General features: G+C 47.0%; 164 protein-coding genes, 1 tRNA gene, 44 pseudogenes, 3 riboswitches and 1 other annotated feature. Of the genes and pseudogenes, 76 read left to right on the top strand and 133 right to left on the bottom strand.

Annotation, left to right across the window (positions count from 1 at the left end; all coding sequences use genetic code 11):
- The 22 genes and pseudogenes from D368_RS09930 to D368_RS10030 form a co-directional block, all read right to left on the bottom strand.
- Nucleotides 1-1,101: pseudogene (locus tag D368_RS09930) on the bottom strand (transglycosylase SLT domain-containing protein); the annotation flags it as partial.
- Nucleotides 1,089-1,241 carry a hypothetical protein gene (locus D368_RS09935; RefSeq protein WP_015239684.1) on the bottom strand — a complete coding sequence of 51 codons (153 nt, stop codon included), beginning with the start codon at nt 1,239-1,241 and terminating at the stop codon, nt 1,089-1,091. The pseudogene D368_RS09930 and the gene D368_RS09935, both read right to left, overlap by 13 nt.
- A gap of 41 nt (nt 1,242-1,282) precedes the next feature.
- Entirely contained in the window at nt 1,283-1,729 is a 447-nt protein-coding gene (locus D368_RS09940; protein ID WP_032874591.1) for a phage tail assembly chaperone, read from the bottom strand.
- 72 nt (nt 1,730-1,801) lie between these two features.
- A pseudogene (locus D368_RS09945) lies at nt 1,802-2,244 on the bottom strand (phage tail tube protein).
- Nucleotide 2,245: 1 nt separating this feature from the next.
- Nucleotides 2,246-3,643 carry a phage tail sheath family protein gene (locus D368_RS09950; RefSeq protein WP_007610810.1) on the bottom strand — a complete coding sequence of 466 codons (1,398 nt, stop codon included), beginning with the start codon at nt 3,641-3,643 and terminating at the stop codon, nt 2,246-2,248.
- Nucleotides 3,643-3,852, bottom strand: a complete 210-nt coding sequence (locus D368_RS09955; RefSeq protein WP_007610809.1) for a YqzN/YkzM domain-containing protein — start codon at nt 3,850-3,852, stop codon at nt 3,643-3,645. Before D368_RS09955 ends, D368_RS09950 begins: the two co-directional genes overlap by 1 nt.
- Nucleotides 3,849-4,295, bottom strand: a complete 447-nt coding sequence (locus D368_RS09960) for a hypothetical protein (RefSeq protein ID WP_039251775.1) — start codon at nt 4,293-4,295, stop codon at nt 3,849-3,851. The genes D368_RS09955 and D368_RS09960 overlap by 4 nt, the downstream gene beginning before the upstream one ends.
- Complete coding sequence (locus D368_RS09965) at nt 4,292-4,795, bottom strand: HK97 gp10 family phage protein (protein ID WP_039251778.1); 504 nt, start codon at nt 4,793-4,795, stop codon at nt 4,292-4,294. Before D368_RS09965 ends, D368_RS09960 begins: the two co-directional genes overlap by 4 nt.
- A complete protein-coding gene (locus D368_RS09970) occupies nt 4,792-5,148 on the bottom strand; it encodes a DUF3599 family protein (RefSeq protein ID WP_039251781.1) in 357 nt (118 codons plus the stop codon). The genes D368_RS09965 and D368_RS09970 overlap by 4 nt, the downstream gene beginning before the upstream one ends.
- Nucleotides 5,145-5,528 carry a protein YqbG gene (yqbG, locus tag D368_RS09975; RefSeq protein WP_070081674.1) on the bottom strand — a complete coding sequence of 128 codons (384 nt, stop codon included), beginning with the start codon at nt 5,526-5,528 and terminating at the stop codon, nt 5,145-5,147. The genes D368_RS09970 and yqbG overlap by 4 nt, the downstream gene beginning before the upstream one ends.
- Before the next feature lie 16 nt (nt 5,529-5,544).
- On the bottom strand, nt 5,545-6,480 hold the full coding sequence (locus tag D368_RS09980) for a phage major capsid protein (protein WP_007407274.1): 936 nt from the start codon (nt 6,478-6,480) through the stop codon (nt 5,545-5,547).
- 26 nt (nt 6,481-6,506) lie between these two features.
- Nucleotides 6,507-7,352, bottom strand: coding sequence for an XkdF-like putative serine protease domain-containing protein (locus tag D368_RS09985; protein ID WP_128574761.1), 846 nt, complete (start codon nt 7,350-7,352; stop codon nt 6,507-6,509).
- 19 nt (nt 7,353-7,371) lie between these two features.
- Complete coding sequence (locus D368_RS09990) at nt 7,372-8,763, bottom strand: phage portal protein (RefSeq protein ID WP_099686888.1); 1,392 nt, start codon at nt 8,761-8,763, stop codon at nt 7,372-7,374.
- Between the two features lie 48 nt (nt 8,764-8,811).
- On the bottom strand, nt 8,812-10,110 hold the full coding sequence (locus D368_RS09995; RefSeq protein WP_069473353.1) for a PBSX family phage terminase large subunit: 1,299 nt from the start codon (nt 10,108-10,110) through the stop codon (nt 8,812-8,814).
- A pseudogene (locus D368_RS10000) lies at nt 10,107-10,903 on the bottom strand (terminase small subunit). Before D368_RS10000 ends, D368_RS09995 begins: the two are co-directional and overlap by 4 nt.
- A 112-nt stretch (nt 10,904-11,015) precedes the next feature.
- Nucleotides 11,016-11,528, bottom strand: coding sequence for a sigma-70 family RNA polymerase sigma factor (locus D368_RS10005; RefSeq protein ID WP_069473351.1), 513 nt, complete (start codon nt 11,526-11,528; stop codon nt 11,016-11,018).
- 113 nt (nt 11,529-11,641) lie between these two features.
- Nucleotides 11,642-11,845: an XtrA/YqaO family protein gene (locus tag D368_RS10010; protein ID WP_003154859.1), complete on the bottom strand. Its 204-nt coding sequence runs from the start codon at nt 11,843-11,845 to the stop codon at nt 11,642-11,644.
- The gene (locus tag D368_RS10015) at nt 11,835-12,176 is read right to left on the bottom strand and encodes a hypothetical protein (RefSeq protein WP_015239676.1); all 342 of its coding nucleotides are present in this window, start codon (nt 12,174-12,176) and stop codon (nt 11,835-11,837) included. The genes D368_RS10010 and D368_RS10015 overlap by 11 nt, the downstream gene beginning before the upstream one ends.
- Before the next feature lie 97 nt (nt 12,177-12,273).
- Nucleotides 12,274-12,441, bottom strand: a complete 168-nt coding sequence (locus tag D368_RS20105; RefSeq protein ID WP_099686863.1) for a hypothetical protein — start codon at nt 12,439-12,441, stop codon at nt 12,274-12,276.
- A pseudogene (locus D368_RS10020) lies at nt 12,441-13,240 on the bottom strand (DnaA ATPase domain-containing protein). The gene D368_RS20105 and the pseudogene D368_RS10020 overlap by 1 nt, the downstream one beginning before the upstream one ends.
- Nucleotides 13,140-13,966, bottom strand: a pseudogene (locus tag D368_RS10025) (phage portal protein). Before D368_RS10025 ends, D368_RS10020 begins: the two co-directional pseudogenes overlap by 101 nt.
- Entirely contained in the window at nt 13,956-14,135 is a 180-nt protein-coding gene (locus tag D368_RS10030; RefSeq protein WP_039251807.1) for a hypothetical protein, read from the bottom strand. Before D368_RS10030 ends, D368_RS10025 begins: the two are co-directional and overlap by 11 nt.
- Nucleotides 14,136-14,326: 191 nt before the next feature.
- Here D368_RS10030 and xre point away from each other — a divergent pair, with 191 nt between their 5' ends.
- Both xre and D368_RS10040 read left to right on the top strand, forming a co-directional pair.
- Nucleotides 14,327-14,665, top strand: coding sequence for an HTH-type transcriptional regulator Xre (gene xre / locus D368_RS10035; protein ID WP_003154871.1), 339 nt, complete (start codon nt 14,327-14,329; stop codon nt 14,663-14,665).
- A 148-nt stretch (nt 14,666-14,813) separates the two neighbouring features.
- The gene (locus tag D368_RS10040) at nt 14,814-15,404 is read left to right on the top strand and encodes an ImmA/IrrE family metallo-endopeptidase (RefSeq protein WP_003154873.1); all 591 of its coding nucleotides are present in this window, start codon (nt 14,814-14,816) and stop codon (nt 15,402-15,404) included.
- A 21-nt stretch (nt 15,405-15,425) separates the two neighbouring features.
- Here the strand turns inward: D368_RS10040 and D368_RS10045 are convergent, their stop codons facing one another.
- A complete protein-coding gene (locus tag D368_RS10045) occupies nt 15,426-16,262 on the bottom strand; it encodes a manganese catalase (RefSeq protein WP_039251810.1) in 837 nt (278 codons plus the stop codon).
- A gap of 71 nt (nt 16,263-16,333) precedes the next feature.
- Nucleotides 16,334-16,937 (bottom strand): annotated as a pseudogene (locus D368_RS10050) (poly-gamma-glutamate hydrolase family protein).
- Between the two features lie 109 nt (nt 16,938-17,046).
- On the opposite strand from D368_RS10050, the gene D368_RS10055 reads away from it, so the two are divergent.
- Nucleotides 17,047-17,424 (top strand): PH domain-containing protein, encoded by a 378-nt coding sequence (locus D368_RS10055; protein ID WP_128574762.1) that lies wholly within the window; start codon nt 17,047-17,049, stop codon nt 17,422-17,424.
- A 37-nt stretch (nt 17,425-17,461) separates the two neighbouring features.
- Here D368_RS10055 and D368_RS10060 read toward each other — a convergent pair whose 3' ends face one another.
- From D368_RS10060 to D368_RS10065, 3 genes are all read right to left on the bottom strand, one after another.
- Nucleotides 17,462-18,415, bottom strand: coding sequence for an N-acetylmuramoyl-L-alanine amidase (locus D368_RS10060; RefSeq protein ID WP_003154880.1), 954 nt, complete (start codon nt 18,413-18,415; stop codon nt 17,462-17,464).
- 141 nt (nt 18,416-18,556) lie between these two features.
- On the bottom strand, nt 18,557-18,691 hold the full coding sequence (locus D368_RS20110; protein ID WP_003154881.1) for a PhrA family phosphatase inhibitor: 135 nt from the start codon (nt 18,689-18,691) through the stop codon (nt 18,557-18,559).
- Nucleotides 18,681-19,817, bottom strand: a complete 1,137-nt coding sequence (locus D368_RS10065; RefSeq protein WP_101562923.1) for a Rap family tetratricopeptide repeat protein — start codon at nt 19,815-19,817, stop codon at nt 18,681-18,683. Before D368_RS10065 ends, D368_RS20110 begins: the two co-directional genes overlap by 11 nt.
- Nucleotides 19,818-20,021: 204 nt before the next feature.
- Here D368_RS10065 and D368_RS10070 point away from each other — a divergent pair, with 204 nt between their 5' ends.
- Both D368_RS10070 and D368_RS10075 read left to right on the top strand, forming a co-directional pair.
- Nucleotides 20,022-20,489: a DinB family protein gene (locus tag D368_RS10070; protein ID WP_017417598.1), complete on the top strand. Its 468-nt coding sequence runs from the start codon at nt 20,022-20,024 to the stop codon at nt 20,487-20,489.
- Between the two features lie 148 nt (nt 20,490-20,637).
- Nucleotides 20,638-21,402 carry a sulfite exporter TauE/SafE family protein gene (locus tag D368_RS10075; protein ID WP_015388360.1) on the top strand — a complete coding sequence of 255 codons (765 nt, stop codon included), beginning with the start codon at nt 20,638-20,640 and terminating at the stop codon, nt 21,400-21,402.
- 33 nt (nt 21,403-21,435) lie between these two features.
- On the opposite strand, the pseudogene D368_RS10080 reads toward D368_RS10075, so the two are convergent.
- From D368_RS10080 to D368_RS10115, 8 genes and pseudogenes are all read right to left on the bottom strand, one after another.
- A pseudogene (locus D368_RS10080) lies at nt 21,436-22,928 on the bottom strand (UxaA family hydrolase).
- Nucleotides 22,925-24,370, bottom strand: coding sequence for a tagaturonate reductase (locus D368_RS10085; protein ID WP_128574763.1), 1,446 nt, complete (start codon nt 24,368-24,370; stop codon nt 22,925-22,927). The pseudogene D368_RS10080 and the gene D368_RS10085 overlap by 4 nt, the downstream one beginning before the upstream one ends.
- Nucleotides 24,371-24,445: 75 nt before the next feature.
- Nucleotides 24,446-25,444 carry a LacI family DNA-binding transcriptional regulator gene (locus tag D368_RS10090; protein ID WP_128574764.1) on the bottom strand — a complete coding sequence of 333 codons (999 nt, stop codon included), beginning with the start codon at nt 25,442-25,444 and terminating at the stop codon, nt 24,446-24,448.
- A gap of 70 nt (nt 25,445-25,514) precedes the next feature.
- A complete protein-coding gene (locus D368_RS10095) occupies nt 25,515-26,906 on the bottom strand; it encodes an MFS transporter (RefSeq protein ID WP_128574765.1) in 1,392 nt (463 codons plus the stop codon).
- Between the two features lie 24 nt (nt 26,907-26,930).
- Nucleotides 26,931-28,328: a glucuronate isomerase gene (gene uxaC / locus D368_RS10100; RefSeq protein WP_128574766.1), complete on the bottom strand. Its 1,398-nt coding sequence runs from the start codon at nt 28,326-28,328 to the stop codon at nt 26,931-26,933.
- A 185-nt stretch (nt 28,329-28,513) separates the two neighbouring features.
- Nucleotides 28,514-29,692, bottom strand: coding sequence for an NAD(P)/FAD-dependent oxidoreductase (locus tag D368_RS10105; RefSeq protein ID WP_128574767.1), 1,179 nt, complete (start codon nt 29,690-29,692; stop codon nt 28,514-28,516).
- A gap of 17 nt (nt 29,693-29,709) precedes the next feature.
- On the bottom strand, nt 29,710-30,147 hold the full coding sequence (locus D368_RS10110; protein WP_128574768.1) for a DUF1641 domain-containing protein: 438 nt from the start codon (nt 30,145-30,147) through the stop codon (nt 29,710-29,712).
- 386 nt (nt 30,148-30,533) lie between these two features.
- On the bottom strand, nt 30,534-31,031 hold the full coding sequence (locus D368_RS10115; protein ID WP_077722090.1) for a cupin domain-containing protein: 498 nt from the start codon (nt 31,029-31,031) through the stop codon (nt 30,534-30,536).
- A 129-nt stretch (nt 31,032-31,160) separates the two neighbouring features.
- Between D368_RS10115 and D368_RS10120 the strand changes: the two genes are divergently transcribed.
- The 3 genes and pseudogenes from D368_RS10120 (at nt 31,161) to D368_RS10130 (ending at nt 33,669) form a co-directional block, all read left to right on the top strand.
- Nucleotides 31,161-32,144: a DMT family transporter gene (locus tag D368_RS10120; RefSeq protein ID WP_128574769.1), complete on the top strand. Its 984-nt coding sequence runs from the start codon at nt 31,161-31,163 to the stop codon at nt 32,142-32,144.
- A 25-nt stretch (nt 32,145-32,169) separates the two neighbouring features.
- A complete protein-coding gene (locus tag D368_RS10125) occupies nt 32,170-32,907 on the top strand; it encodes an ATP-binding cassette domain-containing protein (RefSeq protein WP_128574770.1) in 738 nt (245 codons plus the stop codon).
- 1 nt (nt 32,908) lies between these two features.
- Nucleotides 32,909-33,669 (top strand): annotated as a pseudogene (locus D368_RS10130) (ABC transporter permease).
- 25 nt (nt 33,670-33,694) lie between these two features.
- Here the strand turns inward: D368_RS10130 and D368_RS10135 are convergent.
- Entirely contained in the window at nt 33,695-34,513 is an 819-nt protein-coding gene (locus D368_RS10135; RefSeq protein WP_063636823.1) for a uroporphyrinogen-III synthase, read from the bottom strand.
- A 175-nt stretch (nt 34,514-34,688) separates the two neighbouring features.
- Here D368_RS10135 and D368_RS10140 point away from each other — a divergent pair.
- Nucleotides 34,689-34,865, top strand: a pseudogene (locus D368_RS10140) (DUF8096 family protein); the annotation flags it as partial.
- A 50-nt stretch (nt 34,866-34,915) separates the two neighbouring features.
- Here D368_RS10140 and D368_RS10145 read toward each other — a convergent pair.
- The 4 genes from D368_RS10145 to fdhF all read right to left on the bottom strand — a co-directional run bounded on the left by D368_RS10145 (nt 34,916) and on the right by fdhF (nt 41,017).
- A complete protein-coding gene (locus D368_RS10145) occupies nt 34,916-36,100 on the bottom strand; it encodes a macrolide family glycosyltransferase (RefSeq protein ID WP_128574771.1) in 1,185 nt (394 codons plus the stop codon).
- Nucleotides 36,097-37,317 (bottom strand): cytochrome P450, encoded by a 1,221-nt coding sequence (locus tag D368_RS10150; protein ID WP_063636825.1) that lies wholly within the window; start codon nt 37,315-37,317, stop codon nt 36,097-36,099. The genes D368_RS10145 and D368_RS10150 overlap by 4 nt, the downstream gene beginning before the upstream one ends.
- Nucleotides 37,318-37,524: 207 nt before the next feature.
- Nucleotides 37,525-38,067, bottom strand: a complete 543-nt coding sequence (locus tag D368_RS10155) for a helical membrane plugin domain-containing protein (protein ID WP_012117344.1) — start codon at nt 38,065-38,067, stop codon at nt 37,525-37,527.
- Entirely contained in the window at nt 38,060-41,017 is a 2,958-nt protein-coding gene (gene fdhF, locus D368_RS10160) for a formate dehydrogenase subunit alpha (RefSeq protein WP_128574772.1), read from the bottom strand. The genes D368_RS10155 and fdhF overlap by 8 nt, the downstream gene beginning before the upstream one ends.
- A gap of 163 nt (nt 41,018-41,180) precedes the next feature.
- On the opposite strand from fdhF, the gene D368_RS10165 reads away from it, so the two are divergent.
- The 3 genes from D368_RS10165 to D368_RS10175 all read left to right on the top strand — a co-directional run bounded on the left by D368_RS10165 (nt 41,181) and on the right by D368_RS10175 (nt 42,426).
- Nucleotides 41,181-41,708 (top strand): YjgB family protein, encoded by a 528-nt coding sequence (locus D368_RS10165; RefSeq protein WP_128574795.1) that lies wholly within the window; start codon nt 41,181-41,183, stop codon nt 41,706-41,708.
- Nucleotides 41,709-41,807: 99 nt separating this feature from the next.
- Nucleotides 41,808-42,209: a ribosomal maturation YjgA family protein gene (locus D368_RS10170; RefSeq protein WP_101562915.1), complete on the top strand. Its 402-nt coding sequence runs from the start codon at nt 41,808-41,810 to the stop codon at nt 42,207-42,209.
- Between the two features lie 43 nt (nt 42,210-42,252).
- Nucleotides 42,253-42,426, top strand: a complete 174-nt coding sequence (locus D368_RS10175; protein ID WP_012117340.1) for a YjfB family protein — start codon at nt 42,253-42,255, stop codon at nt 42,424-42,426.
- A gap of 578 nt (nt 42,427-43,004) precedes the next feature.
- Here the strand turns inward: D368_RS10175 and D368_RS20115 are convergent.
- Nucleotides 43,005-43,401 (bottom strand): annotated as a pseudogene (locus D368_RS20115) (MgtC/SapB family protein); the annotation flags it as partial.
- A gap of 362 nt (nt 43,402-43,763) precedes the next feature.
- Here D368_RS20115 and D368_RS10190 point away from each other — a divergent pair.
- Nucleotides 43,764-44,189, top strand: coding sequence for a MarR family winged helix-turn-helix transcriptional regulator (locus D368_RS10190; protein ID WP_063636830.1), 426 nt, complete (start codon nt 43,764-43,766; stop codon nt 44,187-44,189).
- Nucleotides 44,173-44,520 carry a DUF3147 family protein gene (locus D368_RS10195; protein WP_015388376.1) on the top strand — a complete coding sequence of 116 codons (348 nt, stop codon included), beginning with the start codon at nt 44,173-44,175 and terminating at the stop codon, nt 44,518-44,520. The genes D368_RS10190 and D368_RS10195 overlap by 17 nt, the downstream gene beginning before the upstream one ends.
- Before the next feature lie 189 nt (nt 44,521-44,709).
- Here the strand turns inward: D368_RS10195 and D368_RS10200 are convergent, their stop codons facing one another.
- Nucleotides 44,710-45,393, bottom strand: coding sequence for an HAD family hydrolase (locus D368_RS10200; protein ID WP_070081657.1), 684 nt, complete (start codon nt 45,391-45,393; stop codon nt 44,710-44,712).
- A complete protein-coding gene (locus tag D368_RS10205) occupies nt 45,374-46,171 on the bottom strand; it encodes a DeoR/GlpR family DNA-binding transcription regulator (RefSeq protein WP_128574773.1) in 798 nt (265 codons plus the stop codon). The genes D368_RS10200 and D368_RS10205 overlap by 20 nt, the downstream gene beginning before the upstream one ends.
- Nucleotides 46,172-46,423: 252 nt before the next feature.
- Here D368_RS10205 and lacG point away from each other — a divergent pair, with 252 nt between their 5' ends.
- The 9 genes and pseudogenes from lacG to D368_RS10250 all read left to right on the top strand — a co-directional run bounded on the left by lacG (nt 46,424) and on the right by D368_RS10250 (nt 57,068).
- Nucleotides 46,424-47,824, top strand: a complete 1,401-nt coding sequence (gene lacG / locus D368_RS10210; protein ID WP_003154938.1) for a 6-phospho-beta-galactosidase — start codon at nt 46,424-46,426, stop codon at nt 47,822-47,824.
- A 62-nt stretch (nt 47,825-47,886) separates the two neighbouring features.
- The gene (locus D368_RS10215; RefSeq protein ID WP_063636834.1) at nt 47,887-48,201 is read left to right on the top strand and encodes a PTS sugar transporter subunit IIA; all 315 of its coding nucleotides are present in this window, start codon (nt 47,887-47,889) and stop codon (nt 48,199-48,201) included.
- 11 nt (nt 48,202-48,212) lie between these two features.
- The gene (locus D368_RS10220) at nt 48,213-49,919 is read left to right on the top strand and encodes a PTS lactose transporter subunit IIBC (RefSeq protein ID WP_128574774.1); all 1,707 of its coding nucleotides are present in this window, start codon (nt 48,213-48,215) and stop codon (nt 49,917-49,919) included.
- A gap of 15 nt (nt 49,920-49,934) precedes the next feature.
- Nucleotides 49,935-51,104, top strand: coding sequence for a galactokinase (locus D368_RS10225; RefSeq protein ID WP_128574775.1), 1,170 nt, complete (start codon nt 49,935-49,937; stop codon nt 51,102-51,104).
- 3 nt (nt 51,105-51,107) lie between these two features.
- Nucleotides 51,108-52,099, top strand: a pseudogene (gene galE, locus D368_RS10230) (UDP-glucose 4-epimerase GalE).
- A gap of 1 nt (nt 52,100) precedes the next feature.
- Nucleotides 52,101-53,599: pseudogene (galT, locus tag D368_RS10235) on the top strand (UDP-glucose--hexose-1-phosphate uridylyltransferase).
- A 51-nt stretch (nt 53,600-53,650) separates the two neighbouring features.
- The gene (locus D368_RS10240) at nt 53,651-54,763 is read left to right on the top strand and encodes a glycoside hydrolase family 53 protein (RefSeq protein WP_069473341.1); all 1,113 of its coding nucleotides are present in this window, start codon (nt 53,651-53,653) and stop codon (nt 54,761-54,763) included.
- A gap of 286 nt (nt 54,764-55,049) precedes the next feature.
- Nucleotides 55,050-55,523 carry a MarR family transcriptional regulator gene (locus tag D368_RS10245; protein ID WP_071391980.1) on the top strand — a complete coding sequence of 158 codons (474 nt, stop codon included), beginning with the start codon at nt 55,050-55,052 and terminating at the stop codon, nt 55,521-55,523.
- 132 nt (nt 55,524-55,655) lie between these two features.
- Nucleotides 55,656-57,068 carry an MDR family MFS transporter gene (locus D368_RS10250; RefSeq protein ID WP_101562910.1) on the top strand — a complete coding sequence of 471 codons (1,413 nt, stop codon included), beginning with the start codon at nt 55,656-55,658 and terminating at the stop codon, nt 57,066-57,068.
- A gap of 99 nt (nt 57,069-57,167) precedes the next feature.
- On the opposite strand, the gene D368_RS10255 is transcribed toward D368_RS10250, so the two are convergent.
- The 8 genes and pseudogenes from D368_RS10255 to D368_RS20125 all read right to left on the bottom strand — a co-directional run bounded on the left by D368_RS10255 (nt 57,168) and on the right by D368_RS20125 (nt 62,152).
- Nucleotides 57,168-57,449, bottom strand: coding sequence for a putative quinol monooxygenase (locus D368_RS10255; RefSeq protein ID WP_003154950.1), 282 nt, complete (start codon nt 57,447-57,449; stop codon nt 57,168-57,170).
- 109 nt (nt 57,450-57,558) lie between these two features.
- Nucleotides 57,559-58,479, bottom strand: coding sequence for a class A beta-lactamase (bla, locus tag D368_RS10260; protein WP_101562909.1), 921 nt, complete (start codon nt 58,477-58,479; stop codon nt 57,559-57,561).
- 306 nt (nt 58,480-58,785) lie between these two features.
- The gene (locus tag D368_RS10265; RefSeq protein ID WP_128574776.1) at nt 58,786-59,148 is read right to left on the bottom strand and encodes a hypothetical protein; all 363 of its coding nucleotides are present in this window, start codon (nt 59,146-59,148) and stop codon (nt 58,786-58,788) included.
- A 158-nt stretch (nt 59,149-59,306) separates the two neighbouring features.
- Nucleotides 59,307-59,426 (bottom strand): annotated as a pseudogene (locus tag D368_RS20120) (hypothetical protein); the annotation flags it as partial.
- A 340-nt stretch (nt 59,427-59,766) separates the two neighbouring features.
- Nucleotides 59,767-60,237: a nucleotidyltransferase family protein gene (locus D368_RS10270; RefSeq protein ID WP_017417559.1), complete on the bottom strand. Its 471-nt coding sequence runs from the start codon at nt 60,235-60,237 to the stop codon at nt 59,767-59,769.
- A gap of 67 nt (nt 60,238-60,304) precedes the next feature.
- Nucleotides 60,305-60,637, bottom strand: a complete 333-nt coding sequence (locus tag D368_RS10275) for an HIT domain-containing protein (protein ID WP_014417482.1) — start codon at nt 60,635-60,637, stop codon at nt 60,305-60,307.
- 340 nt (nt 60,638-60,977) lie between these two features.
- Nucleotides 60,978-61,721, bottom strand: coding sequence for an alpha/beta fold hydrolase (locus tag D368_RS10280; RefSeq protein WP_101562908.1), 744 nt, complete (start codon nt 61,719-61,721; stop codon nt 60,978-60,980).
- Nucleotides 61,722-61,978: 257 nt separating this feature from the next.
- Complete coding sequence (locus D368_RS20125) at nt 61,979-62,152, bottom strand: hypothetical protein (RefSeq protein WP_022553538.1); 174 nt, start codon at nt 62,150-62,152, stop codon at nt 61,979-61,981.
- A gap of 485 nt (nt 62,153-62,637) precedes the next feature.
- Here D368_RS20125 and D368_RS10290 point away from each other — a divergent pair.
- Nucleotides 62,638-64,505 (top strand): annotated as a pseudogene (locus tag D368_RS10290) (T7SS effector LXG polymorphic toxin).
- A 6-nt stretch (nt 64,506-64,511) separates the two neighbouring features.
- Nucleotides 64,512-64,814, top strand: coding sequence for a contact-dependent growth inhibition system immunity protein (locus D368_RS10295; protein ID WP_061862081.1), 303 nt, complete (start codon nt 64,512-64,514; stop codon nt 64,812-64,814).
- A gap of 507 nt (nt 64,815-65,321) precedes the next feature.
- Here the strand turns inward: D368_RS10295 and D368_RS10300 are convergent.
- From D368_RS10300 to D368_RS10315, 4 genes and pseudogenes are all read right to left on the bottom strand, one after another.
- A pseudogene (locus tag D368_RS10300) lies at nt 65,322-65,436 on the bottom strand (N-acetylmuramoyl-L-alanine amidase); the annotation flags it as partial.
- A 329-nt stretch (nt 65,437-65,765) separates the two neighbouring features.
- Nucleotides 65,766-65,838 (bottom strand) — tRNA-Val (locus tag D368_RS10305).
- A 137-nt stretch (nt 65,839-65,975) separates the two neighbouring features.
- Nucleotides 65,976-67,151, bottom strand: coding sequence for a cystathionine beta-lyase (gene metC / locus D368_RS10310; protein WP_101562906.1), 1,176 nt, complete (start codon nt 67,149-67,151; stop codon nt 65,976-65,978).
- Nucleotides 67,144-68,265: a methionine biosynthesis PLP-dependent protein gene (locus tag D368_RS10315; RefSeq protein ID WP_052585709.1), complete on the bottom strand. Its 1,122-nt coding sequence runs from the start codon at nt 68,263-68,265 to the stop codon at nt 67,144-67,146. Before D368_RS10315 ends, metC begins: the two co-directional genes overlap by 8 nt.
- A 68-nt stretch (nt 68,266-68,333) precedes the next feature.
- Nucleotides 68,334-68,459: riboswitch (SAM riboswitch) on the bottom strand.
- A 174-nt stretch (nt 68,460-68,633) separates the two neighbouring features.
- Between D368_RS10315 and D368_RS10320 the strand changes: the two genes are divergently transcribed.
- The 6 genes and pseudogenes from D368_RS10320 to D368_RS10345 all read left to right on the top strand — a co-directional run bounded on the left by D368_RS10320 (nt 68,634) and on the right by D368_RS10345 (nt 72,179).
- Nucleotides 68,634-69,356, top strand: coding sequence for an esterase family protein (locus D368_RS10320; protein ID WP_060675072.1), 723 nt, complete (start codon nt 68,634-68,636; stop codon nt 69,354-69,356).
- A 25-nt stretch (nt 69,357-69,381) separates the two neighbouring features.
- Entirely contained in the window at nt 69,382-69,897 is a 516-nt protein-coding gene (locus tag D368_RS10325) for a YjcG family protein (RefSeq protein ID WP_003154969.1), read from the top strand.
- A 4-nt stretch (nt 69,898-69,901) separates the two neighbouring features.
- Nucleotides 69,902-70,324, top strand: coding sequence for a GNAT family N-acetyltransferase (locus tag D368_RS10330; protein WP_071391987.1), 423 nt, complete (start codon nt 69,902-69,904; stop codon nt 70,322-70,324).
- A gap of 169 nt (nt 70,325-70,493) precedes the next feature.
- Entirely contained in the window at nt 70,494-70,727 is a 234-nt protein-coding gene (locus D368_RS10335) for an AbrB/MazE/SpoVT family DNA-binding domain-containing protein (RefSeq protein WP_003154973.1), read from the top strand.
- Nucleotides 70,728-71,464, top strand: a pseudogene (locus tag D368_RS10340) (ABC transporter ATP-binding protein).
- Nucleotides 71,457-72,179, top strand: a complete 723-nt coding sequence (locus D368_RS10345; RefSeq protein WP_031378512.1) for an ABC transporter permease — start codon at nt 71,457-71,459, stop codon at nt 72,177-72,179. Before D368_RS10340 ends, D368_RS10345 begins: the two are co-directional and overlap by 8 nt.
- A 40-nt stretch (nt 72,180-72,219) precedes the next feature.
- Here D368_RS10345 and bla (D368_RS10350) read toward each other — a convergent pair whose 3' ends face one another.
- Both bla (D368_RS10350) and D368_RS10355 read right to left on the bottom strand, forming a co-directional pair.
- Nucleotides 72,220-72,969 (bottom strand): subclass B1 metallo-beta-lactamase, encoded by a 750-nt coding sequence (bla, locus tag D368_RS10350; RefSeq protein WP_128574777.1) that lies wholly within the window; start codon nt 72,967-72,969, stop codon nt 72,220-72,222.
- A gap of 68 nt (nt 72,970-73,037) precedes the next feature.
- Complete coding sequence (locus D368_RS10355; RefSeq protein ID WP_070081642.1) at nt 73,038-73,292, bottom strand: hypothetical protein; 255 nt, start codon at nt 73,290-73,292, stop codon at nt 73,038-73,040.
- 120 nt (nt 73,293-73,412) lie between these two features.
- Between D368_RS10355 and D368_RS10360 the strand changes: the two are divergent.
- Nucleotides 73,413-75,699: pseudogene (locus D368_RS10360) on the top strand (ATP-dependent helicase).
- A gap of 68 nt (nt 75,700-75,767) precedes the next feature.
- Here the strand turns inward: D368_RS10360 and spoVIF are convergent.
- From spoVIF to D368_RS10380, 4 genes are all read right to left on the bottom strand, one after another.
- Nucleotides 75,768-76,022, bottom strand: coding sequence for a sporulation-specific transcription regulator SpoVIF (spoVIF, locus tag D368_RS10365; RefSeq protein ID WP_003154986.1), 255 nt, complete (start codon nt 76,020-76,022; stop codon nt 75,768-75,770).
- A 166-nt stretch (nt 76,023-76,188) separates the two neighbouring features.
- The gene (locus D368_RS10370; protein WP_070081640.1) at nt 76,189-76,347 is read right to left on the bottom strand and encodes a YjcZ family sporulation protein; all 159 of its coding nucleotides are present in this window, start codon (nt 76,345-76,347) and stop codon (nt 76,189-76,191) included.
- Nucleotides 76,348-76,438: 91 nt separating this feature from the next.
- Nucleotides 76,439-76,636, bottom strand: a complete 198-nt coding sequence (locus tag D368_RS10375; protein WP_128574778.1) for a hypothetical protein — start codon at nt 76,634-76,636, stop codon at nt 76,439-76,441.
- A 282-nt stretch (nt 76,637-76,918) separates the two neighbouring features.
- Nucleotides 76,919-77,275, bottom strand: a complete 357-nt coding sequence (locus tag D368_RS10380; RefSeq protein WP_015388440.1) for a DUF1360 domain-containing protein — start codon at nt 77,273-77,275, stop codon at nt 76,919-76,921.
- A gap of 169 nt (nt 77,276-77,444) precedes the next feature.
- Between D368_RS10380 and D368_RS10385 the strand changes: the two genes are divergently transcribed.
- The 5 genes from D368_RS10385 to cotZ all read left to right on the top strand — a co-directional run bounded on the left by D368_RS10385 (nt 77,445) and on the right by cotZ (nt 80,003).
- Nucleotides 77,445-77,831, top strand: coding sequence for a spore coat protein (locus D368_RS10385; protein ID WP_003154992.1), 387 nt, complete (start codon nt 77,445-77,447; stop codon nt 77,829-77,831).
- 39 nt (nt 77,832-77,870) lie between these two features.
- Nucleotides 77,871-78,185 carry a hypothetical protein gene (locus D368_RS10390; RefSeq protein WP_031378507.1) on the top strand — a complete coding sequence of 105 codons (315 nt, stop codon included), beginning with the start codon at nt 77,871-77,873 and terminating at the stop codon, nt 78,183-78,185.
- A gap of 92 nt (nt 78,186-78,277) precedes the next feature.
- Complete coding sequence (gene cotX / locus D368_RS10395; protein ID WP_015417225.1) at nt 78,278-78,778, top strand: spore coat protein CotX; 501 nt, start codon at nt 78,278-78,280, stop codon at nt 78,776-78,778.
- A gap of 150 nt (nt 78,779-78,928) precedes the next feature.
- Nucleotides 78,929-79,411, top strand: a complete 483-nt coding sequence (cotY, locus tag D368_RS10400; RefSeq protein ID WP_007409090.1) for a spore coat protein CotY — start codon at nt 78,929-78,931, stop codon at nt 79,409-79,411.
- 148 nt (nt 79,412-79,559) lie between these two features.
- Complete coding sequence (gene cotZ, locus D368_RS10405; RefSeq protein ID WP_015417224.1) at nt 79,560-80,003, top strand: spore coat protein CotZ; 444 nt, start codon at nt 79,560-79,562, stop codon at nt 80,001-80,003.
- A 58-nt stretch (nt 80,004-80,061) separates the two neighbouring features.
- Here cotZ and D368_RS10410 read toward each other — a convergent pair whose 3' ends face one another.
- The 10 genes from D368_RS10410 to D368_RS10455 form a co-directional block, all read right to left on the bottom strand.
- Nucleotides 80,062-80,670, bottom strand: coding sequence for a CotO family spore coat protein (locus tag D368_RS10410; RefSeq protein WP_101562903.1), 609 nt, complete (start codon nt 80,668-80,670; stop codon nt 80,062-80,064).
- A 97-nt stretch (nt 80,671-80,767) separates the two neighbouring features.
- Complete coding sequence (gene fabI, locus D368_RS10415) at nt 80,768-81,544, bottom strand: enoyl-ACP reductase FabI (protein ID WP_003155001.1); 777 nt, start codon at nt 81,542-81,544, stop codon at nt 80,768-80,770.
- Between the two features lie 130 nt (nt 81,545-81,674).
- Nucleotides 81,675-82,487 carry a bifunctional hydroxymethylpyrimidine kinase/phosphomethylpyrimidine kinase gene (gene thiD / locus D368_RS10420; RefSeq protein ID WP_070081636.1) on the bottom strand — a complete coding sequence of 271 codons (813 nt, stop codon included), beginning with the start codon at nt 82,485-82,487 and terminating at the stop codon, nt 81,675-81,677.
- 22 nt (nt 82,488-82,509) lie between these two features.
- The gene (gene thiF / locus D368_RS10425; RefSeq protein WP_077722063.1) at nt 82,510-83,520 is read right to left on the bottom strand and encodes a thiazole biosynthesis adenylyltransferase ThiF; all 1,011 of its coding nucleotides are present in this window, start codon (nt 83,518-83,520) and stop codon (nt 82,510-82,512) included.
- A complete protein-coding gene (gene thiG, locus D368_RS10430; protein WP_088005363.1) occupies nt 83,517-84,287 on the bottom strand; it encodes a thiazole synthase in 771 nt (256 codons plus the stop codon). Before thiG ends, thiF begins: the two co-directional genes overlap by 4 nt.
- A complete protein-coding gene (thiS, locus tag D368_RS10435; RefSeq protein WP_003155008.1) occupies nt 84,284-84,487 on the bottom strand; it encodes a sulfur carrier protein ThiS in 204 nt (67 codons plus the stop codon). The genes thiG and thiS overlap by 4 nt, the downstream gene beginning before the upstream one ends.
- The gene (thiO, locus tag D368_RS10440) at nt 84,484-85,593 is read right to left on the bottom strand and encodes a glycine oxidase ThiO (RefSeq protein WP_031378502.1); all 1,110 of its coding nucleotides are present in this window, start codon (nt 85,591-85,593) and stop codon (nt 84,484-84,486) included. Before thiO ends, thiS begins: the two co-directional genes overlap by 4 nt.
- Nucleotides 85,577-86,194, bottom strand: a complete 618-nt coding sequence (gene tenI / locus D368_RS10445) for a thiazole tautomerase TenI (RefSeq protein WP_061890947.1) — start codon at nt 86,192-86,194, stop codon at nt 85,577-85,579. The genes thiO and tenI overlap by 17 nt, the downstream gene beginning before the upstream one ends.
- On the bottom strand, nt 86,172-86,879 hold the full coding sequence (tenA, locus tag D368_RS10450) for a thiaminase II (protein ID WP_003155011.1): 708 nt from the start codon (nt 86,877-86,879) through the stop codon (nt 86,172-86,174). The genes tenI and tenA overlap by 23 nt, the downstream gene beginning before the upstream one ends.
- An 87-nt stretch (nt 86,880-86,966) precedes the next feature.
- Nucleotides 86,967-87,075: riboswitch (TPP riboswitch) on the bottom strand.
- Between the two features lie 53 nt (nt 87,076-87,128).
- On the bottom strand, nt 87,129-88,973 hold the full coding sequence (locus D368_RS10455) for a monovalent cation:proton antiporter family protein (protein ID WP_003155014.1): 1,845 nt from the start codon (nt 88,971-88,973) through the stop codon (nt 87,129-87,131).
- 226 nt (nt 88,974-89,199) lie between these two features.
- On the opposite strand from D368_RS10455, the gene prpE reads away from it, so the two are divergent.
- Nucleotides 89,200-89,949 carry a bis(5'-nucleosyl)-tetraphosphatase PrpE gene (gene prpE, locus D368_RS10460; RefSeq protein WP_128574779.1) on the top strand — a complete coding sequence of 250 codons (750 nt, stop codon included), beginning with the start codon at nt 89,200-89,202 and terminating at the stop codon, nt 89,947-89,949.
- Nucleotides 89,950-89,981: 32 nt separating this feature from the next.
- Here prpE and D368_RS10465 read toward each other — a convergent pair whose 3' ends face one another.
- From D368_RS10465 to D368_RS10480, 4 genes are read right to left on the bottom strand one after another with little or no spacing between them, the layout of a single operon-like run.
- Nucleotides 89,982-90,875, bottom strand: a complete 894-nt coding sequence (locus tag D368_RS10465; RefSeq protein WP_128574780.1) for an RluA family pseudouridine synthase — start codon at nt 90,873-90,875, stop codon at nt 89,982-89,984.
- A 14-nt stretch (nt 90,876-90,889) separates the two neighbouring features.
- Nucleotides 90,890-91,690 (bottom strand): NAD kinase, encoded by an 801-nt coding sequence (locus tag D368_RS10470; protein ID WP_003155018.1) that lies wholly within the window; start codon nt 91,688-91,690, stop codon nt 90,890-90,892.
- 17 nt (nt 91,691-91,707) lie between these two features.
- On the bottom strand, nt 91,708-92,343 hold the full coding sequence (yjbM, locus tag D368_RS10475; protein WP_003155019.1) for a GTP diphosphokinase: 636 nt from the start codon (nt 92,341-92,343) through the stop codon (nt 91,708-91,710).
- A gap of 27 nt (nt 92,344-92,370) precedes the next feature.
- The gene (locus tag D368_RS10480; RefSeq protein WP_071391992.1) at nt 92,371-92,736 is read right to left on the bottom strand and encodes a UPF0738 family protein; all 366 of its coding nucleotides are present in this window, start codon (nt 92,734-92,736) and stop codon (nt 92,371-92,373) included.
- 124 nt (nt 92,737-92,860) lie between these two features.
- Between D368_RS10480 and D368_RS20130 the strand changes: the two are divergent.
- From D368_RS20130 to D368_RS20135, 4 genes and pseudogenes are all read left to right on the top strand, one after another.
- A pseudogene (locus tag D368_RS20130) lies at nt 92,861-94,112 on the top strand (transglycosylase SLT domain-containing protein).
- A 228-nt stretch (nt 94,113-94,340) separates the two neighbouring features.
- Nucleotides 94,341-94,739: a globin domain-containing protein gene (locus tag D368_RS10495; RefSeq protein ID WP_003155023.1), complete on the top strand. Its 399-nt coding sequence runs from the start codon at nt 94,341-94,343 to the stop codon at nt 94,737-94,739.
- A pseudogene (gene spxH / locus D368_RS10500) lies at nt 94,736-95,637 on the top strand (protease adaptor protein SpxH). The gene D368_RS10495 and the pseudogene spxH overlap by 4 nt, the downstream one beginning before the upstream one ends.
- Nucleotides 95,638-95,922: 285 nt before the next feature.
- Nucleotides 95,923-96,090, top strand: coding sequence for a hypothetical protein (locus D368_RS20135; protein WP_003155026.1), 168 nt, complete (start codon nt 95,923-95,925; stop codon nt 96,088-96,090).
- A gap of 37 nt (nt 96,091-96,127) precedes the next feature.
- Here the strand turns inward: D368_RS20135 and pepF are convergent, their stop codons facing one another.
- From pepF to mecA, 3 genes and pseudogenes are all read right to left on the bottom strand, one after another.
- Complete coding sequence (gene pepF / locus D368_RS10505; RefSeq protein WP_003155028.1) at nt 96,128-97,957, bottom strand: oligoendopeptidase F; 1,830 nt, start codon at nt 97,955-97,957, stop codon at nt 96,128-96,130.
- Nucleotides 97,958-98,184: 227 nt separating this feature from the next.
- The gene (locus D368_RS10510; RefSeq protein ID WP_128574781.1) at nt 98,185-99,345 is read right to left on the bottom strand and encodes a competence protein CoiA family protein; all 1,161 of its coding nucleotides are present in this window, start codon (nt 99,343-99,345) and stop codon (nt 98,185-98,187) included.
- A 149-nt stretch (nt 99,346-99,494) separates the two neighbouring features.
- Nucleotides 99,495-100,150, bottom strand: a pseudogene (gene mecA, locus D368_RS10515) (adaptor protein MecA).
- Nucleotides 100,151-100,424: 274 nt separating this feature from the next.
- Here mecA and D368_RS10520 point away from each other — a divergent pair.
- Entirely contained in the window at nt 100,425-101,081 is a 657-nt protein-coding gene (locus D368_RS10520; RefSeq protein ID WP_003155033.1) for a TerC family protein, read from the top strand.
- A gap of 57 nt (nt 101,082-101,138) precedes the next feature.
- On the opposite strand, the gene spx is transcribed toward D368_RS10520, so the two are convergent.
- The 8 genes and pseudogenes from spx to D368_RS10560 all read right to left on the bottom strand — a co-directional run bounded on the left by spx (nt 101,139) and on the right by D368_RS10560 (nt 109,289).
- Nucleotides 101,139-101,534 (bottom strand): transcriptional regulator Spx, encoded by a 396-nt coding sequence (gene spx / locus D368_RS10525; protein ID WP_003155034.1) that lies wholly within the window; start codon nt 101,532-101,534, stop codon nt 101,139-101,141.
- A gap of 178 nt (nt 101,535-101,712) precedes the next feature.
- A pseudogene (locus D368_RS10530) lies at nt 101,713-102,290 on the bottom strand (GNAT family N-acetyltransferase).
- A 116-nt stretch (nt 102,291-102,406) separates the two neighbouring features.
- A pseudogene (locus tag D368_RS10535) lies at nt 102,407-103,590 on the bottom strand (putative glycoside hydrolase).
- A 106-nt stretch (nt 103,591-103,696) separates the two neighbouring features.
- Nucleotides 103,697-104,612, bottom strand: a pseudogene (gene oppF, locus D368_RS10540) (oligopeptide ABC transporter ATP-binding protein OppF).
- A 3-nt stretch (nt 104,613-104,615) separates the two neighbouring features.
- Nucleotides 104,616-105,680: pseudogene (locus D368_RS10545) on the bottom strand (ABC transporter ATP-binding protein); the annotation flags it as partial.
- Between the two features lie 12 nt (nt 105,681-105,692).
- Nucleotides 105,693-106,609, bottom strand: a pseudogene (gene oppC, locus D368_RS10550) (oligopeptide ABC transporter permease OppC).
- A gap of 3 nt (nt 106,610-106,612) precedes the next feature.
- Nucleotides 106,613-107,548, bottom strand: coding sequence for an ABC transporter permease (locus tag D368_RS10555; RefSeq protein ID WP_003155043.1), 936 nt, complete (start codon nt 107,546-107,548; stop codon nt 106,613-106,615).
- A 106-nt stretch (nt 107,549-107,654) separates the two neighbouring features.
- A complete protein-coding gene (locus D368_RS10560; RefSeq protein ID WP_128574784.1) occupies nt 107,655-109,289 on the bottom strand; it encodes a peptide ABC transporter substrate-binding protein in 1,635 nt (544 codons plus the stop codon).
- Between the two features lie 472 nt (nt 109,290-109,761).
- Nucleotides 109,762-109,973: a binding site (T-box leader), on the top strand.
- Between the two features lie 55 nt (nt 109,974-110,028).
- Here D368_RS10560 and trpS point away from each other — a divergent pair.
- Nucleotides 110,029-111,020: pseudogene (gene trpS, locus D368_RS10565) on the top strand (tryptophan--tRNA ligase).
- A 30-nt stretch (nt 111,021-111,050) separates the two neighbouring features.
- Here the strand turns inward: trpS and D368_RS10570 are convergent.
- From D368_RS10570 to D368_RS10610, 9 genes and pseudogenes are all read right to left on the bottom strand, one after another.
- Nucleotides 111,051-111,803, bottom strand: coding sequence for a YjbA family protein (locus D368_RS10570; RefSeq protein WP_014304784.1), 753 nt, complete (start codon nt 111,801-111,803; stop codon nt 111,051-111,053).
- Between the two features lie 147 nt (nt 111,804-111,950).
- Nucleotides 111,951-112,861, bottom strand: a pseudogene (gene opp4C, locus D368_RS10575) (oligopeptide ABC transporter permease).
- Between the two features lie 14 nt (nt 112,862-112,875).
- Entirely contained in the window at nt 112,876-113,826 is a 951-nt protein-coding gene (gene appB / locus D368_RS10580; protein ID WP_101562892.1) for an oligopeptide ABC transporter permease AppB, read from the bottom strand.
- Between the two features lie 75 nt (nt 113,827-113,901).
- On the bottom strand, nt 113,902-115,530 hold the full coding sequence (locus D368_RS10585; protein ID WP_101563150.1) for a peptide-binding protein: 1,629 nt from the start codon (nt 115,528-115,530) through the stop codon (nt 113,902-113,904).
- Between the two features lie 77 nt (nt 115,531-115,607).
- Entirely contained in the window at nt 115,608-116,597 is a 990-nt protein-coding gene (locus D368_RS10590; RefSeq protein WP_025851953.1) for an ABC transporter ATP-binding protein, read from the bottom strand.
- Nucleotides 116,594-117,580 (bottom strand): ABC transporter ATP-binding protein, encoded by a 987-nt coding sequence (locus D368_RS10595; RefSeq protein WP_128574785.1) that lies wholly within the window; start codon nt 117,578-117,580, stop codon nt 116,594-116,596. Before D368_RS10595 ends, D368_RS10590 begins: the two co-directional genes overlap by 4 nt.
- Nucleotides 117,581-117,753: 173 nt before the next feature.
- Nucleotides 117,754-118,538: pseudogene (locus D368_RS10600) on the bottom strand (DUF2268 domain-containing putative Zn-dependent protease).
- A gap of 83 nt (nt 118,539-118,621) precedes the next feature.
- Nucleotides 118,622-119,860: a beta-ketoacyl-ACP synthase II gene (gene fabF, locus D368_RS10605; RefSeq protein ID WP_003155056.1), complete on the bottom strand. Its 1,239-nt coding sequence runs from the start codon at nt 119,858-119,860 to the stop codon at nt 118,622-118,624.
- A gap of 22 nt (nt 119,861-119,882) precedes the next feature.
- Complete coding sequence (locus D368_RS10610; protein ID WP_007409122.1) at nt 119,883-120,821, bottom strand: beta-ketoacyl-ACP synthase III; 939 nt, start codon at nt 120,819-120,821, stop codon at nt 119,883-119,885.
- A 166-nt stretch (nt 120,822-120,987) separates the two neighbouring features.
- Here D368_RS10610 and D368_RS10615 point away from each other — a divergent pair.
- Nucleotides 120,988-121,197, top strand: a pseudogene (locus D368_RS10615) (hypothetical protein); the annotation flags it as partial.
- Between the two features lie 37 nt (nt 121,198-121,234).
- On the opposite strand, the gene D368_RS10620 reads toward D368_RS10615, so the two are convergent.
- The 4 genes and pseudogenes from D368_RS10620 to D368_RS10635 form a co-directional block, all read right to left on the bottom strand.
- On the bottom strand, nt 121,235-121,426 hold the full coding sequence (locus D368_RS10620; RefSeq protein ID WP_003155061.1) for a ComZ family protein: 192 nt from the start codon (nt 121,424-121,426) through the stop codon (nt 121,235-121,237).
- A gap of 12 nt (nt 121,427-121,438) precedes the next feature.
- A complete protein-coding gene (locus D368_RS10625; RefSeq protein WP_070081621.1) occupies nt 121,439-122,392 on the bottom strand; it encodes a BMP family ABC transporter substrate-binding protein in 954 nt (317 codons plus the stop codon).
- Nucleotides 122,393-122,481: 89 nt separating this feature from the next.
- Nucleotides 122,482-123,048 (bottom strand): hypothetical protein, encoded by a 567-nt coding sequence (locus D368_RS10630; protein WP_071391998.1) that lies wholly within the window; start codon nt 123,046-123,048, stop codon nt 122,482-122,484.
- A gap of 82 nt (nt 123,049-123,130) precedes the next feature.
- Nucleotides 123,131-123,864: pseudogene (locus D368_RS10635) on the bottom strand (lipase family protein).
- A 260-nt stretch (nt 123,865-124,124) separates the two neighbouring features.
- Here D368_RS10635 and D368_RS10645 point away from each other — a divergent pair.
- Entirely contained in the window at nt 124,125-124,310 is a 186-nt protein-coding gene (locus tag D368_RS10645) for a YjzD family protein (protein ID WP_032874447.1), read from the top strand.
- A 35-nt stretch (nt 124,311-124,345) separates the two neighbouring features.
- Here D368_RS10645 and D368_RS10650 read toward each other — a convergent pair whose 3' ends face one another.
- From D368_RS10650 to D368_RS10695, 10 genes and pseudogenes are all read right to left on the bottom strand, one after another.
- Nucleotides 124,346-124,525, bottom strand: coding sequence for a YjzC family protein (locus D368_RS10650; RefSeq protein ID WP_003155070.1), 180 nt, complete (start codon nt 124,523-124,525; stop codon nt 124,346-124,348).
- A gap of 75 nt (nt 124,526-124,600) precedes the next feature.
- A pseudogene (gene argF / locus D368_RS10655) lies at nt 124,601-125,573 on the bottom strand (ornithine carbamoyltransferase).
- Nucleotides 125,561-128,655 (bottom strand): annotated as a pseudogene (gene carB / locus D368_RS10660) (carbamoyl-phosphate synthase (glutamine-hydrolyzing) large subunit). Before carB ends, argF begins: the two co-directional pseudogenes overlap by 13 nt.
- Nucleotides 128,648-129,706 carry a carbamoyl phosphate synthase small subunit gene (locus D368_RS10665; RefSeq protein WP_128574786.1) on the bottom strand — a complete coding sequence of 353 codons (1,059 nt, stop codon included), beginning with the start codon at nt 129,704-129,706 and terminating at the stop codon, nt 128,648-128,650. The pseudogene carB and the gene D368_RS10665 overlap by 8 nt, the downstream one beginning before the upstream one ends.
- A 66-nt stretch (nt 129,707-129,772) precedes the next feature.
- Complete coding sequence (gene argD / locus D368_RS10670; protein ID WP_128574787.1) at nt 129,773-130,930, bottom strand: acetylornithine transaminase; 1,158 nt, start codon at nt 130,928-130,930, stop codon at nt 129,773-129,775.
- Nucleotides 130,927-131,703, bottom strand: a complete 777-nt coding sequence (argB, locus tag D368_RS10675; RefSeq protein ID WP_128574788.1) for an acetylglutamate kinase — start codon at nt 131,701-131,703, stop codon at nt 130,927-130,929. The genes argD and argB overlap by 4 nt, the downstream gene beginning before the upstream one ends.
- Nucleotides 131,704-131,717: 14 nt before the next feature.
- Nucleotides 131,718-132,935 (bottom strand): bifunctional ornithine acetyltransferase/N-acetylglutamate synthase, encoded by a 1,218-nt coding sequence (gene argJ / locus D368_RS10680; RefSeq protein WP_101562889.1) that lies wholly within the window; start codon nt 132,933-132,935, stop codon nt 131,718-131,720.
- Nucleotides 132,936-132,957: 22 nt separating this feature from the next.
- Nucleotides 132,958-133,995, bottom strand: a complete 1,038-nt coding sequence (gene argC, locus D368_RS10685) for an N-acetyl-gamma-glutamyl-phosphate reductase (RefSeq protein WP_128574789.1) — start codon at nt 133,993-133,995, stop codon at nt 132,958-132,960.
- A 166-nt stretch (nt 133,996-134,161) separates the two neighbouring features.
- A complete protein-coding gene (locus D368_RS10690) occupies nt 134,162-134,704 on the bottom strand; it encodes an MFS transporter (RefSeq protein WP_003155082.1) in 543 nt (180 codons plus the stop codon).
- Nucleotides 134,701-136,136: pseudogene (locus tag D368_RS10695) on the bottom strand (FAD-binding oxidoreductase). The gene D368_RS10690 and the pseudogene D368_RS10695 overlap by 4 nt, the downstream one beginning before the upstream one ends.
- A 342-nt stretch (nt 136,137-136,478) precedes the next feature.
- On the opposite strand from D368_RS10695, the pseudogene fosB reads away from it, so the two are divergent.
- Nucleotides 136,479-136,900: pseudogene (gene fosB / locus D368_RS10700) on the top strand (metallothiol transferase FosB).
- A 108-nt stretch (nt 136,901-137,008) separates the two neighbouring features.
- Here fosB and D368_RS10705 read toward each other — a convergent pair.
- Together D368_RS10705 and D368_RS10710 are read right to left on the bottom strand one after the other, a co-directional pair.
- Nucleotides 137,009-137,317: a metal-sulfur cluster assembly factor gene (locus tag D368_RS10705; RefSeq protein ID WP_003155088.1), complete on the bottom strand. Its 309-nt coding sequence runs from the start codon at nt 137,315-137,317 to the stop codon at nt 137,009-137,011.
- Between the two features lie 62 nt (nt 137,318-137,379).
- The gene (locus tag D368_RS10710) at nt 137,380-138,147 is read right to left on the bottom strand and encodes a prolyl oligopeptidase family serine peptidase (protein ID WP_128574790.1); all 768 of its coding nucleotides are present in this window, start codon (nt 138,145-138,147) and stop codon (nt 137,380-137,382) included.
- Nucleotides 138,148-138,266: 119 nt separating this feature from the next.
- On the opposite strand from D368_RS10710, the gene D368_RS10715 reads away from it, so the two are divergent.
- From D368_RS10715 to D368_RS10720, 3 genes are all read left to right on the top strand, one after another.
- A complete protein-coding gene (locus D368_RS10715) occupies nt 138,267-139,079 on the top strand; it encodes a Cof-type HAD-IIB family hydrolase (protein WP_007610550.1) in 813 nt (270 codons plus the stop codon).
- A gap of 85 nt (nt 139,080-139,164) precedes the next feature.
- On the top strand, nt 139,165-139,314 hold the full coding sequence (locus D368_RS20140; RefSeq protein WP_003155094.1) for a hypothetical protein: 150 nt from the start codon (nt 139,165-139,167) through the stop codon (nt 139,312-139,314).
- Nucleotides 139,314-139,511: a DUF3813 domain-containing protein gene (locus D368_RS10720; protein ID WP_003155097.1), complete on the top strand. Its 198-nt coding sequence runs from the start codon at nt 139,314-139,316 to the stop codon at nt 139,509-139,511. Before D368_RS20140 ends, D368_RS10720 begins: the two co-directional genes overlap by 1 nt.
- Before the next feature lie 37 nt (nt 139,512-139,548).
- Here the strand turns inward: D368_RS10720 and D368_RS10725 are convergent, their stop codons facing one another.
- Both D368_RS10725 and D368_RS10730 read right to left on the bottom strand, forming a co-directional pair.
- A complete protein-coding gene (locus D368_RS10725) occupies nt 139,549-140,010 on the bottom strand; it encodes a BsuPI-related putative proteinase inhibitor (RefSeq protein ID WP_003155099.1) in 462 nt (153 codons plus the stop codon).
- 14 nt (nt 140,011-140,024) lie between these two features.
- A pseudogene (locus D368_RS10730) lies at nt 140,025-140,866 on the bottom strand (YitT family protein).
- Nucleotides 140,867-140,990: 124 nt separating this feature from the next.
- Between D368_RS10730 and D368_RS10735 the strand changes: the two are divergent.
- Nucleotides 140,991-141,842, top strand: a complete 852-nt coding sequence (locus D368_RS10735; RefSeq protein WP_014304769.1) for a DegV family protein — start codon at nt 140,991-140,993, stop codon at nt 141,840-141,842.
- Between the two features lie 48 nt (nt 141,843-141,890).
- Nucleotides 141,891-142,013: a hypothetical protein gene (locus D368_RS10740; RefSeq protein WP_003155105.1), complete on the top strand. Its 123-nt coding sequence runs from the start codon at nt 141,891-141,893 to the stop codon at nt 142,011-142,013.
- 60 nt (nt 142,014-142,073) lie between these two features.
- Here D368_RS10740 and D368_RS10745 read toward each other — a convergent pair whose 3' ends face one another.
- From D368_RS10745 to D368_RS10755, 3 genes are all read right to left on the bottom strand, one after another.
- Entirely contained in the window at nt 142,074-143,723 is a 1,650-nt protein-coding gene (locus D368_RS10745) for a methyl-accepting chemotaxis protein (RefSeq protein WP_039252035.1), read from the bottom strand.
- Complete coding sequence (locus D368_RS10750; RefSeq protein WP_039252037.1) at nt 143,720-144,697, bottom strand: BMP family lipoprotein; 978 nt, start codon at nt 144,695-144,697, stop codon at nt 143,720-143,722. Before D368_RS10750 ends, D368_RS10745 begins: the two co-directional genes overlap by 4 nt.
- A 169-nt stretch (nt 144,698-144,866) precedes the next feature.
- Complete coding sequence (locus D368_RS10755; protein WP_169539338.1) at nt 144,867-145,763, bottom strand: CvfB family protein; 897 nt, start codon at nt 145,761-145,763, stop codon at nt 144,867-144,869.
- Nucleotides 145,764-145,862: 99 nt separating this feature from the next.
- Between D368_RS10755 and D368_RS10760 the strand changes: the two genes are divergently transcribed.
- From D368_RS10760 to D368_RS10775, 4 genes are all read left to right on the top strand, one after another.
- Nucleotides 145,863-146,354, top strand: a complete 492-nt coding sequence (locus D368_RS10760; protein ID WP_003155112.1) for a YajQ family cyclic di-GMP-binding protein — start codon at nt 145,863-145,865, stop codon at nt 146,352-146,354.
- Nucleotides 146,355-146,454: 100 nt separating this feature from the next.
- Nucleotides 146,455-146,577, top strand: a riboswitch (SAM riboswitch).
- An 89-nt stretch (nt 146,578-146,666) separates the two neighbouring features.
- On the top strand, nt 146,667-148,508 hold the full coding sequence (locus D368_RS10765; RefSeq protein WP_128574791.1) for a bifunctional homocysteine S-methyltransferase/methylenetetrahydrofolate reductase: 1,842 nt from the start codon (nt 146,667-146,669) through the stop codon (nt 148,506-148,508).
- A gap of 82 nt (nt 148,509-148,590) precedes the next feature.
- The gene (locus D368_RS10770) at nt 148,591-149,031 is read left to right on the top strand and encodes a GNAT family N-acetyltransferase (protein ID WP_071392011.1); all 441 of its coding nucleotides are present in this window, start codon (nt 148,591-148,593) and stop codon (nt 149,029-149,031) included.
- A 197-nt stretch (nt 149,032-149,228) separates the two neighbouring features.
- The gene (locus tag D368_RS10775; protein ID WP_071392012.1) at nt 149,229-149,855 is read left to right on the top strand and encodes a pentapeptide repeat-containing protein; all 627 of its coding nucleotides are present in this window, start codon (nt 149,229-149,231) and stop codon (nt 149,853-149,855) included.
- 7 nt (nt 149,856-149,862) lie between these two features.
- Here D368_RS10775 and pdxR read toward each other — a convergent pair.
- Nucleotides 149,863-151,304, bottom strand: a pseudogene (gene pdxR, locus D368_RS10780) (MocR-like pyridoxine biosynthesis transcription factor PdxR).
- A 125-nt stretch (nt 151,305-151,429) separates the two neighbouring features.
- Between pdxR and D368_RS10785 the strand changes: the two are divergent.
- Both D368_RS10785 and D368_RS10790 read left to right on the top strand, forming a co-directional pair.
- Nucleotides 151,430-152,037: pseudogene (locus D368_RS10785) on the top strand (LysE/ArgO family amino acid transporter).
- Nucleotides 152,038-152,091: 54 nt separating this feature from the next.
- Nucleotides 152,092-152,586: a DinB family protein gene (locus D368_RS10790; RefSeq protein WP_101562881.1), complete on the top strand. Its 495-nt coding sequence runs from the start codon at nt 152,092-152,094 to the stop codon at nt 152,584-152,586.
- Between the two features lie 45 nt (nt 152,587-152,631).
- Here D368_RS10790 and iolX read toward each other — a convergent pair whose 3' ends face one another.
- From iolX to D368_RS10805, 3 genes and pseudogenes are all read right to left on the bottom strand, one after another.
- Nucleotides 152,632-153,663, bottom strand: a complete 1,032-nt coding sequence (gene iolX, locus D368_RS10795; protein WP_063174190.1) for a scyllo-inositol 2-dehydrogenase — start codon at nt 153,661-153,663, stop codon at nt 152,632-152,634.
- A 224-nt stretch (nt 153,664-153,887) separates the two neighbouring features.
- Nucleotides 153,888-154,909, bottom strand: a pseudogene (locus D368_RS10800) (LacI family DNA-binding transcriptional regulator).
- A gap of 35 nt (nt 154,910-154,944) precedes the next feature.
- Nucleotides 154,945-155,808, bottom strand: a complete 864-nt coding sequence (locus D368_RS10805) for an AraC family transcriptional regulator (RefSeq protein ID WP_031378476.1) — start codon at nt 155,806-155,808, stop codon at nt 154,945-154,947.
- 122 nt (nt 155,809-155,930) lie between these two features.
- Between D368_RS10805 and D368_RS10810 the strand changes: the two genes are divergently transcribed.
- Complete coding sequence (locus D368_RS10810) at nt 155,931-157,298, top strand: MATE family efflux transporter (protein WP_003155121.1); 1,368 nt, start codon at nt 155,931-155,933, stop codon at nt 157,296-157,298.
- A 35-nt stretch (nt 157,299-157,333) separates the two neighbouring features.
- Here D368_RS10810 and D368_RS10815 read toward each other — a convergent pair whose 3' ends face one another.
- Together D368_RS10815 and asnB are read right to left on the bottom strand one after the other, a co-directional pair.
- On the bottom strand, nt 157,334-158,074 hold the full coding sequence (locus D368_RS10815) for a squalene/phytoene synthase family protein (protein WP_128574792.1): 741 nt from the start codon (nt 158,072-158,074) through the stop codon (nt 157,334-157,336).
- Nucleotides 158,075-158,159: 85 nt separating this feature from the next.
- Nucleotides 158,160-160,000, bottom strand: a pseudogene (gene asnB / locus D368_RS10820) (asparagine synthase (glutamine-hydrolyzing)).
- Between the two features lie 175 nt (nt 160,001-160,175).
- Between asnB and D368_RS10825 the strand changes: the two are divergent.
- Nucleotides 160,176-160,717: pseudogene (locus D368_RS10825) on the top strand (DUF2777 family protein).
- A gap of 240 nt (nt 160,718-160,957) precedes the next feature.
- Here D368_RS10825 and D368_RS10835 read toward each other — a convergent pair.
- Together D368_RS10835 and D368_RS10840 are read right to left on the bottom strand one after the other, a co-directional pair.
- A complete protein-coding gene (locus tag D368_RS10835; RefSeq protein WP_003155128.1) occupies nt 160,958-161,314 on the bottom strand; it encodes a YisL family protein in 357 nt (118 codons plus the stop codon).
- Nucleotides 161,315-161,407: 93 nt separating this feature from the next.
- The gene (locus D368_RS10840) at nt 161,408-162,313 is read right to left on the bottom strand and encodes a fumarylacetoacetate hydrolase family protein (protein ID WP_094247086.1); all 906 of its coding nucleotides are present in this window, start codon (nt 162,311-162,313) and stop codon (nt 161,408-161,410) included.
- Between the two features lie 217 nt (nt 162,314-162,530).
- On the opposite strand from D368_RS10840, the gene D368_RS10845 reads away from it, so the two are divergent.
- The 7 genes from D368_RS10845 (at nt 162,531) to D368_RS10875 (ending at nt 164,879) form a co-directional block, all read left to right on the top strand.
- Nucleotides 162,531-162,740 carry an aspartyl-phosphate phosphatase Spo0E family protein gene (locus D368_RS10845; protein WP_025649564.1) on the top strand — a complete coding sequence of 70 codons (210 nt, stop codon included), beginning with the start codon at nt 162,531-162,533 and terminating at the stop codon, nt 162,738-162,740.
- A 189-nt stretch (nt 162,741-162,929) separates the two neighbouring features.
- On the top strand, nt 162,930-163,151 hold the full coding sequence (locus tag D368_RS10850) for a spore germination protein (protein WP_003155135.1): 222 nt from the start codon (nt 162,930-162,932) through the stop codon (nt 163,149-163,151).
- Nucleotides 163,152-163,163: 12 nt separating this feature from the next.
- Nucleotides 163,164-163,400 carry a spore germination protein GerPB gene (locus D368_RS10855; protein ID WP_003155138.1) on the top strand — a complete coding sequence of 79 codons (237 nt, stop codon included), beginning with the start codon at nt 163,164-163,166 and terminating at the stop codon, nt 163,398-163,400.
- A gap of 35 nt (nt 163,401-163,435) precedes the next feature.
- Nucleotides 163,436-164,053 (top strand): spore germination protein GerPC, encoded by a 618-nt coding sequence (gerPC, locus tag D368_RS10860; RefSeq protein ID WP_003155139.1) that lies wholly within the window; start codon nt 163,436-163,438, stop codon nt 164,051-164,053.
- Complete coding sequence (locus D368_RS10865; RefSeq protein ID WP_003155141.1) at nt 164,050-164,226, top strand: hypothetical protein; 177 nt, start codon at nt 164,050-164,052, stop codon at nt 164,224-164,226. The genes gerPC and D368_RS10865 overlap by 4 nt, the downstream gene beginning before the upstream one ends.
- On the top strand, nt 164,226-164,621 hold the full coding sequence (locus D368_RS10870) for a spore germination protein GerPE (RefSeq protein WP_070081603.1): 396 nt from the start codon (nt 164,226-164,228) through the stop codon (nt 164,619-164,621). Before D368_RS10865 ends, D368_RS10870 begins: the two co-directional genes overlap by 1 nt.
- Nucleotides 164,622-164,660: 39 nt before the next feature.
- Nucleotides 164,661-164,879 (top strand): spore germination protein, encoded by a 219-nt coding sequence (locus tag D368_RS10875; protein WP_003155143.1) that lies wholly within the window; start codon nt 164,661-164,663, stop codon nt 164,877-164,879.
- A 43-nt stretch (nt 164,880-164,922) separates the two neighbouring features.
- Here the strand turns inward: D368_RS10875 and D368_RS10880 are convergent, their stop codons facing one another.
- The 5 genes and pseudogenes from D368_RS10880 to addB all read right to left on the bottom strand — a co-directional run bounded on the left by D368_RS10880 (nt 164,923) and on the right by addB (nt 177,047).
- Nucleotides 164,923-165,216, bottom strand: a complete 294-nt coding sequence (locus D368_RS10880; RefSeq protein WP_003155144.1) for a hypothetical protein — start codon at nt 165,214-165,216, stop codon at nt 164,923-164,925.
- Between the two features lie 15 nt (nt 165,217-165,231).
- Nucleotides 165,232-168,623 (bottom strand): annotated as a pseudogene (sbcC, locus tag D368_RS10885) (exonuclease subunit SbcC).
- Nucleotides 168,620-169,792: an exonuclease subunit SbcD gene (gene sbcD, locus D368_RS10890; protein WP_128574793.1), complete on the bottom strand. Its 1,173-nt coding sequence runs from the start codon at nt 169,790-169,792 to the stop codon at nt 168,620-168,622. The pseudogene sbcC and the gene sbcD overlap by 4 nt, the downstream one beginning before the upstream one ends.
- A 64-nt stretch (nt 169,793-169,856) precedes the next feature.
- Nucleotides 169,857-173,560, bottom strand: a pseudogene (gene addA / locus D368_RS10895) (helicase-exonuclease AddAB subunit AddA).
- Nucleotides 173,547-177,047, bottom strand: a complete 3,501-nt coding sequence (gene addB, locus D368_RS10900) for a helicase-exonuclease AddAB subunit AddB (protein ID WP_128574794.1) — start codon at nt 177,045-177,047, stop codon at nt 173,547-173,549. Before addB ends, addA begins: the two are co-directional and overlap by 14 nt.
- Nucleotides 177,048-177,187: 140 nt before the next feature.
- On the opposite strand from addB, the gene D368_RS10905 reads away from it, so the two are divergent.
- The 5 genes and pseudogenes from D368_RS10905 to D368_RS10925 all read left to right on the top strand — a co-directional run bounded on the left by D368_RS10905 (nt 177,188) and on the right by D368_RS10925 (nt 181,901).
- Nucleotides 177,188-177,901: a DUF421 domain-containing protein gene (locus tag D368_RS10905; protein ID WP_101563148.1), complete on the top strand. Its 714-nt coding sequence runs from the start codon at nt 177,188-177,190 to the stop codon at nt 177,899-177,901.
- A 74-nt stretch (nt 177,902-177,975) separates the two neighbouring features.
- Nucleotides 177,976-178,494, top strand: coding sequence for a ferritin-like domain-containing protein (locus D368_RS10910; RefSeq protein WP_071392021.1), 519 nt, complete (start codon nt 177,976-177,978; stop codon nt 178,492-178,494).
- Nucleotides 178,495-178,745: 251 nt separating this feature from the next.
- Entirely contained in the window at nt 178,746-179,366 is a 621-nt protein-coding gene (locus D368_RS10915; RefSeq protein ID WP_071392022.1) for a TetR/AcrR family transcriptional regulator, read from the top strand.
- 15 nt (nt 179,367-179,381) lie between these two features.
- Nucleotides 179,382-180,576, top strand: a pseudogene (locus tag D368_RS10920) (MFS transporter).
- A 167-nt stretch (nt 180,577-180,743) separates the two neighbouring features.
- Nucleotides 180,744-181,901 carry an AbrB family transcriptional regulator gene (locus D368_RS10925; protein WP_014304750.1) on the top strand — a complete coding sequence of 386 codons (1,158 nt, stop codon included), beginning with the start codon at nt 180,744-180,746 and terminating at the stop codon, nt 181,899-181,901.
- A gap of 36 nt (nt 181,902-181,937) precedes the next feature.
- Here the strand turns inward: D368_RS10925 and D368_RS10930 are convergent, their stop codons facing one another.
- The 4 genes and pseudogenes from D368_RS10930 to D368_RS10945 all read right to left on the bottom strand — a co-directional run bounded on the left by D368_RS10930 (nt 181,938) and on the right by D368_RS10945 (nt 185,314).
- Entirely contained in the window at nt 181,938-182,459 is a 522-nt protein-coding gene (locus D368_RS10930; protein WP_033574497.1) for a MarR family transcriptional regulator, read from the bottom strand.
- A gap of 90 nt (nt 182,460-182,549) precedes the next feature.
- Nucleotides 182,550-184,030, bottom strand: a pseudogene (locus D368_RS10935) (monooxygenase).
- Nucleotides 184,031-184,175: 145 nt separating this feature from the next.
- Nucleotides 184,176-184,691, bottom strand: coding sequence for a signal peptidase I (lepB, locus tag D368_RS10940; protein ID WP_003155158.1), 516 nt, complete (start codon nt 184,689-184,691; stop codon nt 184,176-184,178).
- Nucleotides 184,688-185,314, bottom strand: coding sequence for a TVP38/TMEM64 family protein (locus D368_RS10945; RefSeq protein WP_003155159.1), 627 nt, complete (start codon nt 185,312-185,314; stop codon nt 184,688-184,690). The genes lepB and D368_RS10945 overlap by 4 nt, the downstream gene beginning before the upstream one ends.
- A 152-nt stretch (nt 185,315-185,466) precedes the next feature.
- On the opposite strand from D368_RS10945, the gene D368_RS10950 reads away from it, so the two are divergent.
- The 4 genes from D368_RS10950 to D368_RS10965 all read left to right on the top strand — a co-directional run bounded on the left by D368_RS10950 (nt 185,467) and on the right by D368_RS10965 (nt 187,971).
- Nucleotides 185,467-185,826, top strand: a complete 360-nt coding sequence (locus tag D368_RS10950) for a YhjD family protein (protein WP_012117241.1) — start codon at nt 185,467-185,469, stop codon at nt 185,824-185,826.
- A gap of 120 nt (nt 185,827-185,946) precedes the next feature.
- The gene (locus tag D368_RS10955) at nt 185,947-186,147 is read left to right on the top strand and encodes a DUF3311 domain-containing protein (protein ID WP_003155162.1); all 201 of its coding nucleotides are present in this window, start codon (nt 185,947-185,949) and stop codon (nt 186,145-186,147) included.
- Nucleotides 186,144-187,613, top strand: a complete 1,470-nt coding sequence (locus D368_RS10960; RefSeq protein WP_063174181.1) for a sodium:solute symporter family protein — start codon at nt 186,144-186,146, stop codon at nt 187,611-187,613. The genes D368_RS10955 and D368_RS10960 overlap by 4 nt, the downstream gene beginning before the upstream one ends.
- Before the next feature lie 40 nt (nt 187,614-187,653).
- Nucleotides 187,654-187,971, top strand: coding sequence for a YbjQ family protein (locus D368_RS10965; protein ID WP_003155166.1), 318 nt, complete (start codon nt 187,654-187,656; stop codon nt 187,969-187,971).
- Nucleotides 187,972-187,978 lie beyond the last annotated feature (7 nt).

The raw sequence follows: 187,978 nt of genomic DNA on the forward strand, positions 1-187,978 counted from the left end.
AAATAGACGTTGTGAAACTTTATCCAGCTCTGCTAATATCGTTGCCGGGCTGAATTTGCTCGCGATTTCGTCTACTTTCCCCATGAATGAGGTTGTGAACTTATCCAGTTCGGCTAATATCGTCTCAGGGCTGAATTTGCTTGCGATTTCATCCACTTTCCCCATGAATGAGGTCGTGAACTTATCCAGTTCGGCTAATATCGTCTCAGGGCTGAATTTGCTCGCGATTTCGTCTACTTTCCCCATGAATGACGTTGTGAACTTGTCCAGTTCGGCTAATATCGTCTCAGGGCTGAATTTGCTTGCGATTTCGTCCGCTTTCTTCATAAAGCTTTCAGCGAATTTATCCAGTTCCGCTATGATTGTTTCCGGATAAAATTTGGATGCGATGTCATTGACTTTTTTCATGAAGGTGTCTGCAATGGAGTCAAGCATTGAAAAATCGTTTTTCGGCGAAGCAGGAGCAGCAGAAGCAGAAGCTTTTCCGACGTCCGGCATATTCTTTTGCATTGCAGCCAGCTGTGCTGTCACCTTTTCGTTTAACGATAATTGAATGACATTGTTTTTTCCCGTCAGCGAATCAATGCCCGCTGAAATTCGGCCGACTGTTTTCATGACGTGATCTATGACGCGTATAGTGACAGAGTACCCGTTCTTTAACGCAGATTGCATATAGCGTTTGATGCGTTCCATGGCAGGGGTCACTTCGTCTGACGCATACAGTGAAACGGTAAATCCTTTAAAACCGGCAGCCAGATCCCGCAATCTCTCAAATGCCGCTGTCGCGCTGTCTTTTGCTCCTATTTTAACGGTTAAAGACGCAGGCAGACCCGCTAATTGGGTTTGCACCTTTTGAATGACGGCACTGGCTCCGTCTTCAGCTGAAATAGAGATCATTTGTGCGCCCAGCTTTCTTTTCATAGAGCGCTGGATGCGGTCAATTGTTCTTAAAACAGATTTACTCTCTTTGCGTATATCAATTTCACTTTGGCGTTTTGTCATTTTCCTGTATTTCTCAAGCGCTCTGAAGCCATTTTGGATTTTCCTTATTTTCTTTGAAACCCGATCTTCCAATTCAAAACGGGCGGTCAGCTTTGCCATGATGTCGCTCCCCCTTTCTTCGCTTGTTTTTCAAGAATGTCCAGCTTGTAACCGATTAAACCGTACAACAGCGCCTTAAAATGTCTCGGTGCTTCATATAACTCTTTCAGTTCTGATGGAGAATAATGAAGCTCATGCATCGCGTAATAGAGATACACGGCTTCCTTATTCCCATCTTTTATCAGTTTTTTGCTTCTTGCTCCAGATCTTCTAATTCATCTTCAAAACCATTGATCTCAATCGCTTTATTCAGCCAATTTGCATACTCACCGCCGACTGAAAGCACGCGTTTTGCCACCTCGACCGGATCTGCCGTTTTGTAAGCGTCGCGGAGCTCCTTAGACCGGAAATCAGGGTAAATCGTAGATTCAACCGCGATCCGCGCATAGAAGCGCTGGCTGTCTAAGTCTTTTACGCGGCCTCTGCCTTTCACATTTTTATATGTCGTGCTTTCCTTCTCCAGTTCGTCAATGCGCTCAGTCGTAATGGCTTTAAAAATAAAAGGCACGATGTTTCCTTTTTTATCGACAAAACGCTTTGAAAGCGGAACCCGAATCTCCTCAGCCTCGACTGTTTTACCCGGCATAAAGAATGACAGATCAAATACTTGTTCGTTTTTTTCGCTCATGATGAAAACTCCCTTACTTTTTTATAAAAAACAGGCCTGTAAAAAGGCCTGTTTCACTCATACCGATCTTAATTAAAACGTTTCAGAAAGCTTTTCCGGCACATCGAAATCTTCAAAGGTAAACGGCACTTCTTCTTCGAGTGCTTCTGAGTCTACGTCCAGTCCGGCGATTTTTGCAGAATCAAAGTTGACGTCATACAGAGTGACGCGTTCTGTTCCGCGGCCCGATGATTTGTCATCAAGAACGGCTTGCAGCGTAAAATACGGGTCGCTGCCTTTTTTGACGTAATCCATCATAAGGACGGCGAATTTGGATGTGACCTTGTAGAATGTTGCCGTGCCCGTTCCGTTGGCGCCTGTTGTTTTATGTCCCGTCATGCGGCGGCCCATGATGTTTACTTCTGATTTGTTTTTTCCACGTTTGCTTCAAACGTTTTAATATGCGCCATCTCTTCTCCGTCTAGAAATAAACGGCCTTCTTTTCCTGAAATCGTGTTTTGCGCTTTTAATGCCATCTTAGTTTACCTCCACGTTAAAGTAGAATTTTTCTGCCGCATCCACAGGCTGTACGGCGAGATCGATTAAAAAGCCGTCGCGGTCTTCATTCAGCCCGATTGTAATGTCTTTGTCTGAATCAAAATTTGCGATGCCGCCCGCATCCTGAAGCGTAGTCAAATATTGAATGATCATCGTTTTGACGAATTGAAGGCCGTCATTTGTCGCAGGAAGATCGCTGCCCGTGCCTTTTTTCGATTTAATTAAGGCTTTCAGTTCACGTGTCAAATCGTTATTCACCGCATCAAGCACACGAACGATTTTGTTTTTCGCGAACTTTTTGTTTTTCTCTGCCGTAAATGTCACCAATGAGTTGATATCTTTTTCAACGCTGACTGACTTATCACGGGCATCATAAGAGAAAAGGAATTCACCTTTAGAAAGACGTTCGATCACTTCATCATGAGTCAGGCGGTGCAGCACATCGACGGCGCCTTCGTATTCAACGAATGTTAAGGATTGATTAAATGCGGCGCTGGCACTTGCGCCTGCCACCCAGGCGGTCGCATCTTCAGCTTTAATCTCGGTTCCGTCTTCCAGCAGCACACCTTCAGTAACATTGATAATGCCTTCATAATCTCCGCTGTAATGGGCGGTCACCCCTTGCACCTTCTGTCCCTGCGCATCGCGAAGGCGTTTAATGAATGCGGCAAATGTCGCTTTCAGCTGATCGTTTTCCGCGACAGGAAGAGCGATGACATCGAAATTCTCCGTTTCAGCCGCAGCTAAAAAATCCGTATAGTCTGAGTTGACCGGTGCTTTATCAGTTCCTCCCGCAAGACGGATGCCTGCCTGCGGGTTTAACGTTTCCCCGGATTCTTCCTCAGTTCCTGTCAGCGGGATGGAAGCCGACAGTTCGCCCGTTCCCGTAAATGTGACATAGCCGTTTGCTTTTAATTCTTCGGCTTTTTTCACCGTTTGTTTGTCAACTTCCGCTTCATCCATGTAAGTGGTCACATCGAAAGCGGTCTGATCAAGGACGTTTTCACTGATGCGGATGATGATGTCATTTCCTTTTGAACCGCCGTACAATGCGGTTGCTTTAACACCTTGCGAAAGGTCGGCGCTTGCTCTGATTCCCTCTGTCAGACGGTACATCAAAACGGTTTTTGCTTTCTTTTTCGCTTCACGAAGCAGAATCAGTGACGGATCTTCAATACTGAGCCCCACTTTTTTATTCAAATCTTCAATGCTTGAAATGGAAACGAATGTTTTCGCTTCCCCCCAGCCGGATGCGACGGGAAGGGCGACAATCCCGCGTTCACCGATCGATACCCGCTCCTGGGCGGTTGTTTTAAAGTTAAAATAGATTCCGGCACGTTCTTTTTCTTTTCCTTGCGTAAATGTTCCGCCGTTCATTATTGCATGACCTCCTTGGTTAAAAATGCTTCAATGTAAGACTTGGCTTGCGCTTTCGTCATTTGTTTTTGCTTCACGCCGAATAAAGCCCCCTGGAGAATCTCAGGTTTTACGCCGAAAAGCTCCTTCGCGTGCTTTGTTAAATCCGCCGTGTCATAAAGAACCGCTCGTTCCGCCGCTGCGGCGTTTTTCTTTTTATGTTGTTTCACTTTTGTTTCACCCCGCTGTTAATGTCCACATCCCGCAGTGCGGGAGATGTTTGTTTCTGATAGTAGTAGCGGCTCGTCCAGCGGATTGTGATCACTGCCTCGCCTTTGTCTCCGACTCTTGTTTCGATACGGCTGATGCGGACGAAATCACCGGTATCCTCCCCTGATTCCGTTAGCAGCGGAATCAGCTGTCTTGATTCTCTCACCGCATCGGCGATCCGGTCGGCTGCATAGAGCGCCTGCACCGAGTCGGCATGGAACAGCTTCACATTCAGACTGTATGTCTTCTTAAAGGTAGAGACTGTGTCATTCTCGTCAAAAGCGTACGGGGGCGGGATGTAAAGTGACGGCACCTGAAATTGTTCAGGCAGTTCATTTTCATATACGGGCACGCCGCATTGCTGATACAAAAAAGCGGCGATTGAACCGGTCTCGCGATTCATCCGATATCTCCCCCCAACGTGTTAAGCCACTGATTGAAACGCTTGTCCAGCGATTCGGCGAAGAGTGTTTCATACAAAAGAAGGGCTTTGTCCCAAAACCCATTTCCGCTGATCCACTGTTTTTTTAGCGCCATTCCCGTTGAAGCTGACGGATCATAGATGAACCGGGAGCCTTGAAAATACCCGGGCACCCATCTGACATTTTCATCTGAGACGGTCCAATGTCCGTCATTTATGAATGAGGCATACTCTGCATTGGTGCCGATTTCAAGGGTCAGTCCCCCGTTTTCAATGATCCATACGTGATCCTGCGCTCCTTTTCGGAAAGAAGACAGCAGGCTTTCTGTATCAATCCCTCCCGAATGAATAAGCTCCTCTCGTACCAAGTCGAGAAAATCCTCTCCTGACTGTTCCAGCCATTCGCCTGCCTGACGGGCAAATTCTCCGGATGATGCCTTTTGCAGCGACCGACTCCATTGTTCAAGGTTTTTTATGCTCATAGTCTGTCATCTCTCACAGCGATAACCTCCCAATGGTGCTGTCTTGCTTTCTTCGGCAGTTCCAGAATATACGCCTGGCCTTCCCAAATGATTTTGTCATTGACACGCACAACGGCCTCTTTCGGAAAATGAACGAGAAACCGCTGATATACCTTATGATCAGGCTCAAGCTGAATAAGCTGCTGCTGTTTTTCAACAAACAGACACGGCACGTCTTCAGCATCGGGCACTTCCGGATAAGAAAAGACAGGCTGGAGCTTTTCGGCGGGAATCCCGAAGCGTCCGGCCTTCGGAACTGACACCGTCTCATGATAAATATCGCATCTGTCAGTGAGCAGCCGTTCGTAGCTCATAAAGGTCTCACCTTTGCGTGTGCAGAAACCGGGGAATAACCCGGCGCGATATATTCACAGAGCAGATGGTGCACCGCCGGTTTTCTGATTCCGCCTTCACCTGCCACCGTATACGAGTAGTCGCCTATCTTTTCAGATTGATAGGCGGAAGCGGCTGCTTCATTCTGGTTGATCAGCGCAAAATATTGAGAAAGCTTTAATAACGCAAGCTTAATCTTTTCGGGAAGCGGTGAGTAAACAGGGTCAGTGAACGAATGCCCCGCTATTCTGGCCGCTTCCGCCTCAGCCTCCAGAATGTCCTGTATAAGAAGCGCCTCCGGCCTGTTTTTGACTTGATCATAAACTGAATATGAAACAACGTCAGACGGCTGAATTAACATAACTGCCACCCCCGTCTTATTCTTTAACGTTTACGATTTTGGCGCTTGCATCTTCTTCTTCAAATTTGCTGTCAAGTTTAGCCGTCAGTACGATAATAAATTTGCGGCTGCGAATATCTTTATCTACTTCGATTCGGATATTCCGTGAAAAACCGAGAATGATATTTTTCGGGTGAGTCAAAATGATGTCAGACGCATCGTACTGGGAATCACCTTCTCCGACTGAGTACGGCTGCAGATTGGATACTCCTTTGACCGGAACGCCGAATGCTGAAGACAAACCGCCCTGCACCGCAAGATCTCCCAGATTGGTCTGACGGTCAGCCACACGGTCTTTCCATTCAATCTCCATGCCTTGAGATGTGTAAAATCTGAATTCCTGAGGCAGGCGCAAATATTTTGCCGGAATGGCTTTTAAGCCTTTTTTAAATGTCGCTCTGGACAGCTCTTCCCCGTTTCCGTCAATGACGTGAGATACAGTCTGCTTACGGATTCCGTCAAGCTGTGCCAAGTACGGATCAGAAGAAGATGTATCGCCGTTTACGACAAGCTCCTCAATATCGACTGCCGCCCGCTCCGCCAAAATCTGCATGATCGTCTGCTGCAGGCCGTCTTTTTCAATATTGTTTTCAAGCGTGTCATAGGTGATATTAATTTCTGCAATGACTTCTTTCGTATTCAGCTGCACCGTACTTGTTGCCGGGACGGTCAGCTGATCGTCAGTTAAGGCTTTTCCTTCCTCAGCGGCACGCAGAATACGCTGGCCGAAACCGATTTTTTCAAATTTCTGCGAGTCATTTTCCATTTGAATCACACGCGATTCGCTGAAAATGGTCGGCGTATTCTGCACCATGCGGATAAATGCTGAAGCTTGTGCGGGGTTCATTAAACCGCCGCTTTTTAAAGCGGAAAGTGACATTTCCGCCTTTCTGATGATATCTTGATTTCTCACTCTACAGTTCCTCCTTCTGACTGGGCTTAAAGCAGTCCGCTCCAAATGGATTTTTTAACAGGCTCTTGGCCGCCCGTCTCTTCTTCCGGCTGCTTTGATGCGCCTCTTACTTTTTCAAGCGCTTCAATGCGTTTAATAATCGGCGCCAGCATGTCCTCAACAAGCGTTTTCAGCTTTTCTTCATCAGACGGCGCAGACGCCCCGTCTTTGTCTTCCGTGTTCTGGTCCAAACTGTCAAGCCGCTTTAAAAGCGGGTGCAGCGCGTGTTCAATCGATTCTCTTACGTCTTCTTTTCTCATCTTGTTCAAGTCCTCTCCCTTGCGGTTTCTTGATTTGCGGTCACGGTCGAGAAATTGCTTGACCGCGCCGAATAAGCCGGCTTGCTTTTCTGCCGGCTCTTCGTAAACGTCAGCGGTTCCCGCCATGCTGTAGCCCGTAATGATACCGGCTTTAATCTGATCCCATACTTCATCGGAAGCTTTGGTGACAAGCACCCAAGATCCTTTCCGGATCACAGCATTCCCGATTTCAAAGTCATCCGGGGCGACGTACGACTCCACCACCTCGCCGGTCCCGCCTTCAAAGTTATGATTTGTATCGATGTTGCGGGCGTTCGCCAAAAAACCGTGAGCGGCCTTTTCAATCTCTTCAGCCGTCATATAATCGCCATGTGCATCGGGGACATCCGGCTCGTAAACGATGCCGTAAACAAGCTTCTGCTCATCCGATTCGTTTTTTGTAAACACCTGCACCTTTTTTTCAAATGACGGAAGGCCTCCGGCTGATTTTGTAAAAAAGAATTCCGTTTGGTTCGCCGCCTTATCGACATAGCTCACAAAACTGATAACGGCATTTCTCAATTCTCTCGGCACGAGATGTTTTCACCCCCTTTCAGGATTGCTCCTTTTTCCCTTTCAGCACCGGCCGGCTGTAGTGCTCTTCAGGCCATTCCTCAAGCGTCTTGCCGAGCACTCTTCCCGCCAGATCACGGAGGTCATTAGGAGAGACCGCTCCGGCGGAAATAAATGGCGTAAGCACCTTCGCAATTTCAAGCGGATCGCGAAAATCAGGCCCTTTTAATGTGAGCTGTACATCGTGGAGACCCAGTTCAGGCAAAAATAACGTGTTGAGCTTATTAATCAGCGTTTTCCGCTCCGGCTGAAACACCTGCTCCTCCGTTATTTTCCGTGCCGTATCGGCTGTGGCTTTGTTGTATTCCTGCGCCTCGCCCGTATAAAGCGGCGGGAGACGGAAAGCGGAACGGAGTTTATTTCTGCTTTTGTCGTCATATTCAAGAAACAGCGCATCATCCTGCAGAATTTCCGCAAGTGATTTAATTTCCACAGACACGGGCGTAATGTCTTCGCCTCCGTGAAGGTCTTTTTCCTTCGCAATGCCTTCCGCCTCAATCAGCAGAAATTTGTGGGCGTTTTCCACCCCTTCCAGGTCATTCATATAATCCTGGAGCTCTTTGTATGAGGTTTCTGACAGCATGCCGTTTTCAACCGTAATGGCGGCCGGCACGTGACGGCCCTGCTTGAAATACATAAAATTCAGTTCTTCCGCTTTCCGGGCGCCGTACAGATTGACGATATTGCCGACCCAGCGCGGAATTCCGTAAGTGCCGCTGCCGATTTTTAAGTGAATGGCTTCATTTGCCCGGTATTCTTCAGACAGGGTCTTTACGTAATCGCCGGTTCTCATGTCCATCATGCGGGGATCGCCGTATTCCTTAAAAAACACTTTCCGTCCGTTCAGCATCTGAACATATTTACGGAACCGTTTTTGCCTTTTAATCGTTTTGGATGCGCCGTTTTCTTCATATGAAAATGTAACTTCAACGGGATCAGTCACACCGCAGACGCGCATATGTTTTACATCCAGATATTCAATCCCCGCCGGTTTTCCCGCGCCGTCCCGAAGCACTTCGAGGAAACCGTTGCCCGTTTTTTCGCGGTCTTCTATCGCATATCCGAGGACCGTCTCGGCCGATTCATCAAAATGAAGACATTTGTAAAAGCTCTCCAGCTTCATCCAGTTTTTTTCGGCCCGGGCCTTTTTTGACGGGGAGCAATCTGGGCTATTTACATCAAAGGTATATTCCACATCGAACCCAAAACCCGTAATATTGACCCGATACGCGTCAATGCACTGCTGAAGAATCGTCGAGTATTCGGCGATTGTTTTCAGTTCAATGAGATTATAGGGCGGTGAAATGATGTCTTCGCCGTACAGATCGGCAAATTGATCTTCGTTCATCTGCCTTGCCTGCGGCGCGGCCATTTTTGATTTAAAGACGGTGGCTCTAACGTTTTGATAGTTCGGCAACGCCTATCTCCTCCTTTCCCGATTCGGACGTCTCCGTTTTTGTGATGCATCTTTCAGATCCGCCGCGTCATAGTCATCCAGCGCATACCAAATGGCTGAAAGTGTGTGGGGATCAATTGAAAACTCATCTTCCGACAGAACGCCGTTTTTGTTTTTTGCGTACGTTAAGTTCTGCAATTCGCGGATCGTATTTTCACAGCTGTCTGAGCAATAGATGTGTCTGAACCGTTTCAGCTTTTTTGTATACTGAAGTCTTGAGCCCGGAAACTTTTTGGCCGCAACCATGCAAAAGCCCTGCCTGCGGAAATATTGGATGCTTTTCGGCTCAGCCGAATCCGCTTTGATCAGCTCTTTTTGATCCGCCAATTCCTGAAGCTCCTCAGCTGTCTGATCATCGGTCATTTTGTTTTTGTAATACTCCCAGAAAATATAAAGATCTTTTTGATCCGGATCGACGGCAAGCCGAATGACCGCATTGTATGACTCTTCAAAACCGAAATCCATGCCCGTCCGAAACAGGGGGCGCCTGATGGAAGCAATCCGCTCCGTTACTTCGTTGTGCTCCATGACCTGAAACTGCGGAAACACGCGGATGCCGTTGACGCCGAACTGTCCTTTGCGGGCGATCCGGTACAAATCAGGATCGTAATGCCGTAAGCTGTCCAGCTGCTTAATATAGCTTTTCGGCAAAAACAGATTATCGCACGCTGTGGAATGGTGGTAATACGTATCTCCCTTAACGACGGTGCCTTTTTCATACAGCGTCTGATCATCCAATACGAACCGTTTTTTTTGGTCATCACGAAAAAAATGCCGGTACGTCCAATTGGAGGTGCCGACGGGATTTGTGGTGCATATCATATGCAGCGAAAGCTCGGGATGACGCAGACGGCCGATCAGCTCCTTAAAGCCTTCATACTTCACTTCAGAGCATTCTTCAATCCAAATCAGTGAAATATGATGAATGGATTTCAATTTGGCCGGGTTGTCCATCCCTTTAAACATAATCCGGCTTCCGTTTGAAAATCTGAGCTGCATCGGTGAAGAAACGGCCTTTACGGCATGTCCCAGTTCAAGCTCCGTGATAATGTCTTCAAATAAGGCAAACGTAGAATCCCTGTGCGTATCGAAAACTTCCCGCACGACAAGCGCCGTCCGCTTTTCACGAAGCAGCTTCAGGATGATTTTCAGCGCGGTATGATAGCTTTTTGACGAGCCGTAGCCTCCGACGAGAAATTGGTACGTTTCATTCCAATTGAACAAATAATCTTCAAAGCGCGGGTTGACCGCTTTTTCAATCATGTCCGTTCCTCTTTCCGCGTAATGACAATGTCAATCGGCTTTTGGCTGCCTTCTGTTTTTTCCATCTTCTGCTGAGCCAGCTTTAATTTTTCATTTTCGATTTTTTGTTTAAATTGATCGGGGAAAAGATCAAAGTACAAAGACAGCTTTTCAAGAGCCTTCATCTTGTCGGCAAGCTTTATTGCAATGCCTTCTTTCCCGAGTTTTGCTTCCGTGACGATGGTTCCGTCCAGAAGGTGCGAATCTTTAACGTCAACGTAGCTGATCTCCTGCATAATCGGATTATCATTTTCGTCAAAGAGCGGCCCTGATTTTCCGAAGGCCTGAACCTCTTTTTTTCCGAAGGTTACATAATCGGTAATGTCGGCGAAAGCGATTTTCACATAGACTTGAAGAACGTCCATCGCTTCGACAAACACTTTATTGACCATTTCCTTTTTCATGCGGCTGATTTCTTTGGCGACTTTTTCGTTTTTAACAGCCTGCTTCCCGTCACATGCGCGCTTTCCGGTGAATACCCGGCTTTTATCGCAGATTGGGTGGCGTTAAAGCTTTTCACATAATAAAGACAAAACAGCCGCTGGCGTTCGTTTAACTCATCACCTTCGCCCGGGGTGTTTTTTCCGCCGCTTTCCGCGTTCTTATTAAGCGCCTCGTCCCAGCGCCCTTCTTTTTTCCATCTGCCGATCGTTCTTGCGGATACGCCTGATTTGCCGGCAAGGGCGCGATTTGTGATGCGGCCTTTATGAGACTGATAGATTGTAAATGCCTGTTCTCTTTTTGCGTTTTTCATGCTACGGCATCACCGCCACCTCCGACATGATTGTCTATAATAAAAAGCGGCTTCTAATCGGGCCGCTTTTTTGGATCGTCTGTTCACTTCTAGGTGGCAAACGTATGACAACTTATGAAGCAGGCGATTGATTTCTTTGTTCCTTCTGTTTTTGAATTTTTAAAAGCGCCCGTTTGACCGTCGTTTGTACGGTTGATTTCTTTACATTCAGCAAGGCGGCGATCCGTTCATACGAAAAGCATTCCGCTTTGTGGAGCAGCAGCATTTCTTTTTCTCTATCCGTTAAAACGGCTAATGCGTCCCGCAGTCTGATTCTGTCTTCTTCAGTCACATTTGCGGACGGTTCAAACATCAGCGCCTGCGAATAGGTTTCTATGATTCTCGGATCTTTAATGAGCATTCTCTGATAAGCGTCTCTGCGGTCTATCGCTCTTCTTATGCCGGGCTGCCGGCCTTTTTCAAGCCATTCGATGACATATTCCAAATCTGTAATAATCGTTCTGATGATTTTTTTATCTTTCAGTTCTTCTGAAGTAAGCACCGTTTCATCGGCTGCCTCCAGCTGCTTGTACCACTTTTTCGTCTCTTTCAGCGTGCGTTTATATTCAAATAGTAAGTCTTCCATGTAGATCCTCCTCTTTTTCGGAACAAAAAAAGGACACCAATCAATGCGCAGCAAGTGCGCGATTGATCAGTGTCCGCAGGCTTTCCGTCTTGGACGTATTCTGTTTTTTTCGATTAATTCAATTTAAAGCCGATTTCATATTCGACCCGGGCCAGATCCCCTTTTCGCGTTTCGACAAGCGTTTTGCCGTGCTCCGGCGCTTCGGCGAGCCATGCTTCCTTCTTCAGTCCGTCTACTATAATCACCCGAACCTTGCCTTCTTCCAGCTGGCTTTTTAATGTTGTATGTTCAATGTCAGTCAGTTTTTTAGGATTCATGTTTTACGTCCTCCGTCTTTTTCAAAATGTTCACTTCATGTATGAGGCTTCCGAGCTCATTTATGAACGCTTCTTTTTCTTCAGAACTTTCTCCCCGGAGCAGGCGGAGAGCCGTTTCGGCCGCCTCAAAGAGTTCCGGGGCTTTCGCCATCAATGCCGCGTTGATCTGCTGTGAGTATGAACTTAAGTTGAAAACGGCCGCGATGAGCCTTCCGTTTGAATAAGGGAACTTCTCTTTATCCGCTTCGCTGTAAGCGGAATAAATGTAAATGGGTTTTTCTTCTCCGCTGTGTACGGCCCGCCATGGAGCGGGGCTGTGTTTTTCTTGCAATGGTGATCCTCACTTTCCATCAGCCTCATGCCATGCTTCAATTTGCTTTTCTATCCGTTTTGCCCTGAACAGCAGGCAAAAAAGCCATTTGATATATTTACACACGTGCATCAAGCCTCACTTTTGCGTCTTGAACCATTCGTTCAAGCCGTTTAATGACCGGCGTTAAATCAGTGCCTGTTTTGCAGTTCGGGCAAGGGTGAAAGACAGCGCCGAAACCCGTTTCCATCACAATGACCTTCTTCGGCCCGCACAGCTTACACATTATCTCGCCCCCTCTAATCTGTGGTTTACGTCAAATGAATTGCCATTAATGATGACTAAATAATCGCTGCACATCTCATAAATTCTTGTGCCCAAGGCTTCATCAACCTGCACCAATCCGTCACATGCCAGCTCGCTCGAGATAAGAACCGGCTTATGATTTAAATAGCGGTAATTCACGACGGCGTACATTTGTTCAATCTGCCAATCGGTCGCCCGGGGTTTTCCGTTCAGCGGTTTGAACAGATCGTCAATAAAAAGCACATCCGCCTGTTTCATACGGCCAAGCTTTGCATCGAGCAGATCAAAATCATTTTTTAAATCCGTAAAGCCCTCCACAAAAGGAAAATACAGCACCGGTGTCTGCTTCTGTCTCATGACATAATTGCTGAGAGCGGTCAAAAGATGGGTTTTCCCGACCCCGGACGCCCTAAAAGGGCAATGCTGTTTTTCCGGCAGTTTTTCATCTTGTCGAAGTTCTCAACATATTCAAGGGCGCACTCGTATGCGTCGACGACTGCCTGAGGCTTGCCGCGCGTGATAAATCCTTTGAAATCCAGCTTCCGAAAGGCATCTGTAATCTCACTTGCACCGAGAATGCGTTCTACTTTTCGTTCGGCGGCGCAGCGGCACTTGACCCACACATCCATGCCCAGCTGTTTTTTGAGATAACCGCCCCGATCTTTACAGAGCGGACAGTCAAAGCGGCTTTTGTCTGATTCTTCCGGTCTGTCCGCCAGTAATGGACGTTTTCCGTTTTTCAGGTCGGCAAGAATCTGCTCGATCGTTCGTTTTGTCATGTATCGTATTCCTCTCTTTTTTGTTGTGATTGTCCTTCCCGCAATTCGTGCATTCAAGCGGTCTTCCATAAACTTGGCGCAATAGCTGAAAGCCTTGATCGTTTCAGCTGAAGAGGTGCGCCGCTGTTCAAAAGCGGTAAAGCATTCGCCGAGCCATTTGATTGCTTCTTGTGCTGACGCACCGAGGGAAACAATACGGGCGATGGCCTGATAATCCCGGGGCGACGGGTATACGCTCCGCCCCTCCTGTGCAGACCTTAATCTGATAAAATGGGCGGCAATGTCGTTAATCGCTTCTTCAGCAGTATGATTTTTTGTTATATCTATTTCTCTCCGGACATTTTTGTCCCGGTGATCCGCCGATATTGTCCGGTCAGTTGCTTCCGGGCGGGTCAATGTCTTTTTCGGCGTGAATCTTTTCGAATGCTTTACGGAGACGATGAGTCCGTAAGGGGCGCGGACGGTTTTGATATACTCATGCTGTTCCAAGCTCTCGAGCCACCGCCTGACGGTTTTTTCGCTGACCGCGAATACATCGGCCATTTCTCTTGCTTTTACGGGCTTATGTCCGAGGACGATCCCCCACTTTACGCCGTCTTTTACATGTTCCTTTGTCGTTGAGCTGATGAACCATAAAAACAGCCAAATGGCGGACCCTATTTTGTCATAATGTTCTGAATTCAATAATCCGGAATAGATGAAAAACGGGCAGCTTTTACGATTCATAAGGGACCTCTCCATTTTTCTTCAGACCTATATAGCGTTCATACTGCAATCGGTTATCAAATCGGAATACCGGTAGTCCGCAAGCGGTAAAAGATATCGAACCGCCTGCTTTCCCTAAACATCTCTGGTCAGCCGGATTGCTGCTGAAACGGATGATTATCGCCTGCATCTCTCACCCTCCTGATCAATTTCTTATCGTATTTTGATACATTTTGTATCCCTATGATGTTGATTATATACGATACATTTCGTATCATCAAGACCTTTTTGATACTTTTTTTATCATCTCTTTCTTTTGATACATTTTGTATCTATAATCATAAGTAACTTAGGGTGTTGAAAAAAGAGAGGTCATTTCGGATGATAGGCGGAAGATTAAAGAGTCTCAGAGGTAAGAAAACGCAGGAAGAAGTCGCAAATCATATCGGTGTCTCGCGCGCCAGATATTCTCATTATGAAAACGGCCGATCTGAACCCGATTACGACACGCTGCAAAAGCTTGCGGATTATTTCAAAGTGTCGACTGATTATTTGTTAACCGGAAAAGAACCTTCAGATGAAGACATGTTTGCCGATCCCGACCTGCAGATCGCATATCGGGACATGCAGGACTTTTCCCCGGAAAGCAAGCAGCAGGCCATTGAATTCATTAATTATTTAAAAGAAAAAGAGAAAAACCGCAGGCCGAAACATAAATAATCCGCTCTTTTCCTTTAAACTGCTTAACGTTCAGCCGATATAAAAGCTGAATGTTTATTTTTAAAAGAAAAGGGAATTGATTCAAAGTCCGATCAGGGCTTTTCTTTCTCGCTTAAAAAAGAACATATGTTCGAAAGGGTGTATTCAATTGGGCGATTTTTTAACACATCTTGAGGAATACGTCAAAAACTTATATTGCCGCATGGGAATGACCGCCCCTCTCCATATTGATATGCAGATGATTGCCAAGGAGCTTGACATTTGGATTCATTTTGAAGATACGCACAGTATGATGCTGAAGCGGGACGGCATGTACAGCATCGTCCTGAATCAAAAAAAGTCACCCGAAGAGCAATGGCAGGATTTTGCGCACGAACTGTGCCATGTGCTGAAGCATACCGGGAACCATTTTCATATGAACAAGCTGTTCAGGGAACTGCAGGAATTTCAGGCCAACCATTTTATGTACCACTTCTGTGTGCCGACCTTTATGCTGTTAAACATGGAGCTGCCCCAGCGGAGGAGCCACGCCGTTATTTTAATCGCAGCCGCTTTCCGGGTGACGGCATCATTTGCGGAAAAAAGGCTGGAGCTGTTTGAACGGCGTAAAGCAGGTATTCAATTTCAGAAGCGGCTCGCTTGTCTGTTATCCGACAAGCGGCCGAATGTGTATTATGGAAGCGGACAGACACACTTGCATGCCGCTGAAGAAAAAACGCCGTATTTTATTGAAAATTAGCGATTCTCCGCCGGCAGTGTGTCAGCATTTTGACATCGGAGGAAGAGTATTGTGAAGCCACATTGGCGCCGGTTTAAGATGAGGCGCAGATGCGAATGCAATCGGGGCGGAAATATATCTGAACTCGCCCCGTCCGTCAAAGGCTTCACCGCGGGCCCATCTTCCTTGTGAACTCTCATCTCCCCTGGAAAAGTTAAACAGATCATACGACACTTCCTGCTTTTCGAGTTCACGCGGAAACGTAGCAGGCACGACAATGTCCCGTTCTCTTTCTTCCAGCTCTTTTATGGCCGCATACCACATATTTTGATGATACGTATCTCTTGCAATTAAAAAGGACAGCATATCCCTGACACCCGGATCGTCTGTCATCGCATACAGCCGAGTCACCTGCAGGCGTCCCTGGGATTCCGCATTTAAATTTGCCCGAAAATCTGCAAGTAAATTCCCGCTGGAAATAATGTATTTCGCATTCCAAGGATACCCTTCAGCGTCAGCCGCCATCGCGCCTAAACCTGCAACAATGGCGTGCTGCGGGTTCATTCCGCCCATGACAGCCGCGACGGCCGGGTCACTTTTATAGGCGTTTTCCTGCACATCAGCCGGCGCATCGTCCAAGAGCCTTGAAATCATCGTCGCAAGCATTTCCACATGTCCGATCTCTTCCGTTCCGACATCATGCAGCAAATCTCTATATTTTTCATCGGCACGGCAGTTAAAGCCTTGAAACAAATATTGCATCATGACGCTGATCTCACCGTACTGCCCTCCAAGCACTTCTTGAAGCTTTTTCGCGTAAGCCGGATCAGGGCAAGACGGCTTTGCGCGGTATTGAAGTTCTTTAATATGATAGAACATACTCATTCCCCCATTCTTTCAAACAATCTTAGTGTATGAAAGAATGGGCAGACGGTGCGGGTCCGTTTCATTTACTTATAAAAACCGGCCTTCACGGTTTCTACATACCGAAAAAACAGATCGGTTGGCGTATATTTTTCTCCCCGGCAGCCAAAATTGCTGAACAGCGCGTGTCTCTGCGCCGTGCTCACTTCCAATTGCAGCCCCATTTTCCTTTTTGTCCGATTGACAATGTTGCCGGGATTTACACCTGCCAGCCGATCATTCTTCTCTGTCAGCTCGGCATCAAACCCCGCTTCACGCAGCAGATCACAAATCAGTCTTGCTTTTTTCCAGATCCGCGCCCCCGACGAGTGTATTTGCCTTTTTCAGATCATGATACCCGTGAAAAGCCAATGCGTAATGATGGGCGGTCACTTTTTCTAAAGCCAGGGGCTCGTCAAAGCGTGTGCTTGTCAAGTGGAGAGAACGGTTATCGCACCGCTTCGTCCCTTCAAATAAATAAATTGAGCTTTGGTCAGAAAATGCCTGCACCAGCTCACTGACACCCGGCTCAATCCTGCCGCCGTGGGGAGCGAGGACGATACATTTACTTCCCTCTTTTTCTTCATAAATAATTCTGTATTCCGATTCAGCAGCGGAAAGAGCTGCGAAATTGTCATATCTATCTTTCATGTGTAACATGCTCTCCTTTTCCAGTCAGCACCAGTTTACTCTACTCATCTGGGAATGGAAACCTTTTTATAGTATGATTTGATAGAATACGTATCAAGGGGGAGATATTATGGGGTTCATCAATGGATTGCTGGGCAATGCGTCGACAATATCGACGGCTGAAGCAAAAGCAGAACTGGCCCGTATTTTGCTGGAAGGTGAGAATGTCAACGCCGCATTTAAGCTTGTCCGAGATATCATTGTCTTTACGGATATGCGTCTTATTCTTGTTGATAAACAGGGACTCACGGGGAAGAAATCGGAGATTCAATCCATTCCGTACAAGAGCATTTCCAGATTCAGCGTAGAAACCGCCGGCCGCTTTGACTTAGATTCAGAGCTGAAAATTTGGATTTCAGGCGCGGAACTTCCCGCTGTCTCAAAGCAGTTTAAAAAAGATGAAAGCATTTATGATATTCAAAAGGCCCTTGCCGCAGTTTGTATGTAAGAAGAAACGGAAGCCCGGGGAGCTTCCGTTTTATTGATTACAGTTTTTCTTCAATTTTCGCCTTCGTTTTCGGGCCGTAAATTCCATCTGCCGTTAATCCGCTGACGGATTGAAAACGTTTTACGGCATTTGCCGTTTTCGGGCCGTAAACGCCGTCCGCCCCATGATTTTTTGCTCCTTTATCGGGATAAAAATAAAGAGCGGATAAAGCGTTTTGCACTTGTTTTACGTTTGTCCCTTTCGTCAGCGGTTTCGTCACTTTGATCACACCGGATGGAAGCGGATAGGAAGACACAGCCTGACTTTTTGAAGAAGAACCCGTCTGAGCGAGCTTGATCACTTGTCCGACTGTAATGTGATTCGGATCGGTGATATGGTTGATGCTTTGCAGCGATTTTACGCTGACACCGTGCGATGCGGCGATTTCCGATAAGGTGTCGCCTTTTTTCACATGGTATTCAGACGCGGAAGAAGAAATAGAGGCTTTTTTCGCCGGCATACTTCCGCTTAATTTCTTTTCAATCTTCGCCTTCACTTCATCCCAGCGGCCTTCTGACAAAATGCGGTGCGGGCAGTACTTTCCGTTCCAGTCCTGATGCTTTCTGATTCTGTCAATCCCCCAGCCCCGTTCTTTCAAAAGCTGCGCCGCAAACGCAATCGCCAGTTCTTCTGCGGCTCTGTACCGTTCGCCGCCTGACTTGCTGTAACAGATTTCTATAGCAATCGACTTTCGGTTTCCGGTACCGTTCGTGCCGTCTCCCGAATGCCAGGCATTCCGGTCCAACGGAATTCCCTGGATCACTTCTTTGTCATCAACCGCAAAATGATAGCTCGTTGATTCGCTGTTTCCCGTCATATAGCTGATTTCATTAGCGGCGGATGCGTCGTTTGCCGTGTTATGAATGGTAATATACTCCGGCGTCATCGGATTCGGACATTTTAACGCATATTTATCAGCCGATACGAGCCGTTTTTTCACTTCAATCCCCACTCTTCATCTCTCCTTATGCCTTTTTCATCAATAGGTGGCATTCGTAGGACAGATAACTGAGTATATAGACCCTGCATTCGGATAAAAATGGAATGGATACGCATGCAAAAAATAAGACCCTTCCAAAGAAGGGTCTTTATGTTATGTTTGGTTGCGTGCGGCAATATGGAATGTGCCGTCCGCTTGGTTTTCCAAATGGCTTTCATGGCCGATCACCTGTGTAAAGCTGAACCCGACAGCAACAAGCAGCAATCCTGACAACAGTTTAGATTTCATATAGACAATCTCCTCTCTGGATTTGTTTTTGGGCGTGCACCATTTTTTCATAAAACGTGAGCGCTTTTTCAGGCTGTCCGTGTTTCATGTAAAATTTGGCAGCGTCATGCGCCAATTCTTCCACATACGGATACAGCATGTGTTCTTCCAGAAAATCAAACGTGCGCCTGACGGATGCGTTATCCATTTCCTTGCCGTATAACGCATGCAAAAATCGGAAAAGATTGACAAACAATTCATCATTGTATTCGCGGGCGATACTGAGCCCGAGGCGGTATTGCTTCTCTGCTTCGGCTGTAGTGTTCTGTTTATAAAGAACCTGTGTTAATGAGTAAATAGAATGCGGAAGATTATCGAACTTTTCTGACCTGCAAATGGAAACGGATGTCTCAAAATATTCGGCTGCTTTAGAGAGGTCTCCCATTTTTTCGTAACAGTTTCCGAGATTATATAAGGCTGAACTGATAAGACGGGGATTGCCTTCTTGTTTTGCAAGATCTAAAGCAAGTTCTAAGTGGGGCAATGCTCTTTCTGGATACTGCATGTCATCATAATTCCCTGCAATAACGAATTCACATTGGATTCTGCGGACGTTGTACGTCTCATACGATTGGTACGTTTCAAGGGCTTGAACGGCATAACTCATGGAGACGTAGGTTTGTTTCAGGTTGTAAAAAATCTCGGCCATTTTAAAAGCAAACTCAGCTTTCTCGATGTCATCAGAAACGAGTGCAAGGTTTTTTTCAGCCCGTTTGTAATACATCATGGCGTTTAGGAACATTTTCTGTTTAAATTCGTACATTCCTCGAAAAAAATTAAAGTAGTAATCAAGCAGTCCTGTCAGTTTATACTGGTTGCCTTCAATGTCTTCCAATAATTCTGAAAACTCAGGCTGAGAAGGGTCCTCCTTTAAGGGCTTGATGTAATCCAGCATGACGCGGTGTCTGAATTCCATTAATGAATAATACAGCAGCAGATCCTGATCTTCTTCCATATCCTCGATCTCTCTCTCTACTTCACGTTTGACGCGCTCCGCCTCAAGGACGTGAAACTGCCGGATATGGGTATACCATTCATTAATTTTGAGCCCGACAAAAGAGGACGGAATAGTCTGCTTCATCCTCAATAAATCCCCCCTTTTGGAATGACCGAGATATGTCATATTTTATCATATTTGCTAGAAAAAGAAGAACGCAAAAAGACCGCAATTGTCGAATTTCGGATATCCGCAACGATTTATCTCCATCACAAGCTTATTGCTTGTTTCTTCCGTGCCGTTGATATAGCATATCCTTGCAGCTTTTATTCTGTATTAAATGGGGGTTTTCACATGACAGCACAAAATCAATTGGTCAGCCACTTTCTGTCACATCGAAACGTGACGATTGAGCTGGCGGAAAAAATCAGCCGCGAGCATTACGACTACAAGCCGGCAGAGACATCAATGTCCGCTCAGGAACTTGTAAAACACATCGTTTATTCTTTTCTTATGTTTGCAAACGTCATTAACGACGGAAACGGATCAGCTATCCAGAACAAACCGAAAGAAGAAGCGGAAACAGACCTCGTCAAACTGGCTGAAGCATGTACTGAAAAAACGACAAACATCCTGTCACAGCTGACTGAAGAGCAGCTGAACCGCGAAATTGACCTGACTGCCTCTTTCGGCAGAAAAATAACCGGCGCGGCTCTCCTTCAGCTTGCCATGGAGCATGAAATTCATCATAAAGGCAATCTTTTCGTGTATGTCAGAGAAATGGGCCACACGGAACTTCCGTTTTATCAGCAAAAATCATAATCCGGCCATCATCCGCCGATCTGCGACATAACAGCAGGCTGGCGGATTTTTTTGTTCTGTATAAAATTTTCCGAAAATTTAATTGATTACCGCCTCTTAATCATATATAATCTGATAAAAATAGTAGGATTATTCAGGAGGCACACAGATGACTGTAAGCATTGTGTTTATGGGTTTCTTTGTCGGAACGCTGGTCGGATTGACGGGTGTGGGAGGAGCGGCGCTTTTGACTCCTTTACTGATCGTTTTGGGGATCAACCCCTCAATCGCCGTCGGCACTGACCTTTTATATAATTCCATCACCAAACTGTTCGGTGTCGTTTCTCATTGGAAGCAGCGCACCGTTCAATTTAAACTTGTCGGCTACTTGGCGCTCGGGAGCATTCCCAGCGCAACAGCCGCCATCGGTATTCTTCACTTGTTTCCCGCTTTTCACCAGCATCAGGAGCAGATTATCAAACAGGCGCTCGGCTACGTGCTGACCCTTGTCGCTATTTCCATTATCGCCCGCCTTTTTTTCGATAAAAAACTGCGGCCGAACCGCTGGCAGCAAAAAACACTTGAAGAAAAGCGGACACTCATGATACTGATCGGCGTCATTTTCGGCTTCATCGTCGGCCTGACATCTATTGGGTCCGGCTCATTATTTGCGATCGCCATGTTATACCTGTTCAGAATGAAAACGGCAGAAGTGGTGGGAACGGATATCGCACATGCCTTTCTGCTCGTAACTGTTGCCGGTCTGTTAAACGCAAGCTTCGGAAGCGTCGATTACCTGCTTGTATTGAATCTGTTGATCGGCTCTGTGCCGGGTGTGCTTCTCGGCAGCTTCTTTTCGCCGAAATTCTCACCGCGCCCGCTACAGTTTGTGATGGCGGCGATTATTTTAATCAGCGGGATAAAATTAATCTAAAAAAGGCGGTCTGTTGTCAGATCGCCTTTTCTCTTATAACGTCACACCGGACTTAAAGATTGCAAGCTCCCGAAAATCGTTTTTTCGTTATTGACGAATTGTCCGCTTGCAACGTTAATAATGTATTGAATAAAATCTCTTACAATGTGATCTTCTGTTGTTTCGTCTTCCGCCAATCTCCCCGCGTTGTAATCAATCCAATGCGGTTTTGATTGAAATAAATCGGTATTTGTTGATACTTTCACAGTCGGGACAAATGTGCCGAACGGCGTGCCTCTTCCGGTTGTAAACAACACGATGTGACAGCCCGCCGCGGCGAGCGCTGAAGAAGCGATTAAATCATTGCCGGGCGCACTGAGCAGTGTCAATCCCTTTGTTTTCAGTGTTTCACCGTATGTCAGCACATCAGAAACCGGTGCAAGACCGGCTTTTTGGGTGCAGCCGAGCGACTTGTCTTCGAGCGTTGAAATGCCGCCTTCCTTATTCCCTGGTGACGGGTTTTCATAAATCGGCTGCTCGTGTTTCATAAAATATTGCTTGAAATCATTGATCAATCGGACTGTTTTATGAAACACTTCTTCGCTCGCCGCACGTTGCATGAGAATCGTCTCAGCGCCGAACATCTCAGGCACCTCCGTTAAGACCGTGCTCCCTCCCTGTGCAATCAAGTAATCTGAAAATCTCCCTAATAAAGGGTTTGCGGTGATGCCGGAAAAACCGTCCGACCCGCCGCATTTCAATCCGATGCTCAATTCTGCCAGCGGAATCTCCTCACGTTTATCTCCCTTTGCCGCAAGGTGTATCTCTTTAAGTAGCGCTGCCCCCGCTTCAATTTCATCTGTGACAGCCTGTGATTCGAGAAATTTCACCCGATCTCCGTTCACTTCAGAAAGCGTTTCCTTAATTGCCGCCAGCTCATTATTTTCACAGCCCAGCCCTAAAACCAGCACACCGCCCGCATTTGGATGGCGAATGGCGTTAATCAGCATTTGTTTCGTATTCTCATGATCATCGCCAAGCTGGGAGCAGCCGTATTGGTGTTTTAAAACCAGCACATTGTCAAAGGGCGCAATGTCTTTCGCCTCTTTTACGAAGCGCTGCAGGATTTTCTCAGCGACGCCGTTTACGCAGCCGACTGTAGGCACGATCCACAGTTCATTCCGGACGCCGGATGTACCATTTTCTCTTTTGTAGCCTTGAAATATCCGGTTCTCATTTGTAAAAGGATTGTCCTCGAAGCGCGGTGAATACGTGTATTCTTGCACATCGGATAAATTCGTTTGCAGATTATGGGTATGAATATGCTCGCCGGCCGAAATCCGCCTTGTCGCACGCCCGATTGAAAAACCGTATTTAATGATGCTGCCGTTTTCTTCAATGGTTTGCAGCGCGATTTTATGCCCCCGCTTTACAAGGTCCTTCACTTCAATCGTCAGTCCGTCTGCATGCAGCCGCTCCCCTTTGTTAAAATGGCGCATAGCGAGAAGCACGTTATCGTTTTTATGGATTTTTATGACCTCTTTCATTTCACTTCCCCCTTATTGCCGCAGCATTCATGTAACGCATGCTTCATCCCCCGCTTATGAATGACAGAGAGAAAAAAAGCCGTTCGTTCAGTCAGCCCCGGAAGATGGTTCAGATTCTTTCCCCACAATCGCTCTTCTCCTAATATAGAAAATGCCGCTTGAAACATATCATCTTTGCAACGGGACCGCGCCATTTGAAAACGGTTCAGAACCTCCTCGCCGTCTGCTGGTTTGTTCGGCCCGTTCCAGTATGAATAGATCATGGCGCTGAATGAAAACACCAGCCTCTCAGGAAGCCGTCCCTCCTGTTCGATATAAGCCTTCAGCGTCGGCAGGTTTCTTGTTTTGAATTTCGCGGCGGCGTTAAGGCTGATGCTTTGCAGATAATGTTGGATATAAGGGTTTTTAAACCGGTGTAACACATCTGCCGCATACTGGGTGACACCCTCCATTTGCAGCACGGGAAGGATTTCTTCATTGATCAGCTCTTCGATGAATCTGCCCGTCACCTCGTGCTCAGCCGCTTCCCGGACGGTTTGCAGTCCGTATAATAAAGCCACTGGCGCCAATGCCGTATGAGCGCCGTTTAAGATTCTCACCTTTTTTGTCCTGTAAGGCGTAAGGTCAGACGTGATCAGTGCGTTCAGCCCGGCATCAGCAAAAGGAAGCTCATTCTGAAGCTGTTCCGGCCCTTCTATCACCCACAAATAATAATGCTCACCGACCACAAGCAGACGGTCTTCGTATCCGAGAAAATCGGTAAGTTCTTCCGCGGTATCAACAGGAAATCCGGGAACAATCCGATCCACGAGGGTATTGCAGAAGATGTTCGCATCATGAATCCATTGAGTAAACTCAGGCTCCAGCTCCCACAGCCCGGCATATTGAAGCACGGCCGCCTTCAGTTTCCGTCCGTTTTCTTCGACCAGTTCACATGGAAGCACAATGCACCCTTTCTCGGCGTCACCCGCAAATGCCTTATAGCGGAAATAAAGGAACGCCGCTAATTTCCCAGGGAATGTTTTTTGAGGTCTATCCTCAAGCCGGTCGCCTTTCTCAAACGTAATTCCCGCTTCTGTCGTATTGGAGATGATAAAACGAAGATCCTCTTGTGCTGCCAGCCGTTTAAAGGAATCATAGTCAGAAAAAAGATCAATGCCGCGGCTGATGGATTTGACGATCGTGTGTTCTTCAGCCGGTTTTCCGTCCTTTATCCCCTGCAAAAAAAGCGTAAACAAACCGTCCTGTTCGTTTAAACGTTTTATTTTCTCAGAGCCTCTCGGCTGTACGGCGACCACGCTTCCGTTAAAATCCGTCAATTGATTCAATTGATCGATCTGCCAGTCAGCGAAGGCCCGCAAAAAGTTGCCTTCGCCGAACTGAAGGACTTTTTCAGGATATTGAATGTATTCAACGCACATCTTTTTATTCAGCTGCCGCAAGCTGTCCGCCTCCTTCTGCATTTATGCACACGTTAACATTCTCCCGTACGAAAACCCGGATATTCAGACGGGCTGTTATGTGAGTTTTTTAATTGAGTCTCTTATCATCACCTCGGTGTTTTCGTATATTTTTTCCGCCGCCGTATCCGGGTCGGTGATAAGCGCCAAAATCTTCTCTGCGCCGAGTATGCTGATGTTTTCAACCGGGCGTTTTACTGTCGAAAGCCTCGGCGTCATGTATTGGGAAATGCCGATGTCATCAAACCCGATAACGGATATATCTTCCGGAACGTTCAGGCCTTTGGCGAAAATGGTATTCATCGCCCCGATCGCCATATCATCGTTTGAACAAAAAACAGCCGTAGGCGGTGATTGAAGCGCCAAAAGTTTTTCCATCGCCTGACTGCCGCTTTCCATATCATAGCGGCCTTTTACACTGTATTCATGCTTAATCGGGATAGAATGATCAATTAAAGATGTCAAATAGCCTTCTTTCCGCTGAGAAGTTGACCTGAATCCTTCCTTTCCCTCAATGATCGCGATATCTCTGTGTCCGTTTGCGATCAGGCAGTCGACCGCCTGTCTGGAGCCTTCTTTATCGTTTGACAGGATATTCGTGATGCTCCGGTCATCAATGTCCCGGTTCAGCACGACGAGCGGGATGTTTTTCTCGCGGATATGATAAATAAATGAATTATCACTGTCGCTTTGGCTCATTAAAATGATTCCGTCATATCTCATGGGCGTAATGGTTTCAAAGCTTTTCAGATCGTCAATCGCGCGGACGAACAAATTGTATTCCTCACTGATTGTGCGGTTTACACCTTTGATGGTATCGGAAAAAAAGCTGTGTGAGGTTCCGTTGGTGATGCTTGTAAAAAACAGTCCGATCGTATGGGACTTTTGCATGGCAAGGCTTTTTGCATTTACATTCGGTGTGTAATTCAGCTGTGAAGCGAGCTCTAATATTTTCTGTTTTGTATGCTCTTTAATGTGGGGGCTGCCGTTAAGTGCCCGGGATACGGTTGTGTGGGATACGTTGGCGAGTTTTGCGATATCTTTTATGGTTACCATCGTTTTTCCTTTCTTTCTGTATGCTGGCATTTATTTCTATTGTACCATTAACGGACAGTCCATAAAATCACTAAAGTTGAGGTTTTGCATGATGTAAGTCCTGAACGAGCTCGGCATGCTGCCGGTCCGTCAGTTTATACATTAAACCGATAATCAGCATGGCGCACGCTAAAGCGAAAGCCGGGTACAGCAGCAGAAGCCCTTTAATCCCGATTAACGTGCCTTTTGTCTGAGAGGCATTCGGGATATAGCCGATAACGCTCAGCCCGATGCCTGAAAGAAAACCTGATAAAGATTGGGCGAGTTTTCTGGAGAAGTTAAAAAGCGAATATGTCGTCGCCTCCTTCCGTTCACCCGTCTTCCACTCTCCGTAATCAATAATGTCCGACACAAGCGCCCACGTAATGCCGTTTGGTATGCTGATCCCGATAAAAGCAATGCTCGCTAACGCCGTAAAGATATATACATTTGACGGGAGACAGAAATTCAGCGCATCAGCCGCGGCGCTGACGGCAAAACCGATCATCACCGTTTGCTTTTTTCCGAAGCGTTTGACGAGTTTCGGCATAAACAACACACCTAAAAATGAAGAGCCGATGATGATAAAACTCATGTAGGACATCAGCTCCGCATTGTTGAGATTGTATTGGGCGAAGTAAACAAGCATAGCGGATTTAATGTTGTATGCCGATATTGAGAAAATCGTCATGAAAACGACAGTCAGAAGCGGTTTGTTGCCGATAAAGCATTTGAAAACCGACATGACGGACAGCTTTTCTTTCGGCGCTTCACGGACGATAATTCTTTCTATGCAGTTTCGGTAGCAGATCATAAATCCCGCGATTCCGATTACGGCCATCATTCCCATAACTGCCGGGTAGCCGATGTGAACGTTATCAAAATGAACGAGAATCGGGATGACGATGACACTTGTAATGAGCAGCGCGCCGAGAGAGCCGATCTGGCGGAATGCGGAAAGCGCCGTTCTGTCCTCCGCATCCTGTGTAATGGCTGCACCGAGGGAGCCGTACGGAATATTGACGAAAGAATAAGCGACCCCCCACAGCATGTAAGAAGCATAGGCGTACACAAGCTTCCAGGTGACACTCACGTCCGGTGACACAAAAATCAATACGGTCATGACCGCAAGAATAATACTTCCGAATAATAAGTACGGCCTGAATTTCCCCCGGGGTCCGATCTTTTTTCTGTAGTCAATGGCCGAGCCGACAATCGGATCAGTCAAAGCCGCAAACAGCTTGCTGACCAAAAAAATACTGCCGGCGAACGCTGCCGGAATGCCTGCGACATCTGTGAAAAACTTCAGCAAATAGATCTGCCCGAGATCAAACATAAATCCGTTCCCAAAATCTCCGAAACCATAGGATACTTTTTCTTTCAGACTCAGCTTATGCTCCTTCACTTTTGCGGCAGGTGCTGTCACGACAGGCACATTACTCATAGGCCACCTCTTTCATTCCATTTTTTAAAAGCGGAAATATTCCTCAGCATTCCGGTAACAAATTCCCTCGACAATCCTCCCTAAAAGCTCCATATCGCAGGGCGCTTCGCCTTGTTCCGCCCAGCCGCCGATCAGCGTGCAGACAAGCCGCCTGAAGTATTCATGGCGGGGATAGGACAGGAAACTTCTTGAATCCGTCAGCATCCCGATAAAACGGCTGAACAGGCCTGTGTTTGATAACGCTTTCATTTGTTGAAGCATTCCATCCTTCGTGTCATTGAACCACCAGGCTGTGCCGAATTGAATTTTCCCCGGTGTTTTCCCATCCTGAAAGCTGTTGATCATGCTGGCGATAATATAGTTGTCATTCGGATTCAGAGAATACAAAATCGTTTTAGGCAATTGCCGCTTTTTTTCGGCGGAATCTAACAGCCGGGCAAGCGGTTTTGCGATACGTTCATCATTAATCGAGTCATATCCCGTATCAGGACCGAGGCTGCTGAACTTATTTGTATTGGTATTTCTTAACGCGTTAATATGGAACTGCATCGCCCAGTCCAGTTCGGCGTAAAGACCGCAAAGATATTGCAGCGTCCGTGTTTTGAATTTCTTTTCATCTTCAAAAGACACATGCTCTCCGCTTAATCCGGCGGCAAAAATCCGGGCCGCTTCCTCTTCGGTCGTCTCGGCATAAACCATTTGATCTAATGCGTGATCCGACACTCTTCCCCCGGCACTGTGAAAGAAGCGGACGCGGGATTCCAACGCATCCAAATACGATTGGTAGGTGGTGACAGCCATTCCGGAAGCGCTCTCCAGCGACCGGACCCAATCGGCAAAACCCGGGCTGCTGATGTCCAGTCCTTTGTCAGGCCGAAATCCGGGCAGCACTTGAACCGGAAAATCACTTTCTTTCAACAGTTCGTGGTATGTCAGCGCACCGGCAGGATCGTCGGTTGTGCAAATGACTTTGACATTTGATTTCAGAATGAGATCCCTTGCGCCAAACCCGTCTCCCTGCAGGAGCTCATTCGTTTTTTTCCAAATTGCCGCGGCCGTTTTTTCATTCAATACGTCATAAATGCCGAACCAGCGCTGCAGCTCTAAATGCGTCCAGCTGTACAGCGGATTGCCTATCGCCATCGGCACCGTTTTTGCCCAGGCGAAAAACTTCTCTTCATCTGAAGCGTTTCCGGTAATGCAGCGCTCTTCAATGCCGTTGGCCCTCATGATCCGCCACTTGTAGTGGTCACCGTAAAGCCATGCCTCCGTAATGGTTGCGAAGGTTTTATTTTCATAGATTTCCTTTGGGCTTAAGTGACAGTGATAATCAATGATCGGCATGTTTTCAGCGTATTCCCGGTACAGCTTTACGGCCGTTTTACTATCCAGTAAAAAGTCATCACCCATAAAAGCTTTCACACTCTCATCCTCCCTCTTAAAAAATGTTAACGTTAACAAAATGGTTCTTTTTATTTTAGCTTCCTCTTTCTCACATATCAATCATTTTTATTTCATTTTTCAGAAAATTGTATCTGTTAACATTTTCATGTAAAAAAGACATTGCCGAGAAAAGTCCGGCAATGTCTTCTGTGTGATCTTAAGGATTAGTAAGCGAGGCTGAATAATCCTTTGATATGTGTTAAATAACGTACGTTACTTGCTTCTTTCATTAAAGATGCCGGAAGGCCTTTCAGCGGAGTAGAGTTCGCTCCGATGATGGCAACCGCGTCTTTACGTCCGAGGCTTGCAAGCGTACCAGAGTTTACAGGCTTGAATGTTTCAAGCGTTTTTCCTTCTAAGTAAGCGAACAGGTTGTAACCGACAAGTTCACCCATCTGCCAAGCGATTTGCGCTGTCGGCGGGTACGGACGGCCGTCCGGCGCAAAGTATACAGCGCTGTCTCCGACAACGAATACATCTTCGTGAGAAGTAGATTGTAAGAAATCGTTAACCGTCGCACGGCCGCGGTTCACTTCAAGGCCGGATTCGCCGACTAACGGGTTGCCTTGTACGCCGCCTGTCCATACAAATGTGTTGGCAACGACTTTTGAACCGTCTTTCAGATCAATAACGTTTCCTTCAACATTTGTAACAGGAAGACCTGTTAAGAACTCAACGCCGCGTTTTTCAAGGCTTTTTGTCGCGCGTTCGATAAGGTCATCAGGAAGAACAGGAAGAATTTTCGGACCTGCTTCTACTAATTTCAGTTTGATTTCTTTCGGATCTACGCCGTATTTTTTCGTAAGGTTCGGCATGATGTCAGCAAGCTCACCGACAAGCTCGACGCCTGTTAAGCCGCCGCCGCCGATAAGGATTGTTGCATCAGCTTCGTTTTTCGTTTTAGAGTATTCACGCACACGGTCTTCCACGTGTTTGTATACTTTGTTGGCATCAGCAGCAGATTTCAGCACCATGCTGTTTTCTTCAAGTCCAGGAATGCCGAAATAAGCCGTAACAGAACCAAGTCCGACAACAAGCGCGTCATAAGTCAGCTTAGAACCGTCAGAAAGGGCAACTTCTTTCTTATTAACTGAGAAAGAATTGACTTCTGCGATTTTAATGTCGACGTCTTTTCCTTTCAGAAGTTTTTCAAGCGGCATAGCAACAGCCTGTTCAGACACGTTGCCGGCTGCAAGGCGGTGCAGTTCCGTAATGATTTGGTGAGTCGGGTATTTGTTCACAACGGTTACGCGTGCTTCATCTTTACTGTAATGTTTGCGAACGGTTAAAGCAGAAAGAACTCCGCCGTAACCAGCGCCTAAAATGACAATATGTTTTGACATCGTATATCCTCCGTCCTTTATATCAATTTGAATCTGAGATTATTTTTGTTTTCGTTCATGATTTCAAGATAGCTGTTAGCAAAACGGAACAGCTTTTGAGCTTGAGGATCTTTCAGCATGCGCAGCAGGCCGAAAAGTCCGATCGTTTCATTGCTAGCATCCGCGCGGTCTTTTGCTTCGATCGCAGTAGCCGCAACTTCTTTCGCTGTTTCTTTCACCGGCTCAAGAATTTCTGTAAGCGCACCCACTGTATCGCTCTTCAATACTTCGTCTGTCGCTACAGACTGTGCAAAATCATAAGACTTCGTTAAAATATTTACTAACTCAGTCAGTTTTGGAAGCTGATCCACTAAAACAGTCAGTGATTCTTGAACTTCAGGTTTTAGCAGCTGATCAATAAGATCGCGTTGGCCTTGGCTGACAGATGCATTTGTTTGATCGATTGTTTCTGGCATATCCGATTCTCCTTTACTATAAGCAGTATGCTGATTTTTTTGGAAAGGGTAGCCTTTCCCCCTTCATGCAGAAAAGCATGAAAAAGCAAGATTGTGAATTCATGCACAATCATTTACAAAAATAAATGTTTACTACCCAGTTTTTCACTTTGCCATATCCAGTATTATTTTTATATCAACAAAAACAATTGAATAAGTCAAAATTTCTTTTTCCTCTCTGAAAATAGCAAACATAAAAAACCCCAATTTGATTTACTCTTATATAATAACACTTTTTGAACAAAATTTGAACGTGAATTGTTTCGTTTATGAAATTATTTATATGGCGGGGGTGTAATAACGTTTCTTTTAGGCTATTTTTTTACAGACCGTCCGCTTTTCCCCTGTCATTTTTCCCACAATTTTAAAAGCGGGCCCGATTTTCCCGTAAAGGGGTCACATTCCGGGAGCGGGACACGGCTGATTTCTTCTGAAGTTCTATCATTTTTCTCCGTTTTTGTATCGTACTGCCGGCCGCCCGGATAAGCTCCGATCACGGTAAAATCAGAACTGCCCGACAGTTTTTTATGTCCGGTGCCGGCCGGAATGACCGCTGCGTCTCCCGTTTGAAGAACGGCGTCCGCCCCTTGTTCCCCGCCGAACCTCAAAACCGCGGTTCCTTTTACCGCGACAAGAACTTCGTGCGTGGTGCTGTGAAAATGATGATACGGAAATACTCCGCCCGTCCAGCTGTTAGACCAATCGTGCCGGCGGAGGACGGACTCTGCTTTCTGTACCGTTTCTTCATTAAATACCGCTTTATAAATAACAAGCGGAAGATTCGGGTTATTCGGAATGCGGCCGTCATCTTCGAAATAAAGCACTTGAATATCCTCTTTCTGCATTGTGTTCACCTCCGTATATGTCTGTTTCCCATTCATCATTTATTAAAACGCTATTTTCTCATATTCCATTGCGAAGCCTGCCGGTGAATAGTATAGTATAAAAAAATATGTGTCAAAATGAGGGATTTAATGAAAGCCATCGTGATCGGAATATTGGCATCTCTGTTTTTTGCAGTCACATTTATTTTAAACAGGGCGATGGAGCTTTCCGGCGGAAGCTGGATGTGGAGCTCTTCCCTGCGTTTTCTTTTTATGATTCCGTTTTTATTTTTGATCGTTTATGCGAAAGGAAAATGGGCGCCGCTCTGGCATGAAATCCGGAAAAAACCGTTTTTTTGGCTGAAGTGGAGTTTTACCGGGTTCGTGCTTTTTTATGCCCCGATTACGTTTGCGGCGGCATATGGGCCTGGCTGGCTGATCGCCGGCACGTGGCAGATTACAATTGTCGCGGGTGTGCTTCTGTCGCCGTTTTTCTATGAAACAAAAAATTCACCGGCGGGCCCGGTTTCCGTCAGACAAAAGATCCCGCTGATTTCGCTGGTTACTTCCGTCATCATCCTGATCGGAGCCGGGCTGATTCAGCTTCAGCATGCGGGTTCTCTGTCCGGCCGCACGATACCATTCAGCGTGGCGCCGGTCGTCATCGCGGCGTTTGCCTATCCGCTCGGCAACCGCAAAATGCTGGAACAATACGGCGGAAAACTCGATACGTTTCAGCGGGTGCTCGGCATGACGCTCGCAAGCCTTCCGTTTTGGCTTTTGATCGCCGCTTTCGGCTGGCATAGAGACGGGCTTCCCTCAATGGGACAGACATTCCAATCCTTTATCGTCGCACTCAGCTCGGGCGTTATCGCAACAGTATTATTTTTCCGCGCCACCGATATGGTGAGGAATGAGCCGCAGAAGCTCGCTGCTGTTGAAGCGACACAGTCCGGAGAGGTTCTTTTTGCACTGATCGGCGAAATCGTCTTTTTATCCGCAGCGTTTCCGTCACTTCTTTCATTTGCCGGACTGTTCATTATTATTGGGGGAATGGTCATGCATACATTCGCTTCCCGGCAGACAGACCAGAAAACGGCGGAGCAAACGTCAGCCAATCTCACTGGTTCCTGATTTTTTACGAAAGGTGTCATCCCAAATGAAAGAAGAAATTCCGGCAATATCTTTTCTGTCAGCCGGCAAACGCCTTGAACAAAACAATACGTCCTTTGATGTCCTGAGCCGTGTAACCGGACATATTCAAAAAGGTTCTATCACGGCCTTGATAGGGCCTTCCGGCGCGGGAAAAAGCACATTGCTGTCACTTTGCAATCTGATGAATACACCTGATGAAGGGGAAGTGCTTGTATTCGGAAAAGAAATAAGGCGCTGGGATATCAGGGAGCTCAGAAAAACCGCGGGCCTTGCATTTCAATCAGCTCCCGTCACGGAGGGCACGGTGCGGGACAACCTTCTGCTCGCAGAAAAACTCCACGGGGCGCAGCACTATACCCCTGAAGAGCTCGCAGATTTTACAGACCTTCCGCGCGGGCTTCTGGATCGGAATGCAAATGAATTATCCGGAGGTCAGCGGCAGAAGCTCTCATTAGCGCGAACTCTCGCCGGACTGCCGTCCATCCTGCTGCTGGATGAAATCACCTCGGCGCTCGACCCCTCATCCGTTCTCACCATTGAGAAACTGATTACGAAACTCCATCGGCAAAAACAGCTGACAATCCTGTGGATCACCCATAACCTTGAACAAGCGGAACGATTATCCGATACGGTATGGTTTATGGCTGAGGGACGGCTTTTAGAGACCGCGGAAACGAAAACGTTCTTTAAGGAACCGAAACACGAAAAGGCCCGGGCGCTTTTACAAGGGAGCGGGTGCTGATATGAATGATCTTTCACTGTTACTAACAAGTATATTTGTCATTATCGCTTTATTCCTGTCTAAATCTTTTAAAGCCGGCGTCGAAAAGGATATGATCGTCGCAACCGTCAGGGCCGTCATTCAGCTTCTCATCATCGGCTATGTGCTGTCGCTGATTTTTCGCGGTGATCACCCGATATTTATCATATTAATGGTGCTTCTCATGCTCACGGCGGCTTCGCACAATGTCGCCAAACGGAAAAAATGCGGATCGGCTCATTTTGGCGCGTTTTTCTGACACTGGCGATCGCGGAAACCGTGACGCAGGGACTTTTACTGATCCTTCACATCATTCCGTTCACTTCAAGATATGTCATTCCGATAAGCGGCATGGTCATCGGAAACTCCATGGTGCTCTCAAGCCTGTTTTTAAGCCGGCTCAGTTCGGAAGCAGACCTGCGGAAAGAAGAAATCCAGCTGATTCTCTCTCTCGGAGGAACGCCTAAGCAGGCCGTCCGGCAGATATTGACGTCCAGTATGAAGCTCAGTATGATCCCGACGCTTGAAAGCCAGAAAACATTGGGTCTCGTTCAGCTTCCCGGCATGATGACGGGCCAGATTTTAGCGGGGGCTGATCCGATACAGGCGGTGCGCTTTCAGCTGCTGATCGTTTTTACAACGATGGCCTCCGCTCTTCTTACATGTATCATACTCAGCGCCTTGACATATCCTTCCCTTTTCACGGAACACTGGCAATTAAAAAAATTCAGCAGGGAAGCGTAAGCTTTTTTCCCTGCTGAATGGTGGTTTATGACAAGGTCAGAGATTCATAGTAACGGGATAATTCAATAATCATCGCTCCCATCCGCTCAATGTCCGGAGCAAGGACCCTCTTTACCCCTTCATCCCGGATCGCTTCAGCCGTCACTTTGCCGACTGCGGCGGCAAGCACGTGTTTTTCGAATGCCTGCTGCAATTCCTTTGCGGATCCTTTTTCTTTTGCATAATCAAAGAGAGAGCGCACTTGAATGGCTGTCGTAAAACATACGGCATCGACCTCTCCGTTTAACAGCTCTCCCAGCAGTTTATCGACCGTCTCCCTTTCAGGCGGAATATGCTGATACGGCAGAACAGGGAATACCTCCGCTCCGTTTTTCTCAAGGAACTCCGTTAAAACCGGCGCTTTCTCGCCATGAAGCTGTATCATGACTTTTTTATCTTTAAAGTCAAATCGTTCCAAGGAGCGGATCAGCCCTCTTGTTGTACCGTCTTCATCTGAGGCATGCGGCGTGATGCCGAGCTTTTTTAAGGCCGCATATGTTTTATAGCCTCTGCAGCCGATTTTCGCTTCATGAACGGCCGCTAAAAATTCTTCTTTCAGACCGATTTTTTCCGATACCGACAATAACGTTTCCGTACCGATGCCTGTGGTGAATATCACCCAGTCGGCTTTTTGCTCGGCAAATGTTCTTACGTCGGGTTCCATTTGATCCTCCGCCAGGTATACGGTTCCTTGGAGGGAACGGATGACCGCCGTTCCGCCCTGCTTTTCTATTAATTTTGTGATCTCTTCTGTTTTCCGCGAACCGCCGATGGCAATCCGTTTCCCGTTCAATCCTTTTCCCATCGCTGTTTTCTTCTTCCCTTCAGATGCCGGGCGCCCTATGGCAGGCCGTCATTTATTTCTATTATTGTTACGCAATCAGCCGGGAAAATCAAGCTATGCTCCCGTTGAATCCCCCGTGCAGTTGCTGTATCATTAACCGGGCAGAACGATTTGATTCGCGGAGGGACTTTCAATCATGGAAACAAAAAAAGAGTTCGAGACAAAAGGATACGATACTTCGGTTATTTATGAGTTCAATGAATATCCTGATGTTCACAGCGGCCGATGTGACAATTGCGACTACACGCTGTTTAAAAGCTCAGTGAAGGGCGGAAAATTTTTGAGGGAATGCCGGAGATGCGGCATGAAGAAAATATATAACAAAACAGGCAGCGGTCTTCCGGTGCGCTGCCTGTTTCTCCATCAATTTTCGACGGCCGCCTTTTTCAAAAATTCTTCAATGGCGCAAACAGCCTGTTTAGGGCCGCCGGTTTCTTTTATTTTCTGCTGCATGCTTTTCACGCGGCTGAGGATGTTTTTATCGCCGTATACGTTCTGAACGTCTTTTTGCAGACGGGCCACAGTGACTTCTTTCGGCGGCAGATGCACGCCAAGCCCCAATTCATCCACACGCTTTGCGGTAACCTCTTGTTCGTGCATTTGCGGAACGACAACGAGCGGAACACCCGCATTCATCGCCTCCATTGTACTGTTCATCCCGCCGTGAGATACGAACAGCTTTGCTTTCTTCAGCACATCAAGCTGCGGAACGTGCTGGCGGATGATAAAGTGATCGGGCACATCCGAAAAACTTTCCGGATCAATTGTTGTGCCGACTGACATAATAACCCGCCAGTCCGAGTCCCGAAACGCGTCAATACACATTCGGTAAAATTCAGGCCAGGCGTTAAACGCCGTTCCCAGTGAGATGAGCATAAGCGGACGGTCATCGGCTGCATCAATTTCCAGACTTCCCGTATTTGTGCGTTCTCCAAGAGACGGACCCGCAAAACAGAATCGTTCATCAAAGGTTTCCTGTTTCGGCTGAAAGGCCCTTGGCATAAAGACGATATTCAATTTTTCAGGCATGAAAAATTCTTCCATTGTCATCCGTTTCACTTGTTCATTTTCAATTTTCTCCTGATATTCTTCTATCGCCTGTTTGGCCGCTTCCATCGTTTCTTCGTCTCTTCCTAATTGAAAATACTCATTCATTGCATAGCTCGGGCAGAACTTTACGGCCGGGATGCCGCCATTATCCGCAAACAATTTTCCGGCAAGCGCTAAAAAATCAAACAGGACGATGTCAGGAAGGTCGTCTTTGTACAGCTCTTCCAGCTGCGGAAGCACTTCAACCGCTTCTTCCAGAAACATTACAAACGCGTCACTTTTATTTACCCGTTCTTTTATCGTCTTCGGGTCCGCCTTTATGCTTGTGCGGTATAAAACGGGAATAGCACCCGTTTTGGCAACGGAAGCTTCAAATTCCTCAGTCGTAGCGAATGTCACTTTATACCCGCGATTGACAAGTTCCTCGGCCACAGGCAGCGTGGGATTGACATGACCGTGAGCGGCCACATTAATAATGGCGATGTGTGTTTTTCTCATCTTTTTTCTTCTCCTTCATTTTCGTTTATCTCCGCTTCTAAAGACTCCAGCCCGTACATGACACTGTTTCGGATCGGCTCAATCCGGACGGGCTCAAGGTGTGAAAAGGTTTTTACAATTCCTTTCAGCGCGGCTTCCGCTTCAAGTCTGGCAAGCGGAGCGCCTAAGCAGAAGTGTACGCCGAATCCGAAGGAAAGGTGCGGATTCGATTGGCGATGAATATCAAATACGCCCGCCTTCTCAAATTTGTTTTCATCACGGTTGGCAGATGCAACATAGCAGAGAACGATCTCCCCGCTTTTCAAGCGGCGTCCGCGCAGCTCAGTGTCGTGCCGGACCGTCCTTCTGACAAACGGAGCGGGAGCGCGAAAACGCAGCGTTTCTTCCACCGTTTGCGCGATGAGAGAAGGGTCCTGTCTCAGCTCTTCATAAAGGCCGGGCGTCTCTAATATGCTGTAAACCGCATTTGAAATGAGATTAGTCGTTGTTTCATTTCCCGCCACTAAAAGCAGATTGCAAAACGGGATCAGATCTTCTGGCGTGAGCTTCTCTCCCTCTTCTTCCTCTTTTATCAAAATAGAAATAATATCTTGGCCGGGCTGTTTTCGTTTGCTTTCTATTATTCCCGCAAAAAACGCCGCCAGCTCCGCCTCACATTGGTCACGTTCCTGCTGGTTTTTCTCCGCCGCTTCAGGACTCGCATCTTTCGGCATGCTGACGAGAATATCCGACCATTTTTTAAACTGATCCATACGTTCGGACGGAACGCCTAATAATTCTGAAATCACCATGACCGGCAAAGGGTAAGAGAGATCTTTAACGATATCAATCCGCCCTTTGTTCTTTGCCTGTTTCAGGAGATGATCGGTAATGTCTTTAATTCTCGGCTCCCATTCCTTCAAGACGCGGGGAGTGAAAGCGCGATTGACGGCAGATCTGATTTGGGTATGTTTCGGCGGGTCCATATTCAGCATGGACTTTGCAATCGAGCTTTTCACATCAGTCATGCGGCTTGAGAACGTCTCTTTATCACTGATGACTTTTTTGACATCATCGTATAAAAACACACTCCAAACCTTCGTTTCTTCATCAAAGTATATAGGGCTTTCACGTCTCATTTTTTCATACCAAGGAAAAGGGTTGTATACGTCCAGGCCGTTTTTTCCTTTCATCAGGGTTCTTTGGATGGCTTGTCTCGTGCTCCTCAGCTTACTCATGTTACATCACTCCTGATTGTTTCATATTTGAATAGTTGACGCACCTTGAATTTTATCCTAGCACATATTTTCAATTTTTTTCTATTCATAACCTTAACTATTAACATAACACAACAAAAGTCATGAATCCGGAGGTGAAATTTCTCCCAAGAAAACAGCAGAAGCGCACAAAAAACCCGAGCCTTCGGCCAGGCTCGGGAGAAATGTTCACTCATTCGTCTGCGGTTTCTGGTGCTGCTTTTGGTCTTCAGGAGGCTGCGTATTTCTTTCCATATCGTCCGTATCAGCGCCCATGCCTTTCAGGAAAGAAAACAGCAGAGTGACGGCCTTGTTGATTTCCGGGTCTTTTAAAGCGCGGACGATATCAAAATAACCCGTCTTCCTGCCGCTGTCTTTTTCTTCGACAGCCTTTGTGACGCCCGCATTGATTTTAACGATAAACGGCTCAAGCTGTTTTACATCGAGCATGCCGAGAACGCCGCTTAACAGCAGGAGATTTTTCAGCATATTGGCCGTTTCCGGCGTATTCGCCTTCTTCACGAGGATATCCATCACTTTGTCTCCTTGGCCGAAGAGCCCGCGCAGAAGCGCCAAAACGCCGCGCTCGTTCATGTGCTGAAGAATGTGCAGAGATTCCAAAATCGCGTCTTTATTTCGTAAAAGAGCCGTCTCAATCTCTTCTAAGTCCTTTTTTCGTTTGTCTTCTTCTGTGACGGTCTGTTTTCGGATACCGCTGATTGCTTTAGCCATTTTGCTGTTTCCCCCTTTTTACGGCGTCTCCCGGAAATACATAATCTTGACGCGCCCATTTCCGATCAACCCGGACACCGATCTGCGGCTGCGGGTTTCCATAACGGAAATTGATTTTCGGAAGCGGATTAACGCCTTCTTTTTTCAAAATCTCCATCTTCGCTGATGTTTCTTTATATGCCGGTGTATCGGTATCCTTATCCGCATAGCTGCTTGTCAAAAGGTTAATGGCGGCGTCTTTTGAATCGTTCATCGGGAGATAGACTTGTTTGCCTTTTACCCTGTCTGTGATGACGCATTTGACTTTCACATTTCCGTACGGTGATGTCAGACGGACAAGCGTTCCGTCTTCCAGCCCTCTTTCTTCGGCGAGTTCGGGAGAGACCTCAAGGAACACACTCGGTGTTTTTTCGGATATTCCTTTTGATCGGTAAGTCAGATTCCCTTCGTGAAAATGCTCGAGCAGCCGCCCGTTATTCACATGGATATCATATTCTTCACCAAATTCTTTCGGCTCGGTCCACTGAACGGGATATAGAATCGCTTTGCCGTCTGAAAACGGGAACTTGTCCGTAAATAAAAGCGGTGAATCGGTTCCGTCCGCTGCAACGGGCCATTGCAGTGAATTGTAGCCTTCGAGACGTTCGTAAGTGACGCCTGCGTAGAGCGGCGAAAGCATTGCCGCTTCTTCCATAATGTCTGCCGGATGTTCATAGCGCCAATCAGCGCCCAGCCGGTTGGCGATGTCCGTAATGATCTGCCAATCAGGCTTTGAATCGCCCAGCGGTTCAAACACTTCGTAAAGGCGCTGCACCCTCCGTTCCGTATTCGTAAACGTCCCTTCTTTTTCAAGGCTCGGGCTTGCCGGGAGCACCACATCGGCGAACTCGGCCGTCCGCGAGAGAAAAATATCCTGCACAACGAAGAAATCAAGCTTTTCAAAGGCGGCATGAACATGGTTGATATTGGAGTCGACAAGCCCCATTTCTTCCCCTTTTACATACATACACTTCAGTTTTCCCGAGTGGATGCCCTCGATCATTTCATGATTTGTCATTCCGATTTCTTTCGGCAGGTCTGTTCCCCAGCCCTGTTCATACTTTTTGCGGGCTTTTTCATCCGTTACTTTTTCATAGCCGGGAAAGCTGTCAGGCATACTGCCGAAATCACTGGCTCCCTGCACGTTATTATGGCCCCGAAGCGGATATGAGCCTGCGCCGGGCTTGCCGTAATTTCCGGTCACAAGAAGCATGTTGGAAATGGCCGTGCTCGTATCACTTCCTCCGATATGCTGGGTGACCCCCATCGCCCACAGTGCGCATACGCTGCCGGCTTCATGAATCATCCGGGCCACTTTGATTAAGGTATTCTTGTCCACACCGGTATGTTTCTCCGCATATTCCATCGTATAAGGTTCAAGGCTTTTCACGAATTCATCTAATCCGTTCACTCTCTCCTTCAGAAATTCAGTATCCGCCAAATCGTGATCAAGCAGATATTTCGATACGGCATTCAGCCAGACAATATCTGATCCGGCACGCGGCTGGAAAAACACGTCGGAGCGCTCGGCCATTTCATGTTTTCGCAAGTCAGCGACGACGAGCTTCTGTCCGTGCAGCTTATGAGAACGTTTAATGCGTGTGGACAGGACGGGGTGAGACTCAGATGTATTTGAACCGATAATCAGCACGAGCTCAGCTTTTTCTATATCTGTAATTGATCCTGAATCGCCGCCGTATCCGACCGTTCTGAACAATCCGGCCGTGGCGGGAGACTGGCAGTAGCGTGAGCAGTTGTCGACATTATTTGTTCCGATAACGGCTCTTGCAAGCTTCTGCATCACGTATGATTCTTCATTCGTGCATTTGGAAGAGGTGATAAAAGCAAGCGCGTCCGGGCCGAAATGTTCTTTTATATCGGTAAATTTATCAGCGATCAGCTGCAGCGCTTCATCCCATTCCGCCTCCCGAAATGAGTCTCCTTCCCGGATAAGCGGTTTGGTAAGGCGCTTTTCACTATTGACGAAATCCCAGCCGAATTTCCCTTTCACACACGTCGAAATTCCATTTGCGGGCGCCTCAGCCTGAGGTTCTACCTTTAAAATGTCTCTTCCTTTCGTCCATATATCAAAACTGCAGCCGACACCGCAGTATGTGCATACGGTTTTCGTTTTCTTGATTCTTTCATCCCGCATGGCCGATTCCATATCCGATATGGCTAAAATTGATCCGTATCCGGTTTCGACGCCTTTTGTGATGTCAATCATCGGCCGAGATGTCTCTTGGCTGATACCTGTTAAATAGCCCGCTTCGCCTTCCATGCCTTTTTCCATCATGGCGTTGCACGGACATACCGTCGAACAATGTCCGCAGGAAACACATGATGATTCATTGATCGGCACATCCTGATCCCAAATGACCCGCGGGCGTTTCCGCTCCCAATCAATGCTTAACGTTTCGGTTACCTGTACGTCCTGACAGGCTTCGACGCAGCGTCCGCACAAAATGCACTGATCGGGATCATATCGGTAAAACGGATTTGATTCATCTTTAGGATACGGTTTTTGATCGAACGGAATGCTTTGATGATTGATTTTCATTTCCTTTACAGTATTATGTACTTCGCAGCTCCCATTGTTGTAATCACAGACCGTACAGTACAATTCATGGTTGTGCAAAATGTTGTCCATGCCGATAATCTGCGCTTTTTTTACATCGGACGAAAGCGTATCGATGACATCTCCGTCCTTTATTTGCGCGGAACACGAACGCACCAGTTCCCCGTTAACATTGACGATACAGGTATCGCACGTTTCAATCGGCCCGAGACTCGGGTGATAACACACGTGCGGTACGTCAATTGAACTATTGTTCAAAAGCTGCAAAACGGTTTGGCCGTCCGGCGCTTCCATTTCAACCCCATTGATTGTAACTTTCTTTGTATCAGCCATTTTCTTTTCCCCTTTCTGTACCCCTCTATACATCCTCTATGATTCCCAACCGGCCTTTCACTAAAACATCTGGTTTATCTCAGGAAACATACGGGTATGAGCGGTAAAAAGGAGGCGTTCACATGTTGAAGAAAAAACACTTGTCACGGGATTATCGGCAGTGATGCTCACGGGATGCGCTTTCGGAGCAGAAGCATTTTCGGATACACAGCCCGTCCATGCCGCAGCCGCTTCAAAAACGGAAAACCAGCGTGCACAAGAACTGGTGAACAGCCTTTACCAATCGGCATTTAAAGGGGAAATGCCGCAAAATGTGAAAGGCCTGAAAATCAACCAAAGCACAAGACAGGACGTTTACGATAAAATCGGCGAGCCGGAACAAAAAGCAGACAGCCGCAATCCATTTGATTTATACAGCTGGAACATGGGAAACCCCGGTTATGGATTTTCCTATCATAAAAACGGAAAAATCTCGGAAATACGCTATTTCGGAACGGGGGTCGAGCGGCGCTTAAACCTCGGCAGCGTCACACCTGACGTCTTAAGCAAACAAATCGGCAGCGCTGACAAAATCCTGACAGTGCCAAAAACGGGTGAAACAGATTACGTCTACCATACGGGGCAGTATGAGCTCCGCTTCGTCATCGGCAGTGATCAAAAAGCAGATCATGTCAACCTAAAAGCCAGATAACGCAAAAAAAGCGGCCTCCCGGGCCGTTTTTTTTCATAGACAGCTTCTCCATTGTTCCTTACAATACATGGGAGTACAAAAAAAGGGGAACAGTGTGAAGTGAATAGACATCCATTGACATACGGAATATGTACCGTTTTTATCATCGCCCTCGGTTTGCTGTCCAGAACCGCATACTTCACCGCCCTATTGCCCGGCATCATAAACGCTTATTTAGGAGATGCCCTGTGGGCGGCCATGATTTTTACAGGATTCGGGCTTTTGTTTCGGCACATCCGGACGGAAACAGCCGCAATTTTGAGCCTCTCGTTTTGCTTTCTGATTGAATGCAGCCAGCTGTATCATGCTCCGTGGATTGACGCGATCAGAAGCAGCACGCTCGGCGGGCTGATCCTCGGCTGGCAATTTATCTGGAGTGACATTTTCGCCTATACCCTCGGGGTTTGCGCTGCCGCACTTTTAGAATGGGCCGTAAAAAGAAACCGCCAGCCCTCTTCATAATCGGAGCACGCCGCCGATATGAAGGGATAAGGAGGTGGAAGCTATGGATATCCCTGCGTTATCAATCGCAATGCATCAGGCATCTCTGGCGCAGAATGTAAATATCGCTTTAACAAAAACGGTCATGCAGCATGCACAGGCTGCGGCGGAAGAAACAGTGAAAATGCTGCCGTCCCAGCACCCGACTGCCGGCCATTCAATTGATGTGAAAGTGTAAAAAAAGATGCCGGATGATAACCGGCGTCTTTTTTTGCCCATTGTACATACACCATACCGGGCATACAGGAATAAGGTAAACGGAACCAACATTTGAAAAGGAGGTTTTCCTCTTGTACGATCCTTTCGATCATGAATACACAGCCGAGAGCCACGAACGGGTGCCATATCATTATCCGCGGCCGCCTTATTATTACCCTAGACCATATCCATACTACCCGCGGCCGCCTTATTATTTCCCCAGACCGTATCCATACTATCCGCGGCCGTATATCCCGTTCTATCCTTGGTATTAATGTTTGAAAAGAAATGACTGCAGACAGGAGGCTTCCCCTGTCTGCTATTCAACTTTGACCGACAGGATATACGGGAGGGCTTGAACTTTCTCCATTACCGCTGCTTTCCCGCTTTTGCTTTTCACCCTTCCCTTCACTTCAAGCACCGCCTTATTCAATTCATAGGACGTAATCAGAATTCCTTTTTCCTCAAGAGAAGTTAAAATATCATGCATGACGGCTTTCTCTTCAATCCTGAAACTGACAGACAAAGAATGCGCCGCCGGTTTAAACAGAAAATTTAACAGTTCAAGCCCGATTAACGCCAAAATCGTGCCGCTGATGCCGATGACATACATACCTGCCCCGATCGTCAGCCCGATCCCCGACGTAGCCCAAATCCCCGCTGCCGTCGTAAGCCCCCGCACGACATGCCGCTGCAAAATAATCGTGCCGGCTCCTAAAAATCCGACACCGCTGACGACCTGCGCCGCCACCCGGCTCGGATCAAAGGACGTATGGCTGTTGGATAACAAATCAAAAAAGCCGTATTTGGAAACGATCATCATCAAGGCGCTGCCGACGGCCACTAAAAAATGCGTCCTCAAACCGGCTTCCTTCGCCCTGAATTCTCTCTCCAATCCAATAAGAGCCCCAAGCAGACCCGCAACCGCCAGACGAATCACAAAATCAAGTTCCATCCGTCTCTCTCCTTTCCTTATCTTCTTACCCGCTTTTTATCCCCCGTATCTTTTTCAATCAGCACAGGACTGCCCTGCTGAAAAAAACTGCATTTGAATATATACTTTGGTTCTTTATCATATTGTCAGTGCTCTTATTTATATGCGGAAGGTATTAAGCTGCCGTTTCTTAAAATAAGGAAAATGACTTATTGAGAGTATATTAAATAAGTTTATTCGTTGAAGCTGCGGCCGCTTGTCTCTTCCAATCTTCTAAAAACAGAACGAATGCCGCTCCCTCATGCTCAAAAATTGCTTTCAATCCGCGAAAATATATCGTAATATAAGATATAATCTTAATAAACGATAAAAGGTGGCTTATGATGTCTAACGAAATTATACGATTAAATGACCTCTGGACAGATATTTACTATCGGCTCCGTTATCAGCACCATGAAAAAATCACTCACCAAGGTGTACGGATTCTGCAAGTCATTCAAAAAGAGAAGGCAGTCGGAATAAAAGACATTGCCGGAGCGATTCAAGTATCGCATAATACCGCTTCGGAACATATAAAGCGGTTACTGAAGAAAAAGTATGTTTATAAAACCAGAAGTGTTGAAGATGAGAGGAAAGTCATTTTAAAACTTACCAGTTTGGGGGCGGATGTCCTTTACCGGCATTCCGGTCTTGATGAAGAAAAGCTTAAACAGCTTCTTTTTGACAACATGAATAATGAAGAACGAACACTTGTCTTAAAAGCATTCAGTTTGATGAAGGAGCGTGCTGAAGATGTTTACGATCGTTAAAATCATTGTCTCCGCTGCTATTATTGGGGTTATCACTGAAATATCAAGAAGAAGCCCGAGTTATGGAGGTATTATAGCGGCTTTACCAATTGTCAGTATGCTGAGCATGATTTGGCTGTACATCCAAGGCGAAACGAAGGAGACATTAAGTCATTTTGCATTCAGCGTGGCTTCCGGCATCCCCTCTACAGTCATTATGCTGGTCATTATCGGCATCGCCCTTCGCCATTCACTGTCTTTCATTGCCGCATCAGGGCTTGGACTTACAGGATGGCTGGTTTTCTTGTATGCTCAGGATTTTATCGTGAAACATATAAACAGTCAGCAATAGGCACCTTGGCGCTTCTTTGGAAGAAATACGAGGAATTAAAAAGACAGGGATATCCCTGTCTTAAAAGTGACTCCGAATAAAAAGCGAAACTCCTTTCTTCACGAGAAGCGCCAAACACAAAAACATCCCGTGTTGCGAACGGAGTCTGCAGCCTGTACAGCCATACCCGCATGAAAACCGGCTGATCTCTCAAACAGAATGTCCGGCAATCACCTCAAAAAACGAGGTGAAATCTGTCAGTATCCCGTCACCCGCCAGCTGTTTTTCTTCAAATAGCGCGCGGTTTTTTCCGAGCGGGTCAATGGCCATAATCTTGCCCGCACCTGCTTTTTTTGCCGCTGTGAGCCCTGAAAAGGCATCTTCAATGACTAAGCATTCTTCAGGTTTGAGGCCTAATTTTTCCGATGCGATGAGAAAAATATCCGGCGCCGGTTTTCCGGGGAAGCTCCCGTCATCAAACGTGACTTTGTCAAAATCAAACCACTGATCCAAATGAAAGACGTCAAAGTAAAACTCGACATTTTCCTTTACCGTAGCCGTGGCGATGGTCATCGGTGTTTCCGATTTTTTCAGATGGTTCAATACGCCGGTCAGTCCCTTCGTCAGCTTTAACTCGTCTTTGTTTTCAAGGCATAATTCTCTGTAGTAGGCTTCTTTTTCAAAAGACAGCTTCTTGATTTCTTCATTTGTTAAATCGCCGGAAATAAAATACGTCAGGATTTCACTGTTTGTTCTCCCGTGAATGTTAACGAAAATGTCTTCATCAGAAATGGTTTTCGGTGCGTATTTTTTCACCATGAAAAACCATGCTTTTTCGTGCAGATGCGAATCTTGAAACATCGTGCCGTTGAAATCAAAAATAACCCCTTTCATCGAACCGCCCGCCTTTTTTATTTTTTGCGATTTTGACATCTACATATTGCTCGTAATGAATTTGAACATCTTTCATGACTTTATCATCCGTAATCAGATAGTCCATATCGTGCAAGTTATAGAACACGTAAAAATCTTCCCGGTTGAATTTTTTATTATCCGCCAGCAAAAATTTCGTCCGCGAATTATTCAGCGCGATTTGGTGAGCTTCCCCTTCTTCAATGCTGTAAGAAGAAATCTCATCATTATGTATGCCGTTGGCGCTGATGAAAGCCTTCGTAAAATTGAATTTCTGCAGATTGCCGTTCACGATGGGGCCGACGAAGGCACCGGTATTTTTTCGGAAGTCGCCTCCAATCAGGATGGTATCCGCAATGTCGCCATGTTTCAAAATATCAAATACGGGATAGTTGTTTGTGATAATCCTGATTCGCTTATGCAGCAGGTGTTTGGCTAAAAGTTCAATCGTCGTGCCGGGCCCTAAAAAAACGGTATCGCCGTCATTTACATAGGAAGCTGCGAGTTCCGCGATCTTCCCCTTCTCCTCCATTTGAACACCCAGTTTTTCATTATGCGATAATTCGTGATCAATGGAATAAGATATGCTCTGTGCGCCTCCGTGAATACGTACGATTTTTCCGGCCTTATCCAGCTCGTCCAGATCTCTTCTCACTGTCATATCAGAAACTTCCAGTTCATCGATAATATCACTCACCGTAATAAACCCCCGCGAGTTTACAATATCGATGATTTTTAAAAGCCGCTCTTTTTTTAACATGTTCAATCATCCCCTCAACTTTACACACAATCTAACATACTGCGGCAATCCGGTCAACAAAAATAAACATTAACAAACAACATAATCAACATGTAAAACAACGAAAAACTTATATAACCTCTATAAACGCAGATGTTATTTCTTTATGAAGCTATTGACAACAAAAATGTATGCGTTTACTATTAAACAAAAGATAACAATTACAAACATTAACAAACTCCGATTCACACATTGGCGAAGGAGGATTCAGTAATGCTCAAATTACCTCATGACTTTATTTTCGGCGGGGCGACTGCGGCATATCAAGCGGAAGGCGCCACAAAAGAAGGCGGCAAAGGGCCTGTGGCCTGGGATGAATTTCTTGAAAAACAGGGAAGATTCAGCCCTGATCCGGCAAGTGATTTTTACCGCCAGTTTCCGGAAGATATTAAACTATGTGAAAAATTCGGAATAAACGGCATCCGCCTTTCTATAGCCTGGACGAGAATTTTCCCTGACGGCACGGGCAAAATCAATCAGGAAGGTGTTGATTACTATCATCGTATTTTCTCAGAGTGCCATAAACGCAACGTCACCCCTTTTGTCACGCTGCATCATTTCGATACACCGAAAGGATTATTTGATCAGGGAGATTTCCTCAACCGCGCTGCAATAGAAGCGTTCGTCAGCTATGCGGAGTTTTGCTTTAAAGAATTCAGCGAAATCAGATATTGGAGCACGTTTAACGAAATTTATCCCACAGCCACCAACCAGTATTTACTCGGGGTTTTCCCGCCATCTGTTAAAAGTGATATCACAAAAGTCATTCAATGCCTCCATCACATGATGGTAGCGCATGCGATGACCGTCAATCTTTTTAAAGACGGCGGTTATCCGGGAGAAATCGGGGTCGTCCACTCATTGGAAACAAAATATCCCGCCAGCGGCACAGAAGAAGACCGCCACGCCTGTTTTCTGGATGACGCGTTATCAGTGAGATTCCTCCTCGATGCCACCTACCTCGGCTATTATTCTGAGGAAACCATGCGTGCTCTGGATGAAATCTGTGAGGCAAACGGCGCTTCATACGAGTTTTCAGACAGTGACTTTGACGTGATGAAAAAAGCCTCAACGCGCAATGATTATCTCGGCATCAATCATTATCAATGCCATTTCGTCAAAGCGTACGACGGAGAAACCGTTATTCACCATAACGGAACGGGCGATAAGGGCACTTCGGTCTATAAAGTAAAAGGAATCGGCGAAAGAATTTACAAAGAAGGCCTGAAGCGGACCGATTGGGACTGGCTCATTTACCCTGAAGGCATGTATGACATGCTGATGCGCATCAAACGGGACTATCCGCAATATAACAAAATTTACATTACCGAAAACGGCATGGGCTATAAAGATGAGTTTGAAGACGGCATCATTATGGATAAGGCAAGAATCGACTATTTAAAAGTATATTTAGAAGCCGTCAGTAAAGCGATTACCGACGGAGTCAATGTAAAAGGGTACTTCTTATGGTCCTTAATGGATTTATTTTCATGGACCAACGGCTACAACAAACGTTACGGTCTTTTTTACGTCGACTTCGACACCCAAAAACGGTATCCGAAAGAATCGGCCTACTGGTACAAACTTGTAAGTGAAACAAAAACAATCATTTAACGATCATACATGGTGAAAAGAGTATCTTTTCATCATGTGTGCCATCTTTAGGAGGTTTTTTCATGACAAAGGAAGAATTGCAGATGCTCGGTTTTGAAATCGTCGCCTATGCCGGCGACGCCAGAAGCACTTTATTGAAAGTCCTGAAAGAAGTCCGTGGCGGAAACTTCGAAAACACGGAAGCAGCATTGAAAAGCGCCGATGAAAATTTAACCCTCGCCCACAATGCGCAAACGAAAATGTTAGCTGAAGAAGCTGACGGCAAGGACATGGAATTAGGGTTTATTTTCGTTCACGGTCAGGACCACTTGATGACAACCCTTTTGCTCCGTGATCTTATTCAGGATTTTATAGAACTCTACCGAAGCCGCCGATAAGGAGTGGAAAAATGAACGGTATCATCAAGCAAATCGAAAAGGGAAAACCGTTTTTTGAAAAAATCTCAAGAAACATTTATTTAGGCGCGATCCGCGACGGCTTCTTAACTGCCATGCCGGTTATTTTATTCGCCAGCATTTTCATCCTCACCGCCGCTGTGCCGGAAGTGTTGGGTTTCACTTGGCCTAAAAGTGTTTCTGAATGGCTTTGGAAAGTTTATAACTATTCAATGGGCGCCCTCGGTCTGATCGTTGCGGCAACAAGTGCGAAATGCCTGAGTGAATCAATGAACCGAAAAATGCCGAAAAACAAAGGGATCAACCCCGTTTCAGCGTTGCTTGCTTCAGTCGTCGGGTTTCTCATTTTAAGCGTCACTCAAATCGACGGCGGATTCTCCACGGAATATCTCGGCACAAAAGGTCTTTTAGCCGCTTTTGTATCCGCTTTCATAACAGTGAACGTTTACAGATTCTGCGTGCTGAAAAATATTACGATTAAAATGCCCAAAGAAGTGCCGGGTACCATTTCACAAACATTTAAAGATGTTTTTCCGTTCGCTTTTTCCGTTTTGGCCATGGTGATCGTTGATTTATTGATCAGGAATACGCTGAACGTATCTTTTGCAGAGGCTCTCTCCTCTCTCTTATCGCCGTTTTTTACCGCCGCAGACGGTTATCTCGGGATTTGTGTCATTTGGGGAATGATGGCGCTGTTCTGGTTTGTCGGCGTTCACGGACCATCTATTGTGGAGCCGGCCATCGCAGCTATTATTTACGCAAATGTGGAGGCGAACCTGCAGCTTCATAATGCCGGTGAGCAGGCGTCCAACGTGCTGACCGTCGGACTCGGGAACTTCGTCGGCACAATGGGAGGAACCGGCGCAACCCTTGTTGTTCCGTTTATCTTTCTGCTTTTCGCAAAATCCAAGCAATTGAAAGCAGTCGGAAAAGCATCCGCAGTTCCGGTGTCTTTCGCAGTAAACGAACCTCTTCTCTTTGCTGCGCCGATCATTTTAAATCCTTATTTTTTCATTCCGTTTGTTGTAACGCCGATGGTGAATGTCTGTCTGTTTAAATTTTTCGTGGATGTCATCGGAATGAACAGTTTTATGTATGTTCTTCCGTGGGCCACCCCGGCGCCCGCCGGCTTGATTCTCGGAACCGGCATGGGGCTCTCGGCTTTTGTTCTGACGGCTGTATTAATCATTGTCGATTTCCTGATATACCTGCCATTCTGTAAAGCTTATGACAAAGTATTAGCGGCGGAAGAAGCCCAACATACCGAGCCTGAAACCGCGCCGCAAAAATCCCGGGAGATACAGCCCGTAATAGTCGGCGCCTCAGAAGACGCGGCTTCCGTCATCAGCACAAATTTTCAGGAATCCTCATCCGCCTTGGAACACGGCACCAATGTGTTAGTGCTGTGCGCCGGAGCGGGAACGAGCGCCATGCTTGCGAACGCACTGACAGAAGGAGCCGAAGAATACAACGTGCCGATCACCGCCTCAGCAGGCGCCTACGGATCCCATTACGACATCATGAAAGACTTCGATATGATCATTTTGGCTCCGCAAGTCGGCTCTTATTATGATGACATTAAAGAAGATGCGGACCGCCTGCATGTGAAACTCATCGCAACGAAAGGAGCGGAATATATCAGCCTCACCAGAAATTCACAAAAAGCCATTCAGTTCATACTGGAGCATACCTCAAAATAGAATCGGAGGTTTATCATGGATGCCAAACTTTTGAAATCAAGATTCGAAGACATTTTCAAGAGAAGTAACGGAGAACTGTTTTTCGCACCCGGCCGGATCAACCTGATCGGGGAACATACGGATTATATAGGCGGCCACGTTCTTCCATGCGCGATTACGATCGGAACATATGCCGTATGCGCAAAACGCGAAGATCACCAGATCCGGTTATACTCAGAAAACTTTCCTGACAGCGGCATTGTCTGCCTTGATCTTTCCGCCACAGCATACAAAAAAGAAGACGGCTGGGCCAATTATCCGAAGGGGATGATCCATTATCTTCTTGAAGCCGGCGGCCAAATAGACAGCGGAATGGATATTCTTTTTCACGGTACGATTCCAAACGGAGCCGGTTTAAGCTCCTCTGCTTCCATTGAAATGTTAACCGGTTCCATTTTAAGAAAGTTATTCAGCCTGGATGTTTCCGATACTGAACTGGCGCTTATCGGAAAAAGAGTCGAAAATGAATTTATCGGCGTGAATTCAGGGATTATGGATCAATTCGCAGTGCAAAAAGGCAAAAAGAACATGGCCATTCTGTTAAACTGCGATAAGCTTGAGCACGAAATGATTCCGGCTGCTTTTAACGGATATAAAATCGTCATTATGAATACGAACAAGCGCCGGGAGCTGGCGGCTTCAAAGTATAATGAACGCCGCAGCGAATGCGACGCGGCTCTCACGGAACTGCGGCAATATCGGAATATCGCATCACTTGCGGAATTGACGGGAGAAGAATTCAACAAACTCGAACCCCTTCTCTCCTGTGAAACTTTGCGTAAAAGAGCCCGGCACGCGGTCAATGAAAACGAGCGGACCCTCTCAGCCGCGGAAGCTCTCAAATCGAATGATTTGAAAACGTTCGGGGAGCTGATGAATGCGTCCCACCGTTCGTTACGCGATGATTATGAAGTGACCGGTGACGAATTAGACGCGCTCGCTGAAGCAGCCTGGAAAGAAGGAGCACTCGGAGCGCGGATGACGGGCGCGGGGTTCGGCGGCTGCGCCATAGCCATTGTGGAAAGTGAAGAAACCGCCGGCTTTATCCGCGCCGTTTCATCTCAATACCGCAGCAGGACAGGTCTTGAAGCTTCTTTCTACATCGCGGATATAAGCGATGGCGCGGCTGAATGGAGGGGAAAATAAATCATGGCGATTCTCGTTCTCGGCGGAGCCGGCTATATCGGTTCTCATGCGGTTGATCAATTAGTAAACAAAGGATTTAAAACGATAGCTGTGGATAATCTCCAGACAGGCCACCGGAAAGCCGTTCATGAAAAAGCCGTTTTTTACCATGGAGATATCCGTGACAAACCGTTTCTTCGCTCTGTGTTTGCGAAGGAGAACGTAACAGGCGTTCTCCATTTTGCCGCTCAATCCCTTGTCGGCGAATCAATGAAAGACCCTCTTTCATATTTCAATAATAATGTGTACGGTACGCAAATTACGCTGGAGGTCATGCAGGAATTCGGGGTGAAACACATTGTGTTTTCTTCATCCGCCGCTGTTTACGGCGAACCTGAAAAAGTGCCCATCACAGAAGACATGCCTGAAAAGCCGGAAAGCGCATACGGCGAATCAAAACTCATGGCAGAAAAATGCTGAAGTGGTGTGAAACCGCCTGCGGCATAAAATATGTCTCGCTTCGGTATTTTAACGTTGCCGGCGCGAAAACGGACGGTTCCATCGGAGAAGATCATCATCCGGAAACCCACCTTATCCCTATCCTTTTACAAACCGCGCTCGGTCAGCGCGAGGAGGTTTTGATATTCGGCACTGACTATGATACAAAAGACGGCACGTGCATTCGCGATTATGTTCATGTTTCCGATTTAATCGATGCCCATATTCTCGCTCTGGAATATTTGCAAAACGGCGGAGACAGCGGCATTTTCAATTTAGGATCAAGCAGCGGGTTTTCTGTATCAGAAATGGCGGAAGCGGCCCGGCAAGTGACCGAAAGAGACATAAAAGTAAGAGCGGCCGCAAGAAGACCCGGTGATCCAAGCGCCCTCATCGCTTCCAGCGATAAAGCGCGGAACATTCTCGGCTGGAATCCGAAACAAACGGACATATCGGAAATCATTGCGTCAGCATGGAATTGGCATCGGCATCATCCTAACGGATACAAGGACAAATGAAATGGAGGCGGCGGTCATTGACGTTTTTGAATCAGTGGCAGGGTTTCTGAAAGAAAGCACTGTCTTAGGCGACATAAATGGAACAGATGTGATTTATACAAGAAACAGACTTCTCGATCTGCTCGGACTGACGGATTATGCAGAACCGAAACGTATCAAGAAACAAAACAGGCTTCACTATGTGGACGAAATGGTGAAAGACGCGGTAAAACGGTCAATCATAAACGATACGCCGGCTGAAAGAGACATGCTGGGAAGCAGAATCATGGACGTGATCACACCGGCCCCTTCTCTGATCAATGCCGCCTTCAGCGAATTGTTATCAGATTGCCCGAAAAAAGCAACAGATTATTTTTACCGACTGAGCCAAAACAACGACTATATTAAGACGCGGGCCATTCGAAAAAATATCGTGTACCGCTCAATAACACCTTTTGGGGAATTGGACATCACCATTAATCTATCAAAACCGGAAAAAGACCCCAAAGACATCGCCGCGGTAAAAACAGTCCGGAAAACCGGTATCCGAAATGCCTGCTCTGTATGGAAAACGAGGGGTATGCCGGAACACCGCATCACCCCGCCCGTTCAAACCACCGCATCATCAGGCTTGACTTAGCGGGAGAACAGTGGGGGTTTCAATACTCTCCTTATGCGTATTACAGCGAGCATGCCATCTTTCTTTCAAGCGTGCACAAGCCGATGAACATCAGCTGTGGCAGCTTCAGAAGGCTTCTGGCCATTACGGAAATCTTCCCACATTATTTTGCGGGATCAAACGCAGACTTGCCGATCGTAGGAGGTTCCATTCTTTCACACGATCATTATCAAGGCGGCGCCCATGAGTTTCCGATGGCAAAAGCGGGTTCCCTCTACCCTTTTCATATGCGTCATTTTCCAGACGTTCAGGCCGAAACCGTAAAGTGGCCGGTATCAGTGATCCGCCTTCGCGCAAAAGATCCGGATTTGCTGACAGATGCCGCTGCGTATGTTTTTGAAAAGTGGCGGGAATATTCAGACGAAACCGTCAGCATCATCGCGAAGACAAATGAACCCCATAATACCGTCACCCCGATTGCCAGACGCAGGGGAACGGATTTTGAAATTGATCTCGCTCTCAGAAACAACCGCACCTCCGAAGATTATCCGGATGGCATTTTTCATCCGCATCAAGACGTTCATCACATCAAAAAAGAAAATATCGGTCTGATTGAAGTGATGGGGCTCGCCGTTTTACCTCCCCGCCTGAAAGATGAGCTGGCAGAAGTGAAAAAGTATTTACTGAATGAACCTCATGACATCAAGGACATTCATCTTCCGTGGGCCGAAAACATCAAAGCGGATAAAGACGTGACACCGGAAAATGCAGCCGCTGTTTTACAAAAAGAAACCGCGAATGTATTTTTACGCGCGCTGACCGATGCAGGCGTTTTTAAAATGACACCCGAAGGAATTCAGGCGTTTCAGCGTTTCACGACGTTATTGGAGAATGGCAGCTGAAACATTCAGAGTGAAATCAATCAACAATCTTTTTTATCAGGAGGTATTGTGATGTTCAAAAACCGATTGAAACGTGTATTTGTAAACGCAATCTGTCTTTCTCTCATTTTCACCGCTTTTACATTCTTTGAGAAGTCTCCTAAAGCAAAAGCGGATGCCCCGTTTGCCTATGGCGCGGATATAGGATGGCTGAAACAAATGGAGGATGAAGGTGTGCGCTGGCTGGATGACGGCGGGAAACAGAAAGATGCCTTGCAGATTCTTAAAGATCACGGAATAAATGCCGTGAGACTGAGAGTGTTTGTGAATCCGCCAAGCAGCTATTATTGGCTGAAAGACGGCACAACATGGACCATGCTCGGCTATAGTGACAAAGCGGGCGTACTTGCGGCGGCCAAAAGGGCAAAAGCGTTAGGAATGAAAGTAATGGTTGACTTCCATTACAGTGACGTGTTCGCTGATCCCGGCCACCAGATCAAGCCGAACCAATGGACCGGCTATTCAAACAGCCAGCTGCAGGCAGCCGTGTATAACCATACATACGATGTCATGAAAGAACTTAAAAATCACGGCATCTCCCCTGATTGGGTGCAAGTAGGAAATGAAATGAATTCAGGAATTTTACTGCCCGACGGCAGCACGAGCGATTTCAGCAAATTGACCGGCTTACTGAACAAAGGCTATGACGCCGTGAAATCCGTCAGCCCGGCCACCAAGGTAATCAGCCATTTGGCACACGGCACGGACAACAGCCTATTCAGATGGTGGTTTGATCAATTCTTTAAAAACGGAGGAAAAACCGACATCATCGGCGTTTCGTTCTATCCCTATTGGGAAGGTAAGCCGTACTGGGAGCTCACCGGCCATTTATCATCTAATTTGAATGATATCGCCTCACGCTACAACAAGGAAGTCATGGTGGTTGAACTGGGCGGAGATGAAAATAATCCGAAAGATTCCTACTGGACCATAAAAGACACCATAAAACTGGTGAAAGCCGTTCCGAACGGCAAAGGAACCGGCGTATTTTACTGGGAACCCGAAGCTCACTCCAGCGTTCTGTCAGACGCATATCCATTAGGCGCAACCGCCAAAGTGTCTAAAAACGTCTTGAAATACACAACCGCAATTGACGCTTTTCATGACGCCGCAACAGGAAAATGATTGATGCAATTCTAAAGCAGGCTCTTTTCGCAGCCTGCTTTTTTGTAAGGCTGCAGAGTTGGCCTGTTATGAAAAAGAGCAAGTAACGAATACGGAAAGAAACATACCCGAAAAACCACGTTTCGGTTAAAAAACCGCTTTTTAAATAAAAAACTTCTTCTGTTCCCCCTCCTTCTTAATTTCTGCGCACTATCTCTCAGTTCCTAAATAATAACTTTACGATTGTTGAAAAAGAAACAAACATTTTATAATATTGTGTAAGCACCACCAAGCAGGAGGACGGGCCATGGACAAAAAAGAACAGCTCCTCACGAATTTCAGGGACTTTTTTAACAAGATGGTGTGGCTGAATAGGCTGAAGATGGAAGAAAGCCTTAAGGGGCATAAACCTTCTGAAGTGCATTGCATCGAATTCATCGAAAAAATTGAAGAGGCCAATGTGACAAAACTTGCGGAGTCCCTTTATATGACAAGAGGCGCTATAAGTAAATTAACGAAGAAGCTTATCAATAAAGGCCTTATCGAAAGCTATCAGAAGCCGCTTAACAAGAAAGAAATCTATTTCAGGCTTACCGAGCAAGGAAAAGTCATTTATAAAATTCACGAGGAATTGCACAAAGAGTTTCAAGAACGGGACAAAATCGTGTTTGAACAAGTAACTGATGAACAATTTGACACGATGCTGAGCTTCGTGGAAACATACAGCAGGCATTTGGATTCAGAAATAAAGAAACTTGGTGCAGACATCAAATCGGAATAAAACCATAGGCAGCCCCGCTCCATGAAAACGGGCTGCCTTTTTATATCCCTCTTATTGTTGACAAAGAAACAAAATCACTCTATTATTTTGTTGACAAGGAAACAAATACAGCAATTTTGAGAGGAGAATAATATGTCAACACATAAAAGAAAGGAACTTCGGATGCCAAAAGAAGTTCTCACAGCCGCCTGGGCTATTGCACTGGGAGCAATTGCTCCAATGCTTGACTCTACGATGGTAAACATCGCCATCGCCAAACTGACCAAAGACTTCAACACAACATTGGATACCATTCAGTGGTCCGTTACAGGCTATATGTTAGCACTTGCGATTGCAGTACCCGTATCCGGCTGGCTTATGAATAAATATAACGGTAAGAAAATCTTCATCGGCTCAGTCATCGCCTTTGGTGTCATTTCTGTTTTTGCGGGAATGAGCCGTGACGTTTCCAGCTTCATCTTCTTCCGTTTGCTTCAAGGATTCAGCGCCGGCATTATCACTCCGCTTATGTCAACACTCTTGGTTAAAACGGCAGGTCCGGAAAACCTGGGAAAAGTGATGGCAATTGTCAGCACCCCTATGATCTTCGGCCCGATCTTAGGACCTGTCATCGGAGGCTTCATCGTCCAAGGCGCTTCATGGCATTGGATTTTTTACATCAACGTGTTCATCACTTTGATTGCCGCACCGCTTATGATGAAAACCATTCCAGACTTTGAACCATTCAACAAAGATCGTAAACTCGATATTTTCGGGATTATCAATTTGTCATTAATGAGCGCGGCATTGATGTACGGTATTACGAAAGCGGCGGATCATGCATCATTTAACAATAGCGACACCATTTTATGGGCGGGCATCGGTCTTGTTTCAGCAGTCATTTATCTTGTATATAATCTGATCAAGAAAAACCAAACCGTGCTGCCTATGAATTTGTTTGCAAACAAGAGCTTCTTAGCTTCTTCAATTGGGTTGTTCTTAGCGAATATTGCCATCATGGGGCCGATGTTAATACTTCCGCTGTTTTTTCAAAACATTCGTCAGTTCACGGCAGTCGGAGCAGCACTCGCTTTAATCCCTCAAGGAGTCGGAATGCTCGTGACTCGTCCGCTGATCGGAAAAATGATTGATAAGATCGGTGCGAAATACGTGGTTACGGTCAGTCTTGTTCTTTCGCTGATCGGATCTATCCCCCTTATTTTTATCACCGATAACACAAGTATGATTTGGATTTCCGTCGTATTATTTATCCGCGGCACCAGTTTTGGAGGAATTATGCTCCCATTCATGAGTGACGCTTATACAGGTCTTGACAGCAAACAGCTTCCGGAAGCAGGTGTCGGTATTCATATGATTGAAAACCTCGGTTCCAGCTTTGGGTCAGCTGTGATCGCAACCGTTACCGCAACTGTCATACAAGGATTGCAGCCAACGATTCCGAACAGTTTAAAAGGCTACCATGCCGGATTCTTAGTATCCGTCATCATCCTTGCGGCCATCTTCATTCCAAGTCTGTTCCTTACCCATAAAAAGACTGCGATATAAAGAACTTTTCAAAGTAAAAAACCCTTGCGCAGCAAGGGTTTTAATGAATGAAACTGATGATTGTTACCGGCAGAGTCAGCCAACAACATACAAAGCCTTTTACTCATTCACATTGCTTTTCATTAACCATTCTACTTCCGTTAATTCTTGTTTTTGAACGTCTTTTGTGTGCTTTTTCGTAAAATGGACTTTAACAGCTTCTTCGTTTTCCCAAATCTCCCAAAGCATAATTTTGCGTTCTGATGGTTCAAGCGGATGAGCATGGAACTGAATACAGCCTTCTTCTTTGTTCGTTTCTTCCTCAAGTTTTTTGAATTCCTTCATTATTTCATTAAGGTCTTTATCACTGATAATTTTTAAGCATGCCGTTATGTAATGCATCGAAACTCCCCCTCTTCCCATCATTTTATGGCTTTACATTATAACATCGAAACCGGCATACCGCATTCTCAACATATAAAAAACCGTCCATAAAAATGAACGGCAATGTTTATTTAAGATCATTAAGAGCGACTTTTGCAGCCTCAGCGATAAGAGCATTATGATAATCGGCATCTTCCGTAAATCGGTTTGACAGGATTGCCAAAACAATCGGGGCTCTGTCAGGCGGCCACACGATCGCAATGTCGTTTCGCGTCCCGTAACTTCCGGCTCCGGATTTATCGCCGACTTCCCATCCTGCAGGAGCGCCTGCCCGAATCAGTTCATCGCCGGTAGCGTTGCCCCGCATCCAATCCGTTAAGATCGTGCGCTTGTCAGTCGTGAGAGTGTTACCCAAAGTGAACGCTTTAAGATCGGTTGCCAGTGCCTTTGCTGTGCTTGTGTCACGACGATCCCCGGGAATCGCAGAGTTTAGATCCGTCTCGAATCGATCCGCTTTCGTTACATGATCCCCGATCTGTTTCAATGACTTTTCGAAACCTTTAGGGCCGCCAAGCTGCTGCAGCAATAGGTTCCCGGCAGTATTATCGCTGTAACGGACAGCGGCTTCTGAGATTTCTTTCAGGCTCATGCCTGTATCCAGGTGTTTTTCTGTGATTGGAGAATATGTAACTAAATCGTCTTTGCTGTAGCGGATGATGGCATTAAGTTTTTCATTTGAGCTTTTCTTCAGAACAGCAGCTGCGGCCAGAACTTTATAGGTTGATGCGTAAGCAAACCGCTCATTCGGGCGATAGGCGATTGTCTTGTTTGAACCCGTATCAATCGCATAAACCCCAAGCCTGGCATCAAATTTTTTCTCAAGCTGAACAAATTTTTGATTCGTTATACAGCTTGTCATTTTTGTGTTTTCTATAGACTTCGCTTCAGCATGCGCTGAGCCGAATAAAGGATTGAAACCGGTAAAGCTTAAACATAAAAGTCCAATGCATAGTCCAACTTGTATTCTCGTTTTATTTTTCACATCCAGACCTCCTCATTATAATGTTTTTGTATACATCTTCTAATTAACATTACAAACAGGATGAAAGTCAATATATTTCCTGTGAGATGTTTTCCGTGACAGTTAGGAAAGCAGCTGAAATTTTAATTTCCGGCAGATATTTCGAGAAGAACCCATGTGATACAGCGTTTGATTTCTTGCCGGAGCCGCCCCGCCGCTCTACCCGAATTCATTTTGCCATCTGGACCACGCGGCGGAAGCAGGCGGCGCAACGGCCGCCGCTCTCATAAGTAACACAATTGATAAATAATTGACTGAATCGTTTTTTCACCGTCATTGCTTCCCCTGTTTTTTATATTCTGCGATTTCCTTAGGGGTAGCCTTTCGGACTCCGTCTGTGTCTGTCCTGTTTGCCACTTGAACGCCTTCCATGTTTTTTATCTCGCTGACGACTCCCAAATGCTCTAAATACACACGATCACCAATCTTGAAACGATTCAGTTTGGCCCGCTCCTCTGTCATGCTCCTGTATTCAGTCGCGGCTTTCATTTTTAATTCAGCCAGACACATTTGACAAAGGGTTACTGTTACAGAATTGCCGTTAAAATCAGTAAACGAAACCGATCTGACAGATTCCTTTCCCGGGTGCATCGTGCATGTTTTCTTCATAGGTGATGGCCGTGTAAATTCAATCATTCCGCTTCCTCCTCAAAAAAAGTCTTTTCGTCCCTCTGACATAACTCGGATGAATGGGAAGTTCCATACACCCGCATTCGAACTGTCACAACACATGGAGATTGCCTTTCCTTCGCCGTCTGACGGATTTTCATACATCCTTCATTGCTGTAAGCCTATATTCCTTTATATTCCCAATGCCCGCCGCATTTCCCTGTTATGATGAAGTTTTTAAAACTGTTGACCAGTTGCCGCATGTTGGTTCCATGCGAGAAGCCGTATCCCAATTCATAGGGGTGAATTTCAGCCCTCTCATATGTGTGTATGCTTTGTAAAGGAGGTGCATCACATGATGTTCTAACAACCGTTCAAATTAAACAGAGTGATTTAGTCGACAAAAAGATTGCCGATAGTAAAAAGAACGGTGAATCTAAAAACAATTGATCTTTCTGAATATGAATTGCTGGTCAACGCATATTTCAAATTAATAAGATAAATAAAATAGACCCCCTCAAAGTTAATGGTGAGGGGGTCTTGAGTATGCGGCCGATATTTCTTTATTGAACTCCAAACGAAGAGATGTAAAAATGGATTGAAGAGGTGATGGTTTTGCCGCCATGTTAATGTACAAATATTTAATTAATACTGTATCAGTTTATTCAATATGTTAATTTTACTTTGATCTTTATTACTCTTCTTTGTTCTTCTATACCCATCTAATAAAGACATATTATAAACCTTGAGGTAATCATCAATAGTCAGCAAATGATATTTGGCTCCGTCATCTTCAAAAACCCCTAGGTTATGATAGTCTACATCTGCAAATGGTTTTAAATCCTCAATGTAAGCAATGCCTATTTTAGTATTAGTTTTCCTAAATTCATGCTCATGTAAATCAACCAATTTATATCCTTGCAGTTCCATAATTTTTTTAAGTTTTTCCCACTGTTCCTCTAAAAATATTAAAGGAATAAGGATGTCAATATCTTCTGGTGAAAAGTTCAACCCAGTTACCTTTTCAAGACCTAAAGAGCCATATAATAATGGAGTAATGTCTAACTCTTTATTAAGAGTTTTAGCTATATTTATAAATTCATTATACAATTTCATTTTATATCCTCAATTTTTGGCTATTTAGAATCAACTGCTCCTTGGAGTCCACTTTAAAAGGATTCTTTTATCTCAATGGATCTCCTGAAGCTATATGCCAATGCAGATGCTTTGAATCCTGATAATCTCCTAAGTTTGTAAGCACCCTGCAAGAACCACTTTCTTTTGTCACCTTCGCCGCAACCTTTTTAATCACACCCAGCAACTCGAGTAAAAGTTCATTGTCGTCTTCTTCCAAAGTGATTAAAGAAGAGATATGTTTTTTAGGAATAGCAACAATATGCACCGGCCAAAAAGGTCTTGTATGATGATACGCCAATACATTCTCGGTTTCTAAAACTTTATTTACTTTTGTTTTTCCGCTTAATACTTCATCGCAATAAAAATCTTCTGTCATCATTAATCCCCCCCTTACTTTTTAGCGTTGATCTTCATAGTCAATATACAAATTCACTCAATGCTCTGCTTTATTTTTCACCTTTATCATTAAAATAAGAGAACCACAATAAACTTATGAACCCAGCAGCTCCTATAATTGTAGATATAATGTAAGTCCAATTAAGTAAATCCATAAGCTTTCTCCTCTAAGAAATAATTTCGATACGTCTAAATATATCGCTTTATAGAATTTTCCATTCCGTGCAATCCAGCACTTTTGATACGGTGTTTAAGGATTGCTACCTATTCTAACCAATACAAGACTGCCCTCATCTACTGCTTTTAGAGTTTTTAAACTAAACTTATTCATGTATCTCTTTCAATGTATCTTTAATAATGTCAACAATAATCTGGGGTTGATCAACATGTAGACCGTGGGATGCATTCTTCAAAACAATATGTTTGCTATTTGTTGATAAACGCAGAAAGTCTCTTTGAAATAGATTCCACGCAGCGAAGGATTCAGTTGTATGATAAGACTGTAAACCAGCGCTGACAACTATAAGTGGAATATCTCCTAATGATGTGCATTTTTCTATTTGTTCAAAACTATCTTGAATTTCACTTAAAGAACCTTCTACTGAAAATTGATTAAAGTAAAGAGATCTTGTTTCTTCACTAAATAGTGGTGGCATAATTTTGTTTTGATCTTCATGGCAGGAATCTAAGAGAATAACCGCTGCTACTTCTTCTGGATATGTACAAGCATATAACCTTACATTTGCTCCTCCAAATGAATGCCCTATAAGCATAAATGGTGGATTAATATTCGCATTTTGTAAAAGGGTACGAAGATTTTCAACAGACTGCTTGCTGTCTTTTGGTCTATCGTCTTTTTCACTTTTTCCTAAACCTGCTCTATCGTAGATGAAAAATTGCGCAAATTTTGAAATTTCACCTTTTATAGGGTCCCAAGAAGCAGAAGGGCATCCGTACCCTGATTCAAATATGACTGTAATGTTTTCATTTTGCCTTTCAAAAAATTCGTAATAGAGCTTAATACCACCAATATCTTGCATCTTGCCAGTATTGGTAATTTTATTCATACAAAAACCTCCAGTGTTTAATCATTAGATTTATAGGTTAAAACGGGGCATTCTGTCTCTGATTTTTTTAGTCAAATGCCATCCACCTCATTCCAATAAACTCTTCTTCTCTAAAAACACTATATGCTACCCCAGAAATCGGGACTCTCTATGTAATAATGGGTATTCATCTAATCTGTCATTTTTTAAGATATTAGTTAAGATATTTATCATTGTTCACATCTCTCTTTGTTAGAGTAAAAACGTGTTTATTAAACTTAAACCATCTGAAACACGGCATACAATGCAACTTCAGCTACAAGCAAATAAATCATATATCTAGCATAATTGAATACATCTTCATCAGTATTTTTCTCTTTTTTAAAAGTCCATGCAAATAAACCTAATACAGTTGCCACTAATGCGATTTCTATTATTGTTAATATTGACATACCTTCCTCCTAAAAAGAACAGGGTAAATAGACTTATGTTAATTTTCATTCAATCAAGTCTCTTCAGCTAGGATTTATCTTATAAAAACTTTCCATTTCTTCATCTTCATCACCTTCAATGAGTTCAAAGCTGCCTGGTACATTATACATTATTTTCCGTTAATATATCAATTCCGGTTAATAACTCACCTGCATCTTGAATTACGCCATTTTCATCTTTTACACACTACTATTCATTATCTAAAAATATGTTCCAGCCTTTTTAACCGGCTTAATCTTTCCAATTCACTTAATTCAAACGCTGCCGAGTAATTCCCTGCACTCCGGTTTCTCATCCATAAGCTCTCTTCTCAAATGCTTAATCACATAATTAAAAGGACAAAGAAGTGAGTCAAATGATTCGTTTTACCATTTTAGATAGTACATTGACCTCATTCCTCCATGGTAATATCTTGTTGAAGTATTTCGCATGAAAGGATATGGTCATGAAAGTTTTCGAAGCAACCACCCTCCTGGCCGCCGCCAAACAGCGCGCGGGTGAATACAAAAAACTGCGCGGCCAGATGGTTAATCTGAAAAAAGCGTTTCAAGGCATGGCTGATCTTGGTGACAATGATTTCTCAGGCCGGGGCGCAAATAACATCAAAGCTTTTTTCAAGGACCACGCCGGCGTCACAGACAGCTGGCTTGATCTGATCGATATGAAAATCGCATTTCTCACAAGCCTTCCCGGCAAGGTCGAAGATGCCGGACTTTCCAATTCGCATGTGGAGGAATCATTTCTGGAGCACGAGCTCACCCATGCCCTCAGTAAATCAAAGGCGATTATGGAAGAGCAGAAAAAAGACATGCGCTCCATCCTCGGTGAGATCGAAGACATCATCTCGCTCGAATTGTTTTCAACCGAAAACACGGATCAGAAGCTCTCTTCAGCAGACAAAAAAAGAAGCGAAACAATACATAAGCTCGGCAGACTTGATCACGATCTAATGAATGAATACGCAGAAACCGAAGCGAACGAACAGTTCATCCAAGCTGACTTCCAGCAGCTTCAAAATGCCACGGGCAAAGGAAAAAGCGCCACGCCGCTTCACTACAACGCCAAGGCATACCGAGAAAGCGACATCCATAAGAAGAAAGGAGAGATTGCAAGACATTCAGGTGCTTATTTGACGATTAAAAAGGAAGAAGCGAAAGAGCGGGAAATCAAGGATCTAAAGAAAAAGCTGGCCGATGGTGTCACCGATCCGGATGAGTATTTGGAAATCGCGAAGAAGATCGGCTATGAAAACCTTGAACCCGCTCAGGTGCAACATGTGATGCAGCTTGAACAAGCAAAACAGCTCGAAGAAGTCGGAGAAACAGCTTGGGATATCGTCAAAGGAATAGGCGTCGGCCTTTATGATGTGGGAAAAGACACCATAACAGGCGTCAAAGATCTCGCTGTCGGCGCATGGGATTTTTACCATCTCTCTGATGAACAAAAAGTCGCTAAAACCATATCGGCTGTATTGAACACACCCTCCTACGCAAAAATCATATGGACAAACCTGGCGGATTCATGGAATGATAAAATGGTTAACGGGGATGCGTATTCAAGATCCCATTACATCAGTTACGCCATCGGGAGCATCGTCGGACTAAAAGGTTCCGGCTCAGCTGTAAAAGTATCAAGCAAGCTCGCCAAAACAGGCGCCGCCAAAGTGGATAACGTCTTGGAAGCCGGTGAAAAAGCAGCGGCAAAACATGTAAAAACCGGGATTGAAAAAGGAAAAATTATATCAATTCCGTTTCGAAAAATAAGTACCAACCCGCGCTTGCCGGAATAGCACAGGATATTGAAAATACTCACAATGTGAAGAATACGCCTTTATTGAAAAGTATTATTGAAGATCAGAAAGAGAGTGTGCTCAGTAAATCTGTGACTTCTGACAATAACGGCATACATAGTGTTAAACAAGGAGACAGCAGTCCTCTCGCACCGGGCGGGGGTTTAGCTGCTCATGAAGCAAAAGGCGGACACCTTATAGAAAGACATGTTGGGAAGACTGATGAAGAGTTATTACAGAGGCTACAGATAAACAAGAAGATACGTGCCTCTTCTAGTTTCACTGATAGGCCAACTGCAGAAAGAGTCGCTAATGAAACATTAACTAAACATAAAAAGGAAATTGAAGAGTGGTTAAAAAGTGATGTTAACGATCCATTACCGTTACCTTATAGAGGAACCGAAGTTATAGGTAGAGGAGTTCGTAAAGGTTCAAATGAAGTTAAAGATATGACTAATGCTAGAATAGTATTAAAGAAAAATAAAGATGGTAGCTTTATACTAACAGGCTACCCAACGAGGTGATATATAATGATTGAAATTAAAGTTTCTGATCCTGTATTTAGATTTCTCGGTGGACATTTTCACCAAGATATAGAGTCTCCGGAAAATGCACTTGATGAATATTTAAATGAAGCATCACAAAAACTAAAAGAAAGAGATTTAATAGCACTAACTGAGTTTGTAAATAGTGATTATTCAGAAGAAGACAAGAATGAATTTATAGAGGAAGCAGCGGATGGTATATACTTTCCTGAAGATGATATAACTCCATTAGAATGGCTTAAGCAAGTCACTGAACAAATTAAAAAGCATCTTAAACAACATAGTTAGAAAAAAAGCTCTCTTTTAAGAAGGGCTTCTTTTATTAATTCAATTTCGCTTTCGTTTTTGGTCCGCAAATTCCGTCTGGCTTCAAACCATACATGAGCTGAATCGTACTGAATCGTTCAGCCGCATTTACTGATGTAAGTGAATTTAAATAAATTGCAAAAAAAACCTCCTCATCTTGAGAAGGGCTCTGACTTATACTTCTTTTTCTCTAAATCAGTCCGAAGCAAAAAACTGATGCCGCTCAACTTTTCAATCGAAGTGCTTCAGCGGGTTCTCCAACTATTTGCCCCTATGCTTTTCTTTTGCTTTTTGTTTTCTGATTAATTACTGCATTCGCTGTCTTCGCTCCATATGCTCCATCAATCCCGAAGTTCTTCCGCTTTAATAAAGGGCCGACAGCGCCGTTCGAATCTGTTTTACGCTCTCCCCTCAGGTTTTAATGGGCTTTTGACTTTAAAAAACCGGAAAGCAAGGGGAAGGATGATTTCTTGCCTTAGGATGGAGGGCCCCCTGTATCACTTCTTTATCATCGACGGCAAAATGATATCTAGTCGATTCGCTGCTACCGGTCATATAACTGATTTCATTAGCGGCTGCATGCGTCATTTCCTGTGTTGTGAATAATCTCCAGGTTTCCGCTGTATTTTTCATACAAAACTAAATATTCCGTTTTTCAAATACAAAAAAACAGCAGGATTAACCAGCTGCTGATCGTTATCACTTTAGCCGTTCAGTGATACGGAATTTCTGGATTTCTCTGTATTGACAGGTTTCGGCAAAGACCGCCGCCTTAAAGGCGATGTTCACCTCCCTTGAAGTATACAGCGAATGTACTTCAAAATCGGCCCAAAAAAGCAGTTTCGTCCCCAATTCGTCCCCAACTCGATGAATGATGACAAAATTAATAATTAAGCAAAGTAAAAAACCCTTGCTACGCAAGGGTTTTGGCTATGATTCCGACTGGGCTCGAACCAGCGACCTCTACCCTGTCAAGGTAGCGCTCTCCCAGCTGAGCTACGGAATCATGATATGTATGTGTTGCTGGGTATGTTGTTGTCTCTCTGACATTTATAATTATATATCCTGATTTCTCATTCGTCAACACTTTTTTTATCTAAAATAAAAAAGGGCGCGTCGCAAAATTGACGGCGCCCTTTTCGTTTATGATCTCACTTGGGCGGGGGTTATTTTTTTCAATGCCTGTTCGAAGTCGCGTTCTAAATCTTCGGCGTTTTCGACTCCAACGCTCAGGCGCAGAAGGCCGTCTGTGATGCCGCGTTTCTCCCTCTCTGCTTTCGGCATGGCGGCATGCGACATGGCTGCAGGGTATGAGAGAATGGATTCAACGGCGCCGAGGCTGACGGCAAATACCGGAAGCGATACGTTTTCGACCAGCTTTTTGACGGCTTCTTTGCTTTCCAATTCAAAGGACAGGACGGCGCCCGCTCCGCTCGCTTGACGTTTATGGGTATCGGCTCCCGGGTGTCCGGCAAGGCCGGGATAGTAAACGTTTTTGACGGCGGGATGCCCGTTAAAATAGGCAGACAGCCGCTCAGCCGTCCGGCTCGCTTTTTCCAGTCTGACCTGCAATGTTTTTAAGCCTCTCAATACGAGCCAGCAGTCCTGAACGCCGAGCACCGCTCCAAACGAGTTTTGCAGCTTATACAGCTGATTGCCGAGCTCTTCATCTTTTACGGCAGCAAGGCCTGACAGCACGTCACTGTGGCCGCTTAAAAATTTCGTCGCACTGTGAAGCACGATATCTACACCGAGATCAAGCGGACGCTGCAGAGCAGGCGTCATGAATGTATTGTCAAGGTATGTCAGACAGCCGTGATCCTTTGCCAGTTTGACGACGCCCTTAATATCCGTGATGCCGAGCGTCGGGTTTGACGGTGTTTCCATATAAATGGCTTTCGTGTTCGGCCGGATGGCGCGGGCGACCGCTTCTGTGTCCGTCATATCGACAAAGGTATGTTCGATCCCGAAACGGGACAGAACCTCAGTCACCATGCGGAATGTTCCGCCGTACACATCCTCCGTGACGAGGACATGGTCGCCTTGGGATAAGAGCAGAAACGCCGTCGAAATCGCCGCCATTCCCGAGCTGAAAGCAAAGCCTCTCGTTCCGCCTTCAAGACCTGCGATCGTTTCTTCAAGCGCTGTTCTTGTCGGTGTGCCTGAGCGGCTGTAGTCATATGTCCCGAATTCTTCAAATGAAGACTGATGGAATGTGGAAGCATGCTGGATCGGGACGCTGACGGCTCCGGTGGCTCCGTCTGTTTTAAATGGATTGTGCACGAGCTGGGTTTCCAGCGTCCAATTGTGATTACTCATATGACACGGCCCCCTCTTTTACTTGCTGTAATGCCTGCTTTACATCCCGCTTCAAATCTTCTGCATGTTCAATGCCCACTGAAAATCTCAGCAGACGGTTGCAGACGCCGTTTGCGATACGGATGTCTTCCGGAATGTCCATGTGCGTCTGCGTCGCGGGGTATGTAATAAAGCTTTCCACCCCGCCGAGACTTTCTGCGAAACAGATCGTTTTCAGCGCCTTTAAAAACGGATTGACCCATTCCTCTTTTTGCAGCCGGAAAGACAGCATCCCGCCTTTTCCGGGATATAACACGTCGGCGATTTCTTCTTCCTGTTCTAAAAATTCTGCAAGTTCACGGGCGTTTTCTTCATGACGGCGCATTCTGAGTCCGAGTGTTTTCATCCCTCTCATTAAAAGCCACGAATCAAACGGCGGGAGAACGGCGCCGATCGCATTTTGGTGATTAAACATGATGTCGCCGAGCTCTTCATCCTTAACGACAGCCAGACCGGCAAGGAGATCATTGTGCCCGGCTAAATATTTTGTGGCGCTGTGAATGACGATGTCCGCTCCCAGTTCAAGCGGGCGCTGGAGCACCGGAGTATAAAACGTATTATCCACAATTAAAAGCAGGCCGGCTTCTTTCGTAATCCGGGCGATTTTTTCAATGTCCGCCTCCTGCATTAACGGGTTTGTCGGCGTTTCAACAAATACCGCTTTCGTGTTTTCCGTTATTTTGGAGCGTAAACAGTCTTCATCGCTGAAATCATCATAAATAAAGCTTAAGCCGTATTTTCTCCATTCGTTTTCAAACAAACGGTACGTGCCTCCGTATAAATCGGAGGATACAATCAATTCATCCCCGCTTTTAAATAAAGCCATAATGGTTTGAATGGCTGCCATTCCCGAGCTGAAAGCAAATCCTCTCGCACCGTTTTCCAACACGGCGATGGCGTCTTCGACGAGCTGGCGTGTCGGGTTTTTCGTGCGCACGTAATCAAAACCTGTAGATTCTCCTATTCCTCTATGGCGGTAAGCGGTGGACAGATAAATCGGCGGACTGACCGTTCCCGTTGCTTCTTCGCTTCTATTTCCGATTTGGGCTAATTTTGTTTCAACATGCTGCGTCATCAGTAAGCACCATCCTTTTCAAAAATAAAAAAGCTCCCTCTTCATAAGAAGAAGGAGCTTTTCTCTTCCTCTTATCTTCCAAGCATGTGAATCGCTTGCTGGATTTAGCACCTTGGCACTTTGCCTTCCCGCGGCAAAGCAAACCGGTTGCTGAGGTTTCAAAGGGCCAGTCCCTCCACCTCTCGTGATAAGAATATTGTTTTGTATTTTCTGATTGTTCTATATTAACGCACTATAAAATGGATTTCAACAACTTTTTATTTATCTGAACTCTCGCAAGAAGTGCATCTGAAGAAAGAAATTTCTAATAATTCATGGTACAATAGGAAAAAACCATCAAGACAAGAAGCGGCCTGGAGGAATGCGAAGTGGCATCAAAAAACGGAATCATTCATGAGAAAACACTTTTCTCCCATGAGCTTGAAGAGGAAATGACCGTTTTGGTCTACCTGCCCGCCACCTTCTCCCCCCTGTATAAATATCATACGGTCATCGCTCAGGACGGCCATGATTATTTCAGATTAGGGAGAATCGGGCGTCAGGCGGAAGAGCTTATGTCAAAAGGGGAAATTGACCGCTGCATCATTATCGGCGTCCCTTATAAAAATGTGCGGGAGCGAAGAAACACATACCATCCAGAAGGCTCTAAGTTCGCCTCATATAAGCGGTTTATCGCCAATGAGCTCGTTCCTTTTATCGACAAAGAATACCCGACTTATCAAGTCGGATACGGCCGCACCATGATCGGGGATTCCCTCGGCGGAACCGTTTCGCTCATGACGGCGATTGACTATCCGAATATGTTTGGAAACGTCATCATGCAGTCTCCGTATGTTGACGGGCACGTGCTGGATGCCGTCCGGCAGTCGGAGGATCTCAAACAGATTTCCGTTTATCATCAAATCGGAGAAAAAGAAACCGCCGTCCACACGACGGACGGTCAGGTTCTTGATTTCACCGCGCCGAACGAAGAGCTCAAACAGCTGCTGGAAAGCAAACAGTCCGAATACACGTATGAAACCTTCGACGGGGATCATAAATGGACCTATTGGCAGCCGCTCATCACGCCGGCGCTGAAAAAAATGCTGTAACCATTCATTTAAGGAGGGAACTTTCATGAAATACGGTATTGTTTTATTTCCATCAAAAAAATTACAGGATCTCGCCAATTCGTACCGGAAACGCTACGATCCGAGCTACGCGCTCATTCCGCCGCATCTGACGGTAAGAGATCCGTTTGAAGCGACAGAACAGGAAATCGAGCAGGTCGTATCACAGCTGAGACAGACGGCGAAAGAGTCGCATCCGCTCGTTCTGAAAATCACAAAATACAGCTCGTTTTCTCCTGTGAATAATGTGATATATATGAAAGCAGAGCCGACGGAGGAATTAAAATCTCTGAGTGAGAAATGCTACTCAGGAGCATTATCCGGCGAGCCGGAATACAGCTTCGTTCCGCATGTCACGGTCGGCCAGAAGCTGTCGTCAGATGAACATTCCGACGTACTCGGACAGCTGAAAATGCAGGACATTTCCCACGAAGAAGTCATCGACCGTTTTCACCTGCTCTATCAGCTGGATAACGGCTCATGGACTGTGTACGAAACATTTTTATTAGGCGGAGGAGAATAACTGCTTGGAATCCATCATCGTAAAAACTGAAAAACAGCTGAATGACGCTTTTTTCGTCAGAAAAGAGGTCTTTGTGAAAGAACAGCACGTTCCGGAAGAAGAAGAGATTGATCAATTCGAAGACACGTCAGAGCATATAGTCATTTATGACGGAGGCCAGCCGGTCGGAGCCGGCAGATGGCGCTTGAAAGACGGGCATGGAAAATTAGAGCGCATCTGCGTAATGAAAAGCCATCGTTCTTTAGGCGTCGGGGCCATCCTGATGCAGGCGCTTGAAAAAGCGGCTGCAGCCAAGGGTGCCGGCAGCTTTATCTTACATGCGCAGACGCAGGCGGTTCCGTTTTACGAAAAACAAGGATACCGCGTCACTTCCGGCGAAGAATTTCTCGATGCGGGCATCCCCCATCTGGAAATGATAAAGGAATAAAAACAATAAAATCAAAAGCACTCCTGTTGATATGGCAGGAGTGCTTTTTTTATGAAAATCATACTATTTCATGAATTTTATTGCATTTTATGGAAGGTTAATGTATGTTTAGTATACGAAGTATTACAATTCACACAAAAAATACAATTCATATTTCGGAGGGATAAACATGACAGCACCAAAAGGAAAACACATATTCGGGACTGTTAAAGTGGGCACAAAAGGACAGATTGTCATTCCTAAAGAAGCAAGAGATGTTTTCGATATAAATCCGGGGGATTCACTGCTTATGCTTGGGGATGACCAGCAAGGTATCGCACTTGTTAAACAAGAACTCTTTTTCGAGTTTGCAAAAGATATTTTAAACGCTAAGCAAATCGACGCAGATAGCGAGGATGAGTAAATGCACGCGATTGAGCTGAAGCAATTAACGAAACATTATAAAGAAACCGCCGCCGTTGACCGTCTTGAGTTCTCAGTTGAGAAAGGGGAATTTTTCGCTTTACTCGGTGAGAACGGAGCCGGAAAAACGACATTAATCAATATGCTTTGCGGACTCCTTTCTCCGGATGAGGGTGATGCATCAGTGCTTGGACACAGTATTTTGACTGATCTGGATAAAATAAAACCGAAATTGAATATGTCCCCGCAGGAAACAGCCATCGCTCCTCATCTAACCGTACGGGAAAACTTAGAGTTTATAGCCGGAGTCTACGGAATTCCGAAAAAAGAAGCAAAAAAAGAACAGATGAGATGCTTGAATTGTTTCAATTAAAAGAGAAAGAAAGAGCAAAAACCAAAACCTTATCAGGAGGAATGCAGCGCCGTCTCAGCATCGCAATGGGAATGATTACAAAACCGGATATTTATTTCTTAGATGAGCCGACATTAGGGCTGGACGTCCGTTCACGCCGCGAGTTGTGGAAAAATCTTGAGACATTAAAGGGAGACATGACGATTATTTTAACAACACACTATTTAGAGGAGGCTGAAGCCCTGGCAGACCGTATTTGCATTTTAGAAAATGGGACTTTAAAAGCACTGGGCACGGCGGAGGATCTGAAAAAACAAACACATTCAGCCACATTTGAAGATGCCTTTTTAGCGATTTGTGACGGAGAGGCGGGTCTTTATGCTTGATTTCGCCATTCGCAACCGCAAAGAGATTTTTCGTGATCCCTTATCTATCATCCTTGGAATCGCACTGCCTGTTATTCTATTGTTTCTGTTTACGGCGATTGAAAAAAATGCGCCGCTTGATACCTTTAAAATTCAGCACTTAGCACCCGGACTCATTGTTTTCGGTTTCGCTTTCCTTACGATGTTCTCTGCATTGCTGATCGCAAAAGACAAACAGACCGCCCTTTTGACCCGTTTGTTTGCTTCCCCTTTAAAAACAGCCGATTATGTTATCGGTTACGCAATGCCGATGCTGCCGTTAGCCATTTTACAAATCGTCATTTGTTTTATCGCAGCTGCTGCTGCCGGTTTATCCGCCGAGTGGATGAATCTTCTCGCAGGTATCGCTGTCTTGCTGCCGATTGCGATGATGTCCGTTTTCTTCGGTTTATGTTTAGGGGCTGTGTTTACGGACAAACAAATTTCAGGTATCGGAACGATTTATATTACACTCGTGCAATTTCTGGGCGGAGCTTGGATGGAGGTGAGCCTGCTCGGTGACACATTCAAACATATCGCTTATGCCTTACCGTTTGTTCACTCGATCGAGCTGGCCCAGGAAGTCATATCCGGAGATTACTCTTCCTTTCATCAGCATATTTGGCCGATAGCGGGATATACCGTTTTGGCGCTTGCACTTGCTTTCCTCAGTTTTATAAAAATCAGGAAGAGATAAAAAAAGCCGGCACTCCGTAATGGGAGCGCCGGTCTTCTTTTTACCTTTCTTTCAGAAGGCTTATCGTATGCGGCAGCAGACGGTCATCCCCCGGACTGCCATGGCCCGGAACGACAATGCTGATGTCCTGATATCTTTTCATGACTTTGCGGACGGCGCGCGGCCACTGATCCGGATAAAAGCCCGGAGTTGGCACGATTTCCTTTGTTTCTAAAGCCTTGATTAAACAACCGCCGAATAAGAGCTTATCCTCAGGCAGCCAGACGGTCATATTGTCTTCCGTATGCCCTTTTCCCGGATAAAACGTTTCAATTTTCATATCGCCAAACTGCAGCTTTGTCACGTTTTTCAAATCTCCGAGCGGCCGGTGATATCCCTGCTGCCGGGCGAAGTCGGCGGTCAGCTTCGTGCTGTGCACCTTTACACCGTATTTGTACAGTGTGTTCAGCCCGCCGATGCGATCGTCATGGGCGTGTGTCACAATGGCATCGGTCATCCTTTTGCCGGGAAACCGCTGTTTTATTTCTGTCATTAATTGCTCTGTGAGACTGTCATTCCACGGAGTATCAATCAGTACGATTCCTTTGGAAGTTTCAAGAAGCAATCCGTTCGCAGGGACGGGACTTCCGTCTGCCGTACCGATGCTTGTATGCATCCAGACATGCGGCGCCAGCTGTGTAAGAGTGACATCTTTTGCTGCGGAGCTCTCCGCCGCGTGTGCCGGTTTCATTCCGGCAGTAAAGAGGCCGAATAGAAATAACCCCGCAATTAATAATGAAAGCTTTCTCAAATTGAATCATTCCTTTCCGCATCTTTCATCTATACGGCTCAAAAAAACCCGGACATTTCCGGGCTTTTTCACACGTATTGATTTATCAACCGGCCTTTTCCCATGATTTGCGGCAGACGGGAAAGAGAGCGCTTACGTTTTTCTTCATGCACTTTCTTTGCTGCGGCTGCGGTGTTTTCCTGGCGGCGCTCCACCTCTCTGTACACCCTGTCATTGGCGAGGGCGGCCGCTTTCGTAATACCGGCGTAATCAGGCTTATAACCTGCTGCCCGGTTTGCGTATTGAGAATACTGCTGGTTTTGAATCCGTCCTGCATAAATCATATGTACCCCTCCCCTTCGCTTTTCATTTCCCTTAATCTTACTTTTTGAAACGCGGTTCTTTTGTTATGATATTCTTTGTCTATCAAATGAATGAACACCTTTTAATGGGAGGACCCCTTTTTGAAATGCGCCCGACTGAATAACCGAACGATACATTTACATACATATTCTAGAGAACATTACCAATTCCTTTTTGAAGAAGCTCAGAAAGGAAATATTTTTTGCGCACATTGTGACCAGCCTGTCTTAATGCGGCTTTCGATTTTAGAGCAGCCGGCATTTTATCATCGGCAAAAGGGAGACTTCATCGCCTGTGAAAAAGCATGCGCGGCCGAGGAACCACAAGCGGAGAAAGAAAAAGAAGAGTATAAGGAAGCAGGCATGTTCCGCCTGCCGAAAGGAAAAGCGATTTCAGAGAATCCGAAACCGATCGTCTCAGAATGGAAAAGCCCGAAAAAAAGTGCCTGCGACCGAACCGTTTTCACCAACATCCGAGGCAGCTGATACATCTTTATTCCCCGGCATCGGCCTGAATCGCGAACAGATGACGGCAGTTACTGAAACGGACGGCCCCCTGTTGGTGCTCGCCGGAGCGGGAAGCGGAAAAACAAGGGTGCTGACAGCCCGCGCCGCCCATATGATTGAACACCTCGGCATTTCACCTGAGAATATGCTGCTTGTGACCTTTACGACAAAAGCCGTCGCCGAAATGAAAGAGCGGATGGCGAATGAGTACGGGCTGGCAGCCGGAAAAGTCTCCCGTCTCGTGACCGGAACATTCCACAGTTTTTTCTATAAAATACTCTATCATTATGATTCTTCAAAATGGAACGGCAGCCAGCTTTTAAAAATGGAGTGGCAAAAAGAGCAATATGTGAAAAAGGCGCTTTATGAAGAAAATTTGGATGAAAAAGAGTTTCCCGTCGACCAGGCGCTACAGCTTATCGGCTGCTGGAAAAACACGTATCTCCCCCATGAGACCATTCCGCTTGCGGACGACTGGGAGAAAAAAGTGTACCGGCTCTACGAACGTTACGAACGGCAGAAGCGGGAAAAACGGCAATTTGATTTTGATGACATGGCCCAAGGCTGTTATGAACTGTTTCAAAGCCGGCCTGATATTCTCGCGCAGTACCAAAACAGATTTTCTCATATTTTGATTGATGAGTTTCAAGATATTAATCCTGTCCAGTACAACATTATGCAAATGATCGCAAGCCCGGAGAATAACCTGTGCTGCGTGGGTGATGACGACCAATCCATTTATGCGTTCCGCGGCAGCAGCCCGTCTTTCATTCTTGATTTTCAAAAGGATTATCCGGCAGCAAAGACCATTTACTTAACGGCAAATTACCGCTCGCCGCATCCGATCGTCTCAAGCGCTCATGCCGTCGTAAAGAAAAATAAAAAACGGTATGAAAAAATACTTTCTGCCGTCAAAGACGGCGTTCACAATCCCGTGATATTTTATCCTTACGATGAAGAAGAAGAGGCGACCATGATCGTTTCGGATATGAAAGAGAAAATTCAAAACGGGGCGAGTCCTGACGATTTTGCCGTGCTTTACCGGACAAACAGCGCCGGACGGGCCATTTATGAAAGACTTCACCAATCATCGATTCCTTATCATGCCGACCGTGGCGTGCAGACGTTCTACAGCCGCAGAATCGTACGCCAGATCCTCGCCTACTTATATGCGAGTCAGAATGAAGATGATACGGATGCGGTGAAAGACCTGCTGCCCGCCTTATTTTTAAAGCAATCCGCCCTGCAAACGTTAAAGGCGCTGTCAATCACGGAAGATTGCACGATGATTAAGGCACTGACGAAACTGCCTGACCTGAAGCCTTTTCAAATAGGGAAGATCAAGCAGATCGTTCCGTTTTTCGCAAGCATCCGGACAATGAAGCCGGTTGAAGCCATCACCTTTGCAGAAAGCAAAATGGGTTTTTCCGAGTATTTAAAAAAACGGGGCAATGAGGGAAACAAACTGGAAAAAGGCTCTGATGATCTCAGGGATGTCAAAGTGGCCGCCAAAAAATTCAAAACCATTCCCGATTTTCTTGCGCATGTCGATCATATGCGCGCCGCTGAGAATCAGAAAACCGATGAAAACGGCGTCGAACTGCTGACCATTCACCGCTCTAAAGGTCTTGAATTCAATACGGTCTATATTTTAGGCGCGGCTGACGGCTCGATCCCCCATGACTTCGCGCTTGAGACGGCGAGACAGGGCGATCCCGCTCCGCTCGAAGAAGAAAGACGGCTCCTGTATGTCGCAATGACAAGGGCCATGCAGCATTTATATGTATCTTGTCCCGCGTACAGGCGGGGAAAAACAGCGCGCAGCTCAAGATTTCTCGAGCCCCTTCTCCGGACGGACAGACGGAGCGCACTCAGGATATAAAGAACCCGGCAGATCACTGCCGGGTTTTTCTCACATAAAAAGGCCTTTTTAGCAAGGCCGGCTGACGCCTATTTATTGTTCAACATTTTAGAAATGGTGCCAAAATCAAGTTTCTCTTTACCGCTTGTAATCGATTGAACGATTTTGTCTTCCAATTCTTTCGGAACACGCTTGTTAGCCAGCTGGGACACCTTCTGAATGACGCCTCTCACCGTGTTTTCATCTTTGAAATTGGCATTTTGCAATGATCCTGCAAGGTTCATGACATCCTTCATGCTGACGCCTGTTTTCTTCTCAATATTTTTGAAAAATTGATTATCCATGGTGTGCCTCCTTTTGTGGAGTAATACGATATTGTATGAATAAAGAGCGGAACATGTGCCCGTAAGACAAGGAAAAAATTCAGAGTGCCCCGTCTCTATACTCCTTCATACATCAGGGAAGCACGGGACTGAACGGTCCCGCGCTTATCCAAAGTCTTGCTAAGGTTTAGCCAAAAAAGGATGCACCGACAATGATCAGAAGGATGAACAATACGACAACAAGAACAAATGTTGAGCCGTAGCCGCCTCCGACATAGCCGCCTCCGTATCCGCCGCAGCCGCCGTAACCGTAGCCGCCGCCGAATCCGCCATATCCGAATCCCATATCTAAGCACCTCCTTTACTCTCTATACTCTATGTGAGCCGACTTGTTTGGCTTGGATAAATGCATAGGGCCGGTGCGGATTTCATTCATTTTATTGAGAATGCTCATTTTTCTTCAGTTTCGCTTCTGTTTCGGCGGCAAACACATCTATCCATTCCTCAAAGCGCGATCCCGCTTCATCAAACTCAGACAGCTGTTTTTCAATAGATAAGATATAGTTGTCATGCTCCTGCTGATTTTGATTGTGCCGGCGGTATTTACCGTTTATGAATGATTCAAATATATTCATAACATCCCCTCCTCCTATGATCTATGCCGGACAGAGGCCGGCGTTCGGCAAAAAACAAAAAACCGGAAGCTCCGGTTTTTTAAAAACGGCTATTTCGGTTTTTCTTTTGGCCGCAGCCGCAGCCTTTTTTCTTAATTTTTTTTCGTAAGGCTGATGCACAGTTGATTTGTATGGAGAGTGTTGGGAAGGTTTGCTTGATTGATTCATGGTGATCCTTCCTTTCCTTATGTCATATATGCCAGTTTATGCCGAAAGTGACGGTAAGTTGCTGGTGGAACCGCCTTATTCCTGCAGAAGACGAGAAACCGCAGCTTCAATGATCCCGGCCGCGCCGGCTATGGCTAACAGCAAAATCAGCCATTGCGCGGCCTCGGGGATCACAATCTGCGCCGCAATTAAAAAGGCGGCGCACCATACGCCCGTACACCAGTAGCAGCTGAGAAGTTCACCGATAAATGCCCTGATGCCTTTTCCTTTTATGACAATGTAGGTTTCTGTCGTGCCGTCGGGTGCGGTTTCTGTTTTTTCCTCGTGAAAAAGGCTCCGAAGCGGCGCCATAATGGTGTCAAATACGAAAAGCCTGGCCAGCCGGAAAACGGCAAACGATAACAGAATAAATGAAAGCCAATTGATAACCACCTGTTCACTCCTTTTCAAAACTTGACCTCTTTATACATATGCGAAAACCCTGATCTTCATGAATCGCACCTTGTCCGGTAAAAAATAGGTGCGGTTTAGTTGTTTTTCTTATTCCGCTCGGCGTTTCATTTGCATTATATAGAGTATGAATGAGAAAGGAGTGAAGGTTATGTCGTTTGAAGAAAAAGTCGAAACACTGCAACCGCAAATATACGAACAATTATCCAACGAATTCGAGCAGACGATCGAAGTGATTGATTGCGAAAATGTCACAATAGATACAACACATATAACGGCCGCTCTTTCTATACAAGCCTCAGTTACTACGGCGATTATCCTCGCGACACAGCTCGCGATCGCAGATGAAGACACAGCCGACCAAATCGCAACCGAACTGCTGATCCTGGATGATTGCCAAATAAAAAAGAGGACCGTCATTCAAGTCCTGAACAGCCGCAATATTAAAATCACACTGACAGCAGACGATATCATGGCCTTTGTACAAATTTTGTTTCAATTATTAAATATACTTTTTGCTGAACTAGACATCCTTTAACTCTTTCTTTTCAAAATTTTAAAATTGAGGTGAGAACAAATGGCAGATAACGAAAAATTCAAAGAAGAACTCGCAAATCTACCAGAAGTGGACCCGCTTTTAAAAGTGCTTGTCAGCAATGTCTTCAAAAAACACGGCGTGACAAAGGATAAAATGCGGGAAATACCTGATGAAGAAAAAGAAATGCTGATCGCATTAGTCAAAGACATGCAGGCGAAAACAGAAGCTTTTCTTGAAAGCCAGAAACAGAAAAAAGAGCAGGAAAAAGCGCAAGAACAGCAGACAAATCCGCAAACCCGCAGAGAACAATTAATCGAACAGCTCCGGCAAAGACGCCAAAATCCCGGTCAATAACTAAAAAATAGTGATTTTTATCAGGATAGATGCCTGAGTCAAAGTAAGGGGCCGGCTCATTTAATAATAGTAAAAGAAAAGGAGGAATAGATATGGAAAGCAGACCATACTCTTGGGTTGCACTTGATCCTGAATGCGAACATCCGCGAGAAGAAAAAGAGGAAAAAGAAGGAAGAAGATGCAGTGTTTGCTGTAACGGAAATGGATTCGGCGAAGATAATGCCTTCATCGACCAAGACCTGGCACAGGCGAATCTCAACAAACAAGTTTCTGAAGAAGCGATTATTATCAGAGACTCTTGTGATATTAACGTGACATCGACAGATATTCAGGCAGTCACTTCAGTCATGACAGCTCTTAATGCAGCAGTCGTAACAGCCACTCTCACTTCAATCGCTGACGGAGTCATCGCTGAATTGGTCGCACAAGACTTATTGCAGCTAACAGCTAACAAACAAATCAACCGTCAAAAACTGCTCATCGAAAACTCCCGCGGCGTAAACGTGACAACAGTAGATGCCGATATCGCAACATTGATTTCTACAGCAACAAATACACTGGTTGCCATCTTAGTCATCACCCTCGTCCTCTAAAAAGAAAAAGCAGAGCTAAAAATGCTCTGCTTTTTCTTATTTTCTCCGCATATGATGAATATATAGACGTTCACCCACACCAAGTGAGGCTCGCGTACATATGTTGTTAAAGACAAAAGTCAAATACCCTAAAAGAAGGAGCTGAAATCCATGAGCTGCGGAAAACACCATGGCCGAGATGAAAGTTGTGTATGCGATGCAGTCGAGAAGATTTTAGCAGAACAAGAGGCTGTTGAAGAACAATGCCCGACTGGATGCTATACGAATCTTTTGAGCCCGACGATTGCAGGTAAAGACACCATTCCGTTTCTCGTATTTGATAAAAAAGGCGGATTGTTCTCCACATTCGGGAACGTCGGAGGATTTGCGGATGACAGCCAGTGCTTTGAGTCCATTTTCTTTCGTGTAGAAAGACTATGCGATTGCTGCGCGACGCTTTCAGTATTGCGCCCCGTAGATGTGCACGGCGACACCCTCAGCGTCTGCCATCCTTGTGATCCTGATTTCTTCGGTTTAGAAAAAACAGAATTTTGCATTGAAGTTGATCTGAGCTGCTTCAGCGCCATTCAGTGCCTTTCACCCGAGCTTGTTAACCGGCCTGCGCCGCACAAAGAGAAAAAGCATCACGGATAGTCATTGATTCGCATCTTTCCTAAAGAAGAATCCCCTTCCAACCTTCTATTACAGATGCAATCATCAGCCCGCCCGGACTTCCGGGCGGCTGACTCTCCGATATCGTTTAAACCGGTACCATTTAAAACGTGAAGTCAGGAGGGATATTATGAGCAAGCATACAACATACTGTGTGCGTGAAGCGGTAGAAAATATTGAAGACCTGCAAAATGCGGTTGAAGAAGATTGCCCGACAGGCTGTTATTCTAAACTTTTATCTCCGGCTTATACATTAGGCGATACAGTGCCGTTCGCCATCTTCACCTCAAAATCGAAACCGTTCACCGCATTCGGAAACGTCGGCGAGCTGGATAACGGTCCGTGCTTTAATACCGTTTTTTTCAGAGTTGAAAGGGTCTGTGACGGCTGTGCCACATTAAGCCTGCTTATTGCTTTTGACGAGCATAAGCACATTCTTGATTTTACAGATAAAGACTCTCTCTGCGATGTATTCCGTTTAGAAAAAACGAACTATTGCGTTGAAGTCGATCTCCATAGCTTCTGCGCCATTAATTGCCTGAACCCGAGACTGATCAACCGCACACATTCTTAAATCAAAAAGCATAAAAATAAGCTGCCGGATGAAAGAATTCAGGCAGCTTTTTGTATGGTTAAAATCCAAGCGGATGCAGCGAGGTAATATCGTCTATTGCGAGTTCTGCCGGCGCTCCGTTGCTTGTCGTCCGCAGGAAGATCGCATTATTTTTTCTGCCGACAATTACGCCTCTGTAGGTTTTCCCGTTGGCTTCTATCAGACAAAGGGTCCGCGGCATATTATGCGGCAGCTTCGTTAAGAAATCAATTTTTTCAAGAATGGACATTCTGCTCATCGGCTTTTTCACGCGCTTTGGCGGAACCTTTTCCTCTGAGGCGGCATTGTGAACCGCTTCAGGCTCTTTTTCAGCGGCATCAGGCTCTTTTTTAGCGGCGTCTGGCTTGGCAGTGTCCTGCTCCGCTTGCGCCGGAACTTCTTGAACGGCTTCTTCTGAGCGGCTGTGCTGTTCAGGTACTTGCTTTTCTGGTTCGACAGCCGCTGCTCCTTCAGGCTGAGTTTTACATTCTTCCTCCCGCTTTCCATGCATCGGCTCTTCTTCCGGCGGCTGCGGCGCTTTCCTTTTTTTGATTAATATGTCCTGCATTGATGATTGCGTGTCTGAATAATCCGCCTGAACAATATACATGAGCGGTTTTTTTTCCGCGTTTCTGTTTTGTTTTGACATCTTCATCCCTCCGATTCTGTCATGTTTTATTTATATGACGGAATGATTAAAATCAGAAGAAAGAAAAAAGCAATCCCTGAAAGGGACTGCTTGTTATTTAACGTGCGGTAATATGGAATCCTGAATCCACGTGAAGATTTTCGCCCGTGATGCCTCTTGACAGGTCACTGAACAAGAATGCAGCCGTGTCGCCCACTTCTTCAGGTGTTGTCGTGCGGCGCAGCGGCGCGCGCTCTTCAATTTCTTTCAGGATAGAGTTGAAATCACTGATTCCTTTTGCAGACAGCGTACGGATCGGCCCTGCTGAAATGCTGTTGACGCGGATGTTTTCTTTTCCTAAGTCAGCGGCTAAATATCTCACGCTCGCATCAAGAGACGCTTTTGCCACACCCATTACGTTATAGTTTGAAACGACGCGCTCTCCGCCGAGGTAAGTGAGTGTAACGATGCTTCCGCCTTCAGTCATAATCGGACGCGCCGCTTTTGCGACCGCTGTCAGAGAGTAAGAACTGATGTTATGCGCAAGCAGGAATCCTTCGCGGTTCGTATTTAAATATTCGCCGACAAGCTCTTCTTTGTTTGCAAACGCGATGCAGTGCGCGATGCCGTGAATCACGCCGACCTGCTCTTTAATGCTTGCAAAGCAAGTTTCGATCTCAGCGTCATTTGTCACATCACACGGAAGGATGATGGAATCATTTCTTTCTAATGTAGCCGCAAGGTCATGAACTGATTTTTCCAAGCGCTCTCCCGCGTAAGTGAAAATGAGGCGCGCTCCGGCTTCATGCAGCGAACGGGCGATTCCCCATGCGATACTGCGTTTATTGGCAACGCCCATCACAACGATGTTGCGGCCTTCAAGTGAGAAATTCATATGTATAAAGCCTCCTGTAATCGTCTTAAAGACATAGTTTTAGTACCTGATCTTAATTTTTATCATATCATAACCTTGTCCAGATTGAAAGCATGGGAAAAAGACCGCGGATGTTGAAGCGGTCTCTTTTTTATCTCGTCTGCAGACTGTTCCTTTTAAAGGCAAAATGATTGGTCGGGCCGTGTCCCGCTCCGATGCCGAGTGTATGTTCCACGGCTTCCCGCACAAAATTGACGGCTGTCTCAAACGCGGTCTGAATGTTTTTCCCCTTTGCCGTTTCCGCCGTCAGCGCGGCTGCGAACGTGCAGCCTGTTCCGTGGGTGTGTTTCGTGTCAATATAAGCGTGGCTGATTTGGGTAAAAGACGAACCGTCAAATAATAAATCAACGATTCTCCCCTGTTCAGGCTGATGTCCGCCTTTTATGATGACATGCTTTGCCCCAAGCTTGCAAAGGCGTTCGGCCGCTTTTTTCCGGTCCTCAAACGTGCGGATTTCCATCCCCGTCAATACCTCAGCTTCCGGAACATTCGGCGTCACCGCATAGCTGCGCGGAATTAACAGCTCTTTTAACGCGGCCTGAGATTCCTCACGCAGCAGGGAAGCGCCTCCTTTGGCAATCATGACGGGATCGGTGATGAGATGATCAAGCCCGTACTGATCCGTTTTTTCCGCAATTTCCGCAATCATTTCCGCGCTCCACAGCATTCCCGTTTTTACAGCGTCAGGCCGCAAATCTTCCGCCACCGCGTCAATCTGGCTGCCCAGCGCCTCCCGGGTGAGCGGATAAATGCCGTGAACGCCCAACGTGTTCTGGGCGGTTACCGCTGTAATGGCTGACATTCCGAAAACGCCGAGCTCCTGAAAGGTTTTGAGATCCGCCTGTATACCGGCGCCGCCTCCTGAATCTGATCCGGCAATCGTCAATGCTTTGCATATGCTCATGATGTTTTTCGCTCCTTTCGCATTATCCGATCCATTTATGATAAAAGGATTTCGCTCTGCTGATATCACTTGTGCCGTGTATTAATGCTCTGCCGTCACGAAACAGTACCATCTTGAAATTGTCTGTGCAAAACGAAATTAAATACGGGTTGGCTGAAACATCAAGCCCTGCCCGTCTGAGCTGTCCCGCAAGGTTTTGCAGATCAAACTGTTCGGAAATCCCCGTTCTGATCTGCACCGTGTTCCGTCCGCACAGAACCGCCGCCTTTGTCTGATTTTCATAGGATAAAAACGGAAAATCGTTTGTGCCGCAGCTTGGGCAATCAGCCGACTTAAGACGGGCGACGTTTATTTCTGACCGTTCATTTTTCCATAAATCAAAGGAACGGAGAACATGCTCGATAGATCCGCCCGTTAACAGCTTCAGCGCATCTGCTGCCTGAAAAACGGCCGTCTGCAATACAGCCGGGCTGATAATTCCCGCCGTATCGCATGTCATACCGCCTAAAGGCAATGTCTCAAGCAGACAGTGAAGGCACGGCGTGACACCGGGAATGACGGTAAAAGAGAGCCCGTAGCTGCCGACACAGGCGCCGTACAGAAAGGGAATCCCTTTCTGCACAGCAGCATCGTTCACAATCAGTCTCGTTTCAAAGTTGTCGGCGGCATCCACGATGAGGGAGGCGCCACGAATCAATCCGGGTGCGTTTTCCGCAGTGACATCCATGACAAATCCCTCGACCTCTACATCGCTATTTATAGACCGAAGCCGTTTTTCAGCCGCCGCGGCTTTCGGCATTTCCTGTCTGACATCGTCTTCGGTATAAAGCTGCTGGCGCTGGAGATTACTCCACTCCACATAATCTCTGTCAGCGATCGTTACCTTCCCGACCCCTGCTCTGACAAGCATCTCCGCACTTGCCGTCCCAAGCGCACCCGCGCCGATAATCACGGCATGAGATGACCGGAGCTTCTCTTGGCCGGAGGGACCGATCGGCTGAAACAGCTCCTGTCTGGAATATCTGTCCGTCATACCGGAAGACCGTCTCGCGGACTGCTTGCAGTTCCGTAATCTTTCACCGGAATTCTCCCGGCTTCATAAGAAAGACGGCCCGCTTCTACGGCAAGCTTCATCGCCCGGGCCATTTTGACCGGATCATCAGCGCCTGATACAGCGGTATTTAACAGCACGCCGTCAGCCCCGAGCTCCATCGCGTAGGCGGCGTCTTTTGAAGATCCGACGCCGGCATCGACAATGACCGGCACCTTCGCCTGTTCAATGATAAAAGAAAGATTCAGCGGATTTAAAATTCCCTGACCGGAACCGATCGGCGAAGCGCCCGGCATAATGGCATGCACTCCGAGCTCCTCAAGACGTCTTGCGAGCACGACATCGTCTGACGTATACGGAAGCACGATAAATCCCTCTTCGAGCAGCTGTTCTGATGCTTTCAGTGTTTCAACCGGATCAGGCAAAAGTGACCGGCTGCATCCGATGACTTCTACTTTTATCATGTCACAAAGCCCTGAAGCTTTGGCAAGCCTTGCGATTCGGACCGCCTCTTCAGCCGTTGCGGCGCCGGCCGTATTCGGCAGAAGCGTGTATTTAGACAAGTCAAGCTGTTCGAGAAAGTTAGGCTGAGACTCTTCAAAGATGTTCATCCGCCGCACCGCAAAGGTTAAAATATCTGATTCCGAGACGGCCACCGCCTCTTTCTGAATCTCAAAACTCGGATATTTTCCCGTTCCTAACAGCAATCTTGACCGAAACTGTTTTCCGCCTATTGTTAACATCCTCATCCGCCTCCTACAAAATGGACAATTTCTATGACATCGCGGTCACACAAACTTGTATTTTCATAATTCTTTTTTTCAATGATTTCTTTATTTCTCTCCACAACTACGATTCTTTGATCAAGCTGGTACGATTCAAGCAAATCCTGAACCGTCCCCTCTTTTCGATTCCAATCAATTTGTTTTCCGTTCAGCTGAAGGATCATATATGAACAGCCTCCTTGCGATCGATTCGAAACGCTTCTTCCCATTCCCGTTTGACTTGTTGCCCCAAGATCATATCCCGCACCATTACAGCCGTTGCCGGCGCCAACAGGATGCCGTTCCGAAAATGGCCGGCGGCGAAGATGATGCCGCTGTCTTCAGGATGCCGCCCGATAAACGGCTTGCCGTCTTTTGTTCCCGGCCTGAGCCCCGCCCAAAACCGGTCTATTTTCATATGTTCGATGGCGGGAAGCATGGTTTTCGCTTTTGCAATGACGGCCTCAATTCCTCCGATGTCAGGCGTATCGCTCCAGTCGCCCTGTTTCATCGTGGCGCCGATGACAAGCCGGCCGCTTTTTCTCGGGACGACATAACAATGATCATGGTAAAGGGTTTTGGTCAGCGGGGTATCGTCATTCCACACGGAAAGGCATTCTCCTTTCACAGGAAAAAAAGGCTGTCCCAAGCCGAGCTGGCTGAAAAACCGGCCGCTCCATACACCGCTTGCAACTGCGACTTTGTCAGCATAAACATCCCCGCCGGACGTTGTGATGCAGTATTCTCCGTTCACCCGTTTTACGGAGGTGACTTGTGTATGCTCATATATGTGAGCGCCATAGCGCCGCGCCCCTTTTGCATACGCTTTGCAAACATAGTACGGTTCGACATGGACATCGTCTTTTATAAAACTGGCGCCGAGAATGTCTTTTGAAGCGTAAGGCTCTTTTTCAAGGGCATCTTCCGCTGAAAGCCAAGTGACGGAAGGCAGATCATCCATCTTCCGTAAACGGGCGATATCTTCTTCGGTATACGCCAGTTTAAGCATTCCGCCGTTATGGCGCCTGATGTCAATGCCGCAAGCTTCCTCAAGCTCTTGCCCCGCCGCTTCATACAGCCTTTGACTGTGCATGGCAAAATCAGAAAACGCATCCCGTTTTTCACATTCCGCATGAGCGCCCAGCATTCCCGCGGCAGCGCTTGTCGTTTTTCGGCCGACTTCTCCGCCTTCAAACAAGACAACGTTCTGCTGCGTCTTCGCCAGCTCATAAGAAATGGCGCACCCGATAATTCCGCCGCCGATCACCGCCGTATCATAGTGTTTCTTCATAATCGGCCTCCCTTACCGCGCGTGCATACCGTTTTGCCGCCTCCTCGGGATTTTCAGCTGAGAAAATGCCTGACATGACGGCAATTCCGTCCGGCTTCGCCTGCTTTGTGTGTCCGATCGTCTGCAGTGTCATTCCGCCGATTGCGATAACGGGGATGGAAAGCGTTCGTTTGATCTCTGAAAGCAGGCTGATGCCTCTTGCTTCAAGTCCTTGTTTACATTCGGTTTCAAATATATGGCCGAACACCACATAATCCGCATCTTCCTTTTCAGCTTGGATGGCTTCTTCCAGCGAATGGACCGAACGTCCGATATGAAGATGGGGAAATCTGCTTCGCACCTGCTTTACGGAAAAGCTGCGGGACGGAAGCTGAACACGGTGTATGTTGGCAAAAAGCGCGATATCCGCCCTGTCATTGATGATCAATTTGTCCTTATCCGCACCGCCCTTTTTCAAAAGGGACAAAAGCTGCATGATCTCTCCCGCTGTTTTATCCCGCTCACGGATATGGATAAAGCTCACTTCGCGCTGAATCGATAGAATATCCTCGGCCAGCTCGGCAACGGGTTTGCGATTATCAGTTACCGCGTGCAGCTCCAAAGGATTCCACCTCTTTTCCGTCCTTCTCCGACCAGCCTTCTTTTTGATAAGCCATTCCCCAAAATTGATATTCATAATAGCTTGAAATCACAAAATTCTCTTTCATTTTTGCGCGGATTTCCTCTGTGCTGTTTTCAGCAATCTCGTCAAAACGGCTGATCTGTTCTTCGACCTGCTGTCTGAACCAGTCTCCGCCGTATGTACCGATCCATTTTTCATAAATCGGATGCTCCGGTTTGCACTCTTTTAAGTGTTCGCCGACTTCATAATAAAGCCAATAACAGGGCAGAAGCGCAGCTAATATTTCCCCAAAATTCCCGCTCATCACCGATCTGTACATATGAGACGTATAAGAATAGGCGGTCGGTGCCGGTTTAAATGCCGCACGCTCTTCTTCCGTAATTCCTAAAAGCTCCGTAAACTCGCGGTGCAGCGCCATTTCGGCTTCATATGTCCCTTGAGCGTGGCCCGCCATCCTGCCCGTCGTAAACAAGTCTTCGGCATATGCGGCGCCGAACGCCTGAACTTTTGCAAAATGCGTCAAATAGTAGGAATCTTGCAGCACGTAATAGCTGAAACGGTCTATCGGCAGGCTTCCGTCACCGATTCCCGTTACAAACGGATGAACAAAACTTCCGTCCCACCATTCGGCAGCCGCCTGTCTGCATTCTTCAGAAAATGTCATCATGTCTTCCCCCCTGATAAAATAAAAAAACCACTTTCCCGCATCGGAAAAGTGGTTTGGAATTTAAATGGATAAAAGGAACCCCAAAAAAATACCGCTCCACTTCCCTACGCAGGTCTGAACCTGTTCAAGTTATGAGGGTCTAAAAGTCTCACTTTTATCTCAGCCCTTATGAAGGACACCCCTAGTGGTCATACGATTAATGATTTATTTGTTATGCCTTCTATATTATCACGAATTGCAATTTGGTCAAGCTTCAAGGATTTTTCTCAGTTCCGACACGTAGTTGCGCGAGCCCGTGACGATGAGACGGTCTCCTGTTTTCAGCCGCGTGTCTCCGTGCGGAACGATGCTGTCCACACCTCTGAAAATCCGGACGAAAATCACATCGCCCATCAGCGGAAATTCCCGCAGAATGATGCCGTTATACGCCGGGTTTTCCAGATTGATCTGATATAACGAAGACTCCTCATTCGTCAGGAGGCTCATCACGCCCGGCGCCTCAATTAACGCGCGCAGCAGCGTTTTTGTAGACAGAAGGATAGAAAAAATACTGATGCCCTCTTCTTTCAGTTTTGTTTCATGCTCAACCGAGCCGACGCTTGCGATGATACGCTCAGTCCCTTTCTCTTTCGCTAGTAAGGCGATTTCAGCGTTCACATCTTCATTTCCCGTCGCCACGACAAGAATATCCGTTTTAAAAATACCGTGCGACTCAAGCGTGCCGGGCTCGTAATCAGAAATCGTGTCAACTGAAAAAACGGATTCCGCAAGCGTTTCCCCGGCATTTTCCTGATACACATGGACGACCCGTACTTCATATTCCTCCTCTGGCAATTCCAGCGTAACCGGGAGCGTCATTTGATTGGCGCCGATAAATGTGATCCGCTTTTTTTCCTGCGGCGCGCTTTGCCGTTTGAATAATTTCTTAAAGCCGATCGGCGTGATGATGCTCGCAATAACCGCAACTAAAGTCAGCGCGCCGGACATATTGGCGCTGATAATGTGGAGCCTTTCTCCGATCGTAGCCGCCGCGATAACAAGCGACAGCGTGGACGTCAGCAAAAAGCCCGAAGCAAACACGGTTCTTTTGTCGTACCATTTCTTTAAATAAAACACCGGGAACATTTTGCTGATAAACAGCGCAAGCAGAAGCAGCGGAATCATCGTTAATGTTTTCGGATCTTGGAAAAGCGTCCAAATATCCAATTTCACCCCGACCATGACGAAAAAGATCGGAATTAAAAACCCGTAGCCGAAGGAATCCAGCTGTTCCACCATTTCTTTATTCGGAGACAGAAGCGATACCAGAACGCCTGCCAAAAAAGCGCCGAGAATATTTTCCGCCCCGAGAGATTCCGATAAAGCGACAAGCACGATAATCAGTGTGAAAATGGCTCTCGTTCCGATCTGCACGGTGCCTTTAGACATCGACTGCACAAATGAACGGTGTTTAAAGATCCTGCCGAAGAAATACAGCACGACCCCCGCGGCAAAGAGAATCAACAGAAGCCACATATTTCCGCTGTCTTCTCCGTAAAGAGAAGAGAAGAAAGCGAGCAGAATCATCGTAGCCAAGTCCGCGATAACGGCGACAAGCAGGATGATCTGGCCGATATTGGAGTTCATGATCCGTTCTTCCTTTAAAGTCGGGACCACCACACCGAGTGATATCGTCGAAATAATAAGCGTCATTAAAAATGCGTTTTGTATAAAACCGGCTAATACAAAGGCATAGGACAGCAGCAATGATAAAATAAAGATGCCGAAAAAGATAATCAGTGCGGCAGAAAACGTGTTGGGCGCTTCCTTGCCGTTCGGAAGGAATTGTTTTTTCTTCCCTTTCTCAAATGAAGAAAAATCAATTTCCAAGCCGCTTAAAAACATTAAAAAGATAAAGCCGAGAACAGACAGCGTCTCCAGCCACGTGTCTCCCTGAACGACAAGATTCAGGCCGCTTTTTCCGATAATAAGCCCCATGATGATCTCCGCGACGACGACGGGGATGCTGAGCTTAAACCGATGTAAAAGGAGCGGCGTCAAAAAAGCGACGATCAAAACGACGACTAAAGATGCGACTGATGTGTGTTCCATTTGTAAATACCTCCTTAAAACAAGGGTTATAAAAGCCCGCTTTAAGCGGGCGAAACCTTACTTTTTTTAAAAACATAACGCATATTCTAACAAGGCTGAACGCGAAAAAAAAGTGATAAGGCTTTATTTCTTTAATTCTTTTTTAATTTGTGCAAAAACAGCGTAATTAGGTATAGGAATTAGCCCCATAATAAATAAAAAACCGTTAATAAGGAGGCTGACACGAATGGCTTACGACATCATCAGCGATATACACGGATGTTATGACGAAATGATCGCCTTAATGCAAAAGCTCGGATATGAAGTGAAAGACGGAACGCCCGTCCATTCTGAAGGCAGAACGCTTGTGTTTGCGGGAGATTTAACGGACAGAGGCCCAAAATCCGTAGAAGTGATGCGTTTTGTGGCAAAAGCATATGAAAAAGGAGCCGTCCGTTATGTCCCGGGAAATCATTGCAACAAACTGTATCGTTACTTAAAAGGAAACCCCGTAAAAGTGATGCACGGACTGGAAACGACGGCAGCCGAACTGAAAGAGCTGTCTCCCGCCGACAGAACGGAAGTCTCCGGACAATTTATCCTATTATATGAGTCAGCGCCGCTTTATGACATTTTACATAATGGCGATCTCGTTGTCGCCCACGCCGGCATAAAAGCTGACGATATCGGTAAATACTCGCGTAAGGTAAAAGAATTTGTTCTGTACGGCGATATTACGGGTGAAACGCATCCCGACGGCAGACCCGTCAGAAGAGACTGGGCTGCCGACTATGAAGGTAAAGCGTGGGTTGTGTACGGCCATACCCCGGTAAAACGCCCCCGGATCGTCAACCATACGATCAACATTGATACAGGCTGCGTCTTCGGCAATCAGCTGACAGGCTTTCGTTTTCCGGAGCATGAAACCGTCTCTGTGGAAAGCTCAATGCCCTATGATGCTTCACGATTTCGCGAGGATCACGGCAGGCAGGCATGAAAAAAGCCCGAAACCGATAAACGGTTCGGGCTTTACATGTGTTCAATTAATGTTTTCATATCGTCAGGCACCGGGGCGTGAAAAACGAGCGTTTCTCCGGTCATGGGGTGTACGAATGAAAGCCGCTCACTGTGAAGAGCCTGCCGGGCAATTCCCTCATTTTTTCCGCCGTACAATGTATCACCGACTAACGGATGGCCGAGGTAGCTCATGTGCACCCGGATTTGATGCGTCCTCCCCGTTTCCAGCCGCAGGGCTGCAAGCGTAAACGCATGTCCCGCTTTTTCCGTTTGAAAATGCGTCACCGCTCGTTGTCCATCCGGCGTTACCATCCGCTCAATAATACTGTCGTGTTTTCTTCCGATGGGCGCGTCCACCGTTCCTTCCTTCTGCAGCATGATCCCGTGTACGACAGCGAGATACCGCCTGCTGACAAGCCCCTTTTTCTGCGCTGCCGACAAAAGAGAATGGGAAAGCCGATGTTTGGCGATGAGCATCGCCCCCGATGTATCCCTGTCAAGGCGGGTGACAAGATGAACCGTTGATGGCACGCCGCTTTTTCGGTAGTGGCTGATCACTCCGTTAGCGATGCTTTCCGACGGGTGTTCTCTTGACGGAATTGAGGAGACATACGGCTGTTTATTGACCACAAGCACATGGTCATCTTCATAAAGAATATCAAGCGGAACCGGCTCAGGCAAAAGCGTTTCACTCACATGCTCCTTCGGAAATTCAATCTTAAGCACGTCTCCCTCCGCTAACACGGCGCGGACGGTTACACGCTCTCCGTTCACAAGCAGGTCTCCCCCGCCGAATTTAATGTCAGCGAGAAGCCGCTTTGAAATGCCGAGCTGCGCCGTATATTCTTTTACCGTCATGCCCGCTTCCCGGGCAGTCATGTTCTTTTGGATATAAAAGTTGTCCAATCCGTTTCCTCTTTCTATTCGCCTTTTCCGATAAAGGAATCCTGCACCCTTTTCCAAAATGGAAAAGGGCGGAATCTTGCAAATCTGACTTTTTCATTTGCCACACGGCATAGAATGGACTTGACATCCTTATGCAGCAAGGTTAAATGATCAATTGTGACTTGAAAGTCGACGTCGTTTCTCGGTTTGATGACACAGTTATGATGATCGGGAAGCAAAAGCGGCGAGCCGACAGTCCTGAACACTCTGTTGTTGATGGATGCCATTTCCGCAAGCTGAATCGCCCTGATGGAAGGGTGGATGATCGCGCCGCCTAACGCCTTATTATAAGCCGTGCTTCCGGAAGGCGTGGACAGACATAAACCGTCTCCCCTGAACGTTTCAAACAGCTGGCCTTTAATTTCCACGTCAGCGACGAGACTGCCTTCTATGCTTTTGATTGTACATTCGTTCAAAGCCAGATACCGCTCCTCACGCTCTTCATCATGATAAGTGACAATCACCTCAAGAAGGGGATACTCCACGGTATGATACGGCGTTTTGGCAATGGCCAGAACGAGCTTTTCTATCTCCTGCGGAACCCAATCGGCATAAAAACCCAAATGCCCCGTGTGAACTCCGACAAAAGCCGTTTTATCAAGACGGTCGCTGTACCTGTGAAATGCGTAAAGAAGCGTTCCGTCACCGCCGACGGAAATAACGATTTCCGGCTCTTTTTCATCCAAGGTCATATCAAAATCGAGTAAATACGCCTGTATTTTGCTTTTCAGTGTATCTGAAACCTCGTCTCCTTTTGAAGAAACGGCAAATTTCATGCCATTCCCCTCCTTTCCTACTGGCGGTCTCCCGCTTTTTTCTTTCGCGAGAACGCGGCTTGGGCTTCCTGGATTTCTCCGCGGATTTCTGACATTTCTTCATCGAGCCGGGATGCGGCTTCTGAGGCCCGCTGCAGCCTCAGCTTCACTTTTTCGGGAATGTTCCCGCTGTATTTGTAATTCAGTGAATGCTCAATGGTTGCCCAAAAGTTCATGGCAAGCGTCCGAATCTGTATTTCCACAAGAACGTGCTTTTCTCCGGACGTTGTTTGTAAAGGATATAAAACGACAAGGTGGTAAGACCGATATCCGCTTTCCTTATGCTCTGCTATGTAATCCCGCTTATCGACAACGGTAAAATCTTTTCTGGCAAACAGCATATTTTTGACGATCTGGATATCATCGACAAATTGGCACATAATACGCAGCCCCGCGATATCCTGCATCGTTTCAATCTGATGAAGCGGTATGCTTTTTCGTCTCGCTTTTTCAAGTATGCTCGCCACCGGCTTCACGCGGCCTGTCACAAACTCAATCGGTGAGTGGTCATCTTCATACTCATAAAGGGTTCTGACGCCTTTCAGCTTCACCTTTAATTCTTCAACAGCCTGGCGGTATGGCGCTAGAAATTGCTCCCATTGTTTGTCATCCATCGTACATCCCCCAATTCCGAACCTGTTCTAAAGAAATACGCTTTTCACTTTTTCTTCCATATCTCCGTAGTTTGCATTATCTTTAATATTTTCAAGAAGATAATCGAGTTCTTCATGCAGCCCTGAAAGTTCAACCGTTTTTCCGCCGGCCTCAAGGACCGCCGGTTTTCCTTGGTCTAAGGCTTCTTTCAGATCCGGCCAGACATGTTCTTTTATAATGACATATTCAAAAGAGTCAGCTGATTCAAGTATGTATACAAAAGCAAAGTGATCGGAATCGACAAGCATTTGACCTGAGGCTTTGCGTTCCGCTCCGCTTAAGTCTTCTCCGCACTTCAAGCGGAGCGCGTCTTCTGTTAATGATGCATTCTGGATTTCAATTCTCTTTTGCATAATGTTCTCCTTTTTTAACAAAGTACAGCATCTATTTTATCATATCAAGGTCGATATTGATAAACGTAACCTCTAAAGAGATAATGGGAATTATACAATTTTTCGTCCTGAAAGGAAGACTGTCATGACCCAAGAAATAGAAATTGAATTCAAAAACCTGCTGACAAAATCAGAATTTCTGAAGCTGGGTGAAGCACTCTGCATGAAAGAACATGATTTTAAACAGCAGGTCAATCATTATTTCGACACGAAAGATTTTTCCCTGAAACAAAAAATCAGCACTCCGCATCCGAGAAAAAGACGGCTCGTTCGTTCTGACTTTAAAAGAACCTGCCGCGGTCGGTCTGCTGGAAACGCACCAACAGCTTGCGGCGGCACCGGATCTTGACGTCTTCAAGATTCCGGATGGCCCCGTCAAACGGCAGCTGGACGGTCTAGGAATCCGTTCAGAACACATTTGCTGCTTCGGAACGCTGTCGACCGCACGCGCGGAAAAAGAATCAGAAAAAGGCTTAATCATTTTAGATCACAGCCGATATTTAGAGAAAGAAGACTTTGAATTGGAATTCGAGGCTGCTGACTGGGATGAAGGAAAACGGGCGTTTGAACAATTGCTCAAGCAATTCGGCATCCCAGAGCGGATCACGAAAAATAAAATCCAGCGTTTTTATGAACAGAAACAAAAAAGGTGGAATGACACAGTGAATATAACGAATTGGGCGGCCCTTCTCCAGCTGCAGTCAATGGCGCTGCAATCAATCTCTCATACAAGCACGGCTTCAGGCGGACAATCTTCAGAAAGCCCGCTCGCCAATTTCAGCGCGCTGCTCAGCCAGTATACGGACACAGCCGTACGGCAGCAGCCGGAATCGGGAATTTTAAACGGTGTGCGGACCGCTCACGCTTCATATTCACCGAGAATTCCCGTTTCATCCGGTACCGCGGCAGTTTCCCCGAGCATAAAGTCTCCGAATGCGGCTTCTGATATCAGCACCGGAAACTTTTCAATAGACAGCGCCATTCAGAAAGCGGCCGAAAAATACGGAGTGGACGAAAAGCTGATCCGCGCGGTTATTAAACAGGAATCAGGCTTTAATCCGAAAGCGGTCAGCGGTGCGGGGGCAATGGGACTGATGCAGCTCATGCCTTCCACGGCAGAATCACTCGGGGTGTCAAACCCGCTTGATCCCGTCCAGAACGCTGAGGGCGGCACAAAGTACTTAAAGCAGATGCTCACGAAATACGACGGAAATGTATCTCTCGCGTTAGCCGCCTACAACGCAGGCCCCGGCAACGTAGATCGGTACGGAGGCATTCCGCCGTTTAAGGAAACACAGCAATATGTCAAAAACATAACCCGGCAGTATTACGCGTAAACCAGAGAGGCTTCCTTCCCCCTCTGGTTTTTTTGCGGAGTGAAATCTTACACATGAATGAAGGCGATGTGATATGATATGAAATACAAGCGCCTGACAGAAAGGCACTTTGTTTGTAGAAATAAAATGTTATTGCTAAAATATACAGTAACTGAAGATAGTAAAACTGAAAGATAAATTCGCAATGGGAATTATGATTCCTATTAGCCATATAAAGGAGTAGTCAACATGGGACAATCGTTTAACGCACCATATGAAGCGATTGGAGAGGAACTTCTATCGCAACTTGTTGATACTTTTTATGAGCGTGTCTCGTCTCATCCCTTGCTGAAGCCGATATTTCCAAGTGATTTGACTGAAACGGCCAGAAAACAAAAGCAATTTTTAACCCAGTATTTGGGCGGACCTCCTCTTTATACTGAAGAGCACGGACATCCCATGCTCAGGGCAAGGCATCTCCCCTTTCCGATTACGGACGAGAGGGCTGATGCGTGGCTAAGCTGTATGAGCAAAGCGATGGATCAGGTCGGGCTGGAGGGCGATATTCGTGAATTTCTGTACGGGCGTCTGGAACTGACGGCCAGGCATATGGTAAACCAGTCAGAAGCGGAGGATCGATCATATTGACGAATTATCAGCATGAGCAATACTTCGCCCATTGCCACGGACATCCAAAAAAACCGCTCGAAATTTACATGTTTGTCGACCCTTTATGTCCTGAATGCTGGTCGCTGGAGCCCGCCATAAAAAATTAAAAATCAAATACGGACGTTTTTTCACCCTGCGGATCATTGTTTCCGCGAGCATTACATCGCTGAATAAGCAAAAGCGGAAAAAACACCTTCTTGCCGAAGCTTGGGAAAAAATTGCGAACCGTTCCGGGATGCCCTGTGACGGAAGCCTTTGGCTTGAGCAGGATCAGCCTCTTTCATCGCCCTACCTTGCCGCACTCGCTTTAAAAGCGGCCGAACTGCAGGGAAGAAAAGCGGGCATTCTGTTTCTCCGCAGCATGCAGGAAAGCCTGTTTGTCTCCAAGCAGAATATTACGGATGAAGACGTTCTTTTAGAAATTGCCGAAAAGACGAAATTGGATGTTGAAGAATTCAAGCGCGACCTCCATTCGCAAAGCGCGGTAAAAGCGCTTCAGTGCGATATGAAAATCGCGGCGGAAATGGACGTCACCGTCAACCCGACATTGACGTTCTTTAACAGCCTGCATGATGATGAAGGGCTGAAGGTTCCCGGCAACTATTCTTATGACGTATACGAAGAGATCCTATTCGAAATGCTCGGGGATGAACCGAAGCCTTCTGAAACGCCGCCTTTGGAATGTTTCATTGAATATTTCCGGTTTGTCGCATCGAAAGAAATCGCACTCGTTTATGATTTGAGTCTAGAAGAAGTTGAAAAAGAAATGAAAAAACTGGCATTCGCCAAAAAGGTCGCCAGAGTGGAAGCAAAGCACGGTCTGTTTTGGAAATCTCTGGCCGGCACCCAGGAGGATGTCACCTGTTGTGACCATTAAAAAAGCTGATTCCTTACGGAGCCGGCTTTTTTTGTGCAAATAAAGAAACCGCGCCGGGATAAGCGCGGTTTCATATGTCTTAACGACAACAAAGGGGATGGGAGAAATTTTTCACGGTCAAACAAAGGGGTAATGTTTGTTTGTGATCAATTTCACATCCTTATCATATCAAATCTTGTCGAGTTTTGACAAGCCATAAGATTAATGTTCATATTTTTGTCACAAAACATAACTGACTGCTTGTTTTCATAGAATATATCAATCAATAAACAAGGAGGGAAATCAATGCTCCGCACCGTATTGATCATCGGAATGATTGTGTTTTTCTTCTTTTTAAACCTGCTGGCCATGATGCACATGCTGCCGATTTACATTACATCTCCCCTGCTGTTTCTGTCCATATTGTTTGCCCTGTACCGGCTGAATCACCGAAAAACGTTTAAGGGGTTTTAGAAAAAGCCTGCGCATTTAATGCACAGGCTTTTTTGAATTACGAAGGGTTCACTTTCGAAAGAAGCTCTTCCATTTCATTCAGTTTCTCTTCAAACATTTTGCAGGCCGCCTCGATCGGTTCAGGCGATGTCATATCGACCCCCGCTTTTTTCAGTATGTCGATCGGATATTCCGAGCTTCCCGCTTTTAAGAATTCGGTATAGCGCTCCACCGCAGGCTTGCCTTCTTTTAAGATCTGGCTGCTCAGCGCTTGGGCCGCACTGTAGCCTGTCGCATATTGATACACATAATAATTGTAATAGAAATGCGGAATTCTTGACCATTCCAGACTGATTTCTTTATCAATCACCATGTTGTCACCGAAATACTTTTTATTCAGATCATAATAAAGTTCGTTCAGCAGTTCAGGCGTTAGCGGCTCGCCTTCCTGCGCTTTCGTATGAATCAGATGCTCAAATTCAGCGAACATCGTCTGTCTGAACACTGTGCCTCTGAACCCTTCAAGCATGTGGTTGAGCAGGTACAGACGCTGTTTTTCATCCTTTAAGCTGTTCAGCATATATTCACCGAGCAGCGCTTCATTAGTCGTTGAAGCGACTTCAGCGACAAAAATGCTGTAGTTACCGTACGGATACGGCTGATATTTTCTCGTATAGTAGCTGTGCACGGAATGGCCGAACTCGTGAACGAGCGTAAACAGATTATTGACATTGTCATGCCAGTTCATCAAGATGTACGGATTCGTGCCGTATGTACCGGACGAATAAGCACCGCTGCGTTTTCCTTTGTTTTCGTATACATCGACCCAGCGGTTTTCAAGTCCTTCTTTTAAAATAGACGCGTATTCCTCGCCCAGCGGAGCAAGTCCTTTGAGCATATAATCTTTCGCTTCCTCATATGTGACCTTCATTCCCGAATCTTTTACAAGCGGTGTGTACAGGTCATAAATATGGACTTCATCAAGGCCGAGCACCTTTTTCCGCAGGTCAATGTAACGGTGTAATAACGGAAGATGTTTATTGATCGTTTTGATAAGGTTATCGTAAACTTCTTCAGGAATGCTGTTATTGGATAACGCCGCTTCCCGTGCTGATTTATATTTTTTCACACGGGCGTAAAAATTATCTTTTTTCACAGTGCCGCTGAGTGTAGTCGCCATCGTGTTTTTATACTGTCCGTATGTTTTATATACGGCTTCAAATGCGTTTTTGCGGACTTCACGATTGCTGCTTTCCAGGAAATTAATAAAGTTGCCGTGTGTGATTTGAGTTTCCTTGCCGTTTTCATCCTTAATCGACGGAAACGTAATATCGGCGTTATTTAAAACGCTGAATGTATTGGAAGGTGACGACAGCGCTTCTGAGGCTTCCGCAAGCAGGGCCTCTTCTTGTTCGCTCAGCACGTGCGGACGCTGTTTTGTAATTTCTTCAATTGCATGGGAGTAAAGCTTAAGCTCCTCTTTTTCCAGAATAAACTGGTGCAGCTTGTCCTCCTGAATCGCCAGAATTTCCGGTTCAATGTAAGCAGTCGCGCTGGCAGCCTGAGAATACAGGCTTGCGGCTTTGTCGTTCAGCCCTTGGTAGAAAGAATTTCCCGTATCCTGGTCTGAGCGCATATGTGCGTATGCATAAAGTTTCCCAAGGCGGTTCGTCACTTCATCCTGTGCCGTAAGCGCCGCGTATAAATTATCAGCCGAATGAGCAAGCGTGCCTTTAAAAGAAGATAAATTCGGAATTAATTCTTTAACTGCTTGAAATTCTTTATTCCAGGCCTCATCACTAGGAAAAATATCCTCTAGTCTCCATGTATGCTCTGCCTTTACTTCACTTCTGTCAGGCAGCTGTGCTGCTTTATTTTCCTCAGTCATGGTGATCCCCCTCGTTTTCTTTACTTCAAGCCAATTGAAAAAACGATTGTTTCTCCAAAAACTTGTGTTGTGATTATCTTCCGGCTTTTCACTGCCTTTTGTCAAATCATATGCGGCATATAAGACCGAGCATACCAATAATACAGTGAAAAAACGAAAACAAAATGCTTGTACGCCCCTCACATTCGCCACCACCTTGACGTTAGGGTGAACGAAATGAAGCATTCTCATTCCCCAAAAAAGAGCAGGTCCCGCCGGCGCAGCTCTTCTGCCGTTTGAGGGCGCTTCTGCTGAGATGAGGGCATATATACTTCATTCTCAATTTCCCTTAAAAAATCCTGCAAGCATAAGAAATCAGCATATTGTTTTACCGCCATTCCGATAAGGCTGTCTTGTGAACCATACCGCATCCGGATCTCCTTATGCCTGATTTTTTGCCGTAAATCATGAACCATGCCGGATAATCGGATCGGAGCGCCTTTTTCAAAAAGTTCCGCAAGCCGCAAGTATAAATGGCTCTGCCACACAAAAACGGGACTTGCAAACACAAAGCCCGCTGAAACGGGAATAAACACTTCAGAGGGGAGAAATGGAAATGCAACCTGATGTCTTTCGTAAAAAAGACGCCGGATAAGACCGGCATCTTCTGATAAAAACCGCCCGCTTTTGTTGCGGAAGCCGGCAACGGCACGCCCCCACGAGGGAAGTCTGACGCTGTGCCGCCCTTCCGGATGACAAATGTCTTTCAGGTTTGCTTTGTGAAGAGGGATTGTGGTTAAGCCGGCATAAGAATAGCCGGTGTAAAACGGAGTGATGGAATGCAGCCTGTAAAAGGAGCGGACGTCGGGGCAGTAAAACATTAAGGAGGAAAATGAATTGACTTCAAAGAACTGCCAGTGAAAAGCAGAAAGCCGGAAAAATTGCGCAGCCATCCGTTTTAACCGTTTTGCCCCGATGATCCAGACCGGCCGGTACCCGGCACTTTTCAGGCCTGCCGTCCGGCTCTTTAAAGAGTCCGCCGAAAGGTTCGCACATTGAAATTCAAAAGCCAGCCTCTCTTCTCCGCTTTCTGCCGTCAAGTCAGGCCGCTGTCCAGCGGAAGTCAGATACGGTTCCAGGCTGACACTGCACCCTTGTGTCTTCAGCCAGAGAAAAAGCTGTCTTTTTCCTTCCAGATGGTATTCGCTTTCAGGTTCGGATTCCCCGGGACACAGCCTGCTTTTTTTATGAGCGAAGTGCGGCAGTTTCTCCCGTCCCAGTTTGATATCAAGCTCACTTTTGCAAACGGGGCAGAACCAGCGTTTCTTTCTCAGCTCGGCCGCTTTTTCCTTTGAATAGCTTCCGGCCAGCTGAATGAGCCGTCCGTCGGCAGTCACAGCACTGAACATGTTGCATCTTCTCCTTTCCTGAATCTTGTTGTATTCAGCAGGAAGAAGGCATAATCCTGTTTGCGGATGAGAGCCGTTATACGGTTTTCAGCCGTTCATCCTGTCATTCAGAACAAAAAAACCGATTTCTGCTGAGAGAAATCGGTTTGTTATGATGCAAAGTGTTTTTTATTGTATATAACGCATGATCAGCGATCACCAATTTGCCGTATTCTTCAAGACGGTGAATGCTGACTGATGATTCGTGCGCGTACTCCAACAGGATGCTTAGCTGATTTTCAACCTCTTCATCAGTTTGCTCATAAAAATCTGCATATAAATAATATCGGTCTTCAAACGAATACAAGGTCGTTTTGATTCCGTTAAGATTCAATTTTGATAGCGAGATGAGATCCTCAAAATCATCGAACCGCAAAGTGAACTGAAGCTTTTGCTCCTTATCTTCCCGGCTCTCGGCCTGCTCTTCTTTCTGGAAATCATCAAGTAAAGCATCGAGATTTTCATCTGCCGGCTCTTGTTTTTTATCTTCCGGGATCGGCAGTTCGAGTTTTTGTCCGTCCTTGGAAAGCTGGGCTTTTGTTACGATTATTTCCAGTCCTTTGTCCAATGCCTGAACCTGAATCCAAAGAGGACCCTCGACAGCGAATTCCTCTTCATCATGCACTTCATCCATGACTTCCCAGAACAGTTCTTCACTGCGCTCGCGATTGTACCAGATTTCTTCTCTGTCAAAACCGCGATCTTCAATATCACCATAAGACATATAAAATTTTACAGTATGCTCATTAATTCTTTCTATTTCCATTTTGCCAACCTTCCCTTCTTTATAAGATGTTGAAGGGACATCTAAGCTCCCGATGAATAGTACTTTACTACACTTTACCCATTCCGTCCACATCTTAACCTTATAGAAGACAGCGCAAATTCTTTATATTTCTATTTTATGATAAAACAGTTATAAAAGAAATAAAAAGCATTTTCACACTGAAAAACAGGCTTTCTCCCGGTTCCCATCATAAATAGCGCACTGCTTCATATATTAGCTGTACAAGCAATCGATCTATAAGCGAGGTGTTACCATGCCGCACGATTACCTGCTGTCCCTTCTGCTCATTATCGGGATTGACCTTATTCTCGGCGGTGACAATGCCGTCGTCATCGCGATGGCCAGCCGGAACCTGGCCCATAAACAAAGACAGCAAGCGATCATCTTCGGAACGTTTATCGCAGTCGTCTTGAGAATCGTTCTGACGAGCGCTGCGGTCTATTTATTGAATGTTCCTTTTTTACAATGCGCAGGCGGGGTATTTTTATTGTATCTCGGCTATCAGCTTCTGATTGAGAAGAAAGATGCGCAGCATGTGAAAAGCAGTTCTTCTCTTTGGAAAGCCATCCGCACAATCGTTCTGGCTGATATCTTTATGTCGCTTGACAATGTCATCGCAGTAGCCGGCGCTTCTCACGGTGAGCTGACACTAGTAGTGATCGGTCTCTTCATCTCGGTGCCGATTATTATTTGGGGCAGCAAGCTCGTTCATGCCGCCATGGAAAAAATGCCTTTATTGATGTATGCCGGGAGCGGTCTTCTCGCATTTACCGGCGGTGAAATGATTGCCGGAGACAGCAAGCTGTCATTTTTCATGGCAGAACACGGCATGATACAGATGATGCTGCCGATTTTGACCGTCGTTTTTGTTATCCTCGCCAGTATGATTTACCAGCAGACTGAAAAATAACAAAAAGCCCAAACCGCGATGGTTTTGGGCTTTTTCCATGCTTATCGTAAGCTTATATCAGTTAGCAAGACGCTGTGCTTCTCTTAATTGGAAAGAACGCACTTTTCTTGGCAGGAATCGTCTGATTTCATCTTCGTTATAGCCGACTTGCAGACGTTTTTCATCAATGATGATCGGACGACGGAGCAGTCCCGGATGCTCATTGATCAAAGTATATAAGTCTTGAAGCGGCATAGATTCAACATTTACGTTCAGTTTCTGGAATACTTTAGAACGGGTAGAGATAATTTCATCCGTACCGTCTTCAGTCATACGCAGAATCTGCTTGATCTCATCAATTGATAACGGCTCGGAGAAAATGTTTCTTTCTACAAACGGAATCTCGTGCTCTTCAAGCCAAGCTCTTGCTTTTCTGCATGACGTACAGCTAGGTGATGTGTATAATGTAACCATTAATCTTCACTCCTCTAATTAGTAGGATGAACATGTTTGTATTCTCAAATTGAAATGACTTTAAAAAAGGAATCTTTATAGGTATTATACTATAAAAAAGTAAGTGTGAACAGTCTCCTGAGAAAAAAATGTTTCAATCCGGCAAATTTACGGCTGGCGGATGTTTCCCCATTCTCAATTAGCTCAGCTGATCGAAAATGTTTTTTGTTTTTTCTCATCAATGACTTTGAGAACTTCATCCGTTTTTTCGTATGATTCTCCGTACCATTTTTCATCTTTATAAGTGTGAATGTTTTCATATGTCTGTTTCATCGCTTCAAATATTTCTTCTTCTGATTCCGTCTTAGGTGACCAGTACAGAATCTCCATTTTGTTCACTTCATTCGTAGCCAATGACCGGCGCCGATACCCGATTGACTGCGCGTGCTTGAAATGCTCTCTTTGATAAAAACGCAAGCGTTTCTGTGTATCCGTGTCATCCTCGTCAACAGGCTCCACCTCAAGCAGAATCGGCTTGTTCTTCTTTTTCAGTCTGCCGATCAGCTTGCTTCCGAGGCCTTGTCCTCTGGATTTCTTTGACACAAACAGGTAATCAATAAAGATGAAAGAGTCAAATTCCGCATACATCAGCACGTGGTACTGCCCCTCTTCTTTATGATAAACATCGCTTTGCTCCTTTAACAGAGCTTCCATATGCGCTTTTGATTTCATTTCTTCAATCGGAAAATATTCACTCAGCTTTTCGTACCAGTTCATTCATTTGCTCCTTATGGGTTCGTTGTCTTCACACTTTTAGATATACCCCATTTCCGATTGTTTAAACAATCTTACATCTATTAAGACGTGTGATCCCTTAACATGGTTTCAATTTTTTAAAATGGTGTGTAATCGACGTTTTTGGTATAACGGTTTGCCGCGTCCCACAATAAAAATTCGTCAATTCCTTCATCATGCAGCGCTTTAACCTGGTCTTCCACCTGGCGTTTCCCGTACTTTTGATAATTTCCGCTGCCGAGATATGATGCCGTGAAGTCCTGAAGCCACGGGCGCGATACAGGCCGGTGTTTCAGCTTAGACAGCTTTTATTTTCCACCTTCGCGTATTCTTTGACGACATTGTAAGGCTCAAGATCCGGTTTATCAATGCCGAAATAGCTTGTCCAATGGCTCGGATAAATCATGGATGAAATGACATCGACCTGGTCTGAAATTTTGCTGAAATTCTGGCCGATACCAGGCGCTTCCGGCAGCGTGGCTGAATAGCCGAAAATATCAACCGACACATCCGCGCCGTACGGCTTGAGTTTTTCTTCGCATAACCGACAAAATCGGTGACGGCGTGAACGCGTTTTTGCACATTGCTGTCTGCTGTTTTTCCGTAATCGCCGTGTCCGTATGTCAGTTCGTCATCACGTTTTTCAAATCCTTCAGGAAAACGGACATAATCAAACTGAATTTCTTGAAACCCCATCTTTACGGCTTGTTTTGCAATCTTTACATTGTAATCCCATACTTCTTTCATAAACGGATTGACGAACGATTCTCCGCGGCCGTTTTTCCAGACACTTCCGTTTTTTCTTTAAAGGACCACTCGGGCTTTTTGTTCGCGAGTTCGCTGTCTTTAAATACGACAATACGCGCGATCGGATAAATCTTTTTTCCTCCAGCTTTTTCATCATCTTTTTTGGGTCTTTGATGTACGGCTTGGCGATTTTGGCATATTCAGAATGGCTGTCCGGCTTAAAGGTGAGGTTTCCGTTGTCGTCCTTGACATCAATCACCATTGTATTGAGCTCCGTTTTGTCCACAAAGTCTGTCAGCTCCCCGAATTTGCTTCCTCCCGCTGAATGTCCTGTGACGTAAATGCCCCGCACCTTATCAGGATGTGAAAAATGCAGCCCTGACGGATAAGCGAACCGTGCATTTGATTTCGGCAGTTCTTTTTCAGCCAGCGCTATTTTTACAAGCGGCTGCTCCTCTTTCACAGCGGCGCGGGCCGGATAAGCGGCTGCACTGATAAACAGTCCCGCACAAATGGCGCACAAAATGGTTTTCATACTGATCTCCCCCTTTTTTTCCATTATAGAAAAACGGGAGCAGGCTTAATAAACTTGAATGTGCGCAAAAAAATCCTCCAAGACTGAGTCTTGGAGGATGATACGTTTATAGATAGGTTTTAAATTCAGCTTCTGTGCACATGACAAAATGTCCCGGTTTCACTTCTCTAAATTCCATTTTTTCTCCTTCTTGGAGCTGATGAACTGCCGGATCGTATTTCTTTCGCACGCGATTTCTTTCATAGTCCGGATCAGGAAGCGGGATAGCGGACAGTAATGATTTCGTATATGGGTGAAGCGGATTTTCGTAAAGCTCATCCGCCGGCGCAAGCTCCACCAATTTTCCGAAATACATGACGCCGATGCGGTCGCTGATGTATTTAACCATTGATAAATCATGGGCGATAAACAGGTAAGTGAGCCCTTTTTCTTTCTGCAATTCTTTCATTAAATTGACGACTTGCGCCTGAATAGAGACATCAAGCGCCGAAATCGGTTCATCCGCGATGATAAACTCCGGATCAACCGCCAGCGCTCTGGCGATTCCGATACGCTGCCGCTGTCCGCCCGAAAATTCATGCGGGTAGCGGTTGGCGTGCTCTTTATTTAAACCGACCGTTTCCAGCAGTTCGTGAACCCGCTGCATCCGCTCTTTTTCGTTTTGCCAGGCGGTGAATATCTATTCCCTCGGCAATAATGTCGGCGACTGTCATTCTCGGATTTAAAGATGCGTACGGATCCTGGAAAATCATCTGCATTTTCCGGTTAAACTCCAGCAGCTTCTTGCGGGATTTTTTCCCATGGACATTTTCCCCGTTAAAGAGAACTTCCCCTCCGGTTGCCTCATACAGCCGGATAATACTGCGGCCCGTCGTTGATTTACCGCAGCCCGATTCGCCGACAAGGCCGAGCGTTTCACCTTTATAAATATCAAATGACAAATCATCTACGGCTTTTACCGTTCCTTTCTGCGTGAAAAAATGCTGTTTTAAGTGTTTGATTTCGAGAAGTTTCTCAGTCATTTTTTCACCTTCCTTCATTAAAACAGGATGTTGATACGTATTCGGAAGCTGACGGATTTTAGCCTTCACCGCTTCAGGCGGCTCGACCTTAGGCGCATCAGGATGCAGAAGCCACGATTTCACAAAATGCGTATCAGACACTTTATACATCGGCGGTTCCTGTTCAAAGTCAATTTTCATCGCATATGAACTGCGGAGCGCAAATGCATCCCCTTTCGGAGGATTCGTCAGATCAGGCGGCGTGCCCGGGATGGCCGTCAGTTTTTCCTGATCGGTGCTGTCCAGACTGGGCATTGAAGCAAGCAGCCCCCACGTATACGGATGGCGCGGATCATAAAAGATTTCATCCACCGTGCCCGATTCGACGACCTGACCCGCGTACATGACGGCGACCCGGTCGGCGACATTGGCGACAACGCCGAGATCATGCGTGATAAAAATGATAGACGTATCAATTTTCTTTTGCAGATCTTTCATCAGCTCAAGGATCTGTGCCTGAATCGTCACATCAAGCGCTGTGGTCGGTTCATCGGCAATTAACAGTTTCGGATTTGCCGCAAGCGCCATCGCGATGACGACACGCTGTCTCATACCGCCTGAAAATTCATGGGGGAATTGGCCGATCCGTTTTTCGGGCATCGGAATTCCGACGAGATCAAGCAGCTCTATGGCGCGCTTTTTCGCCGCTTCACTTGAGATTTTTTCATGTTTGAAAAGCACTTCCGTAATTTGTTTGCCGACTCTCATCGTCGGGTTCAGAGAGGTCATCGGATCTTGGAAAATCATTCCGATGTCCTTTCCTCTTATAGTCTGCATTTCTTTTTCGGACATCGGCACGATATCGCGTCCGTCAAAAAGAATCTGTCCTCTTTTAAAGTAGCCCGGCGGCATCGGGATCAGCTTCATAATCGCTTGGGAGGTCACACTTTTTCCGGAACCCGACTCCCCCACGATCGCCAGCGTCTCTCCTTTATTCAAATGGAAATTCACCCCGCGGATTGCCTGTACCTCTCCGCCGTATGTTTTAAATGAAATGGCTAAGTCTTTTACTTCTAGCAAACGTGTCACTCATATCACTCCTTATTTGCGTAACTTAGGATCCAGCGCGTCTCTTAACCCGTCGCCGACAACGTTAAAGCCGAACATCGCCAGGCAGATAAAGCCGGCAGGGAAGAACAGACGCCAAGGGTAATAGGTTAATGCAGGCAATCCGTCTGAGGCCATCGTTCCCCAGCTCGCAAGCGGCGCAGGTACGCCGAGGCCCAAATAACTTAAAAACGCTTCTGTAAAAATCGCCGTCGGAACCGTCAGTGTCATCGTTACGAGGATAGAGCCCATCGCGTTCGGGACGATATGCTTAAACAAAAGCCGGCCGGTTTTGGCACCGAGTGTCTGTGAAGCAAGCACATACTCCTGATTCTTTAATTGCAGGACCTGTCCGCGGACGATTCTCGCCATATTGATCCAGCCCGTGATCGTCATGGCGACGATAATGGTGAGCAATCCTTTCGGCAGGACAACCATCAGCAAAATAACCATTAATAATGAAGGAACAGCCCACAGAATGTCGGCGATGCGCATCATCACTTCATCTGTGCGTCCGCCGCGGAATCCGGAAATGCTGCCCCAGATTACGCCAATCAATAAATCAAGCACGGCAGCTGCGACACCGATAAAGATGGAAATCCGCGCGCCCACCCATGTCCGGACGAATATATCCCTTCCAAGGTCATCCGTGCCGAACCAATGATCTTTCGACGGCGCTTTATCCGCATTTAATAAATTGGTAGTCGCATAATCATACCTTGAAAAGACAGGCGCAAAAATCGCCATCAGAATAATAAGAACGATCAGTACGAACCCGACCATCGCAAGCTTATTGCTGCGGAAGCGGAGCATGGCGTCTTTCCAGAGGGAAAGGCTTTTTTATTTATTTTTTCGGCATCGCCGGCATTAGCTGAAGCTGGTTCAAACATATTTTTAGGAATGTTCTGCATGGTCTAGGCTCCTTTCTTTGCTTTAGAAAGCTTGATTCTCGGATCGATTAATCCGTACAGCACGTCTACAATTAATACGCATAAAAGCAGGAGCACGCTGAAGAACACGGTAACTCCCATAATGACCGTATAATCACGGTTTGTAATGCTGTTTACAAAATGCGCGCCTAAACCGGGAATTCCGAAAATGGATTCAATGATGAAACTTCCCGTTAAAATGGATGCCGCCATCGGCCCCATATATGTCACGACCGGCAAAAGCGCGTTTCGAAGCGCATGGCGCACGGTGACTGACGGACGGGAAAGTCCTTTAGCTTTTGCAGTCCGTATGTAATCGCTGTTTAACACTTCAATCATGCTTGAACGGGAGAGTCTGGCAATGAACGCCATCGGCATGGAAGCGAGCGCAATGGAGGGCAGAAAGGTGTATGCCCAGGATTCCCACCCTGCGACCGGGAACAGTTCTAATTTAATTGAGAAAATATATTGCAAAATCGTCGCCAATATAAAGCTCGGAACTGAGATCCCAAAGATCGTTAAAATCGCAATGGTATAATCCTGCCATTTATTATGGTACAGGGCAGCAAGCACCCCGAAAAGCACACCGAACGCTAAAGCGAGGAGAATAGCTTCTGCACCGAGAGTGAATGAGACGGGGAAGCCTGAATTGATTAAATCATTAACACTTTGGCCTTTATATTTAAAAGAAGGCCCGAAGTCCCACATCGCCACAGATTTTAGGTAGCTGACATATTGAACGAAAAGAGGCTTGTCCAGACCATAGTGTTCGTTTAAGTTTGCCTCAATTTCAGGCGGCAGCTTTCTTTCGCCGGAAAATGGTCCGCCCGGCGCTGCCTGCATTAAGAAGAACGTGGCGGTCACAATCACAAACAACGTGATGATCATGTAAATGAATCGTTTACCGATATATTTCAGCAAGGTGAACACCTCCATGTTTTTTACAATTTTATACGTAATCAGTAAGAAAGGTATATGGGGACATCCTCCCCATATACCTTGGGTCTTTTGTTCTCAGAACCGTCTTTTATTCAAAAGAAGCGTTTCTGAAGTAAACTTCGCCTGTTCCTGTCAAAATCACATTTTTGAGGTTTTTATCCTGTACCCAAGGATCTGTATAGAAATAAACTGGCGCGACCGGCATTGCGTCAATAAAGATCTTTTCTGCTTTTTTCAGCTCTTCGATACGTTTATCCGGATCCGTTTCAAGCTGAGATTGGTTCAGCAGCTTTTTAAACTCAGGATCTTCCCATCCCGTATCATTGTTTCCGCCTTCTTTATCTCGGAACATTTCAAGGAAGTTGATCGCATCGTTGAAATCTGCGAGCCAGCCCATACGCGCGATTTGGTAATCCTGGCTGTGCAGCTTGTCGATGTACACATTCCATTCGGAGTTATCAAGCTCAACTTTGACGCCCAAGTTCTTTTTCCACATTTCCTGTACGGCCTGAGCCATTTTCGCATGCGCATCGTCCGTATTGAAGGACAGTTTGATCGCCGGGAGGTCAGAGGCATTCTTGACGCCTAATTCCTTCAGTCCTTTATCCAAGAATTCTTTAGCTGATTTGACGTCATTGTCTTTGAAATAACCTTTTGTGTTATCCTCGAATCCCTTCATTGACGGCGGCACCGCAGCCATGGCCGGGATTTGTTCACCCTGCGTCACATTTTTCACGATGGACGAGCGGTCGATCGCATAAGCAAGGGCTTTACGGATGTTCACATTGTTCAGCGGTTTCACTTCTGTGTTGAATTTGTACCAATACACGCCTGCGATCGGTTCAACGTGAAGAGATCCGTCTTTTTTCAATGTCGGCAGAGATTCAGTCGGAAGCTGGCCGAGCGGCATCCCTGCCCAGTCAAGCTCACCCGCTTGGAATTTTTTCAGTTCGGTGTTGTTATTGATAATCATCACCATGTTGATTTTCTTCAATTTCACAGAGTCTTTATCCCAATATTGATCGTTCTTTTCGAGCGTGATGGAACCGCTGTGTTTCCAGGCCGTCATTTTGAACGGGCCGTTTGACACGTAATTTTCGCCTGCGTTTGTGTTCCAGTTTTTATGTTTTTCAGCAATTTTCTTGTTGACCGGCATATACGTATAGAATGAAGTTAATTGCGTGAAATAAGGTGTCGGGTTATTCAGTTCAACCTTTAATGTTTTGTCATTTACGGCTTTTACGCCTACATCATCAAGCTTGCCTTTTCCTGTATTGGCAGCTTCAGCGCCTTTGATGTAGTAGAGCTGATAAGCGTATTGTGATTCGTTGTTCGGGTCAAGCGCCCATTTCCATGCATATTCAAAATCCTGCGCCGTCACAGGGTCGCCGTTAGACCATTTCGCCCCGTCACGAATCGTAAATGTATAGGTCTTTCCGTCTTTGCTTGTTTCAATTTTTGATGCCATTCCTTCTTCAGGCTCACCTTTAGAGTTTACGCGTGTCAAGCCTTCATAAATCTGGCGAATTACGCCTCCTGACACGGAATCATTCGCTAATCCCGGATGCAGTGAAAACGGCTCGGTTTTAATATTGATATTAAGTGTAGTCTGTCCTTTGGTGTCTTTTTTACCGCCGCCTGGTCCGCCGCTGAATCCGCCGCACGCACTTAATATAAGCGAGAAGATAAGCATCAAACCTACAATAGACCAACGCTTTTTCATGCACTAACCCCCTAATCAATTTTTCAGCCTTTACTACTAAATACTCAGAAATATCAGACAAAATAACTTAATATTTTTCTAAACTTTAATTGTGTTCCGTCTTTTCTGATTATTTTATGTAAAGAAGCTGTAACAATAGAGTGAACAAGTTCATTATAATGAAATGAATAATTTATTGCAATACTATTTTCTCAATTTAAAATATTTAAATTTGGTCAGTTTTTCTGTCAAAAAGGTGGTACACTTCTATAGTTTAAAGCATGACCTAACTAAATTTTTTATTGTAATTTCCAGTTCATATTGCTTTTTACATATAATATTCGTTATACGAAATGTTGATATATGTTATCATTTAAGCATTTCCTGTTCTTTTTGAGGATTTCCAGCCCTTAAGCAAACTGGAAATAAGCTTGTACCTCTGATGACATTTGGCTATAATTGATTTATAATAGATCAATCAAATACATTTGTTGTGATTGCGATGATGAAGAGTAGTACACATTTTCATCCGTTTGAAGAGAGTCTGCGGTGCTGGGAGCAGGTAACGGGCGATGTGGAATGGACTTCTGAGCAGCTGACCGAACGTTAGTAGGCCCAGCCGGAGCAGCCTCCGTTACCAACGTCTCGAGCGATTCCATTGTAATGGAATAATCAGGGTGGCACCACGGTTCATTCGTCCCTTTTTTCTACGGGAAGAATGGGCTTTTTTTATTATGTTTTAAGAAATGAGGTAAGAACTATGAAGAAAACGATTTTTTCAGGCATTCAGCCGAGCGGTTCCGTTACCCTCGGCAACTACATCGGCGCAATGAAGCAATTTGTTGATTTGCAGCATGACTACAACGGCTACTTCTGTATTGTCGATCAGCATGCGATTACGGTTCCGCAGGATCGGCTTGAGCTGCGGAAGAACATCCGCAATCTCGCGGCTCTTTACCTGGCCGTCGGACTTGATCCCGAGAAAGCGACCCTCTTTATCCAGTCGGAGGTTCCCGCTCATGCCCAGGCGGGGTGGATGCTCCAATGCGTCGCATATATCGGCGAGCTTGAGCGGATGACGCAATTTAAGGATAAGTCAAAGGGCAAAGAAGCCGTCGTGTCCGGACTGTTAACCTATCCGCCGCTGATGGCCGGCGATATCTTACTGTACGGAACGGATCTTGTTCCGGTCGGAGAAGACCAAAAACAGCATCTTGAACTGACCCGCAACCTGGCGGAACGCTTTAATAAAAAATACAATGACATCTTCACGATTCCTGAGGTGAAAATTCCTGAATCAGGCGCGCGCATCATGTCACTGGCTGATCCGCTCAAAAAATGAGCAAATCAGATCCGAACCAAAAGGCATTCATCACGCTGCTTGATGAGCCGAAGCAGCTCGAGAAGAAAATCAAGAGCGCCGTGACTGATTCTGAAGGCATTGTAAAGTATGATAAAGAAAACAAACCGGGCGTTTCTAATCTTTTGACGATTTATTCTATTTTAGGAAACACATCAATTGAAGAATTAGAAGCTAAATATGAAGGCAAAGGGTACGGTGAATTCAAAAGCGATTTAGCCGAAGTCGTTATCGGCGCATTGACACCGATCCAAGAGCGCTACCGTGAATTAATTGAGAGCGACGAGCTTGACCGCATTCTCGACGAAGGGGCGGCGCGCGCAAACAAAACGGCCGGCAAAATGGTAAAGAAAATGGAAAACGCCATGGGTCTCGGACGAAAAAGAAGATAAAAAAGAGGCGGGAGAATCCCCGCCTCTTTTTTAGTTCACTTTTGATTCCTGTTCCATTTCCCAAAGCTTTTCGAAAAACGGCTGCCCTTTAATCAAATTTTCACAGAACGCAAGATGTTTATCCGACCAGCCTTCAATTGTTTCATTGTAAAGCATGTCCCAGATCTCTTCAAAACTCATCCGTTTGATCTGTTCATACATATGCGGATTCCATTCCGTGTACCAATACACAATTTCCGCACGGTTTTTCAGCCCTTTCAGCTGGTCGAGCGCCATAAACATCAGCTGCTTGATCTGCCGCTCCTTTCTCGTCAGACCTCTGACATGCTCCGGCGCCAATGACAAAATGTGATATTCCTTTGAAGACTCCAATTGCGACGGCTCAAATTGAAACGATTCCGGTTCTACATCCTTTACCATTTCATAAACAAGCTGCTCCTGTCTCGGAATCAGGCGGCTCTTTCTGACAGGAATGGTATACCCGATCGTATCCACGGCAATGATGCCGATCCCGTCTGTCACGACAAAACAGTACTCCAGCTTTGTCCGCTCGTGATTTTTTCGCACGTATGACTTCTGGTGGACTTGGTCAAGCAGCTCTTTCGGAAGCTCTGATAAGTCGTTTTCTATGTAATGAAATAATACCGACGGCACTCTGAGCAGCGGCGTCTGATCCAAAAGCTCAACCGTGTCTTCCTTCCGCCATTCGTGAAAATGGCATACATTGTAGCCGTTTTCTTCCCCTTCAAACCAATTGACCCATACATCATGAAGAAATAACATATTCGACCCCTCACTTTATAAAAACTGTTGTCCACAGTATAGGCAAGGGATAGATAAATTATTCCATTTCAATATGAGATTTCCGTATTACGGAGCTGGATTTCCGACTGCATTGCAACAAAAAAATCTCCCGTTCCGTCCGGGAGATCATTTTACATTTTTCGGATCAAGCGCATCACGCAGCCCGTCTCCGACAAAGTTGAAGCACAATACGGTAAGAAGGATCAACAAACCTGGGAATAACGGATACCACCAAGCCTGAATCATAAGCGTAAAGTTCTGTGCATCCTGAAGCATATTGCCCCAGCTTGCGATCGGCGGCTGAATCCCGAAACCGAGATAACTTAGCGCCGATTCGGCCAGAATAACCGATCCGACTTTTAAAGTGGCTGACACAATAATCGGTCCCAGCGCATTGGGCAGGATATGTGAAAAAATAATTTTATGTGTTTTTGTTCCGATTGTTTTAGCGGCTAATACATATTCTCTCGATCGCAGGGATAAAAATTCTCCCCTGACCAAACGAGCGGTTGTCGTCCAGCCCGTCAGACAGAAAATTAAAATTAATTTATCCACGCCTGGCTTAAAGATTGTAACAAGCGTAATCAATAAGAAAATATCAGGAATGGAAAGAACTATATCCACCAACCGCATAATAACAGCATCTGCGAAACCTTTAAAATAACCCGCTACCGCTCCTAAAATCGTCCCGATAAAAATAGAGCCGACAACAGAGGCAAATCCGACTAGTAAAGAGATTCGCGCGCCGTACAGAATCCGGCTGAAGATGTCACGCCCGAATTTATCCGTCCCCATCAAATGTTCAAGACCCGGCGCTTTAAATTTATCAAGCAGGCTTTGTTGCTCTTGAGAATAAGGAGCAATCACCGGCGCAAAAATCGCTGACATAATAATCACGAACAGAATAACAGCACCTGCAACCGCCAGTTTATTTTCGAAAACTTTTCCCAAAAGATTTTTGTCATGGTTTCCGGTTTTTCAGCAATATTTTCTTTCAGCCCGATCTCCTGTGACGGAGATGTGTTCAGCTCAGCCATCGATGTCCCCCCTTTTAATATTCAATTCTCGGATCAACCACTGCGTATAAAATATCAGCGACAAGGTTGCCGATGACCACAAGGACAGCTGAAATGACGGTCATCGCCATAATGACGGGATAATCACGCTGAAACGCTGAATCAACAAACAGCTTTCCTAACCCCGGCCATGAAAAAATTTGTTCGACAACGACAGATCCTCCGATAAACGAGGGAATCATCAAACCGAGAATTGTAATGACGGGTAATAATGCATTCCTCAATCCGTGTTTAAATAATACGCGGTTCTCTTTAAACCCTTTCGCTCTCGCCGTACGGATATAGTCCTGATTTAATACATCAAGCATGTTGGATCTTGTGTATCTCGTCAGTCCCGCCATATCAGCTGTGGCTAATACGAACGCAGGCAGAATTAAATGATGAACCCGGTCAAATATATTGAAATCGGCATTCAGCGTCTCGACACCGCCGGTAGGAAACCAGCCGAGATTTACTGATAAAATCATAATCAAAATTAATCCAAACCAAAAGTTTGGAATGGCCAGACCTATAAATGAGGTAAATGTAATGCCATAATCGAGCTTTGAATACGGCCGCTTTGCCGACAGGACACCGAACGGAATAGAAATCATAAGGGCTAAAATCGTTGACACGAGCATCAGCAGCAGCGTATTGGGCATTCGGGCCATAATCAATTCTGAAACAGGCGTTCCTTTTCTGACAATTGACGTTCCGAAATCCCCCTGCACCATGTTGTCGAGCCACTTTAAATATTGAACGTACTGAGGATCATTCAAACCGTATTTTTCAATAAACTGCTCTCTGTCAGCCTGGCTGATTTTCGGGTCCATCATTAATGTCATCGGATCTCCGGGCGCGGCTTTCATAATAACAAATGATAAAATTGTAATTCCCAATAAAATCGGGATAGACATTAAGGTTCTTCTGATAATATATGCAGCCATATACTTGTCCCCCTTTACTTTCCTTATTAAAAACAGAAGAGGGAGAACACACTCTCCCTCCCCTTTAAGGGATAATTATTTTGCAAGCCACCATTTTTCGATATTATATAAATCACGTTTCGGATGGTATTTGTATCCTTCAAGATTTTGCGGCATTGCCATATGGTTGTTAGGGTAATACAAGAACGTATACGGCTGATCTTCCGCAATTTTTTGATAAATCTGCTCATATTCTTTGGAATACTGCTTTCTGTCACTGATTGATTTTGCATCTTTCATGAGTTTATCCGCTTCGGCATTTTTATACCAAACGTAGTTTAAGCCCTTTTTAATCTGGCTTGAATGGAAGATGTCATATTGATCCGGGAATGTGGATAAACTCCATCCCATGACCATTGCATCAAAATCCCAATTCGGAGGGCTCATTTGTTCAACGAGGGCGCTCCATTCAACGATCTGGGTCTTCACTTCAATGCCGATTTTTTTCAGCTGTTCCTGGACGACGACAGCGATGTCTTCACGGACTTTGTTTCCTTGGTTCGTTTTAAGGGTAAACGAGAATTTCTTTCCGTCTTTATCCAGGATGCCGTCACCGTTTGTATCTTTCCAGCCGGCTTCCGCAAGCATCTGTTTCGCTTTTTTCTCGTTGTACGCAAATTTCGGAACTTCTATATCTTTAGGATAGTTCCAAGATAAAGGGGATTCTGGAATGTAGGCTACCTTGCCGTCTCCGTCTAATACCTGGCTGACGATTGACTCGCGGTCAAGAGCGGTTGTCAGCGCCTGACGGACCTTTTTATCCTTGAATAATTCATTTTTTTCATTCCACCCGATGTACACATACTGTAAGGCCAAATCAGTAACGACTTTCAGATTATTAAATTTTTCAGCCGTTTTGTAGTCAGTGGCGGGCACATTAAAGAAATTAATATCGCCTGCCTGCAGCTGAGCAACGGCAGCATTTGCGTCGGGAATGACTTTATACGTTACAGTATCCAAATACGGTCTACCTGCAAAATAATCATTATTCGCTTCGAGTTTAATATATTGGCCCTGCTTCCATTCTTTAAACTTAAATGGTCCTGAACCGATCGGTTTCTTTCTGTTAAACTCATTTTCTTCTAAATCAGCAATCGGAACATTACCGAGAATGTGCTTCGGCAGAATGGCTGTGCTGTCTAACGCATTATTATAAAAATTACCGTCTTTATATTTCAGCTTGAACAATACTTCGTAATCGCCTTTTTTCTCTACGGATTTCAGCATTTCATATGTTGAGCCGCGTTCTCCCTTGTAATCTTTGCTTAAAGGGACGCTGTACGTAAATACGACGTCATCTGCAGTCAGTTCTTTCCCGTCATGAAACTTAACGCCTTTTTTAATTTTCACATCATATGCAAGGCCGCCGTCTAATTCTTTAATGCTTTCTGCGAGTGACAATTTCACATTTAGTTTTTCATCCGTTTTCGTTAAGTAGCTGTACAGCATATTTTCAATATCCGTACTTGCGTCATCCGTAGAATACAGAGAATTAAAAAGTGTGGGTTCCCCGATTGACCCGACAACCAAATCTCCGCCTTTTTGCGGTTTTCCTGCCGGTTTGGATTCGGTGCTTGTGGATTTTGAGCCGGAGCAGGCTGACAGGAAGATGGCGAGCGCCATAAAAACACTTAGCATCATCAGTGCGCTTTTACGTAATTTCATATCAATTCCCCCTTTGTGATATATATGCAGCAAACTGGTTATGTAATCCGGCATACCCCCTCTCGATGCTTGTCATTTCAGGCATATAAATGGCAGGCGACGTAATGGCCGGGAGCGGCTTCTTCAAATGCCGGGATTTGTTCCTTGCAGATCGGTTTGGCCATCGGGCACCGCGTGTGGAACACGCAGCCTTTCGGCGGGTTTGCCGGGCTTGGCAGTTCTCCTTTCAGGATGATTCGTTCCCGCTTGACGGCGTCTTTTTTTCTCGTGACGGGCACTGAAGACAAAAGCGCTTGCGTATAAGGGTGAAGCGGATTGCCGTACAGCTCGTGTTTATCGGTCAGCTCCATCATTTTTCCCAGATACATGACGCCGACTCTGTCGCTGATATGGCGGACAACACTCAAATCATGAGAAATAAACAAATAGGTCAGGTTGAATTCATCCTGCAGTTCTTCCATCAAATTGATGACTTGGGCCTGAATGGAGACATCGAGTGCGGAAACGGGTTCATCCGCAATAATCAGCTCGGGATTCAACGTCAGAGCCCGCGCAATCCCGATCCGCTGGCGCTGGCCTCCGGAAAATTCGTGCGGATAGCGGTTTGCAAAGCTCGGGTGAAGGCCGACTTTCGCCAGCAGCTCCTCCACTCGCTCGTTCCGCTCGCTCATGCTGTACATATGGTGAGTCTGGAACGGCTCTTTAATAATGGAACGCAGCGTTTTCCTTGGGTTAAGGGATGCGAAGGGATCTTGGAAGACCATCTGGATGTTTTTGCGGACGCTTTTTCTCAGCTTTTCTTCAGATAAGCCGGAGATATCCTGACCCTTAAAAAGAATCCGGCCGTCTGTCGGCTTGTATAAACGGATCATCGTCCTTCCCGCCGTTGATTTGCCGCATCCTGATTCACCGACGATGCCGAGCGTCTCCCCGCGCTTCAGTGAAAAAGAAACGCCGTCAACAGCCTTTATATCACCGACTTTCCTTTGAAAAAAACCGGAGCGGATCGGGAAATATTTTTTTACGTCTTTCAGCTCTAAAATCGTTTCTTGGTCTGCAGCTGTCATTTTGATTGGACACCCTCTTCCTCATATAAAAAACATCTTACAGAACGGCCGCTTTCATGCGTTATCAGCTCCGGCTGCCCTGTTTTGCATTTGTCCATCGCTTTTGAACACCTCGGGGCGAATCGGCAGCCTTCCGGAAGATTATCCGGTGTCGGGACACTGCCTTTGATCCCTTTTAATGTATCAATCTCTCCATCTATCACCGGTATGGAGTTTAACAGCCCTTCGGTATACGGATGAAGAGGGTTTAAAAATAAGTCCTCCACACTCGCACTCTCTACGACTTGTCCGCAATACATAACGATCACCCTGTCGGCGGCTTCGGAAACCACACCTAAATCGTGAGTGATCAGCAGAATGGAAGTATCGAATTTTTCGCAGAGGTCTTTCATCAGCTCCAATACTTGGGCTTGTATCGTCACATCAAGCGCCGTCGTCGGCTCATCAGCGATCAGAAGCTTCGGATTGCAGCTGAGCGCAATGGCGATCATCACCCTCTGTCTCATCCCTCCGGAAAGACGGTGCGGATATTCTTTCATCACTTGTTCCGCTCTGGAGAATCCGACGAGTTCCAGAAGCTCAACGGCTTTTTTAGCCGCTTCTCTTTTATTCATTTTTTTATGGTATTCAAGCACTTCGGTAATTTGTTCGCCGATGGTCAGCACCGGATTCAGGGAAGTCATGGGCTCCTGAAAGATCATAGAGACGTCATTTCCGCGGATTTTGCAATATTCGTTTTCGGTGAAGGAGGCCAGGTCCCTGCCTTCTAGCTTAATCGAGCCGTCCATAATTTTTCCGCCCGAGCTTTGGACAAGTCCCATAATAGAAAGCGAGGTGATGCTTTTGCCCGAGCCGGATTCTCCTACAAGAGCGACGGTTTCGCCTTTGTTAATGTGAAAATCAACCCCGTCGACTGCGGGGATCGGCTGTTTCTTTCTGAAAAAATAGGTCTTTAAATTATTCACTTCTAATAGTGTGCTCATGATACGCCCCTTTCTCATTCCGCTGAAGCAGAGGGAAACATACGTTTCGCTATCACAAAATATAGAATAGTCGAAAAATTTTATAGTTGTATATTATTACATCATTATTACAAAAGCAAGAATTTTTTAGGATAAATGTAATATCCTTAAATAATTTCCATTCTTTTAATCTATTAAAGCGTTGCTTCCAGAAAGGTTTTGGAAGGGATGGCCAATGCTTCTTTTACTGTTTTTTGATGATCGGTTAAATATTTTTTACTATATTGAATCCGACGGCATAGCCGAGCATTGAGGGGAAGTATCCTTTTCCGTATAACAGCTGGGAAAACATTCTGCTGTCTCTCGTTAAGCGGAGGTTCGGCTTGACTCTTTTTTCAAACAGAAAATCAAGCTGCTCAGGCGTATAGTAGGACGTCCATTCCGCCGTAAGACTTGAGCCGAACCGCTCATATACAGCATATTCTGCCAGCCCCTCCATCATGATTGTATCAAGAAATGTCTCATCTTTTTCGTCCTTTGTCACATGTTCTAACCGGCAGACGTGATTATATTCATGTGTCATAAGGGCGGATACAGCTGAATTGGAACTATCCGACGATAGAAAGAGGAACATTTTGTCCCGAAAGGCCAGACCGGATTTTGATCCGAATTCCTGACGGATTTTCCGGTTTCGTTCATCGACGGGCAAAACTACGATCGGCACGTCCGGCCCGTTCCACTTCTCCTTTAAATAGGCTTCCTCCTTTTGAATATGGCTGTAGCATCCTTTTTCTTCCAGCTGTTTACTGGTCCTAACACCGTCCTTCAGATGGCGGAACATGCCGTGGTTTTGCAGCATCCCGAGTATCGGCTTCCACTCTTTCTTATCGGCCCCTGAAAAAAGCGGCAAAAGATGCGGGGCCAGGTCATTTACGGATGCCGCCTTTTCCATCCATTGATATGTCTGCTTGACGCTCATACCGGTTCGCCTCCTCTTGTTGTTATCATATGCACGCACAAAAAAACCGGCCACCTTTTTCAGGCAGCCGGTCAAAAACTGTATTATTGATATTTTTTAAAGATCAAAGTGGCATTATGTCCGCCGAAGCCGAGCGAGTTGCTGAGGACGATGTTGACATCCTGCTCGCGCGCTTTGTCCGGTACATAATCTAAATCACACTCTTCATCAGGTGTTTCAATGTTAATCGTCGGCGGGATAATGCCGTCTTTAATTGCCATGACGGAGAAGATTGCTTCAATTCCTCCGGCAGCGCCTAACAAATGACCCGTCATTGATTTTGTCGAACTGACGGCAAGCTTGTACGCATGATCACCGAAAACGGTCTTAATGGCTTTTGTCTCGTATTTATCATTGTAGTACGTGCTTGTGCCGTGAGCGTTGATGTAATCAATTTCTTCAGGCTTGATGCCCGCATCTTTGATTGCTTCCTGCATCGCTCTCGCACCGCCTTCCCCGTCTTGGGCAGGCGCGGTAATGTGGTAGGCGTCACCCGTTGAGCCGTAGCCGACAATTTCCCCGTAAATTTTCGCACCGCGGGCAAGGGCATGCTCAAGCTCTTCAAGCACGACGATCCCCGCGCCTTCTCCCATGACAAAGCCGTCACGGTTTTTATCAAACGGGCGGCTTGCCGTTTTCGGATCAGGATTTGTAGAAAGGGCTTTGTTTGCGCTGAAGCCTGCAAATGACATTCTTGTCAGCGGCGCTTCCGTTCCGCCCGTAATCATCGCATCGGCATCGCCGCGCTGAATGACTTTAAACGCGTCACCGATTGAGTTCGTTCCCGTCGCGCATGCCGTCACCGTACAAGAGTTGACTCCTTTTGCTCCGAGAGCGATTGAGATTTGGCCTGTCGCCATATCCGGGATCATCATCGGAACAAAGAACGGGCTGACCCTTCTCGGCCCTTTTGTCAGGAAGATTTCGAATTGGGATTCAAGCGTTTCAAGACCGCCGATTCCGGATCCGACCCAAACGCCGACTCTCGGCGCGATCTCGTCTGTGATGTTCAGACCGGCATCTTGAACGGCCATTTTCGCGGCTACGACTGCATATTGCGTGAAGCGGTCCATTTTTCGCGCTTCTTTTTTATCCATGTGATTTTCAATATTGAAATCTTTCAGTTCAGCAGCTACTTTCGCCGGATACTCGTCCGATTCCACACGTGTGATCGGTCCGATTCCGGATACGCCGCCGATTGCATTTTTCCAGCTTGTTTCGGCGTCGTTTCCAAGCGGAGACAGGGCTCCAAGCCCTGTAACGACTACTCTTTTTTTACTCATCTTGTGTGCACCTCACCTTTTTTTATCGTCCCCAGCGTATTGCTATGGCGCCCCATGTCAATCCTCCGCCGAAACCGACCATGACGATGACATCGCCGTCTTTAATTTTGCCTGCTTCCAGTTCCTCTACTAATGAAATCGGAATGGATGCTGCGGATGTGTTTCCATATTTATGGACTGTTTTAGACATCTTTTCAACCGGAAGCTCCAAACGTTCCCGTGCCGCTTCCATGATGCGGATGTTTGCCTGATGCGGAATCAAAAAGTCTACGTCCTCTTTGGAGAGGCCGGCTTTTTCAATAACATTTACACTCGATTCACCCATTTGCCGGACGGCGAATTTGAATACTTCTCTTCCATGCATGATTGTATGCCCTTTTTCATCTAAGTACAAGTGCTGACCGCCTGTACCGTCTGCTCCGAGCTCAAATGACAGTATGCCTCTGTCGTCGCTGACCGGTCCGATGACCGCCGCTCCGGCTCCGTCTCCGAACAGCACAGCCGTATTACGGTCGTCCCAGTCGGTAATGCTTGAGAGCTTTTCCACGCCGACCACGAGGACATGTTTGTATGTTTGCGATTCAATGAATTGTTTGGCGGTTACGATACCGTACATAAAACCCGCACATGCGGCGCTGATATCCATCGCGCACGCTTTTTTGGCCCCGAGCTTCTCTTGTATCATACAGGAAACGGTCGGGAAAGACTGGTCAGGAGTAACCGTCGCCACGAGGATCATATCAAGCTCCTCTGCGGAAATGCCGGCCTGATCAAGCGCTTTTTGCGCAGCCTCGGCGGCCATGCCGGATGAATACATATCTTCCGCGGCGATTCTTCTTTCTTCTATACCTGTTCTCGTACGAATCCACTCGTCCGATGTATCTACCATTTGTTCAAGATCATGATTTGTCAGCACTTTTTCCGGGATGTAACGGCCGACGCCAAGAATTCCAGCTTTCATTGGAAAAGACTCCTTTTTTATAATGAATTTAAAACTAATTAGTTATGATCAATTATTAGTATCAGGTACTAATTCTACCCTATTTTTTTCTGTTGGCAATATATTCGTCTAAACTATCGGACGCTGCTCCTCATAGAATAAAAGGAAGACGAAAGGAGGCTTCACTATGGATATTTTCTCCAAAATGATGTTCGGCGATTCCAGAGACCGGGATAAAGAGCCGGAAGAAAACCCGGAGCAGCCTCAGGCTGAAAACGAAGAAGAGATCGATTACAACCACGTGTTGAATCAGCTGGGGTCCATCATGAACTCCCTGGATCAATTAAAGCCCGTATTTAAAGACTTTGCGCCGATGGTGTCCGCCATAAAGAAAAAATCATGTGAAAAGCCACTTCATGAAAAAGTGGCTCTCTTTATTTATTCAGCTCCCCGGCATCAGATCTGCCAAGCTCATACGCTTCCGCCATGACCGATGTAAACAGGTCCATAAACGGCTGAATCATTTCCATAGACAGATCTATGCCGGATTTCTCAAGCTCCGCCTTTGCTTCCGGCAGGTATTTCATCGCGATCTGCATAAATTCAAGAGACTTTTCATGCTGCATGTGTATCCACCTCTATTCATTTGACGGCAGTTCATTTGTTTGGTTATACGTTTTTACAAGGTCTGAGATTTTGTCTTGAAACGCTTTGTCCACCAGCGGGCTGAACGTCCCCATTTCAACGACTCCTTCCCTGAAATCAAAGTCGTGATCTCCGCTCTTGAGCGTACCTTTATTATATTGCTCGGCAATTAATGTATAGGCTTTATCTACGTTTTGCACCGTGCTTGTCAGCACCGTGTTTTTGCCGAGATTCGATTGCTCGGCGACATAGCCGATGGCGTAAAGCCCGTCTTTTTTGATTTGCTGAATGACAGGAACATTATACCCGTCTCCGGCCGGATATACAACATCCGTGCCTTCCGCTTTTAACTTCTCATAAAGATGCAGCGCTTCATTGCCGTTATCCCAGTGGTCCGTAAATTCAGTATTGACGGTGATATCAGGCTTTTCATATTTCGCCCCTTTGATAAAGCCGTCTACTTCTGGCTGCCACAGAAAGGAGGCGATGACACCTACCTCATTGGTTTTTGACATATGGGCGGCCGTCATTCCCCCGAAAAAGCCCATTGCTTCTCCCATAAGGTGAACGCTTGTGACATTATCGCTTTTCGCCGTTCCGTTTGCGACGACGAATTCCATGTCGGGATAATCCTTGCTGATCATATTGAAGATTTCCTCGTATTCATTTCCGTGCCCGTATAAAAGATTGACTCCTTTTTTATGAAAATCATCTATCGCTTTTAAAATATCTTCATCGGATCTGATATTTTCTTTATAATAAACGTCAACGTTAAATTCAGATTGTATCGCTAATAAACCTTTGTAACCTTTTGTGCCCCATACCAAGTCACTGATGGTATCGGGAAAAAGCATTCCGACCTTCTCAATTTTTCCTTTAAACGGAGTTTGTGCGCATCCGCTCAATAAAAGGAGGACAGAAAAGATCATGACAAGCCTGGTGATCAAGCCATGTTCAACCCCTTTTCAAACTCATAACATATATAATTGATATACGTTTATTGTAGCGGTAATGCACATAACATGGAAGGTATTTCTTAAAAAATGTCGAATATTGATGAAAATTGTCTTTTCCATTCTTTAATTTTTTCTTCCGCTTCTGTTTTTTGCGTTTTTTCTTTTATTTCCAGGGTAATAATCTGATTTTCGTCTTCTGTGCCGTCAGCCTCCAGCTTATTCATCAGCCCGCAGACCGCGTCTTCTAAAAAGATCCTGCTTTCGCCATCTTCTTTTTCTTCCGTCCACGGACCGTAAAGGGGAGGAAGGATAATCGCTTTTGCCGTATCCCGCTGACCGTTTTTTTCCCAGTCTCCTTGATCCTCACTGTAAACAATCCAATATAAAGGCTCAGCCCTTTCTTCGGGCAGACACCCGCTCCCGTATTGAACGCAGATACGATCGTATTCCTTTTCACCGATTTCACCTATTATTTGAAAAAGCCCGTTTCTCGCGAGCCACATTAAACGTTCTTCTAAATACAGCTGCCTCGTTTTATCCTCCGGTTCTGCCAAAATGACATCAACGTGCACACCCTCATCCATCAACCGTTCGCACAATGAAAGGCCGAGAAATTCATCTGCTCCAATGATCAGCGCTGTTTTCATCACATCTGCCGCCTTTCCGGTTTTTCATTCACACACAAGCCAAACAGCCCTCTGAAAAGAGATGGCTGTTGTATTCTATTCATTACAGGTCTTTTTCATGACTGCGGAAAAACCGGCAGATGGCTCTGTAAATACGTGCAGGGTTCTCAAGCAGGTGATACGTGATATCAGTCTTGCTTCCGGTCTTTTCCCGGGCTTCTTTATACGCGTTCGCATGCAGGGTGTACGGGTACGGCGCTCCGGTCGTTCTTTGCCATATATGTACCGGCACGCGGGTGCGGCAGCCGGTAATGGTCTGATAGCTCAGTGAGCTTGCCTCTTTTTCAGAAACACCGAAGCTTTGTGCCGTTTCCCTCAGAAACTGCTTATAAAAAACTTATTTTCTTTCTCTGATTCAAAATGGGCTTGAAGATCAAGACAAGGATCTAACATTGCGGCTGAACGGATATGCTCCGGTGAAGACTGCAGCAATTGATCGGCGATGAGGGCGCCCATGCCTTCTGCGAGCAAATGTATTTTCGGATTGAGGGTTTCTTGTTTCAGCACATAATGAATCAGCTGTCTGGCGTAAAGGGCGGCTTTTTCCGAACCCCAATGCCGTCCGTATAAATTGCTGTTGAAAATGGTGTACCCTCTGTCAAGCAGCGTATTTAACAGCCGGTTTCTCCCTTCATGTTCGAGCCAAAAGCTTGAGTCCCGGCTGACAAAGTGGGTTCTGTCCCCCAGAATAAAGACACAGAAGCCGTTCGGCCGATACGGCAGATGGATGACGTTCAGCTCAGATCCGAATTGGAAAAATCTTTCCGTTATCCCCATGCCTGCCCGCCTCCTTTTACTCCTAATCTCTCTATTGGCTATCATATGTAAGAAGAATGAAAACGGATCGGATAAACTCCTATTTGCTGCTATGTTTTGGCTATTATCCCAAGCACGGGAACCGAATTTTCCGTCTGACGGCCGGACAGGCGGGCACATGTCAGTTTCAGGCGCGCTTTTTGATGAGAAAATGACCTTCCGCCCGCGCTTTATGTATGGTATGATACAACGTAGAATAAAATGAAGGACGAGGTGGAAACGTGCGGTTAGTTATCGGTTTTATTTGGACGTTCCTTTTAACACATATGGCCTGTTATTTGATCGCCTCCATGAACAGCGCGGCGTACAATTTCAAGCAATCATCCGTTATTGCCGTGGTTATTGCGGTGCTAGTCTTTGTTCTTGCGGAGATCATGCCTGTCAAACAGGATGCAAACCAGCATTAAATAAAAAACCTGCTATTCAGCAGGTTTTTTTGTGTTCACGGTTTTCGTTGGTACGTCCACAATCTGTTGTGGTTTGAAGTTTCAGGGAACATTTCTCCCACCGTAAGCTTGATTTTTTGCGGGTTTTTGACCATGCTTCCCGTTTCGCCGATTTCAACGTACACACCGTTATTCGGCGCTTTTTGTCCCGGTCGGAATTGATGCTGCTGTCCCACGTCATTTCCTCCTTTTTCTTTTTTATGTAGTATGCGCTTGTATGCGGAGAAATATCAAAAACCGCTGAATGAGATTCAGCGGTTTTTTTGTTCATCCTGTTTGTAAAGAAGAGCTTTCAGGAGCGCTTTTTTGCGCGTGAAGCCGGTTTTCCGCCTGCTGGAATACCGCCGAGTTCGGACCGTCGATAATCTCGGACGTGACCTCTTCTTCCCGATGCGCCGGCAGGCAATGCAAAAATGTATAGTCGGGTTTGGCGAGACTGACGAGTGAGGCGTTGACTTGATACGGTGCAAACACATTCAGCCGCTGCTGCGTCTCTTCCTCCTGCCCCATGCTCGTGAAGACGTCAGAGTAAATCACGTCTGCACCCCGCACCGCTTCCTGCGGATTTTCGGTAAGGGTGATTTTCGCTCCGGAAACAGCCGCCGCTTCTCTCGCGGCATTCACCGCCTCTTCCTCTGCTTCATAGCCTTTCGGCGAAGCAACCGCAATGTCACAGCCCATTTTTGCGCAGCCGATCATAAGTGAATGCGCGACATTATTTCCGTCACCAATATAGGCGACTTTTACTCCTTTTAATTTTCCTTTTATTTCTTGTATCGTTAACAGATCCGCGAGTGCCTGACACGGGTGATACCGGTCGGTCAGCCCGTTTATGACGGGAATGTCTGCATGCTCAGCAAGCTCTTCGACTTTTTCATGCTCAAAGGTGCGGATCATAATGGCATCAACGAAGCCGGACAGCACCTTCGCCGTATCCGCGACCGTCTCCCCCCGCCCAAGCTGCAGGTCGCTGCTTGAAAGAAATAGTCCCGTTCCTCCGAGCTGGGCCATTCCCGCTTCAAAAGACACACGTGTGCGGGTTGAAGATTTTTCAAAAATCATCGCCAATGTTTTCCCTTGGAAAATCGGCTGTATCGGATGTTGTTTTAATAATGAAGCTTCTGTCAAAAGCGCATTGATGTCTGACGGGCTGATATCTTTTAATGAAAGAAAATCTTTGCCGTACAAATGGGTTAATGTGTGTTCCGCTTTTATTGTGTGCATGATGCCACTTCCTTTTGATAAAGATCTTTGAGCGATACAGGCTGAGGTTTGCCGGAGCCGCTTGCTAAAAATGCCTTTACGGTTTCCGGTTCAGTAAAGACCGTCACACCGTGCGTCATGGCTTCGATCCGTTGTTTACGCGCTTCTTCAGAGTGATTGAAATTAATATGGACCGCTTTATCCTTTCGCTCTGCCCATGCCGGGAACGCATCTTTGCATACGGTAAATCCCGCCTCTTGAGCCTGACGTTCCAATTCCGCATCACAGCCTTCCAGATAGATGCTGCCTTTTTTCTCCCAGACGTGCGCGTAGATTTTTTTCAGTGCGCTTTCTGCGTCAAACGCGACACACATGCCTTCTCCGGTCGACTTCATTTCCGGCCCGGGCTTTACGTCCACATCCTGAATGGCGTGAGAAGAAAAAACCGGGAATTTCACTGCCGTTCCGTGCTGATTTTGAACCTCGGGCTTGATGTCTTTAAGGGAAGCGCCGGCCAGCAATCTGGCGGCAAGCGGGATCATCGGCACCCCCATCACCTTAGACACGACAGGAACCGTGCGGCTTGCCCGCGGATTCACTTCAAGAACGAGAATATCCCCTTTGTCATCAATGACAAACTGAATGTTCATAATGCCTTTAAAAGCCAGTTTTACCGCGATTTTTTCGGCGGCCTCTTTTATATTCCGCTGCATATCAGGTGTGACAGACGGACCCGGAAGAATCGCAAAACTGTCGCCCGAATGGACGCCGGCCCGTTCAATGTGCTCTGTGTAAGTCGGCACGAATACTTCATGTCCGTCGGAAATCAGATCGATCTCCAATTCTTTTCCTGTAATGTACTGATCAATCAAAATCGGGTACGGCATGCCCGCTTCTTTTTCCAGGAGCTCTGACATTTGCGCTTCTGAATGAACGATGATCATGCCCATCCCCCCGATGACATAAGACGGACGGATCAGCACGGGGTAGCCGATTCGGCTTGCTTTTTCCGTTGCTTCTTCTTTTGAATAAGCCGTTTCGCCTTTGGCATGTTTGAGGCCAAGATCATCAAGCAGCTGATAAAACAGATCCCGATCCTCCAGCGCATCAAGGGTTTCAAAGGATGTTCCGAGCAGCGGAATGCCCGCTTTTTCCAGCGGTTCAGCGGCATTGATCGCGGTCTGTCCCCCAAACTGGACGATGGCAAAATCAATGTTTTCATGTTCCGCCACGTTTAAAATATGTTCTGTCGTCAGCGGTTCAAAGTAAAGCCGGTCGGCGATTTCATAATCCGTGCTTACTGTTTCCGGATTGTTATTGATCATAATCGTTTCATACCCCAGCTTTTGCAGGGTCAGGACGCCGTGGACGGCGCTGTAATCAAATTCCACTCCCTGACCGATGCGGATCGGGCCTGAGCCGATGATGAGAGCGCGTTTTTCTCTTTTCGGCTGACATCTCCGTCGCTTTCCCCAAGGTAGGTGGAGTAGAAATAATTCGTCTTGGCATCAAATTCAGCGGCGCATGTATCTACGATTTTAAACGACGGGACGATGCCTGATTTCTTTCTGAGAGCACGGATGTCTTCTTCCGTTTTTCCCGTGAGAGATGCGATCATGACATCCGTGAAGCCTTTTACCTTCGCCTGCTTTAAAAGCGGGACAGACAGATGATCCCCTTCTTCCATCAGCTTGTTTTCCAATGTGATGATATTTCGGAATACATGGAGAAAAAACGGGTCAATTTTCGTTTTGGCATGGATATCTTCTATCGTTTCACCGCGGCTTAACAGTTCCATGACGACGAAAAATCTCCGGTCATCCGGCGTTACCGCTAATTCCCACAGCTGATTGATCGTACAGCCGCCGAGTTCAGGCAGGCGGGTGCCGATCGTTTTCAGCTCAAGGGAGGCCGCCGCTTTTTGAATGGCCGCTTCCATATTTCTTTCGATCGCCATGACCTCTCCCGTCGCTTTCATCTTTGTTCCGAGCGTGCGGTCGGCATGTTTAAATTTATCAAACGGCCAGCGCGGGAATTTGACGATGACATAATCAAGCGCCGGTTCAAAGCTTGCATAAGTAGAGCCCGTCAGCGGATTTTTCAGTTCGTCGAGCGTATAACCGACGGCAAGTTTCGCCGCCATTTTGGCAATCGGGTAGCCGGTTGCTTTTGACGCGAGGGCCGATGAACGGCTGACACGCGGGTTCACTTCAATGACATAGTACTGTTTGCTGAACGGGTCCAGCGCAAATTGAATGTTGCAGCCGCCGACCACATCCAGCGCCGAAATAATCGCCAGGCTTGCTGAACGCAGCATCTGATATTCTTCATCCGTTAACGTCTGGGACGGTGCGACGACGATAGAGTCTCCTGTATGCACGCCGACGGGATCGATGTTTTCCATATTGCAGACGGTGATGCATGTATGATTGCTGTCGCGCATGACCTCATATTCGATTTCTTTAAATCCGGCGATGCTTTTCTCGACGAGGCATTGGCTGATCGGGCTTGCTAACAGCGCCTGTTTAATAAGCGTCTGAAACGCTTCTTTCGTTTTCGCGATTCCGCCTCCCTTTCCGCCTAACGTGTACGCCGGTCTCAGAATAACCGGAAATCCGATAGACTCAGCGAAGCGGAGGGCGTCTTCTTCGTTATCGACGATTTCGCTTTCCGGAACGGGCTGGTCGAGCTCTTTCATCAGAGCGCGGAACTGCTCCCGGTCTTCGCCTTTTTGAATGGTTTCCACCGATGTTCCTAAGAGCTTGACGTGATGCTTCTTCAGCACGCCTGCTTCTTCAAGCTTAACGGCTAAATTCAATGCCGTCTGGCCGCCCAAATTGGCAAGCAGACCGTCGGGTTTTTCTTTTTCAATAATGGCCTCGATGCTGTCGGTTGTGAGCGGTTCAAAATATATTTCATCGGCAAACGCCTCATCCGTCATAATCGTTGCCGGGTTGTTATTGACTAGAATAACGCGGTATCCTTCTTCTTTCAGAGCCATGCAGCCCTGCGTTCCTGAATAATCAAATTCTGCCGCCTGGCCGATGATGATGGGGCCGGAGCCGATGACTAATATGCTGGAAATGGTTGTATCTTTAGGCATGAGCGATTTCTCTCCTTGCTGGTATCACTTTCTCTAGAAATTCATCAAATATCCACTCGCTCTCAGCCGGTCCGGGGTGAGCTTCAGGGTGGAACTGGACGCTTAATACGGGAAGGCGCTTATGAATGAGCCCTTCCACTGATGTATCATTGACATGATGAAATCTGATCGATAGTTCGTATTCGTCAATTGACGCTTCATCGACGACATAGCTGTGGTTCTGGCTTGTCATAAACACCCGTTTCGTTTTCCGGTCAATGACGGGATGGTTGGCACCCCTGTGGCCGAACGGCAGCTTATACGTATTTCCTCCGAAAGCCAGGGCAATCAGCTGATGCCCGAGGCAAATGCCGAGTGCGGGGAAATCACTGAGTAAAGATGTAATCCGGTTCATGTACGGCGCAATCGCTTTCGGGTCGCCCGGGCCGTTTGAGAGCACAATTCCGTCAGGCTGAATGTCATAAACGGCATCCATCTGCTGATACGGAATGACCGTTACTTTACAGCCGCGCTTTACAAGTGACGAGGCGATTGATTTTTTATAACCGAAATCAATCAGCGCAATATGCCGGTCTCCGTTCCCCATCGAAGTGATGTCTTCAGACTGCGCCAGCTTCGCCGGGTTTTGTGTTCCGGATGCTGCGGGAATTTCTCCTGTTGTTGACACGGCAGCGTTCATCGTGCCGCCGGAGCGGATGGTTTTGACGACGGCCCGTGTGTCCACTTCGGTTAAGAGCGGGATGTTCCATTTATTTAAATACTCTCTCAAGCTTGAGACTGCTTCATGGTGAGAAAAATGTTCACACGCTTCATAGACGGCAACAGCTTTGACTTGAGGAATTTTACTTTCAAGGTCTTTTTCATTAATTCCGTAGTTTCCGATCAGCGGATACGTAAAGACGATGATCTGACCCTTATATGACGGGTCTGTAAGCACTTCCTGATAGCCCGTCATTCCGGTGAAAAAAACAGCTTCGCCAACACAGCGGGCCTCTTTTTCAAGTTCACCGCCGAATGATGTTCCGTCTTCCAATACTAAATAGCCTTTCATCTAAAGCCCACCTCTTGATGAATAATTAATTAAAAAATGAATTTTTATACTTTTATATTGAAAAAATTACCGTTTCACTGCCGAATGCGCTTCGATCGCTGCTTTCAGCATACTGACGGCCGACAGCATTTCTTCTTCAGAAACCGTAAGCGGCGGGAGCAGCCTGATGACATTCGGTCCGGCCGGAAGCACGAGAAGCCCGCGTTCCTGCAGATCTCCGATGATGCCGGACACGGGACCTGCGCATTCAATGCCGATTAATAACCCTTTTCCGCGGATTTCTTTTACAAAAGGCCCTGTCAGTTCACGGTTCAGCTGCGCTTTTAAAAAAGAGCCTTTGTCTGCCGCCGCCTGGAGAAAGTCCGGCTGAAACACAATGTCCAAAGTTGCTTTCACAGCTGCCATGGCGAGCTTATTGCCGCCGAAAGTCGTACCATGCGTACCCGGCGTAAAGGCGTCGCCAAGCTTCTTTTTGCCGATCACGGCTCCGACGGGAAAACCGTTTCCAAGCCCTTTCGCAGCAGTGATAATGTCCGGGGAAATGCCGAAATGCTCATAGCCGAATGCCTTGCCCGTCCGGCCGATTCCGGTTTGAATCTCGTCTGCGATAAGCAGCGCCTGTTTGTCTTTGCAAAATGTCTGTAAGGCTTCGATGAATTCCGGATCGGCGGGATTGACTCCCCCTTCTCCCTGCACCGTCTCAAGCATGACGGCGGCGATATCATCCTCTTTTGAAAGCGTGCTGAATGCCGACGGATCATTGAACGGAAGATAGTGAAAGCCTTGAAGCATCGGTCCGAAACCGGTTTTGATTTTGTCTTGTCCGGTGGCGGCCATCCCCGCATAGGTCCGTCCGTGAAAGGATTGATGGAATGTTACGATTTTTGTCTTTCCCGTTGCTTTACGGGCAAGCTTAATGGCGCCTTCATTCGCTTCGGCCCCGCTGTTGCAGAAGAAAACGAGATCCCCCGCGCTATGTTCGGCAAGCTTTGCCGCGGCTTTTTCCTGAAGATCATTTTTAAACAGATTGGAAACGTGCCATACGCTGTCAAGCTGTTCTTTCACCGCTTCTGTCACCGCATCATGACAATGGCCGAGATTGGAAACGGCGATGCCCTGAATAAAATCGAGATACGTTTTTCCGTTTTCATCCTCTGCGATTGTCCCTTTCGCTTTTTTGATATCGATGGGCCAGCGGCTGTAGGTTTGAAATAGACTGCTCATGACACGCTCTCCTTTTCTTTGACGATTTTTGTTCCTCGGAAGGCTTGATCGGTGAAAAACGCTCCTTTTCCGTTTACGATCATCACTTCCTCGACATCTTCACTCAGTGCCGATAATGCCGAGTTTACCTTCGGAATCATCCCTCCTGAAATCACGCCGTCATCTATGAGGGCCTGAATCTCTTGCGGCGTCAAAGTATCCAGCCTGTTCTCTCCGTCCATAATTCCTTCGACATCCGTGACAAATAAAAGTTTGTCGGCGTGTAAGGCTGAAGCGACGGCCGATGCCGCGGCGTCTGCGTTGACGTTCAGCGTTTCGAAATTACTTGTCATGGAAAGCGGAGCGATAACGGGAATGATGCCTGCTTTCATTAACGCTTGGATGATTGACGGATCGGTTTTTTGTATTTCGCCGACTTCTCCGTATTTGTCTTGATTAAGGTAAGATGCTTGAAGGAGACCGCCGTCCTTTCCTGATATTCCCGCGGCTTTCAGCCCGTTTTTCGCGAGTTCGGTTACGAAAAATTTATTGATCGTCCCTGACAAGACCATTTCCGCTGTTTCCAGCACCGGTTTGGTCGTTTTCCGCTGTCCATCGACAAATTCCGTTTCAATCTGCAATGTTTTCAGCATTCTTGAAATGTCCGGGCCGCCTCCATGCACGACGGCAATGTTCCAGCCCGATTGCATAAGCTCTTTTACATTTTGAAAAAAATCGGCGGATAACTCGCGGATTACGCTTCCGCCGCACTTAAAAACGATGGTTTTCTTCATGCCGCTCCCCTTTGTTATGTGCGATAGCTCGCATTGATTTTGATATAATCATAGGTTAAGTCACATCCCCATGCCCGGCCGCTGCCGGAGCCTTCCTGCAGGCGGACTGCAATCGTAATCTCATCACCTGATAAGTACTCCTTGGCATCAGTTTCCGAAAACGGCTGAGGTTCGTTGTTTTTAAACAGACACTGGCCGCCGAGGAAAACTTCCACTTGTTCGGCCGTTACGCTTGCCGCACTGTGCCCTATTGCGCCGATGATGCGCCCCCAATTGGCGTCTGTGCCGTAAACGGCGGTCTTCACAAGGCTTGAGCCGACGATTTTTTTGGCGATAATATTCGCCTCAAGGTTATTTTTCGCGCCTTCGACTCTGGCTTCAATTAATTTCGTCGCTCCTTCACCGTCTCTGGCAATATCTTTGGCAAGGTCTTCGCATACAAGCTTTAACCCCTTTTTAAATGCCGGCCAGTCAGGGTGCTGCTCCGTCAGGCAATCATTCCCCGCGCAGCCGTTCGCCATCACAAGCACCATGTCATTCGTCGATGTTTCTCCGTCAACGGTGATTTGGTTAAATGAAACATCCGTAATCTCTCTGAGCGCGTTTTTGAGCGACTGTTCTTCCACGGCCGCGTCCGTTGTGACAAAGCCGAGCATTGTCGCCATGTTGGGGTGGATCATGCCGGAGCCTTTCGCCGCTCCGCCGATCGTGATGATGTCTCCGCCGATCACCAGTTCATAACACGTCTGTTTCGTCACTGTATCCGTCGTCAAAATGGCTTCTTCAAATGCTCCGGACACTGACGGCGCTTGACCGAGCTGTTCAATGCCCGCCTGAATTTTTTTCATATCTAAAAGCTCGCCGATCACCCCGGTTGACGAAACCGCAACAAGCTCCGGCTCAATGCCGAGCTGACTCGCGAAGCCGTCCCGCATTTCATAGGCGTCCTTTAATCCTTGGTCTCCCGTACAGGCGTTGGCAATCGCGCTGTTGACGATAACCGCCTGAAGCACGGCCTCATTTTTTAAGCTCTCTTGCGTCACTTTCAAGGGCGCTGCCTGAAAATGGCTCTGCGTATATACCGCCGCACTGACTGCAGGCGCTTCGCTGATAATCGCTCCGAGATCTTTTTTTGAATAGCGCAGGCCGCAGTGCACGCCCTTTGCCTCAAACCCTTTCGGCGAAGATACGCCGCCTTTTATTTTTGTGATTTCCTCACTCAGCTGAATCATATTTTCGAATCCCTCTTTCGTTCTATGGATAGACTGGCGTCATCGTAAGTCCCGTTTCTTCCTGCCAGCCATTCATGATATTTAAATTTTGAACCGCCTGCCCTGCGGCGCCTTTCATCAGATTATCTATGACAGAAACGATGGTGGCACGGTTTGTTCTCTCATCCACGGTGACACTGATATCACAAAAATTGCTGCCGTATACCTCTTTCGTCGCCGGAAATTCACCTTCCGGCCTGATTCTGACAAAATATGAATCTTTGTAGAATTCGGAATACAATTCTCTTACCTGTGCAGCAGACATACCCGGAGGGGCGTCGGTATACATTGTCGCCATAATGCCCCTTGTCATCGGCGCCAAATGAGCGGAAAACGTGATCGGACCTGTACCGGGCTGCCATGCCGCCAATTGCTGTTCAATTTCCGGAGTATGCTGATGCTCATTAACCTTATAAATTTTGAAATTATCATTCAGCTCAGAATAATGAGTGCCCATGGATGCTTTTCGGCCGGCACCGGATACGCCTGTTTTCGCATCAACAATCAGAAATGAATCTTGTAAAAGCTTATTTTTCGCCAGCGGGGCGAGCCCGAGCAGCACAGCCGTCGGAAAACATCCCGGATTGGCAATCAGCTTAGCAGTCTGAATCTCTTCTTTTTGCAGTTCGGCTAAACCGTAAACCGCGCTTTGAATCGTTTCTTTCGGAGCGGCCTTCCGCTTATACCACTTTTCATACACGGCCGGGTTTTGAATCCGCAGATCACCGGATAGATCAATGACCGGGATGCCCGCCTCCGCCAGCCTGGGCGACCACTCTCCGGAAACGCCGGGCGGCGCGGCTATAAACATGACATCAATTTCGTTTCGAATCGTTTCTATATGAAGCGGCTGAAGTGATTGTGACGCTATATTCCTCAAATGCGGATATGAAGCGGCATATTCTTTCCCTTCGTCGCTCGATGAATATAATATACAATATTCTGTATAAGGGTGATGGTTAAGAATCCTGACAAGTTCGGCGCCTCCATAACCAGTTGCGCCTATAACACCTATTTTCAACGGGTTCACCTTCTTGGTTTTTGTGAAATTATTTAACATTATAACATGAATAAAAATTAATTCAATTGTATATTTAATATTTTTTCATTCATTTTCCATCTGTTTTCGCTGACAAAAAACCCCCTCTCGATCGAGGGGGTTTCATAAGAAAAACAGGCTGATCGGATCAGCCTGTTTTTTTCAGCATCATCAGCCCGCTTATAAAAAACAGCACGGAGCTGGCGTAAAAAATAATATAAACCGTAAAGAAATCAGCGAGAAACCCGCCGAGAATAATGGCGGCAGCGGAAAATACGGCCGTCCAGAAATGATAGCTGCCGACTTTTTTCCCCCGCTCCCCGCCGTCAGTGTAATCGGCGATCATGATTTTCTCGCCGTGTTTTTGCATGGCGCCGAAGAGGCCCAAAAGCACCTGCACAACATAAACCTGGTGCACGCCGGTAATATGCGGGAGCGTCAGAAGAAGCACCGCCATCCCCCACGAATTCGCCATCAGGAACCAGCGGGGATCCAGTCTTGCCGACAGCCGGCCGAGCAACGGATGAATCAATGCGCCGCTCAGGCCGAACAAGCCGTATGAGAGACCGAATTGCGTGTAGCTGGAACCGATGTTTTTAATAAATAAAATATAAAACGGAAAGATCAGGCTGCCGGCAAAAAAGACACTGCTCTGAGACAGGATCAGCCATTTTAAATGGTTGTGTTTCATGATTTGTACCTCTGATAAAAATAATTCATAAACAAGTCATCGGGATCATATTTGTGTTTTTTCCGAAAGAACGTATCGCTTTTCGGATATGCCTCGCGCATCTGCTCTTTCGTTTGATACAGCATATACGGCAGATAATAACTGCCGCGGTGGCGCAATGCCGTATCCGTCATTTTTCTGACAATCCGCGCTGTACTCGCCTGGCTGTCTTTTGAAAACCCTTCATTGATTAAAAGAACGAGTGAAAACATGTCTTCCTTTGCGTATGACAGATCGGCTTTTTCATTTTTTGCACGTAGCGGATCGTAATATTTACGAGATTGAGCTCTTCATGTGACAGCGTCTTGCGTAAATCATGAATGTACGGCGCAAATTCGCCGACGGGCACGAAGTATTCTTGAAGCACGTCGGTGTTGTCCGTGTTTTCATATTCCAAAAACTTCGATTCTGACCGCATGACATTGTTCCTGGAGACTTTCACGCCGTTTTGGCTGAGAAAATAAGACTGCTGGGTGGACCAGAACCAATTTCTTCCCCAGTCATACCGGCGGGAGAGGCCGAGCGCGAATTTCGTCAGCGCCGGATGCTCATCTTCTTTCAGTTCATTGTGCCGCTTTAATTCTTTCTGGTTGTCTGAGAGTGTGTAATCAGTCACATACATATCGTGTAAAAAGCCTTTATCCCCTGTTGCGATCCGTGCGAGATGCATGCGCACGGCGGGGTTGCGCTGAACATGCTGCGTAAAATATTGACTGTATGTATCAGCGTTCATGCGTTTCGTTTTCATTTCATAAAGCTCATCATCCGTCAGCTCAATATCCGCGTCAAGGATGACGCCGAACAGGCCGTAGCCGCCGATGACGGCTGAAAACAGGTCATCTTTCGGAGTAACGGTGATGACTTTGCCGTCCGCCTTTAAAAGATGAAACGATTTGACCGTATCAATCAGCGAACCGTACCGGATATCCCGGCCGTGGGCGTTGGCGCTCAGTGAGCCCCCGATCGTAAAAATGTTTTGCGATTGCATGACTTTTACCGCGAGCCCGTACGGATTGACATAGCGCTGAATATCATTCCACGTCGCTCCCGCCTGCACTCTGATGATTTTTTTCTTTCGGTCGAGACCGAGTATTTTGTTGTAGCCCGTCATGTCGAGAACGATACCGTCTTCATAATACGTCTGGCCGCCCATTGAGTGCTGGGCGCCTGCGATTGAGATCTTCAAATGCTTTCTCTTTGCTTCCTTAATCGTTTCGACCAATGTTTCTTTCTCTTTTCCTTTGACCGTCTGCTTAATTTTCACGGGCATGAGACGGCTGACATCCGTCATTGTCCCTGCCTGCCGCTCCGGCTCTTTGTGAAAGGCGGAAACAGCGAACAGCGCCATATAAACAAGAATGCTAAGGATAATGAGAAGTAATTTTTTCTTCATGGGTTCCTCCCTCGCATGCAGCCGGTCTATTATATCATGCCTCACGTCCGTTTTTTCCTTTTTAACCCGATACCGCAAAAACCCCCGAATGGCGGGAAACTCGGGTTTTTTAGTGACTCGCCCTTCTTTCCGCACGCCGGTCTGCAGCGACAAAGCAGACAAAACGGCGCCCGGCAGAATCATGTTTAGTACAGTTCGAAACGGTCATCCGGAAAACACCGGGCATAAAAAATACACAGAAATCCCTAAAAATGATTTTTTAGTCAGTATATAATCGATATATATGCAGATGTATTACCAAAGGGATTGTTTAAAACAAAGATGTTAAATGAGGTGGGGGAAATGAACATAAAAGGGATCAATCATCTTCTTTTTTCTGTTTCAGATTTGGAAAAATCTATAGAATTTTATGAGAAAGTATTTCATGCACAACTCCTGGTTAAAGGACAAAAGACAGCATATTTTGATCTGAACGGGCTTTGGCTTGCACTTAACTTAGAGGCGGATATACCAAGAAATGAAATACATAAATCCTATACGCATACGGCCTTTACAATTGACCCAAAAGATTTTGATGCAATACTTCAAAGGTTAAAAATCTAAATGTAAATATATTAAATGGGCGTCCTAGAGATAAGCAAGATCAAAAGTCAATTTATTTTACTGATCCCGATGGACATAAATTTGAATTCCACACAGGTACACTCCAGGACAGACTGTCCTATTACAAAAAAGATAAACCTCATATGAAATTTTATATATAAGGGTTCGTTTGCAATCCAAAACAAGCCCTCACTGTCGCTTATATGCAGACAAAAGAAAAGCACCTCCAAACTTTAGGATGTACCTAAAATCCGAGGTGCTTTTTCTTATTACTGAATCCCTAATGCGATTTTTGCGTAGCGTGACATTTTGTCTCTTGTCCACGGCGGATTCCAGACGATGTGGACTTCCGTCTCTTTTACATCCGGAATGTCGGCGAGCGCTTTTTTCACCTCGTCGACGATGATCGGAGCGAGCGGGCACCCCATTGATGTCAGTGTCATCGTAACGTGCGTCAGGCCGTCGTCATCCATATCAACGTCGTATACAAGGCCGAGATTGACGATATCGACGCCGAGCTCAGGGTCAACAACCTGCTCCAAGGCGCCCATGATGTTTTCTTTTAATGCTTCTTCCACGTTCCATCACTCCTTTTTCCTCAGTATAACGTAAAAGCGGGTTTTGTTAACACCTTTGTGCTTTATAAATGCTTATCGAACCAGGCGACGGTTTCTAAAACGGCGTATCTCGGGACTTTATGATCAGCCCGTTCGTCTTTCAGAAACTGAAGATGGTCAGGCCGGCTGCTGTAATGAGGTTTAATCGTTTCATAAAAGCCGCGGGTCGGTGCATACGGAACGACTTTGTCTTGAACGCCGTGCCAGAACAGCAGCGGGCGGCTGCGGAGTTTTTCCGGTTCCAGACTGAGATCGAACGGTTTGAGCCGCGCAAACAGTTCATCGACCTGTTCTTTTGTGACGTCAATGTCGATGTCCTGCTTTTGAATGTGGTCAATCTGCTGATGAAAAAATGCCGTATAGTTCGGGCTTCCCATCAGACTGACGCCGGCTTTGACCCAATCATACGCGGCCATCGCGCCGAAGGTCGTAATTCCGCCCATTGACGTCCCCGCAAGACCGATCCGCCCGTCTTCAATCAGACCGCGCGCTTCAAAATCCTTTTTCAGCACGTCAAGCTCCTCGATTTCATTTAAGACAATGTCCCAAAAATGGACGGCGAGCTCTTCTGCTGACAGCTGTTCAGCGCGTTCACCGTGGTAAAGAGCTTCCGGCAGCACGGCTCTGAAACCCTTTTCAGCAAGCAGGTAAGCGAAATGAAGATTATGCTCCTTCGCGCTTGTAAAACCGTGAACAAAGAAAACAAGGGGAGCGGGACGGTCCCGATTTTCTTCTTTTACAATATGTAAAAACGGAATGCCTGATACGGTTTGATGATCAATAAGAATCACGTTGACTCCCTCCTTAGGATAACCATAATCATAAGTGTAACATGTAGACAATAAAGATGGTAAAAAGCTACACTGTACATAAGAGAAAAACAGCAAATTATATGACAAAAGGAGTTATTATGGAGACAAAACCTTACCTCATCGCCTTAGATCTGGATGGAACCTTACTAAAAGATGATAAAACCATTTCCCCTGAAACGGCACGGACGATTCAGACGCTGAAAGAAGCGGGCCATCATGTCTGCATCTCAACCGGCCGCCCTTTCCGTTCCAGTTCGATGTATTATGACGAGCTTGGGCTGACAACGCCGATTGTCAATTTTAACGGAGCGTTTGTCCACCACCCGAAAGACGAGTCATGGGGACGATACCACACGTCTTTATCTGTCGATGTGGTCAGACAGCTTGCCGAACTTACAGAGACCTACCAAATACATAATGTGCTCGCTGAGATCATTGATGATGTGTACTTCCATTATCATGATGAGCATTTAATTGAGGCGTTTCATATGAATACCGCGAATGTCACATTCGGCGATCTGCGCGAAACGGTCCAAGAAGATGTGACGTCCGTATTGATTCACGCGAAGGAAGAGGACGTCGCGGACATACGCGCGCATTTATCCGATGTGCACGCCGAGGTCATTGACCACAGAAGATGGGCGGCTCCTTGGCATGTGATTGAAATTATTAAACACGGGATGAATAAAGCGGTCGGCCTGAAGAAAATCAGCGACTATTACCAAGTGCCGAGAGAACGGATCATCGCGTTCGGCGACGAAGACAACGATCTTGAAATGCTCCGATTTGCCGGGTGCGGCGTAGCGATGGGAAACGGCACGGATGAAGTCAAACAGGCCGCCGATCGCGTCACGGGTTCAAATGAAGCGGACGGAATCGCCGAATTTTTAAAATCCTATTTCTCCCTGTGAGGTTTTCCCGCTCATAACACAAAGCCTTCCGCCCATACTAAAACAGACGACTCATCTCGTCTAAATATGGAAGGGGGACATTGCAATGGGTAAACGAAACAAATCAAAACGGTTTATTCAGCAAGGCAAGGACTCTGTCAGTCTTCATGACGCAAGATTTCCATATCGGTCTACATTAGAGGAAGCACAGCATGATGCAGCAAAAGATTCGGCTGAAAGGCAGGTTGACTTTTAATGAGAAACGAACTGTTTTCTCAAGCCAAGTCATTTGTCCAGCAGGCCGTCATGATTGCTAACGGTTTCGAGGACGGCGACCAGGAAAAAGCTGTCTCACGCGCCAAAAATGCCGTGTCTTCCGCGTACGCCAATTCGACGGATGCAGAACGTCAGCAGCTGCACCAATTTCAGGATCAGCTGGAGAAATTGCAATAAAAAAAGGCGCCCCGTTTGAGATGAGGGCGCCGCTTTTTTATTTTACTTCAAATGTTTTTACCGTTTTCAGTCTTTTTCCGATCTGATCGGACTTCCCTAAAAACGTCACCGTCACCGTGTATGTTCCCGGACCGGGCACGTTCTTCCACACATCTGAAAAGTCATACGTTTCATTCGGCATTAAGGTCACGGTCTGAAACGCCTGGGTAAACATTTTGTCTTTTGAATAGCGGTACAGTTCTTTGTGATGTTGGTCATGTACGGTCAGTTCGAATTTCTGCCCTGAGCTGAATGTGAAATCGATCGGGCTTTCGCTTTTGTTTTTTAAAGACATTTGAAATTCGATCTGCTGATCTGTCTGCACAGGATTTACGGCTAATTCCGCTTGCTGTTCATTCATCTCTCCGGATACCTCCTCAGCGGGCTCCTTCTGCCCGGATTGACTGCTGCATCCGATCAATAAAATGACCGGTAATAACAGGCCAAACAGCCACTTCATTCTATCCGCTCCTATCAGTCTTTTCTGAAGAAACCAAAGATGCCCGTCGTTTGCACGATGTTTGTGAAGGCTTTCGGGTCGACTTCTTTCACGATTTTCTCAAGGTCATACAATTCGTACCGCGTGATGACGATGATCATCATTTCTTTCTGTTCGTTTGTGTAAGCGCCTTTTGCCGGCACCGTCGTAATGCCGCGGACCATTTTCCCGTAAATCGCTTCTTTGATTTCATCAGCTTTTTTGTAACGATCATGGCGGTCAGTTTCATGTGGCGCGTGTGAATGGCGTCAATCACCCTTGTTGTGACATACAGAGCGACAAGGGTATATAATGCTTTCTCCCATCCTTGCAATAATCCTGCCGTCAAAATGATAATCCCGTTCAAAATGAAGAAATATGTGCCGACCGGTTTATCCTTCCATTTGGCCAGCACCATCGACACGATATCAAGACCGCCTGTCGAAGCGCCGAATTTCAGCGTTAAACCGATGCCGATAGCTGAGATGACTCCTCCGAATACGGTATTCAGAAGAATATCGTGTGACAGTCTCATTTCCGGGAGAATCCCCATAAAGACGGACGTCAGCGCTACGCTTAATATGCTGTATACGGTGAATGATCTGCCGACTTTCAGCCACCCTAACACACCGATGGGAATGTTTAAGAGGAACATGAGAACTCCTGTCGAAATATAAAAGGGGGCGTATTGATCAACGACGCTTGACAGCAGCTGGGCGACACCGGTAAAACCGCTGGCATATACATTCGCCGGTATCAGGAATAAATTCAGTCCCGCCGCATACAGAAACGCGCCGATGACGACGATTGCTAATTTTTTTACTTGTTCTAGTACCATGGCTTGCTCCTCCGCTCATTTTCATTATTAGCTTTTCCCTTAAAATAAAGTTTTGAACACTATTTTGCCAAATTTATATGATATAGTTGGCATACTCTCACCAACCGGAAAGAAGGGAATTATGATGACAGTTCACCTTATTGCTGACAGCGCCTCTGACCTGCCGAAATCTTATATTGAAGAAAACCGGATCGGGTTCATTCCGCTGCACGTAACACTTGACGGAAACGAATATGAGGACGCGGTCACCATTCAGGCGGATCATATCTTTCAAGCGATGCGGGACGGGAAAGTTCCGAAAACATCCCAGGCATCACCGGATACGATAAAAAAAGTATTTTTACAATACGCGGAACTGGGAGAACCGGCGATATACATCGCCTTTTCCTCAGGTCTTTCCGGCACCTATCAGACGGCCGTAATGATCGCCAATGAAGTAAAAGAGGAATTTCCCGATTTTGATTTACGGATTGTAGATTCCAAATGCGCTTCACTGGGCTGCGGCCTCGCGGTGATGCACGCGCAAACACTCTGTGTTAACGGGAATACAATACAAGAAATCGAAACGTCTGTAAAGAACTTTTGCGCACGGATGAAACATATATTTACGGTCGATGACGTCGCTTATCTCGCGCGGGGCGGCAGAATTTCAAAAACGTCCGCTTTTGTCGGGGGGCTTTTGAACATCAAACCGATTCTGCATGTGGATGACGGCAGGCTCGTGCCGCTCGAAAAATTGCGCGGACAGAAGAAACTGTTTAAACGGATTATAGAAATGATGAAGGAAGAAGGCGGCGATTGGGCGGATCAAACCGTGGGAATCAGCTATGCAGATAATGAAGAGACGGCGATTGGGATGAAGGAAATGATTGAAGAAGCGTTCCATCCGAAAGAGATCATTCTTCATTCAATCGGCTCTGCGATCGGCGCCCACTCCGGGCCGGGCACGCTCGCGATTTTTTTCCTGAAGCCATAATTTCAATGCGGGCGGGCATCCTAACGGACAGAAGGGAGGCTTTGCCGCATGAAAGATGATGACAAAAAACCGTTGGACAATAACGCCGTAAATCAGAAAAAGAACCGGCTTGCCGAAAAAAACCGGCAGGCGGGAAAAAACCAGAATTCCAAAAAACCGGACCATCTGTAAAAGCAAAACAGCCCTCTTGTCTTAGAAGAAAGAGGGCTGTTTTTTGCGCACGGATGTCCGTTACAAAGTAAACCGGCGGACCTGATCGTTTAACCGCTCTGTCAGGCTCACCAGATTATTGACGCTTTCCGCCATTTTATGAAAAGAAGACAGCTGCTCAAGCGCGGAGGCAGAAATCTCTTCGCTTCCTGCAGCCGTTTCCTGAACGACGGCGCTGATGCTTTCGGCATGATGCAGCACTTGCTCACCAAGCTGTTTCGATTCGATGATCCGTCCGTCCAATTGAGTAAGCTCCGCCTTAATATGGGCGGCTTTTTGTTCAATATGGGCGAATGATTCTGACGTTTTCTCCATCAGCTCCTGCTGTCTGTCCGCCAAAGCGACGCCGGTCGTGACAGCTCCGGTAATGGATGTGATGCCGTCTTCAATTTGTTTTACCATATCGAAAATCTGCGCGGTCGCTTTGGCTGATCCGTCTGCGAGCTTCCGTATCTCCTCGGCAACGACGGCAAATCCTTTTCCGGCCTCGCCTGCTCTGGCCGCCTCGATTGCGGCGTTTAATGACAGCAGATTGGTCTGGCCCGCAATGTCGGAAACGGTCTGCGCCATCATACTGATGCCTGCCGCATGCTCTATGAAGAGATCGGCGGCTTCGGAAATCTCTTTTGATGTCTCATTGCTTTTATCAATGGCTTGCTTGGTCTCGGCTAAAGCACCTCGCCCCGCAGCCACCGCAGCAATCGTCTCTTCGCTGCTTCTCGTCGTTTGTTTTGAACGTTCGGCGTTCGCCTTTGAATGTTCATCCATTTGTTCAATGAATTGCACCGCATGCTGCAGATCTTCTGAAATGGTTTGGGAGCCTTGCGCCATTTCTTCCGTCGATACGGACACCTGCTCGGTCATGTCCTTCAGCGTCTGGTTTTCCTTCGTCAAACCTTCCGCAAAAGTCTCGACTTCACGGCCGACCTCTCCGATCGCCTGAATTAAGGTGCGGAGCTGTTCAGCCATCATTCCGAATGAGTCATTCAGCTCTTTCAGTTCGTCCTTCCCTTTATAATCAAGCATTTCAACAGCAAGGTTCCCTCCTGCAATACGGCGGGCATTTTCAGCCATGCGGCGGATCGGCCCTGCAATTCTCTTCGTCAGCCTGATGGAAGATATGACGGTGACGGCAAGTATCACGATGGTCAGCACGGCTGCGCTGTAAACGATAAACTGAATCTGGTCAGCCGTCTGCTTCTGCATGTCTTCATAGTGATCCCGGCTTTTCAGATTCAGCATATAAATATCATTCAGAAGACCGTTGATGCGGGCCGCCGTCCTTGTCGCTTCAGCCGGGCTTTTCGAATCAAGAGCAGCGTCCGCCTCCGCCTGCCATGATTCGTATTTTTTGGCGAGTTTGTCATAAGCGGCTTTGTCTGCACCGTCCGTCATCGTTTTTTTGAGCGCCGCCAGTTTGTCTGAGCTGCTTTTCATATAGCTTCGCACATCTTCTTTCTGGGCGTCTGCGAGCGTATAGGAATAGCCGGTGATGCTTTCTTTTAACGTATTAAGGTCAGCTTTTGCTTCCTGGACGTTTAACAGCGCGTCCACTTCATCTTCATTTGAAGCCTGAATCTTCATCATGTTTACGATGGTAAAGCCGATGACGGCGGCGAAGCAAATCATCGTAACGGCTGCGTTAACGAGCAGCCTTGTCCGTAATGTCACTTCAGATCGCCTCCTTTTTCAATCAGGCTGTTTTTCATATCCGTGATCTTTTTCGTCAGCCCGCCTGCGTTTTTGACAACTCTGATCTTGGCTAAGTCCATGCCGTTTTCCTTCAGTCCGTAAACGATCTCACCGCTTTTGATCTCCTTGTTGTCTTTTAAATCTTTCGCCAATTCATAGATGACATGGTCGACGTTTTTCACTAAAGAAGAGATAACGGCGTGCTCGGCGGTGTAATATTGATCGCTGTCAACACCGATGGCGTATACTTTTTGCGCCTCCGCTTCTTTCAGTGCGCCGACACCCGTGAAGCCGGCTGCCGTAAACAGGACATCGGCTTTTTTTCGGATCATGTTTTGGGCGATGCCCTTCCCGAGCTTATCATCGTCAAACGTACCGCTGATGTCCGACAGCACGCGGATATTCGGTTTGACTGATTCCGCGCCTTTCAGATAGCCTTTTTTAAACCGTTTAATGACGTCGGCATCTGAACCGCCGATAAATCCGATTGTGCCGGTTTTGCTCGTCATGGCCGCCAGCGCTCCGGCTAAGAAGCTTCCTTCATCCTCTTTAAACGTGACGGAGGTGACATTATCCAGGTCTGATACGGAATCAATCAGCACAAACCGCTGCTTCGGATATTTTTTGGCGACCTTTTCTAAATCCGCCTGCATGCTGTAACCGAGCCCCACAACAACATCATTGCCTTCCCGGACAAGCTGGGTCAGTCCTTTTTCGTACGTACCGGTGTCTTTTATTTCTCTGTAATCAAATGTGATGCCGAGCTCGTCTCTTGCTTTCATCAAACCTTGAAAGCCTGAATCATTAAATGATTGGTCGCCGAGGCCGTTGTCTGTCAGCATGATGCCGATTGTTTTCGTTTTTTCGGCCGCCGTCTCCTCGGATTTGCCGGCACATCCCGCCGTGCTGAGCGCAAGCAGCAGTACAGCCGCAAATATCGCCATTTTTCTCATTGAAACTCTCCTTTTGTTTTTCTATAGTTATATATCGGTTCGGATGTCAGAATATTTTATTTCAATAAAATATGTATGTTCGGCAGGTTGATAAACAAATGAGGGATATAGGAGCTTTTGAGAAAATAAAAAACACCGGTTTTGGTTCACCGATGTTTTTGCAGAAAATTTATTGTTTTTCGTATGTCCAGCCGTCTTTCTGATACACTTTGCCGTTTTTCATCAGGTGCCCGAGCGCCCGCTTAAAGGCGGCTTTGCTTAAATGAAACCGTTCGCGGATATCGTCAGGATCGCTTTTGTCTCCGTAAGGCATCGCGCCGTTTCTTGATCTCAGATAGGTCAGAATCTCCTCCGCGTCAACCGAAAGCGCATCCTGCTTTCTCGGCAGCAGGGACATGTTGACGGAGCCGTCTTCCTTCACCTCGATGACACGCCCCGTCACGCGGCTGCCGAGTCTCGGCTCTTCTTTTCTTTCTGAAGGGTGAATAAACGCGCGGATGCCTTCATCGGTTATCAGAAAAGAGCCTGATGCGATCAGTCTGTACACCGTGCCTGTCAGGTCTTTATTCATGACGTCTTCCTCTGCATCCGTAAATAATTCACTGATGATATCCTCAGGCGCCGGCTTGGCAAACATGCGTCCGCGGCTTGTCACCTTCAGCATGCAATACAGTCTGTCGCCTTTTTGCGGCCAGACGGATTTGTACGGAGGCAGGTGCTCCGTTGCGACGAGCGCGTCTTTTGACAGACCGACGTCGACGAATACGCCCATATCCTCCACAGCGTCCGTCACTTCCACCCATCCGTAGTCATAAAAGCTGATGAGCGGCTTTTTCATCGTCGCCGCGAGTCTTTCCTGATGATCGACGTAAATAAATACGTCCACTTCATCTCTGTCTTCAATATCCTCTGTGATTTCACTGTTATGTAAAAGAACCGTATCCTCGCCGTCGGTTAAAAAATAACCGAAATCGGTTTGGTGATCTATACTAAGCGTGAGCTGCTGCCCTGGTCTCATGTTATCGTCCTTCCTGATTCGCCCGTATGGGGCTGATGTTTTTCTCATTTTTTCCAATATGCATAAATTCATGCTTTATGCTGTTGGACATTTCTCTTTATTCTACTATAATCAACTCATAAGTGAAATGTTATAGGAGGTTTTCTCATGGCAAAAGAAAGTTCTTTTGATATTGTATCCAAAGTTGAATTTCCCGAAGTGCAGAATGCGATTCAGATGACGCTGAAAGAAATCGGCACGCGCTATGACTTTAAAGGATCGAAAAGCGATGTAACTTTAGAAAAGGAAGAACTTGTCCTGATTTCTGATGACGAGTTTAAACTGAATCAGCTCAAAGATGTGCTGAGCGGCAAGCTGATCAAACGGGACGTGCCGACGAAAAACATTGAATACGGCAAAATCGAAAATGCCTCAGGGGGCACGGTGCGCCAGCGCGCGAAGCTTGTACAGGGCATTGATAAAGACAGCGCCAAAAAAATCAACGCGGTGATTAAAAACTCCGGCTTGAAGGTAAAGTCGCAGATTCAGGACGACCAAGTGCGCGTCACCGGAAAAAATAAAGATGATCTGCAGCAGATTATTGCAGCCGTCCGCGGGGCAGACCTGCCGATTGACGTTCAATTTATTAATTTTAGATAAATTATGTGATTCCTATTGATTATTGTCTCTATTTTCGGTAAATTTGGAGAAAGGGATTTTCACAGTTAAGTTTTGGAAACCCATGACAATTACATGAACGTTCTTATCAAGAGAAGCCGAGGGACTGGCCCGACGACGCTTCAGCAACCGGTGTAATGGTTTAACCCAAACCATGACCAAGGTGCTAAATCCAGCAAGCTAAAAACAGCTTGGAAGATAAGAAGAGAGACAAATGATTACAAAGTCTTCTTCTTAAGAAGACTTTTTTTATTTCTCTTTTTTCCTTGCTGAATGTGACGAAGGAGGCAAACAATGGGACTATTACAAGACTTAAAAGAACGGATTTTAATCGGAGACGGCGCGATGGGCACTCTCCTCTATTCCTACGGCATTGACAGATGTTTTGAGGAACTGAACGTATCAAAGCCCGAGGAAATCAAGCGGATACATAAGGCTTACGTCGAAGCCGGGGCAGACATCATCCAGACAAATACGTACGGCGCGAATTTTATTAAGCTCTCAAGATACGGACTTGAGGATGAAACGAAAAAAATCAATCAGGAGGCGGTCAGAATCGCGCGCGCTTCCTCAGACGGCGCTTATGTATTGGGAACGATGGGCGGCATCCGCACCTTTAACAAAAACGCCTACAGCCTGGAGGAGATTAAACGCAGCTTTCGGGAGCAGCTTTATTTATTGCTTCACGAAGAGCCGGACGGTCTGCTCCTGGAAACATACTATGATTTAGAAGAGGCGCGCGAAGTGCTGAAGATAGCGAGAAAAGAAACGGAACTTCCGATTATGCTGAACGTATCCATGCACGAACAGGGCGTGCTGCAGGACGGAACACCGCTTCAGGAAGCCCTCAGGTCAATTGCCGATCTTGGCGCTGACATAACGGGAATCAATTGCCGGCTCGGCCCGTACCACATGATTGAAGCGCTCACCGAAGTGCCGATTTTCCGTGACGCTTATTTATCGGTCTATCCGAACAGCAGCCTTCCGTCTTTAGAAGAAGGCCGGCTTGTTTATGATACGGACGATGCCTATTTCCGGGAGAGCGCCGTACAGTTCCGCACTCAGGGCGCGCGCATTATCGGCGGCTGCTGCGGTACGACGCCAAACCATATCAGAGCCATGGCTGAAGCGGTCCGCGGACTTTCTCCCGTCACTGATAAAGAAGTGAAAATCAGACGGGAAGAAGAAGTCATCTCCGTCCGGAACGAACGGACCGAGCCGGGTTTAAACGAAATCGCCGCTCAAAAACGGTCAATTATCGTAGAGCTTGATCCGCCGAAAAAATTGAATTTTGACAAATTTCTGCAAGCGGCGGCTGAATTAAAAGATACCGGCATAGAAGCGCTGACGCTCGCCGACAATTCATTGGCGACACCGCGGATCAGCAATGCCGCCTGCGGTTCATTGCTGAAAGAACGCCTTGATATCCGTTCTCTCGTTCACATTACATGCAGAGACCGCAACATCATCGGCCTTCAGTCACATTTAATGGGGCTGGATACGCTCGGGCTCACCGACATTTTAGCCATCACGGGTGATCCTTCAAAAATCGGCGACTTTCCGGGGGCTACCTCCGTCTATGATTTAACGTCCTTTGACTTGATCAGGCTGATTAAACAATTCAACGAGGGCATTTCTTTATCAGGGAAACCGCTCGGCAAGAAAACGAACTTTTCCGTAGCCGGAGCATTTAATCCGAATGTCCGCCATCTCGATAAAGCAGTAAAACGGCTGGAGAAAAAAATCGAGTGCGGAGCTGACTACTTCGTGTCCCAGCCTGTCTACTCCGAGCAGCAGCTCATTGACATTCATCATGAAACGAAACATCTCAAAACACCGGTGTATATCGGAATTATGCCGTTAACGAGCAGCCGCAACGCAGAGTTCATTCATCATGAGATCCCGGGCATTAAGCTGTCAGACAGCATCCGGGAAAAAATGGCGCTCGCCGGCGAAGACAAGCAAAAGCAGAAAGCCGAAGGCCTCGCCATCGCCAAGTCGCTTCTCGACACGGCGTGCGAACTGTTTAACGGAATTTATTTAATCACCCCGTTTCTCCGTTCTGATTTGACATCAGAGCTTGCAGCTTATATTAAGCAAAAGGATGAAAAGCGGGCTGATGTATATTTGCATTGACGCGGAAGAGGCCGCCTGATATGACAGGCGGCTTTTTCATGGTACGATACAGAAAAAGAATCCAACAAAGGAGGATTTTTTCATGGTTGAAGTAAAACCCATCACCGCAGAAGACACATACGCCATCAGACACAGCGTGCTGCGCCCCCATCAGACGATTGAGGATTGTAAATATGATCAGGACAGCGTCGAAGGAGCATTTCATCTCGGCGGTTTTTACGACGGGACATTGATCAGCATCGCTTCTTTCTACCCGCAGAACCAGCAAGCTTTACAGGCGGCGCCCGCCTATCAGCTGCGCGGCATGGCAACGCTTGAAGAATACCGGACGCAAAAAGCAGGAAGCACGTTAATCGCCTATGCGGAACGAAAACTGGCAGATATGGGGGCGGCGCTTGTCTGGTGCAACGCCAGATGTCACGTGAAGGGATATTACGAAAAGCTCGGCTGGAAAAGCACGGGCAGCCCCTTTGACATACCCGGCATCGGCCCGCATGTGATCATGTATAAAGAACTCGCCTGAAACAGGCAAAAGCCCTTGGGGACATGTCTCTAAGGGTATTACCTTGAATGTCACGTCTGCTTTTATATGCGACACTATTGACGCCCTCCCGCTTTTTAATACCCTTTGTACATTACGCAACAGCAAGGATGGCAGGCAGAAAGCGATATCTGCCAATTGCCGATTTCAGCTATTATGTTTAGAAAAGGGAGTATGAGATGAATACGATCCAAAAACCGAAAATCCCGAAAGAATTGCCGGTGCTTTCTTTCACTGAAGCGCTTCAGGATGAGGAGCTCAAAGAAGTCATCATTGAAAACGGCATCGTAAACGGCAAACTGGACGGCCTGCGTGCCGAAAAAGTCATTTTCAGAAACATCGTTTTCACGGATATCTCTTTCAGACATATGGAATGTACGGATGTCCTGTTTGACAAATGCGATGTCTCAAACGCTGATTTCAGCGGAAGCATCATCCATAGAACGGCGTTTCAGCATTCAAAACTTCTCGGCTTGAATCTGGCGGATTCCGCCATGCGTCATGTACGGTTTGAAGACTGCCTCGCAAATTACAGCTCCTTCAGCTATTCCAATATGAAGCATGTCCGTTTTGACTCGTGCGGCCTTTCAGAAAGTGAGTGGAATGATGCCGTTCTTGAATACACAGATCTTGACGTCTGTGATTTGAACGGCGCAAACTTCATCGGCACGTCTCTTTTTAATATGGATATCAGCACGTGCACATTTGATCATCTGCATGTCTCGCTTGATAAGCTGAAAGGATGCCGCATCTCTCCGGCGCATGCCGTTACATTCGCAGAAGCGCTCGGCGCCATTGTGACGTGATCTTTTATTAAACGAAACGGCGGGCAATGTCCGCTATCGTTTGAATGCCTTTTTCCAAGTCCGGTAAAGAGGCGTACGAATAGGAAAGACGCAGGCTTTGCCGGTCTTCGGGAAGATAGAGAGCTCCCGGATTGATCAGCACGCCGGCCTCCAAGGCACGGATGAAAAGCGTCTGAACGGTGAATGCTTTATGGAAGGTGACCCAAATATAAAAGCCCCCCTCCGGCACACGCCACTCCGCAATATCTCCCGCGTATCTTTCAAGAAAACGCAATGCCGCATCTCTCCTGATTTTGAGTTCCTTTCTGAGACGCAAAAGACGCTCTTCATAGCGGCCGCTTGACAGCCATTGACATGCCGCCCATTGAGATAAAGCGCTGGAGCCGTAATCCGTCTGCATTTTAATATCGGCGAGCCTGTCTGCAACCGGCTCAGGGGCGACGACCCATCCGATGCGCAGACCCGGGCTTACGGTTTTTGACAGCGTGCCGATATACAGTACATTCCCCTCACCGTCCATGGATTTTAACGGAGGCGGCGGTTCTTTATCGATCCATATATCACCGTATGCGTCATCTTCAATGACAGGCAGACGGTGATTTCTTGCAAGCGTGATGAGTTCCTTCCGCCGCTTGAGTGACATTACCGTTCCGGTCGGATTATGGAATGACGGAATGGTGTACAGCAGCCCCGCTTCGTATTGCCGACGGTAAGCGGGAAGATGATCCGTTTTGATTCCGCTCCCATCCATAGGCACTCCCTTAAGCCTGACGCCCGCTGATTGAAACACACGCAGGGAATGGAGATACGACGGCTTTTCAGTCAGCATGACGGAGTTTGGTTTTAGCAGCCCGATTGAAATGAGCTGAAGCGCCTGCAGCGCGCCTGAGACGATTACGATGGATGCCGGGGACGCGTGAATCCCCTTTGTTTTCAAATGTTCCGCGACGCTTTGCCGAAGCTGCAGGCTGCCCTTCGGTTCTTCATAGCCGAGCGCCAAAATGTTAGTTCCCGCTTCACGGAACAGTTCGCCCATCTCCTGCTCAGGCAGCAGCTCTTGACTCAGCTCACCCGTCCCCAGCCTGATCAGATCCGGACGCGGCTCGTTTTGATTAATGGCCTGAATCAAGGATGAATTCGGCTGATGACTCCCCGATGTAACGTACGTGCTCCAATCAAGGGGCTTAGCCGCTGCCATGATGCTCCACGTATTGTTGACGACCTTTGTGCCTCCCCCTCTTTTTCCTTCCAGAAGACCTTGGGCGATTAACTCATCAACTGCTGCCGTCACTGTGCTTCGGTTGACCTGAAGCTCCTCGGCGAGCTTTCTTTGTGAGGGAATTTTCGTGCCAATGGTCCATTCGCCATGAAGTATTTTTCTTTTATATGCTGTTCGATCTGGAGATAAAGCGGTATGTGCGACTCCCGATCCGGACGCCAGCTGTTCATACGTCATCCCTCCTTCTTTATTTATTATACATTTGGCTGGTTCAAGTACCAGCCAAATGGCCGGAGACATCAGCACACAGTGCGGCTACAATGAGATGTAGTTGACGATTGGAGGGTTTTACGATATGAATGCCATTCTTCACGGAGTGATGCTCGCTTTCGGCCTTATTTTGCCATTGGGCGCGCAAAACGTGTTTATTTTTCAGCAGGGAGCCTGGCAAAAACATGTGTGGCAGGCGTTTCCCGCAGTGATTGCCGCGGCGGTATGCGATACGATTCTCATCAGCGCGGCCGTCGCAGGCGTGTCAATGATTATTGCAGAGATTCCCGTTTTTCAGACCGTCATGCTTATAGGCGGCTTTTTGTTTCTCAGTTTTTTAGGCTGGCAGACTTGGAGAAGCAAACCGCAGGCCGAACAGGCGAAAAAAACAGTTTTCACGGCAAAAAACAGGCGGTCACGGCCGCCATGGTATCCCTTTTGAACCCGCATGCGATTTTGGATACTGTCAGTGTCATCGGCACAAGCTCCGCCGCCTATCCGGGAATTGATAAATGGCTGTTTGCCGGTGCTTGTATCATGGTTTCCTGGGTATGGTTCGCCGGACTGGCATTCGCGGGACGGCTCGTCCAAACGGCGGATACAGGCGGCCGGCTCCTCGGCATCCTGAATCAATGCTCGGCATTGGTGATGTGGGGTGCTGCTTTTTATTTTGCGGCGCTTTTGTTTCGATAAAAGGAATTCGGCCAGGTCATGTTGAATGTACCGGAAGGAAGAGGGGGAATTGGAATGTCAGATATTTTAAAGCTGTATCACTACCACAGATGGGCAAATGAGCAAGTTATTCAGCATCTGAAGACCCTGCCCGCGGCAAGCTTACAGCAGAAACTGGATAGTGTTTTTCCGACTGTGAACGCCGTGCTTGTGCATATATACCGGGCGGATTACATTTGGCTTCACGTGCTTTACGGAGAAACTTACGAACAAATCGTCTCGCAATTTGATCAATTTGAAAAGCTTGACGGAGATTTTGAGGCGGTTGAACATAGAATGACTGAACTGGACAAAGAATACAGCGAATTTTTAAGAGACTTGGAGAACATGGAAGGCCCGATCTCCATTTCTCATCCGCGCATGGGAACGCTCCGGACGACATATGCCGATGTGATCCGGCATATTGTGAATCACGGCACATACCATCGCGGCAATATAAGTGCGATGCTTCACCAAATGGGCTATAAAGGCGTGCCGACTGACTACATTTTTTTCTCATACGAATCATAAAAAAGCAAAGGCCTCCCGTGCCTTTGCTTTTTCACTTCGAATCTATCATAATCCGGCATAGTTGGGGGCGCCCGGTGTAAGCTTTACAGGCCTTCCGGTTTTAAAAGATTCCGTCGCGGCGATCCCGATTTCTAAGTTAATCGCGGCATCGATGTCTGTCACAATCGGCGTTTCCCCTTTTTTCACACATTCGGCAAAGTGCTCAAGCTCCAGACGGTAAGCGTCTTTAAAGCGGGCTTGAAAATCCGGAATAATTTCGTAGCTGCTGCCTGACTCCGTTAAAATGGTGACATGGCTGTTCCGCAGCGTGCCGACTAAAATGCTTCCCGCCGTCCCGATTATTTCGGCGCGGATGTCATGGCCGTACGGAGAATTTCGGCTTGCCTCCACATCGCCGGCCGCGCCTGAATCAAACTCAAGATACGTTATTGCCTGATCGACATCGCCGCACTCCTCCATGAATGGGTGCTTTAAAACCCTCCCGTGCCCGCTCACGGACGTAACCTCAGCATTCATGAGATATCTTGCGATATCGTAATCATGAATCGAGCAGTCAATGAAAAGCCCTCCGCTATGTTTGATAAATTCCGCGGGCGGTGCGCCTTGATCTCTTGTAAATCCTTTATAATAAATGGGTCTGCCGATTTCCCCGGCGTCGATTCTTCTTTTCGCGTCGGCGTATGCCGGATCAAACCGCCTCATAAAACCGACCTGGCAGATGACGTCCGTTTCTTCGATTTTTTTCATGACTTTAATCGATTCCTCAAGACTCAGGGTGAGCGGCTTTTCAACAAAGATGTGCTTGCCGTTTTCAGCAGCCTTCATGATCATTTCCGCATGTGTGCTTGTCGGCGTGACAATGATGACGGCGTCAATCGTGTGATCTTCCAGCAGTTCATACGGGCTCTCCGTCCATTTGGCGATTCCTAATTCTTTCGCACACGCTTCCGCCTTCCCCTTCATCGGGTCACAGACGGCCGCAAGTTCGGCTCCCCGCACTTCGCCGGCTAAATGCTTCGCATGAAAATACCCTAATCGTCCTAATCCCAGCACCGCACATCTGACTTGATCTGTCATCTATCACCGCTCCTTTTTCTTGAGGCCGCATGCCGTAATTGAGCAAGCGGTTTCCCTTATTAAACAGAAATTATTATTTTGAAAGCGTTTTATTTATAACTCAAGCTGTTGGCTTTCTTTGCTTGCAACCCGCAGTATTTGCGCAAGCGCTTTCTCCAAAGCTGTTTTAATTTTACAATGCTTTTCGCTCGTTTGACAATGTTTTTCATAGAAAAAAACGCGCCTTATTGCTGAGGGCGCGTTACCGGTGCGGTAGAATGCCTGATGACGAGTTCCGGAGATAAAATGATTTTGCTTTTTGTTTTTTCTTCCCTTGAATCTCATCAATGAGAAGTTCAACGACGCGCCTCCCCATTTCGCGGATGGGCTGAGAAATCGTCGTGAGCGGCGGTGCCGTCATTTCAGCGAGAATGGTATTGTCAAAGCCGATGACGGACAAGTCTTCCGGGACCCGAATGCCCCGGGAGCGCGCCGCCTGTATCGCCGCACATGACAAGACATCATTAAAGGCGAAAACGGCGGTCGGAAGGTCTCTGTCAAACAGCTCGCCCGCTGCCTGTTTTCCGCTTTCCAGCGAATATTCCGTCGGTATGATCAGCGATTCATCTAGTGTCATCCCCGCTTCCCGCAGCGCTTTTTGAAAACCTTTGATTCTGTCTCTTTCACCCGTGGTCGAACCGTTTCCGACGATACAGGCGATTCTTTCATGGCCTAAAGATATGAGATGCTCAGCCGCCTTATAGCCGCCGAGAAAGTCATCGATAATGACGACGTCCATCGGCGCGAGCGGTTTATCCTGCGTAATCATCGCAAGCGGGATACCCGATTTCACAATATCATCAAGCGCCGTGGCGCTGTCATCATGATCAAGTCCCGTCGCGAATATAATGCCGTCCGCCTGCTTCTGCCGCAGCATCGAAAAATACTTCGTTTCTTTTTCAGGCTGATAATCGGTGCTGCAGATAATGATATGAAACCCAAGTACACCGGCGCTGTCTTCAATGCTTTTCGCCAGTTCCCCGAAAAACGGGTTTGAAATGTCCGGGGTGATCAGGCCGATCATATTCGTCTTTTTGCCCGTCAAAGCGGATGCGTGAACATTCGGATGATAGTCCATCTCCTCCATGACACGGAGCACCATCCGGCGGGTTTTGTCACTGATCCTCCCCGTATTGTTGATGACCCGCGAGACGGTCGAGATGGAGACGCCCGCTTTTTCGGCCACGTCGTAAATTGTCATTTTCATGCTTACCGATCCCTCTTCTGTTCTCTGGTATTAGGTCAGTCCGTTTTCCGGCTTACGAATTTGCGGTATTCAAGCGGCGAAATGCCTTCAATCTGTTTAAACAGTTTGGAAAAATAAGTCGGGTCTTCCATGCCGATGGCGTCCGCGATCGTCCCCATTTTGTCATTAGTTGCGGACAAAAGACGTTTCGCCTCCGTCATTCTGACTTTGTTCGTATACTGGCCGGGCGTGACGCCGAGCACCTGCTGCATGCAGCGGGTCACGTAGTCTTGGTTGTAATGAAGTGCCGAAGAGAGCGCTTTGATGGTTGTTTTCTCCTGATAGTGCTCCTGCAGGTACCGGGCGGCCTCCCATGCGACTCTTTCCTTTGCGGACGGGATTTGGAACGCTTCTTTCTGAAGATGGAGCAGCAGCTCTTCAAACAGAATCTGCTTTCTTAGCGGCAGGTCGGAGTTCTCGGCGCTTTCATCTGTCAGCACACTGAATTGCCCGGCCATAAACTGCGGGCGTCTCACCTTCCCTTTTTGCGGCAGGGACAAGCGGTAGCGGGACGGCTCTTCAAAGCTCCCTTTTTTTCGCCTCAGCTCCGACCAGTTGTTCCCGGTGGTTTCCGTCACCTCATAATCCGCTCCTTCAAAATGAAGCCACGAATAGGATGTCGTTTCTTCACTGCCTTTTGTCCCGTAATGTTCAAGCCCGGGAGAAAGCAGAATATATTCTCCCGCTTCAACGGAAAAGGCGTTTTCGTCTTCTGTAATGTAGAGGACGCCTTCTTTCACATACAGCAGATCAAACACCGGGAAGACCCGTCTCACATGGGTTTCGCCTTTTTTGAACACTCCTTCTCCCGCAGCGATAAAGACCGGGAACGGAGGGACTGTGAACTCGAGAAAGGACATATTTCCGGCCCTCCTTTTTAAGTCGGATTTTTGCAAGAAGTTTCGTTTCTCTCCCTTTTTATTATAAGAAAATGGAGGTACACTTTTAAACGTTGATTTTTTCAGGAAAGGGGTTAAAAGAAATGAAACAAGCGATTTTAAAACGGGCTGCATTCAAACAATCCTCTGATCACAAACTCTCATTATACGCGCTGACTTGGCCGATATTTATTGAGGTTTCATTATATATGTTTATGGGAAATGCCGACACTCTTATGCTTAGCCAATACTCTGACAACAGTGTGGCGGCCGTGGGTGTCAGCAATCAGATTTTAAATTTAATTATCGTGATGTTCAGCTTTATCGCAACGGGTACGACAATTGTGATTTCACAGTTTTTAGGATCTAAACAGAAAAAAGAGGCGCAGGAAGTGGCTTATGTATCAATAGGAGCGAACTTTGTCATCAGTCTCGCCATCAGCGCCGCCATATTTTTTGCGGCCGTTCCGCTGCTTCATGTGATGGGTCTTTCCAATGAATTGATGCCGGATGCCAAAGTCTTTTTGCAGGTGGTCGGCGGGCTGTCCTTCATTCAGGCTTTGATTATGACGTTCAGCGCCATTTTAAAAAGCTACGGTCATACGAAGGATACGATGTTCGTTACGATCGGGATGAATATTTTAAATATTGCCGGAAACTTTCTTGTCATTTTTGGGCCGCTCGGCCTTCCGGTGTTAGGCGTCGCCGGTGTTGCGATGTCAACGTCCTTTGCGCGGATCATCGGGCTGATCGCGATGATTGTGATCGTCAAAAAACGCATCGGACTCGGTCTGACATGGCAAAAGATTTTTCACGTCCATAAAGAGCACTTGCGGAAACTCCTGAAAATCGGGATTCCGTCTGCCGGTGAACAGCTGTCTTACAACATTTCACAAATGGTTGTCACTTATTTTATCGCCATTATGGGCGCTCAGGCGCTTACAACAAAGGTTTATACACAAAACATCACCATGTTTATCCTGCTGTTCGGAACGGCGATCAGCCAGGGCACACAGATTTTGATCGGCAGATATATCGGCGCCAAACGGTTTGACGACGCTTATGACCGCTGCATGAAAAGTCTGTACTGGGCGCTTGGCATTGCCGCTTTGACATCCGTGATCATGACCTTGTTTTCAAAGCAGCTGATCGGAATTTTCACAAGCAGCCCTGACATTATTGCGACGGCGAGCATGCTGATCGCCATGACGATCATTCTTGAGCCCGGCCGTTCATTTAATGTCATTATCATCAACTCGCTGCGGGCTGCCGGAGATGCAAAATTCCCCGTCTACATGGCGATGATTTCCATGTGGGGTATCGGACTGCCTCTCGCTTATCTGTTCGGCATCCATTTCGGATTGGGGCTTATGGGCATCTGGATTTCATTTATCGCGGATGAATGGGTCAGAGGCATTCTTATGTACAGAAGATGGCGGTCGCGGATTTGGATTCAAAAAGGGATTGCATAAACGCCCGGAGCTTCGTTAAGAAGCCGGGCGTTTTTTTATGCTTGCGAAAGCCGTTTTCTCATGTCACCGAGCTCTGACCGGTAATGTGCCAGCAAACCGGTAACGGCGGGCCTTGAGTATAACGGAAACAGCTCCAGCTCTTCAGACGCCTCCTCGAAATACGCCTCGGCCTCGAATGCGATGTACTCCCATACATTCATAAAAGCTTTGTTGACGGTATGGCTCTCCAGCTCTTCTTCCGTATAGCCGAATTGCTTCATCACCTGGCGCGGGAGACGCTTTTTCGCCAGCTCGTCCGTATGAATCCCCAGAAGCACCCGGGTCAGCTGAATGGCTGCTCCTAATGAAACGGCTGCATGGCGGAGTTTCTCTTGGTTCCGGCGCGCGCAAACCGGCAGCAGAAGCAGGCCGAGGGCTCCGCCTGTTCGGCCCGCGTACATCAGCAGGTCATCAAACTCTTGATACGTTACTTTTTCTCTGTCAGAGATGTGGCCGGCGATAAACTCACGCAACGGCTCTTCTTCAAGCGCAAATTGCTGCCGCACATCGGTGAGCGCCTCCCACAAAAAGCCGTCGGCGCGTGCCCCGTTCAGAAAGTCTTGTGCCGTCTGTTCAAATCCCCCAAGTTCCTGCACATCGAGCCGATCAGCTTCGTGAAACAAAGCAAGCACCGCCCATGCGGCCCGCCTGTTTTTTGGCGGCAGGGATGAGAAAGTCCGTTTATATAAAGGAAAGTGCGCCTCGGCAAGCTGGGCGCATGTTTCATATTCGGTCATGGTATCACTCCTCTGTTTTTTAGTGTACCATATGTTTCACAATAAAAAGACCGATATCCTTCAGCGGAAACCGGTCGCGGCACTGTTATTCTTCTATATCGATACGGTACGCCTCAAACCATGTATGGATCTGGGCAAGATGGGCGATCAGCTGCGGGCCTTTCATCAGCTGGCCGAACCACGGCACCTGAAAAGATGAACCTTCTGTCTCCAGCAGCATTTCCAACTTCTTTCTGTCAAGCAGGGTGTGAAGCACGGAATCTTTCTGTTGCAAAATCGTTTTCAGCCATTCTGTGACCCCCTGCGTGTATTTCGGGTGATGCGTTTTCGGATAAGGGCTTTTTTTGCGGTACAAAATATCTTCAGGAAGCAGTCCTTCAAGCGCTTTCCGCAAAATGCCTTTTTCCCGGCTGCCATGCATTTTCATTTCCCAAGGAATATTCCAAACGTATTCCACAAGTCTGTGGTCGGCGAACGGCACCCGTACTTCAAGACTTGCGCCCATGCTCATGCGGTCTTTGCGGTCGAGCAGATTGGTCATAAACCAAAGCATATTTAAGTAGAACAGCTGCCGTCTCGCTTTATCTGTTCCCGTCTCACCGTCTAACAGCGGCGTTTCCGCAATGGTTTCTTCATATCTCGCATTCACGTATTCTCTAAGATTCAGCCGTTTTTGCCACTTTTCATCCAAGAGCGTGATCCTCTCCTCAGTCGACCTCATCCAAGGAAATCCGTCTTCTTCTGCCGCTGTGTGGAACCACGGATATCCGCCGAAAATTTCGTCCGCGCATTCTCCGGAAAGACTCACGACAAAATCTTTTTAATTTCCCGGCAGAACCATAATAGCGATGAATCAACATCAGCCATGCCCGGCAGGTCTCTGACGAGAACGGATTCCTCCAGATGTTCAACCAGCTGATCCTGCGTAATCACGCACTTATGATGCTGTGTGCCGAATGCATTTGTCATTTTATCGATCCACGGGCCGTCATCATTCGGCTGAAAGGCGCTCGCTTTAAAAAATTTGCTGTTCTCCTCATAATCAATTGAATAAGTATGAAGGGGATCTCTTCCTTGTTTCTCAAAATGAGCGGCGGCTATCGCGGTTATCGCGCTCGAATCAAGCCCCCCTGATAAAAACGTGCAAACCGGCACGTCAGATACGAGCTGGCGTGTCACTGCATCCTGAAATAAGTACCGAATGTGAGCGGCGGTTTCATCGAAGCTGTCTGTATGCTTTTCGCTCTTTACATTCCAATAACGCCATATGGACAAACCGTCCTTTGAGAAAGTGAACGCATGGGCGGGACGCACCTCGTGAATTCCTTTAAACACCCCGCAGCCCGGAGTTCTGGACGGCCCGAGTCCGAATACTTCCGCAAGTCCGCCGCTGTCTGTGCGGGCTTTCACATCAGGATGAGCAAGGATGGCTTTCAATTCCGACCCAAACAGAAAGGAAGAGCCGTGTTCTTTATAAAAAAACGGTTTGACGCCGAGCCGGTCTCTTGCCCCGAAGAGCCGCTTTCGCTTTTCATCCCAGATGGCAAAAGCGAAAATACCGTTCAAGCGGTCCACGCACTCCTCCCGCCACTCAATATAGCTGTGCAGCAGCACTTCTGTATCAGAGGTCCTCTCAAAACGGTGGCCCCTCGCCTGAAGCTCCTTCCGCAATTCCTCCGTGTTATACAGCTCGCCATTATAAATGATGGTGTACGTTTCCTCTTGATGCGTGCAGGCCATCGGCTGGCGGCCGCCTTCAATGTCAACGACCGAAAGTCTTTTATGTCCGAATAAAACATGGGGCTCTCCCCAGACGTTTGAATCATCAGGCCCTCGTTTTGAAAGAGTGTCTATCATATTGTTCATAATATGTTTCTCTTGGACGAGCTGCTTTTGAAAATCGACCCAACCCGCAATTCCACACATGTGATATCAGCTCCAATCCCGTTTCTGTCGGTTTCAAATTCGTTTCTATCAGCACTTTACCCAGTTTATGCAAAGAAACGCAGATAGTTGATTTGTCCCACTAAGACTTGTATGAGACAAGCCCGATTTGGAAAGAACGGAAGAGAAGAAACAAACAAAGGAGACCGGCACGGTTATGAAACGAAAACAGCTTTTCTCAGAAAAAACAAATGGGGGCGCGGCACACTGATGATAGAGGACGGCATCTGCCTCGTCGAAAACGATGAAGGCGATATCCTGCTTGCAGACAGTCTAGGAAACGCAGCCGTATTGATGAAACACGACGGCCGATGGCAGCCGGCACGGATTTGCGGCGGTGCGGCCGAAATCGGCGCAGACACCATCCCCCTGCTCGGCGGGGAAGAAATCCGTTATGAAAAAGCGGTCAAACGGCCGCTGTTAACCTTGCTCGATTCGCTGGACGATGAAACGTTTCTGCTGTTTCTCAGCCATCTGCACGGGTTCGGCCTGTCTGTATATGATTGCGTATTTTCCTACAATCAGGCGCTGTTTTCCGGTGAAGGCGTTTCGTTTTATCACTTCTCGGCGGATGACGCACAATGCGCCCTTCAGCATCATCGCGGCAGCCCGGGTAAACACGACAGATTTGAATGGACGGCATCTGACGGGCGGCGCTCCATTATGTATTCAGCGGCAAAACAAGACGGCACCGCGTAACAAACAGGCGGCACCTTTTAAATAGGTGCCGCCTGATGTATTCAGCTTTGTTTTTCACGCTGATTGACGGCCGGCGTTTGCTTTTACCCTTCACAGCCGAAGCTTTTGCGATAACGAGATTGATTGACGCTTTTGGCATCCTGCACATCTCCTTCGCCTCATCAACACGGCATTTCTCATTCAGCGGCACAGTTGCGCAACTAAAAAACCCGGATGCATCCGGGTTTTTCAAGCGATTGATTAAAATACGTGAAAGCCGATCGGCAAGTGAAGGCCGAGCAGCACCGTCAGGACGAGCACGATAATAAAACCGATCCACAGTCCGCCGGTTGATTTGCCTTTTTTCTTACGGATGACGAGCATTTCCATCAGTCCGATGGTAATGATGCCGAGCAGCATTTTTCCGGCGTACTCTCCGTTCCAATTCGCAAAACGGACAAAAAGCTCAGCTCCGGTCAGAATAATAATAATGTAGAATAAGCGCAGAATCATATGCGTAATTTTTGCGCCCTTCGCTTTTCCGGCACCGTACAGCCCGTAGCTGACAAACACCAGGATAAGCGCAACGACCCATGAAGTAATATGCCAATGTGTCATTATGTTCAATTCCCCCTATCAGATCAATCTGCCTCACTTATGGTACCACAACAAGCCGCTCGGAGCATTATCAATCGTGCGAAAGACACACAATTATCCGATTTGGTTCGACAGCGTGCCGATCGGTTCAATTGTAATGTCAATACGGTCCCCCGGCTTTAAAAATTTCGGCGGCTTAAACCCTTTTCCGACACCGGACGGCGTTCCCGTCGCTATAATGTCACCGGCTTCAAGCGTCATCCCTTTTGACAGCGTCTCGATTAATTCAGCTATCGGAAAAATCATGTCACCCGTTGATCCTGATTGGCGCAGTTCTCCGTTCACCCGCGTTTCAACTTTCAGGCTTTGCGGATCACTGACGGCCGACTTATGTACAATGACCGGGCCCATCGGGCATGTCGTATCGAGGCTTTTGCCGATAAAAAACTGTTTATGTTTTTTCTGCAGATCGCGCGCTGTTATATCATTTACAATTGTATAGCCGAATATATGATCAAGCGCATGTTCTTTGGAGATGTGCGATCCGCTTTTTGATATGATTACCGCAAGCTCCCCTTCATAATCAAGCTGCTCCGTTACATCCAAGTGGCTGTTCACTGTTTCTCCGTGTCCTGTAACGGCAGCCGGGGCTTTCGTAAAAACCATGGGATGCTCCGGTATATCCGCCTCACTCCCCATTTCAACGGCATGATCACGATAATTTTTCCCGATGCAGATCACGTTCTTTGAAGGTCTCGGAATAGGCGCGCAAAGCTTTACGTCAGACAGCGCATACATAAATGAACCCGACTCGTCATTCGGTTTTTTCGCCCATTCCGCAAGCTGTCCGGCATGCGCGACAAACTTATCTCCTTTTTGAATGCACTCGATCAGCGAACCCGGAATCGTCTCAAGTTCAAACAATTTTTTTTCAGCCTTTTGCAGATCTAAAATTTTGTTATCATCAATAATCAGACCGACAAATTTCCGGCTGTTCAGTTCCCCTGTCGCAAATTTCATGTTAATCCCCCATCATTTTTAAATCTGGCATTCCTTTATGTATTCTTCCTCCGGGCGGGAAATCCCTCTTTTAAACAGGCTGAAAATAAGTGTAAAAGAGTATCAAAAATTGTCACTTTTTTAGTCATATTGACGAAATAAAACCTTCTTGGCCAAAATGGGTTATACTATTATCATCCTATGTTTTCCAAAATAATCGAGAATTGGAGATCACACGATGAACAAAATTGAAGAAAAAAGATTAACTTTATTCGAGACAGCGCAAAAATTCGGAATCAATGCGACGGAGACCATCAGGTGCAGCCAGGAGCTGGACAGCCTTTTAAACGGGTGCCGGGGCGGGCTCATCCAACAAACGAAAGACAGCGGGCCGAACCCGGCCGCACAGATTCAGCACGGCCGCGAAAAAAAAGAGGCTTTCTCATAAACGTGATATGTATATAAATCTGTATCATTTATGTATAAGACCCGGCATGCGTAAAGCGCCGGTGTTTTTACGTCTAAAGTTTTTTCCGCTCACAAAAATGTGCATTTGTCATAAGCTATTTTAGGCAGGCAGCCCAGATAAGCTCCTGGAGTGCAGTCATGAAAATCTTCACGAAAAGGATGTGCTCGTATGCCCGCAATTGTCGGAGCGTTTAAAATTAATGCCGTCGGTACGAGCGGAGTCGTTCATATTGGCGACTGCATCACCATTTCTCCAAAAGCAGAGGTTAAGACATTTGCCGGAGCGGGCAGCTTCAATACCGGAGACAATCTCACACTGACGAATTACAGGAATTCAACGAATGTGTACGATAATGATGTAATCGATCAGCCGATGGCAGGAAACGCATAAAGGAGGCGCCGTATGAATTTTTACGTCAATCAGTCGATCCATATCAATTACATGCGTGTAGAATCTGTCAGCAATTCCTCCATACTGCAAATCGGAAGCGCCGGTTCAATTAAATCTCTTTCCAATCTGTACAACACAGGGAGTTATGTTGAGCCGGCGCCGCCTGTCACCGCGGGGCAGCAGGCTGTAACAACAGGGGGAGGTCCCGGCACCTCATCATTTGTACCGCTCCAGCCGCCAAGCCGGTAGTTTTAATGAAGGAAACGAGACGCGAGGTGAATGTCATGTATGATCAATCCGTTTCATCCTACCTGCAGAATTTAAATTCTTTCGTCCAGCAGCAGGCGCAGCAGATTCAGGAGCTCGAACGGCAGCTGAAAGAATTCCAAAATGAAATTTCAACGCTGAAGCAGCAGCCTTCTACAAGAATCGATCGGCTCGAGTATAAATTTGATCAGCTGAAAATTGAACGGCTGGAAGGAACACTGAATATCGGATTGAATCCGACTGATCCGAATGCCGTGCAAAACTTCGAAGTCGGCCAGACATCTCCGCAGGTCGGAATGATGCAGCAGGAACAGGCGGGCCAGCAAATGCAGCAAATCCGTCAAAACGTCGATATGTACCTGAATGAAGAAATCCCTGCGCTTTTAGAGCAGCTCGAAACTCAGTATGAGAGCAGGCTGGACGAAACGAACAAATATCATATTATTGAAGATATCAGAAAGCAGATGGACAGCCGGATTCAGTATTATCTGTCCCATGTCCCGAAAGAAGAAAATACGGCGCCCGCGCAATATGCCGAGCAGATTGCCGAACATGTGAAGCGTGATATTGTCAGGGCCGTCGAGCACTTTATTAAACACATACCTGGTGAAATGAAAGGTGATGATCCGTCATGATTTTTACAGTGATTAACCGGAATATTGAAGTCGGAGACATCCGGTCTACCGGTGTATCCAGTTCTTCCTTATTATTAATCGGCGACACCGATTCCGTCTATCTGTCTTCCATCTTTGACACGCCTCCGGAATCTCTTATTATCGGGCCTTATGTGCCGCTGGCGCCGGAATAATGTTAAAGCGCATTTCACGCCTCCGGAACGCCAAAATCAATTCAGTCGGGATTGCGAGTGTCTTTCAAGCAGGCGATACGAATGAAATCAATATGCGGATCAAAGTATTGGCCGATCAGCGTAGTCTTGCTGTATACAGAGATGATGAAGGCTCATTTAACAAAAAAGAGTACCAGATCTTTCGGCAGCCGGCCGTCATGCCGTTACCGGAAACGGGAGTCCAAAGCGCATTCTGCCATGAAAACCCTTCAATTCGAGTAAGGAATGTGAAAGTTCAAGGGGTATCGTCAGCGTCCGTGGTTCAAATCGGATCGACGTCGATCGTTCTGGGAGATTCGCGGCTGAAACATATTAGGCAGATCTTCACGCCAAGCTCACAATCACAGCAGCTCTGACATATAATGACGGTGAGACTTCTATAAAGGGTGTCGTTTATGCCAGCAATTACCGGACCTATAGCTATCAATTCCATATCGGGCGGAGTCGTAAACTTTGGTGATTCCTTTTACCTTTCTCCAAAAAGCTCTTCTAAATCTGCGCTCGGTTCGGGAGCAGGCAATACCGGAGATTTCCTGTTATTAAACAACGTTGTCAATGCGACAAACTATATAGACCCCGATGTCAGCGATCAAAATGTGGTCGGAAACGCCTAAAAAGCAGCCGCTCTTTCAGAAGAGGGCTGCTTTTGGTTCAGCGTTATTTTCGTTCATTTGCTTTTTTTGTTTTTACAAGCTTTTCCGGCGGCTGTTTTCTGATCCATTTCACAAACCGCGCGAGTTTCGGGTCACGCCGCAGCTCTTCTATTCCCGCGAGCCTTGCCGCAAGCTCCTGATTCGTATAGAGCGCGTGAACTTGTTTATGACAAGGGATGCAGAGCATTGCGGTCGGAAGGAATGTCCCGCCTTCTTCCTTAGGCGTTAAGTGGTGCTCCGTCAGCCGCACATGATGGCGGCCGCATAATTCACATGTGCCCTCGGCAGAATCGGCCATAATTCCTTCTCCTTTCTACATGATCTCCAATGTGACCCGGGTGCCTTTCCCGCCCGGTTCGGACGGATGAACGATTAATTTTTTCGGCAGACGCGCTCTCAGCTCCTGCACATGGCTGATCACTCCGACGGATAAGTTGTCCGATTGCAGCTTTTCGAGCGCTGTGACAACGGTGTCTAAGAGCCCTTGGTCAAGAGTCCCGAATCCTTCATCTAAGAAAAAGAATTGCAGCGGGTATTGCCCCCGCAGCTGAATCTGGGCGGACAAGGCAAGCGCAAGCGACAGCGATGTCAGAAACGTCTCCCCGCCGGAAAGGCTTGATACGGGCCGTTTGACGCCTCCGTTCGCGTCATCACGCATGACGAAACCGCCTTCTGAATCGACTAATATGGCATACCGCTGCCTTGTCAGCGCTCCGAGACGGGCAGAGGCGTCCCGAGCCACGCTTTCCAGCTGTTCTTCCGCTAAAAATTCGACGAATGTATTGCCTTTACATACAGACTGGAGCTTATCAAGCCTGTCAATCTGTGTCTGCCAGCTTTTCAGCTCGGCTTCAATTTCTTTAAAGCGCTTATGCTGTTTTTGCATAACCGCGAAGGCTTTTGCCTGTGCCCCTTTTTCCTCCATGGCGGCGCCTGACTCAGCCTCTGCCTGCTTCAGCAGAGAAACCGATGCTGTCCATTCTTCCTCCGATATCCGGCGCTCGGCTAATTTATCAGTAACACGGCTGATATTTGCCGATAGCTGTTTTGAAGTGTCCAGGAACTCATCAATTTCTTTTTTCATTTCCTCTGCACGCCCTTGCGGAAGCAGACTTTTTTTAACTTGGTCCGGCTCGGTAAACCCGGTGTCTTTTGACCTCGCGCGCCAGTCGTTTTGCGCTTTCTCAAGGGAGGTCTCAGCATCCCTGAGTGACATGAGACTCCCGGATTCCCTGCCTTTTGCGTCATTCAGTGATTGCTGCGCCTGCTTCAGCGCGTCGAATAGGGACTGTTCTTTCGATTTTAACAGCTGTAATTCCTGCCGCACCGCTTCAAGCTTTGCGGAAATTGATGTTTCTTCAGCTGCTGTTCCGAGCTCTTGTTCATATCCGTCAATCACCTGCTGCAGGCGCTCAGACGCATAGTGAAGCTCGAGCCGTTCCCGTTCAAGCCGATGCTTCATCTCCTGCAGGCGTTCTTTCTCCTCTTCATGTTCCTTGAGGAATGCGATGCTTGTTTCAATGCGCTTCTCACATTCTTCTGCCTGCCTGTCCTTCTCATCTATCGAAGCCTGCCAGGCGTCAATCCGGTTTGGCGGAATATCACCGCAGACTTCGTTGTACTGATTCAATCGGCTTTCTGACAGCGATTCAAGCTCTTCTAATGAATGTCTGAGACGGTCGGCTTCTTTTTCCTCATAGCGGATTCGTTCGGCAAGCTGCTCAGCTTGTTTTACCGTCTGCTGATGCGCGCTGATCAGTCTTGTGACCTTCTCTTTTACCGACAGCATATCCTGTTTCATTTGTTTCCATTCCAAGCGGACGGCGCTGAACGCTTCATCAAGCGGGCGTCCGCTGATGGAAGAAGCGGCTTCCAGCTCCGGAACCCGGGCGCTTTGCAGAAACGGACATTCTTCGGTAAAACGCCCCGACTGTTCTTCTAATGCAACCTTGGCTGTCAGCACTTCCTGAGAAAGAGCCGCCGCCTCAGAAAGCAGCGCTTCCACCTGCTCCAAATGTTCCTGCACAGCCGTATCAGGCGAGAATGTTTCATGAGCGGAACGCGGGCGGTCATGCTGCGTCGAGCCGCATACAGGACAAGGCTTTCCTTCGATCAGTTTTTCCGATAATTCTTTTGTTAATGCAGCCGTTCTCGCTTCCTCTGAGCGCCTGCGGAGATCGGCTTGCGTTTTTTCAGCCCGTTCGGCTGCAGCTTTCAGTGAACGTTCCGTTTCACAGACCATATGATAAACGGTTTGCAGCGTTTGATAAGCGCGCGTAATGTCTTCCTCTTCCGTTTTCGCTTTCTCTGTGAGCGACTCGCTTTCTCCGTTGAGCTTCTCCACGTTTTTCAGCTGCGTTGTCAGATTGGCCCGTTCTTTCGTGATTTGTTCCTGTGTCTGCTGAAAGCCCGCCGCCAGCTGTGCTGCGGTCTGGCATTTTTTCCGTTCATCGGCGGTCACTTGAACTGCTTTCAGCTCTTCTTTCAGCTCATTCTGCCTGTTTTGGCCGCGGGTCAGGCGGTCTTTCACTGCGGCCAGCTGTTTCGAGGCGGCTTCGTATTCTTCCTCTTTTTTGCTGTGCTCCGCATTTGTTTTTTCCGCTTCTTTTTTCGCTTCAAGCAGTTTTTGTTCAATGGCTGAAAGTCTTTGATACAGCTCTTCTTCCTTGACAAGCTTCGGCTCCTGTTCGGCCTTATGGGCCCGCCATGCTTCATAGGCTTCATTTTGCCGGGTAAATGAAACGGTTTCCGCCTCTGATTTCCGTTTGGCCAGTTCGTGTTCCTGTTCGGCGCGCTGCTTCCGGCGGACGGCTTCTGTGCAGCGGTCTGCGTACGGCTCAAGGGCGAGAGCTGTTTCCGCCTCTTTAAGACGCTCAGTCAAATCCGTGATGTACGGGCGTCTTTCCTCGAGCTTTTTCTCCCGGCGCTCATATTCATCTCTTTCTGTCTGCAAGTTCCAAATTTCCTGGTGATTTTCAAAACGCTCTTTTGCCCGGACCCGTTTCTGCTCAGCTGCTTCAAGCCGTTCGTTCGCTTCGTGAAACTGCTGTTCAGCCTGCTTCAGCGCATCTTCTCCTGCGTCTCCGAGGCCGGATTGTTCGGCCAGCATTTCATTTTTTTCGCTGCCGCTTCCTGCGCCCGCCGCCGCAATTTTTTGACAAGCCTGTCCCCGTACTGTTCCAGATTAAACAGGCGCTGGAGCATATGTCTTCTTTCCGCGCCTTTAAGCGACAGAAACTCGGCAAACTTTCCTTGCGGCAGCACGACGGCTCTTGTAAAGTCGTCAATGGTCAGGCCAAGAAGCTCCTCTACCTTTTTGTTCACTTCATTCGCTTTATCGGCCAGCACCGTTTGTTCGTCTTTGATTTCAATCAGGCGGCAGAGGGCGGTTTTTACTTTCGTTTCATCCGTTCTCTTAAAAACGCGCTCGACCTTGTAGGAAACCCGGTGGCCGGATTGAAGCGCGAATGTAAATGAGACGGCGAGCTGATCTTCGGCATGATTCAGGATGCCGTGCGTATTATTTGCGGCGCGCTCCACTTTTCCGTATAAAGCGAGTGTCATGGCATCAAGGATCGACGATTTTCCGCTTCCGGTCGGCCCGAAAATCCCGAACACCCCGGCTCCTGACAGTCCGGCAAAATCAATGGTCTGTTCCTCCCTGAAGCTGTGGAGCCCTTTTATCGTTAACAGAATCGGCTTCATGTCGCATCCTCCTCATCATCTGCTGACGCAAGCTCTAAAAACAGCTTGACCATCTCCTCATCCGGCACGCCGCCGCCCGTTTGTTTTTCATAAAACTTTTTAAATCGATCCTCAATTGATGTGTGTTTCACTTCAATCCGGTCATTTTCGATCTCTTTTTCTTCAAAAACCGGCCTGATATGGATAAAGCCGGGATGCGCCTTTCTCAGCCGATGAATTTCCTCGAGAGAAAGCTGATCCGTCAAATGGATATCAAGGTCGATCCAGGCATTCCGGTCACGCCCTTCATCAAGCCAGCCGTGAACCTCGCTCAGCCCCTGCGCTTTCCATTTGACGAGCGGTTTACCGGAAGACAGGAAAATCTCTTCCCACTTCGCTTTTCCGCCGGGCTTCGCTTCTACCACTGTCACCGATTTGGCATAACCGGCTTCCGAAAAGCTGTATGCGAGCGGAGAGCCTGAATAACGGGCAGCCGTCTTGGCGCGCTTGATCGTTTGCGGACGGTGGAGATGACCGAGAGCCACGTAAGCCGCATCAGCCGGCAGGCTGTCAGCGGCGACCGTGTAAGCGCCCCCGACTTCAATCGGGCGCTCTGAATCGGTCTGATTCCCCCCCGCGACATAAATGTGGCTCGCCGCGATTTTCACGGCATCGTTCCGGCACAGCCCGCACATGTGAGCAAACGCCTCTCTGATTTTCACATCGTAATGATCGCGAAGAAGCTTTTCCTCAAACGTATCAGAAAGCACTTCGTTTAATCTCGCCTCTGACGGATATGCCAGCGCGGCTACGGCTAACAGCTCGTCCGCCGACGGCACCTCAATATGGACGGGTTCTGTCCGCGGATAGCCGATTAAATGAATGCCGCGCTCATTTGTTAACGGAGAAGCCGCCGCCAGCCTGTCGGGATTGTCATGGTTTCCGGCAATGACGACAACCGGGCGTTTTCCGCCGTCAGAAAGCCCGGAAAGACTTTCGTAATACAATTGTTCAGCGAGCGCAGGCGGGTTGACCGTATCGAATACATCCCCTGCCATAATGACCGCATCAATGTTTTCTTCCTTGACAATGGTATTCAGCTCTTCCAGCACTTCGGCCTGCTCGCTCAGCCGGCTTCTGCCTTCCAGCGTTTTGCCGAGGTGCCAGTCAGCTGTATGTAAAATGCGCATACCGCATTCACCTCACTTTTTGATAGAAAAAAAGATCCGCTCCAAAAAGGAGCTTCGGATCTCGTTACAGTGTAAGAACGTGACCTCCATCGAAGAAATAGAGCGCACGCCCTTTCACTTTCGTTTTTGTAATTTGTTCAACTGCTTTTGTATACAATTCGATTTGTGTTTCATATCTTTTTTGCAGAATCGGAGCCGCGCCTTCAAATCCATTCCGGAATTTCCCCTCTATCCGATCTGTTTTATAGTCCAGCAAATAGAGACCGTCCGCAGTTTCGTAGAGGCAGTCAATAATCCCTTGTACGAGCAGCGGTTCACCGGCCGTTTCGGCATCCTTGTACACCTCGCCGGCCGGAAGCGCCATACTGAACGGCACTTCCCGGTCAATCCGCAACGCCCCGAGAAGGTCTTTACCGATTTCAGTTCCGAAAAACTGAACAATTTCTTCTATATCAATGGCTTCCTGCTGCTCTTCTGTCAGCAGCTCTTTTTCGTAAAGCATCCGGACCGTCCGCTCCGCTTCTTCGGCAGTCGGAACGTGCGTCAGCGGTATGTGCTGCATCACCGTATGCATCGCCGTCCCTTTTTCGGCGGCTGTCAGCCCTTTTTTCATCATAAAACCGGGACGCCTGTATAAAAGCGTGTCTCCTGACGGTTTGATGAGAGAGCGGCCGCTGTATTCATCCTCGTACTCTTGCTTTCTCTTCAGCTCAGAAACTGACTGCTTCGTTCTGATAGCCGTCAGCTCCCGGTACGGATATTCCCATTCAAGCAGACGGCGCGCCTGATCATCAAATGAAAACGAACCAGGAATCGGCTCGCCCTGCTGTATCACCTTGAGACGTTTGCTCTTTTCTTCAGCACGTTCTTTTGGATTCTCTTCCAGCAATTCACTTTGCTGCAGCATCCGGATGTGAAAACGCGACGGGTCGCGCGCGATATCCTCAGTCGAAGAAAGTCCCGGCGTCCTGTGCGCCTCCATGTCACGGTGGCGGATGAGCGCCGGCCCGATAAAGTCCAAATAAGATGACGCCTGATAGCGGTCGAATTCAGAAAGAAGCCAATCAGCCCGGTCTGCTTGCGCCTGCCATTTGGCCAGCTGTTTTCCCGGTTTTTGCAGGAACCGACGAGAAACAGCTTTTCCTTCGCTCTGGTCAGCGCCACATACAATACGCGCAATTCTTCGGATAAGAGCTCTCTGCGCATCTTTTTCTTCATCGCCACAAGCGGAAGAGTCGGATAGCTGATTCTGAGTTCCGGATGAATATACTTCGTGCCGAAACCGAGCTCTTTATCAAGCAGGTATGATTTGTTGAGATCCATCATATTAAAACTTCTGCCGAGTCCGGCGGTGAAAACGACGGGAAATTCAAGTCCTTTGCTGCTGTGGATCGTCATCAGCCGAACGACATCCTCCTGCTCGCTGAGCGCACGGGCGGTCCCCAGATCATCCCCGCGCTCCTGCATCCGTTCAATAAACCGCAAAAAGCGGAATAACCCGCGGAACGCCGTCGCTTCGTACGAGCGCGCCCGGTCATACAAGACGCGCAGATTGGCCTGGCGCTGCTTTCCGCCGGGCATGCCGCCTGCATAGTCAAAATATCCGGTATCGCGGTATACTTCCCAAATCAGCTCAGACACCGAATGATTCGTCGAAAATGACCGCCACTTTTGCAGACTGTCATAAAAGGTTCTCAGTTTTTGATACAGTTCATCATGTCTGTCAGCGTTCGCTATATATGCTTTCAGCGCTTCATAAAACGGCGCTTTTTTCTTTTCAAGGCGTATCAGCGCAAGTTCATTTTCGTCACAGCCGACGATGGGCGAGCGCAGCACGGAAGCAAGCGGAATATCCTGATACGGATTATCAATCACCTTCAAGACTGAAAGCGCCGCAGCCACCTCCACGGCTTCAAAGTAACCCGACGTCAAATTGGCGTACACCGGAATGCCCTGGTTTTTCAGCTCTTCCATTAATTGCGGCGCCCACGGCATGGAGCGCAGCAAAATCACGATATCCCGGTACTGGATATTCCGGTGAGTTTTTGTTTTCCCGTCATATACCTTAAACGGAGACGAGACAAGCTTTCTGATCTCCCCGGCTATCGCTTTCGCTTCCCAGTGCACGGTTTCAAAGTCTTCGGCATCCTCGGAGCTGTCTGCATCATTAGCGCTGTCAATCAGCAGCAGTTCCGTTTTTGCCGCGTCATTCGGCGGATACGATGCGCCGAGCTTCAATGCCGCCTGTTCATCGTAGTCCACTTCGCCGATTTTTCCGCCCATCAGCTGCTTAAACAAGAAATTCGTACTGTCCAAAATATCGGAGCGGCTGCGGAAGTTTTGGTTCAGGTCAATTTTCTGCCCCGCGCCTTCCCCGCTTTCTGTAAACCTTTTATATTTCCCGAGAAACAGCAGCGGCTCAGCAAGTCTGAAACGGTAGATCGATTGTTTGACGTCGCCTACCATAAACAGATTTCCCGCCTCTTCATTCCCGCTTTTAACAAGCTGCAGGATAGACTCCTGCACAAGATTGGTATCTTGATATTCATCAACCAGAACTTCATGAAACTGGTCTTGATAATAAACGGCCGCTTCGCTCGGCACCCGCCGGCCTTCTTCATCAACCGCAGTTAAAATCGCCAGGCAGTAATGTTCCAAATCTGAGAAATCAATAATTGATTTTTCTTGTTTCGCCGCTTCAAATCGTTTTCCATACGATATCACGAGCTGAACGAGCGTTTCGATGACAGGCTTCATATCTGTTAAACTCTTCAAGTGATCTTGCGGACTTCTTGTAAAGTAATCGGTCTTTAACTTTTCGATCAGTTTCTTCGCGCCGTTTCGCAAATCGGTCGCTTCGTCCAAAAGCGCTTTGTCAAATTCATCACCCTTTACCGCCTTCGCCCGCTTAAATGAGACTGCGGGAACCCGTTCATACAGCGCATCGAAGTCATGCCGGCAGCTGATCAGCTCTTCTATCTGCTGAAGGTCATCCAGAAAATGATCAGCGCGCGGGGCCGGCCCGCCGGGCGCTTTTGTCAGTTCAAGCGCCTTCTCAAGCTTTTGTTTCGCCCCGTAGAGCGCCATTTCAGCATCTTCTCTCACATATTGGTAAAACGGAAGCTCTTCCATTTTGCTTTCTTCCGTCACGTCATACAGGCGGACAAAGCTTTGCAGCCACGCTTCCGGGTCAGGGTGCGACCTGGAATACTCGTACACCCGTTTGACAAGGTCTTGAAGATCCAGATCATGCCTGTCTGTCGTATATCTGTCCGCAAGCTCAAAAAACGCCTGATTCCCTTTTGCGTATTCATCTTCAAACAGCTCATCAAGCACTTCGTCTCCGAGCAATTCGCCTTCCGTCTGGTCAGCCATCCGAAAACCGGGGTCAAGATCAATCATATAATAATATTTTTTAAGCACTTGCAGACAGAAAGAGTGAAGCGTCGAAATGCTCGCCCGATTTAATAGAGAGAGCTGCCGTCTGATATGCAGAGATCCCGGATTTTTGGCGAGCTCTTTTTCTAATGCTTCCGCGATCCGATGCTTCATCTCCGCTGCTGAGGCGTTTGTAAAGGTCACCACAAGGAGCCTGTCAACATCAACCGGATCTTCCTCCGCGGTTATCTTTCTGATCATCCGTTCCACGAGCACGGCCGTTTTACCTGATCCGGCTGCGGCAGCGACAAGAATATCGCGGCCGGAAGAAACGATGGCGCTCCATTGGTCATCCGTCCATATGCTGTCTTTCGGTTTAGGAATTTGCATCATCATCCGCCTCCTTTTTCAGCCAATCCAGTATGGTGCCGTCTTTTTCCGCTTTCAGGCTGCGGTATTCATTTTCCTTAAGCGACTCATCAAACTGGCACACCGATTTAAACGCACAGTACGTACAAGGCGTCTTATCTTTCAGCTTATACGGGGTAATGGACACAAGCCCGTCCGTTATCGCTTCGCCCGCCTGTTCAAATGTCCGCCGCACATGGTCTGTCAGCAGATGAAAGTCCTGTTCGCTGACCGCGGCTGAGTCGGATCTTAAAGACCCGTCCTTTTTCAAACCGGCATTGACGATATTTGAACGCCCTTCCTCCAAAGTCGTGTCCATCAGGCTGATCGCCTCCCGGTCACCGAGGAGAAGGCCTTTCATTTTAAATTTCTTAAAAATTTCCTGCTCGATTTCATCAAGCCCCATCGGCAGACTGGCCTGAATCATCGGATCATGGATATGGAAATACAAAACGCCTGCCGGGGTCGCTTTCATGCCGAGCCAATCCGCGGAATGTGTAATCGATAAGTCAAGATATGTGAGCATTTGCAGAGCGAGCCCGTAATACACCTCAGCCAGATCAAGCCCCCTGTCGCTTGATTTATAATCAACGATTCTCAGCAGCAGGCCTTTTGAACTTTCCGCTTTATCCACGCGGTCGATCCGTCCGACGAGTTCCATCGTACAGCCGTTTTTCAGCGTGAAAGTGAGCGGAGGCAGCGGTCCGCTTCCGCCAAAGCCGAGTTCAAGACCGACCGGGACGAAACCGCTCGCCTTTGCATGCTCGCTTAATATGCCAGAAACACGCGTGACGATCTTCTGCAGTTTTTCCTTCACGTAAAAGTGTCTGTTTGAGCTGAGCAGAATCTCTTTTTGCAGCTTTGGCGCAAGCCGTTCCACCGCTTCATAGGAGAAATGCCGGCACTGATCTTTCGTCAGATCGCGCCATTCCAGCTTCTGCTCACGAAGCTGGTCTGAAATCAGCTTCAGACTGGAGTGAAACAGCTGGCCGATATCCGGCGCTTCCAGCTTGAAAAACTGCCGCTCTTTTAATTGCAGCCCGTGAGAGGCAAAATGGGAAAACTGGCAGGCATTAAACGCCTCCATCCGGGAGACGCTTCCTTTAATATGCTCGCCGTAAAGCTGGCGCGAAACAGGCCGTTCAAGACGCTTCGCCTCATTGCGGAAAAACAGGCTTGAAAACAGCTTTTTCGCACGCCGGTGATCAGACTCTTTCATCAGCACATTGTATGCGCTCCACCATACGTCACTGATCTCGTACTCTCTTGTCCACAGCCTGAGCTGACTTGCCGTATACGTCTGAGCCACCTGTTTATTGACGAGATACTGAAGCTGCTCTTCTTCGCTTACCTGCTCGGGATCAGCCGCTGACAGCTTTTCCTGATGATCGGGAAACAGCTCGCCAAGCCTGTTTACAACGATTGACGGCAGGAGCGTTTTTCCTTCCGCATCGGCAATCGGGTATGACACATAGAGACGGTCAGACGGACTCGACAGCGCCATATAGATGAGAAAATGCTCATCAAGCAGCCGCTCACGCCCCGCGGAAGACAGCTCCACTCCGACCGCTTTCAGCCACTCCCGGTCATCATCAGACAGCACGCCGTTTTCATCCGGGCGCGCCGGAAGAACGCCGTCATTGGCTCCGATAACGAATGTGCAGGACGTGCCGTATATTCTTGAGAGATCCATATTCCCTACAAATACTTGGTCAAGCGCAGGAGGAATTAAAGAAAAATGAAGCGATTCCGTTCCCGTTTCAAGCATTTGCTGGAACAGCGCCAAAGATATTTCATCTTCACCCATCATGCCGGCAAACTCCTCGAGAAGCTGGATAACGGCATCCCACGCCTGGCCGTGCTGCTGCGCTTCGATCATATTTCCGGCCTCTTCGGCCCGCTGCCTTTTACGGTCCAGCTTCAGGGGAACATCGGTATCTTCCAAAAAGAGATAAAGAGCCTCCGCCATGCTTTGAACCGTTTTCGCTTTTTTCATCCGGTTCTGCAGCCGGATAAGGGGTGCAGCTATCCACTCTCTCGTCTCATTCAGCATGTGTTCCATCTCGATTTCCTGATCCGTCTGCGCGAAATCCTCATCGAGCGATACGAAGCGCCTGTACACAAACCGGTCGCCGTTCGTCCAGCGCTCCCCTTTAATGCCGTAGGCGATACAGTAATTTTCAAGCTGATCAACCTGCTCTCTTATGTTCTGCTCCGGCTGATCAAGCGGGAATAACAGTTCGGTTTTCGCACAGCGGAACACCGCTTCATATCTCCAGTTCCCCTTCACAACATCCAGGCTTGAACGGATGAATTCAATAAGCGGGTGATGCTGCATAGAAGCTTTTCCGTCAATAAAATAAGGAAGCCCGTAATCGGCAAACACTTCCTTCAGCAAATCTTTATAATCTTCCGGCTGACGGATGAGAATCGTCATATCTTTGTACCGGTATCCTCCGTCCCGGACAAGCGATTGAATTTCCCGGGCAATACCTTCGAGCTCAGCTCTTCTGTTTTGCGCCTGCATGACGGTAAAAGCTTCCTGTCCGCCGGTATACGCCGCAGCGGGGCGCACATCGTACTGCGACTCTATACAGGCAAGCTCCGGCACATGCCGATGCCGCTTCGTGCCATGCAGTTCCTTGCAGGAAATATCGGCATTCAATTCCTTTGCCGTCTGATAAAGCTTATAGTATGTGCTTCCCGTCATTCTGAACAGATCGAGCTCATCCGGTGCCTGTTCCGCCGAAGGGCTGTCCGCCGTCAGCGAGAATGTGACATGTTCAGCATGCATGATCAGCTGCTCCAGCACCCTTAATTCCTGCGGCGTAAATTGATAGAATCCGTCGACGTAAACACGGGCGCCTTTTACAACGTCCGCCAAAGGAATCTGCTGAGCGAGCAGCGTCAAATAGTCCTCTGAATGCAAATAGTGTCCGGCGAGGCTTCTTTCCATCTGCTGATATAAAATCCCTAAATCATGAAGTTTTTCAGACAGCATCCGCTCTCCGCGATATTCTGACGCCGTTCCGCTTTCCGCCATGCGGCGGACGTCTTCAGGCTCAATACAGTACCGCTTAAACTCTGTCAGCATCCGTTCCACCTGCTCAGTGAATCCGGCTTTGTCACTCGCTTTTTGATACACTTTAAACTCGTGCTTATGTTCTTCAATCAGTTTCCTTAAAAGCATCTGCACACCCGTCGTCGTCACAAACGGGCGGTTCATGCCCCCGGTATGCTGAAGCACGCGCCAGGCCAAACGCGAAAAACTGAACACTTGAGCGCGTATCATGCCGCCGATATCCGGCGTTTTAGCAAGCTCATATTCCATTAAAAACGTCATTTGATCCGGGACTAGAAAAATGATCGGTTTCCCGAACGGCTCCCGGCGCAGTTCATCTTGAATGCTGTCGATAATCAGCCTCGTTTTCCCACTCCCCGATCTGCCTACTAAAAACTCAACACCCAAATTAGAAGACCCCTCTCTTTTTATCTTTCTACATTTTATCGAAAGTTGACGAAAATGACCAATCTCATCTGCTGGTAAAAACGGGATGACTGTTTTAAAACATATCGTTTTTGACCAAATTAAAGAAAAAAGGATTAAATATGATGTCAGAATATCCCGAAGTGATTGTGCGAACGATTCTGTCGTTCAGCATTTTGTTTATCGGCGCCCGGATACTCGGAAAACAAACCATTTCACAGATGACGCTTTTTGATTTCATTGCGGCCATCTCCCTCGGCGCCATCACGGCAAATCTGTCGTTTAATACAAAACTGCCGATTCATTTTACTGTCAGTGCTTACACGATTTTCGTGGTCATTATTTATCTCGTCGCATATCTTTCTATGAAAAACAGAACCGCCAGGGGTTTCTTTGCGGGCAAACCGACCATTATCATTCAAAACGGAAAAATACTTGAGCATAATATGAAAACGATGCGCTATACCCTCGACTACTTGAACCAGCAGCTTCGTGAAAATGATGTATTTGACATTTCTCAGGTTCAGACTGCCATCATTGAAACAAACGGCAGCATGTCAGTGGAGGTCAAACCGGAATTTGCGCTTGTTACAAGACAGGATCTCGGCATCTTTGCCGGACATGAAAAGAACTTTGCCGTTGAGCTGATTATGGACGGCCGGCTGGTGATGAAAAATCTGGAGGAAAACCACGTATCGGAAAAATGGCTGAGAGAAGAATTGGACAAGAGAAACGTCAAACCGGAAGACGTTGTATACGCTGTGCGCGGAAGCAACGGCCGGCTTTTTGTCGACACATACGACGACCATATTACATCGCCGCTGGATCAAGAATAAGAATAAGAATGACATCCGCACATGTCACGGGCTGCCGCCGTATAATACCCTATAAACATCCGGGGGTGAGTCCAATGCACGAGAATTTTTTTCATTATACAGCCATCTGCAGTGACGATTCTGTGCTTATAAAGGATCTGGTAAAATCCATAAACGGTGAATACAGCGCTGTGATTTGCTACTCAATATTAGCCGAAAAAGCGCCGACCGCAGAAATCAGAAGACGAATCGAACTTATCAGAGAGGAAGAAGTGCGCCACATGCACGCTTTCTCTTCACTGTATACGTCAATTACCGGAAAACAGTTGACGCCGAAACAGACGGAGCATTGTCCGCACACATACAGAGAAGGACTGAGGGCGGCGTTTTATGATGAGCAGAAAACGAATGATTTTTATTTGCAGGCATCCGATAGAGCGGTGCATCCCGAAGCGAAACGGTTATTTGCCCGCACGGCATTTGACGAGCAGCGTCATGCCGTCTGGTTTTTATACGATATGGCCCACTCTGCCCACTCTCCTTTCCACCATACAGGGGGAACGGTATCAAACGCGCCGAACACAAGCTACACCGAGGTAAATACCGGAAAATAACGATTCAGGCAGATCACGCTCCCCCGCCGGGAGTCTTCAGACGGCTGACAAACCCCGTTCTTTCAACAGGAGAGAATGGGGTTTATTTTTCGAGCCGTTTTTATACTTCCACTAAACAATGGATAACTTCTTCATTGTATAGTCAGCAAAAACCCTTTATAATAAAATAAACCAACTGGTCGGTTTTAAACGAACCGTTCCCCGCTTTGCCGGGACAACGATATGAATGAGGCGGAAAGGATCTGTGTGAAGTGACAAATACAAAAGGCGGTGCCGGAAAGAGCGAAAAGACGAAGAACAGGCTCATATCCGCTTCGCGTGACTTATTTGCAAAAAAAGGATATTCAGAAACATCGATTCGGGATATTTTAGAGGCGGCCGAGATCAGTAAAGGCAATCTATATCACCATTTTAAAGGAAAAGAGTTTCTGTTTCTTCATATCATGGAAGAGGATCACCGCGTGATGATCGAGACGTGGAGGGAAATGGAATCCGATCTGAAAGATGCTGCCGAAAAGCTGACGGGCTTTGCGGAGCTGCTCAGCCGGATGAGCATCAATTACCCGCTTATGAGAGCAAGTGAAGAGTTTTATGCGAGTGCGTTTACGTCAGAGGAGGTCGTAAAGCGGCTCAACAAAATTGATATTGAATATGACGATGTGATGAGAGAGATCTTAGAAGAGGGAAATCAAGACGGCAGCTGGTCCATTCCTCATGTCGAATCAAAAGTAAAAATCCTGCTATCCGTCTTCTACGGTTTAGATGTGTTATATAAAAACGATACCATTCAGCAAAGAATCGAATTGCAAAAAGAAGCCATCTCCGTGTTTATTCACGGGTCGATCAACGCTGATAAACAGAATGACAGCTGACAAAGGAGAAACAACATGCAAAAACCGATCAGAGAACAAAAGGCTGTACTCATCATCTTATTAAGCAACATATTTATTGCGTTTTTAGGCATCGGATTGATCATTCCCGTTATGCCGCTGTTTATGAATGTGATGCACTTGACGGGCAGCACAATGGGATACCTTGTCGCTGCCTTCGCCGTCGCGCAATTAATTGCATCCCCCATTGCGGGAAGATGGGTTGACCGCTTCGGCAGAAAATCATGATTCTCGCCGGACTGTTTTATTCGCATTATCCGAACTGACCTTCGGATTGGGCACACATGTCTCCATTTTATATTTCGCAAGGGTGCTGGGGGGCATCAGTGCCGCTTTTATCATGCCCGCTGTTACAGCGTATGTCGCAGATATTACGACGGTGCAGGAAAGATCGAAGGCGATGGGCTATGTATCTGCCGCCATCAGCACAGGGTTTATCATCGGGCCCGGCATAGGAGGATTTATTGCCGATCACGGCGTTCGTATGCCGTTTTTCTTTGCGGCGGGAATTGCATTTATCGCAGTGATTTCCTCTGTCTTTATGCTGAAAGAGCCGTTAACTAAAGAAGAACGCGCAAAGCAGATGGAAAGCGCCAAAGAATCAACCTTCTTAAAAGATTTGAAAAAGTCGATTCATCCAAGCTACTTGATCGCCTTTATCATCGTTTTTGTTTTGGCATTCGGGCTGTCGGCGTACGAAACGGTATTCAGCTTATTTACAAACCATAAATTCGGCTTCACGCCAAAGGATATCGCCATTATTATTACGTTCAGCTCCATTGTGGCAGTCCTCATTCAAGTGCTCGCGTTCGGCAGACTTGTCAACTTCCTCGGGGAGAAAAAAGTCATTCAGCTTTGTCTGATCATCGGCGCTGTGCTGGCTTTCGTTTCTACGGTGATGTCAGGGTTTTTGCCCGTGCTCGCTGTCACCTGCATCATTTTCCTTGCGTTTGATTTACTGCGCCCGGCACTGACTACTTATCTATCGAAGATCGCAGGAAATCAGCAGGGGTTTGTTGCCGGTATGAACTCAACATACACGAGTTTGGGCACCATTTTCGGCCCGGCTCTGGGCGGTATTTTATTTGATATGAATATTCACTTCCCGTTTCTGTTCGCAGGTGTGGTTTTATTTCTCGGTCTGGGATTGACGCTTGTGTGGAAAGGAAAAGCGGGCGAGGTTTCGGAGTAGGGTGCACTCACCCATCTCCGGAGCTTTTTTTGCGTTTGCGATAAGAAAAATGAATGGATTATGAGAAATAATTCATTATTTATTTATCTCAAAATCTATACTATAGTAATAGTAAGGTTAACGAGCTTAACAATTTAATATGAATGTTTCAGGAAGAAGGGTTTTCATTGAAGAAAGACAAACATCTCCTTACAGATATCTGGTTTATTCTCATCAGTGCGGCAGGGGGGTTTCTTCTTTCGCTTACAGGGATGTCGATCGCCTGGATGCTCGGAACGCTTGCCGCCGGCTGCATCCTCTCCATGACGAGGCCCCGCTGGCTGTTCATGGCGCCTGACAGAAGAGGGATTCACCGCAGATGGCTTGCGGCGGGACAAATGATCCTCGGCATCGAACTCGGCCAGAAACTGAACCTGTCCGTTCTGTCGGTTTTACGGGAGCATTGGCTTCCGGTAGGCTTCATGCTGATTTTCTCTATCGTGATGGCGCTTGTTTCCGGATATGTGCTCTTTCGGTTCAGCCGGACGGACATGATGACAAGCTTTGTAGGCACGGCGCCGGGCGGTTTATCCGCCATGCCCGGTATCGCCCAGGAAGTCGGCGCAAACACCGCGATTGTAAGCCTTATTCAGCTGACGCGCGTCCTTTTGGTCGTCATGACAATACCGTTTCTCGTTATTTTCTTATTTACCAAACAAAACGGTGCGGCTCAGACATCAGCCGGAGCCGTTTCAGCAGGAGCTTCACATCCGGGCCTTATTCCCGTCTTGTTAACGGCCGGATTTATTTTGGCTGCCTGGCTTGCAAGCAAAGGCGCAAAACGGCTGAAATTTCCCGCCCCTTGGCTGCTCGGCAGCATGATCGGCGTTGCTGCTGCGGAAATCGGCGTGTCCGCCTTGGCGGGCAAAGACATGCTGGCCTGGTGGCCGCCGGAAGCGAACCAGCTGTCACAAATTTTTCTCGGCGCCACAATCGGATCAAAAATGTACAAAAGCATGTTCACCGGCGTGACGAGAGTGCTGACCGTCGGATTTATTTCTTCCGTCGGATTAATCGCTGCCATGATTCTGAGCGCGGTTGCGGTTTCTAAATTAACGGGCATCTCCATGATTACATCTGTTCTCGCCTTTTCTCCCGGCGGGATCGCCGAGATGGCGGCGACTTCGATCACCCTGCACGAAGACTCGACTTTCGTCGTCGCGGTTCAGGTCATCCGGATCGTTCTCGTCATCGCCATGCTTCCGCCCTTCTATCGGCTGCTGCACCACCTTTCTCAGCTGAAACGGGCACACGGCGAAAGAGGCCGGGCAGAAAGAGGAACATGATCCGAATAAAAAAACACGCATCCATATGCGTGTTTTTTATTTGAACAGCTCTCCGCCGCCATTTACAGACCGCCAGTTTGCTGAAAGATCACGGAACAGCCGTTCAGCAAATAACAGTTCTTCATCTGTATAGCGGTCTAAAAACGCCAAGAGCCGCTTTTTTATCAATTCATGATATTCATGATGAAGGGAATGCAGCTCTTTCCCGGCAGGAGTCAGCCGGAAATAGACTTCTTTTTTATTGTCGCTCAGCCGGGTTCTGCGCAGGAAGCCGGCTTCCAAAAACTTCGCGCAGCTTCTCGACACGGTCGGCTTTGTCGTCTTCATTTTTTCCGCTATTGACGTGACATTGATCGGTTCATGATCTCCGATACACGACAAAATGTGAATTTCCGTCAAGGTCAATTGTAACTTTTTCCCGTTTCCTTCACGGAGTTCATCCATCCGTCCGGCCAACGACGCCCTGATATCCTCCTGGCACCTCTCCTGCTCGTGAAAAATATCTGTCAGCCCTTCAAGAATCATGTGTTTTGCATGGTCTGGCTGTCTTCTGTCCAACTGCTGAGTCACCCTTCCGTATTGATTGTTTCTTTTACTATAACGTTTTGTTACACAAGAAACAATCACACAGGCGCATAAAAAGGTTAATCAGATGAATAATCCCCATCTTTCCAAACCGGCCAGAACGGCTTTTTCCGCTTCACGTCCCGAGCCGCCGGCTGCCCATGCCGCATGGCCGTCCGGCCGGATTAAAACGGTGTGGACGTCATTCCAATCGGCACGTGTTTCAGCAAGCTCCGCCCTGACTGCTGCCACGCTTTCCGTATCAATACCGGCGGGAATGCTCCCTCTTAATGACAGAAGCACAAAGCCGCCCTTGCGGAGAAAATCATACAGCCGGGCCGGCCGCCCGTCATGAAGGGTCAGTTCGATATCCGGCAGGCGTTTTCCGTTCAGGGTATGCGGCGGCAGCTCCGCATCCGGTTCATAATGCAGATCAAGCGCGGATACTTTTCCCGCCAATAAACGGTTGGACTCCTGAAAATCCAGCAAAGCGGTCATCGTTTCTCTTAATGCCATCCCCGACTCGGTAAAATCCATGAGCTTGATCTGCGTTTTGATATTGTGCAGCACTTCTTTTCCTGTGCTGTGCCTTTCCTGATGATAGCTGTCCAGAAGATGAGGCGCCGCTTTTCCCTTCATTTGCGCCGCCAGCTTCCAGCCGAGATTGACGGCATCCTGAAGCCCCGTATTCAGGCCTTGTCCGCCTGCGGGAAAATGAATGTGCGCCGCATCCCCGGCCACAAAAACCCGGCCGGAGCGGTACTGCTCAGCCTGACGCTCGGCATTGCCGAACCGCGACATCCATACCGGATCACTCAATCCGAAATCAGTGCCGCATATCCGCCGCAGGTCTTCTTTCAGCTCATTTTCGGTGACCGGCTCTTCCTTCCGCTTTTGCAGGACGTGCGGAGAAACGATGAGGACGCGGAAAAGTCCGTCCGTAAGAGGGATAATCACAACCGATCCCTCCAGGCGGCACGTTGAAAAAAGGAAGATTCGGGCGGATGTTTCAAAACGGCATCACAAAGGGTTCCTGTTAAGTCGGCATCAGTGCCCGAAAAAGCGATGCCCGCCTGTTTCCGGACAATGCTCCCCGCTCCGTCTGTACCCGCGGCATATAAGCTGTGAAGAGTGCGGATTCCGCTTTCGTCCCGGAACACCGTCTCCACTCCGTCATCCGTCTGGGTGACAGCCACCGCTTCCGCCCCGCGGATGATATTTGCGCCGAGACTTGATGCATACTCCTCCAACATCCGCTCCGTTTCTGCCTGAGGAAGCATTAACGAATAATTCTGCTTCGTATCCAGCCGAGAAAAATCCAGCCGTGTATCCAGCATGGAAAAATGGCCGGAAGACACCTTCGTCCCTTTTTCCAAGAAGCGTTCCAATATGCCTCTCATGGCAAAAAGCTCAAGTGTGCGCGGATGCATGATAAGCGCTTTGGAATATGGCACCGTCTTCTTCAATCGTTCAATGACAGTCGTTTTCACTCCGGCCAGCGCCAGTTCTGATGCAAGCATCAGCCCGACCGGACCTCCCCCGATAATGGCAGCCTGTGTTTTCATTTCATCAGCCCTCTTTCATATTTTTGTTTCGCGCGTAACAAAAATACCAAAAATAAAACGCCTCCTTTTCGTTTCGCGCGTAACAATTTTCATTATAGTCTTTCCTCTGCTTTTTTACAATCATTTCCGAAAAAAAAGACGCCGTTCACTTGGCGTCTGATTCACTGATGACTCCGACAATGTCTTTATCCTTAATCGGACCGAAATGACGGCTGTCGAGGCTGTATATGCGGTTGTCGCCAATAACAAAGTATTGTCCCTTCGGTATGCTTTTGCGCCCGGTCGTTTCCTTCAGCGTATAATCACCGGTCACATGGCTCCCGGCGGACAATGATGACTTTAACGGTTTTAAAAACGGTTCCGCCACCCGTTTTCCATTCACATACAGCTGATCCTCCCTATATGCGATTGACTCGCCGGGGAGCCCGATGACACGTTTGATCAGCACTTTGCGGTGCGGGCCTTTAAACAGAACAATATCGAAACGGCGGATCGTTTTGTAACGATGGGAAAACTTGTTGACCATCAGCTCATTTCCTTGTTTAAAGGTCGGATTCATGCTGATTCCTTCGACTTTATAATCAATAAAAATGGCATTCTTTAATTGTATGGCCAAAACAACGATAAGCACGCCGGCTATAAACCAAAATCGTTTTTTCAAGATTCCTGTCTCCCTCCGTCTTTCTCATGCTGACTGATTCTCGTCTGTAAACGCCGTTCGATATGCTTTCCGGCATACCACAGCACCGCGATCACCATTATGGCGCCCGCCATCCTGAAAGGCTGTGTAATGAGTGCGTGAAGATCATACCCGATAAAACTGATCATAAAAATCATAACCATTTTCCCCATAGCGGCTGCTGATATAAACTGCAGCGCTCCCACCCGTGACAGACCGGCAACGATATGAACCGCAGCGGACGGCGTAAAGGGGAAGCAAAGTAAAATAAACAGCGGACCGAAACCGTGCCGCTCAACCCAGAGCATCATCCGCCTTATGGTCTGATGCCTGCGGATGAAACCGAAAGCTCTCTTCTGTCCGAAACGGCGGACGGCATAAAACATCAGCATCGATCCTGACGCAGACCCGAGCCATGACAGAAAAAAACCTTCCCACAAACCAAATGCATTCGTATTCGCCACCACAAATACAACGAGCGGCAAAAACGGAAGAAACGCTTCAATAAAAGGCAGTACAGCCGCAGCAGCCGGGCCGAAAGCTCTATAGCTTTGGAACCATTCCGTCAGCTGTTCCTCAGTCAAATATGATAAAAATTGCTCCAACGTTTATACTCCTTAACGAGTTTGTCTATCCTTATTCTACACATTATCTCCAAAAAACGAAAATGTTTACGAGATTTTCCGACTTGAAATATCGTGTAAGCGAGTATAAAATAAGAACAAACGTTCTCTTTTTTAAGAAAGAAGGAGTATTTATGCCTGACATTCGGAGCGGCACCCGCGATCTCATCGAAAAAGGGCTGTTTCTGCCCATGGCGGCTGCCATCCTGAACCGGGACCTCGAAGCGCTTGATTCGTGCCCGTTCAAATTAAAACAACCCTATAAACAGCTTATCAGCTGCTCTTTAAAATTAGCACAAAAGGATTTGAGTGATGTTCGAAAAGAGTTAAGAAAGCGTAAAATTAAAATATACGAAGCGGAAAGAGACGAAGCATTTACGCTTTATATATGCACCATTAACGGCTATGAAGAAAAACACCGTTATTTCAACCCGAGAATACGGGAACAGGTAACCGCCTTATTGGAATATTACCTGTCTCTTGCGACCATTTAAAAAGCAGCCGGGACTGCTTTTCCTTTTCAGCTGATAAATTTCAGACTATACACACTATACATTCGACATGATTTTCTTTATAATCGGGACACGCTGTTTTCAATGAAAAGGAGGAATGTTATGAAACTGATTCATGTTCTCGCCGCCCTGCCCTTTTTCGGAATTCTCGCCGGCATTCCATTTGCCAACCGGGTGACGCCTTATGTTTTCGGAATGCCTTTCATTCTCGCATATGTCGTCATCTGGGCGGTGCTGACTTCCGTTCTGATGGCCGCCGTTTACAAATTGGACAAAGAAAACAAGGCGGGTGAGACGGAATGAACGCAGCATTTCCCGTAATGGCCGCCGTGCTCCTGTTTTGTGTATATCTCGGAATCCGGGCCCGAAAAGGAAAACATATGGACCTTGAACAATGGACGGTGGGCGGACGCGGCTTCGGCACGATGTTTGTCTTTTTATTAATGGCGGGAGAAATATACACGACCTTTACATTCCTCGGCGGAAGCGGATGGGCTTACGGAAAAGGAGGCCCGGCCTTTTATATTATCGCGTACGGCTGCCTTGCCTACATTTTGTCATATTGGCTTCTGCCAGCCGTGTGGACTTACGCCAAACAACACAAACTGATGTCGCAATCAGATTTTTTTATTTCAAAATACAACAGCCCGCTCCTCGGCATTCTCGTATCGCTCGTCGGCATCGCATCCCTCATCCCCTATCTCGTTCTGCAGCTGAAAGGGCTCGGATTAATTGTTTCAGCAACATCATACGGACAGATTCCGCCCTCCGCCGCTGTCTGGATCGGTGCTGTCTCCATCACGATTTATGTGATGATTTCAGGAATCCATGGTTCAGCGTGGATATCCGTCGTCAAAGATATCATGATTTTAGGCATCGTCCTGTATTTAGGCATTTATCTGCCCATTCATTATTACGGCGGGTTTACGGAGATGTTCAAACAAATTGACGCCGCAAAACCCGGTTTTCTCACGCTGCCGGAAACCGGACAGAGCGTTTCCTGGTTCAGCTCAACGGTTTTGCTGACCGCCCTCGGCTTTTATATGTGGCCTCATACCTTTGCCGCTTCCTATTCGGCGGAGCATCCGCGGGTGTTTCGGAAAAATGCGATCATCATGCCTCTTTATCAGCTCGTCCTGCTGTTTGTCATCTTTACCGGATTTGCGGCGATTCTGCAGGTGCCCGGTTTAAAAGGGGCGGACACGGATCTCGCCTTATTAAAGCTGTCTGTGAAAACCTTTGATCCCTGGTTTGTCGGACTGATCGGATCGGCGGGCATTCTGACGGCGCTTGTGCCCGGTTCAATGATATTAATGGCCTCAAGCACGCTGTTCGCAAAAAACGTGTACAAAGCCATTCGGCCCGGCACGACTGACGAAAAAGTCTCACGGCTCGCAAAATACGCCGTACCCGTCATCGCGCTGATATCCGTATATTTTACGCTGAAAGGCGGAAATACCATCGTCACTTTGCTTTTAATGGGCTACAGCCTTGTCACCCAGCTTTTCCCCGCCCTCTTATTCAGCCTGCCGAAGCGGCGTTTCATCACAAGCCACGGCGCTTTTGCCGGCATAACGGCCGGGGTCGGAACGGTGGCCTTCATTACGCTGACCGAATCAACCGTCGGAACCCTCTTTCCGTTTCTTCCGCAGATCGTTAAGGATATGAATACAGGCATCATCGCGCTGGTTCTGAACATTGCCGTCATGTTTGCAGTCAGCGCCGCAGTCAGAAAAAAACAAATCAGCGCAGCCGAAAAGGCGGCTTAATGATAAAATAGCGGTAAGACACATGAAGGGGGAAAACCGCATGATCATGACAACGACCGAAACCGTCGCCGGAAAACAGATTACGGAAGTAAAAGGCTTAGTGACAAGCAGTATCGTCCAGTCCCGTCACATCGGAAAAGACTTGCTTGCAGGCTTAAAATCTGTCGTCGGCGGCGAATTAAAAAGCTATACTGAAATGCTGGAAGACTCCAAAAAAGCGGTGAAAGAGCGGCTGATCAGAGAGGCGGAGCAGCTCGGAGCGAACGCCATCGTCGGCCTGCGGTTCGAACTGACCGCAGGACAGAACACATCCGAATTAATCGGATACGGAACCGCCGTCACCGCCGAATCCATTTAAAAAACAA

The organism is Paenibacillus lentimorbus NRRL B-30488 (genome assembly GCF_000411595.1).
Classification (GTDB): domain Bacteria; phylum Bacillota; class Bacilli; order Bacillales; family Bacillaceae; genus Bacillus; species Bacillus velezensis.

Coding starts and splice junctions, on each gene's coding strand:
- D368_RS10665 (WP_128574786.1), bottom strand. CDS start 129,706: ATGAAAGGCTATTTAGTATTGGAAGACGGAACATCATTCGGCGGTGAA.
- D368_RS10200 (WP_070081657.1), bottom strand. CDS start 45,393: ATGAAAGGGGTTATTTTTGATTTCAACGGCACGATGTTTCAAGATTCG.
- D368_RS10880 (WP_003155144.1), bottom strand. CDS start 165,216: ATGGCCGATTCTGCCGAGGGCACATGTGAATTATGCGGCCGCCATCAT.
- D368_RS10835 (WP_003155128.1), bottom strand. CDS start 161,314: ATGACACATTGGCATATTACTTCATGGGTCGTTGCGCTTATCCTGGTG.
- D368_RS20125 (WP_022553538.1), bottom strand. CDS start 62,152: ATGTCAATATTAACAATAATAGAAATCGCATTAGTGGCAACTGTATTA.
- D368_RS10045 (WP_039251810.1), bottom strand. CDS start 16,262: ATGTTCTATCATATTAAAGAACTTCAATACCGCGCAAAGCCGTCTTGC.
- D368_RS09935 (WP_015239684.1), bottom strand. CDS start 1,241: ATGCATGAGCTTCATTATTCTCCATCAGAACTGAAAGAGTTATATGAA.
- D368_RS10195 (WP_015388376.1), top strand. CDS start 44,173: ATGTTTACGATCGTTAAAATCATTGTCTCCGCTGCTATTATTGGGGTT.
- fdhF (WP_128574772.1), bottom strand. CDS start 41,017: ATGGCTGATACAAAGAAAGTTACAATCAATGGGGTTGAAATGGAAGCG.
- xre (WP_003154871.1), top strand. CDS start 14,327: ATGATAGGCGGAAGATTAAAGAGTCTCAGAGGTAAGAAAACGCAGGAA.
- D368_RS10315 (WP_052585709.1), bottom strand. CDS start 68,265: ATGACGCAGCATGTTGAAACAAAATTAGCCCAAATCGGAAATAGAAGC.
- thiS (WP_003155008.1), bottom strand. CDS start 84,487: ATGATCCTTCAGCTGAACGGAAAACAAATTGATTGGAATCGAAAAGAG.
- thiG (WP_088005363.1), bottom strand. CDS start 84,287: ATGAGGATGTTAACAATAGGCGGAAAACAGTTTCGGTCAAGATTGCTG.
- D368_RS10005 (WP_069473351.1), bottom strand. CDS start 11,528: ATGGAAGACTTACTATTTGAATATAAACGCACGCTGAAAGAGACGAAA.
- D368_RS10620 (WP_003155061.1), bottom strand. CDS start 121,426: ATGCAGCATGAAAAGTCTCTTGAATTTATGCAGATCGCGATGAAATAC.
- D368_RS10375 (WP_128574778.1), bottom strand. CDS start 76,636: ATGAATATATTTGAATCATTCATAAACGGTAAATACCGCCGGCACAAT.
- D368_RS10030 (WP_039251807.1), bottom strand. CDS start 14,135: ATGCAGGCGATAATCATCCGTTTCAGCAGCAATCCGGCTGACCAGAGA.
- D368_RS10245 (WP_071391980.1), top strand. CDS start 55,050: ATGGACAAAAAAGAACAGCTCCTCACGAATTTCAGGGACTTTTTTAAC.
- D368_RS10740 (WP_003155105.1), top strand. CDS start 141,891: ATGAAAGATGATGACAAAAAACCGTTGGACAATAACGCCGTAAATCAG.
- D368_RS10280 (WP_101562908.1), bottom strand. CDS start 61,721: ATGAATAAAATTACCAATACTGGCAAGATGCAAGATATTGGTGGTATT.
- D368_RS10055 (WP_128574762.1), top strand. CDS start 17,047: ATGGGGTTCATCAATGGATTGCTGGGCAATGCGTCGACAATATCGACG.
- spx (WP_003155034.1), bottom strand. CDS start 101,534: ATGGTTACATTATACACATCACCTAGCTGTACGTCATGCAGAAAAGCA.
- argJ (WP_101562889.1), bottom strand. CDS start 132,935: ATGATTCAGCTGAGTGAGGAAATCACAAAAATAAAAGGCGGCGTATCT.
- D368_RS10495 (WP_003155023.1), top strand. CDS start 94,341: ATGGGACAATCGTTTAACGCACCATATGAAGCGATTGGAGAGGAACTT.
- D368_RS10630 (WP_071391998.1), bottom strand. CDS start 123,048: ATGAAAACAGCGCTGATCATTGGAGCAGATGAATTTCTCGGCCTTTCA.
- D368_RS10145 (WP_128574771.1), bottom strand. CDS start 36,100: ATGAGAAAAACACACATCGCCATTATTAATGTGGCCGCTCACGGTCAT.
- D368_RS10355 (WP_070081642.1), bottom strand. CDS start 73,292: ATGATTTATGCAGGACGGATTCAAAACCAGCAGTATTCTCAATACGCA.
- D368_RS10480 (WP_071391992.1), bottom strand. CDS start 92,736: ATGCAAAAGAGAATTGAAATCCAGAATGCATCATTAACAGAAGACGCG.
- D368_RS09990 (WP_099686888.1), bottom strand. CDS start 8,763: ATGGCCGCGCCGCAGGCAAGGCAGATGAACGAAGATCAATTTGCCGAT.
- cotY (WP_007409090.1), top strand. CDS start 78,929: ATGAGCTGCGGAAAACACCATGGCCGAGATGAAAGTTGTGTATGCGAT.
- D368_RS10775 (WP_071392012.1), top strand. CDS start 149,229: ATGAATACGATCCAAAAACCGAAAATCCCGAAAGAATTGCCGGTGCTT.
- D368_RS10750 (WP_039252037.1), bottom strand. CDS start 144,697: ATGAGAAAAATGGCGATATTTGCGGCTGTACTGCTGCTTGCGCTCAGC.
- D368_RS10770 (WP_071392011.1), top strand. CDS start 148,591: ATGGTTGAAGTAAAACCCATCACCGCAGAAGACACATACGCCATCAGA.
- D368_RS10135 (WP_063636823.1), bottom strand. CDS start 34,513: ATGGGAAAAGGATTGAACGGGAAACGGATTGCCATCGGCGGTTCGCGG.
- cotX (WP_015417225.1), top strand. CDS start 78,278: ATGGAAAGCAGACCATACTCTTGGGTTGCACTTGATCCTGAATGCGAA.
- D368_RS10690 (WP_003155082.1), bottom strand. CDS start 134,704: ATGAAACACAACCATTTAAAATGGCTGATCCTGTCTCAGAGCAGTGTC.
- D368_RS10205 (WP_128574773.1), bottom strand. CDS start 46,171: ATGTTAAAAAAAGAGCGGCTTTTAAAAATCATCGATATTGTAAACTCG.
- D368_RS10755 (WP_169539338.1), bottom strand. CDS start 145,763: ATGAGAAAAACATCAGCCCCATACGGGCGAATCAGGAAGGACGATAAC.
- D368_RS10410 (WP_101562903.1), bottom strand. CDS start 80,670: ATGTCAAAACAAAACAGAAACGCGGAAAAAAAACCGCTCATGTATATT.
- D368_RS10470 (WP_003155018.1), bottom strand. CDS start 91,690: ATGAAATTTGCCGTTTCTTCAAAAGGAGACGAGGTTTCAGATACACTG.
- D368_RS10370 (WP_070081640.1), bottom strand. CDS start 76,347: ATGGGATTCGGATATGGCGGATTCGGCGGCGGCTACGGTTACGGCGGC.
- thiF (WP_077722063.1), bottom strand. CDS start 83,520: ATGACGGACAGATATTCCAGACAGGAGCTGTTTCAGCCGATCGGTCCC.
- D368_RS10955 (WP_003155162.1), top strand. CDS start 185,947: ATGAAACTGATTCATGTTCTCGCCGCCCTGCCCTTTTTCGGAATTCTC.
- D368_RS10090 (WP_128574764.1), bottom strand. CDS start 25,444: ATGGTAACCATAAAAGATATCGCAAAACTCGCCAACGTATCCCACACA.
- D368_RS10105 (WP_128574767.1), bottom strand. CDS start 29,692: ATGTCAAAACATATTGTCATTTTAGGCGCTGGTTACGGCGGAGTTCTT.
- tenA (WP_003155011.1), bottom strand. CDS start 86,879: ATGACATTTTCTGAAGAATGCAGACAGGCGGCTGCCGAATGGTGGGAC.
- D368_RS10225 (WP_128574775.1), top strand. CDS start 49,935: ATGGATGCCAAACTTTTGAAATCAAGATTCGAAGACATTTTCAAGAGA.
- D368_RS10790 (WP_101562881.1), top strand. CDS start 152,092: ATGTCAGATATTTTAAAGCTGTATCACTACCACAGATGGGCAAATGAG.
- D368_RS10595 (WP_128574785.1), bottom strand. CDS start 117,580: ATGAGCACACTATTAGAAGTGAATAATTTAAAGACCTATTTTTTCAGA.
- D368_RS10905 (WP_101563148.1), top strand. CDS start 177,188: ATGATGTCAGAATATCCCGAAGTGATTGTGCGAACGATTCTGTCGTTC.
- D368_RS10215 (WP_063636834.1), top strand. CDS start 47,887: ATGACAAAGGAAGAATTGCAGATGCTCGGTTTTGAAATCGTCGCCTAT.
- D368_RS10155 (WP_012117344.1), bottom strand. CDS start 38,067: ATGGCTAAAGCAATCAGCGGTATCCGAAAACAGACCGTCACAGAAGAA.
- argD (WP_128574787.1), bottom strand. CDS start 130,930: ATGAGCAGTCTATTTCAAACCTACAGCCGCTGGCCCATCGATATCAAA.
- D368_RS10010 (WP_003154859.1), bottom strand. CDS start 11,845: ATGAATCCTAAAAAACTGACTGACATTGAACATACAACATTAAAAAGC.
- D368_RS10845 (WP_025649564.1), top strand. CDS start 162,531: ATGAACAAAATTGAAGAAAAAAGATTAACTTTATTCGAGACAGCGCAA.
- cotZ (WP_015417224.1), top strand. CDS start 79,560: ATGAGCAAGCATACAACATACTGTGTGCGTGAAGCGGTAGAAAATATT.
- D368_RS10585 (WP_101563150.1), bottom strand. CDS start 115,530: ATGAAATTACGTAAAAGCGCACTGATGATGCTAAGTGTTTTTATGGCG.
- D368_RS10175 (WP_012117340.1), top strand. CDS start 42,253: ATGGATATCCCTGCGTTATCAATCGCAATGCATCAGGCATCTCTGGCG.
- thiO (WP_031378502.1), bottom strand. CDS start 85,593: ATGAAGAAACACTATGATACGGCGGTGATCGGCGGCGGAATTATCGGG.
- D368_RS10950 (WP_012117241.1), top strand. CDS start 185,467: ATGCCTGACATTCGGAGCGGCACCCGCGATCTCATCGAAAAAGGGCTG.
- D368_RS09960 (WP_039251775.1), bottom strand. CDS start 4,295: ATGAATCGCGAGACCGGTTCAATCGCCGCTTTTTTGTATCAGCAATGC.
- D368_RS09995 (WP_069473353.1), bottom strand. CDS start 10,110: ATGATTGAAAAAGCGGTCAACCCGCGCTTTGAAGATTATTTGTTCAAT.
- D368_RS10070 (WP_017417598.1), top strand. CDS start 20,022: ATGACAGCACAAAATCAATTGGTCAGCCACTTTCTGTCACATCGAAAC.
- D368_RS10865 (WP_003155141.1), top strand. CDS start 164,050: ATGATTTTTACAGTGATTAACCGGAATATTGAAGTCGGAGACATCCGG.
- D368_RS10810 (WP_003155121.1), top strand. CDS start 155,931: ATGAAACAAGCGATTTTAAAACGGGCTGCATTCAAACAATCCTCTGAT.
- D368_RS10875 (WP_003155143.1), top strand. CDS start 164,661: ATGCCAGCAATTACCGGACCTATAGCTATCAATTCCATATCGGGCGGA.
- D368_RS10910 (WP_071392021.1), top strand. CDS start 177,976: ATGCACGAGAATTTTTTTCATTATACAGCCATCTGCAGTGACGATTCT.
- D368_RS10840 (WP_094247086.1), bottom strand. CDS start 162,313: ATGAAATTTGCGACAGGGGAACTGAACAGCCGGAAATTTGTCGGTCTG.
- D368_RS10850 (WP_003155135.1), top strand. CDS start 162,930: ATGCCCGCAATTGTCGGAGCGTTTAAAATTAATGCCGTCGGTACGAGC.
- D368_RS10815 (WP_128574792.1), bottom strand. CDS start 158,074: ATGACCGAATATGAAACATGCGCCCAGCTTGCCGAGGCGCACTTTCCT.
- thiD (WP_070081636.1), bottom strand. CDS start 82,487: ATGAGCATATGCAAAGCATTGACGATTGCCGGATCAGATTCAGGAGGC.
- D368_RS10120 (WP_128574769.1), top strand. CDS start 31,161: ATGAAAGCCATCGTGATCGGAATATTGGCATCTCTGTTTTTTGCAGTC.
- D368_RS10345 (WP_031378512.1), top strand. CDS start 71,457: ATGCTTGATTTCGCCATTCGCAACCGCAAAGAGATTTTTCGTGATCCC.
- D368_RS10610 (WP_007409122.1), bottom strand. CDS start 120,821: ATGAAAGCTGGAATTCTTGGCGTCGGCCGTTACATCCCGGAAAAAGTG.
- D368_RS10720 (WP_003155097.1), top strand. CDS start 139,314: ATGAGAAACGAACTGTTTTCTCAAGCCAAGTCATTTGTCCAGCAGGCC.
- D368_RS10270 (WP_017417559.1), bottom strand. CDS start 60,237: ATGAAATTGTATAATGAATTTATAAATATAGCTAAAACTCTTAATAAA.
- D368_RS10325 (WP_003154969.1), top strand. CDS start 69,382: ATGAAATACGGTATTGTTTTATTTCCATCAAAAAAATTACAGGATCTC.
- D368_RS10385 (WP_003154992.1), top strand. CDS start 77,445: ATGTCGTTTGAAGAAAAAGTCGAAACACTGCAACCGCAAATATACGAA.
- D368_RS09940 (WP_032874591.1), bottom strand. CDS start 1,729: ATGAGCGAAAAAAACGAACAAGTATTTGATCTGTCATTCTTTATGCCG.
- D368_RS10075 (WP_015388360.1), top strand. CDS start 20,638: ATGACTGTAAGCATTGTGTTTATGGGTTTCTTTGTCGGAACGCTGGTC.
- D368_RS10115 (WP_077722090.1), bottom strand. CDS start 31,031: ATGCAGAAAGAGGATATTCAAGTGCTTTATTTCGAAGATGACGGCCGC.
- iolX (WP_063174190.1), bottom strand. CDS start 153,663: ATGACAGATCAAGTCAGATGTGCGGTGCTGGGATTAGGACGATTAGGG.
- D368_RS10960 (WP_063174181.1), top strand. CDS start 186,144: ATGAACGCAGCATTTCCCGTAATGGCCGCCGTGCTCCTGTTTTGTGTA.
- D368_RS10255 (WP_003154950.1), bottom strand. CDS start 57,449: ATGCATTACATAACGGCATGCTTAAAAATTATCAGTGATAAAGACCTT.
- D368_RS10760 (WP_003155112.1), top strand. CDS start 145,863: ATGGCAAAAGAAAGTTCTTTTGATATTGTATCCAAAGTTGAATTTCCC.
- D368_RS10715 (WP_007610550.1), top strand. CDS start 138,267: ATGGAGACAAAACCTTACCTCATCGCCTTAGATCTGGATGGAACCTTA.
- D368_RS10560 (WP_128574784.1), bottom strand. CDS start 109,289: ATGAAAAAGCGTTGGTCTATTGTAGGTTTGATGCTTATCTTCTCGCTT.
- pepF (WP_003155028.1), bottom strand. CDS start 97,957: ATGACTGAGGAAAATAAAGCAGCACAGCTGCCTGACAGAAGTGAAGTA.
- D368_RS10455 (WP_003155014.1), bottom strand. CDS start 88,973: ATGGAACACACATCAGTCGCATCTTTAGTCGTCGTTTTGATCGTCGCT.
- D368_RS10765 (WP_128574791.1), top strand. CDS start 146,667: ATGGGACTATTACAAGACTTAAAAGAACGGATTTTAATCGGAGACGGC.
- D368_RS20105 (WP_099686863.1), bottom strand. CDS start 12,441: ATGTGTAAGCTGTGCGGGCCGAAGAAGGTCATTGTGATGGAAACGGGT.
- D368_RS10590 (WP_025851953.1), bottom strand. CDS start 116,597: ATGACAGCTGCAGACCAAGAAACGATTTTAGAGCTGAAAGACGTAAAA.
- D368_RS20110 (WP_003154881.1), bottom strand. CDS start 18,691: ATGAAATCTAAACTGTTGTCAGGATTGCTGCTTGTTGCTGTCGGGTTC.
- D368_RS10855 (WP_003155138.1), top strand. CDS start 163,164: ATGAATTTTTACGTCAATCAGTCGATCCATATCAATTACATGCGTGTA.
- D368_RS10110 (WP_128574768.1), bottom strand. CDS start 30,147: ATGCCAGAAACAATCGATCAAACAAATGCATCTGTCAGCCAAGGCCAA.
- D368_RS10335 (WP_003154973.1), top strand. CDS start 70,494: ATGACAGCACCAAAAGGAAAACACATATTCGGGACTGTTAAAGTGGGC.
- D368_RS10870 (WP_070081603.1), top strand. CDS start 164,226: ATGTTAAAGCGCATTTCACGCCTCCGGAACGCCAAAATCAATTCAGTC.
- fabF (WP_003155056.1), bottom strand. CDS start 119,860: ATGAGTAAAAAAAGAGTAGTCGTTACAGGGCTTGGAGCCCTGTCTCCG.
- D368_RS10095 (WP_128574765.1), bottom strand. CDS start 26,906: ATGAGTAATGTGCCTGTCGTGACAGCACCTGCCGCAAAAGTGAAGGAG.
- appB (WP_101562892.1), bottom strand. CDS start 113,826: ATGGCTGCATATATTATCAGAAGAACCTTAATGTCTATCCCGATTTTA.
- D368_RS09970 (WP_039251781.1), bottom strand. CDS start 5,148: ATGAGCTACGAACGGCTGCTCACTGACAGATGCGATATTTATCATGAG.
- D368_RS10735 (WP_014304769.1), top strand. CDS start 140,991: ATGACAGTTCACCTTATTGCTGACAGCGCCTCTGACCTGCCGAAATCT.
- D368_RS10390 (WP_031378507.1), top strand. CDS start 77,871: ATGGCAGATAACGAAAAATTCAAAGAAGAACTCGCAAATCTACCAGAA.
- D368_RS20135 (WP_003155026.1), top strand. CDS start 95,923: ATGCTCCGCACCGTATTGATCATCGGAATGATTGTGTTTTTCTTCTTT.
- metC (WP_101562906.1), bottom strand. CDS start 67,151: ATGAGTAATCACAATTGGACGCTGGAAACCCAGCTCGTGCACAATCCA.
- D368_RS10265 (WP_128574776.1), bottom strand. CDS start 59,148: ATGATTGAATTTACACGGCCATCACCTATGAAGAAAACATGCACGATG.
- D368_RS20140 (WP_003155094.1), top strand. CDS start 139,165: ATGGGTAAACGAAACAAATCAAAACGGTTTATTCAGCAAGGCAAGGAC.
- prpE (WP_128574779.1), top strand. CDS start 89,200: ATGGCTTACGACATCATCAGCGATATACACGGATGTTATGACGAAATG.
- yjbM (WP_003155019.1), bottom strand. CDS start 92,343: ATGGATGACAAACAATGGGAGCAATTTCTAGCGCCATACCGCCAGGCT.
- D368_RS10190 (WP_063636830.1), top strand. CDS start 43,764: ATGTCTAACGAAATTATACGATTAAATGACCTCTGGACAGATATTTAC.
- D368_RS10570 (WP_014304784.1), bottom strand. CDS start 111,803: ATGTTATTTCTTCATGATGTATGGGTCAATTGGTTTGAAGGGGAAGAA.
- D368_RS10725 (WP_003155099.1), bottom strand. CDS start 140,010: ATGAAGTGGCTGTTTGGCCTGTTATTACCGGTCATTTTATTGATCGGA.
- argB (WP_128574788.1), bottom strand. CDS start 131,703: ATGAAGAAAACCATCGTTTTTAAGTGCGGCGGAAGCGTAATCCGCGAG.
- D368_RS10165 (WP_128574795.1), top strand. CDS start 41,181: ATGCTCACGGGATGCGCTTTCGGAGCAGAAGCATTTTCGGATACACAG.
- D368_RS10295 (WP_061862081.1), top strand. CDS start 64,512: ATGATTGAAATTAAAGTTTCTGATCCTGTATTTAGATTTCTCGGTGGA.
- D368_RS09965 (WP_039251778.1), bottom strand. CDS start 4,795: ATGAGCATAAAAAACCTTGAACAATGGAGTCGGTCGCTGCAAAAGGCA.
- D368_RS10805 (WP_031378476.1), bottom strand. CDS start 155,808: ATGTCCTTTCTCGAGTTCACAGTCCCTCCGTTCCCGGTCTTTATCGCT.
- D368_RS10150 (WP_063636825.1), bottom strand. CDS start 37,317: ATGAGTAAGCTGAGGAGCACGAGACAAGCCATCCAAAGAACCCTGATG.
- D368_RS09950 (WP_007610810.1), bottom strand. CDS start 3,643: ATGAACGGCGGAACATTTACGCAAGGAAAAGAAAAAGAACGTGCCGGA.
- D368_RS10520 (WP_003155033.1), top strand. CDS start 100,425: ATGCCGCACGATTACCTGCTGTCCCTTCTGCTCATTATCGGGATTGAC.
- lacG (WP_003154938.1), top strand. CDS start 46,424: ATGCTCAAATTACCTCATGACTTTATTTTCGGCGGGGCGACTGCGGCA.
- spoVIF (WP_003154986.1), bottom strand. CDS start 76,022: ATGGATAATCAATTTTTCAAAAATATTGAGAAGAAAACAGGCGTCAGC.
- D368_RS10965 (WP_003155166.1), top strand. CDS start 187,654: ATGATCATGACAACGACCGAAACCGTCGCCGGAAAACAGATTACGGAA.
- fabI (WP_003155001.1), bottom strand. CDS start 81,544: ATGAATTTCTCACTTGAAGGCCGCAACATCGTTGTGATGGGCGTTGCC.
- D368_RS10510 (WP_128574781.1), bottom strand. CDS start 99,345: ATGTTCAGTGCTGTGACTGCCGACGGACGGCTCATTCAGCTGGCCGGA.
- D368_RS10125 (WP_128574770.1), top strand. CDS start 32,170: ATGAAAGAAGAAATTCCGGCAATATCTTTTCTGTCAGCCGGCAAACGC.
- yqbG (WP_070081674.1), bottom strand. CDS start 5,528: ATGTTAATTCAGCCGTCTGACGTTGTTTCATATTCAGTTTATGATCAA.
- D368_RS10275 (WP_014417482.1), bottom strand. CDS start 60,637: ATGATGACAGAAGATTTTTATTGCGATGAAGTATTAAGCGGAAAAACA.
- sbcD (WP_128574793.1), bottom strand. CDS start 169,792: ATGCGCATTTTACATACAGCTGACTGGCACCTCGGCAAAACGCTGGAA.
- D368_RS10220 (WP_128574774.1), top strand. CDS start 48,213: ATGAACGGTATCATCAAGCAAATCGAAAAGGGAAAACCGTTTTTTGAA.
- D368_RS10240 (WP_069473341.1), top strand. CDS start 53,651: ATGTTCAAAAACCGATTGAAACGTGTATTTGTAAACGCAATCTGTCTT.
- D368_RS10250 (WP_101562910.1), top strand. CDS start 55,656: ATGTCAACACATAAAAGAAAGGAACTTCGGATGCCAAAAGAAGTTCTC.
- gerPC (WP_003155139.1), top strand. CDS start 163,436: ATGTATGATCAATCCGTTTCATCCTACCTGCAGAATTTAAATTCTTTC.